205 protein-coding genes, 3 tRNA genes, 2 rRNA genes, 3 pseudogenes and 1 CRISPR repeat array (2 of these 214 running past the window's edge) are annotated in these 230,686 nt (G+C 59.7%); of the genes and pseudogenes, 93 read left to right on the top strand and 120 right to left on the bottom strand.

The genetic code is table 11. The features are described 5' to 3' along the window. Positions 1-375 carry the beginning of a DNA topoisomerase III gene (locus CK910_RS06330; RefSeq protein WP_172955253.1) on the bottom strand. It extends 1,629 nt beyond the left edge of the window, so 375 of the gene's 2,004 nt are visible here — the first part of the coding sequence; the start codon lies at positions 373-375; its stop codon lies beyond the left edge, outside the window. Positions 376-741: 366 nt separating this feature from the next. Between CK910_RS06330 and CK910_RS06325 the strand changes: the two genes are divergently transcribed. Together CK910_RS06325 and torA are read left to right on the top strand one after the other, a co-directional pair. Then, a complete protein-coding gene (locus CK910_RS06325) occupies positions 742-1,872 on the top strand; it encodes a NapC/NirT family cytochrome c (protein ID WP_098981656.1) in 1,131 nt (376 codons plus the stop codon). Positions 1,873-1,894: 22 nt separating this feature from the next. After that, the gene (torA, locus tag CK910_RS06320) at positions 1,895-4,375 is read left to right on the top strand and encodes a trimethylamine-N-oxide reductase TorA (protein ID WP_098981654.1); all 2,481 of its coding nucleotides are present in this window, start codon (positions 1,895-1,897) and stop codon (positions 4,373-4,375) included. A gap of 151 nt (positions 4,376-4,526) precedes the next feature. On the opposite strand, the gene CK910_RS06315 is transcribed toward torA, so the two are convergent. The 4 genes from CK910_RS06315 to CK910_RS06300 form a co-directional block, all read right to left on the bottom strand. Beyond that, entirely contained in the window at positions 4,527-4,988 is a 462-nt protein-coding gene (locus tag CK910_RS06315; RefSeq protein WP_043142646.1) for a hypothetical protein, read from the bottom strand. A 208-nt stretch (positions 4,989-5,196) separates the two neighbouring features. After that, positions 5,197-6,546, bottom strand: coding sequence for a sensor histidine kinase (locus CK910_RS06310; RefSeq protein ID WP_043142649.1), 1,350 nt, complete (start codon positions 6,544-6,546; stop codon positions 5,197-5,199). Positions 6,547-6,583: 37 nt separating this feature from the next. Next, positions 6,584-7,240 (bottom strand): response regulator transcription factor, encoded by a 657-nt coding sequence (locus tag CK910_RS06305; RefSeq protein ID WP_005318517.1) that lies wholly within the window; start codon positions 7,238-7,240, stop codon positions 6,584-6,586. An 82-nt stretch (positions 7,241-7,322) separates the two neighbouring features. Continuing rightward, positions 7,323-7,655 (bottom strand): PepSY domain-containing protein, encoded by a 333-nt coding sequence (locus tag CK910_RS06300; protein ID WP_042870170.1) that lies wholly within the window; start codon positions 7,653-7,655, stop codon positions 7,323-7,325. Positions 7,656-7,718: 63 nt separating this feature from the next. Here CK910_RS06300 and CK910_RS06295 point away from each other — a divergent pair, with 63 nt between their 5' ends. Beyond that, positions 7,719-7,967, top strand: a complete 249-nt coding sequence (locus CK910_RS06295) for a PepSY domain-containing protein (RefSeq protein ID WP_098981652.1) — start codon at positions 7,719-7,721, stop codon at positions 7,965-7,967. 48 nt (positions 7,968-8,015) lie between these two features. On the opposite strand, the gene msrQ is transcribed toward CK910_RS06295, so the two are convergent. Together msrQ and msrP are read right to left on the bottom strand one after the other, a co-directional pair. Then, positions 8,016-8,648 carry a protein-methionine-sulfoxide reductase heme-binding subunit MsrQ gene (msrQ, locus tag CK910_RS06290; RefSeq protein ID WP_098981650.1) on the bottom strand — a complete coding sequence of 211 codons (633 nt, stop codon included), beginning with the start codon at positions 8,646-8,648 and terminating at the stop codon, positions 8,016-8,018. A gap of 19 nt (positions 8,649-8,667) precedes the next feature. Next, on the bottom strand, positions 8,668-9,672 hold the full coding sequence (gene msrP, locus CK910_RS06285) for a protein-methionine-sulfoxide reductase catalytic subunit MsrP (RefSeq protein WP_098981648.1): 1,005 nt from the start codon (positions 9,670-9,672) through the stop codon (positions 8,668-8,670). Between the two features lie 374 nt (positions 9,673-10,046). On the opposite strand from msrP, the gene CK910_RS06275 reads away from it, so the two are divergent. Beyond that, positions 10,047-10,529 carry a DUF1097 domain-containing protein gene (locus CK910_RS06275; RefSeq protein ID WP_043554141.1) on the top strand — a complete coding sequence of 161 codons (483 nt, stop codon included), beginning with the start codon at positions 10,047-10,049 and terminating at the stop codon, positions 10,527-10,529. A 72-nt stretch (positions 10,530-10,601) separates the two neighbouring features. Here CK910_RS06275 and CK910_RS06270 read toward each other — a convergent pair whose 3' ends face one another. The 4 genes from CK910_RS06270 to cydH form a co-directional block, all read right to left on the bottom strand. Continuing rightward, on the bottom strand, positions 10,602-11,882 hold the full coding sequence (locus CK910_RS06270; protein WP_098981645.1) for a sigma 54-interacting transcriptional regulator: 1,281 nt from the start codon (positions 11,880-11,882) through the stop codon (positions 10,602-10,604). After that, positions 11,879-12,394, bottom strand: coding sequence for a hypothetical protein (locus tag CK910_RS06265; protein WP_098981643.1), 516 nt, complete (start codon positions 12,392-12,394; stop codon positions 11,879-11,881). The genes CK910_RS06270 and CK910_RS06265 overlap by 4 nt, the downstream gene beginning before the upstream one ends. Positions 12,395-12,402: 8 nt before the next feature. Continuing rightward, positions 12,403-13,803 carry a sensor histidine kinase gene (locus tag CK910_RS06260; protein ID WP_043554143.1) on the bottom strand — a complete coding sequence of 467 codons (1,401 nt, stop codon included), beginning with the start codon at positions 13,801-13,803 and terminating at the stop codon, positions 12,403-12,405. 105 nt (positions 13,804-13,908) lie between these two features. Beyond that, positions 13,909-14,001 (bottom strand): cytochrome bd-I oxidase subunit CydH, encoded by a 93-nt coding sequence (cydH, locus tag CK910_RS06255; RefSeq protein ID WP_017409791.1) that lies wholly within the window; start codon positions 13,999-14,001, stop codon positions 13,909-13,911. A gap of 127 nt (positions 14,002-14,128) precedes the next feature. Here cydH and CK910_RS06250 point away from each other — a divergent pair, with 127 nt between their 5' ends. Next, positions 14,129-14,641, top strand: a complete 513-nt coding sequence (locus CK910_RS06250; protein WP_098985007.1) for a 2-amino-4-hydroxy-6-hydroxymethyldihydropteridine diphosphokinase — start codon at positions 14,129-14,131, stop codon at positions 14,639-14,641. 20 nt (positions 14,642-14,661) lie between these two features. Here CK910_RS06250 and CK910_RS06245 read toward each other — a convergent pair whose 3' ends face one another. Then, positions 14,662-15,366: an SDR family oxidoreductase gene (locus tag CK910_RS06245; RefSeq protein WP_098981641.1), complete on the bottom strand. Its 705-nt coding sequence runs from the start codon at positions 15,364-15,366 to the stop codon at positions 14,662-14,664. 133 nt (positions 15,367-15,499) lie between these two features. Between CK910_RS06245 and CK910_RS06240 the strand changes: the two genes are divergently transcribed. Then, complete coding sequence (locus tag CK910_RS06240) at positions 15,500-15,904, top strand: CBS domain-containing protein (RefSeq protein ID WP_098981639.1); 405 nt, start codon at positions 15,500-15,502, stop codon at positions 15,902-15,904. Here the strand turns inward: CK910_RS06240 and CK910_RS06235 are convergent. After that, positions 15,901-16,437 (bottom strand): DUF2301 domain-containing membrane protein, encoded by a 537-nt coding sequence (locus CK910_RS06235; RefSeq protein WP_098981636.1) that lies wholly within the window; start codon positions 16,435-16,437, stop codon positions 15,901-15,903. The genes CK910_RS06240 and CK910_RS06235 overlap by 4 nt on opposite strands. Before the next feature lie 85 nt (positions 16,438-16,522). On the opposite strand from CK910_RS06235, the gene CK910_RS06230 reads away from it, so the two are divergent. Further along, positions 16,523-17,287 (top strand): substrate-binding periplasmic protein, encoded by a 765-nt coding sequence (locus tag CK910_RS06230; protein WP_098981635.1) that lies wholly within the window; start codon positions 16,523-16,525, stop codon positions 17,285-17,287. A 263-nt stretch (positions 17,288-17,550) separates the two neighbouring features. On the opposite strand, the gene asnC is transcribed toward CK910_RS06230, so the two are convergent. After that, complete coding sequence (asnC, locus tag CK910_RS06225; RefSeq protein ID WP_042870194.1) at positions 17,551-18,012, bottom strand: transcriptional regulator AsnC; 462 nt, start codon at positions 18,010-18,012, stop codon at positions 17,551-17,553. Between the two features lie 153 nt (positions 18,013-18,165). Here asnC and asnA point away from each other — a divergent pair, with 153 nt between their 5' ends. Next, the gene (gene asnA, locus CK910_RS06220; RefSeq protein WP_172955252.1) at positions 18,166-19,158 is read left to right on the top strand and encodes an aspartate--ammonia ligase; all 993 of its coding nucleotides are present in this window, start codon (positions 18,166-18,168) and stop codon (positions 19,156-19,158) included. 326 nt (positions 19,159-19,484) lie between these two features. On the opposite strand, the gene CK910_RS06215 is transcribed toward asnA, so the two are convergent. The 4 genes from CK910_RS06215 to rluD all read right to left on the bottom strand — a co-directional run bounded on the left by CK910_RS06215 (position 19,485) and on the right by rluD (position 25,063). Continuing rightward, the gene (locus tag CK910_RS06215; protein ID WP_098981631.1) at positions 19,485-20,309 is read right to left on the bottom strand and encodes an MBL fold metallo-hydrolase; all 825 of its coding nucleotides are present in this window, start codon (positions 20,307-20,309) and stop codon (positions 19,485-19,487) included. Between the two features lie 60 nt (positions 20,310-20,369). Continuing rightward, positions 20,370-22,943: an ATP-dependent chaperone ClpB gene (clpB, locus tag CK910_RS06210; RefSeq protein ID WP_098981629.1), complete on the bottom strand. Its 2,574-nt coding sequence runs from the start codon at positions 22,941-22,943 to the stop codon at positions 20,370-20,372. Positions 22,944-23,150: 207 nt separating this feature from the next. Continuing rightward, entirely contained in the window at positions 23,151-23,888 is a 738-nt protein-coding gene (gene pgeF / locus CK910_RS06205) for a peptidoglycan editing factor PgeF (protein WP_098981627.1), read from the bottom strand. 194 nt (positions 23,889-24,082) lie between these two features. Next, positions 24,083-25,063 (bottom strand): 23S rRNA pseudouridine(1911/1915/1917) synthase RluD, encoded by a 981-nt coding sequence (gene rluD / locus CK910_RS06200; RefSeq protein WP_043142683.1) that lies wholly within the window; start codon positions 25,061-25,063, stop codon positions 24,083-24,085. 117 nt (positions 25,064-25,180) lie between these two features. Here rluD and CK910_RS06195 point away from each other — a divergent pair, with 117 nt between their 5' ends. Beyond that, entirely contained in the window at positions 25,181-25,936 is a 756-nt protein-coding gene (locus tag CK910_RS06195) for an outer membrane protein assembly factor BamD (RefSeq protein ID WP_043119513.1), read from the top strand. 126 nt (positions 25,937-26,062) lie between these two features. Here the strand turns inward: CK910_RS06195 and CK910_RS06190 are convergent, their stop codons facing one another. From CK910_RS06190 to yqhD, 8 genes are all read right to left on the bottom strand, one after another. Beyond that, complete coding sequence (locus tag CK910_RS06190; RefSeq protein ID WP_098981624.1) at positions 26,063-27,391, bottom strand: CoA-disulfide reductase; 1,329 nt, start codon at positions 27,389-27,391, stop codon at positions 26,063-26,065. 87 nt (positions 27,392-27,478) lie between these two features. Next, positions 27,479-28,879 (bottom strand): L-cystine transporter, encoded by a 1,401-nt coding sequence (locus CK910_RS06185; protein ID WP_098981622.1) that lies wholly within the window; start codon positions 28,877-28,879, stop codon positions 27,479-27,481. A gap of 237 nt (positions 28,880-29,116) precedes the next feature. Continuing rightward, positions 29,117-30,424 carry an L-cysteine desulfidase family protein gene (locus tag CK910_RS06180; RefSeq protein WP_172955251.1) on the bottom strand — a complete coding sequence of 436 codons (1,308 nt, stop codon included), beginning with the start codon at positions 30,422-30,424 and terminating at the stop codon, positions 29,117-29,119. A 25-nt stretch (positions 30,425-30,449) separates the two neighbouring features. Next, positions 30,450-31,118, bottom strand: a complete 669-nt coding sequence (locus CK910_RS06175) for a helix-turn-helix transcriptional regulator (protein ID WP_016352294.1) — start codon at positions 31,116-31,118, stop codon at positions 30,450-30,452. Between the two features lie 185 nt (positions 31,119-31,303). After that, positions 31,304-32,056, bottom strand: a complete 753-nt coding sequence (locus tag CK910_RS06170; protein ID WP_098981620.1) for a substrate-binding periplasmic protein — start codon at positions 32,054-32,056, stop codon at positions 31,304-31,306. Positions 32,057-32,152: 96 nt separating this feature from the next. Beyond that, positions 32,153-33,637 carry a Re/Si-specific NAD(P)(+) transhydrogenase subunit beta gene (gene pntB, locus CK910_RS06165; RefSeq protein WP_098981618.1) on the bottom strand — a complete coding sequence of 495 codons (1,485 nt, stop codon included), beginning with the start codon at positions 33,635-33,637 and terminating at the stop codon, positions 32,153-32,155. 11 nt (positions 33,638-33,648) lie between these two features. After that, positions 33,649-35,172 carry a Re/Si-specific NAD(P)(+) transhydrogenase subunit alpha gene (locus CK910_RS06160; protein ID WP_043142703.1) on the bottom strand — a complete coding sequence of 508 codons (1,524 nt, stop codon included), beginning with the start codon at positions 35,170-35,172 and terminating at the stop codon, positions 33,649-33,651. A gap of 507 nt (positions 35,173-35,679) precedes the next feature. Next, complete coding sequence (gene yqhD, locus CK910_RS06155) at positions 35,680-36,843, bottom strand: alcohol dehydrogenase (RefSeq protein ID WP_098985005.1); 1,164 nt, start codon at positions 36,841-36,843, stop codon at positions 35,680-35,682. Between the two features lie 145 nt (positions 36,844-36,988). Here yqhD and CK910_RS06150 point away from each other — a divergent pair, with 145 nt between their 5' ends. Together CK910_RS06150 and CK910_RS06145 are read left to right on the top strand one after the other, a co-directional pair. Next, entirely contained in the window at positions 36,989-37,891 is a 903-nt protein-coding gene (locus CK910_RS06150) for an AraC family transcriptional regulator (protein WP_098981616.1), read from the top strand. 17 nt (positions 37,892-37,908) lie between these two features. Further along, on the top strand, positions 37,909-38,421 hold the full coding sequence (locus CK910_RS06145; protein ID WP_098981615.1) for a lipocalin family protein: 513 nt from the start codon (positions 37,909-37,911) through the stop codon (positions 38,419-38,421). Positions 38,422-38,484: 63 nt separating this feature from the next. On the opposite strand, the gene CK910_RS06140 is transcribed toward CK910_RS06145, so the two are convergent. The 3 genes from CK910_RS06140 to CK910_RS06130 form a co-directional block, all read right to left on the bottom strand. After that, a complete protein-coding gene (locus CK910_RS06140; RefSeq protein WP_098981613.1) occupies positions 38,485-40,374 on the bottom strand; it encodes a methyl-accepting chemotaxis protein in 1,890 nt (629 codons plus the stop codon). A 254-nt stretch (positions 40,375-40,628) separates the two neighbouring features. Further along, positions 40,629-41,999 (bottom strand): phosphatidylserine decarboxylase family protein, encoded by a 1,371-nt coding sequence (locus tag CK910_RS06135; protein WP_098981611.1) that lies wholly within the window; start codon positions 41,997-41,999, stop codon positions 40,629-40,631. Positions 42,000-42,318: 319 nt separating this feature from the next. Continuing rightward, positions 42,319-42,395 (bottom strand) — tRNA-Trp (locus CK910_RS06130). Positions 42,396-42,596: 201 nt separating this feature from the next. Between CK910_RS06130 and CK910_RS06125 the strand changes: the two genes are divergently transcribed. From CK910_RS06125 to CK910_RS06110, 4 genes are all read left to right on the top strand, one after another. Continuing rightward, entirely contained in the window at positions 42,597-43,139 is a 543-nt protein-coding gene (locus tag CK910_RS06125; protein ID WP_098981609.1) for a hypothetical protein, read from the top strand. Between the two features lie 274 nt (positions 43,140-43,413). Next, a complete protein-coding gene (gene pyrB, locus CK910_RS06120; RefSeq protein WP_172955250.1) occupies positions 43,414-44,334 on the top strand; it encodes an aspartate carbamoyltransferase in 921 nt (306 codons plus the stop codon). A gap of 17 nt (positions 44,335-44,351) precedes the next feature. Next, positions 44,352-44,816 carry an aspartate carbamoyltransferase regulatory subunit gene (gene pyrI, locus CK910_RS06115; RefSeq protein WP_005318436.1) on the top strand — a complete coding sequence of 155 codons (465 nt, stop codon included), beginning with the start codon at positions 44,352-44,354 and terminating at the stop codon, positions 44,814-44,816. 201 nt (positions 44,817-45,017) lie between these two features. Continuing rightward, a complete protein-coding gene (locus tag CK910_RS06110; protein ID WP_042870238.1) occupies positions 45,018-45,509 on the top strand; it encodes an arginine repressor in 492 nt (163 codons plus the stop codon). A 158-nt stretch (positions 45,510-45,667) separates the two neighbouring features. Here the strand turns inward: CK910_RS06110 and CK910_RS06105 are convergent, their stop codons facing one another. The 4 genes from CK910_RS06105 to arcA all read right to left on the bottom strand — a co-directional run bounded on the left by CK910_RS06105 (position 45,668) and on the right by arcA (position 50,513). Continuing rightward, a complete protein-coding gene (locus CK910_RS06105; protein WP_043142720.1) occupies positions 45,668-47,074 on the bottom strand; it encodes a YfcC family protein in 1,407 nt (468 codons plus the stop codon). 122 nt (positions 47,075-47,196) lie between these two features. Further along, on the bottom strand, positions 47,197-48,201 hold the full coding sequence (argF, locus tag CK910_RS06100; RefSeq protein WP_042870242.1) for an ornithine carbamoyltransferase: 1,005 nt from the start codon (positions 48,199-48,201) through the stop codon (positions 47,197-47,199). A 102-nt stretch (positions 48,202-48,303) separates the two neighbouring features. After that, positions 48,304-49,230: a carbamate kinase gene (arcC, locus tag CK910_RS06095; RefSeq protein WP_043142723.1), complete on the bottom strand. Its 927-nt coding sequence runs from the start codon at positions 49,228-49,230 to the stop codon at positions 48,304-48,306. A 62-nt stretch (positions 49,231-49,292) separates the two neighbouring features. Next, positions 49,293-50,513: an arginine deiminase gene (gene arcA, locus CK910_RS06090; RefSeq protein ID WP_042870246.1), complete on the bottom strand. Its 1,221-nt coding sequence runs from the start codon at positions 50,511-50,513 to the stop codon at positions 49,293-49,295. A gap of 747 nt (positions 50,514-51,260) precedes the next feature. On the opposite strand from arcA, the gene CK910_RS23640 reads away from it, so the two are divergent. The 3 genes from CK910_RS23640 to CK910_RS06080 all read left to right on the top strand — a co-directional run bounded on the left by CK910_RS23640 (position 51,261) and on the right by CK910_RS06080 (position 52,555). Then, positions 51,261-51,437, top strand: a complete 177-nt coding sequence (locus tag CK910_RS23640) for a hypothetical protein (protein ID WP_103472280.1) — start codon at positions 51,261-51,263, stop codon at positions 51,435-51,437. Between the two features lie 100 nt (positions 51,438-51,537). Then, positions 51,538-52,185, top strand: coding sequence for an AAA family ATPase (locus CK910_RS06085; RefSeq protein WP_043142728.1), 648 nt, complete (start codon positions 51,538-51,540; stop codon positions 52,183-52,185). Between the two features lies 1 nt (position 52,186). Beyond that, the gene (locus CK910_RS06080) at positions 52,187-52,555 is read left to right on the top strand and encodes a hypothetical protein (RefSeq protein WP_043142730.1); all 369 of its coding nucleotides are present in this window, start codon (positions 52,187-52,189) and stop codon (positions 52,553-52,555) included. 596 nt (positions 52,556-53,151) lie between these two features. Here CK910_RS06080 and CK910_RS06075 read toward each other — a convergent pair. The 6 genes from CK910_RS06075 to CK910_RS06050 form a co-directional block, all read right to left on the bottom strand. Beyond that, entirely contained in the window at positions 53,152-54,885 is a 1,734-nt protein-coding gene (locus CK910_RS06075) for a methyl-accepting chemotaxis protein (RefSeq protein ID WP_098981603.1), read from the bottom strand. A 51-nt stretch (positions 54,886-54,936) separates the two neighbouring features. Then, the gene (gene mglC / locus CK910_RS06070; protein ID WP_042870254.1) at positions 54,937-55,947 is read right to left on the bottom strand and encodes a galactose/methyl galactoside ABC transporter permease MglC; all 1,011 of its coding nucleotides are present in this window, start codon (positions 55,945-55,947) and stop codon (positions 54,937-54,939) included. Positions 55,948-55,963: 16 nt separating this feature from the next. Beyond that, positions 55,964-57,484 (bottom strand): galactose/methyl galactoside ABC transporter ATP-binding protein MglA, encoded by a 1,521-nt coding sequence (gene mglA, locus CK910_RS06065; RefSeq protein WP_043142972.1) that lies wholly within the window; start codon positions 57,482-57,484, stop codon positions 55,964-55,966. A gap of 53 nt (positions 57,485-57,537) precedes the next feature. Further along, complete coding sequence (gene mglB / locus CK910_RS06060) at positions 57,538-58,524, bottom strand: galactose/glucose ABC transporter substrate-binding protein MglB (protein WP_043142734.1); 987 nt, start codon at positions 58,522-58,524, stop codon at positions 57,538-57,540. A 235-nt stretch (positions 58,525-58,759) separates the two neighbouring features. After that, positions 58,760-61,825, bottom strand: coding sequence for a beta-galactosidase (locus CK910_RS06055; protein WP_098981601.1), 3,066 nt, complete (start codon positions 61,823-61,825; stop codon positions 58,760-58,762). A 218-nt stretch (positions 61,826-62,043) separates the two neighbouring features. Continuing rightward, positions 62,044-63,048 carry a substrate-binding domain-containing protein gene (locus CK910_RS06050; RefSeq protein WP_042870263.1) on the bottom strand — a complete coding sequence of 335 codons (1,005 nt, stop codon included), beginning with the start codon at positions 63,046-63,048 and terminating at the stop codon, positions 62,044-62,046. Between the two features lie 203 nt (positions 63,049-63,251). Here CK910_RS06050 and galE point away from each other — a divergent pair, with 203 nt between their 5' ends. From galE to bacA, 6 genes are all read left to right on the top strand, one after another. Next, a complete protein-coding gene (galE, locus tag CK910_RS06045) occupies positions 63,252-64,265 on the top strand; it encodes a UDP-glucose 4-epimerase GalE (RefSeq protein ID WP_098981599.1) in 1,014 nt (337 codons plus the stop codon). Between the two features lie 82 nt (positions 64,266-64,347). Next, the gene (locus CK910_RS06040; RefSeq protein WP_098985004.1) at positions 64,348-65,397 is read left to right on the top strand and encodes a UDP-glucose--hexose-1-phosphate uridylyltransferase; all 1,050 of its coding nucleotides are present in this window, start codon (positions 64,348-64,350) and stop codon (positions 65,395-65,397) included. 201 nt (positions 65,398-65,598) lie between these two features. Then, a complete protein-coding gene (galK, locus tag CK910_RS06035) occupies positions 65,599-66,759 on the top strand; it encodes a galactokinase (protein WP_098981597.1) in 1,161 nt (386 codons plus the stop codon). A 64-nt stretch (positions 66,760-66,823) separates the two neighbouring features. Beyond that, positions 66,824-67,822 carry a galactose-1-epimerase gene (galM, locus tag CK910_RS06030; RefSeq protein ID WP_172955249.1) on the top strand — a complete coding sequence of 333 codons (999 nt, stop codon included), beginning with the start codon at positions 66,824-66,826 and terminating at the stop codon, positions 67,820-67,822. 175 nt (positions 67,823-67,997) lie between these two features. After that, positions 67,998-68,993, top strand: a complete 996-nt coding sequence (locus tag CK910_RS06025) for an aldo/keto reductase (protein ID WP_098981593.1) — start codon at positions 67,998-68,000, stop codon at positions 68,991-68,993. A gap of 139 nt (positions 68,994-69,132) precedes the next feature. Further along, complete coding sequence (gene bacA, locus CK910_RS06020) at positions 69,133-69,948, top strand: undecaprenyl-diphosphate phosphatase (protein ID WP_098981591.1); 816 nt, start codon at positions 69,133-69,135, stop codon at positions 69,946-69,948. Between the two features lie 61 nt (positions 69,949-70,009). On the opposite strand, the gene CK910_RS06015 is transcribed toward bacA, so the two are convergent. The 3 genes from CK910_RS06015 to CK910_RS06005 form a co-directional block, all read right to left on the bottom strand. Then, positions 70,010-70,690 carry a ChrR family anti-sigma-E factor gene (locus CK910_RS06015; RefSeq protein WP_098981590.1) on the bottom strand — a complete coding sequence of 227 codons (681 nt, stop codon included), beginning with the start codon at positions 70,688-70,690 and terminating at the stop codon, positions 70,010-70,012. Next, complete coding sequence (locus tag CK910_RS06010; RefSeq protein WP_172955248.1) at positions 70,683-71,252, bottom strand: sigma-70 family RNA polymerase sigma factor; 570 nt, start codon at positions 71,250-71,252, stop codon at positions 70,683-70,685. Before CK910_RS06010 ends, CK910_RS06015 begins: the two co-directional genes overlap by 8 nt. Positions 71,253-71,384: 132 nt before the next feature. After that, positions 71,385-71,951 (bottom strand): LON peptidase substrate-binding domain-containing protein, encoded by a 567-nt coding sequence (locus CK910_RS06005; RefSeq protein WP_172955247.1) that lies wholly within the window; start codon positions 71,949-71,951, stop codon positions 71,385-71,387. A gap of 313 nt (positions 71,952-72,264) precedes the next feature. Here CK910_RS06005 and argS point away from each other — a divergent pair, with 313 nt between their 5' ends. From argS to hslU, 4 genes are all read left to right on the top strand, one after another. Further along, positions 72,265-74,010, top strand: coding sequence for an arginine--tRNA ligase (argS, locus tag CK910_RS06000; RefSeq protein WP_098981584.1), 1,746 nt, complete (start codon positions 72,265-72,267; stop codon positions 74,008-74,010). A 3-nt stretch (positions 74,011-74,013) separates the two neighbouring features. Continuing rightward, positions 74,014-74,853, top strand: a complete 840-nt coding sequence (locus CK910_RS05995) for an SPOR domain-containing protein (RefSeq protein ID WP_098981582.1) — start codon at positions 74,014-74,016, stop codon at positions 74,851-74,853. A 187-nt stretch (positions 74,854-75,040) separates the two neighbouring features. After that, positions 75,041-75,589 (top strand): ATP-dependent protease subunit HslV, encoded by a 549-nt coding sequence (hslV, locus tag CK910_RS05990; RefSeq protein ID WP_043142765.1) that lies wholly within the window; start codon positions 75,041-75,043, stop codon positions 75,587-75,589. Between the two features lie 54 nt (positions 75,590-75,643). Next, positions 75,644-76,972 (top strand): HslU--HslV peptidase ATPase subunit, encoded by a 1,329-nt coding sequence (gene hslU / locus CK910_RS05985; RefSeq protein ID WP_043142767.1) that lies wholly within the window; start codon positions 75,644-75,646, stop codon positions 76,970-76,972. 20 nt (positions 76,973-76,992) lie between these two features. On the opposite strand, the gene CK910_RS05980 is transcribed toward hslU, so the two are convergent. Continuing rightward, positions 76,993-78,435 (bottom strand): MFS transporter, encoded by a 1,443-nt coding sequence (locus tag CK910_RS05980; RefSeq protein ID WP_098981580.1) that lies wholly within the window; start codon positions 78,433-78,435, stop codon positions 76,993-76,995. Positions 78,436-78,631: 196 nt separating this feature from the next. Here CK910_RS05980 and CK910_RS05975 point away from each other — a divergent pair, with 196 nt between their 5' ends. From CK910_RS05975 to mgtE, 6 genes are all read left to right on the top strand, one after another. Beyond that, entirely contained in the window at positions 78,632-79,567 is a 936-nt protein-coding gene (locus CK910_RS05975; protein WP_098981578.1) for a LysR family transcriptional regulator, read from the top strand. 294 nt (positions 79,568-79,861) lie between these two features. Next, complete coding sequence (gene nirB, locus CK910_RS05970) at positions 79,862-82,408, top strand: nitrite reductase large subunit NirB (protein WP_172955246.1); 2,547 nt, start codon at positions 79,862-79,864, stop codon at positions 82,406-82,408. Then, a complete protein-coding gene (nirD, locus tag CK910_RS05965) occupies positions 82,408-82,725 on the top strand; it encodes a nitrite reductase small subunit NirD (protein ID WP_098981574.1) in 318 nt (105 codons plus the stop codon). Before nirB ends, nirD begins: the two co-directional genes overlap by 1 nt. Positions 82,726-82,776: 51 nt before the next feature. Continuing rightward, a complete protein-coding gene (nirC, locus tag CK910_RS05960; protein WP_098981572.1) occupies positions 82,777-83,583 on the top strand; it encodes a nitrite transporter NirC in 807 nt (268 codons plus the stop codon). A 12-nt stretch (positions 83,584-83,595) separates the two neighbouring features. Continuing rightward, complete coding sequence (gene cysG, locus CK910_RS05955) at positions 83,596-85,002, top strand: siroheme synthase CysG (RefSeq protein ID WP_098981570.1); 1,407 nt, start codon at positions 83,596-83,598, stop codon at positions 85,000-85,002. Between the two features lie 152 nt (positions 85,003-85,154). Then, positions 85,155-86,579, top strand: coding sequence for a magnesium transporter (mgtE, locus tag CK910_RS05950; RefSeq protein ID WP_172955245.1), 1,425 nt, complete (start codon positions 85,155-85,157; stop codon positions 86,577-86,579). Between the two features lie 71 nt (positions 86,580-86,650). On the opposite strand, the gene CK910_RS05945 is transcribed toward mgtE, so the two are convergent. Continuing rightward, positions 86,651-88,504, bottom strand: coding sequence for a methyl-accepting chemotaxis protein (locus tag CK910_RS05945; RefSeq protein ID WP_098981566.1), 1,854 nt, complete (start codon positions 88,502-88,504; stop codon positions 86,651-86,653). 146 nt (positions 88,505-88,650) lie between these two features. On the opposite strand from CK910_RS05945, the gene rraA reads away from it, so the two are divergent. After that, positions 88,651-89,136, top strand: coding sequence for a ribonuclease E activity regulator RraA (gene rraA / locus CK910_RS05940; protein WP_021138460.1), 486 nt, complete (start codon positions 88,651-88,653; stop codon positions 89,134-89,136). A 273-nt stretch (positions 89,137-89,409) separates the two neighbouring features. Here rraA and CK910_RS05935 read toward each other — a convergent pair whose 3' ends face one another. The 3 genes from CK910_RS05935 to CK910_RS05925 all read right to left on the bottom strand — a co-directional run bounded on the left by CK910_RS05935 (position 89,410) and on the right by CK910_RS05925 (position 91,979). Further along, complete coding sequence (locus tag CK910_RS05935) at positions 89,410-90,084, bottom strand: 7-cyano-7-deazaguanine/7-aminomethyl-7-deazaguanine transporter (RefSeq protein WP_098981564.1); 675 nt, start codon at positions 90,082-90,084, stop codon at positions 89,410-89,412. A 169-nt stretch (positions 90,085-90,253) separates the two neighbouring features. Next, positions 90,254-90,541 carry a DUF3630 family protein gene (locus tag CK910_RS05930; RefSeq protein WP_098981562.1) on the bottom strand — a complete coding sequence of 96 codons (288 nt, stop codon included), beginning with the start codon at positions 90,539-90,541 and terminating at the stop codon, positions 90,254-90,256. 10 nt (positions 90,542-90,551) lie between these two features. After that, complete coding sequence (locus tag CK910_RS05925) at positions 90,552-91,979, bottom strand: protein adenylyltransferase SelO (protein WP_098981560.1); 1,428 nt, start codon at positions 91,977-91,979, stop codon at positions 90,552-90,554. Between the two features lie 104 nt (positions 91,980-92,083). Here CK910_RS05925 and CK910_RS05920 point away from each other — a divergent pair, with 104 nt between their 5' ends. Beyond that, positions 92,084-92,383 carry a c-type cytochrome gene (locus CK910_RS05920; RefSeq protein ID WP_098981558.1) on the top strand — a complete coding sequence of 100 codons (300 nt, stop codon included), beginning with the start codon at positions 92,084-92,086 and terminating at the stop codon, positions 92,381-92,383. A gap of 93 nt (positions 92,384-92,476) precedes the next feature. Here the strand turns inward: CK910_RS05920 and recQ are convergent, their stop codons facing one another. After that, positions 92,477-94,300: an ATP-dependent DNA helicase RecQ gene (gene recQ / locus CK910_RS05915; RefSeq protein WP_043142799.1), complete on the bottom strand. Its 1,824-nt coding sequence runs from the start codon at positions 94,298-94,300 to the stop codon at positions 92,477-92,479. A 133-nt stretch (positions 94,301-94,433) separates the two neighbouring features. Here recQ and CK910_RS05910 point away from each other — a divergent pair, with 133 nt between their 5' ends. The 3 genes from CK910_RS05910 to CK910_RS23635 all read left to right on the top strand — a co-directional run bounded on the left by CK910_RS05910 (position 94,434) and on the right by CK910_RS23635 (position 95,928). After that, entirely contained in the window at positions 94,434-94,898 is a 465-nt protein-coding gene (locus CK910_RS05910; RefSeq protein WP_043142803.1) for a thioesterase family protein, read from the top strand. A gap of 123 nt (positions 94,899-95,021) precedes the next feature. Beyond that, a complete protein-coding gene (locus CK910_RS05905) occupies positions 95,022-95,549 on the top strand; it encodes an AbiTii domain-containing protein (RefSeq protein ID WP_042870309.1) in 528 nt (175 codons plus the stop codon). A gap of 169 nt (positions 95,550-95,718) precedes the next feature. After that, positions 95,719-95,928, top strand: a complete 210-nt coding sequence (locus CK910_RS23635) for a hypothetical protein (RefSeq protein ID WP_157774599.1) — start codon at positions 95,719-95,721, stop codon at positions 95,926-95,928. Here CK910_RS23635 and CK910_RS05895 read toward each other — a convergent pair. The 9 genes from CK910_RS05895 to CK910_RS05855 all read right to left on the bottom strand — a co-directional run bounded on the left by CK910_RS05895 (position 95,917) and on the right by CK910_RS05855 (position 105,224). Beyond that, a tRNA-Pro gene (locus tag CK910_RS05895) sits at positions 95,917-95,993 on the bottom strand. The genes CK910_RS23635 and CK910_RS05895 overlap by 12 nt on opposite strands. 154 nt (positions 95,994-96,147) lie before the next feature. Beyond that, positions 96,148-96,864 carry an MOSC domain-containing protein gene (locus CK910_RS05890; RefSeq protein ID WP_098981554.1) on the bottom strand — a complete coding sequence of 239 codons (717 nt, stop codon included), beginning with the start codon at positions 96,862-96,864 and terminating at the stop codon, positions 96,148-96,150. Positions 96,865-96,953: 89 nt separating this feature from the next. Further along, entirely contained in the window at positions 96,954-97,796 is an 843-nt protein-coding gene (locus CK910_RS05885) for an ABC transporter permease subunit (RefSeq protein WP_098981552.1), read from the bottom strand. A gap of 73 nt (positions 97,797-97,869) precedes the next feature. Continuing rightward, positions 97,870-98,775 carry an ABC transporter permease subunit gene (locus CK910_RS05880; protein WP_043142812.1) on the bottom strand — a complete coding sequence of 302 codons (906 nt, stop codon included), beginning with the start codon at positions 98,773-98,775 and terminating at the stop codon, positions 97,870-97,872. Then, positions 98,772-99,926, bottom strand: coding sequence for a polyamine ABC transporter ATP-binding protein (potA, locus tag CK910_RS05875; protein WP_042870317.1), 1,155 nt, complete (start codon positions 99,924-99,926; stop codon positions 98,772-98,774). The genes CK910_RS05880 and potA overlap by 4 nt, the downstream gene beginning before the upstream one ends. Positions 99,927-100,001: 75 nt before the next feature. Beyond that, the gene (locus CK910_RS05870) at positions 100,002-101,063 is read right to left on the bottom strand and encodes a polyamine ABC transporter substrate-binding protein (RefSeq protein ID WP_241279475.1); all 1,062 of its coding nucleotides are present in this window, start codon (positions 101,061-101,063) and stop codon (positions 100,002-100,004) included. 141 nt (positions 101,064-101,204) lie between these two features. Further along, complete coding sequence (locus tag CK910_RS05865; RefSeq protein WP_098981550.1) at positions 101,205-102,302, bottom strand: polyamine ABC transporter substrate-binding protein; 1,098 nt, start codon at positions 102,300-102,302, stop codon at positions 101,205-101,207. Positions 102,303-102,356: 54 nt separating this feature from the next. Then, positions 102,357-103,718, bottom strand: a complete 1,362-nt coding sequence (locus tag CK910_RS05860) for an aspartate aminotransferase family protein (RefSeq protein WP_098981548.1) — start codon at positions 103,716-103,718, stop codon at positions 102,357-102,359. 174 nt (positions 103,719-103,892) lie between these two features. Beyond that, entirely contained in the window at positions 103,893-105,224 is a 1,332-nt protein-coding gene (locus tag CK910_RS05855; protein ID WP_043142823.1) for a glutamine synthetase family protein, read from the bottom strand. 467 nt (positions 105,225-105,691) lie between these two features. Here CK910_RS05855 and CK910_RS05850 point away from each other — a divergent pair, with 467 nt between their 5' ends. From CK910_RS05850 to pseC, 11 genes are all read left to right on the top strand, one after another. Further along, positions 105,692-106,078: a TraR/DksA family transcriptional regulator gene (locus CK910_RS05850; protein WP_042870327.1), complete on the top strand. Its 387-nt coding sequence runs from the start codon at positions 105,692-105,694 to the stop codon at positions 106,076-106,078. A gap of 185 nt (positions 106,079-106,263) precedes the next feature. Beyond that, the gene (locus CK910_RS05845) at positions 106,264-107,118 is read left to right on the top strand and encodes a hypothetical protein (protein ID WP_098981546.1); all 855 of its coding nucleotides are present in this window, start codon (positions 106,264-106,266) and stop codon (positions 107,116-107,118) included. A gap of 181 nt (positions 107,119-107,299) precedes the next feature. Continuing rightward, on the top strand, positions 107,300-107,746 hold the full coding sequence (locus CK910_RS05840; RefSeq protein WP_098981544.1) for an Mpo1 family 2-hydroxy fatty acid dioxygenase: 447 nt from the start codon (positions 107,300-107,302) through the stop codon (positions 107,744-107,746). Between the two features lie 21 nt (positions 107,747-107,767). Further along, the gene (locus CK910_RS05835; RefSeq protein WP_043142831.1) at positions 107,768-108,259 is read left to right on the top strand and encodes a CreA family protein; all 492 of its coding nucleotides are present in this window, start codon (positions 107,768-107,770) and stop codon (positions 108,257-108,259) included. Positions 108,260-108,336: 77 nt separating this feature from the next. Next, positions 108,337-109,326 (top strand): 2-hydroxyacid dehydrogenase, encoded by a 990-nt coding sequence (locus CK910_RS05830; RefSeq protein ID WP_098981542.1) that lies wholly within the window; start codon positions 108,337-108,339, stop codon positions 109,324-109,326. A gap of 178 nt (positions 109,327-109,504) precedes the next feature. Beyond that, positions 109,505-110,866, top strand: a complete 1,362-nt coding sequence (gene yegD / locus CK910_RS05825) for a molecular chaperone (RefSeq protein ID WP_098981540.1) — start codon at positions 109,505-109,507, stop codon at positions 110,864-110,866. Between the two features lie 293 nt (positions 110,867-111,159). Continuing rightward, positions 111,160-111,579, top strand: a complete 420-nt coding sequence (locus tag CK910_RS05820; RefSeq protein WP_098981538.1) for an META domain-containing protein — start codon at positions 111,160-111,162, stop codon at positions 111,577-111,579. 70 nt (positions 111,580-111,649) lie between these two features. Continuing rightward, the gene (locus CK910_RS05815; protein WP_043142842.1) at positions 111,650-112,498 is read left to right on the top strand and encodes an HDOD domain-containing protein; all 849 of its coding nucleotides are present in this window, start codon (positions 111,650-111,652) and stop codon (positions 112,496-112,498) included. A 5-nt stretch (positions 112,499-112,503) separates the two neighbouring features. Beyond that, on the top strand, positions 112,504-114,333 hold the full coding sequence (gene malZ, locus CK910_RS05810; RefSeq protein ID WP_098981536.1) for a maltodextrin glucosidase: 1,830 nt from the start codon (positions 112,504-112,506) through the stop codon (positions 114,331-114,333). 221 nt (positions 114,334-114,554) lie between these two features. Beyond that, entirely contained in the window at positions 114,555-115,559 is a 1,005-nt protein-coding gene (gene pseB / locus CK910_RS05805; protein ID WP_098981534.1) for a UDP-N-acetylglucosamine 4,6-dehydratase (inverting), read from the top strand. Continuing rightward, the gene (gene pseC / locus CK910_RS05800; protein WP_098981533.1) at positions 115,556-116,695 is read left to right on the top strand and encodes a UDP-4-amino-4,6-dideoxy-N-acetyl-beta-L-altrosamine transaminase; all 1,140 of its coding nucleotides are present in this window, start codon (positions 115,556-115,558) and stop codon (positions 116,693-116,695) included. The genes pseB and pseC overlap by 4 nt, the downstream gene beginning before the upstream one ends. A 164-nt stretch (positions 116,696-116,859) precedes the next feature. On the opposite strand, the pseudogene CK910_RS05795 reads toward pseC, so the two are convergent. Beyond that, positions 116,860-117,018: pseudogene (locus CK910_RS05795) on the bottom strand (IS5/IS1182 family transposase); the annotation flags it as partial. A gap of 24 nt (positions 117,019-117,042) precedes the next feature. Between CK910_RS05795 and CK910_RS24035 the strand changes: the two are divergent. Beyond that, positions 117,043-117,735: pseudogene (locus tag CK910_RS24035) on the top strand (integrase core domain-containing protein); the annotation flags it as partial. A 385-nt stretch (positions 117,736-118,120) separates the two neighbouring features. On the opposite strand, the gene CK910_RS05785 reads toward CK910_RS24035, so the two are convergent. From CK910_RS05785 to CK910_RS05690, 21 genes and pseudogenes are all read right to left on the bottom strand, one after another. Next, positions 118,121-119,155, bottom strand: a complete 1,035-nt coding sequence (locus tag CK910_RS05785) for an NAD-dependent epimerase/dehydratase family protein (protein WP_098981531.1) — start codon at positions 119,153-119,155, stop codon at positions 118,121-118,123. 61 nt (positions 119,156-119,216) lie between these two features. Then, positions 119,217-120,485 carry a Vi polysaccharide biosynthesis UDP-N-acetylglucosamine C-6 dehydrogenase TviB gene (gene tviB, locus CK910_RS05780; RefSeq protein WP_157774598.1) on the bottom strand — a complete coding sequence of 423 codons (1,269 nt, stop codon included), beginning with the start codon at positions 120,483-120,485 and terminating at the stop codon, positions 119,217-119,219. A 173-nt stretch (positions 120,486-120,658) separates the two neighbouring features. Then, positions 120,659-121,532, bottom strand: a pseudogene (locus tag CK910_RS05775) (IS3 family transposase); the annotation flags it as partial. Between the two features lie 335 nt (positions 121,533-121,867). Then, positions 121,868-122,659: a DegT/DnrJ/EryC1/StrS family aminotransferase gene (locus CK910_RS05770; protein WP_253852830.1), complete on the bottom strand. Its 792-nt coding sequence runs from the start codon at positions 122,657-122,659 to the stop codon at positions 121,868-121,870. Next, positions 122,643-123,002 (bottom strand): aminotransferase class I/II-fold pyridoxal phosphate-dependent enzyme, encoded by a 360-nt coding sequence (locus CK910_RS24285; RefSeq protein ID WP_253852829.1) that lies wholly within the window; start codon positions 123,000-123,002, stop codon positions 122,643-122,645. Before CK910_RS24285 ends, CK910_RS05770 begins: the two co-directional genes overlap by 17 nt. Beyond that, positions 122,999-123,952, bottom strand: a complete 954-nt coding sequence (locus CK910_RS05765) for a radical SAM/SPASM domain-containing protein (RefSeq protein WP_253852828.1) — start codon at positions 123,950-123,952, stop codon at positions 122,999-123,001. Before CK910_RS05765 ends, CK910_RS24285 begins: the two co-directional genes overlap by 4 nt. Further along, the gene (locus CK910_RS05760; RefSeq protein WP_098981526.1) at positions 123,949-124,674 is read right to left on the bottom strand and encodes a WbqC family protein; all 726 of its coding nucleotides are present in this window, start codon (positions 124,672-124,674) and stop codon (positions 123,949-123,951) included. Before CK910_RS05760 ends, CK910_RS05765 begins: the two co-directional genes overlap by 4 nt. Beyond that, entirely contained in the window at positions 124,674-126,263 is a 1,590-nt protein-coding gene (locus CK910_RS05755; protein ID WP_098981524.1) for a glycosyltransferase, read from the bottom strand. The genes CK910_RS05760 and CK910_RS05755 overlap by 1 nt, the downstream gene beginning before the upstream one ends. Before the next feature lie 642 nt (positions 126,264-126,905). Then, positions 126,906-127,481, bottom strand: coding sequence for a class I SAM-dependent methyltransferase (locus tag CK910_RS05750; protein WP_098981522.1), 576 nt, complete (start codon positions 127,479-127,481; stop codon positions 126,906-126,908). A gap of 259 nt (positions 127,482-127,740) precedes the next feature. Continuing rightward, positions 127,741-129,549 (bottom strand): asparagine synthase (glutamine-hydrolyzing), encoded by a 1,809-nt coding sequence (asnB, locus tag CK910_RS05745; RefSeq protein WP_098981520.1) that lies wholly within the window; start codon positions 129,547-129,549, stop codon positions 127,741-127,743. A 608-nt stretch (positions 129,550-130,157) separates the two neighbouring features. Continuing rightward, complete coding sequence (locus CK910_RS05740) at positions 130,158-131,783, bottom strand: glycosyltransferase (protein ID WP_098981518.1); 1,626 nt, start codon at positions 131,781-131,783, stop codon at positions 130,158-130,160. A 19-nt stretch (positions 131,784-131,802) separates the two neighbouring features. Then, positions 131,803-134,196, bottom strand: a complete 2,394-nt coding sequence (locus CK910_RS05735; protein WP_157774596.1) for an HAD-IA family hydrolase — start codon at positions 134,194-134,196, stop codon at positions 131,803-131,805. Between the two features lie 83 nt (positions 134,197-134,279). Then, positions 134,280-135,479: a class I SAM-dependent methyltransferase gene (locus CK910_RS05730; protein ID WP_098981514.1), complete on the bottom strand. Its 1,200-nt coding sequence runs from the start codon at positions 135,477-135,479 to the stop codon at positions 134,280-134,282. Next, entirely contained in the window at positions 135,476-136,669 is a 1,194-nt protein-coding gene (gene glf / locus CK910_RS05725; RefSeq protein WP_098981511.1) for a UDP-galactopyranose mutase, read from the bottom strand. The genes CK910_RS05730 and glf overlap by 4 nt, the downstream gene beginning before the upstream one ends. Further along, positions 136,666-137,637: a glycosyltransferase family 2 protein gene (locus CK910_RS05720; RefSeq protein ID WP_253852827.1), complete on the bottom strand. Its 972-nt coding sequence runs from the start codon at positions 137,635-137,637 to the stop codon at positions 136,666-136,668. Before CK910_RS05720 ends, glf begins: the two co-directional genes overlap by 4 nt. Positions 137,638-137,808: 171 nt before the next feature. Further along, positions 137,809-139,014, bottom strand: a complete 1,206-nt coding sequence (locus tag CK910_RS05715; RefSeq protein ID WP_098981507.1) for an acyl-CoA reductase — start codon at positions 139,012-139,014, stop codon at positions 137,809-137,811. After that, positions 138,993-140,051, bottom strand: coding sequence for a LuxE/PaaK family acyltransferase (locus CK910_RS05710; protein ID WP_098981505.1), 1,059 nt, complete (start codon positions 140,049-140,051; stop codon positions 138,993-138,995). The genes CK910_RS05715 and CK910_RS05710 overlap by 22 nt, the downstream gene beginning before the upstream one ends. After that, entirely contained in the window at positions 140,051-141,421 is a 1,371-nt protein-coding gene (locus CK910_RS05705) for an AMP-binding protein (protein WP_098981504.1), read from the bottom strand. Before CK910_RS05705 ends, CK910_RS05710 begins: the two co-directional genes overlap by 1 nt. Next, entirely contained in the window at positions 141,421-142,170 is a 750-nt protein-coding gene (locus CK910_RS05700) for an SDR family NAD(P)-dependent oxidoreductase (RefSeq protein WP_098981502.1), read from the bottom strand. The genes CK910_RS05705 and CK910_RS05700 overlap by 1 nt, the downstream gene beginning before the upstream one ends. Then, complete coding sequence (locus tag CK910_RS05695; protein ID WP_098981500.1) at positions 142,170-142,403, bottom strand: acyl carrier protein; 234 nt, start codon at positions 142,401-142,403, stop codon at positions 142,170-142,172. Before CK910_RS05695 ends, CK910_RS05700 begins: the two co-directional genes overlap by 1 nt. Further along, positions 142,400-142,936: a GNAT family N-acetyltransferase gene (locus CK910_RS05690; protein WP_098981498.1), complete on the bottom strand. Its 537-nt coding sequence runs from the start codon at positions 142,934-142,936 to the stop codon at positions 142,400-142,402. Before CK910_RS05690 ends, CK910_RS05695 begins: the two co-directional genes overlap by 4 nt. A gap of 165 nt (positions 142,937-143,101) precedes the next feature. Here CK910_RS05690 and pseF point away from each other — a divergent pair, with 165 nt between their 5' ends. The 6 genes from pseF to CK910_RS05660 are packed head-to-tail and all read left to right on the top strand — an operon-like array spanning position 143,102 to position 148,387. After that, on the top strand, positions 143,102-143,797 hold the full coding sequence (pseF, locus tag CK910_RS05685) for a pseudaminic acid cytidylyltransferase (protein WP_098981496.1): 696 nt from the start codon (positions 143,102-143,104) through the stop codon (positions 143,795-143,797). After that, the gene (gene pseG, locus CK910_RS05680; protein ID WP_098981494.1) at positions 143,787-145,043 is read left to right on the top strand and encodes a UDP-2,4-diacetamido-2,4,6-trideoxy-beta-L-altropyranose hydrolase; all 1,257 of its coding nucleotides are present in this window, start codon (positions 143,787-143,789) and stop codon (positions 145,041-145,043) included. The genes pseF and pseG overlap by 11 nt, the downstream gene beginning before the upstream one ends. Before the next feature lie 6 nt (positions 145,044-145,049). Next, positions 145,050-146,096, top strand: coding sequence for a pseudaminic acid synthase (gene pseI, locus CK910_RS05675; RefSeq protein WP_098981492.1), 1,047 nt, complete (start codon positions 145,050-145,052; stop codon positions 146,094-146,096). Next, entirely contained in the window at positions 146,089-147,384 is a 1,296-nt protein-coding gene (locus tag CK910_RS05670) for a motility associated factor glycosyltransferase family protein (protein WP_098981490.1), read from the top strand. The genes pseI and CK910_RS05670 overlap by 8 nt, the downstream gene beginning before the upstream one ends. Further along, on the top strand, positions 147,381-147,644 hold the full coding sequence (locus tag CK910_RS05665) for a hypothetical protein (RefSeq protein WP_043142876.1): 264 nt from the start codon (positions 147,381-147,383) through the stop codon (positions 147,642-147,644). The genes CK910_RS05670 and CK910_RS05665 overlap by 4 nt, the downstream gene beginning before the upstream one ends. Continuing rightward, complete coding sequence (locus tag CK910_RS05660; protein WP_098981488.1) at positions 147,641-148,387, top strand: class I SAM-dependent methyltransferase; 747 nt, start codon at positions 147,641-147,643, stop codon at positions 148,385-148,387. Before CK910_RS05665 ends, CK910_RS05660 begins: the two co-directional genes overlap by 4 nt. Here CK910_RS05660 and CK910_RS05655 read toward each other — a convergent pair. From CK910_RS05655 to CK910_RS05625, 7 genes are all read right to left on the bottom strand, one after another. Then, entirely contained in the window at positions 148,369-149,730 is a 1,362-nt protein-coding gene (locus tag CK910_RS05655) for a DUF4910 domain-containing protein (protein WP_098981486.1), read from the bottom strand. The two genes, CK910_RS05660 and CK910_RS05655, sit on opposite strands and share 19 nt — an antisense overlap. Next, the gene (locus tag CK910_RS05650) at positions 149,727-150,131 is read right to left on the bottom strand and encodes a VOC family protein (protein WP_098981484.1); all 405 of its coding nucleotides are present in this window, start codon (positions 150,129-150,131) and stop codon (positions 149,727-149,729) included. The genes CK910_RS05655 and CK910_RS05650 overlap by 4 nt, the downstream gene beginning before the upstream one ends. Further along, positions 150,121-150,885: an AAC(3) family N-acetyltransferase gene (locus CK910_RS05645; RefSeq protein WP_098981482.1), complete on the bottom strand. Its 765-nt coding sequence runs from the start codon at positions 150,883-150,885 to the stop codon at positions 150,121-150,123. The genes CK910_RS05650 and CK910_RS05645 overlap by 11 nt, the downstream gene beginning before the upstream one ends. Then, positions 150,882-151,112 carry an acyl carrier protein gene (locus tag CK910_RS05640; RefSeq protein ID WP_098981480.1) on the bottom strand — a complete coding sequence of 77 codons (231 nt, stop codon included), beginning with the start codon at positions 151,110-151,112 and terminating at the stop codon, positions 150,882-150,884. The genes CK910_RS05645 and CK910_RS05640 overlap by 4 nt, the downstream gene beginning before the upstream one ends. Then, positions 151,105-152,787, bottom strand: a complete 1,683-nt coding sequence (locus tag CK910_RS05635) for an HAD-IIIC family phosphatase (protein WP_098981478.1) — start codon at positions 152,785-152,787, stop codon at positions 151,105-151,107. The genes CK910_RS05640 and CK910_RS05635 overlap by 8 nt, the downstream gene beginning before the upstream one ends. A gap of 99 nt (positions 152,788-152,886) precedes the next feature. Then, positions 152,887-153,420 carry an ATP--cob(I)alamin adenosyltransferase gene (locus CK910_RS05630; protein ID WP_098981476.1) on the bottom strand — a complete coding sequence of 178 codons (534 nt, stop codon included), beginning with the start codon at positions 153,418-153,420 and terminating at the stop codon, positions 152,887-152,889. A gap of 90 nt (positions 153,421-153,510) precedes the next feature. Further along, complete coding sequence (locus CK910_RS05625; protein WP_098981474.1) at positions 153,511-154,653, bottom strand: DUF5610 domain-containing protein; 1,143 nt, start codon at positions 154,651-154,653, stop codon at positions 153,511-153,513. A gap of 171 nt (positions 154,654-154,824) precedes the next feature. Here CK910_RS05625 and trmA point away from each other — a divergent pair, with 171 nt between their 5' ends. The 4 genes from trmA (at position 154,825) to CK910_RS05605 (ending at position 158,651) form a co-directional block, all read left to right on the top strand. Next, positions 154,825-155,958 (top strand): tRNA (uridine(54)-C5)-methyltransferase TrmA, encoded by a 1,134-nt coding sequence (trmA, locus tag CK910_RS05620; protein WP_098981472.1) that lies wholly within the window; start codon positions 154,825-154,827, stop codon positions 155,956-155,958. Positions 155,959-156,291: 333 nt separating this feature from the next. Continuing rightward, the gene (gene rstA, locus CK910_RS05615; RefSeq protein WP_172955244.1) at positions 156,292-156,999 is read left to right on the top strand and encodes a two-component system response regulator RstA; all 708 of its coding nucleotides are present in this window, start codon (positions 156,292-156,294) and stop codon (positions 156,997-156,999) included. Positions 157,000-157,084: 85 nt separating this feature from the next. Continuing rightward, positions 157,085-158,410, top strand: coding sequence for a two-component system sensor histidine kinase RstB (rstB, locus tag CK910_RS05610; protein WP_098981468.1), 1,326 nt, complete (start codon positions 157,085-157,087; stop codon positions 158,408-158,410). A gap of 58 nt (positions 158,411-158,468) precedes the next feature. Next, a complete protein-coding gene (locus CK910_RS05605) occupies positions 158,469-158,651 on the top strand; it encodes a hypothetical protein (protein ID WP_021138483.1) in 183 nt (60 codons plus the stop codon). 76 nt (positions 158,652-158,727) lie between these two features. On the opposite strand, the gene CK910_RS05600 is transcribed toward CK910_RS05605, so the two are convergent. The 3 genes from CK910_RS05600 to rpmE form a co-directional block, all read right to left on the bottom strand. After that, positions 158,728-159,984: a malic enzyme-like NAD(P)-binding protein gene (locus tag CK910_RS05600; RefSeq protein ID WP_098981464.1), complete on the bottom strand. Its 1,257-nt coding sequence runs from the start codon at positions 159,982-159,984 to the stop codon at positions 158,728-158,730. Between the two features lie 181 nt (positions 159,985-160,165). Next, the gene (locus tag CK910_RS05595) at positions 160,166-161,599 is read right to left on the bottom strand and encodes a DUF2867 domain-containing protein (protein WP_098985002.1); all 1,434 of its coding nucleotides are present in this window, start codon (positions 161,597-161,599) and stop codon (positions 160,166-160,168) included. 116 nt (positions 161,600-161,715) lie between these two features. Then, the gene (gene rpmE, locus CK910_RS05590; protein ID WP_033129027.1) at positions 161,716-161,931 is read right to left on the bottom strand and encodes a 50S ribosomal protein L31; all 216 of its coding nucleotides are present in this window, start codon (positions 161,929-161,931) and stop codon (positions 161,716-161,718) included. A 146-nt stretch (positions 161,932-162,077) separates the two neighbouring features. Between rpmE and priA the strand changes: the two genes are divergently transcribed. Beyond that, on the top strand, positions 162,078-164,285 hold the full coding sequence (priA, locus tag CK910_RS05585; RefSeq protein ID WP_098981462.1) for a primosomal protein N': 2,208 nt from the start codon (positions 162,078-162,080) through the stop codon (positions 164,283-164,285). A gap of 87 nt (positions 164,286-164,372) precedes the next feature. Here the strand turns inward: priA and CK910_RS05580 are convergent, their stop codons facing one another. The 3 genes from CK910_RS05580 to CK910_RS05575 all read right to left on the bottom strand — a co-directional run bounded on the left by CK910_RS05580 (position 164,373) and on the right by CK910_RS05575 (position 166,087). Further along, positions 164,373-165,296 (bottom strand): hypothetical protein, encoded by a 924-nt coding sequence (locus CK910_RS05580; RefSeq protein WP_253852825.1) that lies wholly within the window; start codon positions 165,294-165,296, stop codon positions 164,373-164,375. Between the two features lie 25 nt (positions 165,297-165,321). Next, a complete protein-coding gene (locus CK910_RS24630) occupies positions 165,322-165,456 on the bottom strand; it encodes a hypothetical protein (RefSeq protein ID WP_301336238.1) in 135 nt (44 codons plus the stop codon). Between the two features lie 76 nt (positions 165,457-165,532). Beyond that, a complete protein-coding gene (locus tag CK910_RS05575) occupies positions 165,533-166,087 on the bottom strand; it encodes a TetR/AcrR family transcriptional regulator (protein WP_098981460.1) in 555 nt (184 codons plus the stop codon). A gap of 78 nt (positions 166,088-166,165) precedes the next feature. On the opposite strand from CK910_RS05575, the gene CK910_RS05570 reads away from it, so the two are divergent. Next, positions 166,166-166,612: an HPP family protein gene (locus CK910_RS05570; protein ID WP_098981458.1), complete on the top strand. Its 447-nt coding sequence runs from the start codon at positions 166,166-166,168 to the stop codon at positions 166,610-166,612. Between the two features lie 47 nt (positions 166,613-166,659). On the opposite strand, the gene ompA is transcribed toward CK910_RS05570, so the two are convergent. From ompA to ilvG, 6 genes are all read right to left on the bottom strand, one after another. Then, entirely contained in the window at positions 166,660-167,766 is a 1,107-nt protein-coding gene (ompA, locus tag CK910_RS05565; protein ID WP_098981456.1) for a porin OmpA, read from the bottom strand. 292 nt (positions 167,767-168,058) lie between these two features. Then, the gene (gene ilvA / locus CK910_RS05560; RefSeq protein WP_098981454.1) at positions 168,059-169,579 is read right to left on the bottom strand and encodes a threonine ammonia-lyase, biosynthetic; all 1,521 of its coding nucleotides are present in this window, start codon (positions 169,577-169,579) and stop codon (positions 168,059-168,061) included. A gap of 88 nt (positions 169,580-169,667) precedes the next feature. Beyond that, positions 169,668-171,509 carry a dihydroxy-acid dehydratase gene (gene ilvD / locus CK910_RS05555; protein ID WP_042654432.1) on the bottom strand — a complete coding sequence of 614 codons (1,842 nt, stop codon included), beginning with the start codon at positions 171,507-171,509 and terminating at the stop codon, positions 169,668-169,670. 142 nt (positions 171,510-171,651) lie between these two features. Continuing rightward, positions 171,652-172,596 (bottom strand): branched-chain amino acid transaminase, encoded by a 945-nt coding sequence (locus CK910_RS05550; protein WP_098981452.1) that lies wholly within the window; start codon positions 172,594-172,596, stop codon positions 171,652-171,654. Positions 172,597-172,608: 12 nt separating this feature from the next. Continuing rightward, entirely contained in the window at positions 172,609-172,899 is a 291-nt protein-coding gene (gene ilvM, locus CK910_RS05545; RefSeq protein ID WP_043142928.1) for an acetolactate synthase 2 small subunit, read from the bottom strand. Beyond that, positions 172,896-174,542 carry an acetolactate synthase 2 catalytic subunit gene (gene ilvG, locus CK910_RS05540; RefSeq protein WP_098981450.1) on the bottom strand — a complete coding sequence of 549 codons (1,647 nt, stop codon included), beginning with the start codon at positions 174,540-174,542 and terminating at the stop codon, positions 172,896-172,898. The genes ilvM and ilvG overlap by 4 nt, the downstream gene beginning before the upstream one ends. Positions 174,543-174,926: 384 nt before the next feature. Here ilvG and CK910_RS05535 point away from each other — a divergent pair, with 384 nt between their 5' ends. The 3 genes from CK910_RS05535 (at position 174,927) to CK910_RS05525 (ending at position 178,445) form a co-directional block, all read left to right on the top strand. Beyond that, entirely contained in the window at positions 174,927-176,441 is a 1,515-nt protein-coding gene (locus CK910_RS05535) for a YifB family Mg chelatase-like AAA ATPase (protein ID WP_098981448.1), read from the top strand. Positions 176,442-176,576: 135 nt separating this feature from the next. Continuing rightward, positions 176,577-177,476, top strand: a complete 900-nt coding sequence (locus CK910_RS05530) for an acyltransferase (RefSeq protein WP_098981446.1) — start codon at positions 176,577-176,579, stop codon at positions 177,474-177,476. A 9-nt stretch (positions 177,477-177,485) separates the two neighbouring features. Further along, entirely contained in the window at positions 177,486-178,445 is a 960-nt protein-coding gene (locus tag CK910_RS05525; RefSeq protein ID WP_098981444.1) for an acyltransferase, read from the top strand. Here CK910_RS05525 and CK910_RS05520 read toward each other — a convergent pair. Both CK910_RS05520 and CK910_RS05515 read right to left on the bottom strand, forming a co-directional pair. Beyond that, a complete protein-coding gene (locus tag CK910_RS05520) occupies positions 178,376-178,873 on the bottom strand; it encodes a DUF523 domain-containing protein (protein ID WP_098981442.1) in 498 nt (165 codons plus the stop codon). The two genes, CK910_RS05525 and CK910_RS05520, sit on opposite strands and share 70 nt — an antisense overlap. Continuing rightward, positions 178,870-179,520, bottom strand: a complete 651-nt coding sequence (locus CK910_RS05515) for an NUDIX hydrolase (RefSeq protein ID WP_043142945.1) — start codon at positions 179,518-179,520, stop codon at positions 178,870-178,872. The genes CK910_RS05520 and CK910_RS05515 overlap by 4 nt, the downstream gene beginning before the upstream one ends. A gap of 75 nt (positions 179,521-179,595) precedes the next feature. On the opposite strand from CK910_RS05515, the gene CK910_RS05510 reads away from it, so the two are divergent. Together CK910_RS05510 and pncB are read left to right on the top strand one after the other, a co-directional pair. Further along, positions 179,596-180,231 (top strand): nicotinamidase, encoded by a 636-nt coding sequence (locus tag CK910_RS05510; RefSeq protein ID WP_098981440.1) that lies wholly within the window; start codon positions 179,596-179,598, stop codon positions 180,229-180,231. A gap of 101 nt (positions 180,232-180,332) precedes the next feature. After that, positions 180,333-181,511 (top strand): nicotinate phosphoribosyltransferase, encoded by a 1,179-nt coding sequence (gene pncB, locus CK910_RS05505; RefSeq protein ID WP_098981438.1) that lies wholly within the window; start codon positions 180,333-180,335, stop codon positions 181,509-181,511. A gap of 76 nt (positions 181,512-181,587) precedes the next feature. On the opposite strand, the gene CK910_RS05500 is transcribed toward pncB, so the two are convergent. The 9 genes from CK910_RS05500 to rph form a co-directional block, all read right to left on the bottom strand. Then, positions 181,588-182,196 (bottom strand): thiol:disulfide interchange protein DsbA/DsbL, encoded by a 609-nt coding sequence (locus CK910_RS05500; RefSeq protein WP_042870394.1) that lies wholly within the window; start codon positions 182,194-182,196, stop codon positions 181,588-181,590. A 586-nt stretch (positions 182,197-182,782) separates the two neighbouring features. Then, positions 182,783-183,772: a serine/threonine protein kinase gene (locus CK910_RS05495; RefSeq protein WP_043142557.1), complete on the bottom strand. Its 990-nt coding sequence runs from the start codon at positions 183,770-183,772 to the stop codon at positions 182,783-182,785. A gap of 140 nt (positions 183,773-183,912) precedes the next feature. Beyond that, complete coding sequence (gene ccoG, locus CK910_RS05490) at positions 183,913-185,361, bottom strand: cytochrome c oxidase accessory protein CcoG (protein ID WP_098981435.1); 1,449 nt, start codon at positions 185,359-185,361, stop codon at positions 183,913-183,915. 195 nt (positions 185,362-185,556) lie between these two features. Next, a complete protein-coding gene (locus CK910_RS05485) occupies positions 185,557-185,820 on the bottom strand; it encodes a YihD family protein (protein ID WP_042870400.1) in 264 nt (87 codons plus the stop codon). Positions 185,821-185,851: 31 nt separating this feature from the next. Continuing rightward, positions 185,852-187,006, bottom strand: a complete 1,155-nt coding sequence (locus CK910_RS05480) for a GGDEF domain-containing protein (RefSeq protein WP_043142562.1) — start codon at positions 187,004-187,006, stop codon at positions 185,852-185,854. A gap of 84 nt (positions 187,007-187,090) precedes the next feature. Next, positions 187,091-187,480, bottom strand: a complete 390-nt coding sequence (cueR, locus tag CK910_RS05475; RefSeq protein WP_042035872.1) for a Cu(I)-responsive transcriptional regulator — start codon at positions 187,478-187,480, stop codon at positions 187,091-187,093. Positions 187,481-187,490: 10 nt separating this feature from the next. Further along, complete coding sequence (locus CK910_RS05470) at positions 187,491-189,911, bottom strand: heavy metal translocating P-type ATPase (protein ID WP_098981433.1); 2,421 nt, start codon at positions 189,909-189,911, stop codon at positions 187,491-187,493. 195 nt (positions 189,912-190,106) lie between these two features. Continuing rightward, the gene (pyrE, locus tag CK910_RS05465) at positions 190,107-190,760 is read right to left on the bottom strand and encodes an orotate phosphoribosyltransferase (protein WP_043554265.1); all 654 of its coding nucleotides are present in this window, start codon (positions 190,758-190,760) and stop codon (positions 190,107-190,109) included. 74 nt (positions 190,761-190,834) lie between these two features. Continuing rightward, entirely contained in the window at positions 190,835-191,551 is a 717-nt protein-coding gene (rph, locus tag CK910_RS05460; protein WP_043142571.1) for a ribonuclease PH, read from the bottom strand. A gap of 290 nt (positions 191,552-191,841) precedes the next feature. Between rph and CK910_RS05455 the strand changes: the two genes are divergently transcribed. From CK910_RS05455 to CK910_RS05370, 18 genes are all read left to right on the top strand, one after another. Then, on the top strand, positions 191,842-192,705 hold the full coding sequence (locus CK910_RS05455; RefSeq protein WP_098981431.1) for a YicC/YloC family endoribonuclease: 864 nt from the start codon (positions 191,842-191,844) through the stop codon (positions 192,703-192,705). A gap of 183 nt (positions 192,706-192,888) precedes the next feature. After that, a complete protein-coding gene (locus CK910_RS05450; protein ID WP_098981429.1) occupies positions 192,889-194,184 on the top strand; it encodes a tyrosine-type recombinase/integrase in 1,296 nt (431 codons plus the stop codon). Continuing rightward, positions 194,153-194,893, top strand: coding sequence for a hypothetical protein (locus CK910_RS05445; RefSeq protein ID WP_157774594.1), 741 nt, complete (start codon positions 194,153-194,155; stop codon positions 194,891-194,893). Before CK910_RS05450 ends, CK910_RS05445 begins: the two co-directional genes overlap by 32 nt. 79 nt (positions 194,894-194,972) lie before the next feature. After that, positions 194,973-195,212 carry a helix-turn-helix transcriptional regulator gene (locus CK910_RS05440; RefSeq protein ID WP_205758903.1) on the top strand — a complete coding sequence of 80 codons (240 nt, stop codon included), beginning with the start codon at positions 194,973-194,975 and terminating at the stop codon, positions 195,210-195,212. An 11-nt stretch (positions 195,213-195,223) separates the two neighbouring features. Further along, entirely contained in the window at positions 195,224-195,439 is a 216-nt protein-coding gene (locus tag CK910_RS24575; protein WP_098981422.1) for a helix-turn-helix transcriptional regulator, read from the top strand. A gap of 67 nt (positions 195,440-195,506) precedes the next feature. Next, positions 195,507-196,199, top strand: a complete 693-nt coding sequence (locus CK910_RS05430) for a YagK/YfjJ domain-containing protein (RefSeq protein ID WP_242796945.1) — start codon at positions 195,507-195,509, stop codon at positions 196,197-196,199. 80 nt (positions 196,200-196,279) lie between these two features. Beyond that, on the top strand, positions 196,280-197,509 hold the full coding sequence (locus tag CK910_RS05425) for a hypothetical protein (protein WP_157774593.1): 1,230 nt from the start codon (positions 196,280-196,282) through the stop codon (positions 197,507-197,509). Between the two features lie 180 nt (positions 197,510-197,689). Next, positions 197,690-198,676 carry a helix-turn-helix transcriptional regulator gene (locus CK910_RS05420; protein WP_098981416.1) on the top strand — a complete coding sequence of 329 codons (987 nt, stop codon included), beginning with the start codon at positions 197,690-197,692 and terminating at the stop codon, positions 198,674-198,676. Between the two features lie 45 nt (positions 198,677-198,721). Further along, a complete protein-coding gene (cas3, locus tag CK910_RS05415) occupies positions 198,722-201,367 on the top strand; it encodes a CRISPR-associated helicase Cas3' (protein WP_098981413.1) in 2,646 nt (881 codons plus the stop codon). Positions 201,368-201,370: 3 nt separating this feature from the next. After that, the gene (gene casA / locus CK910_RS05410; RefSeq protein ID WP_098981410.1) at positions 201,371-202,855 is read left to right on the top strand and encodes a type I-E CRISPR-associated protein Cse1/CasA; all 1,485 of its coding nucleotides are present in this window, start codon (positions 201,371-201,373) and stop codon (positions 202,853-202,855) included. Then, positions 202,852-203,376: a type I-E CRISPR-associated protein Cse2/CasB gene (casB, locus tag CK910_RS05405; RefSeq protein WP_098981407.1), complete on the top strand. Its 525-nt coding sequence runs from the start codon at positions 202,852-202,854 to the stop codon at positions 203,374-203,376. Before casA ends, casB begins: the two co-directional genes overlap by 4 nt. After that, positions 203,373-204,008: a type I-E CRISPR-associated protein Cas6/Cse3/CasE gene (cas6e, locus tag CK910_RS05400; protein WP_098981404.1), complete on the top strand. Its 636-nt coding sequence runs from the start codon at positions 203,373-203,375 to the stop codon at positions 204,006-204,008. The genes casB and cas6e overlap by 4 nt, the downstream gene beginning before the upstream one ends. Before the next feature lie 12 nt (positions 204,009-204,020). Further along, the gene (gene cas7e / locus CK910_RS05395; RefSeq protein WP_098981402.1) at positions 204,021-205,064 is read left to right on the top strand and encodes a type I-E CRISPR-associated protein Cas7/Cse4/CasC; all 1,044 of its coding nucleotides are present in this window, start codon (positions 204,021-204,023) and stop codon (positions 205,062-205,064) included. Between the two features lie 3 nt (positions 205,065-205,067). Further along, a complete protein-coding gene (gene cas5e, locus CK910_RS05390) occupies positions 205,068-205,781 on the top strand; it encodes a type I-E CRISPR-associated protein Cas5/CasD (RefSeq protein WP_098981400.1) in 714 nt (237 codons plus the stop codon). 3 nt (positions 205,782-205,784) lie between these two features. Beyond that, positions 205,785-206,660: a type I-E CRISPR-associated endonuclease Cas1e gene (gene cas1e, locus CK910_RS05385; protein ID WP_098981397.1), complete on the top strand. Its 876-nt coding sequence runs from the start codon at positions 205,785-205,787 to the stop codon at positions 206,658-206,660. Positions 206,661-206,685: 25 nt separating this feature from the next. Continuing rightward, the gene (cas2e, locus tag CK910_RS05380) at positions 206,686-206,925 is read left to right on the top strand and encodes a type I-E CRISPR-associated endoribonuclease Cas2e (RefSeq protein WP_253852824.1); all 240 of its coding nucleotides are present in this window, start codon (positions 206,686-206,688) and stop codon (positions 206,923-206,925) included. Between the two features lie 51 nt (positions 206,926-206,976). Continuing rightward, a CRISPR array of direct repeats spans positions 206,977-209,017; the repeat unit is 28 nt; unit sequence GTCTTCCCCACGCCCGTGGGGGTGTTTC. 119 nt (positions 209,018-209,136) lie between these two features. After that, the gene (locus tag CK910_RS05375; protein ID WP_098981392.1) at positions 209,137-209,799 is read left to right on the top strand and encodes a 50S ribosome-binding protein YggL; all 663 of its coding nucleotides are present in this window, start codon (positions 209,137-209,139) and stop codon (positions 209,797-209,799) included. 318 nt (positions 209,800-210,117) lie between these two features. Beyond that, positions 210,118-211,185: a glycosyltransferase family 9 protein gene (locus CK910_RS05370; protein WP_098981390.1), complete on the top strand. Its 1,068-nt coding sequence runs from the start codon at positions 210,118-210,120 to the stop codon at positions 211,183-211,185. Here CK910_RS05370 and CK910_RS05365 read toward each other — a convergent pair. From CK910_RS05365 to rfaD, 6 genes are all read right to left on the bottom strand, one after another. After that, positions 211,121-212,233, bottom strand: coding sequence for a glycosyltransferase family 9 protein (locus tag CK910_RS05365; RefSeq protein WP_098981387.1), 1,113 nt, complete (start codon positions 212,231-212,233; stop codon positions 211,121-211,123). The genes CK910_RS05370 and CK910_RS05365 overlap by 65 nt on opposite strands. Before the next feature lie 54 nt (positions 212,234-212,287). Then, complete coding sequence (locus CK910_RS05360) at positions 212,288-213,316, bottom strand: glycosyltransferase family 9 protein (RefSeq protein ID WP_172955243.1); 1,029 nt, start codon at positions 213,314-213,316, stop codon at positions 212,288-212,290. A gap of 85 nt (positions 213,317-213,401) precedes the next feature. Further along, positions 213,402-214,067 (bottom strand): glycosyltransferase family 25 protein, encoded by a 666-nt coding sequence (locus CK910_RS05355; RefSeq protein WP_098981384.1) that lies wholly within the window; start codon positions 214,065-214,067, stop codon positions 213,402-213,404. Continuing rightward, positions 214,064-215,278, bottom strand: a complete 1,215-nt coding sequence (locus tag CK910_RS05350) for an O-antigen ligase family protein (RefSeq protein WP_098981382.1) — start codon at positions 215,276-215,278, stop codon at positions 214,064-214,066. Before CK910_RS05350 ends, CK910_RS05355 begins: the two co-directional genes overlap by 4 nt. Further along, positions 215,279-217,042, bottom strand: coding sequence for a polysaccharide deacetylase family protein (locus CK910_RS05345; RefSeq protein ID WP_172955242.1), 1,764 nt, complete (start codon positions 217,040-217,042; stop codon positions 215,279-215,281). Between the two features lie 119 nt (positions 217,043-217,161). Then, a complete protein-coding gene (rfaD, locus tag CK910_RS05340; protein ID WP_098984999.1) occupies positions 217,162-218,118 on the bottom strand; it encodes an ADP-glyceromanno-heptose 6-epimerase in 957 nt (318 codons plus the stop codon). 146 nt (positions 218,119-218,264) lie between these two features. Here rfaD and CK910_RS05335 point away from each other — a divergent pair, with 146 nt between their 5' ends. The 5 genes from CK910_RS05335 to CK910_RS05315 all read left to right on the top strand — a co-directional run bounded on the left by CK910_RS05335 (position 218,265) and on the right by CK910_RS05315 (position 224,326). Next, a complete protein-coding gene (locus CK910_RS05335; protein WP_098981376.1) occupies positions 218,265-218,909 on the top strand; it encodes a TetR/AcrR family transcriptional regulator in 645 nt (214 codons plus the stop codon). A gap of 115 nt (positions 218,910-219,024) precedes the next feature. Continuing rightward, on the top strand, positions 219,025-220,215 hold the full coding sequence (locus tag CK910_RS05330) for a glycine C-acetyltransferase (RefSeq protein ID WP_098981373.1): 1,191 nt from the start codon (positions 219,025-219,027) through the stop codon (positions 220,213-220,215). 56 nt (positions 220,216-220,271) lie between these two features. Next, positions 220,272-221,300, top strand: a complete 1,029-nt coding sequence (gene tdh, locus CK910_RS05325) for an L-threonine 3-dehydrogenase (protein WP_043554274.1) — start codon at positions 220,272-220,274, stop codon at positions 221,298-221,300. Positions 221,301-221,500: 200 nt separating this feature from the next. Beyond that, positions 221,501-221,956 (top strand): c-type cytochrome, encoded by a 456-nt coding sequence (locus CK910_RS05320; RefSeq protein WP_042870432.1) that lies wholly within the window; start codon positions 221,501-221,503, stop codon positions 221,954-221,956. A gap of 84 nt (positions 221,957-222,040) precedes the next feature. After that, on the top strand, positions 222,041-224,326 hold the full coding sequence (locus tag CK910_RS05315; protein ID WP_098981370.1) for a putative bifunctional diguanylate cyclase/phosphodiesterase: 2,286 nt from the start codon (positions 222,041-222,043) through the stop codon (positions 224,324-224,326). An 8-nt stretch (positions 224,327-224,334) separates the two neighbouring features. Here the strand turns inward: CK910_RS05315 and rep are convergent, their stop codons facing one another. Beyond that, complete coding sequence (rep, locus tag CK910_RS05310) at positions 224,335-226,347, bottom strand: DNA helicase Rep (protein ID WP_098981367.1); 2,013 nt, start codon at positions 226,345-226,347, stop codon at positions 224,335-224,337. A 166-nt stretch (positions 226,348-226,513) separates the two neighbouring features. On the opposite strand from rep, the gene CK910_RS05305 reads away from it, so the two are divergent. Together CK910_RS05305 and CK910_RS05300 are read left to right on the top strand one after the other, a co-directional pair. Next, positions 226,514-227,734, top strand: coding sequence for an aminotransferase class V-fold PLP-dependent enzyme (locus CK910_RS05305; RefSeq protein ID WP_098981364.1), 1,221 nt, complete (start codon positions 226,514-226,516; stop codon positions 227,732-227,734). A gap of 12 nt (positions 227,735-227,746) precedes the next feature. Next, entirely contained in the window at positions 227,747-228,184 is a 438-nt protein-coding gene (locus CK910_RS05300; protein ID WP_098984997.1) for a SufE family protein, read from the top strand. On the opposite strand, the gene tcdA is transcribed toward CK910_RS05300, so the two are convergent. From tcdA to CK910_RS05280, 4 genes are all read right to left on the bottom strand, one after another. Then, on the bottom strand, positions 228,169-229,026 hold the full coding sequence (gene tcdA / locus CK910_RS05295) for a tRNA cyclic N6-threonylcarbamoyladenosine(37) synthase TcdA (RefSeq protein WP_098984996.1): 858 nt from the start codon (positions 229,024-229,026) through the stop codon (positions 228,169-228,171). The two genes, CK910_RS05300 and tcdA, sit on opposite strands and share 16 nt — an antisense overlap. 167 nt (positions 229,027-229,193) lie before the next feature. Continuing rightward, positions 229,194-229,270: transfer RNA gene (locus CK910_RS05290), tRNA-Asp, on the bottom strand. A gap of 97 nt (positions 229,271-229,367) precedes the next feature. After that, positions 229,368-229,482, bottom strand: a 5S ribosomal RNA gene (gene rrf, locus CK910_RS05285). A gap of 126 nt (positions 229,483-229,608) precedes the next feature. Next, positions 229,609-230,686, bottom strand: a 23S ribosomal RNA gene (locus tag CK910_RS05280) (it continues 1,812 nt past the right edge of the window).

Here is a 230,686-nt window from a genome sequence, read left to right as displayed (position 1 = left end):
CCTGGTCTTGGGGTAGCCGAGAAAATCGATCACCTCGTCCACCAGCAGTTGCCCTTCCCTGTCCGGGTCACCGGCATTCACCACGCAGTCAGCCTGCTTGATCAGCCGCTTGATGACGGTGAGCTGGGTTTTGGTTTTGGGCTTGGCCACCAGTTGCCACTGGGCGGGGATGATGGGCAGTTGCTCCATGCGCCACTGCTTGAAGGCGGCGTCGTAGGCATCGGGCTCGGCCTGCTCCAGCAGGTGGCCGATGCACCAGGTCACCACATCCCCCTGGGCTGTCTCGATGAAGCCCTCCCCCTTTTTGTGGGGCTTGGGCAACACATCGGCAATGGCGCGGCCCAGACTGGGCTTCTCGGCGATAAAGAGTCGCATGGCAAACATACCTGAACACTGTATATGCGAACAGTATATACCGAGCCTTTTGCAAAGCCCAAGCCCGGCCACCCGTGGATCCGGTGATCGCGAGCACGCTGTCGGTCAGCGCCGCGACTCGGGGTCAAGGATGCAACTACCCTTGAGGATGCTCATGCGAGCCAGATGATGAAACCTGGCCCGAACGAGTGCGAACAGGATGATAAAAGCGCTGAAGTTAAATTAAATTCAATTAAATGATAAAATACAAAATAATAAGTGCATTTAAAATAACAATACGAAATAAAAATCATGATAGAGGTCAAGCCACTACCTCTCCCTAGCTACTACTATATTGGTAATATTTGATCGTAGGAAAACGCCGCCATGCTTGGAAAATTATTGAGAAAGACCTGGTTCTGGCTCCTGCTGCTCGGGGCCCTGCTGGGCGTCGCGGCATTGGGTGTCACAGTGACAGTGATGCATAAAACCAGTTCTACCGAGTTCTGCGTCTCCTGCCACTCCATGCAGACACCGCTGGCCGAGTATCAGGGCAGCGTCCACTTCCAGAACGTGAAGGGCATCCGGGCCGAATGTGCAGACTGCCACATCCCCAATGAACCCAGCGCCTATCTGTGGACCAAGATCCGCGCCGTGAAGGATATCTATCACGAAGCGATCGGCACCCTGGACACCCCGGAGAAATACGAATCGCACAAGCTGCGCATGGCCCAGTCCGTCTGGGACGAGCTCAAGGCCAACGATTCTGCCACCTGCCGCAGCTGCCACAGCTACGCCGCCATGGACATTCTGGCCCAGCGCCCCAATGCCCGGGCCGAGCACCCGGTCGCCATCAAGGAGGGCCAGACCTGCATCGACTGCCACCGCGGTGTCGCCCACATCATGCCTGACATGAGCGAGCTGGCCGCCGCCGGCGCGAGCGAGCTGGCCCAGGCTGCCGCCCAGACCCCGGCCAACGTCACCACCCGTTACGCCATCGCCACGGCGCCGCTGTTCCTCGATGCCGCTGCCAAGACAGACGAAGGCACCCTGATGCCCTCCACCAGGGTGGAAGTGCTGGCCAACGAGAATGGCCGCGCCCAGGTGCAGATCGAAGGCTGGCAGCAGGACGGCGTGAGCGAAGTCTTCTACGCCGCCCCCGGCAAGCGGATCCTGAGCGTGCTGGTCGGTGATAACGCCAAGAAATCCCTGGTCACCGGCCAGAGCGAAACCGACAGCGCCACCAACCTTACCTGGCATCAGGTCACCTTGACCGCCTGGGTGGATCAGAGCCTGCTCATCGGCGATCAGGGCAAGCTGTGGCAATACGCCTCCACCCTGATGTCCAACAACTGTACTGGCTGCCACGGCCTCACCGCGCTGGATCACTTCAATGCCAACCAGTGGATCGGCGTCATCAAGGGGATGGAATCCCGTACCTCCCTGACCCCGGAACAGGCTCGCATGTTGACCCAATACGTCCAGAAACATGCCAGTGACATGAGCGCGGCGCACTAAGGCTGGCACAGAGGAAATCGTCATGACTTTTTTTACCGATAAGCAAACCAATCTGTCCCGCCGCAACCTGCTCAAGGGGCTCGGCGCCTGCGCGGCCCTGCCGCTGCTGGCCGGCATCTTCCCGAAGAGCGCCCTGGCCCAGGCCATCAGCACGGCGCTTGAACAGTTCCCGACCCTGGTGCCGGCCCAGAAAGGCATACTGACCGGTGCCCACTGGGGCGCCTTCGAAGCCATAGTCGAAGAGGGCCGCATGGTGCGCGTCCAGCCGGTGGCCGATGATCCGGCGCCCAACGATCTCATCGACATGGCCCCGTTCCAGGTTCACGCCAAGAACCGCATCAAGTACCCCATGGTACGCAAGAGCTGGCTGGAGCAGGGCCCGGGCGCCAAACCCGAGCTGCGCGGCGCCGACGAGTGGGTGCGGGTAAGCTGGGACAAGGCCATCGAACTGGTGGCCGGCGAGATAGGCCGAGTGCAGAACGACTTCGGCCCGCAGGCGATCCACGCCGGTTCCTACGGCTGGAAGAGCGTCGGCATGTTCCACAACAGTCGCACCCTGCTGCACCGCCTGATGAACCTGACCGGTGGCTTCACCGGTTATGCCGGTGACTACTCCGCCGGCGCCGCCCAGGTGATCATGTCCCACGTCATGGGCTCCATCGAGGTGTATGAGCAGCAGACCGCCTGGCCGAACGTGATCGAACACGCCGAACTGGTGGTGCTGTGGGGCGTCAACGCCCAGGTAACCCTGAAGAACAGCTGGAACATGCCGGACCACGAGGGTCAGGCCGGCTTCCAGGCGCTCAAGGAGAAGGGTACCCGCATCATCAGCATCGACCCCGTCTACAACGAGACCGCCAAGCTGGCCGGGGCCGAGTGGATTGCGCCGAACGCCTATACCGACGTGGCCATGATGCTGGGGGTGGCCCACACCCTCTATACCGAGCAGAAGCACGATCAGGCCTTCCTCGACCGCTACACCAGCGGTTTCGACAAGTTCCTCACCTACCTGCTGGGCAAGGAGGATGGTCAGCCGAAGAGCGCCGAGTGGGCGAGCTCCGTCTGCGGCGTCGATACCGCCGTGATCCGTCAGTTGGCCCTCGACATGGCGTCCAAGCGCACCATGATCATGGCGGGCTGGGGCATGCAGCGTCAGCATCACGGCGAGCAGCCCAACTGGATGCTGGTGACCCTGGCCGCCATGCTGGGCCAGATCGGCCTGCCCGGTGGCGGTTACGGCTTCAGCTACCACTACTCCTCCGGTGGCAGCCCCACCGCCAAGGGCGGCATACTGGCGGGCATCTCGGCCGGCAACGCACCCAAGAACAGCCCGGCGCCGATCCCGGTGGCCCGCATCGCCGACTGTCTCGCCAATCCTGGCAAGACCATCGACTTCAACGGCCGTCAGCTCAGCTATCCGGACATCAAGCTGGTCTACGTTGCGGGTGGCAATCCCTTCCACCACCATCAGGACACCAACAACCTGCTCAAGGCCTGGCGCAAGCCGCAGACCGTGATAGTCCATGAACCCTACTGGACCGCCACCGCCAAGCACGCTGACATAGTGCTGCCGGCCACCACCAGCTACGAGCGCAACGATCTGGAGATGGGCGGCGATTACTCCCAGCGCTACGTCTTCCCCATGCACCAGTGCGTGCCGCCCCAGCACGAGTCACGCAACGACTTCGACATCTTCAGCGCCATCGCCGCCAAGCTGGGCCTGCTGGAGGCCTACACCGAAGGCAAGGACGAGATGCTGTGGCTCAAGCAGATGTATGACGGCATGGCCGCCCAGGCTCGTGGCGCCCGGGTGGCACTGCCGCCATTCAACATGTTCTGGGAGTCCAACAACTACATCCGCTTCCCCATTCCGGAGGCGAATCGCCAGTGGATCCGTCACGCCGATTTTCGCGAGAACCCGCTGCTCAATCCGCTCGGCACCCCGTCCGGCAAGATCGAGATCTTCTCCAATACCATCGCCGGCATGGGCTATGCCGACTGCGCCGGCCATCCCAAGTGGTATGAGCCCAAGGAGTGGCTGAAGAGCGAGGCGGCCAGCCGTTATCCGCTGTCGCTCAACACCTCGCACCCGACCCAGCGGCTGCACTCCCAGCTGGACAACACGCCGCTGCGGGACAAGTTCGCCATCGCCGATCGCGAGGCCATCCTGATCCACCCGGATGATGCCAAGGCCCGTGGCATTCAGGATGGCGACCTGGTGCGCGCCTTCAACGATCGCGGCCAGATCCTGGTGGGCGCCCTGGTGTCGAAAGACATACGTCCGGGTGTGGTGCGCATCTGTGAAGGGGCCTGGTTCGACCCGGCCAAGCCGGGTGAGGCGGGGGCCATCTGCAAGAACGGCAACGTCAACTGCCTGACCTTCGACGAGGGCACCTCCAGCCTGGCGCAGGGCAACTGCGGCCACATGGCCCAGCTGCAGATCGAGAAATACAGTGGCCCGGCACTGGCCAATACCGCCCACTCGGTCCCGGCCAACGGCTGAGTTCACACTCGACCAACAAAAACGGCGCCATCAGGCGCCGTTTTTTATTGCTGTCAATTTGCTGTGGCAGTGGTGACTCGGAAGTCCCCTTACTGCATGCACTCTTGTGCACACTCCACCCGCTCTGCAGCCAGAGCACGGACAAGGTGACTCAGAAGTCCCCTTCCTGCATGTACTCTTCCGCACATTCGACCAGCTGGGGCCAGAGCTCTTCCGGCACCCAGGCATCCGGGTCATCTTCGTCGCCGTCGTACTGGGTCCAGAAATAGCGGCGCAGGCCGGCGGCGAAGTCGTCGCTGACCTCGGCCAGCTCGGAGAGCGGCCCCAGCCAGGCGATGCGGCGCAGGCCGGAGGCGAGATCGTTGAGCGCATCCACCAGACCGCGATCGTCTCTGATCTGCTCCACCAGCAGGGTGAAGCGCTCGCGGGCGCTGGCGATTTCGTCTTCGTCCAGTTCACCCACATCGGCCAGCAGATCGATGAAATCTTCCAGCAGGAATGCGATCAGGCTATCTCTGTCCTCGAACCACTGGAGCTGAGCCCCCTTGATCCCCAGTACAGAGGAATCGAACGAGTCATCAAGATGACATAGTGCCCATGGATCGTCTGTCATTGCTACCCTTCCTCAGGCTTGAACAAGTGTCTTATCTTATGCTTGGCCCGCTCCCCGTGCCACCTTGGGCGGTGGCGGGGAACGGGCCACCCCAATTCCATTGCCTCATGACGAGGTTTGATAATACCTGGCTCTCTACCCAGGCCACCTTGAGCGGTGACGGGGTGCGGGCCACCCCAATTCCATTGCCTCATAACGGGCTTGATCCCTAGCTATCCACCCTTGCCACCTTGGGCAGTGACAGAGACGCCGCCAGGCCACCCAATTCCGCCCGGCCCATGATGAGATTGCCTCTATAGGCCTCGGCCAGATCGGAGACTATGTTGAGGCCAAGCCCGGAGCCCGGCACCTTCTCGTCGAGCCGTACCCCGCGCAGCACCGCCTTGGCGATCTGATCCTCGCTCATGCCGGGGCCGTCATCCTCGATGCGCAATGTGATCCAGCCTCCCAGCTCGGCGCTGGAGATGCGCAGCTGGCCGGCCGACCACTTGAAGGCGTTCTCCAGCAGGTTGCCCACCATCTCGTCGAAGTCCTGCTCCTCCACCCCGACCGCCAGATTGGCCGGCACCTGCAGATCCACCTCCCTGCCCGGATAGAGGCGGGAGAAGGCGCGGCAGATGTACTCCACCCGCGCCCGCACCGGGGTCGACACCCCGAGGATCTTGGCGGCGCCCGTCACCCGGGCCTTGCCGAGGTGATAGTCGATGTGGCGCTGGATCTGGTCGAGCTGCTCGCCGATGGCGGCCTGATCCTCGGGTGACAACTGGGCCACCTGATTGCGCATTATGCTGAGCGGCGTCTTGAGGGCGTGGGCCAGGTTGCCGGTGTGGGAGCGGGCCCGTTGCAGCAGCTCGCCGTAGTGGTGGAGCAGGCGGTTGATGTCCTCCACCAGCGGCTGGATCTCCAGCGGGTAACGCAGCCGAAACCCCTCCTGATGCCCCTGATGCACCCGCCCCAGCTCGCGGCGCAGCAGATGCAGCGGGCGCAGACCATAGACGATCTGGAACATGAAGCCCAGCACCAGGCCGGTGGCGGCAAAGCCGAGGCCGAGGAACAGGCTGATCCGGGTCTTCTTCAGGGTCTGGGTCAGGGCGCTGCTGTCCTTGGCCATCACCAGGGTAAACACCTTGTCAGAGCCCGGCAGCAGCACGGCACGGGTCATGATCAGCAGGGGCTCCTTGTTGGGCCCCTTGCCAACGAACAGATCCGGGTCGCCAAACGCCGACTTCAGGCCGTGCACGTCGAGGTGCACATCCCACAGGGAGCGGGAACGGCTGACCACGGCATCCCCCAGCTCCAGCTGCCAGTAGTAGCCGGAGTAAGGTTGACGAAAACGGGGATCGGCCATGGGCTCGGTGACTATGGGCAGACCGTCTGGCTGGATCTCGAGCCGGGAGAGCAGATCATAGAGCTGCAGGCGCAGGCCATCGGCCTCCGCCTCCTGCCAGTAGTTGCGCATCATGGTCTGCAGGCTGAAACCTGTGGCGAACAGGAAGAGGCCGCACCAGACCAGGGCTATGACCACCAGCCGCCCCCGCAGGGTCCGTACCAGCCTCATTCAGCGTGCCCTTGCCGCGGTTGCATCAAGGCCCGACTCATTCGTTGATCCGGTATCCGAGGCCACGCACAGTCTCAATCAGATCGGCGTGGGTCTTCTTGCGGATCCGGCCGATAAACACCTCGACGGTATTGGAGTCGCGATCAAAATCCTGGGCATAGATGTGGTCGATCAGCTCGCTGCGCGACACCACCTTGCCCCTGTGCTGCATCAGGTAACCCAGCACCCGGAACTCGTGGGCGGTGAGCTTGATGGGGGTGCCTTCGTACCACACCTGGGAGGCCGCCATGTCGAGCCGCACTCCGCCTATCTCCAGGATCGAGCTGGCATTGCCCGCCGCCCGGCGCACCAGCGCCTGCACCCTGGCTACCAGCTCGGCCACCTGGAACGGCTTGGTGAGGTAGTCGTCGGCACCGGCATTGAGCCCTTCAATCTTCTCGTGCAGCTGGCCGCGGGCGGTCAGCACCAGCACTGGGGTATCTATCCCCTTGCTGCGCCACTCTTTCAGCACGCTCAGGCCATCGCGACCCGGCAGGCCGAGATCCAGGATGATGGCGTCATAGGGCTCGGTCTCGCCGAGAAAGCCGGCCTCGTTGCCATCATGACAAAGGTCGGTCACGAAACCGGACAGACGCAGCTGTTCTGCCAGCTGGCCCGCCAGTGTCTTCTCATCTTCAACTATCAGAATGCGCATAAATGGGTATCCAAAGCAGGGTTACACTTGCGTCAGCGGAGAGGGGTCGGGCAGCCATTTCTGCCACAGCGCCCAGCCGGGGTCACTCTTCTTCCGGTGGAGGGCGAGGCTCGAACAGCCGCTCCAGATGATGGCCCTTGAGCCACACCATCTCCAGGTTGTCGGCACGATAGCCCACCTTGATGACGCTGTTCTCGCTGTCGATGAGCTTGAGCTCATACAACCAGATGCCATCCTCTTCCCCCAGATCGACGCGCAGCACGCGCACCGGCAGGTGAGAGGCCACCTCCATCACCTCATGAAAGGGCCTGATCCGACCCTCGCTGACAGCTTGTTGCAGCAAGGCCTCGTTCGGCGTGGTTGCCTGCGCCATCACGGGCAGCAGCAACCCAAGCAGAGACAGGGCTCTATTCATGGATGATTCATCTCCAAAAACCTAACATAATGCCGTTTATAGTCTGCCAGCCATGAATCCGGAATGAATATGATCCCACGCAGTATCCTGCTGATCCTTTGCCTCTTTTCCACCCTTGGCTGGGCGGCCCAGACGCGTCTCGACATGCCGGCGCTGGTCAAGCTGCTGTTGGCCCAAGGGTACCACGACATTCGGGAAGTGGAGCTGGAAGGGGATAAATTCGAGGTAGAAACCCTGGATGCCCAGGAGCAGCGAGTGCAGCTGCTGGTCGATGCCTACACGGGGGAGATCACCAAAAAAGAGGCCGACTAGGCCTCTTTTGCTATGTGCGCTGCGCGCGCCGGATGAGCGCGCGACGAGTCACGCCTCTTTCAGTTTTTGTGGCTGACGCTGGCGCCAGGGGCGCAGCAGCTTGTCCCGCCGCGGCCACAGCAGGGCACAGGCCAGCAGCAAATAGATGAGCGGCTCCTGCCAGCCACTCTTCACCGACCACCAGTAGTGCACAGGCACCAGCAGGGCCACCGCATAGATCCAGTTGTGCAGCTTCTGCCAGGCCGGCCCCATGGTCCGCAACAGGGCCGGGATCGAGGTGATGCTCAGCGCCACCAGCAGCAAGAGCGCCAGCGCCCCCACCAGTATGTAGCTGCGCTTCACCAGCTCACCGCCAATCAGGCCCCAGTCGAACTGCAGATCCAGCCCCAGCCAGACCATAAAGTGCAACCCGGCCCAGGCCGCGCACCAGAGCCCGAGGGGACGGCGCAGCTTGATAAGCTGACCCTGGCGCCAGCGTTTGGCCAGCGGTGACACCAGCAGGGTGAGCAGCAGCAGATGCAGCGCCCCCTTGCCGAGATAGTGGGTCAGCCCCTGTACCGGGTCCCCTCCCAGCAGGCCGCCGGGCACGGCCACCAGCAGCCAGAGCAGAAACCCCAGCGAGGCAAGGTGTACCAGCGCCCGCAGCAAGGTGATGTGACGCGCAGTCAGTCGCAGAGTCATGGTGTCAGCTCCTTTCATCTCAATACCATTTGCGCAGATCCATCCCCTGATAGAGCGAGGCCACCTCGTCGGCATAGCCGTTGAACATCAGGGTCGGCTGACGCTTGGCACCGAAGATGCCCCCCTCGCCGATGAAGCGCTCGCTGGCCTGGCTCCAGCGCGGATGATCCACCTGTGGATTGACGTTGGCGTAGAAGCCATATTCGTTCGACGCCAGCAGATTCCAGGTGGTGGGCGGCATCTCCTCCACCAGCCGGATGGAGACGATGCTCTTGATGCTCTTGAAGCCGTATTTCCAGGGCACCACCAGCCGGATCGGTGCCCCGTTCTGGGCGGGCAGCGTCTTGCCGTAGAGGCCCATCGCCAGGAAGGAGAGCGGGTGCATCGCTTCGTCCATGCGCAGCCCCTCCACGTAGGGATAATCGATGCCGCCACCGAGGGAGCGGGAGGCCTGTCCCGGCAGTTGCTCGGGGTCATACAGGGTCTCGAAGGCCACGAACTTGGCGCGACTGTTGGGCTCGGCACGGCGAATGAGGTCCGCCAGCGAGATGCCGCTCCAGGGCAGCACCATGGACCAGGCCTCCACGCAGCGCAGCCGGTAGATGCGCTCTTCGAGCGTGCTCTTGTTGATGAGATCCCACACGTCCAGGGTAAACGGCTTGGCCACCTCCCCCTCGACCTTGAGGGTCCAGGGCTCGGGTTTGAGGTAATGGGCGTTGCGGGCCGGGTCCCCCTTGTCGGTGCCCAGCTCATAGAAGTTGTTGTGGGTGGTGGCCTTCTCCTCCGGGGTGATGATCACGCCCTCGGGCCGGGTGGCGGCATGGATGTTGAGCGGCCTGGTCGCGGCGGCAGGGGTCGGCTTGTCGGCGGAGAAGAGATCGAGCACGCCCGCCTGAGTGGGAAACGCCAGGGTCGCGGCCCCCAGCCCGAGCCCCTTCAGGATGAGGCGGCGATCCTGATAGACGGCTTCCGGGGTGACATCCTGCTCGGTGGGGTGATGGAAAGAGCGGCGCTTGATCAACATGGAAAAACTCCCGGGGCTATGAGGGTGATAACCATAAGACCCGCCCCGGCCGAGTTTTATTTCACACAAATTTACATGAGTTGGTGCAGGGGCAGGGCCTTGGCCATGGTTCCGACCAGGAACAGCACTACGAACACCAGCAGAGGAACGATCACATTAGGCACCATCAGACTCACTCCATGAGCAGGACAGGGCCTCTAACTATGGTGCAGGGGCAAAGACGCCACCAATGAATTTTTTTCGCGAGCGCAAGCGTATTCCTGAGTTGAAATAAGTGATGAAGATCACACACAATTCCGCCCCTGCTTGCCGCCCCCCCTGCGAGGGGTAGGCTCCCCCTTTTTCCAGATGTCACTACGTTGAAGAGTCACACCATGAGCCCATTGATCGCCATCGCCATCACGACCGGGATCCTCTCCGCCATCTGGGGCTGGGTCGCCGTCGCCCTCGGCCTCATCTCCTGGGTCGGCTTCCTCGGCTGTACCAGCTACTTCGCCTCCAGCGGTGGCTACAAGGCGCTGCTGCAAACCATGTTGTGCAATGTGAGCGGCATGCTGTGGGCCCTGCTGCTGATCCACGGGGATGCCTGGTGGGGAGCCGGTGTGGCGGGTTACATGATGACGGGGGTGGTCGCGACCCTGATGTGCGTGCAGGCCAAGCAGCAGTGGCTTGGCTACATTCCCGGCACCTTTGCCGGTTGCTGCGCTACCTTCGGGGCGGCGGGAGAGTGGCGACTGATACTGCCTTCCCTAGTGATAGGCGCGCTGTTCGGTTACCTGATGAAGGCGAGCGGCCTCTGGCTCTCCCAGAAAACCCAGAAAGCCCAGGCCACGGCTGGCGTCACCGACCCGGCCTGATCCTGCCGACCTGGCCGATTCGGTCTGAACCAAGAGGGGCGGTCCGTCATCGACGGGCCGCCCCTCTGTCATTTATCCCTTCGACTTGAAGTTTGCCGCTTCAATGCCGTGCCGATTCAACAGCTTGTAGAAATCGGTGCGGTTTCTGCCCGCCATGTTGGCCGCCAGGGTCACGTTGCCCTCTGTGGTACGCAGCAGGCGGATCAGATACTCCTTTTCGAACTCGGCCCGCGCCTCGTTGAACGAGGGGATGCCGCCGCTGCCGCCGCTCAGGGCGGACTCCACCATGGCGGCGCCGATCACCGGGCTGCAGCAGAGGCTGGCCAGCTGTTCCACCACGCTGTAGAGCTGGCGTACGTTGCCGGGCCAGCCCGCCACGGCCAGCAGGGCCAGTGCCTCCGGCGAGAAGCCGAGGGCGGCGCAGTCGTCGTGACGGCTGCGATATTCGTCCAGCGCCTGTCTGGCCAGCAGCGGAATGTCTTCGCTGCGGGCACTGAGGGGCGGCAAGGTGATGTTGGCCACGTTGAGGCGGTAGAAGAGATCCTCCCGAAAGCGCCCCTCCTCCATCGCCGCCACCAGATCCTGATGGCTGGAGCTGATGACCCGCACCTCGGGGATGCCCTGACCGTACTCCTGCAACACCTGCAGCAGCTTGGCCTGCAATGACTCCGACAGATCCCCTATCTCGTCGAGAAACAGGGTCGCCCCCTTGGCCTGCTCGAACAGACCGGACTGACCGTCCTCGCCGAACAGTTGCAGATCCAGCGCGGCCCACGGCAAGGCGGCGCAGTTGATGGCGTGCAGCGGCTTGTCACGGCGACTGCTGGCCTGATGCAGCGCCTGGGTCATCACCCCTTTGCCGGAGCCGGAAGGACCCATGATCAGCACGGGCACTTCCATGCCGGCTATGCTGTTGGCCTGGATCAGCAACTGTTCCATCTGCGGGTTGCGGGTCAGGATCAGCGATTGCCAATCCTGCCGCTGCTTTGGGCGAGTCAGGCTCAGCGCATGTTCTATGGTGGCAAACAGCTCATCCTTGTCGATGGGCTTGGTGAGAAAGCTGAATACCCCGGAACGGGTGGCCTGAATGGCATCGGGTATGGTGCCGTGAGCTGTCATGATAATGACCGGCAGCCCCAGCCACTGAGACTGGATGCGCTCGAACAGCGCCAGTCCGTCCATGCCGGTCATGCGCAGATCGCTCAGCACCAGATCGGCCCGCTGCTGGCGCAGTCTGTCCAGCGCCCCTTCGGCGCTGTCGGCGGTATCCACCTCGTAGCCCTGGCTGCGCAGGCGCATGCTCATCAGTTTGAGCAGGCTGACATCGTCGTCGACCAGCAGGATGCGACTCATTTTAGCGCCTCGCCATTGCCGTTCAGCTTGCGCTGATTGAGCTGTTCATCGATGGCGGAGAGCTGTTCGATCTGGCGGCGCAGACGCTGCACCTCCTGACTCTGATCGTCGCGCCGGCTGTCGCGGGCCAGCAGCTCCTCGCCGAGGGCAATCCAGCTGCGCAGGAAGGCCTGGGCATCCAGCCCCAGCTCGGGCAGCAGGCTCTTGAGTTTGTCCAGTCCGGCCCGGCGATTTGCCACCGACTCGGACGGATGGGTGTTGACCATGGCCAGGCTGACCCGGCTCTCGATGTCGCTCGCCCCCTTGAGGCGCTGACGTTCCTGCACCCGCTGCTGGGCATGGCTGGCCAGCAGCCAGTCCGAGTACTGCAGGCGCACCTGCATCTCCTTGTTGGCAAACTCCATCCGCTTGGCGAGGGCGAGATCCGACGACGCCGCTGGTTCACCCGCGGGCAACAGGGAGCAGCCTGTGAGCAGGCTCATCATCAATACCGGAACAACACATTGTTTCATCTTGGGCTTCACTTCAACGTCAACCGGAAACAGACATCCGCCTGTTCATCTTCAACCAATACCAACTCGCCGCCCAGGCTCATCGCCGACTCGCGAGCGATGGAGAGCCCCATGCCGGAGCCCTTCAACAAACCTTGCCGCACTATGCTGCCCTGCTCGAACGGCTCGAAGATCCGTTCCCGCTCGGCCACCGGAATGGAGGGCCCTTCGTTGGCCACCTCCAGCCAGCCGCCATCGGCATCCTGCCCGGCGCGGATCCAGATCTGGCCACCCATGGCGCCATAACTGACCGCGTTGGAAAACAGATTATCGAGGATCAGCCGCAAGCGATACGGCTCGGCCTGCAGCATGATCGGATCGGTCGGCAAGTGTACACTGATTTGTTTGGATTCCAGCGCCAGCCGGTACTCTGCAGACAATTCTGACAACAGGGGCGCCAGCGCCACCGGGGTCAGGCTGAACACCTCCTGCTGGCTGAGGCGGTTGAAATCGAGCAGGCGCTCAATCAGGGTCTGCAACCGGCGGCTGTTCTCCTCCAGCATCTGGCAGATCTCCTGCTGATCCGGGGTCAAGGGCCCTACAAGCTGCTCTGAGAGCAGATCCGCCCCCTCCCGCAGCACCGCCAGCGGGGTCTTCAACTCATGGGAAACGTGGCGCAGGAACTGGTATTTCTGCTGCTCCAGCTCCTTCAATTTGTCGTGCAGCCAGCCGATCCGCTCCCCCAGCAACACCAGCTCGGCAGGCCCGTCCACCGGGCGCTTGTCCGGTTCCACACCGGCACCCAGGCTCAAGATCCGCGACTCAATCTGACGTACCGGGTGGATGATCAGATAGGTAAACAGCAATACCAGCAGCAGGCTGAGTACGGCCACGAAACCGCTGACCCACCAGATCTCCGTCATCAGGTCGGCGATGGTGGCTCGCACCCGGCTGACATGCTCGTCTACCTGACTGCGGGTGATGATCTCAAGCTGCTGATTAACATGATTAAAATCATCAAACTTAGGACTGGTCGACTCGGCCTTGGCACGAGCCAGATCCTGCAGGCTGTCGAGCCAGGTCAGTGCCTGCTCGAGACCCGTGTAGGCCTCGGCATCCGGGATCGAACTCTGATGGGCGGCGAGCAGGCCGCGATAGCTCGCCAGCTGCTGCTGATAGCTGGCCAGGATGCGATCATCCCCCAGCACGGCATAACGACGAAGAGTACGTTCCAGATCAATGGCTTGAGTGGTGAGCAGCGTAGCCCGCCGGGTATCGCGCACCGCCCGTTCCAGCTCGTCGCTGGTCAACTGGCTGAGGTGTTCGAGGGCCTGGCTGTCGTGCCAGATCATGCCGCCCAGCGGCATCAATACCAGGACGAAGCCCATCAATACCACTTGCAACAGGGAGCGTGGACGTACCTTGGTCATCTTGGGCTGTCTCGATTCATCATGGGTGGGCCAGCATATCCGCACTCCCCCAAAAAGCAAAACCGGCCAGGAGGCCGGTTCATACTGCAAAATGAGGGATGGGGTTCACGCCAGACCGACGGATGCCACACAGATAATCAGGATCATCGCCAACGCGCCAGACGCGGTCAACAGTGCCCACTTCAGTTCCACACTCATGCAAACCTCCTTTCTTGCCAACATAGAGCCTGATCACAACAGACAATTTGATGTTAATGCATAGTTAATCCGATTACCGTGAGCCGTGTATACATTTCAGATGAGCCCTACTCAAGGACCGATGAAGATGTTCTATCTGTGCAGCATTGGATCGAATCTGGATCCCCACCAGCATGTCAGCCAGGCGGTCGGCGAACTGCTCGAGCGTTTCGGTCGCCTGCAACTGAGCTCGGTGATCCAGACCAAGCCGGTGGGGATGCACTCCCGCCACGACTTCCTCAACTGCCTGTTTGTCACAGAAAGCACGCTGACGCCCCTGCAGCTGAAAACCGTCTTCATCGCCATGGAGCTGGCGCACGGCCGGGATCGCAGCGATCCGAACTGCAAGGTGCTCGACCGGCCGCTGGACATCGACATTCTGGCCAGCAACCCGACCGATGACTTCGCCGCTACCCGGGTCGATGCCTACCTCGACGAGCTGCTGGCCGAGCTGTATGGGCAGGGGGAGGTGCGCGATCGCAAGGTCACCTTGCCACTGCACACCCGGCTGATGGCGGGCAAGGTGATCGAGGAGCAGCAGGTCGGCCTCACCCCCCTGGCCCTGCAGCAGGCGGCAGAGGCCTCTGTCGCCAGGAGCTGAGCGCAGCTCCGGGTCAGGGCTCAGATAACGGCCAGGCTGCGGCCGCCATCGACCCGGATGCTGGCGCCCGTCATGTAGTCGTTCTCCATCAGCAACTGCACCGCCTGCCAGATGGGCTCCAACCCCCCTTCCCGCGCCAGCGGCGTTTTCGCCAGCACCTGCTGGCGCCACGCGTCGCCATGTTCGTCGAGAAACAGGATGGGGCCAGGCTCTATGGTGTTGACCCGGATGGCGGGTGCCAGTTCACGGGCAAAGCTCATGGCAAGGGAGTGAGCCCCCGCCTTGGTGGCCACATAGCTGGCAAACTGGGGGGCCGGGGCGTGAATATAGATATCCGTGATGTGGATGATGCCGGCATTGGCGTTGCACGCCAGCTGGGGCGCCAGCGCCCGGTTGAGCTGGAAGGGTGCCGCCATGTGCACCCGATAAAACTGCTCGAACTGGGCCAGTTGCACCGCCGGATCCGTCGCCTGGGGCTCGAAGGCCGAGGCGTTGTGGATCACCAGCCCCAGATCCTGATGGGCGGCCAGCGCCTCGATCAGCCTGCCGACCTCCTCCTCACGAGCGAAATCCGCCTGCACCAGCTCGACTCCGAGCGCCGCCAGTCTGGCCAGCTCGGGCCGCTCGCTGCGATAACTGCCCGTCACCTGCCAGCCGGCCGCCACCAGCTGCTCGCACAGATAGAAGCCGAGCCGGCGGCCACATCCCGTCACCAATGCACGCATAACCTCTCCTTTGTCATTGCTTGCCGACCCGTGGCAGGGCCCTGCCTATCAATCTCCACGGCACAAGCCATTGGCCCCGTCCGCCGCCCAGCGGCCATAGTGACACCACTTTACCCCTTTTGGAGCCACCCAGATGCTGCAGATCCGCGATCACATGAGCCGCCTGACCCACTCCCTCACCCCGCAACTCGGCCTGGCCGAGGCGCTGGACAGATTGCACCACTCAGGGCTGAGCGGCCTGCCGGTGCTGGACGAGCAACAGCGGCTGATCGGTTTTCTCTCCGAGCAGGACTGCATTCCCAGCCTGCTCACCGGCAGCTATCACTGCGACACCCGCACCCGGGTGGAAGATCTGATGAGCCGCACACCGCTCTCGGTCGCCCCGGACGACAGCATACTGGAGCTGGCGCGCCAGATGAGCGAGGCCAGGCCCAAGATCTATCCGGTGCTGCAAGGGGGCAAGGTGATCGGCATCATCAGCCGCCATCAGGTGATGCAGGCTCTCAACCACCAGATGAAGGGCTGTCAGCAGACCTAGCTCTGATAGCGCCCCTTGTCACCTATGTCGAAGTGCAGGGGCATGCGCCACTTGGCCAGACTGAGCAGGCAGAGCAACAGGCCGCACGCCAGGGCAACCAGGGCGGCGGCCCAACCGAGCCGGGCCCACTCCAGCCCCCATAACAGCGGCAGCAATAGGGGCACCGCCTTGATGCCAGGAATGGCGAAACAGAACTGCTCCTTGAACGCCAGGCCGGAGAGCGTGGCCAGCACAGCCCCCAGCACCAACACGTCCGGCGCCCCGCAGGCACTCAGCATCAGGCCGCCCCAGGCCGTCGCCTGCAGGATGAAGCGAATACGCTTGTCATAGATATGCAGACAGAGCCCGCACACCCCGCTCGCCACCGCCATGGCCGCCAGCCAGATCGCAGGCGGTAAAAAATCCTGCCCAATCAGCAGTCTGGCCCCTCGACACACAAGCAATAAAGCTGCCAGACTCAGGCCAAGGCGATAGAGGCAGACCGACAAGCTGTCGATGCCGTCCAGTTCACTTTCGATTTCAGGATTTGCCATCCGGGGTCGTCTCTGTTGAATATCCGGGTCAATATACTTGAATTATGCCCGTGGGCGATTCCCTATTCAGTGCAGGAGATGTGGTTTGCGAAGGTTCATTCTGCTCTGCCTGCTGCTTCCCCTCTGGCTCCAGGCCAAAGAACTGATCATAGGTGGCACGCTGGAGCCGCCGCTGAAATTTCTGGACGACCAGGCCCGCCCCTGCGGGCTGGATGTGGACGTGGTCACCGCCATCTTCGGCAAGCTCAAGGTCCCCATCAGGATCGAGCTGACCGACTCGGGCGCCCGTCTCACCCGCAATGCCGAAACCGGCGCGTATGACCTGGTGATGACCCACTCCTACAAACCGGAGCGAGAGCGCTATCTGCTCTACCCGCAGCAGGCCCACCTGCGCCACAGCTGGCACTTCTTCGTGCGCAAGGCCGACATGATGAAGATCCGCTACGACACCCTGAACGATCTCAAACCCTGGCGCATCGGCGTCACCAAAGATTTCTCCTACACCCCTGAGCTGACGGCGGCCCTGGCCGATCCGGCCTATCACTTCCAGGAGATCCCCATCAACCAGCTGCAACTGCGCAAGCTGATCGCCGGACGCATAGATGCCGTGCCCATGCCGCTGGTCACCGCCTTCGCCCAGATCAAGGAGGAAGGGCTGGAGGGCAAGCTCGACTACCTGCCCAAGCCGCTCAAGGCCAGCCCCTACTACACCGTCTGGACCAAGGCCAGGGCCGATGCCGGCACCCCGGCCCTGATGGCAGCCTATGATGCCGAGCTGTTGCACATGAAGCGCGACGGCAGGCTCAAGGCCATCTACGACAAGTACGGCATCCCCTATATCGAACCCTGATCCCGGCGATCAGGGCTTCACATCACGCAAGATCGGGTTTCGCATGTGAACCGCATCCCTCCCCACGCAACAAGCCTCAGGGCTTCACGTCTCGCAAGATCGGGTTCTGCAGCGAGATCAGGGTTTCGCATGTGAAATGGATCTCGCGCATCCCCCCACGCAACAGGCCTCAGGGCTTAACGTCTCGCAATATTGGGTTCTGCAGTGAAATCAGGGTTTCGCATGTGAAATGGATCTCGCGCATCCCCCCCACGCAACAAGCCTCAGGGCTTCACGTCTCGCAATATTGGGTTCTGTAATGAAATCAGGGTTTCAGTGGACTGGATCTCGTCTATGGTCTGGATCTTGTGGATCAGCACAGTCTGCAGCTCGTCGATGGAGCGGGTCATCACCTTCATGAAGATGCTGTAGTGGCCCGTGGTGTAATAGGCCTCCACCACCTCGTCCAGCGCCTGCAGCTTGGCCAGCGCCGAGGGGTAATCTTTCGCACTTTTAAGATTGATGCCGATAAAGCAGCAAACGTCATAACCCAGCTTCTTGGCATTCACCTGCACCCGCGTCCCCTCGATGATCCCCGCCTGCTTCATCTTCTCCACCCGCACATGGATGGTGCCCGGGCTGACCGCCAGTTGTTTGGCCAACTCGGCGTAAGGGATCCGCGCATTGTCCATCAGGGCGGTGAGGATGGCCTGATCGAGATTATCGATCCGATAATTTTCCGGCACTTTTTTGAACTCCCGTTGACGATACCTCATTAATAATGGGTTTATTTTGAAGAAAAAAACACACAAAGCCTATTTCTATTATCGAATATTGAATTTACTTGGCAATCTGTTGAAGAATCGTCACATCCAACGGATTTGAGACAGGTATTCAGCATGAAACAGCACTACATTCGCAGCCAGCAACAGATCAGCTTCGTCAAAGAGATGTTCTCCCGCCAACTCGCCCAGCAACTGGGCCTGATGGAGGTGCAAGCCCCCATTCTGAGCCGGGTCGGTGATGGCACTCAAGACAACCTCTCTGGCCACGAGAATGCGGTGCAGGTCAAGGTGAAGACCCTGCCTGAACACAGCTACGAGGTGGTGCACTCCCTGGCCAAGTGGAAGCGCCAGACGCTCGGCCGCTTCGGTTTCGGCCCGGGCGAAGGCATCTACACCCACATGAAGGCGCTGCGTCCGGACGAGGATCGTCTCACCCCCATCCACTCCGTCTACGTGGATCAGTGGGACTGGGAGAAGGTGATGCCGAGCGAGCGCCGCGATCTGGCCTATCTGCAGGAGACGGTGCGCGGCATCTGGGCCGCCATCAAGGCCACCGAGCGCGCCGTCTGTGCCGAACACGCGCTGACCCCCTTCCTGCCAGGCGAGATCCAGTTCCTGCACAGCGAAGAGTTGCTGACCCGTTACCCGGATCTCGATGCCAAGGGGCGCGAACGCGCCATCGCCAAGGAGCTGGGGGCCGTCTTCCTCATCGGCATAGGCGGCGCCCTCTCCCACGGCGAGCGCCACGATGTGCGTGCCCCTGACTATGACGACTGGAGCAGCCACAGCGAGCTGGGTCTGGCCGGCCTGAACGGTGACATCCTGGTGTGGAACCCTGTGCTGGAAGACAGTTTCGAGATCTCCTCCATGGGTATCCGGGTAGATGCCGAGGCCCTGCGCCGCCAGCTCGCCATCACGGGCGATGAGGATCGCCTGCAATACGACTGGCACCAGGATCTGCTGGCCGCGCGCATGCCGCAAACCATAGGCGGCGGCATAGGCCAATCCCGTCTGGCCATGTTGTTGCTGCAAAAGGAACACATAGGTCAGGTGCAGGTCGGCGTCTGGCCGGCGGAGATGAAAACCGCCATCCCGGGCATGCTGTAAGCACATGAGTGTTTGGTCATCTCATGTCGCCGCAAAGGAGTACATAGGCATGCACAGGGCGGGGTATGGCCGTCCGAAATGAAGGCCGCCATCCCGGGCATGCTGTAAGCAATTCAATGGGTCTGGCCTGCGAGCCGCGGCGCGCGGGTCAGGCCTGACAGGTGTGTGGCCGCCCGGGATGAGAGAGCGCATCACGGGCATGCTGTAAGCAGAGTGGACATCCCTGATGGCCCTTTGCGAAACCGGGGCTTGCCCCTGCGACCCGCTCAACCCACGTCAGGTCGCGTCACTACATTCCTCTCGGCAATCTTCGGATTGCCGCTTTTTTATGGCGGGAATACATGTGTGAACCCCGCACCTATGTTGGTCTGCCGTGGCAGCCCTGCCTTCCGTTTGCCGGTGCAATGGCAGGCAAAGAGGCTCTCCACGCCCTCCTGTTGCAGATACATGCCCAGCGCAGCAGCCCGCTGCGTGCCGGAAAACTTCAGGTGCAGACCACCTATGACGGCATGCACCCGCTCCTCGCCGCACACCTCCTGGGCCCATTGCACTATGTTCTCGACCCCGGAGTGGCCGCAGCCGATAAAGATGATAAGGCCACGTGGGCTCTTGTAGGCCAGCGCCGAATCATCCGATATGACATCCTTCTCTATTCGCCCGCCACGCACTATGTAGCCGAGCAGGGAAGGCGCCGCCTTGTCGCGCCGCAGGATACTCCCCAGAAATACCAACCGCTCGGACAGCCAGACCGGCTCGGCAGAGCAGCGGGGCAGCAGCCCTCTGGCCACCAGAGCCTCCGGCGCAAGATCGCCCGAGAGTCGATAGAGGTTGCGACGCAAGAAGGGGAACGACAGAAAATAGCCACGTTCGCAGAACACATCCGGACAGGCTATCAAGGGGACAGGATCGGGATAGACGGGCAGCGAGCCGATACCGCCCACATGATCGTAATGACCGTGGGACAGCACCACGTGGGTGAGCGAGGCGAGATCCATCCCCATGACCCCGGCGTTATGGCGCAAGGCCCTCCCCCTCCCGCAGTCAAACAGCACCTTGAGGCCATCACACTCCAGCAGCAGCGCCAACCCCCTCTCCGGCAAACAACCTGGGCTATGGACCTCGTCATCCACCAGCACGGAAAACTTCAGCATCTCGCTCCCCCTGAAAACAAAACGCAGGCACCAGGCCTGCGTTTTTCATCGACAATCCCATTACTGGGTCATGGTCAGGCCGTTGCTGTCGGCCCCCAGCAGCAACTTCTTGCCGGGAACGATGCGACCGGAAAGCAGCGCCTGCGCCAGCGGGTTCTCCACCTTGTGCTGGATCGCCCGCTTGAGGGGCCGTGCCCCGTAGACGGGGTCGAACCCGGCGTGCACCAGCTTCTCGAGCAGCGCCTCGCTCACCTCCACCTCGTAACCCTGAGCCTCCAGACGGCCCATCAGGCTCTTGAGCTGGATGCGGGCGATGGACTTGATGTGAGCCTCATCGAGGGGGTGGAACACCACAGTCTCGTCGATCCGGTTGATGAACTCGGGCCGGAAGCTGCGGGTCAGCACCTCCATCAACATGATCTTCATCTCGTCGTAATCCTTCTCGGAGTGGTGCTCCTGGATCAGATCCGACCCCAGGTTGGAGGTCATGATGACGACCGAGTTGCGGAAATCGACGGTACGACCCTGACCATCGGTCAGGCGGCCATCGTCCAGCACCTGCAACAGGATGTTGAACACATCCGGGTGTGCCTTCTCCACTTCATCGAGCAGGATCACAGAATAGGGGCGACGGCGTACCGCCTCGGTCAGATAACCCCCCTCCTCATAGCCCACGTATCCCGGAGGTGCACCCACCAGACGGGCCACGCTGTGTTTCTCCATGAACTCGGACATGTCGATCCGCACCATGGCGTCCTGGGTATCGAACAGGAACTCCGCCAGCGCCTTGCACAGCTCAGTCTTGCCCACCCCGGTGGGACCGAGGAACAGGAAGGAGCCGATGGGGCGGTTCGGATCCGAGAGCCCGGCACGGGAGCGGCGAATGGCGTTGGAGACGGCTTCAACCGCTTCCTCCTGACCTATCACCCGGCTGTGCAGCTGATCTTCCATCCGCAGCAGCTTGTCACGCTCCCCTTCCAGCATGCGCGCCACCGGAATGCCGGTTGCACGGGCCAGCACGTCGGCTATCTCCACGTCTGTGACGCGGTTGCGCAGCAGACTGGTCTCCTGCATCTCGGCCTGGGTGGCGAGATCCAGCTGTTTCTCCAGCTCGGGAATGCGGCCGTATTGCAGCTCGGACATGCGACCCAAGTCGCCTGCACGGCGCGCCACGTCGAGATCCTGACGTGCCTGCTCCAGTGCCGCCTTGATGTGCTGGGTACCGGCGAGGGCAGCCTTCTCGGCCTTCCACACCTCATCCAGCTCGTTGTATTCCCGATCCTTTTCGCCAATCTCCTGATTGATGAGATCCAGCCGCTTGCGGCTGGCGTCGTCATCCTCTTTCATCAGCGCCTGCTGCTCCAGCTTGAGCTGGATGATGCGCCGCTCCAGCCGGTCGAGTGACTCGGGCTTGGAGTCGATCTGCAGCCGGATGCTGGCCGCCGCCTCGTCGATCAGGTCGATGGCCTTGTCCGGCAACTGGCGATCGGCTATGTAACGGTGCGACAGCTGGGCCGCCGCCACGATCGCCGGATCCGTGATCTGCACATGGTGGTGCAGCTCGTAACGCTCCTTCAGGCCGCGCAGTATGGCGATGGTGTCTTCCACGCTCGGCTCCTCCACCAGCACCTTCTGGAAGCGGCGCTCCAGCGCGGCATCCTTCTCTATGTACTGGCGGTACTCGTCCAGGGTGGTGGCACCGACGCAGTGCAGATCGCCACGGGCCAGCGCAGGTTTCAGCATGTTGCCCGCGTCCATGGCCCCTTCGCCCTTGCCGGCGCCGACCATGGTGTGCAGCTCGTCTATGAAGAGGATGACGTTGCCCTCCTCCTTGGCGAGATCGCTCAGCACGGCTTTCAGCCGCTCTTCAAACTCGCCGCGGTACTTGGCACCGGCCACCAGGGCGCCCATGTCCAGGGAGAGCACCCGCTTGTTCTTGAGCCCTTCCGGCACTTCGCCGTTGATGATGCGCTGGGCCAGCCCTTCGACGATAGCGGTCTTGCCGACGCCGGGGGCACCGATCAGCACGGGGTTGTTCTTGGTACGGCGTTGCAGCACCTGGATGGTACGGCGGATCTCTTCATCGCGACCTATCACGGGATCCAGCTTGCCGATCTCGGCCCGCTCCGTGAGGTCTATGGTGTACTTCTCCAGCGCCTGGCGATTCTCCTCGGCGTTGGCATCTTCGATCTTTCTGCCACCGCGCACCTTGTCGATGGCGGCTTCGAGTTTTTCCTTGCTCAAGCCCTGAGCACGCAGCAGTTCGCCCAGGTTGCCCTTCTCGTCGAGGGCGGCCAGCACGAACAGCTCGGACGAGATGAACTGATCCTTGCGCTGCTGAGCCAGCTTGTCACAGACGTTGAGCAGGCGACCCAGGCCGTTGGAGAGCTGCACATCGCCCTCCACGCCGCTCACCTTGGGCAGCCGATCCAGCTCTTCGCCGAGGCGAGAGCGCAGGGAATTGATGTCCATCCCGGTCAGGGTGAGCAGTGGACGAATGGAGCCGCCGTCCTGATTGACCAGGGCGGTCATCAGGTGGACGGGTTCGATAAATTGGTGATCACGACCCAGTGCAAGAGACTGGGCATCGGAAATAGCAACTTGGAATTTGCTGGTCAGGCGATCGAGGCGCATCGCACTCCCCCTTTCAGACAGACGCCGCTCGTGCGGCAAACAACATGACTTTCTGACAAGAAAGATGCGGCCCGTACGGGTTATTTCAAGGGGCTTGGCTGGTTATTTTTTCTGCAAAGCGGGGAGGAGGCAGGATCCCCGCCCCTCTCACGCCGATCTGATCGTGAGAAAAGCGGGGTGATGGCTGACCGGGTGCTTGTCAGGCTCTTAGCGGGCCAACCAGATGATGGAGGCCATTCTGCCGGTCTGACCGTCGCGACGATAGGAGTAGAACCGCTCGCCATCGCCGAAGGTACAGAACTCGCCGCCGTAGACGGCGCTCACACCGGAACGGGCGAGACGCAGCCTGGCCAGCCGGTAGATATCCGCCAGCCACTTGCCCTCGTTGGGGGAAGGCACAAAGGCAGCGGCGGCGTCGGCCTGTTCAACCATAAAGGCGTCGCGCACCTCGCCCCCCACTTCAAAGGCGGTAGGACCGATGGCCGGGCCAAGCCAGGCCAGAATGTCGTTCGGTTCACAGCCCATGGCCGCGATGCTGGCTTCCAATACGCCTCCTTGCAGCCCGCGCCAACCGGCATGGGCGGCAGCCACCACAGTGCCCGCCCGATCGCAAAACAACACGGGAAGGCAGTCGGCGGTCATCACTATGCAGGCCTGCCCCGCCTCATAGGCGCAAGCCGCATCAGCATCCGGCACGACATCATACTGGTTGCTGACCGGATGCACTGCGGTGCCATGCACCTGATTGAGCCAGTTGAGGGGGCCGGGAATATCCGCAACCTGCTGCAGGCGGGCACGGTTGCCCTCGACCCGCGCCGCCGCGTCCCCCACATGGGCGCCCAGATTGAGGCCGGCGAAGACCCCTTCACTCTCGCCGCCATCCCGGGTGGTCGACAGGGCTCTGACACGAGCCGGTGCCGGCCAGTCGGGTTCGATCCATTTCATCTGTGGCTCCTTTCATTTATTCATATAAAAACGGGGCTCCTTAGCTGTTGCCAGTCAAGGAGCCCCGTTTCAGGCCTGATTCAAGGGCAGGGCTACGGCAGGAATCGTCGCAGAGCCACCCTCTTCATCAGTTCCAGACCAGCTCATCCAGATTGATGAGGGTGATCTTGGTGTGCAGCACTTCCATCAGCTCATCAATTCCAGACTAAATCGTCCGGATTGGCCAGGGTGTCAGCGCGCAGCACTTCCATCAGATCCACCATGTCCTGCGGCGTCTCGGAGTGCCACTGCATCACTTCACCCGTGATGGGGTGTGCCAGTTGCAGCATGGTGGCATGCAGCGCCTGACGATTGAAGCTGCGCAGCATCTGGGTCAGCTCAGGGGTCGCATTGCGCAGCAGGCGCAGACGGCCACCGTAGGCGGGATCCCCCACCAGCGGATGCTTGATGTGAGCCATGTGCACACGGATCTGGTGGGTACGACCGGTTTCCAGACGCAGACGCAGACGGGTGTGGCCACGGAATTTCTCGTGTACCCGGTAGTGGGTCACGGAAGGACGGCCATTGGGCACCACAGCCATGTGGGTGCGCTGGGTCGGGTGACGGCCGATAGGCGCATCCACTGTGCCGCCTGCGGTCATGTGACCGATGGCGATGGCTTCGTACTCACGGGTGATCTGGCGCGCCTGCAGCGCTTCCACCAGATGGGTCTGAGCGGGCACGGTTTTGGCAACCACCATCAGGCCTGTGGTGTCTTTATCCAGACGGTGCACTATACCGGCGCGGGGCACCTCGGCGATGCCGGGATAGCGGTGCAGCAGGGCGTTGAGTATGGTGCCATCCGGCGTGCCTGCACCCGGGTGAACCACCAGACCGGCCGGTTTGTCGATCACCAGAATGTGTTCATCTTCATAGACGATGTTGAGCGCTATGTCCTGGGCATCCCAGCGGGTGTCATCTTCCAGCTCGACATCTACATGCACCTGTTGCCCGGCCAGTACCTTCTCGCGCGGGGTGTTCGCAACCTGACCATCCAGGGTCACTCTGTCCTGTAAAATCCACTCCTTGATGCGGGTTCGGGAGTAGTCTGGAAACAATTCGGCCAGGGCCTGGTCGAGTCGCTGCCCGAATTGGTGATCCTGAAATTCGCCTGTCAGTTCAATATGCTGGCTCATGTATGGTCTCTTGAGCGGGGGGTATCAATTCGAAATAATCCGGGTATTCTAGCTTTTCTTTTAGCCAAGCATAACGGATACTTTGCCAATTTCGTGGAAATGGACCGGATGTTGTTGATGGGAAAGAAGTCTCACCTGCTGATGTCGCTCGCCTTGGTTGCTACCTTGATCACGGGCTGTTCCAGCACCAAACCCAAGGTCCCCGACGAACCGCCGGAGACCCTGTACCAGAAAGCACGCCTCAAGCTGGATGCCGGTAACTACCTGAATGCTATCGAATTACTGGAAGCATTGGACTCGCGCTATCCTTTCGGCGCCTACTCCAACCAGGTACAGCTTGACCTCATTTACGCCTACTACAAACAGGACGATACCGCCCAGGCGATCGCCAATATCGACCGTTTTATCCGCCTCAATCCGGCGCATAAAAATATCGATTATGTGTTCTACATGCGCGGCCTGACCAACATGGCCGGCGATTACAACTTCTTCCAGGACTTCCTGGGCATCAATCGGGACGATAAAGACCCCTCTTATGCCCGTCAGGCCTTCCAGGACTTCAAGACCCTGTTGCAGAACTATCCCAACAGCGTCTATGCCGCCGATGCCCGTGCTCGCATGATCGGTCTGAAGAACCGCCTTGCCCGCTACGACCTGAGCGTGGCCGAGTACTACGTGAAGCGCGATGCGCTGATCGCCGCCGCCAACCGGGCCAAGCTGATTGTCGAGACCTATCCCGACACGGCCGAAACCGAGAAGGCGCTGGAGATCATGGTCGAGTCTTACGACACGCTGAAGATGCCGGCCCTGGCCCAGCATGCCCGCGAAGTGCTGGCCAAGAACTACCCGGACAACCGTCTCGGCCGCGGCTGAGTTCAACGGCCAAACCGGTCGCAACAGAAAACCGATGCCCAGGCATCGGTTTTTTTATGTCTGCAATTTACCTGCAGAGTGCAACTGGCATGACGGCGCCGTGTATGCGCCGCCATCTTCAGTCAGCTATTTGGCCACATTGCCCGCCACGTTGAGCACGTCCCAGGTGCGGGAGAAGGGCGGGGCGTAGGCAAAGTCCAGCATGCCGAGCTGCTCCGTGGTCACTCCCATTGTGATGGCGACCGCCAGCGCATCTATGCGGTGGACAGCCCCCTTGCGACCCAGGATCTGGCCCCCCAGCAGCCGCTTGCTGCCCGCCTCATAGACCAGCTTGACGTGGATGTCGGACTGGCCGGGACAGTAGTTGGTGTGGCACTTGTCCTTGATGACGACGGTGCGATAGTCGATGCCCATCGCCTTGGCCTCTTGCTCAGAAAGACCGGTGCGACCCGCCTCCAGCCCCAGCACCTTGAGCGCCGCGGAGCCCAGCGTGCCCGGGAACACCTGTTCGGCCCCGGCCAGGTTCTCGCCCACCATGCGGCCCAGCTTGTTGGCTATGGTGGCGAGCGGCACATAGACCTGCTGCTGCTTGACGCTGTGCCAGACGCTGGCGCAGTCGCCGGCAGACCAGACGTTGGCCAGCGAGGTGCGGCCCTGCCTGTCCACCTCGATGGCGCCATTGGCCAGCCGTTTGATGCCGGTGTCGGCCAGGAACTCGGTGTTGGGCTTGACCCCGGTGCAGACTACCACGATATCGGCCTCATACTCGCCCTGGCTGGTTCGCACGCCCGTGACCCTGCCATCCCCCAGCAGAGCCTCAACCCGCTCACCCAGATGGACACAGACCCCCTGCTCGCGCAGTTCGGTTTCTATGTGCTGGGTGATTTCGCTATCAAAAGCGTCGGGAATGACCCGATCCGCCAGCTCGATGAGCCGCACCTCTTTACCCTGATGCACCAGGGCCTCGACTACCTCCAGCCCGATGAAGCCGGAGCCGATCACCAGGGCGCGGGTATTGTGCTTGTCCTGCACCGCCTCCTTCAGCGCCAGCCCGTCGGCCATGCGGCGCAGGCCGAACACCCCCTGCTGCTGCAGGCCGGGGATGGGGGGCATCACTTCACGGGCACCTGTGGCTATCATCAGCCGATCGTAACGATCGGTGAAGGTGTCGCCCTTGTGCTCCACCCGAAGGGTATGGGCGGCCGCATCGATACCGAGCACCCGGTGGCCGGTCTTGACCTCTATCCCCTTGGCGGCGAACTGCTCCGGGGTGAACTCGGCCATGTAGCCCGGCTCCTGAAACTCGTCGCCGACGAAGTAGGGCAGGCCGCAGGCGCCGAAGGAGATCACCTCGGAGGCCTCGTACACCACTATCTCGGCATCCTTGGCCAGACGACGGGCCTTGGCCGCCGCACTCATACCGGCGGCTTCGCCACCTATGATCAGGATTCTCATACTTTCTCCTTTCAATGGCAGAGGGAGGGCATGCCCTCCCTCTGGTCTATCGATGGGCAGGGGCTGGCCCCTCCCCTGGCAAGCGGATCAGATGGTGGACTCTTCGCCGTCCAGACACACCTCGTGCTCGCTGTTGAACACCGCCATGTCGGTCTCACCCAACAGGCGGCTGGTGACAGTACCGGCGGTGATAGAGCCGGAAACGTTAAGCGCGGTGCGGCCCATGTCGATCAGCGGCTCTATGGAGATGAGCAGGCCCGCCAGCGCCACCGGGAAGTCCAGGGCGGAGAGCACGATCAGCGCGGCGAAGGTGGCGCCGCCACCGATCCCGGCCACCCCGAAGGAGCTGACGGTGATGATGGCGATCAGCGTCATGATGAAGCCGGGATCCATGGGATTGACCCCCACGGTCGGGGCTATCATCACCGCCAGCATGGCCGGATAGATGCCGGCGCAGCCGTTCTGGCCTATGGTCGAGCCAAACGAGGCGGCGAAGTTGGCGATCCCCTCCGGAATGCCGAGCGCCTTGGTCTGGGTCTGCACGTTCATCGGGATCGAGCCCGCACTGGTGCGGGAGGTGAAGGCAAAAGCCAGCACCGGCATGATCTTCTTCAGGTAACGGGCCGGGTTGATGCCCACCAGGCTCACCAGCAGCAGGTGCACCGCAAACATGATGGCGATGGCGCCGTAGGAGGCCATGACGAAGCTGAGCAGGTTGAGGATGTCGGCGTAGTTGGAACCGGACACCACCTTGGTCATCAGCGCCAGCACGCCATAGGGAGTGAGGCGCAGCACCAGAGTCACCATCCGCATCACTATGACGTGAGCCACCTGCATGAAGTGGCCGAAGCTCGCGAAGATCTCGGGCTTCTTGCGGGCGATGCCGGTGGCGGAGAGGCCGATGAAGATGGAGAAGATCACCACGGCTATGGTGGAGGTCTTGCGCGCCCCCGTCATGTCGAGGAAGGGATTGGCCGGGATGAACTCCAGCACCATCTTGGCAAAGGACATTCCCTCGACGCTGCCGAGTGTGGTCTGCAGCGCGGCGCCACGAGCGGTCTCGGCGGCGCCGGCGGTGAGCCCTTCGGCGGTCAGGCCAAACAGGTTGGACATCAGTATGCCCGCCCCGGCGGCAATCATGGTGGTGAAGATCAGCACGCCTATGGTCATGGCGCTGATCTTGCCAAGGGCGGTGCCGCCGTTGAGCTTGAGGATGGCGCCTATGATGGAGACCATGATCAGCGGGGTGATGATCATCTGCAGCAGCTTCACATAGCCGCTGCCGACGATATCCAGGTAGTCACCGGTCTGCACCAGCACGCTGGAACCGGCACCATACAACAGTTGCAAGGCGGCGCCGAACAGGATGCCGAGCCCCAGCCCCGAGAAGACCCGGCGGGTGAAGCTGACGTGGGTTTGCTGCAACCGATAGAGAAACAGCAGCAACATGACCAGGATGGCCAGATTACCTATAACGCTAAGAGTCATGACGATATTCCCCAAAATAATCGGGCCGGGCCCGAGGTATACGGACGAGTGTCCAGTGCACACTCCTCCCTGAAACGTGCCGCATCGTGGCGACTTGCCCCCCGGTGCAACCGGGGTGACACAAAACCGGGCCACGCCTGGCAGGCGCAACCCTGACATCAACCGCATCGGACGCCCCGTGGCCGGGGCGGCGTCAGCAGACAGAAAAACAGAGGGTGGCTTGCGCCACCCCTTGCATCACTGGGCCTTGCCCTGTTGTTTGGCCCGCATGATGTTGATGATCTCGATATCGGTATCCAGCATCCCCAGTTTGGAGAGACGGCCCAGGTTGGCTATGGTCTGGTCCACGTCGTCGGAGACTATGCCTTCGCTCTGGGGTACGTGCAGATTGTTGATGGCCATCAGCGACGATTTGACCGCCGCCGAGGTGGAGGTAGAGACCTTCATGGAACAGGCACTGCCCGCGCCGTCGCAAATGATACCGGAAACGTCACCGATCATGTTGTTGATGCAGTGACTAATTTGCTCGAACTGGCCGCCCAGCAGCCAGGTGATGGCGGCCCCCGACCCCATGGCAGCCGTGCTGGCGGCGCAGAGGGCCGACAGCTTGTTCTGATGGGTCTTGATGTAGATGGCCACCAGATGGCTCATCACCAGCGCCCGGGTCAGCTGCTCGTCGCTCGCCTTGAGGAAGCGGGCGGCGGCGACCACCGGCATGGTGGCGGCTATGCCCTGATTGCCGGAGCCGGAGTTGGACATGGCGGGCAGCATGGCGCCGTCCATGCGCGCATCGGAGGCCGCCGAGGAGAGCCGCATGGCCAGCGTCATCAGATCGTCGGAGAGCAGCTTGCGTTCCACCTGCTCGGTCAGGATCTTGCCGATCTGCAAGCCATAACCCTGCAGCCCTTCATCCGCCAGCGCCTGGTTCATGGTGGCCGCAGCGCGAATGAAGTCGATCTCCGCCAGCGGCACCTCAAGCGCAAACGCCACTATCTCGCGCAGCGTCATGGCGGGCTTGCCGGACTTGGCGGGCTGGATCTGCACGCCGGGGGCGCTGGCCTGCTCCATCAGCACCTCGCCGTCCAGCTCCATCAAGACGATGCGGGTGTGGTCGGTACAGATCACCACCCGGGCGCTGTGGCCCTCCACCTCCGCCAAGACCTCGGCATAGAGCACGTCAGCCACATCCTTCACGTCCACCTTGATGATGGGCAGCAGCGCCTTGGCGGCTTCGACCTGATCTGGCGTGAGAGTCTTGAGCACCTCCAGCCCCGCATCCGGGTTGCCCCCGGTGAAACCGACCGCCGCCGCTACCGGCAGCCCTATCATGCCGGTGCCGGGCACGCCGACCCCCATGCCGTTCTTGAACAGGTTGCCGCTGACCCAGACGCTGACGCGGGTCGGGTCCTGCCCCAGCAGCTTGCGGCAGTTGGCCGCCGCCAGCGCCACCGACATGGGCTCGGTGCAGCCCAGGGCCGGCACCACTTCACGCTTGAGCAGGGTAATAAAGTCGGTCCATTGTGCTTTCATTGCGATGTTTCTCATGTTCATGTCGCCCACGGGCGGGCTCTTATTGTTCGGTCAGATCCGCTTTGCGGTTGCGGATATGCAGATAGACGGTATGACGGGAGATGCCGAGCATCTCGGCCACCAGCTGGGCGGCATCCTTGATCTCGAAGATGCCCATGTCGTAGAGCCGGTGCACGATCGCCTTGTTGCGCACGCTGCTGCCGAGACTGGCATCCTGATCCACCTTGTCGATCACCTGGGCCACCAGATCGTCCACCGAGCTGGCGAAGGTCTCATTGTTGAGCGGCGCCGGCGCGGCGGGCAACGAGAAGGTATCGAGCAGGGCGCAGAGCGGCGTATCCAGGCTGAAGTTCACGCACAGCATGCCGACGGGTTTGCCCTCCCGGTTGCTGATGGTGATGGAGGAGGACTTGAGCAACGCCCCCTCGCGAGTGCGGGAGAAGTAGCTGCTCCACTGACTGCCCGCCGCGCTCTGCAGCTTGTTGAGGGCGAAGTCGGTGACGGGCGCCCCCTCCTCCCGGCCTGTGATATGGCCGTTGGCGATCTTGATGACGGAGGCGTGCAGGCTGTCGAAAGCGTGCAACACCACTTCACAACCCGGGCCGAACAAGGCGGAGAGCGCCTCCACGGCGGGTTCGAAGCTGGCGATCAGGTGGCGCTCTTCATCGGTCAGCGCACTGGCTTGGCGTAATGGGGTGGCCTGCATCATAGGGGTCATCCAGTCAACTTGGGGTAACTCTAAAGCAAAGGGACTCAAATAAAGTTGAGCCGCATCGCTTTTTCGCAGGCATTATGCCCAACTGGCGGCAAAGCGCCACAGATTGTGAACTGGCGCACAACGGCAGGGTCTGAACGGGTCGCAGGGCTCAACAGACGGAACCTGAACGTCCCGACTCAGAGTCCGTAGCGGGTCAACAGGGCCTGGTACTCTGGGGTCTGCTTGAAGGCCTTGAGGGCGAGGGAGAACTGATAGGCCAGCTTCTCGTGGCCGGGCTTGTGGGTGAAGGCGAGGAAGTTGCGGTTGCTGTCGGTCACCGTCTTGTCGCTATGGCCGATCTGATCCTGCAGCCCCTGCCCCCTGACCAGGTAGCGGCCCACCATCTGGTTCATCACAACGGCATCGAGCCGCCCTGCCATCATCAGGTGCAACTGCTTGATCATGTTGCTCTCCCCCGTCATGGGAACCCGGGTGAACCCGGCGGCGGTCAGGAAGGCTTCGCCATAGGCATAGTCGGTCTGGGTGCCGACGCGTAGCCCCTTGAGGCTGGCCAGGCTCTGGTAATCCACGGGTTTGTCCAGGGGGAAGAAGATCACTTCACCGCTCTGGGAGAGGGGTTCATCCGGGTAGTGCAGCCACTCCAGTCGCCGCTCCTCGAAGAAGGCATCGACTATGCCATCCCCCTGCTGCAACCTGGCCTCCTGCAACACCCGCTTCCAGGGCAGCACCTTGACCGTGGTGCGATAACCCATCCGCGTGAGCACGGTGCGGGCCAGCTCCAGATCGGCGCCCCCCAGGCTGCCGTCATCGAGCCGCATCACATAGGGCGGCCACAACTCGGTCAACAGGGTCAGGGTTGGCTGTTCAGCTGCCTGTGCCGCCAAACCCCACCAGAGGCAGATCAGGATCCATCCTTTACGCCATACCATGCCGTTCTCTCCACCCATGCATTGGCTGAGGATATACCAAAAAGTAAGTAATAAAAAAGGAGGCCTGAGCCTCCTTTTGTCTTTCCCGAACCACGCTTACAGCGCTTTCAGGATCGCCTCGACGCTGGCCTTGGCATCGCCAAACAGCATCTGGGTGTTCTCCTTGAAGAACAGCGGGTTCTGGACACCGGCGTAGCCAGTGTTCATGGAACGCTTGAAGCCGATGACGTTCTGCGCCTTCCACACTTCCAGCACCGGCATGCCGGCGATGGGGCTGCCCGGATCTTCCATGGCGGCCGGGTTGACGGTGTCGTTCGCACCGATCACCAATACCACGTCGGTATCGTTGAAGTCCTCGTTGATCTCGTCCATTTCCAGCACGATATCGTAAGGCACCTTGGCTTCCGCCAGCAGCACGTTCATGTGGCCTGGCAGACGACCGGCAACCGGGTGGATACCGAAGCGCACCTTGACGCCGCGCTCGCGCAGCTTGTGGGTGATCTCGGCCACCGGGTACTGGGCCTGCGCCACCGCCATGCCGTAGCCCGGGGTGATGATGACGGAGCTGGCGTTCTTCAGCAGGTCAGCCACTTCCTCGGCGTTGGTCTCGCGGTATTCGCCCATCTCCTGGTCGGCCGTGGAGGCCACGCCGTCGGAGCCGAAGCCACCGGCGATCACCGAGATGAAGGAGCGGTTCATCGCCTTGCACATGATGTAAGACAGAATCGCACCGGAGGAACCCACCAGGGCACCGACCACGATCAGCAGGTCATTGGAGAGCATGAAGCCCGCCGCCGCCGCCGCCCAACCCGAGTAGGAGTTCAGCATGGAGACCACGACCGGCATGTCGGCGCCACCTATGCTGGCCACCAGGTGCCAGCCGAAGGCGAACGCGATCAGGGTCATCACCAGCAGGGCGAAGGTGGAGCCACCGGCGTTGACGAAGGAGATCATCAGTACCAGAGAGGCCACCACGGCCAGCAGGTTCAGCTTGTGACGGTGCGGCAGCATCAGCGGCTTGGAGGAGATGAGACCACGCAGCTTGCCGAAGGCAACCACGGAACCTGTGAAGGTCACGGCACCGATGAAGACGCCCAGGAAGATCTCGACCAGGTGGATGTTCAGCATGGAGCCGGAGAGGTGCTCGACCTGAGCGACGCTGGCCGCCTGTTCGAACGCCGCCCGGGCCGCAGCCAGAGTCGCATCCAGGTTGGAACCGACGGAAACCACCACCTCGGCGGGAGCAGACGGGTGCAGATCGATGAAGCTGTTGAAGCCCACCAGCACAGCCGCCATGCCCACGAAGCTGTGCAGCACGGCGACCAGCTCGGGCATCTCGGTCATCTCGACCTTGAGTGCCAGCCGCACGCCGATGGAACCACCTATGACCATGGCCAGGATGATCCAGTGCACGCCACTGGTTTCCGGGTTGAAGACGGTGGCGAGCAGGGCGATGGCCATACCCGCGATACCGAACAAGTTGCCATGCTTGGCCGTTTCTTGCTTCGACAGTCCCGCGAGACTGAGGATGAAGAGCACGGCGGCAACGATATAGGATGCTGTTACCAGTCCTTGAGACACGTTAAACCCCCTTAATCCTTACGGAACATCTTCAGCATGCGCTGAGTGACTGTGAAGCCACCGAAGATGTTGATACTGGCAATCAGCACGGCGATAAAGGCCAATGCGGTGACCAAAGTCGACCCTTGCCCGATTTGCAGCAGGGCACCGACCACGATAATGCCGGAGATGGCATTGGTGACCGACATCAGCGGCGTGTGCAGGGCGTGAGAAACGTTCCACACCACGTAGTAACCGACCACGCAGGCCAGGATGAATACGGTGAAGTGAGAGAGGAAGGCGGCAGGCGCCACGGCCGCGACCCAACCGAAGGCGGCGATGCCGAGGGCACCGAACACGAACTTCTTGTTGGACGGCTGCTTCGCCTCGGCCTTCTTGACCGGGGCTGCAGCGGGCTTCTGCGGCGCGGCGGAGACGGCGATGGCGGGCGGTGGGAAGGTGACTTCACCGGCCTGGATCACCGTCATGTTGCGCTGCACCACGTCTTCGAAGTTGATGGCAACCTGACCGTCCTTCTCTTTGCACATCAGCTTCATCAGGTTGACCAGGTTGGTACCGTAGAGCTGGGAGGATTGGGCGGGCAGACGACCCGGCAGATCGGTGTAACCTATCACCTTGACGCCGTTGGGGGTCACGAACAGCTCGGTCGGCACTGTGTATTCACAGTTGCCGCCGGTGGCCGCCGCCAGATCCACGATCACGGAACCCGGCTTCATGCTGTCGACCATCTCTTTGGTGATCAGCTTGGGAGCGGGGCGACCCGGGATCAGGGCTGTGGTGATGATGATGTCCACTTCCTTGGCCTGCTGGGCAAACAGCGCCATCTCGGCCGCGATGAACTCATCGGACATGACCTTGGCATAACCATCGCTGGAGGCACCGTCTTCGCTGCCGAAGTCCAGCTTGAGGAATTCCCCCCCCATGGATTCGATCTGCTCGGCCACTTCCAGACGGGTATCGAACGCCCGCACTATGGCGCCGAGGGAACCGGCAGTACCTATGGCAGCCAGGCCGGCCACGCCGGCACCTATCACCAGTACCTTGGCAGGCGGAACCTTGCCGGCGGCGGTGATCTGACCGGTGAAGAAGCGACCGAACTGGTGCGCGGCTTCGACCACGGCGCGATAGCCGCCTATGTTGGCCATGGAGGAGAGGGCGTCGAGGGACTGGGCACGGGAGATCCGCGGCACCATGTCCATCGCCATCACATTGATGTTGCGCTCGGACAGCTTCTTGACCAGCTCAGGGTTCTGGGCAGGCCAGATGAAGCTCACCAGGGTGGCACCATCTTTAATTTGTGCGATCTCGGCATCGGTCGGCGCATTGACCTTGAAGATAAGGTCGGCTTGCCAGACGCTCGGCACCACGCTGGCACCGGCAGCCTCGAAGGCGGCATCATCGAAGCTGGCCAGCTGGCCGGCACCGGCCTCGATGGCGACCTCGAAGCCGAGCTTTTTCAGCTGCTCAACGGTGGCCGGGGTCGCTGCGACCCGGGTCTCACCGGCGAGACTCTCTCTCGGTATTCCAATCTGCATGACTATTCCCTGATGGTTAATAAACAATCGCTGCCCAGTGTCGCATTTCTGGCGAAACAAGACATGACCAAAGTGCAGGTCACGGGCCCTTTGTTATGAAAATCAGTAGGCTTTACCTCAACCTCCTGTCATGGCCAGGCCCCCGCTTTTCAGGCGCGAAGGTGATTAGTATCAAATTTTGGAGTTTTATTACAACCGCAGTCCCGATGGTGCGCGTACAGAATTCAGCCCATCCCGGAGCATGATTTAAAAAAACAAACCAAATTAGCGACTTATACCAGTAAAAAGCGCTGGAAAAAGTGATCCAACCAGTCAAAAAAAATGTTTTACCGGCCCTCTATCTTAGCGCTTTTTGTTCTTACGAAATTCACTCCGATCACAGATATCGGGGTGAAAGCAGAAGAAGTAACTGTTTTGTAACAGACAAGGGGCCGATCCCTTGCCAAATGGCAGGATCCGGCCCCTTAGGTTCAATCGTTTCGATCCTGATGCCCTGGCGCGACGCCCTTACCAGGCCGCTTCATAAATATGCTGGCTCTGTACCAGGTCGATGTCGCCGTGCTCGCCGATGGCGGTCATGCCGTGCTCCGCCAGCTTGCCGATCAGGGTGTCTATCCCCAGCGAGGCGACACCGTAATCCCGCAGCCGGGTCTTGACCCCCATCCGCTCGAAGAAGTCGCGGGTGGCGGCGATGGCACCGTCGATGCGATCCTCCTCGCTGCCGCTGCGCAGATCCCACACCCGCTCTGCGTATTGCAGCAGCTTGGCATGCTTCTGCTGGCGCTTGGCCTGCAGCAGGGCGGGCAGCACCACCGCCAGGGTCTGGGCGTGGTCGAGACCGTGCAGGGCGGTCAGCTCGTGGCCCAGCATGTGGGTCGCCCAGTCCTGCGGCACACCGGCACCGATCAGGCCGTTGAGGGCCATGGTGGCACTCCACATTATGTTGGCGCGCACCTCGTAGTTTTCCGGCTCCAGCAGCGCCTTGGGGCCCTCCTCGGCCAGGGTCAGCAGCAGGCCTTCGGCGAAGCGATCCTGCACCTTGGCGTTGACCGGATAGGTGAGGTACTGCTCCAGAATGTGGATGAAGGCATCCACCACGCCATTCGCCACCTGGCGGGCCGGCAGCGTGTAGGTCAGCACGGGATCCAGCACGGCGAAGCGCGGCATCACGAAGGGCGAGAAGAAGTGCACCTTGTCGCCGGTGCTGCGACGGGTCACCACGGCGCCCATGTTCATCTCGGAACCGGTAGCCGGCAGGGTCAGCACGGCGCCGAGCGCAATGGCGGAGCGCACCTCGTTGCCCACGGTCTCGAGTATGTGCCAGGGATCCCTGGCCTCGTCGTAGTGGGCGGCGGCGGCGATGAACTTGGTGCCGTCCAGCACGGAACCGCCGCCGACGGCCAGCAGGAAGTCGATGCGCTCGGCGCGGGCCAGCGCCACCGCCCCCATCAGGGTTTCATAGGTGGGGTTCGGCTCTATGCCGCCGAACTCGAACAGTGTCATGCCGGCCAGCTCGCTGCGGATCTGCGCCAGCAGACCGGTGCGCACCACGCTGCCACCGCCATAGGTGATGAGGATGCGGGCGTCGGGGGGGAGCTGTTCGCGCAGCTGGGCAACCTGGCCCTTGCCGAACAGGATCTTGGTCGGGGTATGCAGGGTAAAATTGTTCATCGACATTGCCTTTTCATGTTCCGAGCGGTCTGGCCGCGAAATGTGATTGCATTTTTCTCCAGACAGCCTCTACCATCAAGGCAACATCCTGCTTGATTCTTGCCTATTTCTACAAAGCAACCAGAACCACAACAAAAGAGAGACAATGCAGAGCCGCTACGCCAACCTCGCCGCCAAGCTGACCCGTCACGTCACAGCCCCCGGCATCACCCCCTCTCCGGTGGAGCAGGTGAACCTCATCTACACCACCGAGTACCACGGCCGCACCCCTGTGCTCTACCAGCCACGCATGATAGTGATATTGCAGGGGCACAAGGTGGGCTATCTGGCGGATCAGGTGTTTCGCTACGACCCCAACCACTACCTGCTGATGACGCTGCCGCTGCCGTGCGAGTGCGAGTGTTTCGCCTCCCCCGAGCAGCCTCTCATCGGCTTCTCCCTCGAGATCGATCTGGTTACCCTGCAGGCACTCTTGCTGGAGCTGGGCGATGCCCTGCCCGCCCCGGCTCCGCAGAAGAGCGGCGTGCATTCGGTGCCCCTGTCGGAGGCCATGTTCTGCGCCGCCGAACGGTTGATCGACCTGATGGACAAACCCCACCACGCCCGGGTGCTGGGACCGCAGACGGTGCGGGAGATGCTGTTCTACGCCCTGCACGAGGGCGGCGGCCCGGCGCTGCAGGCGCTGGCCAACCGTCACAACCATGTGGGCCAGATCGCCCGTGTGCTGCGTATGATAGAGTCGCGCTTCGCCGACAACCTCACCATGGAGGAGCTGGCGCGGGAGGTGAACATGAGCGTCTCCGCCTTTCACCACCACTTCAAGGCGGTCACGGCCACTTCGCCGCTGCAGTACATCAAGTCGTTTCGCCTGCACAAGGCGCGCATCATGATGCTGCACGACGGCATCAAGGCCGGTGCCGCGGCGGCCAGGGTCGGTTACGAGAGCAACTCCCAGTTCAGCCGGGAGTACAAGCGCTTCTTCGGCAGCACGCCGACGGATCAGGCCTCCCGCTTTCGGGATGGCCAGCTGCGCATCATCGAAGGATAACCAGAGAGGAATGACTCATGCGTTCACTGCTTTGCCTGCTCACCGCCCTGCTGCTGACGGCCTGTACCGGCGTGGCCGAGGGCATACGCCCCGTCACCGGCTTCCAGCTCGATCGCTACCTCGGCACCTGGTACGAGATAGCCCGCCTGGACCACAGCTTCGAGCGGGGGTTGGAGCAGGTCAGCGCCAGCTACAGCCTGCGTGACGATGGTGGCGTCAGGGTGATCAATCGCGGCAGGCAGAGCGATGGCAGCTGGCGCGAGGCCGAGGGCAAGGCCTACTTCGTCGACAAGCCGGACGAGGCACGGCTCAAGGTGAGCTTCTTCGGCCCCTTCTACGGCGGTTACAACGTCATCGATCTGGACCCTGACTACCAGCTCTCCCTGGTGACCAGCTACAACCACGACTACCTCTGGATCCTCTCCCGCTCCCCCAAGCCGCCGAAAGCCAAGGTGGATGCGCTGATCGCCAAGGCCAAAGGGCTGGGCTTTGCCACCGACCAGCTGATTTGGGTCAAACAGCCGGGATAAGCGCCAGGAATGGCAAAGGGCAGCCCGCGGGCTGCCCTTTCTGTTGGTTGAGTCGCGGGATGATCAGAGCCGGAAACGGCCTATCTCCTGCTCCAGCCGCTCGGTCAGCGCCTTCAGCTCGGCGGCCTGGGCCGCCTCCTGATTGGCCTGCTCGGCCAGCTCCTGGGAGACATGGCGTATATTCTCGGTGTTGCGGCTGATCTCGCTGGTGACCGAGGTCTGCTCCTCCGCCGCCGCCGCTATCTGGGTCGCCATGTCGCTGATGGCGCCGATCGCCTCGTTGATCTGCCCCAGGCTCAGATTGGCGGCTTCCGCATCCTCCACGCTGGTACCCGCCAGCTGACGGCTGGTCTCCATGCCACCGACCGCACGACGAGTGGTCTGCTGCAGCGTCTCTATCATCTGCTGGATCTCGTCGGTGGAGTCGTGGGTACGGCGCGACAGCACCCGCACCTCGTCCGCCACCACCGCAAAGCCGCGCCCCTGCTCACCGGCCCGGGCCGCCTCGATGGCAGCGTTGAGCGCCAGCAGGTTGGTCTGCTCGGCGATGCCACTGATGGTGGCCAGAATGCCGCTGATCTTCTGGGCGTGGGCATCCAGCTCCACAATGATCTGGCTGGCATCGGCTACTTCGTCCGCGAGCCCTGTGATGCTGCGCTGGCTCTGCCCGACCTGGGACTGACCGGCGACGGCCAGCTTGACCGCGTCGCCGGAGGTGGTGGCCGCGAACTCGGCGTTGCCGGCGATCTCCTGGGTGGCGGAGGCCATCTCGGTCACCGCGGTCGCCACCATGACGATCTCGTCCTGCTGCTGGCGCACCCGCTGGCTGCGGGCCTGGGCACCGGCCGCCTGGGTGCGGGACTGGGCCGTCAGCTCCAGGGTCACGTCACGCAGGCGGCTGACGATGCCGTGCAGCCGCGCCACGAACTGGTTGAAACTCTCAGCCAGCTGGCCCACCTCGTCCTTGCTGCGGGTATTGATGTGGACCGTGAGATCCCCCTCGCCGTGGGCTATGTCGTGCAAGGCCCCGGCCACCCGCCCCAGATCCTGGAACAGAAACTTGAAGGTGCTGGTCAGCACCAGGCCAAATACCAGGATCAGGCCGGCACTGATGAGTGACAGCTCCCACAGCAGGCTCTGCAGCGGCGCCATCAGCACATCTTCATGCATCACCATGGCCAGCAGCCAGTCGGTGTTGGGAATAGGCAGCACCAGCATCTGGGTATCCCGTCCGCCGATCTGCACCAGTTGCAGGCCGCCCTGCTGGCTCATGCTCACCAGTCGGCCGGCATCCAGCTCGGGGGCCAGATCCTGGCTCTTCTTGAGCGCCAGCGCCTTGTCCGGGTGGGCGACTATGAGACCGCCCTTGTCCAGCAGCATGGCGTAGCCATCCCCCTGAACCCGCATCGCCAGCACATCCTTGATGAGCTGTTCCAGCGCCAGGTTGGCACCGACCACCCCGGCCAGCCGGCCCTGCTGCATCACTGGCTCGGCCAGGGTCACCACCAGTTGCTGCATGGTCACGCTGACATAGGGTTCGGTGATGATGAGCTTGCCCGCCTTGACCGCGTCCTGATACCAGGGCCGCTCGCGCGGGTCATAGTTGCCCTTGTTGAGGGAGGGATCGTTGCGGGTCATCACCCCCTCCTCCGAGCCGTAGTAGGCCAGCCCGAAGCCGCCGGAGCGCAGGGTCTGCTGCAGATGGGGCACCAGTTCGGAGGTCGGGTGGCTGGCGATGACATCGACCTGGGCGGTCAGGCTCTCGCGCCTGTCCTGCATCCATTTGCCTATCCCCTCCGCGTAGGCGCTGGCATAGTTGCGCGCCTCGCTGTCGATGGCGCTCAGGGTCTGGTTTTTCAGGGTATAGAAGGCGGTCATGCCCAGCAGGCAGACCGTGATCAGGACCACGCCAAGACTGGTGGCCAACAACTTGCCGCGAAGGGAGAGATTCATGGGATATCCTTATGGCTGTCTCAATGGCGTCAAACAAAGCTGCACGCCCTGTGTGGACTATATCGACAGAAAATCCCGATCCATGAATTTCAATCCGTTGATTTTAAATGAATCAGTAAGTGAACCCTGGCAACGCCCCTTGCCATCCGGCATGGGAAAATCCCCTCAGAACCCCGACTGATGCCCCCCAGCAGGTGTAAAAAAGGCCACCTCCAGGAGGTGGCCAGCGTGCATTCAACTCGCAGAAAAACGCGCTAGCGCACCCGGGCTATGGCGGTGTTGAGCCGCATGTTGCCGGCATCCAGGCTCGGGGTCTGGCCGTAAAACTCGAACTCCAGCTTGACCCCGGGGCGGAACAGCAGGCAGTGGGTCGAGCCGCCGAAGTGGAACATGCCGAGCTGATCCCCCTTCTTCACCCTGTCCCCCGCCCGCACAGTGATGTCGCAGCTCGACACCTCGGCCATGCCCACAGGCACCACGCACATCAGCCCGATTTTGGGGTTGTCGGCTTCGATGAAGATCAGCGCCCGGGTCGCCACCGAGGTGAGGAAGGGCTGCGAGTTGTTGGGGGCGCTGGGATCCGCCCCCTGCGGGTCGACAAAGCCCTCGAACTGGTTCTCCAGATAGTAGGTGCCGTTGACCACGCGCACCTTGCGAATGGTGCCGCTCACCGGGCTGTGCCAGCGGTGATAGCTGAGGGCGCTGAGGAAAGCCTGATACACTGTGCCGCCGTCGAAGCGAGGCGCCAGATCGTCGAAGTCGAGCATGTTGTCCAGCGAATAGGGCTGACCCTTGAGCCAGAACTGATCGCTGCTGCTCACCTCTTTTCTCACCTGCAGCGGCGCCGATTCGCAGGCGTTGACGATGACGTTGTCATCCGCCGGCGCCGAGACAGGCCGCACACCGGGGCGGAAGGTGCGGGTGAAGAACCCATCCCAACTGCCGAAGCCATGATACTCGGCCGCCGGATCGCACTGGAAGATGGTCTCGAAGCTGGCTGGCGTGGGATTGGGGCCCTCACCCAGGGCGCCGGTCGCCACCTTGACCATCTCGGCCTTGGCCACCTTGCCGAGCCAGGGCACCACCAGTGTCTCATGATCCAGCCGGCTGACCGGCTCGTTCAACACGTAGCGCGACGCCGGGCTTTGCAGAAACAGCGCCCAGTAATCGAGGATCTTCTTGAACTGCTGGTTGATCAGGGCGTTGGCGAAGAAGTGATAACCGGACTGGGTCGCCATGGGCCAGTCGAGCAGCGCATTGATGGGAAAACCTATGAGGCCGGAGGGTTCGTGCGTCGGAATGTCCTGATACGCCTCGGGGGCCGTGGTCATGATGCCGTTGAGCAGCCCCAGAAACTCCTCGAAGGATCGCACCTCGATCTGACCGAGCGGGGTCAGGTGCTTGTGGCGCCAGGCCTCCTTGAACATGGCTTCGGCCTGGGCATGCAGCGAAGGGTCGGCGTTGACCAGATCCCGCAGCTCGGCGATGGGCGGCACAAGTGCGCTCGGCTGGTTGGCGACATAGTGCCTGATCCGCCGGATCCAGCGCTCGATATGGGCACTATCCTGTGGCACCCAGCCGCCGGGGCGAGACTTGTTCAGTCGGGTTTCAACTGCCTTGTTCATGAGTCTATCTCCTCAAATGATGTTCACGCCCACAATCCACGGCTTGAGCATTGGCTACCGGTTTGCCATCAACACGCAATGACACCGCCCATGTGGTGTAGCACACGAGCCCGTGAAGCACGATTGCCAGAAACGACAGGGCAAATTGGCGCAATAGCGACTAGCGGTCAGGGGCGGTGCGGGATCTGAAGGGAAAGAGGCGCCGGGAGTGAGCTGACGCCGCCGTAAAACGGCAACCATAGGAGCAGGTGTGACGGGAGGAAAAACCGGGAACGCAGAAATGCGAAAAGCCAGCTCAATGAGCTGGCTTTTCTGAAAATGGCAGGGGCGGCAGGACTCGAACCCGCAACCATCGGTTTTGGAGACCGCTGTTCTACCAATTGGAACTACGCCCCTGCAACAAACGAGGCGAATTATACAAAGCCGGGTTCAAAGGTAAAGGCTTTTTTCTCACTTTCGATTCGATTGCACAAATGACGAGCAACTCGCGGCAATTTGCGCAGCCTGACGGGGTAACTTGCTGTATTTACAGCCTTGTCAGGGTAGGAAAGCCACATAAATGGGGGTAGGGTTAAGTCTGGATCCGGGAGGCTACTCATGCTCAATTACCGCTTGCTCCAACAACTGGCACCGCTCAACTTCAGGGATGAACGCAAGACGGAGTCCCTGCCCGACTATCTCGACCGGGTCGCGCCGCGAGTGCCCTTCATTCCCCACAGCGTGCTTTCCCAGTGGATTTATCGCCATTGGCGCGGTTTTGAGTCCAACTGGAGCTTTATCGACCTGGCCCATCACCAGTTCGAGTGCGAGAGCTGGCCCACGGAGCAGATTGTGACCCAGGTCAGCTCCCGCCATATGGAGGTGGTCGAGCGCTGGGGCGAGATGCTGCGCCACAATCGTTACGTGCGTCGATCCTGGCTCGGCGAATACATGCTGACCCAGGGCACCTGGTCCGAGCCCATCATAGTGCTGGCCCCCGCGCCGGATAGCCGCTACCCGGACGGACAGCCGCTGCCGCAACCCTATTGCCTGCTGGAAGGGCACCACAGACTCGCCTATCTGCGCTGCATGGCCGAAGATGCCCTGCCCCTGCAAACGGAACACAGCGTGTGGGTTTGCCGACCCGTTCACGACACTTAAACGTTTTCCCGCGCAAATCTTGCCTTTGAAATAAATTTTTGACAATTCAAAATGCGACTCTATAATCTGTCCGGTTTTGAAAAAGGTCGAGACGAGACGATGCAGTTTTTGATTCAGAAAACAGCCTTGCAGACGGGTGGAGCGCACCAGAGCGGCCCCGTTGTTTCCGGTTCCCGACCCACAGATCCCCAGTTATTTTTAAAAAAAGCCCCTGTTTCAGGGGCTTTTTTTTGTGCCCGAAAAACCTTCATTGATGTCAAAGGGAATGCAGACGATGACCAATCCACTCTATAAGAAACATGTCATCTCCATTTCGGACCTGACCCGGCCCGACATGGAACTGGTGGTCGCAACCGCACAGCGGTTGAAGGCCGAGCCCGACACCCGCCTGTTGAAAGACAAGCTGGTTGCCAGCTGCTTCTTCGAAGCGTCCACCCGCACCCGCCTCTCGTTCGAGACCGCGGTTCAGCGCCTGGGTGGCAACATCATCGGCTTCGCCGACGGTGGCAGCACCAGCGCCAAGAAGGGCGAGACCCTGGCCGACTCCATCAAGATCATCGGCTCCTACTCGGATGCCGTGGTGATGCGTCACCCGAAAGAGGGTGCCGCCCGCCTCGCCTCCGAGTTCTCCCGGGTGCCTGTCATCAACGGTGGTGACGGTTCCAACCAGCATCCGACCCAGACCCTGCTCGACCTCTTCTCGATCCATGAGACGCAAGGCAAGCTGGACGGCCTCAACGTGGCCTTCGTCGGCGACCTCAAATACGGCCGCACCGTCCACTCCCTGGCCCAGGCCCTCAGCCTGTTCAACTGCCGCTTCTTCTTCATCTCCCCGGAAGCGCTGGCGATGCCGGACTACCTGTGCGAGGAGCTGGAGGAGAAGGGCATCCAGTTCAGCGTGCACGAGACCATGGAAGAGGTGATGCCTGAGCTCGACATCCTCTACATGACCCGGGTCCAGAAAGAGCGCTTCGACGAGACCGAATACAAGCACATGGCCGCCAAGTTCGTGCTGGAGCTGGCCACCCTGGAAGGGGCCAAGCCCACCATGAAGATCCTGCACCCCCTGCCCCGCGTCGACGAGATCGAGGTCGCGGTCGACAAGACTCCCCACGCCTACTACTTCCAGCAGGCGGAGAACGGGGTCTACGCGCGCCAGGCACTGCTGGCTCTGGTACTGAACGAAACCGTCTAAGGGAAAAGGGGAACATCATGTCCGAGAAGAATCAACTGCAAGTCGAAGCCATCCGTCACGGCTCCGTCATCGACCACGTCCCCGCCGGCCAGGGCATCAAGATCCTCAAGCTGTTCCAGCTGATCGAGACCCAGGAGCGGATCACCGTCGGTTTCAACCTGAAATCCGGTGCGCTGGGCAAGAAGGATCTCATCAAGATAGAGAACACCCGCCTGACCGCGGAGCAGGCCAACCAGCTGGCCCTGTTTGCCCCCAAGGCGACCGTCAACATCATCGAAGACTTCGCCGTGGTGAAGAAGCACCAGCTGGAACTGCCGGAGTTCATCACGGGCGTGTTCCACTGCCCCAACTCCAACTGCATCTCCCACAACGAGCCGGTGGACAGCTACTTCCGGGTGCGAGAGGTGAAAGGCGTGGTGCGCATGAAGTGCAAATACTGCGAGAAGTCCTTCACCCAGGACATAGTCAGCGAACGTTACTGATATCTGAATGGGCCCTGTGGGGCCCATTTTTGACCCCTGTCACATCACAGATTTTCCGTTTAGCTATAATTTGCCATCCTATAAAGGCTAAACATCGCTCATTCCCTGCCTCACTCCTTTCCATCAGAACTTTTAGCTATTAAAAGGCATTGGTGGCAGATTTCGAGCGATAGCCTTCGGTCACAGTCAAAGGAAATCGCCGTGGTCAAAACCCTCAGTCGTCCCGTTGAACAAGAGCCCGATCTGGCCCAGCTGGATGCCTGTCGCCAGATCATCGGCCAGCACTGCTACAGCACCCAGGAGGAGATCCGCCGCGAGCTGGCGGAGCGCGGCTTTGCCGACATCAGCCAGTCCACCATCTCCCGTCTGTTGCGCCGCCTCGGCGTGGCCAAGGCCCAGAATGCCAACGGCAAGAAGGTCTACACCCTGGTGGACGAGCAGCTGGAGCCCGCCGGCAGTACCCGCTCCATCCACGACATGGTGCGCGAGGTGGTGCACAACCAGCAGATGGTGTTGATCCACACCACCCCGGGCGCCGCGACTGTGGTGGCCCGCCTGCTGGATCGCAACGCCAATCCCGAGATCATGGGCGCCGTCGCCGGCAACGACGTGGTGCTGGTCGCGCCGCGCCATATCAGCCGCACCCGCCTGGCCCATGCGGCCGTGGTGCGCACCCTGGAGCAGGCTCGCTGACGTTCCTCCCCTGAATGCACAAGGCGACCCCGGGGTCGCCTTTTTGTTGTCTTGCCCATCGGATTGCGAGCTCATGCGCCGGGTTCCCCGCCCTGTCCTGTTTCTCGGCCATAAAAAACGGGAGCCACTGGCTCCCGTTTCATGCGGTGTTTCACCTGTTATGCCAGCACGGCACCCAGGCTCAGGCAGGCTACGATCAGCACTGTCAGGATGCCGAGCAGCGGTGCCACCCACTTCAGCCAGCGTACATAGGGCACCTTGGCGATGGCCAGGCCACCCATGACCACGGCGGAGGTCGGCGTCACCAGGTTCACCAGGCCGGAGGCGGACTGATAAGCAGTCACCACCAGCTCGCGACCCACGTTGGCGAAGTCGGCAAGGGGCGCCATGATCGGCATGGTCAGCACGGCCAGACCGGAGGAGGACGGCACCAGGAAGGAGAGCACCAGCTCCAGCACGAACATCACGTTGATGAACACTACGGTGGAGAGGCCGGTCACTATCCCTTCTGCGCTGTGCAATATGGTGTGAGTGATCATGCCGTTGTCCATCACCACTACTATACCGCGAGCGATACCTATGATGAGGGCCACACCGAGCAGGTCACGGGCACCGTCGATGAAGTTGGAGGTCAGCTCCTCCTCGCTCATGCGGGAGATGACGCCGACTATGATGGCAGCGGCCAGGAAGACGCCGGAGATCTGCGCCATCCACCAGCCGAGCACGGCTACACCGTAGATCATCACGGCGAAGGCGGCGACGAAGATACCCAGCACTATCTTGCGAGTCAGAGTGAACTCCAGCATCTGGTCGCTCTTGTTGCCGAGGAAGTGGGCACGATTCTCTTCCCACTTGTCAGCCACCAAGGACTTGCTGGGGTCGTTGCGCACCATCTTGGCGTAGCGCATGACATAGGCCACGCACAGCAGCCAGCCGGCAATCAGCATGGCGACGCGCAGCCAGATACCGTCGGTGAAGGAGATGCCGGCGGCGTTGGCGGCGATCACGGTCGCAAACGGGTTGATGGTGGAGCCCAGAGTACCGATACCGGCACCCAGCAACACGGTCGCGGCGGCGACCACGGGGTCGAAGCGGGCGGCCATCATCACGGGGACCAGCAGGGTATAGAAAGGCAGCGACTCTTCAGCCATGCCGTAGATGGTGCCGCCTGCGGCGAACAGCGCCATCAGGATAGGGATCATCCACTCTTCACGGCCGCGCAGGCGGTCGGTAACGCGCTCGATCCCGGCATCGATGGCACCTGTCTTGGTCACAATGCCAAGAAAACCACCGATGATCAGGATGAACAGGGAGACGTCGATGGCGCCTGCCTGATAGGTGTCATGGTTGTAGAGACCATCGATGGGTGCCAGCAGCACGTCGACTATCCCCTGGGGATTCCCCTCTACCAGCTTGTAGGTTCCGGCCACCGGCACTTCCTTGCCGAGGGCGTCGTTCATGATCATGTCGTATTTGCCGGCTGGCACTACCCAGCTCAGGGCGGCCACCAAGGCGATCAGCACAAACAGTATGGTGTAGGCTGATGGGAACTTGAATTTGGTCATGGTCCAGCTTCCTTCTGTGGTGTGGTATCCATGCAAGCTGCGGGTCGTAGGGTTAGAGGTATTATGCCGCCGTCACATGGTCGAAAAGCCGGGGGTTGCCCCCCGGCACCACTACTGCGACCTTAGTCGCCCAGCGTAGCAACCATCACTGCCTTGATGGTGTGCATCCGGTTTTCGGCCTCGTCAAACACGATGCTGTGCTCGGATTCGAACACGTCCTCGGTCACTTCCAGACCTTTCATCCCATATTTGTCAGCCACTTCCTTGCCCATGGTGGTCTCATCGTTGTGGAACGCCGGCAGGCAGTGCATGAACTTCACATCCGGGTTCTTGGTGGCGTTGATGACATCCATGTTGATCTGGTACGGGGTCATCAGTTTCACCCGTTGATCCCAGGCTTCTTTCGCTTCGCCCATGGAAACCCAGACGTCTGTGTAGAGGAAGTCGGTACCCAGCACGCCCTCTTTCACATCCTCGGTCAGGGTGATGCGAGCGCCTGTCTCTTCGGCGATCAGGCGGCACTTGGCAACCAGCGCTTCTTCCGGCCAGAAGGCTTTCGGTGCGACCAGGCGGATATCCATGCCCATCTTGGCGGCGCCGACCATCAGGGAGTTGCCCATATTGTTGCGGGCATCACCCAGGTAGGCGAACTTGATTTGATCCAGACGCTTGCCCTTGCCGTGCTCCAGCATGGTCATGAAGTCGGCCAGGATCTGGGTCGGGTGGAATTCGTTGGTCAGGCCGTTCCAGACAGGGACACCGGCATAGGCACCCAGCTCTTCCACGATTTCCTGGCCATAGCCACGGTATTCGATACCGTCATACATGCGGCCCAGTACACGTGCAGTGTCCTTCATGGACTCCTTGTGACCGATCTGGGAACCGCTTGGGCCGAGGTAGGAGACTTGAGCGCCTTGGTCGAAGGCCGCCACTTCAAACGCACAACGGGTACGGGTGGAGGTCTTCTCGAAGATCAGGGCGATGTTTTTGCCGGTCAGGTGCTTGCGCTCATAGCCACCGTACTTGGCTTTCTTCAGGTCGATGGCCAGGTCGATCATGTATTGGATTTCGCGCGGGGTGAAGTCCAGCAGTTTCAGGAAGTTACGGTTACGCAGATTAAAAGCCATGATGAGTTCTCTCTATATTTGTTCAGACCAATTTGGGCAGTGTTATTGACTACGCATACACAGTACAAACTTGTTCAGGCCCCATTCGGGCAGTGTTGTTGACTAGGCATTCACGGTGCGGGTGGCAACGATATTGGTGCCGGCTTCGCCCTTGAGGATGGCCAGGCCATCTTCCAGAGAACCGATCCCGACCATGCCGCCGGTCGCCTTGACGAATTCGCAGGACGCTTCGACCTTGGGCCCCATGGAGCCTGCGTCGAACTTGACGCCAGCCAGTTCGGCCGGGCTGGTGACTCGCAGCGGGTGCTGGGTCGGTTTGCCCCAATCCAGGTAGACGGCATCGGCGTCGGTCAGGATCAGCAGGGCATCGGCCTTGATCTGCTTGGCCAGGTAGGCGGCAGACATGTCTTTGTCGATGACGGCTTCGATGCCAGTCAGGCACTGACCATCCCAGGTCACGGGAATGCCACCACCACCGGTACAGATGATGAGGTGTCCCTGGGCTATCAGGGTTTCGATGGCATCGCCTTCAACGATGCGCTGGGGCAGCGGAGACGGCACCACGCGGCGGAAGAACTTGCCGTCGGCCTTGACCACCCAGTGCTTCTCTTCGGCCAGGATGCGGGCTTCGGCTTCGTCATAGACGGGTCCGATAAATTTGGTCGGATTGGCAAATGCCGGATCCTTGGGGTCGACCTGCACCTGGGTCAGCAGCGCGGTGACGTTGCGGCTCGGCATCAGGTTTTTGAGCTCCTGGATCAGCATGTAGCCGATCATGCCCTGGGACTCGGCACCCAGCACATCCAGGGGATAGGGCGCGACCTTGGTATAGGCGCTGTTTTGCAGGGCCAGCAGGCCGACTTGCGGGCCGTTGCCATGTACCAGCACCACGTTGTACTCCTGAGCGATCAGGGCTATGGTCTTGGCGGCGGTGGCGATATTCTTGCGCTGGATATCCGCTTCAAGGGGCTCACCACGACGGAGCAGGGCATTGCCACCCAGGGCGACGACGACAGTTGGTTTTTTCATGAGTGTTGATCTCGAGTCTTGGTATCTGTGGCGCCAGCCTCTGCCGGCGCCACGCCGTCTTGTTAGATGCCGTCACGTTCCATCGGGCAGCTCATGCAGCGGGCGCCGCCGCGGCCACGACCCAGTTCTTCACCCGGGATGGAGAGAACTGTGATGCCGGCCTTGTCATATTTCTCGTTGGTGTAGGTGTTGCGCTCATAACCCACGACCACGCCAGGACGCACCGTCAGCACGTTGTTGGCATCGTTCCACTGTTCACGTTCGGCTTCGAAGGTGTCACCACCTGTGGTGATGAGCTTGAGCTGATCCACGCCCAGCGCCTTCTCGATGGCGGTCACGAAGTAACCCTCTTCCTTGATGTTCATGCCGGTGGCACCGCCCGGAGTCAGACTCCAGCAGTTCACATCCTTGCGGATGACTTCCGGATAGACGGAGAAGGTGTCTATGTCCATGTGGGTCATGACGGTATCCAGGTGCATGCAGCTGCGGTGTTTCGGCAGTTGCATGGCGATGACCTGTTTGGCCTGACCGTGTTTGAACAGGCTGCGTGCCAGGTGCTCGACCCCTTGCGGCGTGGTGCGCTCGGACATGCCGATGAGCACGGCGCCACGGCCGATGACCAGCACGTCACCGCCTTCGATGGTGGAGTTGTCGTAGTCACGATCCTCGTCACCGAAGTACTTGATGAAGTCCTGACCGGCAAACTGCGGGTGCCAGCGGTAGATGGCCTTCACATGGTTGGTTTCGCGGCGACGGGCGGCCTTGGCCATGGGGTTGATGGAGACGCCACCGTAGACCCAGCAGGAGGTGTCACGGGTAAAGAGATGATTGGGCAGCGGCTCTATGATGAAGTCAGTCGGGGCGTGCATGCCCACTACCATGTTGACGCCGCTGTAAGGCATCTCTGAGTAGGTCAGGCCACCGGAGAGAATGCGGGCCAGTTCGCGGTGCGGCATGTCAGCCAGGAAGCAGCGCACGTCGTTGGCAAGGGAAGAACCGAGGCGATAATCGGAGACCTGATGTTGCAGCAGCCAGGTTTTGGCTTCCGGCACATCCAGAGTCTCGGCCAGCAGGTTGGTCAGCAGGAAGACTTCGACATTCTGATCGCGCAGTACCTGAGCGAATTTGTCGTGCTCCTGACCGGCGCGTTCAACCGACAGGACATCATCAAACAACAGGTCCTGGCAGTTGGAAGGGGTCAGACGCTTCAGACTGAGGTTGGGGCGGTGCAGCATGACACGGCGCAATTGGCCAACTTCAGAACCTACATAAAATTTGCTCATGATTATATTCCGTCTAGCAGTGGTCCCTGCGAGTGATTGAATAGATTCCTTCTATTCATGCTCGTGGCTAAGGCGGGATATTCTTTATGTAGGGTACTCAGCTTGTGTTCTATCCTGCCCTTGCCTTTCGAGACCGAGGTTAGACCTGCCAATCACGATAAACTTAGACATTGATCACATTCACTCTGAACTGAATAAAATCACGGTTTATTCTTTGATGAGGGTAACAGAACTGACAATCTCTCATTCAGACATCATGCATTGATACGCATTAATCCACGCTTTTATTTCATATTTCATCCTGTTTCATTCACGGAAAATATCTACTAAGGGATATAACAAAAAACAAAAAGCCATTATTTTCAAAGCGATATAAAAAATAAACTCGTCACCTGAATTTAATATGCATTAAACTGAATTTTTCACTGGTTTTTGAGGGATGGGCACCGAGATAAATAGTCATAAGCAGGCGCGGCGCTGAATAATCTGCTTCTTGTCCCAGATCATGGCATTGTGCCAAACCCGCCAGCACAGGCTCGCGGCACAAGTTGTCAGCAACATGCCTGTTATATGGATATGCACAAAGCCCGCATCTTGGTCATGTATTTCTCAGCGACCCCGCTACACCCTCTTTTCAAACTTTTTTCATTCGTTGAATTTATTTCATAACCTTGCGTCACGGGCCGGCTCGGCTTAACTCAGAAAGTGATCCAGATCACGCCGTGTTCTGTCACCAAGGAGATAGCCATGAAGATCAAGTCACTGTTCCTGTTCGCCGCCCTGATCCTGCCCATGACCCCATCGCTGGTCAGCGCTGAGGGAGCGCCCGCCATCCCCATGGTGGTCTGCCATGTCGACCAGGCTCCCCAGATGCTGGTCCCCGAGTACGTGTGCCAGTGGTACGGCGGCAGCCAGCACTACTGAAAGTGAGAGCCCAAGAGGAGGTCACCTCCTCTTGGCTTGTCATGCTTCAACCCCCTCCTATACTCAAGGCAGCTATTTTTCATAGGGATAGGAGATAGTCATGATCCTGTTGGTCGGTGGAGAGAAGGGAGGGAGCGGTAAGAGTTGTCTGGCCCAGAATCTGGCGGTCTACCTCAGAACCCGGTTTCATGGCGAAGTGCTGCTGGTCGATTGTGACCCGCAACGCACCACCTCGGACTGGATCCAGGAGCGCAACGACAACCCGGATCTGCCCCAGATAAACTGCGTTCAGCTCTACGGCAATATTCGCAACGACCTGCTCAGCCTGAAAAACCGCTATGACTATGTCATCGTCGACTGTGGCGGCCAGGACAACCGGGCGCTGCGATCCACCATGGCGGTGGCCACCCATGGCCTGATCCCGCTGCGGCCCAAACGCCGCGATCTCAAGACCCTGCCACACATGGAAGATCTCATCACCACCTGCAAGATGGTCAATCCCACCCTCAAGGCCGCCGTGGTGCTGACCCAGTGCCCGGCCCTGCCCAACCAGGTAAAACGGATCCTGGAGGCCAAGGAGGTATGCGCCTCGTTCGGGGTCGATGTGCTGAACGCCATCACCTATGGTCGCAATGTCTATGACGACAGCGAGGAGAAGGGCCTTTCCGTCATGGAGATAGAACCCGATGGCAAGTCGGCCGAGGAGATCCGGGCCATCGCCAAGGAGTTTTTGGAGCTGGAGGTGTGAGATGGGCCTTGCCGACCTGAAGAAGAAACACAATCTGCATCATCAGAAGAAGTTCACCATAGACGAATTCATCGAGGATGCGGACTTCTATGCCAAGGGCAAACCCAAGGTGGTCAGCCTTGAGCTGAACCTTCATAGAGAAGAAGCCCTGACGGCACTCGCCTTTATCGAAAGCGGCGACTACCTGAAGCCCAGCTATAAAAAAGCCACTTTCTCCCTGAGCACGGCCGCCATCGACGAGCTTGGCAGCCTGACCCAGCAGGACGGCATGAACAAATCCCTGTTGCTGCGTCTGTTCACCCACTATTTCTCTTCACTGAGCCCGGAAGAGCGTCAGACCATCTATGAACGGCTGCAGGAGCACAGCTGACCCACCATATTGGTAGTCATTCTCACCTTTTCGGCGACCACACATCTGCCCCTTCCCCCTTTCTGAACCCGAGTTAAACGACGTGTGAGACATTCGCCATCCTCCCTGTGAGCCAGACGCCGAAAAAGATCCCGCGATAGTCGGAAGATAGGATCCAAAAACCTGAACGTTTAATACTCAACCATATGATTTTAAATGATAAAAAACACAACAAGTTTCTTGCGTAACGAGATGCGTAAAAACGTTTTTCATGCTGCCGTTGTCGTCCCCTGCGAAATCCTTATAGTTACTCATGCACGGACGCAATGAAGTCGGTCAGGAAGACTGGCTGCCAGGGTTGGGCAAATGGACTCACCACAGGATGTGGTAAAGGACACCTCCCAGGACGGAGAAAGTGCGACGGGAACGGATGACTCGTCAGGCCATGATGGCTAAAGGACACCCCAAAGGATTGGGAAGGGGAAACCTAAAGGAAGAGGTATAGTCAGGGATTGCAGGGAGCAACTTCGTTCAAGGACATGAGCGATAAGACTATCGGGGGCGACGCAAGTCGCCCCCATCTTTTTGGCCTTTTTTACCTGGCCCCCCAGATGCCGTTATTCCAGCCGGAAGTGCCCCACTATCTCCCTCAGCCTGTGATAGGTCTGCTGCATCGAAGCCGAGCTGGTCACAGTCTCTTCTCCATTGTGTGTCAGCTGACGGATCACCTCGGCGATGGCGCTCATGTTGCGATTTATCTCTTCCGCTACCGCACTCTGCTGTTCGGCCGCCGTGGCGATGTGGCTGATGAGATCGTTGATCTCCACCACCTCGCCGGCCATCAGGTCCAGCGACTCGTTGACCTTGGTGGTATTCTCGGCGGCACCCTGACAGCTCTGCTTGGTGTTGCTCATGGCCTCCACCACGGTCCGGGTACCCCGCTGCAGACTGGCCAGCATGGTCTGGATCTCGGCGGTGCTCTTCTGGGTGCGAGCCGCCAGCGAGCGGACCTCGTCCGCCACCACAGCGAAGCCGCGTCCCTGCTCACCGGCGCGGGCCGCCTCTATGGCGGCGTTGAGCGCCAGAAGGTTGGTCTGTTCGGCAATGCTGCCGATCACCCCGAGCACTGAGCCAATCTGCTGCACATCCTGCTGCATGGCTTCGATGGATCTGGCTGTTTCCTCCACCTCGTCCACCAGCGCCATCACGCTGGCCATCGCCTGATCGACCACCTGGCGGGACTGGCTTGCCAGCTGCTGGCTCTGGCCGGTCAGCTGGGCCGTGCTGGCGGCACTCTCCGAGACGGAAACCGCGGTGCGGCTCATCTCGTTGATGGCGGTCACTACCTGCTCGGTCTCGCGCACATGATCCGCCAGCAGGGATTGCGCAGCCCCGGTCTGGCTGGCCAACCCCTCGATACCGTTGTTGAGCTGGCCGCTCGCCTGCCGCACCTCCCCCATCATCTCCTGCAGACGTTCGATGAAGCGGTTGATGCCGGCCGAGATCTGGCCCAGATCATCCGTGCTGGTCACCGTCAGGCGGCGGGTCAGGTCGCCGCTGCCACGAGACAGCTCCAGCACCAGATCCCGCAGCGAGAGGATGGGACGATAGGCGACATTGAGCGCCAGCATGGCCAGCAGCAATACCAGCACGGCGACCGCCAGCAGGGCCATGACGATCTGGCCATTGAGCGCCTGGGTCATGGTGCGGATGTAGTCGAGGTCTATGTAGCCAGTCAGCGTCCAGCTGCTGCCGCGAATATCCAGCGGGTTGGGGCGTGCCTCGCTCTCACCCTGCGGCTTGCTGCTGTAGAGCACATTGCCCTGACCGTCGGCAAGGGAGAAGTAACGCCCCTCCCCGCTCACCTTCTCCAGCAGGTTCTTGAACTCGCTCATGTCGAGGTAATAAAGGTAGGCAGAGTCGGCACCACGCGGGACCAGGATGGAGATGACGGGTTTGCCATCCAGCTGCTGCAGCGGACTGACGGTGATCCGGTTGTTCGCCTCAGGGATCAGCTTGCGCAGGGCCTCGACCCTGGCCGTGTCATTGATGACGCCGCTCACGTCGAACGCCATGTCGCCGATCACCTTGACGATATTGTGAAAGCCGGTCTCCTCCAGGGTCTTCTTGACGTTGGTCACCCCGAAGTTGAGGTTGGCGGCCAGCAGAATTTTTTGATTGATGTCCCCCGCCAGCTTCTCTTTGACCAGGGCTATCTGTTCGTTGATGTTCTGGGTGGCCTGAGTGCGAATGTAGCCACTGATGAAGTGATTCACGCTGAGCCAGGCGGTGCCGATGGTGACCAGAATGGCCAGCAGCAGCAAGACGTAAATCTTGACCTTGAATGGCATGGGATCCCTCCAGAAGAGAGGGCAGGCATGGCCAGCCCTCTCTGCCAATCGTTATTTCTTCTTGGCGTACTTCATGGAGTCCAGGGCCACCGCCAGTATGATGATGCCGCCCTTGATGATGAACTGCCAGTAAGGGCTGACTCCAATATAGGTCAGACCATAGTTGATCAGGGTGAAAATGAGCACGCCCGTGATCACCCCGGCAACCGTCCCCACGCCACCGGCGAACGAGACACCGCCCACCACGCAGGCCGCGATGGCATCCAGCTCATACATGAAGCCCAGGTTGTTGGTGGCACTGCCGATGCGGCCCGCTTCCAGCATGCCGCCGAAAGCGTAGAAAACACCCGCCAGGGCATAGATCATCACCAGGTTGACCGCCACGTTGACGCCGGAGACCTTGGCGGCCTCGGGGTTGCCGCCGATGGCGAAGATGTTTTTGCCAAAGCGGGTCTTGTTCCACAGCACCCAGACAAAGACGCTGGCGATGGCGGCATAGAAGGTGAGATAGGATAGCTTGAACCCTCCCAGCTTGATGAAGCCCTGCGCGAAGCTCGAGAAGCGAGGATCGAAACCGGCCACCGGTGAGGCCCCCACGGAATCAAAATAGAGGGAGTTGATGCCGTAGACGATGATCATGGTACCCAGGGTGGTAATGAACGGGGTCACATTGAGATAGGCCACGATCAGACCGTTGACCAGGCCTATCAGGGCACCCACGGCACACACCAGCAGGATCACCACCGGAATGGGCACCTCCCCCAGACTGGGGAACACCTTGTTGACGTTGGTCAGCGCCTGCAACATGGTGGCCGCAATCAGCGCCGCCAGGCCAACCTGGCGACCGGCCGACAGATCCGTACCCTGGGTGATGATAATGCCCGCCACCCCGAGCGCTATGATGACCCGCACCGAGGACTGGGTCAGTATGTTGCTGAAGTTGGTGAGGCTCAGGAAGGATGGCTCCTTGATCACTATGATCATGAGCAGCACCAGCAACACCACATAGATGCCGTTCTCTTTGAGCGCCTGCATCAGATTGAAATTTTTAGCCGACTCCATAAATGTCTTCCTGTCTCTAAAGGTACAGAGATGCCAGGCGCAGTATCTCGCTCTGGTCAGTTTCTTTGGTATTGACGATCCCGGCGACCCGGCCATTGCTCATCACCATGATTCGATCCGTGATCCCCAGCAATTCCGGCATCTCTGAGGAGATGATGATGATGCCCTTGTCCTTCTTGGCCAGCTCCAGGATGAGCTGGTAGATCTCGAACTTGGCCCCCACGTCAATCCCGCGAGTCGGTTCATCCAGCATCAGGATCTCCGGCTGGGTCAGCAGCCAGCGGCCGATAATGACCTTCTGCTGGTTGCCACCGGACAGGGAGCCGATCTGGGTCTGCTGGGTCGGGGTTTTGACGCGCATGGAGTCGATGACCCACTGGGTATCGCTCTTCATCTTGTTGTTGCTGAGCAGCCCCATGGAACTCTTGTAGCTGTCCATGTTGGCGATCAGGGAGTTGAAGGCGATATCGAGACGGGAGTAGATGCCGGTGGAACGGCGCTCTTCCGTCACCAGCGCGAATCCGTTCTGAATGGCCTCGTGCGCCGTGTGATTCGCCACTACCTTGCCGTGCAGCTTGATGACGCCCTCGTTGCGATCGCGAATGCCGAACAGGGTCTCGACGATATCGGTACGCTTGGCCCCCACCAGCCCGGCGATGCCGAGGATCTCCCCCTTGTGCAGATCGAAGGTGATGTCCTGAATGGAGGGCTGGTTCTTGGCCGTCAGATGCTCAACCTCGAGGATCACCTCTTTCGGCTGGTTGGTTTTTTCCGGGAAGCGCTGGGTCAGTTCACGGCCAACCATCATGCCGATGATCTGATCCATGGTCATGCCCTCGAGCGGCTGGGTCGCCACCCACTGGCCATCCCGCAATATGGTGATCTCGTCACACAGCTGGAAGATCTCTTCCATCTTGTGGGAGATATAGACGATGCCGCAGCCCTTCTCTTTCAGCTTGTTGATGATCTTGAAGAGATGATTGACCTCTTTCTCGGTCAGGGAGGAGGTCGGCTCATCCATGATGACGATCTTGGCATCGTAGGAGAACGCCTTGGCGATCTCGATCATCTGCATCTGGGACACCGAAAGCGTGCCCACCTTGACCCTGGGATCTATGTCGATATCCAGCTCGTCAAAGATGTGCTTGGTGTCGTCATACATCTTGCCGTGGTCGATGAACCAGCCCTTGGTGGGATAGCGACCGAGCCACATGTTGTCCATTACAGTGCGTTGCAACACCAGGTTCAGCTCCTGGTGCACCATGGAGACGCCATTCTCCAGCGCCTCTTTGGAGGAGGTGAAATTGATCTCCTGTCCCTTGAAGAAGATCTTGCCCTCATCCTTCTCATAGATGCCGAACAGGCATTTGAGCAGCGTGGATTTTCCTGCCCCGTTCTCGCCCATCAACGCATGCACAGAATGAGGACGGACCCGTAAATTGACTTTATCGAGTGCCTTGACGCCAGGAAAACTCTTACTGACGTCAATCATCTCCAACAGCCATTCTGATTGTTGCTGTGTTGTCATATCAGCCATCACATCTGGTTGAAAAAAGGGCAAGGGGATCTCCCTTGCCCTGGAGGGGGGAATTACTCGAATTGGGACAGGTTGTCTTTATCCACACCGACGTAGGCAACACGGACGACCTTGTCGACGATGTTCCACTTGGTGCCTTCACCGGCCGGCTTGCCTTCAGCCAGGTTCTTGGTCAGCTCGAAGGTGGCCTTCGCCTGGTTGGCCGCATCGTTCAGCACTGTACCCGCCATGGCACCGCTCTTGACCATGGCCAGGGCTTCCGGCAGGGCATCGACGCCAAATACCGGGATGGCAGTCTTGCCTTGCGCTTTCAGGGATTCAACGGCACCCATCGCCATGCCGTCATTGTTGGCGATGACCACTTCGATCTTGCTGGCGTTGGGGCCGGAGATCCAGGCATCCATCTTGTCCTTGGCCATGGCGGTATCCCACATACCTGTATCCATGTGCAGCTGTTCGGTTTTGACGCCGCCGTCGTTCAGGGTCTTGATGACATAGGTGGTACGGGCTTCCGCATCCGGGTGGCCCGGCTCGCCCTTCAGCAGTACGAACTGGATGACGCCATCCTTGTTCAGATCCCACTCCGGATGGGCTTTCCAGTGTTTGGCGATCAGCTGACCCTGGATGATGCCTGACTCCTTGGAGTCGGTACCCACGTAGTAAGCCTTCTCATAACTGGCCAGATCGGCAGCACTCGGCTCCTTGTTGTAGAACACCACGGGCACATCTTCGCCACGGGCCTTCTCGATCACGACAGGGGCCGCCGCCGGGTCAACCAGGTTGATCGCCAGGGCCTTCACCCCTTTGGCCAGCAGCACGTCGATCTGATCGTTCTGCTTGGACTGGTCATTCTGGGAGTCATTCATCAGCAGCTCCACACCCGGGTTTGCCGCTGCTTCCTTCTCGATTGCCTTGCGCACCACAGCCATGAAGTTGTCATCGTACTTATAGACTGTCACCCCGATACGGGTTTCGGCATGGGCAGTGGCTCCTGCCATCAGGCTCATCAGCACGGCGGCAATTGTCGTGATTTTTTTCATTGTTATGCTCCGATCTCTCTATCTGTTTTTTGTAGGGAATGCTGTACACCAATTGAACTGGCGCCAGCCTAATGTAATCAGTTTGTTGTGTGATGTTCTGTGATCCTGACAACAAAATGAAAACGTTTACACTCTGTTACATAGCAACAAAACAATTAAATATCATATGGTTATGAGTAATCATTTTCGACTGAGGCCTTATCGCCGCCTCAGTCGACCCAACCATGGCTCAGATTCAGCGTAGAACACAGTTCCAATAGTAGCCGCCCGGCTGCAACCAATATTCCGGTCGCACGCTCTGACTCCAGGAGTCATCGCCCCCAATCCCCATGTGGAAGCCATCGAGGCAGAGATGCAGGCCCCCCTCGGCCACCAGGTCTGTCTGGTGACGGGCCTGGGCCAGCTGCTGCTGGCTGTAGCGGCTGACGCTGAAATGGAACTGCCCCTCGACGGCAATCTCGCCAAGCTGCAGTTGACGGGTATCACAGCGCAGCCCGTTGTCGGTCGGGAACACATAAGGGGTATGCAGGTCCGCCAGCGGCAACTGCCAGCGGCCGAAGTCGGCACCGAGCAGGCGATCCGGATAGTTCTCGTGAGGGCCCAGACCCAGCCAGCTCAACTCTGTCACCTCGTCGACCAGCCAGAACAGGGCGCCAATGCGGGGCAACGACGGCATGCCGGCCGCAACCTCGACGGCTATGGTGAGCGCCATGGCACCGTCCGCACCGAAGCTGTGCTGCCAGCGGGTCGACAGCTTGAGTACCCCCTGGACGAAGTAACCGTGCCTGACCAGCACGCGGCCATGATGGGGATCCACCTCCAGCCCAAGACAGCGATGCTCAAGTTCGTTGAGGCCGGCGCCTTGCCAGCGGGCAATCCAGGCGTTGGGATCTATGTGATCCGCCTCGCTGGCGCCTATGTCGTTGTCGAGCGGTGCGCGATAGAAGTGATCGGCAATGGCATCCTGCAGCCGTTCGCGGCCATGTTTCTGCCAACTGCGGATGCGGCCGCTGGTTTTGTCCAGTTGCCACTCGCTGCCAGCTGCGCAGACAAGCCAATGATCCGGTTGCTCCTTTATCGCGGCGGGGTTAAACGCCGCCGGTATCGCCATCGGCGTTGGCAGCATAAATTGCTGGCGCGCCACCTCATGCTCGGGCTCGGCCCAGGCCGTGGCGGCGGGTTGCACTATGGCCAGATCCAGCCAGGCGAGGGAGCCCGCCGCAAAGGCCGGCAGCGTATCCAGCAGGGTCAGTACCACGCTGGCCCGGGGCGCCAGGCTGAGTGGGCATTCACCCTGTTGCAGCACAAGGCCGTTCTCGCACAGTTGCCAGCGCAGCAACTCGTTGTCCGTACTGCGGAACAGATACTCGCTGCGAATTTCGACCCGCAGCGGCGCCTGGCTTTGCAGCGTCAGCACAAAAGGTTGCTGGGCCCGCTTCGCCTCGAACAGGGCGGGATGGGACGTCCGATCCGGGAACAGCAGGCCGTTGCAGCAGAACTGACGGTCATTGGGCTGGTCGCCGAAGTCACCGCCGTAGGCCCAGTAGTGACGGCCATCGTCGGTCTGCTTGTCGAGCCCCTGATCCACCCAATCCCACACGAAACCGCCCTGCAGCCTGGGATGATCGCGAAACGCCTGCCAGTAGTGGGCAAAGCCCCCCAGGCTGTTGCCCATGGCGTGGGCGTATTCGCAGAGGATGAGTGGCCGGGTCTCGCCCGGCAGGCCGATCCACTTGGCCAGCGCCCACTTGGGCACCGCCGGGAAGGGCTGGTCCTGATGGGTGCGGGCATACATGGGGCAGATGATGTCGGTGGCCGGGGTATCGGCCCCGCCCCCTTCGTACTGCACCGGACGGCTCGGATCCGCCTGCCTGGCCCAGCCATACATGGCATCGTGGGCCGGGCCGTAGCCCGATTCGTTGCCAAGGGACCAGATGATGATGCTGGGGTGGTTGAAGTCGCGGGCCACCATGCGGGTGACCCGCTCCAGGAAGGCGTTGCTCCAGGCCGGATCCCGCGCCAGCCGCCCCATGGGGGTCATGCCGTGGGTCTCCAGATTCGCCTCGTCCACCACATAGAGGCCGAGCCGGTCGCACAGGCGATAAAGCTCGGGGTGATTGGGGTAGTGGGAGCAGCGCACCGCGTTGAAGTTGTGCCGCTTCATCAGCAGCAGGTCCTGCTCGATGGCGGCAGGAGTTACCACATGGCCCCTGGCTGCATCGTGTTCGTGCCGGTTGGCGCCGCGGATCAGCAGGGGCTGGCCGTTGACCCGCAGCAGACCGCCCTTGATCTCCACCGCCCGAAAGCCCACGTCATAGGCCTCGCTCTCGATGGGCTCGCCCTGCTCGCCGAGCAAGGTCAGGGTCAGTCGGTAGAGGTGAGGCGTCTCGGCACTCCACTTGCGCGGGGCCGCCACCTCGAGCCAACACTCTGCACGATCCTCATAGGCCCCCTTCTCGTCGATGGCTGCCGTGCCGAGCCGCTGGCGCAGGTTGGCCACCCGCTCTGTGCCGTCGTAGAGGCTGACCTCCACCGACAGGCCCGCTGCGTTGGCGGCCTGCAGCTCGATCTTGAGACGAGCATCCCGATGGCAGGCATCCAGCACGGGCGTAACCCGGATATCCATCAGATGACGGGCCGGTTTGTGCAGCAGAGTGACGGAGCGGAAGATGCCGCTCAGGCGCCACATGTCTTGATCCTCCAGATAGGAGCCATCTGACCAGCGCAGCACCAGCACAGCCAGCCGGTTGCCGCCGGCCTGCAGGAAGGGGCTCAGATCGAATTCGGCAGGCAGCCGGCTGTCCTGGGAGTAACCCACCCAGCGGCCGTTGCAGAACAGGTAGAAGGCGCTGTCGACCCCGTCGAAGATGATGCGGGTCTGGCCGCCGGCCAGCCAGTCGGCAGGCAACTCGAACTCGCGAGAGTAGCAGCCGGTCGGATTGGCGGCCGGCACCCTGGGCGGATCGCAGGGGAAGGGATACTTGATGTTGGTGTAGATGGGGCCGTCCGTGAGCGGACGCGACGCCGGGTAGGCGGCATCCAGCTGCCAGTTGCCCGGCACCCTGATGGCACACGCCTGCGGCAGATCCTGCGTCAGCCAGCCATCGGGCACCCGCTCGGGCGCCTCGAAGAAGGAAAAGCGCCATTCGCCATCCAGCAGCAGGCGGGACGGCGAGGCGAGATCGGCACGGGCGTCGGCCTCACTGCGCCAGCTGAACAAGGGGGTATGGGCAGCCAGACGATTCACCGATGTAATCGCCTGGGTCTGCCAATCCTGACGGGCCACTATCTCCCTGAGCATTCTTCTCTCTCCCTGCATGAACGCCGAAAACGTATGCAGTGTAGGGGAGTTTTGCCCGGTGATCGGCGATCTCGCTCACACAGATGTAAACGATTACACTGATTTTGTTAAGTAAAACAGGGTAAAAATGAGCTAAATGAAGGTAAAAGACCGAGCCCTCGGATCACAGGCCTGAAAAACGGCGATCCGGGGGAAGAAAGAGGCGTGAATAGAGGGGGTCAGGCCCGTACGGGTGCCACCGAGTGGCGATTGATCAGGGTCGGCGTGTAAATGCGGCTCTGCACCGACTCGCACTCACCCGCCGCCAGCTGCAATGCCAGCTTGGCCGCCTGGGCCGCCATCAGCTCGATGGGATAGCGCATGGTGGAGAGCTTGGGTCTCAGGTATCTGGCGTAGATGATGTCATCGAAGCCCACCACCGAGACCTCCTCCGGCACCTTGAGGCCGTTGTCGGCCAGCACAGAGATGGCGCCGGCCGCCATGGCATCGTTGTAGGCCACCACGGCCGTGATGGGCTGTCCCTTGGCCAGCAGGTTGAGCATGGCGCGCTCCCCCCCCTCCTCGTTGGGCATGCCGCTCTCCACCAGCTCGGGATCGGCGAAGAGCCCAGCCTCGGCCAGCGCATCCTGATAACCCTGCAGCCGCAAGGTGGCATCCTCGATGACGTGATCCGAACTGAGGAAGGCGATGTGGCGGTGGCCCAGCTCCAGCAGATGACGGGTCGCCGTGGCGGCCCCCTGCCGGTTGTTGAGGGCGATGCAGCGCCCCTTCAGGGCCGGAATGTCCCGGTTGATCAACACCATGCCGGGCACCCGCTGGGCATAGTCGATCAGCTCCTCGTCGCTCAGTGCCTTGCTGTGCACCACCAGCGCCTCGCAGCGCTTGCCGATCAGCAGCTCGATGGATTCCCGCTCTTGCTGTGCCCGGTGAAAACCATTACCCATCAACAGGTGCAACCCCTGCTCCACCGCAATCGCCGCGACCCCCTTGATCAGGGCGCCGAAGAAGGGATCCGCCACGTCACCCACCAGCACCCCCATGGTGTCACAGGTTCTGCTGACCAGCGCACGGGCATTGGCGTTGGGGGTGTAGCCCAACTCGGCCATGGCCTTTTGCACCACCTCGCGGGAGGCGGCACTGGCCTTGGGTGAGTTGTTCATCACCCGTGAAACCGTTGCCACAGATACCTTGGCCAAACGGGCGACATCCTTGATGGTGCTCATGCTGTTTTCACTTATTTCACGGTTCAAGACGGCGCCATTATACCGAGCAATGTCACTGATAACAGGGGAAAAAGCCACATAGCTGCATTTATGACCACACCAACAAGTGTAATCGTTTCCACATATTTGTTAACCAGTTCACAGTTTACCCGTCGGAGCCTCGGCTAGACTCCTTCACAGGCTTTTTTAGCGTGGAGAAGAGGATGAAAGTACTGGTCACCGGCGGCTGCGGCTACATCGGCAGCCACACCTGCCTGGCCTTGCAGGCCGCGGGAATGGAACCCGTGGTGGTGGATAACCTCTGCAACAGCAAGGCGGGCGTACTGGCGCGCATCGCCGCCATCAGCGGGCGTGAACCCCTCTTCTATCAGGGGGACATTCGTGATCCGGCCCTGCTGGATCGCATCTTCGGCGAGCAACAGATAGCCGCCGTGATCCACTTCGCCGCCCTCAAGGCGGTCGGTGAATCGACCCGTCTCCCCCTCGAATACTACGAGAACAATCTGGGCGGCACCCTCACCCTGCTGCAGGCGATGAAACGCGTCGGGGTCAGCAGCCTGGTGTTCAGCTCGTCGGCCACCGTCTATGGCGATCCGGCCAGCACGCCCATCCGGGAGGATTTCCCCCGCAGCGCCACCAATCCCTACGGGCGATCCAAACTGATCATCGAGGAGATCCTCGAGGATCTGCAGCGGGCCGAGCCCCACTGGAGCATGACGCTGCTGCGCTACTTCAATCCGGTCGGCGCCCACGACTCAGGCACCTTGGGGGAAGATCCCCAGGGCATACCCAACAACCTCATGCCGTTTTTGACCCAGGTCGCCATCGGCCGCCGCGACTCTCTCTCCGTCTTTGGAAACGATTACCCCACCGTCGATGGCACCGGGGTGCGCGACTACATCCACGTGATGGATCTCGCCGAGGGGCACGTCAAGGCGTTGCAACATTGCGCCAGGCAGGGGGGCGTACACGTCTACAACCTGGGCACGGGCCAGGGCCAGAGCGTGTTGCAGATGGTCGCGGCGTTTGAAGCCGCCTCCGGTCGGCCGCTGCCCTATCGCATCGAACCCAGGCGCCCAGGCGACATCGCCGAGTGCTGGGCCGATCCCGCCAAGGCCGAGCGTGAGCTGGGCTGGCGTGCCAGCCGCGACCTCGCAACCATGTGCGCCGACAGCTGGCGCTGGCAGTCCGCCAATCCGCAGGGGTACGAGGCGTGAACATGCCCAGTGCGACTCGCCCTCCCTCGTCCGCCCAGCAGGCGGCCAATCCATCCATTTCATCAGGTAATGAGGAGTGATGATGTTCAACCCGGTTGATCACCCCCACCGTCGTTTCAACCCGCTGACCGGTCAATACGTGCTGGTCTCCCCCCACAGAGCCAAGCGCCCCTGGCAGGGCCAGGTCGAGAAGGTCAGTCAGGCGCCAAGCCAGTCCCACGATCCGGATTGCTTCCTCTGCGCGGGCAACCAGCGCGTCACCGGCGACCAGAACCCGGACTATCAGGGCACCTTCGTCTTCACCAACGACTTCGCCGCCCTGATGCAGGACACCCCGGCCACCGACGCGGCACAGGATCCCCTGCTCAAGCTGGAAGCCGCCCGCGGCACCAGCCGGGTCATCTGTTTCTCGCCGGATCACGGCAAGACACTGCCCGAGCTGCCCCTGCCCGCCATAGAGGCGGTGATCATCACCTGGATGAAACAGGTGGCCGAGCTGTCAGCCCAGTGGGAATGGGTGCAGGTGTTTGAAAACAAGGGCGCCGTCATGGGCTGCTCCAACCCCCACCCTCACGGCCAGCTGTGGGGCAGCGACTTTCTGCCCAACGAGATAGCCCGCGAAGAGCAGCACCAACGCGACTGGCTGGCCGAGCACGGCCGCCCGCTGCTGGTCGACTATGTGGAGCGGGAGCTGGCGGATCGCACCCGCATCGTGGTGGAAACAGCACACTGGCTGGCCGTCGTTCCTTTCTGGGCCGCCTGGCCGTTCGAAACCCTGCTGCTGCCCAAGACCCATGTGCCCTCCCTGCTCGGCCTCACCCCCGAGCTGCAGCAGGATCTGGCGGTGGCGCTCAAGGAGCTCACCAGCCGTTACGACAACCTGTTCGAGTGCAGCTTCCCCTACTCCATGGGCTGGCACTTCGCACCGCCTCACTCCGACTGCCCGGAAGCCTGGCAACTGCACGCCCACTTCTATCCGCCCTTGCTGCGCTCCGCTACGGTGCGCAAATTTATGGTGGGCTTCGAGATGCTGGCAGAAACCCAGCGCGATCTGACACCGGAACAAGCGGCAGAACGACTGCGCGCCCTGTCCCCCATTCATTACAACCAGGCCGACGGGGAGAAGCGATGAAACCCAGTCAATGTGTTCCGACCCCGGAACAGGCAGCAGAACGACTGCGCGCCCTGTCCCCCATTCATTACAACCAGGCTGACGGGGAGAAGCGATGAAACCCAGTCAATGTGTTCTCACCCCGGAGCAAGCTGCGGAACGGCTGCAAGCCCTGAGCCCCATTCACTACAACCCGATCAGCCAAGCCAATGAGGAGGCCCTATGACCCCCAGCCAACGCGTCAGCGCCGTTTTTGCAGAGCAGTTTGAGCAGCAACCCGACCTGCTGGTGCGCGCCCCCGGTCGCGTCAACCTCATCGGCGAACACACGGACTACAACGACGGCTTCGTGCTGCCCTGCGCCATCGATTACGAGACCTGCGTCGCCATCGGCCTGCGCGATGACAGCCTGGTGCACGTGATCGCCGCCGACTACGGCAACCAGCGCGACCTGTTCGATCTGAACCAGCCCATCACCCACCATGCCGATCAGCGCTGGAGCGACTACATACGCGGCGTGGTGAAATACCTGCAGGTGCGCGGCCATGCGCTGCGCGGCCTCAACCTGGTGGTCTCCGGCAACGTGCCGCAGGGCACAGGCCTGTCGTCGTCCGCCTCGCTGGAGGTGGCCATAGGCCAGGCCTTCAAGGAGGCGCAGGGGCTCGACATCAGCCAGGCCGAGATCGCCCTCAACGGCCAGCAGGCGGAGAACCAGTTCGTCGGCTGCAACTGCGGCATCATGGATCAGATGATCTCCGCCAGCGGCAAGCAGGATCACGCCCTGCTGCTCGACTGCCGCTCGCTGGAAACCCGCCTCATCCCCATGCCCCCCGACCTGGCGGTGCTGATCGTCAACTCCAACGTGCGCCGCGGCCTGGTGGACAGCGAATACAACACCCGCCGTCAGCAGTGTGAAACCGCCGCCCGCCACTACGGGGTCAAGGCGCTGCGCGACCTCGACATGGCCGCGCTGGAGGCGGGCAAGGCCGGGCTGGATGAGGTCTGCTACCGCCGCGCTCGCCACGTGGTAGGCGACAATACCCGCACCCTGGCCGCCGCCGATGCGCTGGAGTCCGGCGATCTGGTGCGCCTCGGCGAACTGATGGCCGAGTCCCACGCCGCCATGCGCGATGACTTCGAGATTACCGTGCCCCCCATCGACGGTCTGGTGGAGATCATCAAGGCCAGGCTTGGCCGCGAAGGCGGTGTGCGGATGACGGGCGGCGGCTTCGGCGGCTGCGTGGTTGCCCTGCTGCGCCCGGCACAGGTCGCCGAGGTGATTGCCGCCGTCGACGCCGAGTATCCGGCCCGCTTCGGCCTCAAGGCCGACAGCTATGTCTGCCGCGCCAGCGCGGGGGCGGGGGCGGGGGCGGGAAAACTATGAGCCCATTTATGATGCAGGCCGACGGCTACGTCTGCCGGATCGGCAACACAGGTGCAGGCAAGCTATGAGCAACGCCATGATCCCGTTCGAGCTGGCAAACGAAGAGGGACTGCGCCTGCGCGGCCTCGATGTTGGCGCCACCCTCACCTCCCTCACCCTGCCGGTCGCGGGCAAACACCGCGAGGTGCTGCTGGGCTGCGCCGATGAGGCCTATCCTGTGCAGCAGGTGTGGCTGGGTGCGGTGGCGGGGCGTTTTGCCAACCGCATCGGCGGCGCCGAACTGGTGCGCGATGGCCAGCACTGGCCGCTGGATGCCAATCAGGCCCCCCACTGCCTGCACGGCGGACGGGAGGGGTTTCATCGCCAGCGCTGGCAGATCAAGGAGCTGGAGGCGGACAGGGTCAAGCTCGTCCTGCTGTCGAAGGCGGGCGATCAGGGCTTTCCCGGCAACTTGCGGGTAACCCTGGAGTACCGGCTGGAGCAGTACGATCTGGTGGTCGATTTCAGGGCCAGCACGGATGCGCCGACCCCGGTCAGTCTCACCAGTCACGCCTACTTCAACCTGGATGGGGGCGGCGATGTGCGCGACCACACCATCAGCCTCAACGCCGACCGCTTTCTGCCGACCGATGAGAGCGGTCTGCCACTGGCCATTGCGCCGGTGGAAGGCCCCTTCGATCTGCGCGCCCCGCGCCCCATGGGCCAGGATTGGCTGAGCCATCCCCAGCAACGGCAGGCCAGGGGGTACGATCATGCCTTCCTGCTCAATCATCCGCAGCATGATGGCCCGGAGCAGACCTGGGCCGCGCGAGTGATCTCCGGCGATCGGCAGCTGGCGATGGAGGTCTACAGCAACCAGCCTTCGCTGCAGTTCTACACCGGCAACTGGCTGGCCAACACCCCGAGCCGCAGCGGCCAGCCGCATCAGGATTACGACGGCTTCTGTCTGGAGGCACAGCAGTTGCCGGACAGCCCCAACCGGCCCGAGCTCGGCGATCCCTGGCTGCTGCCGGGGCACTACTACCACCACCAGACCCGTTATCGCTTTATCGCCGCCAGCTGACCCCGACGCCCTCCGGCAGACCTACGCTGACAACCACAGGCGAGGCCGAGATGGCGTCATCATGCAGCTACACTCTGGCCCCGCGCCCTCTTCTCCCACGCAGACATAGCGAATGAAGAGGGCTCGGGGTCACCCATTACATCAGCTCGTAAACAAGTCCACGCAAGGAGTCGTTATGGATGAACACTACCTGGCCGCGCCCGACCGCTATCAGCGCCAACCTTATCGACCCGTGGGCCGCCACGGCCTGCGCCTGCCCAGCATAGGTCTCGGGCTCTGGCACAACTTCGGCGAGGGGAGCGATCCCGCCAGGGTGAAGGCCATGGTGCACCAGGCGTTCGATCTCGGTATCACCCACTTCGATCTCGCCAACAACTACGGGCCGCCCCCCGGCTCCGCCGAGACCACCTTCGGCCGCGTGCTCAAGGGCAGTCTGGCCCCCTACAGAGACGAGCTGATCATCGCCAGCAAGGCGGGCTATGTGATGTGGGACGGCCCCTACGGGGATGGCGGCAGCGCCAAGTACCTGTTTGCTAGCCTGCACCAGAGCCTGCGCCGGCTCGGCCTCGACTATGTGGACATCTTCTATCACCACAGGCCGGATCCCCGCACCCCGCTGGAGGAGACCTGTCAGGCGCTGGCACTCATGGTGCGTCAGGGCAAGGCGCTCTATGTCGGCCTCTCCAACTACCCGGCACAGCTTGCCGCCCAGGCAGCGACCCGGCTGACGGAGCTGGGCACCCCCTGTCTGGTCAATCAGCTCAAATACTCGCTGTTCCAGCGCGACATCGAAGCCGACACCCTGCCGGTCTGTCGCGAGCAGGGAGTGGGCGTGGTGGCCTTCTCGCCGCTGGCGGGCGGCCTGCTCAGCAACCGCTATCTGGCTGGCATACCGGCGGACTCGCGCGCCGCCAGCGGCAGCCCCTTCCTCAAGCCGGAGCAGATCACCGCAGACAAGCTGGCCAGGATCCAGGCCCTGCACGCCCTGGCACAACAGCGGGGGCAGGAGTTGTCACAGCTGGCGTTGCAGTGGGTGTTGCGCGATCACGTGGTGAGTTGCGCCCTGATCGGCGCCAGCAGCCCCCAGCAGATAGTGAGCGCGGTCGAAGCCCTGGCCCTGCCCCCGCTGGACGAGACGTTGCAACGACAGATAGAAGCCACCCTGGCCTGACCCGCTCTCAACCTCCCCCATTGCCAGGGGGAGGCCCCAATATTCACTGGTTGCCCGTCTGATTTTCCTCCATCATTGGTCGCCCCGGCTCAGCCCGGGGCCGACTTCATCCGGACCAATCAACCAAGAGATCTGAACCATGACAGAGTCTTACGCCCTGTTTGTCGCCTTCGTGCTGGGCATAGTAGAGGGCCTGACCGAGTTTCTGCCCGTTTCCTCGACCGGCCACATGATCATCGTCGGCCACCTGCTGGGTTTCGAAGGCCCCAAGGCCGCCACCTTCGAAGTGGTGATCCAGATGGGTTCCATTCTCGCGGTCGTGGCCGTGTTCTGGCGCCGCCTGTTCGGCCTGATTGGCATCCACTTCGGCCAGAAGCCGGCACAGGATCACGCCACCCTCTCCCTGGTCCACATCATCCTCGGCATGCTGCCCGCCGTGCTCATAGGTCTCGCCATTCACAGCTGGATCAAGGCCCATCTGTTCGGCCCGGAAACCGTGATGTATGCCCTGGTCGCCGGCGGCATCTTGCTGATCATCGCCGAGAAATTTCGCCCGGCGGTACGCTCCGAGACCCTGGATGACATCAGCTACCAGCAGGCGTTCGGCATAGGGCTGTTCCAGTGTCTGGCGCTCTGGCCCGGCTTCTCGCGCTCAGGCGCCACCATCAGCGGCGGCATGCTGATGGGGATCAGTCGCCAGGCGGCGGCCGAGTTCTCCTTCATCCTGGCGGTGCCCATGATGGTGGCCGCCAGCGGGCTGGATCTCTACAAGAGCCGTGACCTGCTCTCCATGGCCGACTTCCCCATGTTTGCGGTGGGCTTTGTCACCGCCTTCGTGGTCGCCATGATAGCGATCAAGACCTTCCTGGCGCTGATCCGTCGCCTCGACTTCATCCCGTTCGCCATCTACCGCTTCGTGGTGGCCTTCGCCGTCTACCTGGTATTCGTTGCCTGATCCGGCCGCGACGCCATGAAAAAAGGGACCTGTCGGTCCCTTTTTCTATTGTTGCCCGCCCTCAATAGAGGCGATGACTGATGCCATTGAGCAGCCGCGACAGCCCCTTGGTGAACTGGACCGGCGCATCCTGCACCGTGTAGCAGAGGCAGCCGTCCGGGGTGTGCGGACTGTGGGCGTGGCTGGCATCGCGCCAGATGAAGTCCCCCGCCTGATAGCAGGTCTCCCCGTCCTGTATGTGGCCGGCCAGCAGCAGGGTCAGCTCGTAACCCTGATGGGTGTGCTCGGGGATGCGGCCACCGGCTTCTATGTGCAGCAGGCTGGCGCGGGCCCCCAGCTCGTCCAGCGGCAGGCTGTGCTGACGAATGGCGCCAATGTGACGCCACTTGGGGGCATGGTGACGCGCCAGCACCCTGGGCAAGCGGTATGACTGGCCCGCCACCTGCAACTCGGGCTGGGGGGGCGCCAACTGGCTGAGTGCTGCCACAGTGGCGACCGGCTGCTGCAGTATGCCGGCCAGCATGGCATCGAGTGCCACCGGCATGCTCTCGCTCATCGTTGCCGGCTGATCTTCTGCCGGCTCCAGATACTGGCAAGCCAGTTCCTCTTCGCAGGCTCGCAGACTGGCAGCACACTCGGGGCAGAGCTCGCAGTGGGCGGAGACACCGACCGCCAGCGGCAGGGACAGCTCGTCGGCGGCGAAGGCGCGCAACATGGCGTGGGTCGGATGGGTTTTAATCATGGCCTTGCTCCACTTGCTCTTTCAATTTCTGTAATGCCAGTCTGAGGCGGGATTTGATGGTACCAAGCGGCACGCCGAGTCGCTCCGCCAGCTCCTGCTGGGAGAACTCCTGCAGATAGATGCCGCGCACCACCTGCTGTTGCGGCTCCGGCAGGGTGGCGAGGTAGTGCGCCATCTGGCGGGTCAGCACGGCATCTTCACCACCGCTCAGGTGCTCCTCTTCCGCCCTGAACTCCAGCATGGGCCACAGCTCCTCGGCGCAGAGATCCTCCTTGCTGGCGCGGCGGCGGCGCAGCATGTCGAAGCTCTGGTTGCGCATGACGGTGTAGATCCAGGTGGTCGGCGCCCCCTTCTCGGGGTGGTAGAGGCGGGCCTTCTGCCACACCAGCAGCATGGTCTCCTGCACCAGCTCCATGGCGTTGGCCTCGCTGCCGAGGTGGCGCAGCCCATAGCTGCGGATGCGCGGCGCGAAGTGATGAAACAGGCGGGCGAAGGCGGCCTTGTCGGCCTGCTCGGCGACCCGGATGAGAAGAGACGTCAGATCGCCATCTGGATTGTCCATGGGGGGCGATATCCTGCGCTGAGTCGATTGGGGTTGGCCAGTATATGCCATTGCGCCATGCCTTGAATGTTGTGGTCATCACCATTACGCCGGGCGTGGCAAAAGGATCACAGGCGGGCCGCAAATTGGCACTCAATGGCTGGCAACCAGCAGGCCGCTCAGCAGGGAGAGCGCAGGCTGGTTGTCGTCCGCCGCCAGCAACCACTGCTTCTGTTCCACGGGAATGGGCAGCACCTCCAGCCAGCGCTGGGCCACCCAGCTGGCATCGTCCCAGTCGGGATCATGGTAGAGGGCCGCATATTCCGGGTAGTCGTTGAACACCTCCTGCAGTGCCCTGGCCAGTGAGTGCTGATCGGCATTGAGCCTGCCCGTCTGCCAGGGCGGCAGCAGTGCCACCTCGCCGACCCTCAGCCCGTCGGGCTCCTGCCACAGATCGACGATCCTGACCCGCTCCATGCCGAGCACGGTAATGCCCAGCAGACCATCCGGCAGCTGATCGAAATCGATGATCCGCACCCGGGTGGCGATGGGGTACATGTTGCGCAGCGCATCGGGCGGGCGGGGGTCGAGCATGCAGAGCACGAAGCCCTGATCTCCCGCCTCGGCGATCATGCGCTGGTATCTGGGCTCGAAGATGCGCAGCGGCATGATGCCACCGGGCAGCAGGTGAGCCGAGAGGGGAAACAGCGCCAGTTTCATCAGGATATTCCTCTGTGGAAGATACCTGTTGATACGACCGCCGTGGACGGGCAGATCATTCAGACCGAGTTGGAATAAAAAAACCCTTAACAATCAGGGGAAAATAGCCTGGACAAGCCGCTTCGATATGCAGTAGAAATGGATAAGCACCATTTAATCCATTGAATATTCTGGATACTGGTGACAAATGCAGTGAAATATCCGCCCGACCAACTCCGGCGGGCCGTCCCTATAGTTTTCTCGGGCCGATGCGGGTAAAATTCACGCCCTTATATATCAGTCATTTTTCGACGCGCAACCTTGGTGGTCAGTTATGAAAGAGCATATTCATCATCTACTTGAACAAACGGTAGCCAATCTCAAGTCAGCGGGCGTGTTGCCGGCGGACCTGGAAGCCCGGGTGCAAGTAGACCGATGCAAGGAGAAGGCTCACGGTGACCTGGCCACCAACCTGGCCATGCTGCTGGCCAAACTGGCCCGCAAGAACCCCCGTGAGCTGGCCGCTGCCATCATAGAACACCTGCCCGCCTCCGACCTGATCGCCAAGGTCGAGATCGCCGGCCCCGGCTTCATCAACTTCTTCTTCGACCAGCGCTGGCTGGCCGGCCAGGTGGAAGCCATGGTGACCTCTGCCAACGCCAACGTGAAGTTGCCGACCCCGCAGACAGTGGTGGTGGACTACTCGGCGCCGAACGTGGCCAAAGAGATGGCGGTGCACCACATCCGCTCTACCGTGCTCGGTGACGTAGCCGCCCGTGCCCTGGAATTCCTCGGCCACAAGGTGGTACGCGCCAACCACATAGGTGACTGGGGCACCCAGTTCGGCATGCTGATCGCCTATCTGGAGAAAATGGCCAACGAGCACGCCTCCGACATGGCGCTCAAGGATCTCGAAGCCTTCTACACCCAGGCCAAGCGTTGCTACGACGAAGACGAAGTCTTCGCCGAGCGCGCGCGCAACTACGTGGTCAAGCTGCAGGGTGGCGATGAATACTGCCGCACCATGTGGAAGAAGCTGGTCGACATGACCATGGAACAGAACCAGATCAACTACGACCGCCTGAATGTCTCCCTGACCAACAAGGACATAATGGGCGAGTCCATGTACAACGACATGCTGCCGCAAATCGTGGACGACCTGAAAGCCCGCGGGCTGGCGGTCGAGAGCGAAGGGGCCACCGTCGTCTTCCTGGACGAATTCAAGAACAAGGATGGCGAGCCCATGGGCGTCATCATCCAGAAGAGCGATGGCGGCTTCCTCTACACCACCACCGACATCGCCTGTGCCAAGTACCGTTACGAGACCCTGGGCGCCGACCGCGTCATGTACTTCATCGACTCCCGTCAGCACCAGCACCTGATGCAGGCCTGGACCATCACCCGCAAGGCGGGCTATGTGCCGGAATCCGTGCCGCTCGAGCACCACGCCTTCGGCATGATGCTGGGCAAGGATGGTCGTCCCTACAAGACCCGCTCCGGCGGCACCGTCAAGCTGGTCGACCTGCTCAACGAAGCCGAGGAGCGCGCTAGCGCCCTGCTGGAGAACCGCAACAGCGATCTCTCCGCCGCAGAGAAGGCCGAAGTGGTCCACGCCATCGCCATGGGTGCGGTCAAGTATGCGGATCTCTCCAAGAACCGCACCACAGACTACATCTTCGACTGGGACATGATGCTGTCGTTCGAAGGCAACACGGCACCGTACCTGCAGTACGCCTACACCCGGATCCAGTCCATCTTCCGCAAGGCCGGCGTCAATGCCGAGACCTTGACCGGTACTGTGACCCTGAACGAGGAAGCCGAAGAGGTGCTGGCCCAGAAGCTGATCCAGTTCTCCGACGCGGTCAACGGCGTGGCGGACAAGGGCATGCCGCACCTGCTCTGTACCTACCTGTACGAGTTGTCCGGCAACTTCATGACCTTCTACGAAGCCTGCCCGATCAACAAGGATGGCGTCGACGAAGCCACCCGCCAGAGCCGTCTGCTGCTGTGCGCAGCCACCGCCAAGGTCCTGAAACTGGGTCTGGGCGTGCTGGGTATCCATACCCTGGAGCGCATGTAATAGATGGCAACCCGGGATTACGTCGGCAACAGCCCGAGAAGACGGGCCGGTGGTCGCAACACCAAGAAAGCGGCACCTCGCCGCTTTCCTGTTATCCCGGCACTGCTGGCCGGGGTGCTGCTGGCAGGGTTCGGCGGCTTCCTCTACATGATCAACGGCAAGGGCAGCGATGCCCCCACCATTGAAGAACAGGTCAAGGCCAACAAGCCCAAGGCGCAGAACAACGGCTTGCCGCAGGAGAAGTGGAGCTATATCGAACGGCTGGAGAACAAGCAGGTCGATATCACTGAGCCGCCCCCCCAACCGGGCGTGCTGCCACCGCCTCCTGCCCAGACCCTGACCCTGCAGCCGGAGAAACTGCCGCAGCCGGTGCCGACCGACATTCCCCAGCCGGGAACGCCTATCGGCCAGGTGCAGCCCTACAAGCCGCAACCGGTTCAACCCGCCAAGCCAGCCCCAGTGGCCAATGCCCAAGAGCAGGTGATCGACCGCAAGGCCGAGCGGGAACGGATGGAGCGTGAACTGCGGGCCGAGCTGGAACGGGAGCGCGCCGAGGCCGCCAGGGCCCAGGCAGCGACCCAGTCTGCACAAACCGCAGCGGCGGACAGCGGTCGCTACATGATGCAGTGCGCCGCCCTGCGCTCGCAGGATTCTGCCGAATCGCTCAAGGCGCGTATCGCCTTCGGTGCCGGCCTCTCCTCCAGCCTGCAGGTGGTGAATGGCGCCAACGGCACCGTCTACAAGGTGATGGTGGGTCCCTTCAGCGGCAAGGCGGCCGTCGATGCGGCCAACCGCAAGCTGCAAGGCTCCGGCATCAGCGGCTGTATCCCCAAAAAGGGGTGACCGCCGCCAGCGGATGAGTGATCAGGGCCGGGTTGAAGACTCGGCCCTTTTCTTTTCTGCGCCACGCGTCTCAACGGAAGTCGACCCGTTGCGGATAATCCGCCAGGGTTGAAAAGCGCCAAACCCATCCCCATCTTTCTTGCCATGCACAGTCAGGCCGTTATTCGGCTCAAGCGAGGTAAGTAAAGTGACTACCATAGTTTCTGTCCGCCGCAACGGCCAAGTCGTGATAGGTGGTGATGGCCAGGTATCCCTCGGCAACACCGTCATGAAGGGCAACGCCCGCAAGGTTCATCGTCTCTATAACGGCAAGGTGCTGGCAGGTTTTGCCGGCGGCACTGCCGATGCCTTCACTCTGCTCGAGCGCTTCGAAGCCAAACTGCAGGCCCATCAGGGTAATCTGGAACGCGCCGCCGTGGCGCTGGCCAAAGACTGGCGCACCGATCGCGCCCTGCGCCGTCTCGAGGCCCTGCTGGCGGTCGCCGATGAAAACAAATCCTTCATCATCACAGGCAACGGTGACGTGGTGCAGCCGGAGCATGATCTGATCGCCATCGGCTCGGGCGGCAACTTCGCCCAGTCCGCCGCCACCGCCCTGCTGGAGAACACGGATCTCGACGCCAAGAGCATCGTCGAGAAGTCCCTCAAGATCGCGGGCGACATCTGCGTCTTCACCAACCAGCATCACACGGTCGAAGTGCTGAATTACGATCCGAAAGAAGCAGAGCCCAAGTAAGCCCCCCATTTGCAAGGGGTGGGCCCTGCCCGCCCCGGATACAGGAATGCCATCATGTCCGAGATGACCCCGAGAGAAATCGTCCATGAGCTGGACCGACACATCATTGGTCAGGCCGACGCCAAGCGTGCCGTCGCCGTCGCCCTGCGCAATCGCTGGCGCCGGATGCAGCTCGATGAAGAGATGCGCCACGAGGTGACCCCGAAAAACATCCTGATGATAGGCCCGACCGGGGTCGGCAAGACCGAGATCGCCCGTCGTCTGGCCAAGTTGGCCAACGCCCCCTTCATCAAGGTGGAAGCCACCAAGTTCACCGAGGTGGGCTATGTGGGCAAGGAAGTGGACAGCATCATCCGCGATCTGACCGACGTCGCCATCAAGCTGGTGCGCGAGACCGAGATGGAGAAGATGAAATACCGCGCCGAGGAAGCCGCCGAGGAGCGCATCCTCGACGCCCTGCTGCCCAACCCGCGCAACAGCTGGGGCGAGGAGGAGAAGGCCGACAACTCCAATACCCGCCAGATCTTCCGCAAGAAGCTGCGGGAAGGCCAGCTGGATGACAAGGAGATAGAACTCGAGCTGTCAGCCAGCCCCATGGGCGTCGACATCATGACCCCGCCGGGCATGGAAGAGATGGCCAGCCAGTTGCAGGGGCTGTTCCAGAACCTGGGTCAGAACCAGAAAAAGAAGCGCAAGATCAAGGTCAAAGAGGCCATGAAGGCGCTGATCGAAGAGGAAGCGGCCCGTCTGGTCAACCCGGAAGAGCTGAAGCAGAAGGCTATCGCCGCGGTCGAGAACAACGGCATCGTCTTCCTCGACGAGATCGACAAGATCTGCAAGCGCGGCGAGAGCTCGGGCCCGGATGTCTCCCGCGAAGGGGTACAGCGCGACCTGCTGCCGCTGGTGGAAGGCTGCACCGTCAACACCAAGCACGGCATGGTCAAGACAGACCACATTCTGTTTGTCGCCTCCGGTGCCTTCCAGGTGGCCCGCCCGTCGGATCTCATCCCCGAGCTGCAGGGTCGCCTGCCGATCCGGGTCGAGCTGACCGCGCTCACCACGGATGACTTCGAGCGCATCCTGACCGAGCCGAACGCCTCGCTCACCGATCAGTACCAGGCGCTGATGGCCACCGAAGGGGTCAAGATCGAGTTCACCAAGGATGGCATCCGCCGTCTGGCCGAAGCGGCCTGGCAGGTCAACGAGCGCACCGAGAACATAGGTGCCCGCCGCCTGCACACCGTGATGGAGCGGCTGATGGAAGACATCTCCTATGATGCCTCCGAGAAGTCCGGCGAGACCTTCACCATAGACGCCGACTACGTCAACGCCCACCTCGGGGCGCTGATCGAGGACGAGGATCTGAGCCGCTTTATCCTGTAAGCGCGCCCTACCGTCATCATTCAAGACGCCTCCCTTGCGGAGGCGTCTTCGTTTTCGACTCCCTCCTGAATCGTTTCGACCGGTGCGCCACTGTGGCCTCTTCCCGTCAGCCAGATCGCGGCGCCAATCAGCAGGCCACCCAGGACAAAGCTGATCTGCATGCCGAACACCAGATCCGCCGGCATGGCCGTGGCCAGGTTGGGCGTTCCCACCAGGGTGGCAAACAGGCCACCGAGTCCGGCCGCCCCCGTCAGCTGGCCCAGATTGCGCGACAGGGTCAGCAAGCCGGCCACAGATCCCCGCGCCTGTTCGGTTGCCGCCCCCACCACGGCGCTGTTGTTGGCGGTCTGGAACAGGGCATAGCCGGCGGTCAGCAGCAGTATGGGCAGCAGATAACCGAGCGGGCCATATCCGGCGCTCAGGGTGGCCAGCCCGAGGAGCGCGCTCATCATGGCCATCAACCCCAGCCGAGCGACCCGGCGCGAACCGAACCTGTCCACCAGCCAGCCGGCAGGCATGCCCGTCAGGGCCGCCAGCAGGGGTCCGCCGGAGATCATGAGCCCAACCGTCGCCATGTCGAGCTCGAACACGCCGTGCAGGTAGAAGGGGCCGATCAGCAGGGTCAGCACCATGACGCTGGCCACCAGCGCACTGGCGAGCAGGCCACCCTTGAGCCGGGAGTCAGCCAGCAGTGCCAGCGGTAGCAGGGGGAAACGGGCACGGCGCTCGCGGCGAACGAACAAGGCAGTGCCAAGCAGTGCCCCCGCCCACCAGCCCAGCGCCGGGGTGCCCCCCGAGGTCAGCGCCAGCCCGTAGCAGAGCAGCGCCACCACCAGCATCGACAGGCTCGTCAGCATCACCCTCTCTCTTTGTGGCAAAGCCCCCTCAGGTGGCAGACCGACCATGCCGGCACCCAGCGCCAGCAGGCTGACGGGTACCAGCAACAGGAAGGGGGCCTGCCAGCCAAACCCGCCGATCAGCAGGCCGCCGAACGAGGGGCCAAGGGCAGTGCCGCAGGCCGACAGGGTACCGAGCAGCCCCATGCCCCGGCCACGCTGCGCCGCAGGTACAAGCTGCCCCACCATGGCCAGCGCCAGAGAGAGCATGCAGGCCGCACCGACCCCCTGCAGGACACGCGCCGCAATCAGCCAGCCTATGGTCGGCGCCAGGGCGCACAGCAGGGATGCCAGCGCAAACAGCGCCACGCCCCCCAGCAACAGGCGGCGCCGGCCAAACCTGTCGCCGAGCCGGCCGGCCACCAGGGTCAGGCAGGTGATCCCCAGCAGGTAGGCCACCAGCACCCACTGCAGGCTGGCGAAGGGGGCGGCAAACGCCTGTCCCAGCGCGGGCAGCGCCATGTTGGCCATGCTCCCCGCCAGCATGGGCAACAGGGTGGCGAGGCCGAGTGCCAGCAAGCCGGCACGGCGAACCCAGGGAGAGGGAATTATGCTGGGGTATGACATGGATATGACCTCAAGCGAACCAGGATGACCACAAGGCTAGCCCTGACGCTGATCCGGCGGAAGACGCACGAGATGCAGCTTATAGCTGCACGACACGCCATATGAAGCCATGGATTCTCGCGTATGATGAGTCAGCACACAGATATGATCGCCATCGGCTGATCACCCCGCATACCAGACCGGCGAGGGCACGACCATGAGCACCCCTGATTTCAACCTGCTGATCACCCTGGATGCGCTGCTTGATGAGGGCAGCGTGGCCGGCGCCGCCAGACGGCTGCGACTCAGCCCCTCCGCCATGAGTCGGGCCCTGGCCCGGCTGCGCGCGACCACGGGAGATCCCCTGCTGGTGCGGGCGGGCCGGGGTCTGGTGCCGACCCCGCGCGCGCTGGCGCTGCGCGAGCAAGTCGGTCAGCTGGTGCAAGATGCCGAGGCCGTGCTGCGCCCCGAGCGGGAGATAGATCCGGCTCACCTGGTGCGCACCTTTCGCCTGCGCGCCAGCGATGGCTTCGTGGAGAGCGTCGGCGCGGCCCTGCTGGCCAGGCTCGCCGTCGAAGCGCCCGGGGTGCGACTGCACTTCGTGGCCAAGCCCGACAAGGAGAGCGGCCCCTTGCGCGGCGGCGAGCTGGATTTCGAAACCGGGGTGATAGGGGCCAACACGGCGCCCGAGCTCCATACCCAGGCCCTGTTCCACGATCATTTCGTCGCCGTGGTGAGGCCGGGTCACCCCCTGTGCGAAGGGCCCCTGACCGCCGCCCGTTACGCCGCCGCCCGCCATATCATGGTGTCGCGCCGCGGGCGGGAACATGGCCCCATCGACCAGGCGCTCGCCGTGTTCAAGCTGGAGCGCACCGTCACCACCCTGGTGCCCGGCTTTGCCACGGCGCTGGCCCTGGTGCGCGGCAGCGATCTGGTGGCGACCGTGCCCGAGCTGCACTGCGCCAGCCTGCATGACTCCCTGGTGAGGCTGCCCCTGCCCTTCCCCCTGCCCGGCATCACCCTGGCCCTGCTCTGGCACCCGCGACTGGACGCCGATCCGGCCCACCGCTGGCTGCGTCACCTCATCCGCGAGACCTGTGCCAGACCCCCTTATGGCACGCGGCAGAGCAGTGACAAGCGTGGTGAAAGTTAACAACCGGTTGAGTGCCCACAGAACCACTCCCCGCTAGCCCTATCCGCTCCCGCATATCGATGGCTGGCTCAGTGGCAGCCAGGATTCCCCATTGGCCCCACTCACGCCCCTCATTCCAACAGACGCGGCCAATTTGACTACTGGTATACCTATTTATAAATAGCTTTCAATTTCACCAAAGCACCCCTTTGGGGATATATAAATAGACACTTGATTTACATCAATTGCCCGCCCCCGCCGACTGGGTAGCCTAACCCCAGAATGATGTTTTATTACTCCAATCCAGAGGCAATCATGAGCAAAGTCAGACTGGCCGTCATAGGTAACGGCATGGTGGGGCACCGCTTCATCGAAGAGTTGATCGAGCGGTCCGATCCCGGCCAGTTCGAGATCACCGTCTTCGGTGCAGAACCCCGTCCCGCCTACGATCGTGTCCATCTCTCCTCCTACTTCTCCCACCACACCAGCGAAGATCTCTCCCTCGTCAAACCCGGTTTCTACGAGAAGCACGGCATCCGCCTGCTGCTCGGCGAGGCGGTCAAGCTGATCGATCGCGCCAAGCGCGAGGTGCACTCCAACAAGGGCACTGTGGTCGAGTATGACAAGCTGGTACTGGCCACCGGCTCCTACCCCTGGGTGCCGCCGATCAAGGGCAGCGAGCATCATGAGTGCTTCGTCTACCGCACCATCGAGGATCTGAAAGCCATCCGCAGCGCCGCCAAGAGCGGCAAGAACGGGGTGGTGATCGGCGGTGGCCTGCTCGGTCTGGAAGCGGCGGGCGCCCTCAAGGCCCTGGGCCTCGAGACCCACGTTGTGGAATTTGCCCCTGTATTGATGGCAGAACAGCTCGACGGTCAGGGCGGCCAGCTGCTGCGCCGCAAGATCGAATCCATGGGCGTGCAGGTGCACACCAGCAAGAGCACCAGCGAGATCCTGATGCACGGCGGCAAGGAGGCCAAACACCGCCTCGCCTTCGCCGACGGCAGCCAGCTGGAAGTGGACGTGGTGGTCTTCTCCACCGGGATACGCCCGCAAGATACCCTCGGTCGTTACTCTGAGCTGACCATCGCCGACCGTGGCGGCGTGCTGATCGACGATCACTGCCTCACCTCGGATCCAGACATCTATGCCATCGGCGAGTGCGCCGCCTGGCAGGGTCGCTTCTTCGGCCTGGTGGCACCGGGCTACAAGATGGCTCAGGTCACCGTCGATCACCTGCTCGGCGGCGACAACCGCTTCGAAGGGGCGGACATGAGCGCCAAGCTCAAGCTGCTCGGCGTCTCCGTCGGCTCCATCGGCGATGCCCATGGCCGCACTCCCGGCAGTCACAGCTACGTGTTCCAGGACGACCAGGCCGGCGTCTACAAGAAAATCGTGGTGAGCGAAGACAACAGCCGCCTGCTCGGTGCCGTGCTGGTCGGCGACGTCGACGACTACGGCAACCTGCTGCAGCTGATGCTCAACGCCATGCCGTTGCCCGCCCACCCGGATACCCTGATCCTGCCCGCCTACGCCGGTGCCAAGCCGACCCTGGGGGTGGACGCCCTGCCCGCCAGCGCCCAGATCTGCTCCTGCTTCGACGTCTCCAAGGGCGACATCGCCCAGGCGGTCGCGGAAGGGCATACCACCCTGGCCGCCATCAAGCAGCACACCAAGGCCGGTACCGGTTGCGGCGGCTGCGTGCCCCTCATCAGCCAGGTGCTCAACGCCGAGCTGGTGAAACAGGGTATCGAGGTCAACAACCACCTCTGCGGCCACTTCTCCTACTCCCGCCAGGAGCTGTTCCACCTGGTCAAGGTGGAAGGGATCAAGAGCTTCGACGAGCTGCTGCGCAAGCACGGCCAGGGCTACGGCTGCGAGGTGTGCAAACCCACGGTCGGCTCCATCCTCGCCTCCTGCTGGAACGACTATGTGCTGAGCCCCCTCAACACCCAACTGCAGGACACCAACGACATCTTCCTCGGCAACATGCAAAAGGACGGCACCTACTCCGTCATCCCGCGCATGGCCGGTGGCGAGGTGACCCCGGAAGGCCTGCTGGCGGTGGCCGAGGTGGCCCGCGACTACAAGCTCTACACCAAGATCACCGGCGCCCAGCGCATCGGCCTGTTCGGCGCCCAGAAAGACGATCTGCCCGCCATCTGGCGCAAATTGCTGGCCGCCGGCTTCGAGACCGGACAGGCCTACGCCAAGGCGCTGCGCATGGCCAAGACCTGTGTCGGCAGCACCTGGTGCCGCTTCGGCGTACAGGACAGCGTCGGCCTCGGGGTCTTCCTCGAGAACCGCTACAAGGGCATCCGCACCCCGCACAAGATGAAGTTCGGTGTCTCCGGCTGTACCCGTGAATGCGCGGAAGCCCAGGGCAAGGACGTCGGCATCATAGCCACGGACGCGGGCTGGAACCTCTATGTGGGCGGCAACGGTGGCATGAAGCCGCGCCACGCCGACCTGCTCGCCTCGGATCTGGACCGCGAGAGCCTCATCCAGCTGATCGACCGCTTCATGATGTTCTACGTCACCAGCGCCGACAAACTGCAACGCACCTCGGTCTGGCTCGGCAACCTGGAAGGGGGCGTCGACTACCTGCGCGAAGTGATAGTCGACGACAAGCTGGGACTGAATGCCACTCTGGAGCACGACATCCAGGTGCTGATCGACAGCTACGAATGCGAATGGTCCCGCACCCTGAATGAAGAGGAGCAGCTCAAGCGCTTCAGCCACTTCATCAACAGCGGCAAGCGCGACCCGGACGTGCAGTTCGTCACCGAACGTGAGCAGCACAGACCGGCCACCCCGGCCGAGCGCATCCCCGTCTACCAGATCGACATGGAGGCAAAGTGATGAAACTCGCATGCCAACTCAATGATATTTTTCCGGGTACAGGCGTTTGCGCCCTGATCGAAGGTCGTCAGATCGCGCTGTTCCGCCCGAGCGAAGCGGCCGAGGTGTTCGCCATCGACAACCGGGACCCCTTCTTCGCCGCCAACGTGCTGTCGCGGGGCATCATCTGCGAACACGAGGGCGAGCTCTGGGTCGCCAGCCCGCTCAAGAAGCAGCACTTCCGTCTGAGCGACGGCCACTGCCTCGAGAACGCGGCCATGTCTGTGCAGGGCTACCCGGTCGAAGTACGTGACCAGCAAGTCTGGATCGCCGTCTAACACCATGCATATCAGGGCTGCCCGCGGGCTGCCCCTCTAAAGAGAATCAACATGTATACCGACAGCATCAACAAGTGCGCCGCCAACGCGGCCCGCATCAACCGCTTCGAGCGGGATGACAAGCTCGGCTTCTGGCTCAGCTCCGCCATGGCAGGGGCCTATGTGGGCCTCGGCATCATCCTCATCTTCACCCTGGGCAACCTGGTGGATCCCAGCGTTCGTCCGCTGGTGATGGGGGCCACCTTCGGCATCGCCCTGACCCTGGTGATCATCGCCGGCTCCGAGCTGTTCACCGGCCACACCATGTTCCTCACTTTCGGGGTGAAGACCGGCAAGATCGCCATGGGGGATCTGCTGCGCATCCTGCCCCAGACCTGGGCCGGCAACCTGCTCGGCTCCATCGCGGTGGCGCTGATCTACTCCTACGGCGGCAGCCTGCTGCCGGACGCGGGCAGTCTGGCCCACAAGGTGGCGCTGGCCAAGACCCAGGCGCCGGCCCTGACCCTGTTCATGAAGGGCATACTCTGTAACTGGCTGGTCTGCCTCGCCATCTGGATGGCGCTGCGCACCGAGGGCGCCGCCAAGTTCATCGCCATCTGGTGGTGTCTGCTGGCCTTCATCGCCTCCGGCTACGAGCACTCGGTCGCCAACATGACCCTGTTCGCCCTCTCCTGGTTCGGCGCTAACTCAGACGCCTATACCCTGGGCGGCATCGGTCACAACCTGCTGTGGGTGACCCTCGGCAATACCGTATCCGGCGCCCTCTTCATGGGTCTGGGCTACTGGTATGCCACCCCCAAGGCGGAGCGCCCGGTTGCCGTGACCGAGAACACCGTCAGCCAGACTCAAACCGCCTGATCCGGAGGTCCCATGGACTACTTGCCCATCTTCTGTCGACTCGATAACAAACCCGTGCTGCTGGTCGGCGGCGGCGAAGTGGCGGAGCGCAAGGCGCGCCTGCTGCTGGACGCCGGTGCCAGCCTGACGGTGGTGTCTCCCGAGCTCGATCCCGAGCTGGCTGCCCTGGCCGACGCCGGGGCTATCGAGTGGCGGGCCGGTGAATTCGAGCCGGCGCAGCTGACGGGCAAGTGGTTGGTGGTGGCCGCCACCGACAGGCGCGAGGTCAATGCACTGGTGTACCAGAGCGCGAACCAGGCGGGCATCTTTGCCAACGTGGTAGACGATCCCAAGCGCTCAAGCTTCATCATGCCGTCGATCATCGACCGCTCGCCGCTGATGGTGGCCATCTCCTCCGGCGGCAAAGCTCCTGTGCTGGCCCGATTGCTGCGCGAGAAGCTTGAGGCCCTGCTGCCCCAGCATCTCGGTGCCGTGGCGGCCTTCGCCGGTGGCCTGCGGGAGCGGGTCAAGGCCCGCTTCGCCAGCATGGGGGAGCGCCGCCAGTTCTGGGAGCGCCTGCTCGGCGCCGACCGGCTCGGTCAGGCACTGGCACGAGGGGATCAGGCTTCGGCCAATCAGCTGGCCGACAACCTGTTCGCCGAGGAGGGGGCCAGCCAGGGTGAAGTGATCCTGGTGGGTGCCGGCCCCGGTGATCCCGGTCTGCTCACCCTGCACGCCCTGCGCCAGATGCAGCAGGCGGACGTGGTGGTCCATGACCGTCTGGTGTCGGACGAGGTGATGGCGCTGGTCAGACGGGACGCCAAACGCATCTTCGTCGGCAAGCAGGCGGGCAACCACTGCGTGCCCCAGGAGGGGATCAACCAACTCTTGCTGGATGAGGCTAAAAAAGGGCAACGGGTGGTGCGGCTGAAAGGGGGCGACCCCTTCATCTTCGGCCGGGGCGGCGAGGAGCTGGAGACGCTGGTCGGCAGCGGCATCGGCTTTCAGGTGGTGCCGGGGATCACGGCGGCGAGCGGTTGCGCCGCCTACGCCGGCATCCCGCTCACCCACCGCGATCATGCCCAGAGCGTGCGCTTCGTCACCGCCCACGGCAAGGGCGGCACCCAGGATCTCGACTGGCCCCTGCTGGCCCGGGACAAGCAGACCCTGGTGTTCTATATGGGGTTATCAAGCTGCGCCACCATCCGCGAGCAGCTGATGGCGCACGGCAAGGAGGGCGACACCCCGGTGGCCCTGGTCGAGCGCGGCACCCAGCCGAGCCAGCGGGTCATTCGCGGCACCCTGGATCAGCTGGCCGAGCTGGCGATAGGCGTCGAGAGTCCGGCTCTCATCATGGTGGGATCCGTGGTCACCCTGGCCGACCAGCTCGCCTGGTTCGGTCAGACTGGTGCCCCCTCGCAGGCCGCCGCACTGGCCTGAGCCGGCCGTCAGCCTCGCCATTGAGACCGTCACCACAATGGTGGCGGTTTTTTTATCCGCACTTACCGCATTCATGGTCATAACCTCTTGTTTTGAGTCTGGTATCCTATGGGGAAGGTCATCCGGCCAACCGAATTCAGGAATTCTGTTTCATGTCTCTCCCCGTCAAGAACAGCGCCAAGCAGCGTGAACAAGACAGATCGCGCATTCTCACCCTGCTGCTGACCGATGATGCCCTCACCGACAGCCTGCTGGATCCGCAGACGGTACAGGATGCCGAGCTGCGGGATCAGACCAGCGAGCTGACGCGACTGGTCAACAGCCTGCCGGCCGCCGACATCGCCGATGCGCTGGAATCCCTGCCGCCGGACGAGCGCCATGTGCTCTGGCAGCAAGTAGACCCGGAGAAACATGGCCAGGTGCTGGTCGAGGCCTCGGAGACTGTGTGGGACAGCCTGATCAGCGGCATGAGCGACAAGGCGCTGCTGCACGCCCTGCGCACTCTGGACATAGACGATCAGATCTATCTGGGCCAATACCTGCCCCGCAACCTGATGGGCCGACTGCTCACCTCCATGGCACCCCCCCAGCGCGACCAGGTAAGAGAGGTGATCCGCTACGGCAAGCACACGGTCGGCGCCATGATGGACTTCGAGCTCATCACGGTGCGCGCCGAGGTAAGCCTGGCGACCGTGCAGCGCTACCTGCGCCTGCGCGGCAAGATCCCCGTCAACACCGACAAGCTGTTTGTCATCGACAGGCGCAACCGGCTGCAGGGGGAGCTGCCGCTCACCACTGTGCTGCTGCACAAGCCGGCGACCCTGGTCGGCGAGGTGATGGAGCGGGATCCTGTCACCTTCGATCCGGAGGACAACGACGAGGCGGCGGCCCGAACCTTCGAGCGGGACGACCTGGTCTCCGCCGCCGTCATCGACGGCCGCGGCAAGCTGATGGGCCGCCTCACAGTCGCCGAGGTGGTGGATCTGGTGTATGAGGAGAGCGACACGGATCTGCGCCGCATGGGGGGGATCAGTGAAGATGAAGACGTATTCGCCCCGGTCAACAAGGCGGTCAAGACCCGCTGGGCCTGGCTCGCCATCAACCTCTGTACCGCCTTCGTGGCCTCCCGGGTCATAGGCCTGTTCGAGCACACCATATCGCAACTGGTGGCGCTGGCGGCCCTGATGCCAATCGTCGCGGGGATAGGCGGCAACACGGGCAACCAGACCATCACCATGATAGTGCGGGCGCTGGCGCTGCAGCACATACAGGCGGGCAACGTCTCCTTCCTGCTGTGGCGCGAGCTGGGGGTGGCACTGATCAACGGTCTGGTGTGGGGCGGCACCATGGGGCTGGCCACCTATGCCCTCTATCAGGATGCGGCGCTGGGCGCCGTGATGACGCTGGCCATGATGATCAACCTGCTGGTCGCCGCCCTGATGGGGGTCATCATCCCCATGACGATGTCGCGTCTCGGCCGGGATCCGGCGATCGGTGCCAGCGTGATGATCACCGCCATCACGGACACCGGCGGCTTCTTCATCTTCCTCGGGCTGGCGACCCTGTTCCTCATCTAGCTGGGGCGAGTCATCTCGATGAAGAAGGGAGCCTGCACGGCTCCCTTTTTGCTGTTCCAGGGGTCTGGCCGCTAGACCCGATACTTGGCCACCGCCTGGTTGAGCAACTTAGCCTGCTCGGTCAGGCCCTGGCTGGACTTGGCATTCTCCTCCGCCATCAGGCTCGACTCCTGGGCTATGTCGCGGATGTTGTTGACGTTGCGGTTCACCTCGTTGGCCACCAGGCTCTGCTGCTCGATGGCCGCGGCTATCTGGGTGCTCATGTCCATGATGTGGGTGACATCCTGGGTGATCTGCCCCAGCAGCTCACCCGCCGTGCTGGCCTGCTCCGAGCTGCTGTTGCCCTGCTCGCGACAGGTCGCCATCATGCCCACTATGCTGCCGGTCTGCTTCTGCAGCGAGCTGATGATGCCGGCTATCTCCTGGGTCGACTTCTGGGTACGGATGGCGAGGCTGCGCACCTCGTCCGCCACCACCGCAAAACCTCGGCCCTGATCCCCAGCCCGCGCCGCCTCGATAGCCGCATTGAGCGCCAGCAGGTTGGTCTGCTCGGCGATGCCGCGGATCACGTCCAGCACGGAGCCTATGGTCTCGCTCTCTTTCTGCAACTGGGCCACCTCCTGGGAGGAGCTCTCCAGATTGCCGGCCAGCGAGCGGATCTGGCGAACCGTGTTCTCGACCGCGGTGCGCCCCTCCATCGCCTTGTTGTTGGTGGCCTGGGCATTGTTGGCGGCCTGCTCTGTGTTGCGGGCTATCTCCTCTATGGTGGAGCCCATCTCGGTGGAGGCCGTCGCCACCATGTCGGTTTCCTGCAACTGGCGTGACGCCCCCTCGCTGGTGCGCCTGACGTTGCTGGAGAGGTGATCCGCCGCCTCGGTCAGGGTGTGCACGCTCTGCTTCACATCGCCGATCAGATGGCGAAAGCCCCCCAGCATCACGTCCAGATTGCCTGCCAGCTGGGCCATCTCGTCGGCCCCTTGCAGCTCTATCTTGAGGCGCAGGTCGTTGTCCTGGCGGATGCGGTTGACTGTGTCGTTCACCCGCGAGATGGGCCTGTCTATGCTGCGGCCCAGCAAGATGCTCATGATGCCGATCAGCACTATGATCACGCCGCCGCAGACCAGCATCAGGCTGTTGAGGCGCGAGGTCTGCCGCACCAATTCGTCGGCTATGTGCTGACCGAGTGCGGTGAAGCCCTGCTCGGTCTGATGCACCAAGTCCCGCATCTGGTTGCGCAGCCCCTCATCCTCTTTCAGCCCCAGCACCTGCATGCCCTCCACCAGAGCGGCGAAGTCCTGCCGATACTGCAGGCTGGCCTGTTCCAGCTTGCCACGGTCCGCCTCCGGCAGCGTCGCCAGGCTCTCCTGGAAGCTCTTGTGCAAGGTCTGGAAACGCTCCAGATACTGGATGTCGGAGCGCAGCATGAAGTCTTTCTCCGCCCGCCTCAGCTGCAGCATTGTGATGATCAACCCCTGCTGATCCAGCTGCTTGAGCCCCTCCTCGACCTGATGCACAGCCGCCCTCAGACGGCCGTAGAGACCATCTTCCGGCCCCAGCCCTATGGTCTGCTGCTGTGCCACCAGATCGTTGAAGGCCTTGCCATAGGCCCCCATCTGCTGATCCAGCCGGGCCAGCTCGCCGTTCACGGCCCTCAGGTTGTCATCGGCACTCAGGGTCTGGTCCAGCTTGTGAAAATCGGCAAGCCCCTGGTTGAAGCGATCGACGAAAGCCAAATCCTTGCGGATCAGGAAATCCTTCTCGGCCCGCCGCAGGTTCAGCATGGCAATCTCGAGCGCATCCACGTTGCGCTGAGCCTCGGTCAGGTGGCGACTCACCTGGCTGGAGTAGAGAAACAAACCGCTCAGCACCAGCATGGCAATGGCCACCAGCACTGTGTTCAGGATCAACTTATGACGGATCAGCACGATGGACCTCTCACGAACAGGGAATGAACTGCATTGAGCTTATGCAGAAAACGCCATCCCTGTTGTTGTTCAAGGAATATTCATTGAAATGCCAGTCCCACTCCTTATACTGGATCCCACCTGTTTCCAGCCGTGGATTTGACACTATGGAATACAACACTTCAGAACTGTGCGACATCTATCAGGACATGGTGGATGTACTCGAACCCATGCTCTGCTCCTTCGGCGGCCGCGCCTCTTTCGGCGGCGTCATCACCACAGTCAAATGCTTCGAATCGAATGGCCTGATCCGTGAACTCGTCAAAGAGAACGGCGTCGGCCGCGTGCTGCTGATCGATGGCGGTGGCTCCATGCGCCGCGCCCTGATCGACAGCGAGATCGCCACTACGGCAGCCGAGAACGAGTGGGAAGGCATCGTCTGCTACGGCTGCGTGCGCGAAGTCGACATCCTGGAAGATCTGGATATCGGCATTCAGGCACTGGCCGCCATTCCGGTGGGCGCCGACAGCAAGGACGTGGGGGAGACGGATCTGCCGGTCAACTTCGGTGGCGTCACCTTCCTGCCGGATGATCATCTCTACGCAGACACCACAGGGGTGATCCTCTCCCCTGAGGCGCTCGATATCGAGTAAGCCGCAACCTGAGTTGTGACGATGGGAGCCTTGGCTCCCATTTTTTATGGCTGCAACTTGCTGAAAAAAAGCAAAAAAAGAGGGCCAGAAGAACTGGCCCTATAACTGGAAGCAATGTGAGCAATGTCGTGCCTTCACAAGAAGTCCATCACGTTGGAACGAATGAAGTCTTTCCCGGAAAACAAGTTAACAATAATCATTCTCATTTAACTAAGCAACTCTTATTTGCCAAACGTGCAAAAAAATTGACCACCGCTGGGGTGGTCAATTGCATCAGGCCTGGCGCGTCGCCGTTTGCAGACCGGCCAATCCGGCCTCGCCCACCAGCTTGCGACTGAGATAACGCAGCAAGACGCCGTAGAGAGGCACAAACAAACCAAGGCTTATCAGCAACTTGAATACATAGTCCACGGTTGCGATCTCGACCCAGCGCTCGGCCATGAAGGGATCCGTGCTGCGCCAGAAGGCGATGCTGAAGAAAGCGATGGTATCCACCAGGTTGCCGAACAGGGTCGAGGCGGCTGGCGCCACCCACCAGGCCCTGAGCAGCCGCAGCCGGTTGAATACCACCACGTCCATGAACTGGCCCACCAGATAGGCCATGAAACTGGCCAGCGCGATACGCGCCACGAACAGATTGAACTCCGCCAGATTGCCCATGCCCTGATAACTGCCCTCGAAGAACAACACGGAGAGCGCATAGGAAACGGCCAGCGCAGGCAACATCACGGTCTGGATGATCTTGCGCGCCAGACCGGCACCGAAGATCCGCACCGTCAGATCGGTGGCCAGGAAGATGAACGGGAAGCTGAAGGCACCCCAGGTAGTGTGGAAGCCGAAGATGGTGATCGGCAGCTGCACCAGGTAGTTGCTGCTGGCGATGATCAGGATGTGGAACAACGAGAGGCGCACCAGCGCCGTCTGGTGCTGAGCAGGGGTCAAATGCATATTGTGACCTTTTTGGTTAATGGGGTTAGGGAACCCATACCGCCACCATTGGCGATAATTGAGGGGCGAGATTATACGCCCCCCAACTGATAGTTCAATCTTTATGCTGTTGATTCGACCAGCGGCCATTGTCATCGAAGGGCAAGGTCATGCGCCCCAGGCAGCCCGTTCAGCCTCTATGCTGGCGACCGAGCCAGAGCAATACCTCGCGATCGACCGGCTGCACCGCCGTCAGCCAGCAACCGCTATGGTGTTCATACTCCAGCCTGAGCTGGCTGCCTTCAAATTCCAGCAACCAGCCGTGGCGATCGGCGCCCCACTCCCTGTCGAGCAGCCTGAGCTCCCACTCCTGCAGCAAGGCCTCGGCCAGCGCCGGAAAGGTATCCCAGCAGAGTCCGGGACAATCCAGTATCAGCACGGCTGACTCAATGTCTGTCCGTGTTACACGCCAATTCATCTCTCATCCCTCAACTGCTGCAAGAAAGCTCGCCACCGCAATACCACGCGGGTGCAGGGGTGGCGAGATCTTCATATTCCGGTTGCTCATCATAGGGGTGCTGCAAGGCCGCAAACAACCGCTCGAACGGAGTCATATCCCCCGCCTCGGCGGCATCTATCGCCTGCTGGGCCAGGGCATTGCGCAGCACATACTTGGGATTGACGGCGTCCATCTGCCGCTTGCGGGCGGCATCCTCGCTTCCCTCCCGCACCAGTCGTGCCCGATAGAGCGCGAGCCACTGCTGCCAGAGCGCAGGATCCGGCAGCAGTGCCAACAGGGAGGCGGGCAAATCCCCCTGCTGAGTAACCTCACCCAGCCGGCGCAGGAAGAGGTGATAGTCCACTCCCTGGCTCGCCAGCAGCCGGAACAGCTCGCGGAACAGCGCCGGGTCCTCCTCTTCCCACACCGCCAGCCCGAGCCGGGCGCGCATCAGTTCGGAGTAGTGCAGCATCAATTGATGTTCATACTCGGCCAGCGCGGCGGCCAGGGCCTCGCCGTCCACATGGTCCGCCAGCGCCTGCGCCAGCTTCTGCAGGTTCCAGTAACCCACCGCCGGCTGCTGATCCAGCGCGTAGCGGCCACCCGGATCCGAGTGATTGCAGACAAAGTCCGGCACATAGGCATCGATGAAACCGTAGGGGCCGTAATCCAGAGTCAGCCCGAGCAGCGACATGTTGTCGGTGTTCATCACGCCGTGGCAGAAACCGGCGGCCTGCCACTTGGCGATGAGCCGCGCGGTGCGCCGCACCACCTCGGCAAACAGTTCGGCCCCATTGTTCAGCTCGGGGAAGTGGTGACGCAGCAGATAGTCGATGAGCAGAGGTATCTTCTCTCCCTGCCCGCTCCAGGCGAAATATTCGATATGACCGAAACGCAGGTGGCTCGGGGCTGTGCGCAGCACTGTCGCCCCGCGTTCTTCCTGTTCCCGGTAGACAGGCTCCTGGCTGCCAACCAGTACCAGCGCACGGGTGGTGGGAATGCCGAGGGCATGCAGCGCCTCGGAGGCGAGATACTCGCGGATGCTGGAGCGCAGCACGGCGCGGCCGTCACCGAAGCGGGAGAAGGGGGTCTTGCCCGCCCCTTTCAGGTGCAGATCCCAGCCCTGACCATCCGGTGCCAGCTGCTCCCCCAGCAGCAACGCACGGCCATCACCGAGCCGCGGGCTGTAACCACCGAACTGATGACCCGCATAGACCTGGGCCACCGGCTGCATGCCGGGCAGCGGCTGGCCCAGACCACAACAGGCAAGCCAGTCTGTTTCGCCGACATCGCCCAGTCCCAGCTCGTTAAGCAGGCCATGGTTGAGGTGCAGCAAGCTGGGCTCGCGCAGCGGCTGGGGAGCCACTGGCTCACAGGCCCAGGGCAGTTCGGTGGCGAAAGTGTTGATCAGCTTCATGGTAGTGCGATTCGTCCCTGCGTATGCTCGTGTCACTCTTTATACCGCCGTCGGCCGAGTTCGGCTAACAGGCGATCGCGCTATTTCATTTCAAGGAGAAGAAGATGCAAAGATGGTTGGGCGCCCTGCCCCTGCTGATGTTGTTGTGGGGACAGGCCCAGGCGGCCGATATCGAGGCGGGCAAGGCCAAGGCGGCGGTCTGCTCCGCCTGCCATGGGGTCGAGGGCAAGGCACTGATCCCCAACTATCCCCATCTGGCCGGCCAGAATGCCGCCTATCTGGTGAAACAGCTGAAAGCCTTCAAGGAGGGCAGTCGCAAGGAACCCCTGATGGTGCCCTTCATGGCGCCGCTCACCGAGGCCGACATGGAGAACCTGGCGGCCTATTACGCCAGCTTGAAATAACCTCTCGGCGCCCGGCGGACGGGCGCCCCACTCCTGACGTGCCCTCATCCAGGAGTGCACCTGCTGCGGTCGATTAGGCTTCGCTAATCGACCCTAGCGACGGCAGTAGTCGATGATAAGGTCCATAAAGGCTTCACCGAAGCGCTCCAGCTTGCGATGCCCGACGCCATTGACCGCCAGCATCTCCGCCTCGGTCATCGGCATCAGTTGCGCCATCTCCACCAGGGTCGCGTCGTTGAACACCACGTAGGGTGGCACCTCTTCATCCTCGGCAATCTGTTTGCGCAGGCCGCGCAGCTCCTTGAACAGCCGCTTGTCGTAGTTGGCGTTGTCCAGCAGGCCGTTGCGCTTCTCCTTGCGACTGGAGATGGGCTGCAGCCGTGGTACCGCCAGTTCCAGCTTCATCTCGCCACGCAGCACGGGGCGGGACGCCTCGGTCAGCTGCAGCACCAGATTGCGGGTGATGTTCTGGGTCAGCAGCCCCTTGTGGATCAGCTGGCGGATCACGCTCATCCAGTACTCGTGGCTCTGATCCTTGCCGATGCCGTAGGTCGACAGCTTGTCGTGGCCGTGATCCTTGATGCGCTGGTTGAGGGAGCCGCGCAGCACCTCCACCACGTAACCCACCCCGAAGTTCTGCCCCACCCGCCAGACGCAGGAGAGCGCCTTCTGGGCATCCTCGGTGCCGTCGTAGCTCTTGGGCGGATCCAGACAGATATCGCAGTTGCCACACGGCTTGTCGTTGTATTCGCCGAAGTAGTTGAGCAGCACCTGGCGACGGCAGGTCTGCGCCTCGGCGAAGGCCGCCATCACGTTGAGCTTGTACTGCTCAACCTGCAACTGCTGGGGGTTTTCTATGTTGTCGAGCAGGCGGCGCACCCGGCCTATGTCGGCGGGATCGTACAGCAGCAGCGCCTCGGCCGGGGTGCCATCGCGGCCGGCCCGGCCCGTCTCCTGATAGTAGGACTCGATGTTCTTGGGAATGTCGTAGTGCACCACGAAGCGCACGTTCGGCTTGTCGATACCCATGCCGAACGCCACCGTCGCCACCACTATCTCGATGTCGTCCTTGAGGAAGGCATCCTGGGTCTGCTGGCGCTGGGCCAGGGGCAGACCGGCGTGGTAGGGCGCAGCCTTGCTGCCGTGGCGGGAGAGGCGCTCGGCCACCTCCTCCACCCGATTGCGACTGGAGCAGTAGACGATGCCGCAGTTGCCCTTCTGGCTCTGCACATAGCGCAGCAACTGCTCCGCCGCCTTGAACTTCTCCACCAGGCTGTAGCGGATATTGGGCCTGTCGAAGCTGGCGGTGTGGATAAAGGGATCATTGAGCTCTAACCGGTGCAGCATGTCGCTGCGGGTCGCCTCGTCGGCGGTGGCGGTGAGCGCCACCACGGGCACCTGGGGGAACCACTGCTTGAGCCGCCCGAGCGCCGCGTATTCCGGCCGAAAATCGTGTCCCCACTGGGAGACGCAGTGGGCCTCGTCGATGGCGAACAGGCCGAGCGGCAGCTCCGCCAGCCGATCCATGAACTCGTGCTGCAACAAGCGCTCGGGGGAGACGTAGAGCAGCTTGATCTCGCCGCGACGCATGGCGGCAAAGTTCTGGATCATCTCCTCCCGGCTCAGGGCCGAGTTGATGTAGATGGCCGCCACACCGTTGGCGCGCAGGCTGTCGACTTGATCCTTCATCAGCGAGATAAGCGGGGAGACAACTACGCCCAGCCCGGGTCGCAGCAGCGCCGGGATCTGGAAGCAGAGTGACTTGCCGCCACCTGTGGGCTTGAGCACCATGGCATCGCGTCCCGCCACTATCTGCTCGATGATCTCCAGCTGGCCCGGCCGAAATTGCTGGTAGCCGAATACCGCCTGCAACAAGGCAAGTGGTGTATCTGGCAAGGTTTCGGCAATGACGGTCATGGGCTCTCCTTTGGGGTCGCCATTCTAAAGCAGCCGCCGCTCACAATAAACCTGCCATTGCGACTGTTAAGGAAGTGTTGCAGACTGGCTGGAGTTTTTACTCGGCTTTGATGACAGGGATCGGTATCAGAGAATGAAACACATGCTGAAAAAGATGGCGCTCAGTGGCATTGCCAACCTGTTCGCCGAGCGGATGCCGTTCAACAAGCTGATTGGCATGCAGGTGACCCACTACGACTTCGAGAAGGTGGAGCTGCGCATCAAGATGGATGACAAGCTGATCGGCAACCCCTTTCACAACATCTTGCACGGCGGCGTCACCGCCAGCCTGCTGGATGTGGCCGGCGGCATGATAGTCGCCGCCTCCTGCATCGACGAGCTGGAAGACTTTTCCCCCAGCTACCTCAAGGAGCGCTTCTCCCGCCTCGGCACCATAGATCTGCGGGTGGACTACCTGCGCCCGGGCCGCGGCAACGAGTTCATCGCCACCGCCCACATCATCCGCGCCGGCAGCAAGGTTGCCGTCGCCCGGATGGAGCTGCACAACGAAGAGGGCACCCACATCGCCTTCGGTACCGGCACCTATCTGGTGGGCTGACTCACCCATTGCATAAAAACCACGCTGCTAATCTGATTTTAATCATTAGAATCCTTACCCCCTCTGCCGCCCGCGGGTCCATACTGAAATTCGGGATTGTGTGCAGAGGGAGGATTGCAGGCGATGAGTGCGAAACTGGCCACCAAACCATCCAGAGCCTTGTTGACACAGCTCGAGTCCATGCTCGACGAGGTGCAGACACCCGAGTGTCGCCACTGGCTGGAACAGGAGCTTGAGGGATACTCTCTCTGTTCGCCCCTGCCCTGGTATCGCATCGTAGCCTGTCGGCAACGCGGTCACTTCTTGGATCTGAAGACGGGAAAATATTTGACCTGTCATATCAACAGTCAAACGCTATGCCAACGCGATCTGGCCCAGATTCAGTTCATCTATGCCCGTGAACCCGCCGCCCATTATCTACTGCAACGCAATTCCGGTATTGAACCCTGGCCAGAGCAGCTGCTGGAAGATTATCAGGAGCAGTTGATCCCCGGCCATTTATGCCTGCAAGCCTGGCATGAGCCCGTGTCTTCATTACGTTCACAACTGATGGAGGGAATCGAACATTTCATTAGTGAGTACCCCAAGCACGCGGCCTTGCAACCTCAACACAGCTTCAAGGCATTGCGGCATCAGCACTGGCATATCTGAGTAAGCGCCTAGGGGGGGGGGGGGGGGGGGGGCGCAAGGAGGGCACCATAGACAAGACCCATAGCGAGATTGCCACAATCTAGAGTGCCGGAGTCAGGATCAGACTCCACCCTGGGCCACCGAGCGGTGGCCCTTTTAATGTCTGCGCACCACGACGGCAGCCGGATAGATGAGCAAGAAAGCCGCATCGGTATCGATATGCCACCACCAGCAACCAGCAACCAGCAACCAGCAACCAGCAACCAGCAACCAGCAACCAGCAACCAGCAACCAGCAACCAGCAACCAGCAACCAGCAGGATATTCCGTACCGGGATCGGCAAAATCCAGATGCGAAAAGGCCGCTCATTGAGCGGCCTTTTCTAATATGGTCGGTGTGAGAGGATTCGAACCTCCGACCCCTTCGTCCCGAACGAAGTGCGCTACCAAGCTGCGCTACACACCGATGTCTGCGGGGCGAGAATTTACCTAATGCCCCGACATGACACAAGCCTTTTTTGTGTTTTAAGGGAAAAAAATGGCCGTTCGTTCAACTATTCAGCGCTTTGGCATCGGGTTCACAGAAAGGGTGCAGGGACGTGACATTTTTCCAACCCATCCTAGGGAAGCTGAAATTCGGCCGGCCCCAGCAAGCGGCGACGCCAGTCGGCCACAACCCCATGTTCCAGCCAGTTGGCCGCATGCTGGCGCCAATTGGGAGAGAGCGCCGGATTCTCCAGCAGCAACAGCAGATCCGCTTCGTCCCGTAGCTGATTGAACAGGATATCGGCGGTGCGTTTCACCGTCAGGGCGGGATAGGGCCTGTCGACCAGCTCCATCGTCTCTTGCGGTGCGACCGTCCCCTCCTCCAGCACCCGCAACAGCCAGCCGCAACGACCATTGAGCTGCATCACCTGTGACATCTGGCCATAGCCGAAACGCTGGTTGAGCTTGAAACAGGGGGATCTCGGCTGACTTATCTGGATCAACGCCTCACCGAGTCGATAGACATCGCCGATACAGGCCTCAACCTCGGTCAGCCCGAGACCGGACAGGTTCTCGCCAAAGGCGGCGGGTTGCCAGGGCTTGCGTGGTGCGGCCAGGCCCAGCGCCGCTTGCCAGTTGTGCCACCAGGGGTAGTGATCGGCGGGATAGTAGTGCAGTGCGCGATCCGGGCCGCCGTGATGGCGCTGGTCGCTCTGTTCATCTCCCTCCAGGCCAGAAAAACTGCACCACAGGGGATTGCCTGCCACATGCTTGTCGATGGCACTGACGAGAGCGGGAGCCAGTTCGGCATTCATCTCGGCGCTCTGGCCGATAAAGAGGGAGATCCGCATTCCATTCTCCTGACGGATGAGAGAATGCGGATCTTAGGGGCTGTTGACGCAGCGGCGCAAGCCATGTTGCGGCGTCAACAGCCCCGGGGTCAGGCGACGGCCTGCATCTGGGTGGTCATGGCGATCTCGGCACGGCGGCGTTTCTCCGCCTTGGCCATCAGATACCAGCTGCCAAAGGTGAACAGTGACACCGACAGCAGGATCAGGCTGGCTACCGCGTTGATCTCGGGTTTCACCCCGAGCCGCACCGCCGAGAAGACTTCCATCGGCAGTGTAGTGGCGCCCGGGCCAGAAACGAAGCTCGCCAGCACCAGGTCATCCAGCGACAGGGCAAACGACATCATGCCGCCGGCCGCCAGCGAGGGGGCTATCATGGGGATGGTGATCAGGAAGAACACCTTCCAGGGTTTGGCCCCCAGATCCATGGCCGCCTCCTCGATGGAGAGATCCAGCTCCCGCAGGCGCGCCGACACCACGATCGCCACGTAGGCGGTACAGAAGGTGGTGTGGGCGATCCAGATGGTCAGCATGCCCCGCTCGGCCGGCCAGCCAATCAGCTGGGCCATGGCCACAAACAGCAGCAACAGCGACAGACCCGTGATCACTTCGGGCATGACCAGGGGCGCCGTCACCAGGCCCCCGAACAGGGTGCGGCCGCGGAAGTGCGGGATCCGGGTCAGCACGAAGGCCGCCATTGTCCCCAGCGCCACCGCCGCGATGGCGGTATAGAAGGCGATCTCCAGCGAGCGCAGCACAGAGCCAATCAGCTGCTTGTTGTCGAGCAGGCCGAAGTACCACTTCAGCGACCAGCCCCCCCATACAGTCACCAGCTTGGAGGCGTTGAAGGAGTAGATCACCATGATCAGCATGGGCAGGTAAATAAACAGCAATCCCAGCCACAGCATCAGCTTGGCAAAACCAAAGCGCCTCATACTTTACCCTCCAGCTCTTTGGCCTGGTTGCGGTTGAACAGGGATGACTGGGGGACTATCAGCAGTTCCTTTTTCATACCTTGCCCTCCAATTCCTTGGCCTGGTTGCGGTTGAACAGGATAATCGGGACTATCAGCACCGCCAGCATCACCACCGCCAGGGCAGACGCCACCGGCCAGTCGCGGTTGTTGAAGAACTCCTGCCACAGCACCTTGCCGATCATCAGGGTCTCGGGGCCGCCGAGCAGTTCCGGGATCACGAACTCGCCCACCACGGGAATGAACACCAGCATGCAGCCGGCTATGATGCCGTTCTTGGAGAGCGGTACCGTGATCCGCCAGAAGCGGGTCAGGTTGCGGGCACCGAGGTCGGAGGCCGCCTCCAGCAGGCTCTGATCGTGTTTGACCAGGTTGGCGTAGAGCGGCAGCACCATGAACGGCAGGTAGGAGTAAACGATGCCGATATAGACCGCCAGGTTGGTGTTGAGTATGGTCAGCGGCTCGTCAATCAGGCCAATGCCCATCAGCAGGCTGTTGAGCAGGCCGTTGTTGCTGAGGATCCCCATCCAGGCGTAGACCCGGATCAGAATCGCGGTCCAGGTCGGCATCATGATGAGCAGCAGCAGAACTGTCTGGGTCTCCTTGTTGGCCCGCGCAATGGAGTAGGCCATGGGATAGCCTATCAGCAGACAGAGCAGGGTGCTGACGAAGGCCATCTTGAGGGAGCCCAGATAGGCCGCTATGTAGAGCTCATCCTCCTGCAGCAGCAGGTAGTTGCCCATGTTGAGCAAGATGGTGAGCTGATTGTCGGCCCAGCTCACCACGTCGGTGTAGGGCGGGATGGCCACGTCCGCTTCGGCGAAACTGATCTTCACCACTATGATGAAGGGCAGCAGGAAGAAGAGGAACAGCCAGAAGAAGGGCACGCCGATCACCAGCTGGCGCCCGCCCAGTCGCTTCAGTCGTCTCAATGCCTTCATGATTGCAACACCACGCCGCTGTCATCTTCCCAATAGAGGAACACCTGGTCATCCCAGGTCGGCCGCTTGCCGTGGCGTTCGGCGTTGGCGATGAAGGCCTGCACGATTTTGCCCGAAGGCAGCTGGATGTGATAAACCGAGTGACCGCCGAGGTAGGCAATGTCATAGACCTCACCCTTGGTCCAGTTGAAATCGGGGTGCTCGATCTCGGTCGGTTTCTGGGTACTCATCAAGAGTTTTTCCGGCCGCAGGGCGTAGGTGACCTTCTTGTTCTCGGCGCGGGAGCTGATGCCGTGGCCCACGTAGATGGGCTGCTCCAGATCGGCGCAGGCAATGGTAGCGTGGTCCTGTTCATCCTCCACCAGCAGGCCGTCAAACAGGTTGACGTTGCCGATGAACTCGCACACCAGCCGGCTGGCCGGGGTCTCGTAGATGTCCATCGGGCTGCCGATCTGCTCGATGCAACCCAGATGCATGATGGCGATCCGTTCGGCCATGGTCATGGCCTCTTCCTGATCGTGGGTCACCATGACGCAAGTTACGCCGACCCGCTCTATGATCTCCACCAGCTCGAGCTGCATCCTGGAGCGCAGCTTCTTGTCCAGCGCCCCCATGGGTTCGTCCAGCAGCAACAGCTTGGGGCGCTTGGCCAGCGAGCGGGCCAGTGCCACCCGCTGGCGCTGGCCACCGGACAGTTGGTGCGGCTTGCGGCGCGCATACTGGGTCATCTGCACCAGCTTGAGCATCTCCTCGACCTGCGCATCGATCTCGGCCTTGGGCAGGCCATCCTGCTTGAGGCCGAAGGCAATGTTCTGCGCCACCGTCATGTGGGGGAACAGGGCGTAGGACTGGAACATCATGTTGATGGGACGTTCATAGGGCGGCATGTCGGTGATGTCGACGCCATCGAGAAACAGGCGCCCCTCGGTGGGGCGCTCGAATCCCGCCAGCATCCGCAGCAGGGTCGACTTGCCGGAACCCGAGCCCCCCAGCAGGGCGAAGATTTCACCCTTGTGGATGTTGAGTGACACGTTGTCGACCGCCAGCGTTTCATCGAACTGCTTGCTTACCCTGTCAATCTTCACCAGCACTTCTTTGCGCTGCTGGTTGCCCTCGAGGGCTTTCTTGTAGGCACTGGAGGCTATCGCCATTACCAAACTCCCAAACGTGATACCGGCCTGGGCCGATCCATAAAACAGTCTGGCGCCCCAGGATGGGCGCCAAGGTTAGGTTCCGGACTTGATCTTGGTCCAACTCCGGGTGATCAGACGCTGCACCGCACGGGGATGTGCCTGCTGCACATACAGCCGTTCCAGCACCGCCTGGGGTGGATAGACGGACTCGTCATTGCGCACGCTCTCGTCCATGTACTCGCCCGCCTTGGCATTGGGATTCGCATAGCCCACATGGTTGCTGACCTTGGCGATCACTTCGGGCTGGAGTACGTAGTTGATCAGGGCGTGCGCCTCTTTCACGTTGGTGGCATCCGTCGGGATCGCCATCATGTCGAACCAGAGGTTGCCCCCCTCCTTCGGGATGCTGTAGGCAATCTTGATCCCCTTGCCCGCCTCGTCGGCACGGGCCGCCGCCTGCAATATGTCACCAGAGAAGCCAGCCGCGACGCAGATGTCGCCGTTGGCCAGATCGCCTATGTACTTGGAGGAGTGGAAGTAGGCCACATACGGCCGCACCTTGAGCAGCTGGCTCTCGGCACGCTTGAGATCGGCCGGATCCTGGCTGTTGGGGTCGAGCCCAAGGTAGTTGAGCGCCGCCGGTATCATCTCGTCGGCCGAATCGAGGAAGGCGACACCGCAACGGGCCAGCTTCTGCATGTTTTCCGGCTCGAAGATCATGGCCCAGGAGTCAATCTTGTCGACTCCCAGCACGGCCTTGACCTTGTCCACGTTGTAACCGATGCCGTTGGTACCCCACAGGTAGGGCACGGCGTACTGATGACCCGGATCCACCTTGTCGAGCTGCTTGAGCAGCACGGGATCCAGATTGGCCAGATTGGGCAGCAGGGCAGGATCCAGCTTCTGGAAGGCCCCCGCCTTGATCTGTTTGGCCAGGAAATTGTTGGAAGGCACCACCAGATCGTAACCGGTGCGTCCGGTCAGCAGCTTGCCTTCCAGGGTCTCGTTGGAATCAAACACGTCGTAGACGGTCTGGATCCCGGTTGCCTGCTGGAAGTCGCTGAGGGTGGTCTCGCCGATATAATCGGACCAGTTGTAAAAATGAACCACAGGGGCTGCCTGGGCCACGTTTGCCAGCCCCAGCGCCAGGGCCATAGTCACTATCTTGGTTGTGTGCACGTATCTCAGTCCTCATGTTTTTTGGTATGCCAGCTGCGCATCCATACGCGCCGTTCAACCTGTCGGGTTGTCACCACCCTCCCGGCCGAACTGCGGACCGGGAGGGGCACTCGTCACTTATTTACCTGATTTGATCTTGGTCCAGCTGCGGGTCATCAGACGCTGCACCTTGGCCGGCAGATCCGGGAAGGTGTAGATCTTCTTGAGTGTCTCCGCGTTCGGGTAGATACCCGGGTCGGTACGGATAGGCTCATCCACCAGCGGGGTCGCCGCCTTGTTGCCGTTCGGGAACTGCACCACGTTGGTGATGCTGGCGATCACTTCCGGCTTCATCAGGTAGTTGATGAAGGTGTGAGCTGCCTCGACGTTCTTGGCATCGGCCGGGATGGCCAGCATGTCAAAGAAGCTGCCAGCCCCCTCTTTCGGAATTGTGTAGGTCAGCGCCACACCGTTCTTGGCCTCCGCCGCCCGCGCCTTGGACTGCTGCAAGTCACCGGAGTAACCGACCGCGACGCACAGGTTGCCGTTGGCCAGATCCGAGATGTACTTGGAGGAGTGGAAGTAGGCGGTATAGGGACGGATGGAGAGGAACAGTGCCTCTGCCTTCTTCAACTCATCCGGCTTCTGGCTATCCGGTTTGAAGCCCAGATATTGCAGGGCAGCCGGCAGCATTTCGGTCGGTGAGTCGAGGAAAGAGACGCCACACTCCTTCAGCTTGGCCATGTTCTCCGGTTTGAACACCAGATCCCAGGAGTCCACAGGCGCGTCCTTGCCCAGCACAGCTTTCACCTTCTCGGCGTTGTAGGCGTAGCCAATGGTGCCCCACAGGTAAGGGATGGAGTACTGGTTGCCCGGATCGCTCGGTTCGAGTGCCTTGAGCAAGGAGGTATCCAGGTTTTTCCAGTTGGAGAGTTTGGACTTGTCCAGCTTCTGGAAGACGCCCGCCTTGATCTGCTTGGCCAGGAAGGGGTTGGACGGCACGACTATGTCGTAGCCCGAGCTGCCCGCCAGCAACTTGGCTTCCAGCACCTCGTTGCTGTCGAACACGTCGTATACCACCTTGATGCCCGTCTCTTTCTGGAAGTTTTCCAGGGTATCCGGCGCGATATAGTCGCTCCAGTTGTAGACGTGCAACACCTTGTCCTCGGCCATCGCCCCGGCACTCATCATGACCAGCGCCACGGAAGCGGCAATCATTCCCGTTTTGAAAGACATAGTCCTTGTCTCCTAAGCAAATTGTATGCGCAAGCCAACCTGCCCGGCACTCGCCTACCCTTTCAGCTTTGCAGCCGTCAGATCCAGACTGAGCCTGGCCAGATTGACCAATTCATCCACCTGTTCCTCGGTGATCACCAAGGGGGGCGATATGATCATGGTATCGCCGACAGCCCTCATCACCAAGCCATTGTTAAAGCAGAACTCCCGGCAGGTCATACCGGCCTGCAGCCCAGCCGGGAAGCGGCTGTTGGTCTGTTTGTCCTGCACTATTTCCAGCGCGGCCACCAGGCCTTTGCCACGGGTTTCTCCCACCAGCGGATGGTCGGCCAGTTCACGCCAGCGGCGCTGCAAATAGGGGCCGATGTTATCATGAATTCGCTTAACTATGCTCTCGTTTTGCATAAGCGTAATATTGGCAATCGCCACGGCGCAGGCCACCGGATGGCCGGAATAGGTGAAGCCGTGGTTGAATTCGCCCCCCTCCTCCACCAGCACCTTGGCGACCCTGTCGCCCACCATCACGGCCCCCATCGGCAGATAGCCGGAGGTGATCCCCTTGGCCAGGCACATGAGATCCGGCTTGATCCCAAACCCTTCGCTGGCGAACCAGTGACCGGTACGACCGAAACCGCAGATCACCTCGTCGGCGATGAGCAGGATGCCGTAGTGATCGCAGATGCGCTGGATCTCGGGCCAGTAGCTGTCGGGCGGAATGATGACGCCGCCGGCCCCCTGGATGGGCTCGCCTATGAAGGCGGCGACCTTGTCCACTCCCAGCTCCAGTATCTTCTGCTCCAGCTGGCGGGCACGCTCCAGACCGAACTCGTGGGCGCTCATCCCCTGCCCCTCACCGAAGTAGTAGGGCTGATCGATGTGCACTATGCCGGGAATGGGCAGGCCGCCCTGGGCATGCATGCCCTTCATGCCGCCCAGGCTGGCACCCGCTACCGTCGAGCCGTGGTAGGCGTTGTGGCGACTGATGATCACCTGCTTGTCTGGTTGCCCCTTGCTGGCCCAGTAGTGGCGCACCATGCGCAGCACTGTATCGTTGCACTCTGAGCCCGAGCCGGTGAAGAAGACGTGATTGAGATGGGAAGGGGTGATCTCGGCCAGCAGGGTCGCCAGCTCGGCCGCAGGCGGGTGGCTGGTCTGGAAGAAGAGGTTGTAGTAGGGCAGTTGCTGCATCTGTTTGGTGGCGGCGTCCACCAGCTCCTGTCGGCCGTAGCCCATGTTGACGCACCAGAGGCCCGCCATCCCGTCCAGAATGCGCTTGCCTTCAGAGTCTTCCAGATAGACACCTTCGGCCTTGGTGATGATGCGGCTGCCCTTCTTGTTGAGCGCCTGAAAATCGGTAAAGGGGTGCAGGTGGTGGCTGGCATCCAGCTGTTGCCACTCACGTGTGGTCTGCTTCATTGCTTGCTCCTCGGTTCCTTCGATTTAAGCGAGAATCTTTCGTCCGTCGGTGAGGGCGGCTGGCGCGCTCACTGTCACTGCCACTCACGGGCAGTGTGTTGATTCCATATGAGCAGGAGAGGCCGTCATCGGCCTCCCCGTATCTGGGCGGCGCGTGGCAAGCACGCAGCCGGATCACACGTTCAGCAGCAGGAACTCCCGCTCCCAGCGGCTGATCACCCCGAAGTAGGTCTCGTACTCCTTGCGCTTGACCGCGACGAAGGCACGAATGAAGCGCTCCCCCAGCATCTCCTTGATGGGCTCGCACTGTTCCAGGTGGCTCAGGGCCTCCTCCAGCGAGCGGGGCAGGCTGTAGGGCAGGTCGTAGGCGCTCGACTTCATCTCCTGCAGCGGCTCCAGCTTCTCCATCATGCCGAGGTAGCCGCAGGCCAAGGTGGCGGCCAGGGCCAGATACGGATTGGCATCGGCGCCGGCGAAGCGGTTTTCGACGCGGCGCGCACCGGCCTCGGAGAAGGGCACGCGCAGGCCGCAGGTACGGTTTTCCACCCCCCACTGCACGTTGCGCGGCGCGCTCTCGCCGAAGGTGAGACGACGGTAGGAGTTGACGTTCGGTGCCAGCAGGGCGGTCACCGCCGGGGTGTACTTCTGCAGCCCCGCGATGAAGTGCATGAACTGCTCGGTATTGCCGCCATTTTCCGTGCCGAACAGGTTGCGACCGTCCACATCTTCCAGGCTCTGGTGGATGTGCATGGCGGAGCCCGGCTCGTCGCTCATCGGCTTGGCCATGAAGGTGGCGTAGATGCCGTGCTTGTGGGCCGCCTCACGCATGGTGCGCTTGAACAGGAACACCTGATCCGCCAGATCGATGGCATCGCCGTGCAGGAAGTTGATCTCCATCTGGGCGGCGCCGGATTCGTGGATCAGAGTGTCCACTTCCAGCTCCTGCGCCTCGCAGTAGTCGTACATGTCTTCGAAGATGGGGTCGAATTCGTTGACCGCATCGATACTGAACGACTGGCGGGCCGTCTCGGGTCGGCCATTGCGGCCAACGGGCGGCACCAGCGGATAGTCGGGGTCTTCGTTGCGCTTGACCAGATAGAACTCCAGCTCGGGCGCCACCACCGGCTTCCAGCCCTGTTTCTCATAGAATGACAGGACCCGACGCAGCACGGAGCGCGGCGCTATGTCGATCAGCTTGCCATTGATGTCGAAACAGTCGTGGATCACCTGAGCGGTCGGCTCCAGCGCCCAGGGCACGAAACGAATGGTGTTGGGGTCCGGGTAGAGCTGCATGTCCCGCTCCAGCGGGTCTATCATGCTGTCGTCATCCGGGTACTCGCCGGTCACCGTCTGGGTGAAGATGACCTCGGGCAGCCGCATGCCCCCTTCGCGCAAAAATTTGTTGGCTGGAATGATCTTGCCTCGGGCATTACCGGTGAAATCCGGAAACAGGCACTCCACTTCCGTGATGCGATTGCTCTCCATCCAGCCCTTGATACTGTCCATGTTAAACCCCGACTTTACGATTGCCATTGGCAAGGGTGTCTAATATATGGAACACCCTTGTTATCAAATTGTAATCAACACCACCATAAAAGCCCGCCGTTATGGCCAATGTCAAGCGGTGGTGTTTAAAAAACTATAAATAACGGTGCATATAATGACCATGGCGGCACCAAATACTAAACACCCAGGCCCCCTCAAAGCTCACTGCAATCCCGGTGCCAACGAGGGGGCCTGATCCCCCATGTTCTCAGTCAGACCCTGTCCGAATCGGGTCATTTTTTTGCAAGGGCGCACAATCCTTGCCCTATTTGCTTTGCATGCCTGCATTTTTTTGGTACAAGGCCCGCCCTGATTTGCACTCTCCTGCTTGGATTTGGTGCAAATGCAGGACACAGGGCTTGGTCTGCAGGCAGACAGCCCCCATAAACAGGGATAATTGGGTTAGTAACTGACTGGTAGTAAACCGTATGTGTGATTTCATGACTAAAGACCAACTGGCCTTTTACAAGGGACAGATCGAGCGCCAAATCCTCGAACTCGAGGATCGCCTCAACTCCCAGGCCAGCCAGGCCATCGCCACCGATACCAACGAGATGGCAGATGAAATTGACCGTGCCAGTATCGAGGAAGCCCGTCGTCTGGAGCTGAACCGCATCGAGCATGACAAGCTGCATCTGCGCAAGCTGAGAGGGGCGTTGAAGCGTATCGGCGAAGGAGAGTTCGGTTACTGCGAATCCTGCGGTGACGAGATCTCCCTCAAGCGACTGCAGGCTCGACCTGAGTCCCGCTTCTGCGTCGAATGCCAGAGTACCAAGGAGTTCAACGATACCCACGTGTATCGTCGCGTCGCCTGATCCTGCGAAGAGCCGTCACTGGCCGGTCGCGATAAGTCGTCGGCAAGGTGCAGCGCAGGAACCGGCGTTTATGTTGATAAATGCGGACCAAAAGCTGCATATGAGCCCAGATCACGGCGTCGCACAAGAGAGTGACAACTTCTGTTAGACTCCGGGCAAGCCCGGAATCTACAGGAGAGCAGAGAGTGAAATGGTTCCTCAAACTGTGCTTGTGTCTGCCGTTGCTGGCACAAGCACAGACCCTCACGGTCAAGGTCCCCAGCCGACCGATCAACGATCTCGACAAGGAATACCAGCTCAAGCTGCTGGAACTGGCGCTGACCCTCTCCGGACAGCAATTTCGCATCCAGCAGGTGGAGCTCAACCTCAACCAGCACAGCCTGCAGCAACAGCTGGGCAAGGGCCAAACCATCAATGTGTTCTGGATGGGCACCTCCAGCGCGCTCGAATCCTCCCTCATCGCCGTCCCCATCCCGCTGTTTCGCGGTCTGGAAGGGCTGCGCCTCTCCTTCATCCACAGCGACGCCCAGGAGAAGTTCAATCAGGTCAACTCGCTGGCCGATCTCAAGCGACTGAAGGCGGCCCAGGGGGTCGGCTGGGCCGACAACAAGATCCTGGAAAATGCCGGCATTCCCACCTATTCCGGGCGCTACAGCAACCTGTTTCGCCTGATCAACGACGGTGACAAGCTCGACTTCTTCCCGCGCAATCTGGTGGAAATCTTCGCCGAACGAAGCGAACTGGTGGCGCAATATCCCAATCTGGTGATAGATCAGCACCTGCTGATCCGCTACCCCTTCGCCGAGTTCTTCTTCGTCAGCCCCGAGTCTCCCAAGCTGGCCAAGGCGATCCAGACCGGACTGGAACGCGCCTATGCCGATGGCAGCTTCATGACCTTCTTCCGGGAGAACCCCAAGATCCGTGAAGCCCTCGCCAGCGCCAATCTGAACCAGCGGGTCACCATTTCGCTGCCCAATCCGGACATGACCCCCTTGCTCAGGAGTATTCCGGCCCAATATTGGGATTATCCACCCCAATAATGGGCTCCGGGGCCGTGGGGATTATCCACCGCAGTATGGAGCCCCGGCCTCTGCATTGGGATTACCCGGCGCAGTGACATAGCTCAAGCCGCCCGGGCAGAAAAACGCAGAGGCGATGGCAAGGCTGGCCAGGAACACGCCAGCCAGCAGAGGTTCCAACCCGCAGCACCAGGGAGGTGCCATGAAACGACTCGATGAATGGTTCAGCGACTACGGCCAGAGCCACCAGCACCCCGTCAATGTGGCGATCCACAAGCTGGCCGTGCCCGGCATCTACCTCTGCTCGCTGGCGCTGCTCTGGTGTCTGCCGGCCGGCCCGCTGCCGTCCTCGCTCAACTGGGCGGCGCTGGTGGCCATCCCTGTGCTGGCCTTCTATCTGCGGCTGTCGTTCCCCCTGTTTGTGGGGATGGCGGTGCTGACCGCGCTGGGACTATGGGGCTGTTACCAGTGGCAGGGGCCGCTGCTGTGGCCCGCCCTGGTGGGTTTCGGGCTGCTCTGGCTAGCCCAGTTCGTCGGTCACAGGATCGAGGGCAAACGCCCCTCCTTCCTCGCCGACCTGCAATTTCTGCTGATCGGCCCCGCCTGGGTGCTGGCCAGCCTTTATCGTCGTCTGGGCATTCCCTACTGAGGGAGACCAACAGGAGAGACAATGTCATACCGCCACACGCTCAGTAACAGGCTCCGTCCTGCCCTGCCCCTGCTGCTGGGGGCCCTGCTCGCCGGCCCGGCGCTGGCCGACAAGGCCGATCCCATAGGTGAGGTGAGCACCGCCTTCAAGCTGGTGGGCCCCAATCACAAGATCCTGGTGGAGGCGTTCGATGACCCCCGCATCGCAGGCGTCGCCTGCTACCTAGCACGCCCCAAGACCGGCGGCGTCAAGGGCGGGCTTGGGCTTGCGGAAGACCCCTCTCACGCCTCTTTGTCGTGCCACCAGATTGGCCCCATCACCCTGCCTGCCAAGTTGAAGGCGGGGGAAGAGGTGTTCGACGTCAGCACCTCGCTGGTGTTCAAGGAGCAGAAAGTGGTGCGTTTTTACGACGAAAAGCGCAAGGCACTTGTCTATCTGACCTACAGCACCAAATTGGTGGATGGCTCGTATAAAAGCGCGGTTAGCGCGGTTCCCATCATGCCGTGGGGCTGAGAAGCCGCCATTTAAGCCGTGATGAAGCGCCTGATTTGTTGTAATTTAACTACATCATTATTTGCGGAGAGCGCACCATGAAAGTCGCCGTTTTCAGTACCAAGAGCTACGACAAGGATCACTTCAATCAGGCCAACAGCCAGTACGGCTACGAGCTGGAGTTCTTCGACGTGCGGCTGGAGGCCAAGACAGCCCGGCTGGCCCACGGCTTCCCCGTGGTGTGCCTGTTCGTCAATGACGATGCCGATCGGGAAGTGCTGACCGAGCTGGCCGCCAACGGCACCAGGGTGATCGCTCTGCGCTGCGCCGGTTACAACAACGTGGATCTGATCGCCGCCAAGGAGCTGGGGCTAAAAGTGGTGCGGGTGCCCGCCTACTCCCCCGAAGCCGTCGCCGAACACGCGGTAGGGCTGATGATGACCCTCAACCGCCGCATCCATAAGGCCTATCAGCGCACCCGCGATGCCAACTTCTCGCTGGAAGGCCTGGTCGGCTTCAACATGCACGGCCGCACCGCCGGCATCATCGGCACCGGCAAGATCGGCATCGCCACCCTGCGCATCCTCAAGGGTTTCGGCATGCGGCTGCTGGTGAGTGACCCCTATCCGAATCAGGCGGCCATCGAGCTGGGGGCCGAATACGTGGATCTCGACACCCTGTTCCGCCAGTCCGACGTCATCAGCCTGCACTGCCCGCTGTTCAAGGAGAACTACCACCTGCTGAACAAGGAGGCGTTCGCCAAGATGAAGGATGGTGTGATGATCATCAACACCAGCCGGGGCGGCCTGCTCGACTCCAACGCCGCCATCGAGGCGCTCAAGACCTCCCGTATCGGTGCGCTGGGGCTGGATGTCTACGAGGAAGAGGAAGACCTCTTCTTCTCCGACAAGTCCAACGAGGTGATCACGGATGACGTCTTCCGTCGCCTGTCGGCCTGCCACAACGTGCTGTTTACCGGCCATCAGGCCTTCCTGACCCGCGAGGCGCTGCACGCCATCGCCGATACCACCCTCGGCAACCTCAAGGCCATCGAAAGCCAGGGCCGCAGCGACAACGAGGTGGAGTAATCTTCTCGCACCCGCAGCCATGAACGACAGAGGGAGCCACTCCCTCTGTTTTGCACACAGACCTGCTCTTCGTCATGCAATTCTCCCCTGCGGCCGCAATAACCATGGCGCCGGGTTGTGAGACCCGACGCCATCGGGTAGGCTACCAGCCCTTTTTTATTCAGGAGTCTGGCAGCCCATGTTTATCGGATTTGATTACGGTACCTCCAACTGTGCCGTCGCCGTGATGGAACAAGGCAGCCCCAGGCTGCTGACCCTGTGCGGTTCCCGCTATCTCCCCTCCACCCTGCACGCCCCCCACAGAGAGGCCATCGCCGGTCTGCTGGCCGAAGGGCTGGCCCCTGCCCAGCAGGCGGAATACCTCAAGCTGCGCGGCCCCGTCGTCACCCGGGCCCAGGCCGTGCGCCGCCAGATGCGCGAAGAGGGGCTGATCGACGAGCTCAGCTTCGGCGCCGCGGCGCTGGAGCGCTATCTGGAGGAGCCGGACGACGGCTACTACATCAAGTCGCCGAAGTCCTTCCTCGGCGCCTACGGCCTCAAGGCCCCCCAGATAGCGCTGTTCGAAGACATAGTCTGCGCCATGATGCTGCACGTACGCCGCGAGGCGGAGCAGCAGCTTGGCGCTCCGATCCGCCAGGCGGTGATCGGTCGCCCGGTCAACTTCCAGGGGCTGGCCGGGGAGGAGAGCAACAGCCAGGCCATTGCCATCCTGACCGAGGCGGCCCGTCTGGCCGGGTTCGAACAGGTGGAGTTCCTCTATGAACCCGTAGCGGCCGGTTTCGAATTCGAGGCGCGGCTGGATGAAGACGCCATCGTGCTGGTGGTGGACATCGGCGGCGGCACCACCGACTGCTCCATGCTGCGCATGGGCCCGAGCCATCGCGACCAGCTGGATCGCAGCGGCGATCTGCTCGGCCACAGCGGCCAGCGCATCGGCGGCAACGACTTCGACATCCGGCTGACGGTGGAAGGCATGATGCCGCTGCTCGGCATGCACGAGACCCTCAAGACCGGCAAGCCGCTGCCCCACCCGCTGTTCTGGGATGCGGCCGCCATCAACGACGTCAGTGCCCAGGGCCGCTTCTACAGCCTGGATACCGCCCGTCAGTTGCAGGATCTGCAGCTCGACAGCCAGCCCGGCAGCAAGCTGAGTCGCCTCGCCAATCTGCGGGCCCACAAGCTGAGCCACCAGCTGGTGTGGCGCGCGGAGCAGGGCAAGATCGCCCTCTCGGAGCAGGAATCGAATCATCAGTCTCTGAGCGAGCTGGAGAAGGGACTGGAGGCTGAACTCAATCGCGAGCAGCTGGCCAGCGCCTCGGCCCTGCTGCTGGAGAAGATTGGCGAGCTGATGGACCAAGCCATTGCAGCCGCGGGTGTGCAGCCCGACCGCATCTTCGTCACCGGCGGCAGCGCCCGTTCGCCGCTCATCGCCGCCTTCATTCGCCAGAAGTTGCCCACGATTCCGCTTGAAGGGGGCGATGACTTCGGCTCGGTCGCCGCAGGGCTGGCCCGTTACGCCGAGCGCCTGTTCAACCGCTGACCATAATGCCGAACGTTGCCCGCCATTGCTCTTGAGAGTGGCGGTGACTTCGGTCCGGTGGCCGCAGGGCTGGCCCGTTACGCCGAGCGGCTGTTCAATCGCTGATACGGAGCGATAAGGGTTTCTGTCGTCTTGTTGGCATCGAACGTGTCCCGCCAGCCCGCAAGTGTTGCCATTTAACGACACAGGGCTGACCAGCAGGGCGACAGAAGCGGTCGGGGGCGGCCCCCCTCGCCCTGCCCCGAGGGCTGCGCAGCAGGTATGCTTGTCGCTCCCACTATTGGAGCCCTTCCATGCCCAGATTCTTGCTACTGTTGCTCGCCCTGATCCTGCTCAGCGCCTGCAGCAGTACCCCCTCGTTCGTCCAGCAAGAGTTGCAGCACCATCACTGGGTGCTCGACAAGCTGGATGGCCAGGCCGTCACGGCCTCTCGCGACAACCCGCCCGATTTCGAGATAGGTGAGCACTTCACCGTCAATGGCATCGCCGGCTGCAATCGCTACTTTGGCCAGGGACACCTCGAGGGCGACAGATTCTGGGTCACCAGCCTGGGCAGCACAGAGATGGCCTGTCAGGCACGGCTCGAGACCATAGAGCAGGCCGTCATCACCACCCTGACCGAAGGGGCCACCCTGAGCGGCACCACCCAGACCCTGATCCTGGAAGGGAAACGGCACCGTTTGGAATACCAGCTGCGGGACTGGGTGCACTAGCGCTCACAAACCGGCATCACAAACAGGAACATGTGTCCCGCCTGTGGCACACTATGAGGCAGTGCTCGCAATGGAGGCTGTCTCAGCCATGTCGATGGATCGTCTGTTTGACAAGATCAAACAACTCCCCACTATCCCGCAGCTGCTGCATGAGTTGATGCAGAGCTTCAACGATGAAAACGCCCGCATCGACCAGATCGCGGCCAAGATCGCCATGGATCAGGTGATCAGCGTCAAGGTGCTGCGGATGGCCAACTCGGCCGCCCTGCGCCGCGGCAATGAGGTCACCTCCATCGAACAGGCGGTGATCCGCCTCGGTTTCAACCGGCTGCGCTCCGTGGTGGTCGCCTCCGGCATCATAGGCAGCTTCAAGGCCCCCCCCAGCTTCGACAAGAACAAGTTCTGGACCGAAACCTTCCAAGTCGCCACCATCGCCAAGACGTTGGCCCAGGAGGCCAAGGTGCTCGATCCCGAGACTGCCTTCACCTGCGCCCTGATCCACAACATAGGCGAGCTGCTCATCCAGAGCACCCTGCCGGAAGAGGCCGAGCTCATCAATATGGCGATCCAGAAGGGCAGCAGCCGGGTCGAGGCTCAGCGCGAGATGCTGGGCTACGACTATGCCCAGCTCGGCGCCGAGCTGGCGCGGCGCTGGAACCTGTCGGAAGCCTTCGTCGATGCCATCTCCCAGCAGCTGGATCCCCTCTCCCACGATCCGGTCAGCAAGGAAGCGGTGCTGATCCGGCTCGCCGTCTTCATCTCCTTCGCCTGGAATGCGGGCGTGCCCGTCCAGGCCATCATAGCCCGCTTCCCCAAGCCGCTCGCCGATCAGCTGGGGCTGGATCCCAAATCACTGGCAGGCCAGCTCGAAACGCTTCACGAACAGGGTAATGCCCTCGCCGACCTTCTGACTCAATAAGCATCATGACCCATCCATTTCTGTTTCATCCCCAGGTGGCGCCCTGGTTCAAAGAGAGCGCCGACACACTGCAGTTGACCCTCTTTAGCGAACTGGATGCCCCGATCCGCGAGGTGTGGCTGCGCCACGAACCGGACAACGAGGAGTATCTGGTGGCCATGACGCCTGTCTCCACCCGGGACAGGTTGCAGGTGTGGCAGGCGACCCTGCCGCTGGCCAAGGGACAGGATATCCACCTCTACTGCTTCAAGTGCCTGACCGACGAGGAGCAGTGGTGGCTGCACGGTGCCGGCGTCAGCCCGGCCATGCCGCCACGGGAGCAACACTTTCGCTTCAACAGCCTGCATCAGCCGCCGGCCTGGGTGCAGGATCAGGTGTTCTACCAGATCTTCCCCGACCGCTTCTGCAACGGCGACCCGTCGCTCAGCGTCAAACATCACGAATATGAGTACAGAGGCAAGGCGGTCATCAGCAAGGCGTGGGGCGAGCCGGTCAGCCGTCACGAAGAGGGGCACGGTGCCTGTGAATTTTACGGCGGGGATCTGGCGGGCATCGATGCCAAACTGCACTATCTGCAATCCCTCGGGGTCACGGCCCTCTACCTCAACCCCATCTTCGACTCGCCGAGCAACCACAAGTACGATACCCAGGACTACTTCAAGGTGGACGCACACCTCGGCAGCAACGCGCAGTTCGCCGAGCTGACCCGCAACCTGCACCAGCGCGGCATGAAGATCATCCTGGATGCCGTGGTCAACCACACCTCGACCCAGCACCCCTGGTTCTGCCCGCCACAGGGGGCCCAGAGCAACCCGGACTCACCGTGGCGCAGCTTTTACACCTTTGACAACGAAGGGGACTACGTCAGCTGGAAGGGCATTCGCAGCCTGCCCAAGCTGGACTTTGCCAGCGAACAGGTGCAGGACGCCGTCTACCGGGCCGACGACGCCATCCTCCGTTACTGGATGCGCGCGCCCTATCAGATCGACGGCTGGCGCTTCGACGTCATCCACATGCTGGGAGAGCGGGGCACGGCCGAGGGCAATCGCGGCCATGTGCGCGCCATTCGCGGCGCGGTGAAACAGGAGAACCCGGACGCCTATGTACTCGGCGAGCACTTCTTCGAGGCGAGCCAGTGGCTGCAGGGAGATCAGGAGGATGGCGCCATGAACTACTATGGCTTCGCCCACCCGATCCGCGCCTTCCTGGCGGGGCAAGACATCGCCTATCACCCCATCAGGATCAGCGCCAACGAGCTGGATCGCTGGCTCAAGGTGGCGCGGGCCCATATCCCGTTCAAGAACCAGCTGGCTCAGTTCAACCTGCTGGACAGCCACGATACCGCCCGCTTCCTGCATCTGCTGGGCGAAGACAAACAGCGCATGACCCTGGCTGCCACCCTGCTGCTCACCTACATAGGCGTGCCGTCCATCTATTACGGTGACGAGGTGGGGCTCTCGGGTGGCAATGACCCGGATTGCCGTCGCTGCTTCCCCTGGGAAACCACGGCCTGGGATCACGTGCTGCACGATCACTACCGCCGGCTGATCCAGATCCGCAAGCAGCGGCCAGCCCTGCGCCGTGGCGACATCCAGACCCTCTACGCCGGCCCCCACAGCTATGTGTTCGCCCGCACCCTGCAAAGCGATCAGGTGGTGGTGGCCTGCAACCGTCATCCGACCGAACCGCGCACCATCAAGCTGCCCCTGTGGCAGACCGCCAGCCCCGCCAGCCGCTTCACCGATGCCTTCAACGGCGACAAGTACGAAGTGGTGCAGGGACAGGTACAACTGACCATACCCGCCAACTCGGCCAGGGTGCTGCTCTCCAGCTAGGCGTCAAAAAAGCGGAACCGGGTGTTCCGCTTTTTGTTAAAGCATCAAAAATCGCATAAAGTTGTTTGAGCTGGGTTGGATTTCTCTATGAATCATCTAGTTACTTCACGCAGAGTGGAATAAAACTGGCATCATGCAGAACTGCTTTCAGCTCTTTTCGGCTAAACTGGCTCAAGGCACATTTATTGCTTGCCTCTTGGCATCACTAGCGAGAATCCGTCATGTTCGACAATAAAACCCTATTGATTACCGGCGGCACTGGCTCGTTTGGCAAGATGCTGGTCAAGACAGTGCTGGAACGCCACAAGCCGAAACGGCTTATCATCTACTCCCGCGATGAACTGAAACAGTTCGAGATGCAGCAGGTGTTCAACGAACCCTGCATGCGCTATTTCATCGGGGATGTGCGGGATGCCAACCGGCTGAACATGGCGATGCGCGGCGTCGATTACGTTGTGCACGCGGCCGCACTCAAACAGGTGCCTGCCGCTGAATACAACCCCATGGAGTGCATCAAGACCAACATCCATGGGGCAGAGAACGTCATCCAGGCCGCCCTGCTCAATCAGGTCAAGAAGGTGATCGCCCTCTCCACCGACAAGGCCGCCAACCCCATCAACCTGTATGGCGCCACCAAGCTAGCTTCCGACAAGCTGTTTGTGGCGGCCAACAACATCGCAGGTCAGGATCCGACCCGCTTCGCGGTCGTGCGCTACGGCAATGTGGTGGGTTCACGTGGGTCAGTCGTTCCCTTCTTCCAGAAACGGATCGACCAGGGTGCCGGCACGCTTCCCATCACCCATGCCGAGATGACCCGCTTCTGGATCACCCTGCAGCAGGGGGTGGATTTTGTGATGAACAACTTCCCGCGCATGAAAGGGGGAGAGATCTTCGTACCCAAGCTGCCTTCGGTGCGGATCACCGACCTGGCTACCGCCATGGCACCCCAGCTGACCCAGGAAATTATCGGTATTCGTCCGGGCGAGAAGCTACATGAGGTGATGTGCCCCAGTGACGACTCCTATCATACCTTCGAGTTCGACGACTTCTTCATCATCGGCCCCACCATCAACTTCAACAATCGCAACAATGACTTCTCGGTCACGGCGACAGGCGAGAAGGGATGCATGGTCGAACAGGGATTCGAGTACAACTCACGCAACAACGGCGACTTCCTGACGGTGGCACAACTGAAAGAGTTGAATGACAAGGTGGTAATGGAATGATCCCGTACGGCAGGCAGTCGATTAGCGAGGCGGATATCGAGGCGGTAGTCGAGGTGTTGAGGTCGGACTTTCTGACGCAGGGCCCGGTCATCCCCCGTTTCGAGCAAGCCGTGGCAGATTACTGCGGTGCCCGCTTCGGGGTAGCGGTCAATTCGGGCACGGCCGCCTTGCACATCGCCTGCCTGGCGTTGGGTGTTGGCCAGGGAGACTGGGTCTGGACCTCCCCCATCAGCTTCGTCGCCTCGGCCAATTGTGCGCTCTATTGCGGTGCTCAGGTCGACTTCGTCGACATAGAGCCGGATACCGGCAACCTGTGCGCACTGGAGCTGGAGCGCAAGCTGATTGTCGCCAAGGCGCAAGGACGCCTGCCCAAGGTGGTCATTCCGGTACACTTCGCCGGCTTGCCCTGCGATATGAAAAAGATCCACCGTCTGGGCCAGGAGTACGGTTTTCGCATCATAGAAGATGCCTGCCACGCCCTCGGCGCCCGCTATCACGGCGAACCGACCGGCAATGGCCGCTACAGCGACATTACCGTCTTCAGCTTCCACCCAGTGAAGATCATCACCACGGGTGAAGGCGGCATGGCCATGACCAATGATCCCGCTCTCGCCAAGACCATGAGCATGCTGCGCAGCCACGGCATCACCCGTGAACCGGAAGACTTCATCAACGAACCGGACGGTCCCTGGTACTACGAACAGCAAATGCTGGGTTTCAACTATCGCATGACAGATATCCAGGCGGCGCTGGGGTTGAGTCAGATGGCAAATTTAGAAGCATGGATTGAGAAACGTTGCATGCTTGCACGTTGCTACTTCGAAGCTCTGGCGCCAGATCTTCTCCCCCGCTATTTCAGTACCGAAAGGCGCAGCGCTTTTCATCTCTATGTGCACCATGTAGCTCCCACGCAGCGCAGTGACCTGTTCCTGCGAATACGTGAAGATGAGATAGGGGCCAACGTGCACTACATCCCTATTTATCATCAACCAATGCACCAGACTGTGGGCTGCGCACGACACTGCCCTCAAGCGGAAATATTTTATGCCGGAGCCATCACCCTGCCGTTATACCCAACATTGCCAATGCTCAGTCAGTATAAAATATTTGAATCTCTTTCCAATCAACGCTCCTGATGTTCTCAGCCCTGCCCGATTGCTATGCTGGAAAAATTAAGGATAAATCTGTAGTGGGCCATATATGGAGACGATATTCACCTGAAAGTGGCTACACAAACTCAAACGCCCCTCATTAATCACATCAGCAGCCGGATAGCCATTATCCAACCCATAAGGGCTGTTCAATTTACTTGATGGCGAAAAGGCATGCCAAGCCCTATGAGCTTGTTCATAACCTTCACACCAGCCAAGGTCTCGCCCACTTGGGCGTTGTAGTTCCGCAAGCTCAGCTTCGGCCCGATGAGTTGCTTGCACCGGTACATGGCCGTCTCAGTTATCGAGCATTGTAATAGTCGGAGTCTGACGATTACTCCCTCACCAAGCGACTCACGGCCCGCTGCTAACAGCGCAGGAACTCGCCCAGCGAGACATCAACGTCAGTGCCGGCGGGGTGAGCGGCATGTGGCAACATCACGACTTGCTCTCCAAACACGACCGCTTGTTGCGCCTTGAGAAAACTCATCGGAGGTAGACGATTGAGCTTAATGACGAGCAGACTCGCCTGCTTGAATGCTTCAGTTCGGAGTTTCGCGAGCGCCAGATAGAGGTCAAAATAGTGGCGACTCTACACCAACAAGCTACCGGTAACCTCGATTCATATGCTCAAATGAAGCGGCACTACCGCTCTTCAAAACTCATGAGGCACGAAGCCTATACCACACTGTCGGATAACGAGCGTGAGTTCTACGGGCAACCTGACAATCACCCCTATGAGCGGAGGTTGAGCACCGAACCACCAAAGTGCGCATGCCGCGGAGCAACGGCATTATCGAGCGGCTGCGCCGCCCCTCTGCTGGATGAATACCTCCGTATCAAAGGGCAAACAATCTGGTATGAGTCAGTGAAGCGGGTGCAGGCAGACTTGGATAGCTCCCTGAAGCACTACAACACTCAGGGGCCACATCAGGACCGTATGATGGAGGGAGCAGGTCCTCTACAATATGCTCAGAAAAGAACTGAAATTGATACCGAAGGCAGTGCACTCTAAAATAGCGTAAAGAGACACCGGGTTGAGACCGGTGTCAGATGATAGCTAGATCTATACACTTGGAATATCTACTGCTCCCCACAGTCAGTTATATTATAAATAGCTTAACCTCTGGTTAAATGATTATTTAACCAGAGATAACAGAACCTTTGTTTCACACCTTACTTATGTTCTTTATCACTTGACTGCGATCAGTCATCAGTATTTTGGGGAGTAGATCATGACTGGGCCTTCCCGCCAAATAAAAAGTATAGTTCACATCGGCCTTATCGCCTGTATATGCTATTACATGATCATCAGTTATCAAAGACAAGCTTTATAATTTCAAACATATGCCCTGGAAATTAAAACCCTGTCTGAAATTGAACAATAGAATGCCTATTTAAAATAATAAATTAATCTCTATTTTTTAGAGCGTCACGAATATACCATGGCATTGAGAGAGATATTCCTTCTAAAATTTTATATTTTGGTTCATAACCTAGCATATCTCTAGCTTTAGATATATCAGCTTGAGAGTGACGAACATCTCCCGCTCTATAATCTCTGTAAATAGGTGCCTTGTTGTAATTTATGTTATTATTTTTAAGGGAGTCTAAAATTGAATAGTAAAGTGAATTAAGAGATGTTCTGTCGCCTACAGCTACGTTATACACATTATTTTTATTATTCTCTGATGTTGTAGCGGAAAGAATGTTCATTTGAATTACATTTTCAATAAAGCAAAAATCTCTACTGGTTTCCCCATCACCATTTATGAATATATCATCACCACCAATCATCGCAGACGTCCATTTTGGAATAACTGCAGAATATGAACCTGATGGATCCTGGCGTTTCCCAAAAACATTGAAATATCGAAGACCTATACACTTAAAGTTGTATACACGTGCAAAAACGTCAGCATAGAGCTCATTGACATACTTTGTAACAGCATAAGGAGATAGTTGATTCCCAATATTACTCTCAACCTTAGGCAATGCTAGATGGTCACCATAGGTAGAACTGCTGGCAGCATAAGTAAAGCTTTTCACCCGCTCATCATGGGATGCAACTAACATATTCAAAAAACCACTAATATTTGTCTCATTAGTTGCAATTGGATCATTTATCGACCGTGGCACTGAACCAAGAGCCGCTTGATGTAAAACATAGTCAACCCCCTTAACTATCTCACGGCATTCATCTATGTTTCGAATATCACCATCAATAAAGTTGAACAGTGACCACTGCACAGCAGACACTTCAGACTTCACCTCATCTAAGTTATGCTGATAACCTGTTGAAAAATTATCTATTCCGATAACAAATTGATTTAGCTTAAGCAATTGTTCTAATAAATTGGAACCAATAAAACCAGCAACCCCTGTGATAAGCCATACTTTAGGATCTTTTTTTAATGTTTCTTTGACTTTACTATATTTCATCATTTCATTCTCATGGGATATAATTTTCGAAAAATCGCTGCAAAAAAATAACTATTTTTCTTAATTACAACCTTATATCAGAACCATCTTTAGGAAAGATATATTTTAAATCGTAAACAACCGACTCTAATTTTGTACATTTCCTAATGTCAGATATGCTCATCGATTTGAACTCATCGTGTGCAACCGCCATTATCACAGCATCATAATGATGCTGTTTAAGATCGACCACAAGAGAAATACCATATTCATGGTACGCTTCATCTGGATTTATCCAAGGATCAAATACTTCTACATTCACATTGTAGTCAGCCAATTCAGATATAATATCAACCACTCTTGTGTTGCGAAGGTCCGGGCAATTTTCTTTAAACGACAACCCCATAATAAGAACATTTGCACCATAAACTTGAATACGTTTATTCAGTAACGCCTTCACCAGCTGAGATGCTACATAGTTCCCCATCCCATCATTAATTCGGCGACCGGCTAGAATTAACTCAGGGTGATATCCGATGGCCTGTGCCTTGTGGGTCAAATAATAGGGGTCAACACCGATACAATGACCGCCAACCAGTCCTGGCCTAAACGGCAAAAAGTTCCATTTGCTCCCAGCAGCGTTCAAAACCTCTTCTGTATCAATGTTCATTTTATTAAAAATAATAGCCAATTCATTAATTAAAGCTACGTTTAGATCTCGCTGAGTATTTTCAATAACTTTAGCGGCCTCAGCAACTTTCATTGATGATGCTTTATGTGTACCTTTAGTAATAATTGAATTATATAAATCATCAATTATATCTGCTATTTCAGGGGTTGAGCCAGACGTTACTTTTTTGATCGTCGTCACTCTGTGCTCTTTGTCACCAGGATTAACTCTCTCAGGACTATAGCCCGCAAAGAAATCTCGATTAAACTTTTTTCCGGATACTTCTTCGAGTACAGGGATACATACTTCCTCTGTCGCTCCAGGATATACTGTCGACTCATAGATGACAATATCACCAAATTTTAGCACAGAACCAACTGACTTAGATGCTTTTATCAATAGAGACATATCAGGCTGTTTATGTTTATCGATTGGCGTGGGTACAGTGACAATGTAAATATTACAGTCATTAATGTCTTCTAAATTATTACTATACATCAACAACTTTGCGCTATTGAGCTCCTCAACAGTGCATTCCAACGTAGAATCTATACTATTTTTGAGTCCTTCAATACGTTTTGAGTTTATGTCAAATCCAACAGTATTGTACTTTTTCCCAAACTCAACAGCTAAAGGCAAACCCACATAACCGAGTCCTATAATTGCAATTCGTTTATCTTTCATGATTTTACCTATCTTGAATGCTAATAATTATATATAAACAACCCATGAACTTATAATAACCATAACCAATAAGCATATAAAACAAATCAATTGGCAATTTACACATCAGAGACCAATTTGGCTTTGTTGGAATCGCCCCTGATTTTCTATAAACTCTGTTGTTGAAAAATGAACTACCTGCCAAACTCTACCGGCGACAGTCCATCATTGGAGCTATGGTGCATGATTGGGTTATCAAACATCTCGATATAATCAAACACCTCGCAGCAGGCATCATCTCTTGTCGGGTAAATCCTGCGCTTGACCCGCTTTCTTTTGAGCAACTGAAAGAAACTCCCGGCGACAGCATTGTCGTGACAGTTGCCACATCGGCTCATACTGCGACTCAGGTTGTGAACCTTCAGAAAGTCCCGCCATTCCCCACCAGTAAATTGGCAGCCCTGAGCCTAATGCCCCAACACCGGTTGTTTTGGCTTCCGCCGCCAGATCGCTATCAAAAGCGCATCAACTGCCAGATTTTATGTCATACGTGACGTTCATCCCCCAGCCGACTGCCTGGTAAGAGAACGGGTCGAGTACCACTGCCAGGTACAACCACCCTTCCTGAATGCGAATGTAGGTAATGTCAGCCACTCGGGAGATATGAGGGGTTGGGTACCTTAAATTGACGGGCCAGCGCGTTCGGAGGCTACTAGTGAGATCTGGCCACCATAATACCGTTTACGGCGATGACAGCCAGGTGGCGAATACAGCCCCTCCCGCCTCATTAATTTGGCCACTCCGCGCTTGCCGCAGGCCCCCCAAGTCACGGAGCTCGTGATGGATTTTGCGGTCCTCATAGACAGTGCCACTTTCCAGCCAAGATTGCTTGGCCAACCCGGTCAGCCGTTCATCCTCCTGCTGCTGTAACGATATGGGTTGTTTCAGCCAGGTATAGAAACGCCCAGGGTCTTGCACAGAGTAACCGCACTGTATCAGTCGAGTCGGGAGGTTATAAACAACGCATCTTTCTTTGACTCGCTGGCAAAGTACACGGTGGCCTCCTTTAGGATATGGCGCACCTAAGGTGGCTTGTTTACAGCTGCGATTTTGCATGTCTCTGGATAACATTGATGGGTCATAACACTTTCAATATTTGCTTCATTTTAAGGCTGTGATGTGTCTAGGAAAGTAGGGGCAATTCAGTTACCAGTTGCTGATCTTGTGTCTGGACTTGCTCATTTGATGTTTTCAGAGGCAGCCCTAGAGGAGCAGTTCACCAAGATTGCGGATAACTCTCCGATTTCAGCAACAAGGCATAGTATTTGAGACTTTAATAGCTTTGAGAACTTGTCTAGCCATAGCTATTCCAAACTAACATCGTAACTTTAAATCAACAACTATTACTCAAAAAATGAATTAATGGCATCGATAATATAATTTTGCTCTACCTTAGTTAGTCTGGAGTATAACGGCAAGCGCAGCAACGTCTTAGACACACTAGTCGTATTTATATCCTCACCATGAAATCGTCCATATAAACAACCAGCCGGACTGGAGTGTAAAGGAACGAAATGTGAGGTTACCTCTACATTAAGACCCCGCATAAAATCAAATAATTTACGCTGTTCTTGTTCAGAGCGTAACCTTATATGGTATATATGTGCATTATGCTCTACGTGTGCAGGAATAATTGGTACCTTTATAACTCCAGAGCTAGCCAGCTCCGATAATCCATCATGATACAGGCACCATTTATTTCTTCTTTCGCTCGTGATCTGGAAAGCATTCTGCAACTGCTCCAACAAAACAATAGCTTGGATCTCAGACATCACGTAGCTAGAAGACAACCTCTGCCATGTATACTTATCAATCTCACCACGGAGAAATTTAGAGCGATCAGTACCTTTTTCTTGAATAATTTCACTGACATCATAAAACTTCCGCTCATTGACTAATAAAGCACCTCCCTCTCCGCCTGCATGAATGTTCTTAGTATGATGATAACTTATGCATCCGAAATGCCCAATAGAACCAAGATGCCTCCCTTTATAGGTTGACATCAAAGCCTGTGCTGCGTCTTCAATTAAAATAAGATCGTGTCTATTACAGATATCAACAATGACATCCATTTCGGCCGAGACGCCCGCATAATGCACCACCACAACTGCCTTCGTCCTAGGGGGTAATTGCATCTTCTATCAACCTCTCATCGAGATTAAACGTATCGGGCCTGATATCAACAAAAACCAATCTTGCTCCACGTAATGCAAATGCACTAGCCGAGGTAACAAATGTAAAACTTGGTAAAATAACCTCATCACCAGGCTGTATGTTTATAGCCAAAGCAGCCATTTCTAACGATGCACTACAAGATGGTGTTAACAGTATCTTTTGAATACCACATATTTCCTGCATCAATTTTTCACATTTATTTCTGTTAACCCCCAACCCTAATGTAATACCATCTGTATCATCTATGTGATTGATGTAAGATGTCGGACAATTGTATGGTATCATCTTATGGTGAGGTTTCATTTCATAATAACCTTGATATCATCAACAAGATTTGCGTAACTCCGCCCAGAATCAGGCCAAGTTGTTAGAACCCAATCAGGACATTTCCCACAGAAACCATGGCATTTAAAATCATTATCCATGTGAGCTGCTCGTAATTTATTCATGAACTCCCCTTGCCACGCATCTTTGAGTGTTGTCTGCCTATAATCAATAAAACTGGATGCATATACCCAATCAATTGGGCAAAATGAAAGTTCACCTTTGGGGTCTAGGCTCAATCGCTCCCACGGATACAAACAAGGTCTACGTTTTATATCGTAATTTTTTCTCGCTGTTGCCAACATACCAACCGCTGAATGCAGATTCCTAATCAAAACCTCATCAACACCTTTTTCTTTCCAGAATCCGATAAAGTCATCTACTTCATCTTCGTTGCCAGGCTGGCGGATGAAACTAACGACAATACGAGTCCTATACTTACCATTCCTTATATGCTCTATCATCCTGATAATATTTCTTCGGACTTGTTCAAGCCGCCCGCCACGGATTTTTGCATAGGTCTCATCTTTAAATGCGTCAATGCTAATATCAATCATGTGTAAACCACTTTCCAATAGCTGCTTCATTTTTTTTTCATTCAGAATTGTGCCATTGGTAGTGAGCGTAACAAATGTACCACTATGTTCGACTGCATATTGGATCATTTCGTGCGCTAATGGGTGAAGTAAAGGCTCACCACTACTAGCATAGCGTATATACTGACAATACCCATTGCTATTCTCTCTTATATCATCTACGAGTTTTTTATTTATCTCTGGCTCTAATAGCCTTGCAGCATAATGCTCAGACAGCTTAAATTGCGGATGCGCACAATGCGTGCATCTTAAATTGCATACTTCAGCAATATCCACAATTACTTGCGATGGAAACTCTGATGACAATCGATCATAGAAACCATATTTATTCATACCGCCCCCCTTCCCTTAGCTATTTCACTAATAATAAATTCACTACCAGCACACAACAATACATCAATTATACTCATTTTATCGATGAACCCTGGCCACACCTGCTGATATTTCATATATCTAGGATATGTCACCCACGCAACCGCTATACCTTTTTTTTCAAAATAGCTACTTTCTAAATACGATCTTGCCGCTGGCCCAGATACATATACATCTGCGCACGCTCTTTCCGCGATACATGCGAGTCTTTCTGTTGCATCAGTATACTCATCCCCCGCTAGGTAAAAATCATCAAAGACTACAGGTGTCGCTATCCCTAGTATGCAAGCAATTTTTTTTATGAAAAATAAATTGATATCTGAGATGCAGTCGAACTCTCTTGCCTGACCATACCAAGACTCAAGTTCGCTAATGTAGTGCTCAAAGTAATTAGCCTTTTTATATTGCATCTTAATCATAGACAAATGCTGTGAGGACCATTTACCATCAACCACTTTAGTTGAGGATATTGTCTGACTCCGCTCGGTATGACATACCGGTATCGTTAACCACTTAGGTCCGTTCGGCGTTGAGATCCTATTGCGATTTCTCCAATCCCGATTGGTGTATTGTACAGAGTCAAGGAGTATGAATTCATCAACTTGGCTGAGTACATCAAAATATCCAATCCAAGGAATATAATTTGACTGGATAATGGCTATTTTCTTTTCTTTTTCGGCCACTAATAAACCCTTATTATTTTTCTTGGCTCAACCCCCAGAGAAGTAAGTTGGCAGTTTATTTCTGGCCAATAGTCCGAGGCAACAAATATCACATCAACATCACTAGCACCATCAAAGGAAAATCCTTTTACCTCCTTGCCTAAAAAGGTCTCGCCATGCTTACTTTCATTGTTATCAAAGTAACATTCCACTCTCAAATCTTTACCTGATGAGCTCCTCTCGATTTCTATTTTGTCATAAAACTTTAACGCACCTGTCCCCGTCCCAAATATTGCTATATCAAGAGCATCATAATCACCAAAATGATAATAAAAATCATCCGGAAGATTTCGCTCAAATCTATATGTTATTTTATCTGTAAACTCACTCTGCAATATAAAATTTCTTATTTTTGGAAGCAATACATCTATACTGTGATACCTTTTTACATATTCAGAACAACTGACAGATTTTTTCTGCAAGAATCCATCATCGAAACTTTCCATCAATATATCTATGATATCTCTTCGCTGAAGAGGCTCTTCACCAATCATCATAAGATAAAGACTTGAACCCTCATCGAACTCATCTGTTGCTTCATCTAACCACACACCTTTAACTAGACGGCGCAACCCCTTTACACTGGAGTCTATTGCTAAAACAGGCAAGCCCATCATTGCAAGATGATATGCTGAAGATCCCATGGCAACTGCGAAGTGATATTTTTCACTATTAACTCTGCTATATATTTCTACCTCATTCATTTTTCCTATAAATCTAATCCTCAGCCTATCTCTCACTTGTTCGCAGTATGATTTCACTTCATTTTCATACGGTTCAACCCCATACCCGATTAAATCAAAATAGATCGTTATATTTTTGTTTATTTCAAGAAGTTCGTTTAAACCTTCGATAAATTTAAATATACTTTCATTCTTAAAGAAATCAAAACGACCTAGCCAAAGCACTCTTAATACATTTTCTGGCGCGGTGATCTGGTAATTAATATTATGCACCACAGGTTCGACAGGGACTGTAGCTAGAGCCCGATGATGAAGACATAGAGAAAAATAATGTTCGTTGTATTTTCTAAATATATCATTTGGATACCAGATCGCTTTAGCACCGTCTAGTTTAGAAAGCAAATCGCGTTTGTAGTGCCATAGCCTGTCTATTCGTTTTGATTTAAAGGAACGTGCTGCGTTAAATCCAACATCAGGCTCCCAGAGACTCCAAGCTTCCGGATGCAATATCCCTGTTAATATATGAACTCGCTTATCACCATTAAAAATATGCATTGCTTTGTGCAGTACATCGAAATATGAAGCTAGAACATATATTTCCTCCCCAAAGAAATCATCGATAATCTGCTGGCCTACTGCCGCAAGGTAGGATTGCTCTCTGAGAGAAACAAAGAAATCATCCATTTCAGGAATGATATACTTTTTAATTTCAACACCCTTTCTGTCCAGCAACTCAAATATAAAGCTACCCTTTCTACCAACCACGGCAACATTATCACCAATATCGACCAAATAACTAACCAATCTTGTATTAAATGTCTCAGCACCACCAAGACCTTGGCTAAAATCAAAAACAATAATATTCATTATATATAGCCCCCCACCAACATCTCATTCTTTGTAGCGCCTTTTCATACATATTTACAAAGCATATATCGTAAAAACCACAGCAACATAACTCACTAAAAAACCAAGCAAGAATAACAATTAGCTTGACAATATAAAGCAATGTTTTGATAAGCATGCATGCGCCTAGTTTTAATGCATCTTCGCTCAGTTAGAAACTCGTAAGATCAAGGAGAACACTACATATAGGTAGCTAACATTTTCGAGATCTTGCCTAGATCGCACCTGGTTTCTTGCTTTTCAATATTACGACTCATTGTCTTGCCATCTATAGCCAGCTATGGGTTAGCGACAACTGCTCATCCAAACTTAAAGCTTTATAAAATGTCCGATTGTTTTTAAAACATGGTCACGACTGCAACATGGGTAAATAATTATGTCCAGCCTCTTAATTAAAGCCACACATATTTAGATCAATTGAAAGAGAAATAGCTTGTAGAACCATTTTCCTTCAATGAGAACTGCCCAATGAGACAGTCTGGAATTTCAATACAGTTATCGTATTTTTGTAAATTACTTGAAATCAAACCCAAATATTTCGATTTTTTATTTATCAACACCAAGTCCGCAAAATCGCGTAAATGGATAGCTATAGGAATAAAATCAGAGTTTCTTATAAAGGTCATCGCTGCTTGAAGCACGCCTAGGGGGGGGCCTAACTCCATTAGGGGAAATAATGCAGTCATTTAGCACCATCAATCCATCCGGCGATAGTTTGCTAGACCAAGTCATCAAATCTCTCAAAATGAATTCATATTGATGATTAGCATCAATGTAAATAAGGTCCAACTCACCAGGGACAAAGTGAGACAAGGCATCGAATGAACTTTCGCGTATTATTTTAACTCTAGGATCATTGGCAAACCGTTCTGTTGTATATTTATAATGCTTTTCAATTGATTCCTGTACATAAGGAGACCCCTCAAAAAATGAGCTCATCAGATCACCGTTAAGATTGTCTGTAACATAAAATGGCACTTCATCGAAGGGGGAAAAGTTGTTTACAATTTCTTGACTTGACCATTTATCGACAAGATACAGACTCTTTAATGGTATGTTTCTCAACATGAAGTCTGAGAAATCCCCTCTATGCACACCAATTTCACATGCTTTATCAAGATTAAGTCCTTCAGTCACAGTGATTAGCAATCTATGTCTTGTGCATGGCAATATAAACATAGTCAACTCTCCTGTTGAGTACAAATAAAATCTTGGTCACGTTTCGATTCTTAGATCTTAAATAACACCTAATGATTTTTAACTAAAATCAAATATAGTAATCGAATGAGTTTTCGCTGCAATCAGGACAAGGCTGGAAGTCATCACATATCTACAAATCGTCGAATCACCATAATCCACAGGCTGAATATAAAAAAGTAATCTCAATAACAGATAAAAATTACTAAAGGCTTTTTTATTTCTCTATGATGATGAAATTTTATAGACTGAAATCATGAGACTGCAACCAGATCTCGAGCACCAACAACCCCCAGATATGATAGAAGCTCATACCGTCAAACTGATTATCCAGCAATACCCGCAAGCGGCCAGGGTCTATGAAATGATGCAAGCAGAGCTGATCTGAAGAGGCCAGTTGACGCAGCTGCATCAGCGCACCCTGCTTGGCCTGTTGATTGAACGGGTCTATGCCGAACCCCTTTTTAGGCCTGTCGATCCACTCCGCCGGCAGGTAGCGCTTGGCCAACTGACGCAAAAGGTACTTCCCCTGTCCGTGTGCAATCAGCTCTGACTGTGCCAATCCTGCAGCAAACTGAGCTACCTCGGTTGATAGGTAGGGTGTCCGACACTCTAGGCTATGCAACATGCTCATTCTATCCACCTTGGCCAGAACCAGCGGCAAATAATTGGCAACATCAGCCTCACGCAGGCGATTAAGGTACGGGCGGCTGTCCATATCAATACGCCGACGCAACGCCATCAAGTGATCGCCAGTACCGGACGGAATGCGACCAAACAGCTGTTCCAGCTGACGATCTGCATACAACAGCATGCGACCGGAATAATACTCCCGCCCAAGATGCCAACTACGCTCCACTATCTGCTGCTCTCTACCCTCAGCGGCGGCCAGTGTCTGCGGGTAACGGCCATAACCACCAAACAACTCATCCCCCCCGTCACCGGTGATCGCGACAGTTACCTGCTGACGAGCAAGTTGCGAGACCATATAGGTCGGCACACAGGAACTATCGGCGTTGGGCTCATCCATGCGCCGGGCTAGATCACCTGCCATTTCAGCAAAAGTCTCTGGACGAAGCAGCTGTTCAGTGTGCTCGGTTCCAAGAAAATCAGCAAAGGCCCGAGCCTCCTTATGCTCGCTCTCCGGCGCCTGTGCAAAGCCGATGGAAAAGGTCCGGATCGGTTGTTGCAAACGGCGGGTTATCAGCGCCACTGCCGTCGAGGAGTCAACGCCACCGGAGAGAAAAGCCCCCACCGGCACATCGGCAACCAGACGGCGAGATAACGAACGCAGCAATAACTCCTCAAGCTGATCAACCTGTTCCTCAAGCGGGCGTGACGGTATATGGTCTCCGGCACAGATAAAATAGAAGTAGCGCTCTGGCAGCAAAACTTCACCTGCTACCACGCGCATTAGATGCCCCGGTTGCAACTTTTTGGCGTGTTGGTATACGGTTCGTTCCCCAACGGGATGCTGGAATGCGAGATAGTGGGCGACTGCATCGACAGTAATACGGGTGGGGAATCCCTGTACCCGGCTAAGAGCCGCCAGCTCGGAGGCAAACACCAGCAGACCATCAAACTCGGCATAGTAAAGTGGCTTTTCGCCAAACGGGTCGCGAGCCAACAACAACTCTCGGCGCTCACGATCATAGTAGGCAAGTGCAAACATCCCCTCGAGCCGGGTCAGAAATTCAGCACCTTCCCGGGCCAAGCCGTTGACCAATACTTCTGTATCGGAATGACCTACAAACGATACGCCTGCGTCCTGTAAGCGCACGGACAACGACTGATGGTTGTAGATCTCTCCATTAAAAACAATGCAGCTCCGTTGCGAAGCATCCAGCATCGGCTGATGCCCTGCCGGCGACATATCGAGAATACTCAGGCGACAATGGGCCAGAGCGCAACGTCCATCATCTGACACCCAAATCCCCTGGTCGTCAGGCCCTCGATAGGTCATAGCCTCAACCATTCTATTAGCCTGCTGTTTCAACCACGCAGGATCATGTTGACCATGAATACTCATTATTCCGGCTATACCACACATTTAATTACTCCCTAAAGGCAAGCCAACGCATGATGCTGATGCCTTAAAATTATGGCAGCCTTAGCTAGCAAATTGTGCCATCTCATGCGCCTGATAATTGTGTTCAGGATAACGCGTTCAGCATTATCAGAGAAATTTCTCTGGATGCGTCTAGCGCCTCCTTTTTTAACCATAAAAATTCTTCTTAATTCTTCAGGTTGCGCTCATCGCGCTTTTTTCTGATGGAAGCTGGGTATCTTTCTGGTCTTATTCAACTGGCAGTAACCTCGTAATACACCGCACACCGATACCATCTGCTTCAGGGACAATCAGTGCTGATGCTCGAGTATCAAAATCGTATTGTGTCACCTTTGATTTTATGAAAAGTAGGTTGCGGATTTTTACGATGGTCAATGCCATGATTCCACAAACTTAGTGAGGTGCCAAAAAGGACTTTCCTACTAGTAAGAATATGTTGCATCATCACAGAAACCACATAGAAGTCAGCGCTATTCAAGTCTTTCAGACCTGCTTACAAAGTGAGTAAACGTCACTTTCATGCAGTTCCTCTGCAACACTCAATAGATAATTTAGACCGGCCATCATGAGTGCTAACTATCAAACGCTTTCTATAAGTCAAATAATGCAATCGTTTTTTCAGCAAGGATATATGGCGAGTAATGCTCATTCATGTTTTCGACTAGTCTAGAGTGGCTTTTTACTTCACCCACACCTAACAATGTCACAACATTTTCGACCATCAGATCCCACTCGCCATATGGAATCAAGTCACATGAGAACTCTGTCAATACAGTTTCTCGGTTCCCAGGAATATCTGTTGCCACAACAGGACAGCCAAGTGCTTGGGCTTCCAATATCACATTCGACATTCCCTCATGACTGGAGGTAGAAATGAGAAGACTTGCACAACTTAGCCATTCAAAAATATTATCTTTCACACCAACGAGATGGATTTTATCACTGCATGATTGCTGGGCAATACAAGCGGTAACCTCTGAGCACAATGGTCCATCCCCAATTAAAATTGCATGAGTTTGAGGCAGTTTTGAAATGACAGAAGCGACAACTTCGATAAAGCAGTATGGGGACTTCTCCGGAGATAGGCGCATGATTCCCATTAATATGGGAGTCGACGGATTAATTTTTAGTTGATGTAGAGGCGCTTGCCCCTCAATTCGCTTGGCCATGACGGCATTTTTCACTACTGGAATACTGGATTCAGACAATTTTAGCCAGCGAGCATACGACTGAGCTCCTGCTATGGAATTCGCACTCAGCACAATTCCTGGCAAATCGGTCAACAGGCGATAAAAGGCTCCCAATCTAGACTCATCATAAACCCCCAAATATACAGGAAGCTCTAAGGGAGCAACAGATCTACCAGAGATAATAATATGTTCAACTCCCGCGAAAATTGCAGCCAAGGAAGCAATGACATTACTATCATCTAGATAGGCGATCACCAGTCTGGGCTGTACACGTTGCATGTAGTGATAGGCAGCAACAATGCCGTGCAGAATGAATGGCTCAAAGAAAGAGGCCAATTCATTAGCCAGCTGGTAGCTATTTTCTTCCTTGCTCCTCTCCATCTCGGCCCAAAACTCGCGAGCAGAAGGGATAAAGTAGCGCACGACACCATGAGTGCGAAGAAGCTCCTCCCAGTGATTTATATCTAACCCATTATTCTTCACCGTAATTAAATGCACCTCCCATCCAAGCTGTCGCAATCCGATGGCCAGCAAGACCATCTGCCGCTCCGCACCACCTTTTCCCAAGGAGTGAATATACAACACGACACGCTGCACAACCTGAGGCACTCGATGTGTTCGACGCTCGCGGATCAACCGCTCAAGCTTTTGCTGCAATATATCTGATGGCTGGCTGGTTGCCTCAACGTAGGGTGTAATATAGGGGTAGTCGCCATAATGACTTAGTTGCTCGATAATCTGCCCACCGAATTGCTGTAAATCAGAAAAGATAACAATGACTATCTCCTCTGCATGGTAATTATTAAGCACATCTGGCCCTACAATCGGAATATCAAATGCGAACTGACCGACTTGAGGACCGTTAAGGCCATCGATTATGGCTATGAATGAGTAAGGGGATTGGAGTACATGATAATAAAGGTTTCCCGCTACCCCCCAAGCAATTGCCTTGCGTTTCCCGGAAAGCAGTTCCTGATGTAATAATGCATCAAAAGGCAAGGCATGTTTCATCGACAGATCCAGCATGTGTCTGTTTCCTTGGAATTCAATTCAATGACAATATGGTCACATCTTGGCTGAATATAGCCGCAAAGATGTCTCGTCTGATTTCCTCCACAAAGGAGGCGGATGCGATAATCAGTACAGAACCAGATGGAATTGAACACTCGGATAACGATATGACGTCATATCCCATCACTTGATAGTGTCCAAAGTTGGCCTTTTTATCGATAACGCTACGAATATGGATACTGTTTTTAACCAACTCCGGAACCAGACACTCAAAAAATTCTCCAGCACCATACACAATGACATCGGTGGCCTGTTGACTTTGCACCAATTCCAGCAGACTTTCTATCGCTTGAGCGTGCTTGTAACGCGCATCACGTAAACCGACAAAATCCATCATTAAATCAGGGTCAAGCCGACTCAATGCTCCTTGTGGCCAAGCCAACCAACGCTCACCATAAGACATGTTTTTACTGAACTTGCGATAGAAGGTTTCTATTCCTTCTGAATGGATACGCGTCAATCCAGAGGAATTAATAACTTTGTAACTACGCTCCGAGCCGAAGTTGTCTTCATGCACCAAATTACCCAGATAATGCACTTCGCTCGATACTGGACACTCGACCAGGCGTTCCATCATACGCAAAAAAGAGAGCCGTTCATCCAAATCAGGTTCAACAATGCCCAGTGATTGATCCCACAATTGATACGCATTAACCCCAGCCTCAAAACTCCGGATATTTTGCTGATGCCGAGCACTGTAGCGCACCTCTGCCTGTCGCGGCACAACCTTCCCTTCCGCCGTATACCGATACCCCAGCGTGCTCCCTTCCAAACCAACGAGAACAATTTCAAAAATCTCTGGTGAACGGGCAATCTTCTTGATTCCCTTGATGGTATCGTTTCGCACCGGAATAAAGGCACTGATCGGCGTAATGACGGAGTTCTTGCTACCTCTATGGTTACAGTAGAGTAACAGACTGGTCACTGGCTGTTGCTGCATGGCTTTGCTAATTTGAGAAGGAATAGTGCCCCCCCCTCCTAGGGGGGGGGGGGGGGGGGGGGGGGGGGCTAGGTCGACTAGCAAATAGGGAGCATCCCCAGTCAGCCCAACAAAATAATCTCGCATAGCCAGCTTGCTTTGCTGAATATTGCTTTTGATCTGCTCAATGTTTTGCTCAAACACATCGGCCATCAGTTGTAAACCATCTTGACCATCAACAGATATTTGATCCAGGAATGCCAGCGGCGTATCTAGAAAGGATGCCAATCTGACATCCTGAATTCCAAACTCATTGAAGAAATCACGAACGGTATAATTACGGCGCATCAAGGTCTGGGAAACGGCTTCTTCCAGCTGGCTGTCATCTATCGCCGGTAAATAAGTAGCCTTGCGTGAGGCATAACAAGTCTGACAGCGTATATCTGGGTACTTCTGTGATTGAAAATCGAGCTGGCGGTTGATACAGGCAGCAAAGATCCCGCCCTCTCGCATAAGAGACAAAATGTTTTTTACCTGTAGTCGTTTGGCTGACTGCAGAATCCACTTGGCAAATGCCGTCAGAATGGGCCCAAGGGTGAAGGCGCCATACGCGTAGAAAAATTGCTCCTCTTCAGAAAGCTGTTGGGGTATCGAGAGGACGGCCAGCTTCCGGGCATGTTGCATGGTCGATGACAGATTTACCCGATAGAGCTTCTCGTTTTCCAATACATCTGACAGATGATCGGGTAGGTCAAAATGCAAAGAGGCCAAGCCTAGTTGTTGTGCCGACTGCACATCGGCCTTTGGATTGTCACCAATATGCAAGACCTGTTCTGGCTTAACGGCCAACAGTGAGAGCACCTGCTGAAACAGGCTTCCACTCTGTTTGGTCAGACCCAACTCAGAGGAAACAAACAAGTGCACATTGTGAAGTTGCGGACACCTCTGAATTATTAGTTCCTTCAGAAATACTTCGGAAAGATACATATCTGAAATAAAGATAACCTGCAGCCCATGACATTGGGCCCGCTGCAAGATCATCTGTACCAGAGGATCGAGATAGATCACATCCCGCTCTACTTGCAGCTCCTCGGCCATTAGAGCTCTCTTGTGCTCAGAACATAATGGGACATGGGCAAAGATCTCGGTGAAATAGATCTCTTCTCGCACACTCTGTTTTCTTGCCCGAGCTTCAGCCTCTATTCGACAAAGGCGGTAATCTTCCGCCTCCATCGGCAATGTCACACCATTCGCGAGTACCCTGCGGGCCGCCTCCTCAAAAACCCATGATGGCTCACTACACGCGCGTCGAAAAAAAGTATCGAAGAGGTCAAGAGATAGGTGAGTAATTTCACGCTGGGATAGTAGATCATCCAGCCGCTGAAACAGCTCACTATCATCAATCATCTGATGCAAGCTGGAATATGATACTATTTTTTCATGATTCATAGGCACCTGATAAAGTCTCATAACAGAGCGAAAGACACCGGTTATTGGTTTATCACCATATCCGTTCGCTAGCCTTGCTATTATTAGTTTAAATGTCCCATAACATAGGGATAGGCATTGTAGAAATGCGTTACTCCTCGCTCGGCCAGCTTCAGTGAAATAGCGTCAAAATACGTACTGGCAATGACCACCTGTGCCTCTTTATCGCCCGCCTCAATAAACTGATCAAGAGACAACACCTTCAACCCATCGTGAGAACCAGGCTGCTCCGTTGTGATGAATGACTTAACGCTGAACCCTTTGGATTCGAGCAATGACCTCACCACTTCCCCCCCCTTGCTAGCACCATAGACGTAAACAGGACGAGCCAGATCCAATGTATTTAACTCTTCAGATTCACGGATTGAAACTACCTTCCATTCTAGATCGTGAGGGAGTGGTAACGCTTGGAGTTGGGTTAACCCCTGCTGAACATCCTGCAAACTAAAAAGATATTCCGTATTGGCCTCGCCGACTTTGGTACGCAGCAGCTTCATCTTCCTTGCCAGCAAAAAAGGAATAACGTCGTATATCCGCGTATATTCCATCGGCCAACCACCTAACCAATCTTTAACATCATGATAGAAATCCATGCCGCGATTTTTCTTATACTCACGGACCTGCTTTAGCAGATGACCCAAGCGAAATGGGTTGTAGCGAAGAACAAAACGGGCCACATACCAGGCCTCATATATCCTCCGAACTACGGCTGAGGATGAGGTATAACGCTGCTTGATTCGACACCAAAATTCCGGTGATTCTGCTGACACGTCGGAATCATATAGCGCGATGTACATTATTCCACCAGCCTTTACACAGGCTGAGGCCAGATCAATTGCGGACCACACAGAGCCAGTGTGATGCAAAACCCCCCATGCATACACCAGATCAAATTTTCCCAAAGATTTCATGAATTCAGGATCCAGTACAGAACCCTGCATAACTCGCCAATTTTTCGGTGACTGGCACATAGCGTGCAGTCTTTTTGTCGCCATTACCGAATCAATATCGTAATCGAAGCTGACGACTTCAGCTGCCCCCGCCTGGAATGCAGCCATACTATGGATCCCGCTTCCTGATCCGATATCCAATATCCGTAGCCCTTGCAGATCCTCTCTGCCAACGAATGACAGCAGATGCTGGCGAGCCTGGGCGATCCGTTCAGGAGAGAGATAATGGTCAAGATAGCTTTGCCAATTCGCGCCAAACTCAAAGCGCAATTCCTTTTGAATATCATTACTCATTCAGCAAACCTCTTCAAAAACGAGAAAATACGGGGTTCATTCATTAATAGATAAAAAAGGTGCAACGCATTATTCACCGCATCATCCATATCAAAATAGCGATATTCGGCAAGGCGACCCAAGGCAATCAGTTGCGGGAACTGGGCCAACTCATCGCGGCAAGCCTGATAATTCTGTTTGGCCATATCGGTAAACAGCGGGTAGTAAGGCTCCAGCCCCTGCCCTGGCGCATAGGCACAGGGATATTCATAAACAATGCTGGTACCGGGATGTTGCTGCCCTGTCAGATGCTTGAATTCGGTGATGCGGGTATAGGCCTCTTCATTCGGGTAATTGACCGTGGTCACCGGCTGAAATTGGGCTTGCGGCAGATGACAGTGCTCAAAGCGCAGCGAGCGATACGGCAGATCATAGTGATCCTCCGGCATCAGCTGATCCAGCATGCCGGTATAGACCAAGGGTCCGGCAAAAGGCACGCCATCCAGCAGTATCCGTTTCTGTTGCCAATCCAGGCAAACATGGGATCCCATGGGGGTGGAGAGCCTGACCTCAATCAAGGGGTTCGCCAGCATGCGCTCGAACATGGCGGTGTAGCCCTGCTCGGGCACCGCCTGCCAGGGATCGATGAAGTAACGGTCATCACGATTGACGACGACCGGCACTCGCGCAGTGACCTCGGGCGAGACCTGCTCTGGTGATACACCCCACTGCTTGCTGGTGTAGTTGACGAAGGCACGCTCATAGATGAACTGGGCCAGCTCAGCCAGCAGGGGCTCAGCTTCCTGCCGCAGTGCCATGATGGGCACTCTGGCCCCCTCACCGAACCTGGCCTGAAGAGCCTCAATCATGGCCGCTGCCTTCTCGGCCGGGAAGCAACGCTCTATGCTGGTCAGGTTGAACGGGATGGGCACCAACTGACCATCGATCCGTGACAGCACACGATGCTCGTAAGGCCGCCAGGCGGTAAACTGCGACAGGTAATCCCACACTTCCCGCTTGTCGGTATGAAACAGGTGCGGTCCATAGCGATGGATCAGCACCCCATGCTCGTCATACTCATCGAAGCAGTTGCCGCCTATATGGTCGCGCTGTTCCAGCACCAGTACCTTCCAGCCAAGCTGGCTGGCCATTCGCTCCGCCATGACGGCGCCGGACAGCCCGGCTCCGATGACAATCACCTGATAACTCACGCTGCATCTCCAAACAGTTGTTGCACGACGCCGACCGGATTGGTGCGCCCCTCCCACGCCAGCTGGTGCCGCTCGTCGAAAAACCAGCCCGGTGCCAGCGTGGCCACCTCGCTCACCGACTGCTCAAGCAGGTTGAGAAAACGGGCGTAGTCTCCCTGCCGCAAGAAATAGAGCGCGGCAGAGTAGTAGTGATGGGCACGCCCCTGGGCAATGGTCACTGGATCAGCGCCAAAGTCACCGGCATTGTCACAAGCCCGCAGCAGGTCGCGTAGCGACTGCTCACGACGCTCGGCCGATTTGCGGGTCTGCCCGCCAAAGCTCTGGGTGTGGAAGCGATAACGTCCCAGCAGCTCGGGGATAAAGTCGAGGGTTCCCGGGTTGAGAGAGAGATTCAGAATATGCCAGGGGTAATCGAGGATGATCTTGCACCCCTCGTCGATGGCATTTTCCATCCCCTCATAGCGCCGAAACATGATGGAGCTGGCATTGACGAATACCCCGAAGCGGATCAAGGCCTCTCGCGTCATGACGGGTTCGAGATGCCGGCTGTTGTAGTAGTCACGGGTAAACAACTTGATCCGTGCCCCTGTCTCATCATCGAACATCTCGGCTTCGTGGTAGCAGAGGGTGCAACCCGGGTGTGCATCCAGATACTCGGCCTGGCGCTGCAGCTTGTCCGGTAGGGCCAGGTCATCCCCATCCACATAGGCGAGATAGTCACCCCTTGCCTCTGCAAGCAACCGCTTCTGGGTCTTGGCCAGCCCCATGTTCTGTTCGTTCTGCAGAATGCGCAGTGTCGGCCACTGCCGCGCCAGCCGCTGCAAGATAGCCCAGGAGTCATCATTCGAGCCGTCATCGATGGCGATCACCTCGAACTCGAAATCCGTTTGCTGCTCGAGCAGGCTGAGCAGGCAGGGTTCGATAAAGCGCCCGAGGTTGTATACCGGCACCAATACGCTGACTTTCATAGGGAAATCCAAGAGAAGATGAGTAGAAAAGAAGCGGATGGGAGAAAATGGGCAAGGCTACCGCACGGTCCCTGTCAACCCTTCCCCCCTCTCTGTCAGGTTTTACTGCAAGAGATATGCCTGACCAAGCTAATCCATTGAAGCTGCGGGATTTATGTGAGCCACACCCGATTATTCATGCTGGACGAGGCCACGGCTGCAAACGTGCAGCATGTCGATGCCATCCCAGTGCCACTCGAATGCCAGCGCCTGTCCCGGCGCCACCACCCTGTCTATGCGGCAGGTGGGCGCATTCGGCAAGGCATCCTCAAGCTGCGCCTTGTGTGCACCGACCCAGACACAGGTCTGCATATCCCACGGCTGCAACAGCAGCTCATTCAGGGTATCGGCCACAAACTCGGCGACTGTACCTCCTCCGACGTGTGCGAGCCGCAGGGAGGCGGCTGGAGTCAATAAGGTGACACCTGGGAATGTGCTCAGCTGCATCTCACCGTCCAGGGCGGCATTTTGTTGACTGTGGATGAGCCGCTCCATCACCAGAGCGGGATCGTCGGCAAAGGGCGCAAACAGGGCCTCCAGCAGACGGCGGCGCAACGCTTCGTCGGGCTCGCCCAGCCAGCAGAGGGTGGTGGGGGAGGCGCAGGCCTGCTGATTGAAACGGGTGCAATCCTGCTGCAGGGCACCCAGGGTCTGTTGCCAGCCCACAGCATCCAGCCCGGCCAGCCAGTGGCTGTCGAGCACCGCCATGGAGCGGCGATCCGGAAATACCACTTCCTGTGCACTTGGAGAGAGAGGAATGGCCCGCACCTGGCGGATGGTTTCGTCGCCGCCCCAGATGATGCGCAGCCGGCAGCGGGCCGACAACCAGGCGGTGGTGCCTTCGTCGTGACCATAGCGAATGAAGCGGGTGCGGGTGGCGATCCCCTGCCACTCAACCTGGCTGAAAAGGTCGTTCAGTATGGCCAGCATGGCATCCTGTACCGGGTCGCGGCGCGACGACAACCGCACCACGCAGGGATTGCCCATCAGCAGGGCCATCAGCCAGGAGTAGAAGGCCACTGTCGGTACGTTGGAGGGCACCAGGTGAAACGTGACGCCCACCGGCCCCCGCCCCTGCAGCCGTTGCCGCTCTCTGGCCAGCTGGCGCGGCCGCAGCCAGAAGCCGAACGCGGCCAGATCGGGATGACGCCGCCCCTCCTGCTGCAGGCGGGCCGACAGAGCCGCCACGAAGTCGCAGATGACGGGGGCAAAACAGGGCAGCGGCTGCGGGCAAAACGTCTGCCAGCTGGCAGCCGGTGCCACGAAGCTGACGTCGGGCCCCGTCAACCAAAGCCCCTCTACCGCCTGCGGCGGCGTCACTGGAAGGTGTCGCTGCATCCCCTCACCTCGGCGCCTTGCTGGCGTCCTGATACCTGAAAATAACTGCCATGGCGGCCACAGGGGCAGTCATCCTCCCCCAGCAGCACGCCGAGATCCTCGGTCAGCAGGCTGTGGCCGGGATAACTGCCGGGAATGGCGGAGAGCACCTGCAATAAACCGGGCTGACCGACCCCAAGCGGCTGATGGGTAAGCGGATCCCGCACCTGTACATCCGCAAACACGGGGGCATGCAGGTGCCCCTGCTCGCACTCGACGAAGATGGAGCCCACCTGCTCCACCATGCCATAGAAGTTGTGTACCCGGCCCAGCCCCAGCTGATCGCGGCAACGCGCCTTGAAGGCGGGATTGTCCACCGCCAGATGCTGCAGCTTCTTCCAGCCGCCGCTGTGAAACAAAATGCCCTGCTCAAAGGGCAGGTGCAGTCCGCGCTCGCGCAGGGGCTCCAGCAGGCATTGCCAGACCATGAAGGTAAAGCCGAACAGCAGCACAGGCTGACCTGCGTATTTGTCGCAAAATGCCTCTATCACCGGCCAGTTGGGCCGCATCTGCTCGTCGAGGGCATAGGTGTGGTCCCGGCCGAGAAAGGAGAGCCCCAGGGCACCTGCACCACGCGCCGAAAAGCCGTTGCGGTTCTGGATGAGGGCGGGCTGCTCCACCAGCAGCATGGGCAGCCGCTGCTTGCCGACAAACTCCTGCAGTATCTTCACCAGCACCTTGCTCTGCAACGCTGCGGTCTCCCGGTCCAGCACTATCCGTGACGGCGCCCCCGTGGTGCCGGACGAGGTGAGCACCTTGAACACCTCAGCCTCGGGCACGCTCTGCCACTGGGCCAGCTTGAACAGCCGGGCCGCCAGATAGGGCAGAGCGCCATAATCGGCAGCCTCTGCCGTCCAGCCGAAGGCATGCAGCACATTGGCATAAGGGGGGCAGTGCTCGACATGGTGACGGGTCAGGGCATTGAGCCGCGCCAGCAACAGCGCCTGTTTGGCGGCCTGGGGCAGGTCGAAGATGGGGGCGGCGAGCAAGCTTTCCATCACGCCTCCTCCGCCAGTCTGGTCAGGGCGGCATAGTCAATCTTGTGGTTGGCGGTGCGCGGCAGCTGTGCCACCTGTATCACCCGCACCGCCCGTGGCGGTGCCTGTAACCACTGCGCCAGCTCACGCTGCAAGCCGTCGGCCGTCAGTTCGTCATGGGGTTCGACGACCACCATCAGGCTGTCATCACGCCCGCCACAAGCCCCCGACCAGCCCCAGCGATGGAGCTGGCTCTCGACCTCTGCCAGGCTGATCCGCTTGCCGAACAACTTGAGAAAACGACTGAGACGGCCGCAGATGTAGTAGCGGCCCGCCTCGTCACTGCGAGCCAGATCGCCGGTGGCCAGTTCCTGCAGCAGGGCGCCCTGCACCAGATCCTCGACGGTAGTGGCATAGCCCAGCATGACGTTGTCGCCGCGATAGACCAGTTCCCCCTCCCCGGGCTTGCCCCCCTCCAGCTCGCGCAGGGAGAAGTGGCCGCCGGGAATGGCGCGGCCGATGGCATCCGGATGGGTGACCACCTCGTGCGCCGCCAGCCAGGCCATGCGCGCCGTCGCCTCTGTCTGGCCATACATGACGAAGAAACGGCGCCCCAGCCGCAGCGCCTGTTCGGCAAACTGCCGCGCCAGCGCGGGTTCGAGTCGCCCCCCCGCCTGGGTCAGGGTCTGCAGGGAGGGATACCGGGCCCAGTCAAAGCGCAGCCGAGCCAGCATCTGATAGGTAAAGGGCACCCCGGCAAAACTGCTCACGCCGTGCTGCTCGATCTGCTGCCAGAAGTCGCGCTCCAGCACGCTCCCCTCGCTCTGCACCAGGGAGGCACCCACCAGCAGATGGCTGTTGAGCACCGAGAGGCCATAGGAGTAGAACAGCGGCAGGCTGGTGATGGCTCGCTCTGTCGTCGTCAGCGCCAGATAGTCGGCGATGGAGGCGGCGTTGGCCGCCAGATTGCGGCCCGAGAGGCGCACCCACTTGGCACTGCCCGTGCTGCCCGAGGTAGGCAACAGCACCGCCAGCTCGGGGTGCAGCAGTGGGCTGCTCTCCCTGAGACGGATCAACTCCCCTTCTTCATTTACCCGGCAGGTCACGGCGAACTGCTGGCAGCTGGCCTGATGGTGGGCCAATGGCAGGCCGGGATCCGCCAGCATCACAGCATGCCCCAGCCTGAGAGCGGCCAGATAATGCAGCAGATGGGAAGTGCGGGTGAAGAAGGGCAGATAGACGAGGCTGCGCTCACTCGGGTAAGTCGCCGCCACTTGCATTACCCGCCGCGCCAGCTCGCCGTAGGAGAGCCAGCCATCCAGCGGATCCCGCCAGGCCGGCGCCGGGTTATCCTCATGCAGATGGGCGAGTAGAGGATGGCGTTGCTTCATCAGACCAACATGCCTCCATCCACGCCTATGACCTGACCGGTCACGTAACTCGACAGGTCGGAGGCGAGGAACAGCGCTACCCTGGCCACCTCGTCCGGCGTGCCGATCCGCCCCATGGCGATGCTGGCGAGACGCTCGGCGAACTTCTGGTCCGGGATGGCACACGCCATCTCGGTATCGATGAAGCCGGGGGCTATGGCATTGACCCGGATCTGGCTGGCGGCCAGCTCCTTGGCCAGCGACTGGGTGATGCCGATCACCGCCGCCTTGCTGCCGGCATAGCTGCTGAGCCCGGCGGCACCCACCCGTCCCATCAGGGAGGCGAGATTGATGATGCTGCCGCCACCGCTGCGCTGCATCAGGCGGGCGGCGTACTGGCTGCAATAGACAACGCTGAAGGTGTTGTGACTGAAGGTCTGCTCCAGCTGGGCCTGATTGACCATGCCGAGCAGCCCCTCTTCCAGTATCCCGGCATTGTTGACCAGCACATCCAGCTGGCGGGTCTGGGCAAACAGCTGCTGAAAGGCCTGCTTGACCGCCTGCGGCTCGGCCACGTCGAAACAGAGCGGCTGGCAGGGGATGCCGAACTCGGCGCCGAGGGCGGCCGCCAGCTGGCTCATGGCCGCTTCATCGCGGCCCCCCAGCCAGAGTTCGGCCCCTTGCGCGGCAAACTGGCGGGCGATGGCGAGGCCAATGCCGCGCCCGGCACCCGTGATCAGCGCCCGCTTGCCCTGCAGCAGCTCCTGCATCAGAGGGCGACCCCGTATTTGGCGAGGATCTCCCGCGCCTTGGCGACCGAGCTCATGTCGATGATGTCATCGGTATCGAGCAGGACGCCGTAGCAATCCTCCAGCTGGGCGATCAGACCCATGTGGGCGACGGAGTCCCACTGGGGAATGCTGTTGTAAGCCAGCCCGTCGCTGACGGTGCTGACGTCTATGCCGAGGGCATCGGCGAAAACCTGTTCCAACGCTGTAGTCATCTGAAAAATCTCCGTAGCCGTTCACGGGCGGCATAATAATCGGCGGGTTGCAGTTCAAGGGCGAGAAAGTCGCCCTCCTGCCCATGTTGGCGATAACCCAGCTGCTCGTTCAGGCGCAGGGCGGCGCCGTTGCCCGCGCGCACCAGGGTGCGGATGCAGCCGAGCTCGAAGGTATCGAAACCCTGATCGAGCTGGGACAGGGCGGCGGCAACGGCCAGCATGGGATGGCGCACGCTGGAGGTGCCCAGATAGAGGCCGGCGTCAGCCACCGGCTGCCCCTGCAACGGCTGCCGCGTCTCCCCCTTCAGATTGACGTAGCCTGCCCGCTGACCCCGGCACCAGAGCACCCAGTGCTGCTGATCCGGCCGCTCACTGCTGCTGGCAAACCACTGTCGCTGCTGGCGGGGGGAGATGAGCGCCTGTTCGACCATCTGCAGCCGTACCTCATCCTGATTGCGCCAGCGCCTCAGCGTGGGCAAGTCCCACGGCTGAACCGGGCGCAGCTCGACACCATAACTCATGCTCAATACCACCCACTTCCCATCACTTGCCCATGTTATCGACCATAGCAGGGCGATTCCGTAGCAAAGCTCAATAATATAAGATGAAAACTCGGTATAATCTCAAAAATAATCAAAGAGTTGTCAGCAATTATCCGGACGGGGATGCCAGATCCCGTCCCTCAGGGAGAGAGCACCATGGCCATCGCCATCATTCCGGCCCGGGGCGGCAGCAAGCGCATTCCCCGCAAGAATATCCGCCCCTTCTGCGGCCAGCCCATGCTCGCCTACGCCATTCAGGCGGCCCGGGCGGCAGGCTGCTTCAGCCGAATTGTGGTCTCCACCGATGATGAGGAGATCGCCGACGTTGCCCGCCAACTCGGCGCCGAGGTGCCCTTCCTGCGCCCCGCCAGCCTGGCCGACGATCATACCGGCACCACCCCGGTGGTGATCGATGCCATCCGGCGACTCGACGATCTCGGCATGCAGGCGGAATACTACTGCTGTATCTATGCCACTGTGCCTCTCATTCAGGCCAGCGATCTGAGCGCCGCCCACGACCGCCTGCTCGCCAGCCAGGCGCCCTTCGTCTACACGGTGGCCGAATTCGGCTTCCCGATCCAGCGGGCGGTGCGCATGGACGCACAGGGCAGAGTCAGCCCCTTCTGGCCGGAGCAGATGGTGAAACGATCCCAGGATCTGGAGCCCGCCTACCAGGATGCAGGCCAGTTCTACTGGGGCAGCCGCGCGGCCTGGCTGGGGGGCATAAGCCCGGTGGGCGGGGAAGGGATCGGCCATATTCTGCCGAGGCACAGGGTAGTCGACATAGATACGCCGGAAGACTGGCACCTGGCCGAACTGCTCTATCGGGTGCTGAGCCAGGATGGCGTTTAACGTCGCCTTCCGGCTCGATGCCGGCGCCGAAATAGGGCTGGGCCACCTGATGCGCTGCCTGGCCATCGCCGATCGGCTGCGGGCGGCGGGGGCCGAGTGCCACTTTCTCTGCCACGACTTGCCCGCACATCTGCTGCCGCTGCTGCAGCCCCATCACCATCATTCCCTGAGCGCGCTGGACGACGCCGGCCCGCTGCCTGGCTTGCGGCCCGATTGGCTGGTGTTCGATCACTACCAAATTGACCACATAGTCGAACAAAAACTGGCGATCCACTGTGGCCGCTTGCTGGTGATCGACGATCTGGCCGATCGCCCGCACCACTGCCAGTTGCTGCTGGATCAGGGACCACTGCGCACAGCCGCCGATTACCAACCGCTGATCCCGGCCGATTGCCGACTATTGCTTGGCACCGACTATGCCCTGCTGAGGCCCGCCTATCGCCAGCTGGCACGTCAACAAACCAGCCAGTGGCAGCGAGGGCTCATCTGCTTCGGCGGCGCCGACCCGGCCGGTGCCTGCCTCACTACCCTCAACAGTCTGGCCCGCTTGCCTTGGGCACGAACCATCCGCTGGACCCTGGTGGCAGGCGGTGCCAACCCCTTCTGGCCCGAGCTGGAGCAGAGGGTGGCCGAGCTGTCCGAGCTCAAGATAGTGCTGCTGCGCCAGAGCGATCAGATGGCGCAGTTGATGAATCAGCACGACTTCGCCATCGGCGCCGGCGGCGGCATGACCTGGGAGCGAGCCTGCCTCGGCCTGCCGACCTTGGCGGTGCCCATAGTCGACAACCAGCAGTTCAACGATCAAGTGATAGCCCGCTTCCAGCTGGCCGAGCGGCTGACGCTGAGCGAACTGGCCGAGCCGGCGCGGCTCCTGCAGGCCCTGCAGCGGCTGGAGCGACAGGCCGATGACTATCGCCAGCGCGGCCAGCAACAGGTCGATGGCCTGGGGCTGGATCGCCTCACCGCCTGGCTGCTGCCCCAAGCCGATTACCAGCTGGAGCCTGACGGCCAGCAGTGGCAGTTCCACCAGGATGACAAACATCTGCTCACCCTGACCCTGGGCGGCCCGCGGCTGGCATGGCAGGCCCGGCAACCACTTCTGGCACAAGAGTGGCAAGAGCTGGCACATCGCTTGCAAAGCATTTTCTCCCAATTTCCCCTCTATCTTGCCGAGCCACCGCAGATAGCGCCCCCTGCCCCTTGGCAGCCGGCGCCGCAAGGCTGGCAACTTGGCACAGGAGCCTGACCACAGATGCAGATCGCCCATCAATCCATAGGCCCGGCGCAGGCGCCCTACGTGATCGCCGAGCTCTCGGCCAACCACAACGGCAACCTGGAACGCGCGCTGGCCATCATGACCGCCGCCAAGGCGGCCGGAGCCAGTGCGGTCAAACTGCAGACCTACAGACCCGATACCATCACCCTCAAAAGCGACAGGCCCGAGTTCCAGATCCACGGCGGCCTGTGGGATGGTCACAGCCTGTACGACCTCTACGAGTGGGCGCACACGCCGTGGGAGTGGCATCAGGCCCTGTTTGCCAAGGGACGCGAGCTGGGGTTGACGGTGTTCAGCAGCCCGTTCGATTTCAGCGCCGTGGATCTGCTGGAATCCCTCGACTGCCCGGCCTACAAGATTGCCTCCTTCGAGCTGGTGGACCTGCCCCTGATCCGCTACGCCGCCCAGACCGGCAAGCCGCTCATCATGTCCACCGGCATGGCGAACGAGGCCGAGATCGCCGCCGCCGTCGAGATGGCGCTCAAGCACGGCAGCGGCCAGCTGGCGCTGCTGCACTGCGTCAGCGGCTATCCGGCGCCGGCGGCCGAATACAACCTGCGCACCATCCCCATGCTGCGCCAGCGCTTTGGTGTCGAGGTCGGGCTCTCCGATCACACCCTGGGTGCGGCGACCGCCATCGCCGCCACAGCGCTCGGGGCGACCCTCATCGAGAAGCACTTCACCCTGGCCCGCGCCGACGGCGGACCGGATTGCGCCTTCTCCATGGAGCCGGCCGAGCTCACCGAGCTCATTGCCTCGGTCAACACCGCCCATGCGGCGCTCGGGGTGGCCGACTACCGGCTCACCCAGAGCGAGCAGGGCAACCGCGCCTTTCGCCGCTCCCTCTATCTGGTCAAAGATATTGCGGCCGGAGAGGCGCTCACCGCCGCCCACATCAAGTCGGTGCGCCCCGCCCTCGGCCTGCCTCCCGCCGATTACGATCGACTCATCGGCAAGCGGGTCAGCCACGACATGACAGCCAATCAGCCGCTGAGCTGGGAGTGGATAGACAAAGATGAGTGATGAACTGTTCGCCCAGCACGGCAGGCTTATCAGCCTGCGCTGGCCAGCCCTCTGGCCCCGCCTGCTGGCGCAGGACGTGGAGAGCATCCAGGCCGAGCTGACCGAAGGACTGGGCTCGACCCTCAGCATCGACGGCATCCAGCTCACCAGTCGTCATGACAGGGTGCAAGAGGCCGAGCTGCAGGCTGCCAGCCTGCCCGAGGTGGCCGTGCTGCACCTCTACGGTACCGGGCTCGGCGATCTGCCGCGCGCCCTGCTGGGCCGCAGCGGCCTCAAGCGGCTGGAAGTGAAGATCATGAATGGCGCCCTGTTTGCGCTGGTGCTGCGGCTGCTGGACCAGCAGGACTGGCTGGCAGACCCCAGGGTCGAACTGATGATGGCGGGGGACGAGAGCGAGATCCGTCTGCCCTTCTTCGCCCTGCCGCCCGAGTTGCTGCTGGTGGAAGACGCCGCCGCCCGCATCCGGGACAGGCTGGTGAGCGAGATAGAGCTGCCGTTTGCCAGCGCCAGGTTCGATGCCGAGCATCCGGCGGTGACCCGCCGGCTGGCCGAGAACCGGCCACTGCTGGCAAGCGATGGCGACGTGGCCAGCCTGTTCGGGCTGGCGCGAGGCAAACATGCCCTGATCGTCGCCAGCGGCCCGACCCTGCAAACCAATCTGGCCACCTTGCAGGCCCAGTTGCAGACCCGGCGTCAGGACTATCTGCTGATCAGCGTCGACACAGCGCTCGCTTTTTTGCTGCGCCACGGCATCCGGCCAGACATAGTGGTCACCATAGATGACGCCATCCACGGCAGCCGGTTGCCGGCCGACCAATCGGCCCAGACCACCCTGGTCTACTACCCCACAGTCCCGACGGCAGCTCTGCTGGCCTGGCAGGGGCCGCGCAAGGCAGCCTATTCCCGCAGTCCCATGTACCAGACACTGAGGCAGGAGATCCCCAAGGGAACCCTGCACTCGGGCGGCAGCGTCATTCATCCCGCCGTGGATCTTGCCGTACAGATGGGCTGCCAGCAGGTCATACTGCTGGGGACGGATTTTGCCTTCCCCGGCGAGCTCACCCACTCAGGATGGGCGGATGGAGCGCTCGGCCCCACTGCCAGTCAGGCGCTCAGCTGGGCCCTCGACGGGCACGGGCGCCGGGTCAAGACCAACCCTAACTTCTCCGCCTATCGCACCGAACTTGAGCGATACATAGCGCGCCATCCCGAGGTGCATTTCTGGAACAGCAGCCGGGAAGGGGCCGAGATCGCGGGCTGCAGCTACCACCCGGAGTACCTGTCATGAGTGATAGCCTGACAACCCGCATCAGGGCGCTGGCACACCAATTCAGGCTGGGGCAGTCGCTTGCCGCGAGCCAGACCCTGCCCGGTTTGCTGCAGGAGGCCCTCACCGCACGGGGCAGCCTGCCCCCCGAGTTGATAGCCGCCCTGCTCCGCAGCCAGGAGCGACAAGACTGGCTCGGGCTGGCCGATTACCTCGAGTATGAGCTGGTACATACCCTGACGACCCCTTCAGCCCCCACCACAGCAGGAGACGTTTCATGATCAAGGCTATTTCCAATGCCTCCGACGAGGAGCTGTCTCGTCGCCAGACGTTCAGCGAGCTATTGCGCGCCAGCCCGCTGCCCCCGGCCGAGCTGCAGAACAATCTGGGCCTCTACCTCAAGCGCCAGTCGCTCTCCCGCATCCTGTTCATGCACGAGCTCTACCAGAAGATCATTCCGGTACACGGCGTCATCATGGATTTCGGTACCCGCTGGGGTCAGAACCTGGCGCTCTTCTCCTCGTTTCGCGGCATGTACGAGCCCTACAACTACAATCGCAAGCTGGTGGGATTCGACACCTTTAGCGGCTTTCCCTCCCACGCTCCGCAGGATGGATCCGATGCGGCCATCCAGCCGGGCGCCTATGGCGTCACCCCCGACTATGAACAGCACCTGGCGCAGCTGCTCGCCGCCCATGAGGCCGAGAGTCCGCTGGGTCACATCGTCAAGCACGAGCTGGTGAAGGGGGATGTGACCGAGACGCTGCCCGCCTATCTGGCCCGTCAGCCGGAGACCATGATAGCGCTGGCCTATTTTGACTTTGACCTCTACGAACCGACCCGCCGCTGCCTCGAGCTCATCAAGCCACATCTGACCAAGGGATCCGTGCTGGCATTCGATGAGCTGAACTGGCCCGCCTTTCCGGGGGAGACCCTGGCCCTCAAGGAGGTGCTGGGACTGGATCGCTACGCCATCCGCCGCACCCCGCACAACCCGGGGCCGGCCTATCTGGTGATAGAGTAATCCGGTCGCTGGCTGAGGCGACGCAGCAGCCCGGCTTCCAGCAGCATGCTGGCCAGTGGGGCCACCCGCCAGAAAGGCACCTTTATGGTCTCGGCGATCTCGAAAAGGGTCAGCTGGCCATCGCTGTAGGCCAGCAGATTCATCATCTCCCTCACCTGCCAACCCGAATAGCGGGTCGACAGATCCGGATAGAGGCCCCGCTTGCCCAGCTGGGGCTCGCCCAGCACTGTGACCTCGCAGCGCTCGTCCAGCTCCAGACACTCGATGGCCCGGCGCAACGCCAGGAAGCCGCCCGCCAGACCAGCCGGGGTCACCAGCGAGAGATCATCCAGCGAGGTGTGGTACTCGGCATAGCAGCCATATTTGCTGCGCATCAGGGTAGTGACCGGCAGATCGATACCGGGCGCGCACAGCTGGCGCTCGTTGGAGCCTCGCTCCAGGAAGCTGTAAGCCTTGTAACCCGGCGCCAGGTGGCCAAGCACATGACGGCCGATGCGATCGGCCAGACTGTTGCCCTGGCGTGAGGGCAGGAAGGAGTAGCTGCGCTCATCGCCCAGGCAGGTCAGGTTGAAGCCGGCCAGGGTGTGCCGCTTGAGGTGATCCAGATGGCGGGAGAGATAGACGATGGCCCCCAGGGTTTCGGGCACCAGCATCAATCGATAGCTGTAACGGCGCTTTGGCAGGGAGGCGAGCCAGGCCATCAGGAAGACACCGACACAGGGGCCTGACAGCTCGTTGTTGGCCATGGAGGGGTGGCAGGTGTAGCTGGACAGCAGTATCTCCTGCTCGCTCTCTCCCGGCAGCACCCAGTCGCCATAGGTGAGCGAGCCGGGCGCCAGGCTGGCATCGATCACCACCTCATAATCCCCCTCCGGCAGCGCCTCGCGCACCTTGTGTGGCAGGCAGAAGCCCCAGCGACGCTTGTAATAGGAGGTGACATAGGGAATGGCATCCGGCATGTCAGCCAGGGAGTGCAGATGGGGCTGCAGTTCGGCCAGCGAGAGGGTGCTGCGCACCGGCTCCGAATAGCCCACCAGATGCAGGTTGTGATCCTTGAAATCCACCACCTTGCGGCCGTCCGGCCCCACTATGTAGGCCTGCTGTACGTTCCACTCATCGGGCACAGTCCAGTCGAAACATTCGGTGCCGCTGGCCACCTCCCGGATCTGCAGATCAGGCAGACAGTGCTGGCGCATCAGGGCCAGAGTCTGGCGCACGCCATCACCGGTCAGGCTGCGGTTGAGGGGGAACAGCAGGGTCAGCAGGCGATGCAGCTGCTCGCCGATCTGCGCCTGGTCATCCCAGTCTGTGGGCAGATAGTCGCTCTTTGGTGAAAAACTCATGCAGTGGGTGCCTCGATCAACTCGACTATATGGCCAAGGGGGCTCAGGAAAAACTGGACGTGGGCACCATCGAAGGCGATGGCCGGCTGGCTGGGGCCGAGGGGGAGGTGACGCTGATCCCGCAGTCTGGCGGCACTCTCAGCGAGGCAGGGCACCCGATAGGCCAGATGATTGATGACGTTGCGCCGGGTCTTGAGCACCTGGGTCACAGGACTATCCTCTGTCGCCGGCGCCACCAGCTCGTAGCAAAGTCCGCCCTCATCGTGCACGAACTGCACCCATACCTTCTGCAACGGATCTTCCACCGCCACCGAGAAGCGGCTCAGCCCCAACACCTCCCGGCAATAGGCTTCACCGCTGGCGAGATCCGGCACCACCAGACCTATATGGTCAAATTGCATGAGATGCTCCTCCTGCCCGGATCAGGGCGTATGGCGCCGTCGCCACCAGCTCACTGGCGGCCAGGATGAAATCGCGGCAGGACACGGCCCAGACCGGCACTCGCTGGCACAGGGTCTGATGCCAGGCGCTTCTTTCCTGCAGCAAGGCTACCAGCCGGGAGAGGTCGATCTCGCTGGCCAGCGCCAGATCCCGCACATAGTAGTCGGCCTGCCAGTCGCGCAAGGCGCCGGCAACGCACACCTGTCCCTCGAACAGTTTGTGATAGCGATAGGACACGGCCAGCCGTTGCTCCACATAGTGGGTGAAGGTGATCCTGTCTGGATGACAGCCCAATCCCAGCAACCAGCCATCCTGCTCCGCCAGCCAGCCAAACGGGCTCTCCTGACCGAAGCAGTCGTGACACTCCCGAGCCGCCAGCTCGGCCCCATGGGGGCCGCTGATCGCCACGCTGAAGATGGGATCCCGCGTGCGGGTCACGCCGTCACGCTGCCTGAACACCTCCGTCATCAGCCCCACCTTGCTCGGGGTGAGGGCCGGGTCGAAGCACTCACCCGCCATGGGGCTGTAGGTGAAAGTTGGCACCAGCAGATCACCCGCCAGCCACTGCTCCAGGTGCATCCAGAAGGCGGCTATCCCCTGGGCATTGCCCATACCGGGAAACTGGGCCACGACCATGGCGTCCGAGTGCACCATAAGGGCACTCCCCTTGGGGATCCCCAGCTCGCTCAGCGCCTGTTCGATGGCCTGTTTCACTCGGCAACCCCTTTGCGCAGCAGAGCCTGTCGGATATCGGCCAGGCTCTTCAGCTCGGCCAGCTCCTGCGGCTCGAACCGCACGGCAAAGTGCTGTTCGATGAGCAGCAGCAGATTGAAGTGCCATAGGGAGTCCCACTCGGGAAAACTGCCGAGACCGAGGGCGGCCTGCTCGTTGATGCTGGCCTGTGGAAATTGCTGGCGTACCAGCGCGATGAGATCATTCATTGGCATAAAACTCCAGAAACGGGAGAGAAAGAGAGGGGAGATCCAGGCAGAGGAACATCTCGTCCACCAGCGGCGTCAATCCCGCTGGAGTGGTTATCGGCCGGGTCGGCAGGGTCGCCAGAAAATCCCGTGCCGGCTGGTTGCGATCCGTGGGTACCAGGCTTATCACCAGTTGGTCAACGCCCTTTGCCATCAGTCGGGCAGCCAGTTGCGCGAGCAGCCAGTATTCGAAACCTCGCCCCAGCACCCGACAGCTGATGGCCAGAGTATCCAGCAGCGCCTTTCCCCCATCGAGTGGGCGCACCACCAACAGGGCCGTCATGCCGTGATCGGCAAACGTGTCTTGCAGTGATGCCAGCCAGACCTCGCCCTGCGTACTGGCAAGCTGTGCCAGTTCCCCCGCCTGATAACGCCGGGCGGAGAGATTGAACTGGTTGGTCTTCTGGCTCAGCTGCTCGGCCCGCAGCTGATTGCTCTGGGTGAGCGGTTGCCAGCTCGCTCGTAGCCCCAACTGTTGCAAGAAGGCGTGTTCGTCGCCCAGTTGCTGGCGCACCGCATTCGCCTCTGCCTGTGCCAGATAGGAGCCCTGGCGCAAGCTGTCATCATGGCTCCGGTGGCGGCTCTGCAGCTCGGCGAGCGTCATCAGGGCATCGGGCCAGCCCCAAAGCTCGACGGGGGGCGTGATGACGGTGACCTCGGGGCAATTGGCACGCACCTCGGCACGCTCCAGCTCGCTGTCATCCCAGAACACCAGGCTGTCCAGCCCCACATTGAGCCGCGCAGCCAGGCGCCGCAGGCCGGCGGACTTGGGCTCCCAGCCAATCTCGGCCGCGGCTATGTGCCGGCGCTCAAGCACCATGCCCTGGTGCTGATCGAACAGCCGCCACACATCGTCGGCCAGATTCTTGGAACAGAGCGCCAATATGACGCCCTGCCCGTGCCAGTAGCAGGCGGCCTGCTGGAAAGCCTGATAGAGACGCCCCACCCCATCCTGCCCCAGCAGGACGCCCCCCACGCCATCTTCACCGACCACGCCACCCCAGAGGGTATTGTCGCAATCGAGCACCAGCACCTTGTGAGCTGGCCTGTGCAGCCGCTGCAGCAAGGGGGCAATCCACTGCGCCAGACTGGCCAACCCGGCCATGGAGAAGGGGCAGGACATCAGGTAGTGATTGCGGTTGTCGAAACAGTGGTGGCGACCCTGCTGTTGCAACCAGAGCGGCAGGTGCAGGTCATCCAAGCCGGAATACTGCTGCCGCAAATGGGCAAGCTGACGCTCAAATTCACCGGCCAGACAGGCAAGCGCGGAGGGCGCAGCGCCAAATACGGAGGCAGGGGAACGGCTGCAGACCCCGACCAGCAGATGGTCCTGCGGCCGACGCTGCAGACGCTGTTGCAGGGGCTGGCAGAGTGATGCGACGAAGGCGGCCACGGCCAGCTGCTGCGCCTCTTGTGCCAAACCGCTCCACGCGACCAGCGTCCGTGCCGGCACCAGATCTTCCCACAGCCAGATGATGATGTGAGTCTGGGCGGCGATCTCTTCGGCTGGAGTCATCAGGGTTTGCAGCCACTGCCCATGGGGTGCGACCTGCACCTCGCCATGGGCAGCCAGCGACCGCCAGGCCAGGTTGCCCGGCATCAAGAATGAACTGCCACTGAGATGAATCGTCGTCATGACTTCCCCCGCTCCGCTATCGGCGCCATCCAGATTGCAACGGCATGGCTGGATCGTCTTTTATCTTTCAGAAAAATAAAAGCATTTTCAGCCACTTGGTCAGTAATTGATACTGACGTAGGGCACCTCTTCCACCTGCCACAACTGCTTGAGGTAGACGGTCAGCACGAAGAAGAAGTTGGCCAGCAGGTTGGCGAAGCGATAGAGGATGGGATCGAAGCGGACGCCGCTCTCCTCGAGGCGCACCAGCAGACGCACCACCTTCTTGCTGCCGCAGCGGCACAGGTGCAATGTGGGGATGGGCTGGGGCCCCTGGGGCAAGACAAAACCCGTGACCCGGCCGCGGCTCGCCTCGTTGTAGTGGTCATACCGCGTTTTCAACCACGCCAGATCCTCTTCAAAAATACCGAGCTTGCCCCGTACCGAACCGTTGAGGTTGTAGATGAGCCGCTGCAAGGCCCCCAGATCGGCCACCACCTCCCGGGTTCCCTCTGCCACTGGCAACTGGGCGAGTACGGCCCCCACCTGACAGCAAAGCTCATCGGTGGCGATCTCGTAATCACACTGGAACTGGGTTTCGAAGATGAAGGGGTAGCAGAGCTCGCGCTTGTCTCTGGGCTTCTTGGGGTTCATAAGGTAGCCGGATTGGGAAAAGAGCCAGTTTGCCAGCCCCCGGGGGAGCTGGCAAACGGCAGCTTATGGCTTGAGCCGGGCGATGCTGACTCAGACGCTCCTGCTGGCAGGCTCGGTCGCAGGCTGGAACTGGCCTATCATTCGCAGCGCCTCCAGCATCCGCTGGTTGAAGCTGGTGAAGCTGTTGACCTGAGCCGGTTCACTCTGGCCGCGGGCCGCCAGCACCGCGGGGGTCAGCGCCTGCTGCTGCGATTCCGGCAGCAGGGCATCCGCCTGTTGCTGCACCTGATCGAGCTTGGGCAGATAGTCCGCCAGCGGCTTGAGCATCTCCTGCAGCGAATGGGCTCCCTGGTAGGTCTGGCTCAGCTTGACGCTCTGCTTGAGCTTGAGGGAGTAGGAGGCGAGCTGGCTGTCATCCAGTTGCAGGTCACCCGCCTTCTTCAGCAGATCCTCGAAGTTGCCGGAGAAGAAATTCCCCGCCAGATCGTCGATCCCCTTGACCAGCTTGCCGATGGAGTCCATCTCCTCGCTGCTGAGATCCCCCTCCAGCGAGAAGCTGAAGCTCTGGCTCGACTTGAGGCTGAACTGGCTGCCGCTGTCATCTTTCTGGGACTTGGTCTGCCAGCTGTCATTGAAGCGCAGCACCACCTTGTCGCCATCCTTGGTCTGGATCTCCAGCGAGCCCTGCTGGCGACTGGCCATCTCGGCCTGCCCCATGTCGGTGGAGGAGACCTTGCCGAAGAACTCCTTCTCGAACTCGTCGAGCCCCTTCTGGATCAGCTTGTAGCTCTGATCGATACCGGTCTTGATGTCTTCGTTATCGGTGGCCCACTTGCCCAGCTGCTTCCTGGCGTCGCCGAAGCCCTTGTCCACCCCCTTGCGGGCCTGCTCCATCATGCCGGTCAGGTCGTCATCGGACTTGCCGTCCGCACGGGCGGCGCCCAGCCGTCCGGTGACGAACTGCAGCACGTTGTCCGCTACCGACTGGAAGTCGAACAGGGTCTCCGGGGTTATCTCCTCGGGTTCCTGTGCCTTGGGTGCCTGATAACCCTGACCGTTTATCTCCAGCGCAAACTGCAACGCCTGCTGCACCAGCACCTGAGCCCACTTGGGCGGCTTGTGCAGAGAGACTTCCTCTGCGTTGCTGATCTGCTTCTCTTGTGCCTGTTGGGGTGCCTTGGGCGAAACGCCCACTCCCTTGGATTGGGCTGAGCCCACGCCGTCGATTTGCATAATGTGTCCTCCCACCATGCCTGTAGATCAGGTATCGGCCTGACTGAACACTTCTTGACCACAAAATACTGGACAATCTGCAACGGCCTTTTAAAATCCACACCCTTTGGGTGGCCCGTTGCCTTCCCCCGATTTCGACCCGGCCCTGCCGGTGTGCATGTGAGGTATATCATGACCCAAATCCAGCAAGCTGGCGCCGACTCCCAGGCCCTGCGGACTCCCGCCGACTACCAGGCCCAGCTCGACGCGAAGCGCGAGCGCCTCAACGGGCTGTTCGCCGACTTCACCCTGCCTGCGCTGGAAGTGCACGCCTCCCCCGCCGAACACTACCGGATGCGCGCCGAGTTCCGCATCTGGCATGAAGGGGATGACCTGTTCCACTGCATGTATGCGCCGGCCACCAAGGAGATCATCCGGGTCGACCAGTTCCCCACCGCCAGCCGCCTCATCAACCAGCTGATGCCGGTGCTGCTGGAGGGGCTGCGCCCGCACCCTGTGCTGCGTCGCAAGCTGTTCCAGATAGACTACCTCTCTACCCAGTCCGGCCAGATCTGTGTCAGCCTGCTCTACCATCGCAAGCTCGAAAGCGAGTGGCAGCAAGCCGCCGAGGCACTGCAGGCCGACCTGCGGGCCCAGGGGTTCGAGCTGCAACTGATTGGCCGCGCCCACAAGCAGAAGATCTGCCTGGGGGAGGAGTTCGTCATCGAGCGGCTGACGGTCCAGGGCCGCGAGCTGCTCTACAAGCAGGTGGAGAACAGCTTCACCCAGCCCAACGCCGCCATCAACGAGCAGATGCTGGGCTGGGCGCTGGACGTGACCAAAGGCAGCGAGGGTGACCTGCTGGAGCTCTACTGCGGCAACGGCAACTTCTCCATCGCCCTGGCCCAGAATTTCCGCAAGGTGCTGGCCACCGAGATCGCCAAGCCGAGCGTGGACTCAGCCCAGTTCAACATCGCCGCCAACGGCGTCGACAACCTGATCATACTGCGCATGTCAGCCGAGGAGTTCACCATGGCGATGCGCGGCGAGCGGGAGTTCAACCGCCTCAAGGGGGTCGATCTGGGCGCCTACCAGTGCAACACCATCTTCGTCGACCCGCCCCGCGCCGGTCTCGACGACGCCACAGTCCGGCTGGTACAGGAGTACGACAACATCCTCTACATCTCCTGCAACCCAGAGACACTGCAGGCCAACATGGCCGTACTGGGCGAAACCCACGAGATCGCCCGCTTCGCCCTGTTCGATCAGTTCCCCTGGACCCACCATATGGAAGCCGGCGTCTATCTCAAGCGCAAGGCTGGCTAATCCGACCAGCTCCCCGGTCCATCACATGGAAGCCGGGGTCTATCTCAAGCGCAAGGCTGGCTAATCCGGCCAGCTCCCCGGGCCATCACATGGAAGCCGGGGTCTATCTCAAGCGCAAGGCTGGCTAATCCGGCCAGCTCCCCGGGCCCATCACATGGAAACCGGTGGGGTTATTTGAGACGTCAAGCAGGCTGAATTCGAGCCGTCTCCACAACCAGAATGACGACAGGGCCCGCGGGCCCTGTTTGATTATTTATCCCAGTGCATGCCGGGCCGGGAGCCGTTATGCTGGCGGCACGCGCATCCGCGCCACAGCCTGGGTGTCATGCCACAATGCAACGCATTCTTTTTGTTGAAGATGATCCCGAAATAGGCCAACTCATCAGCAGCTGGCTTGCCCGCCACGACATGGAGGTGCTGCTGGAACCCAGAGGCGACCTGGCGCTGGCCAGGGCCCTGGCCGAGCAGCCCGACCTGGTGCTGCTCGACATCATGCTGCCGGGGCAGGACGGCCTCTCCCTGTGCCGGGATCTGCGTCCGCGCTTCAAGGGCCCCATCGTCATGCTCACCTCACTCGACAGCGACATGAACCAGATCCTCAGCCTGGAGCTGGGTGCCAACGACTACATCCTCAAGACAACGCCGCCCCCCGTGCTGCTGGCCAGGTTGCGGGTCCAGTTCCGCCAGCAGGGACAGGCACCGCAAGCAGCCGTGGCCAGTACGCCGCCCCAGCGCCTGCAGTTCGGCCGCCTGCAGATCGACGGGCCGGGTCGGGATGTGCGCCTCGATGGCGACAGCATCCCCCTCTCCACCGCCGATTTTGACCTCTTGTGGGAGCTGGCCTGCCATGCGGGCCAGATCCTGGGACGGGAGGCGCTGTTTCGCAGCCTGCGTGGCCGCGACTACGATGGCCAGGACCGCAGCATGGATGTGGCCATCTCCCGCCTGCGCCGCAAGCTGGGAGATGACAGCAACAACCCGACCCGCATCAAGACGGTGCGCCAGAAGGGGTATCTGCTGGTGCCCCACGCCTGGGAATGAGGTTGATGCTCCCTTCTCTCCATGCGGGGGATGAGGGGGCAAAGACGCAACGCCCGGACGCAATCCAGGAAAGAGGAAAGATCCCATGCGCCGCCTGTTTATCCAGTTCTACCTGCTGCTGATCGGCTGTTTCACCCTGGCCATACTGCTGGTCGGCATCGTCTATCAGGTCAGTGCCGAGCGGGCGGGTGACCGCTATCTGGAGCGGATGATGCAAGGCTCCCTCGGCCTGCTCACCGGCGAACTGGCCCGCCTGCCGCCGGAACACTGGCCCGCACGCATGGCGGAGCAGAGCCGCCAGCTTACCCTGCCGCTGCAGATAGGCGCCCTCGCCAACCAGCCGCTGGCCAAGGAGGATCAGGCCTTTCTCGAGGCGGGCAACATAGTCATAGTCGAGGAGGATGACACCTTCCTGCAGCGCATCCCGGAGACGGATCAGGTGCTGATCGTCGGCCCCGTCCCCTACCTCTCCTACCTGCACGAGCTGCACTGGGTCGATGTGGGGCTGTTGCTGGCCATAGGTCTCTCGCTGGGTCTGCCGATCCTGCTCTGGCTGCGCCCGCACTGGCGCGGCTTGCAGCGGCTCGAACAGACGGCCCGCCGGGTCGGCGATGGGGATCTCTCCAGCCGCACCGGCCTGCCTGCCGGCAGCAGCCTGGGCCGGGTGGGACGCACCTTCGATCAGATGACGGAGCAATTGCAAGCCATGCTGGCCAGTCGCAAGCAGCTGACCGATGCCATCGCCCACGAGCTGCGCACCCCCCTGGTGCGGTTGCGCTACCGGCTCGCCATGCTGGACCCGCAGCCATCGGCAGAGGAACAACAGGGGCTGGATCGCGATCTGGGGGCACTGGACGCCCTCATCGAGGAGATGCTCACCTACGCCAGGCTCGATCGCCCCGAGCTGCCACTGCAATGCAGCGAGCTGGAGCTGGCCGGCTGGGCCGGCAGCCGTCTCCCAGACTGGCAGGCGCTGCGGCCACAAACCCGGCTCGAATTCAGTCACCCCGCCAATCCCCTGCCCTGGCGCGGCGATACCCGCCTACTGGACCGGGCGCTGGAGAACCTCATCGGCAATGCCCTGCGCCACGCCACCAGCCGGGTGACCCTCGCCATGAGCCAGCAGCAGGATCACTATCTGCTGGAGGTGGCCGACGACGGCCCCGGCATAGACCCTGCGCTGGCGCCCCAGATCTTCGAGCCCTTCGTGCGGCTGGATCAGAGCCGGGATCGCCGTACCGGCGGCGCCGGCCTCGGCCTCGCCATAGTGCGCAGCATAGCCCGCCACCACGGTGGCGAGGTGCAGTTGCTGCCGAGCAGCAGCGGTGCCCGCTTCTGCCTGAAGCTGCCCGTACATTTGGATACAAACCGTCACCAGCCACTCACTGAACCGCCATCGGAACGGCCCTAGGTAGGATGAAGTCATGGAGAAACGCTCCATGTCATCAACCCGAATGAGGAACTGGAATATGAACAAGCTGATCCCCCTGAGCCTGGCCGCTGTCTTCGCCCTGACCTCCGGCTTCACCATGGCAGCCACCCCCACCAAGGCCGCCGCTCCCCAGGCGACCCAGACCAAGGTGGTGAAAAAGCACCACAAGGCGACTCATGCCAAGGCACCGGCCGTCAAGGTCGCTCCCAAGACCAAATAAAGACGTCTCAAGCTTCCCGTAATGAAAAGGGGCCCCCAGGGGCCCCTTCTGTCGTGGTCGGTATGGCACCGCCAGTTTATTTCAGCATGTAATCTGCCGGCAGCGCGATGCGCGCCACGCCGGAAGCTACCGCCGCCAGCGCCACGGCGCGGGCCACCCGTGGCAGCAGGCGGGCATCCATCGGCTTGGGAATGACGTAATCCTTGCCGAAGGAAAGCGCGCTCACCCCGGCGGCGGTCAGCACCTCGGCCGGCACCGGCTCCTTGACCAGACCGCGTATCGCCTCCACCGCGGCTATCTTCATGGCATCGTTGATGCGGCTGGCGCGGGCGTCCAGCGCGCCGCGGAAGATGAAGGGGAAACAGAGCACGTTGTTGATCTGGTTCGGATAATCCGAGCGACCCGTGCCCATGATGAGATCGCCCCGCACCGCGTGGGCCAGGGATGGCTTGATCTCCGGGTCCGGGTTGGAGCAGGCGAAGATCACCGGGTTGGGGGCCATCAGGGCCACAGCCTCCGGAGGCAATACGTCCGGACCGGAGACGCCGACAAACACATCCGCCCCTTCAATGACATCCATCAGGGTGCGCAGCGGCGTGTCGTTGGCGAAGCGCTGCTTGTACTGGTTGAGATCGGTGCGGCCTGTGTGGATCACCCCCTGGCGATCGAGCATGAAGATGTTGTGTGGCGCGGCGCCGCACTTGATCAGCAGGTCCATGCAGGCGGTGGCGGCAGCCCCGGCCCCCATGCAGACGATGCGGCTCTGTTCGATGCGCTTGCCCTGCACTTCCAGCGCATTGAGCAGACCGGCGGCGGTGACGATGGCGGTACCGTGCTGGTCATCATGGAATACCGGGATGTCGCAGCGGGCGATCAGCGCCTGCTCGATCTCGAAGCACTCGGGCGCCTTGATGTCTTCCAGGTTGATGCCACCGAAGGTGTCGGCGATGGCCGCCACTGTGTCGATGAACTGCTGGCTGGTCTCGTGCTTCACCTCTATGTCGATGGCGTCTATGCCGGCGAAGCACTTGAACAGCAGGGCCTTGCCCTCCATCACCGGCTTGGACGCCAGCGGGCCCAGATTGCCCAGCCCCAGGATGGCGGTACCGTTGGAGATGACGGCCACCAGGTTGCCCTTGCCGGTGTAGCGGTAGGCATCATCGGGATTGGCGGCGATCTCGCGCACCGGCTCGGCCACACCCGGGCTGTAGGCCAGCGCCAGATCGTGGGCTGTCTCGGCGGGCTTGGTGAGGGCGATGGTAATCTTGCCCGGCACGGGCTGGGCATGGTAATCGAGTGCTTGTTGACGAAGATCGTGACGCAGATCGGACATGGGGGACCCCGATACGGAAGTGAATGGAGTGGTGCATTGGCTCGCCAGCGGGCGAGGGCTGGGGATCATAAAGAAAACCATCGGGCTTTCACAGAGGAAAGTATCGCCTCGCCACCACTGACAAGCCAGTAATTAGCATGTCATGCCAACCACCAATACCTATTTAGTTATAGATATGGTTTCACCCCATCACAGGGATGCCCGCTTTCGCCTCCGCCTGCCTGGCGATGGCCTCCGTCATCCCCTGGAAGATGAAGAGATGAAACGGCAGCATGGCGAGCCAGTAGGCCAGTCCCCAGGCCCCCTGGGGATGCCAGTGGGCCGTCACCTTGATGCGGGTCAGGCCGGACTCCTCCGGCAGTATGTTGAACTCCAGCCGCCCCACTCCGGGGGCCTTCATGTTGAACAGCAGATCCAGCCTGCGCCCCTCGTCGACCCCGAGGATCTGCCAGGAGTCCAGCATGTCCCCCTTCACGAAGCGATCCGGGTTGGTGCGGCCTCGGGTGCGGGCCGGGCCGCCGATCAGGTGATCCATCCATTCGCGCACCACCCACAGCTCGTTCATATAGAAGTAGCGCTGCTCGCCCCCCAGCTGCTGCAACACCTGCCACACCACCTCGGGCGCGGCGAGACAGATGGCCTCCCCGCTGGCGGTGCGGTCATAGAAGCCGTACTCGGGATGGCGCCAGCGCAGCCCCAGCGGCGTCTCCTGCCCCTGCTGCTCGGCCCCCAGCTTCTGCTCCAGCGCCAGACTCTCCCCGAGCGCCTCGTCGAAGCTGAGCAGGGTTTGCGGCAGCAGGGCCCGCAGCGGGCCGTCATCGGCCGGGATGTCGTGCTTGAGGCCGCCCACCAGCGCCTTGGCCACGGGTTGCGGCACAGACGTGACGAATTGCAGCCACCAGGCGGAGAGACGGGGGCTCAGAAACGGGATGGGGATGATGGGACAGCGCTTGCCTATATGGGCGGCGAACTTCTGCAACTGCTGCTGATAGCTGAGCAGCTCGGGGCCGACGGCGTTGAGCACCCGGCCATCCACCCCCTCGACCTCTACCAGCCCGCCGAGGTAGTGCAGCAGGTTGGAGAGCGCTATGGGTGGCGTGCGGGAGCGCACCCACTTGGGCGTGACCATCATGGGCAGGTTGAACACCAGATCCCGCATCACCTCGAAGGCGGCCGAGCCCGGCCCTATGATGATGCCGGAGCGCAGCTCCACCGTCGGCACACCCGCCTCGCGAAACAGCTCGCCACAATGGCGGCGGGAGTTGAGATGACGGCTATTGCAGCGCTCGGGCTGGATGGCCCCCAGATAGATGATGCGACGCACCCCGGCGGCGCGGGCGGCGGCGGCGAAGTTCTTCACCCCCTGCTGCTCCAGCCGGTGAAAATCGGCGCCGGCCCCCATGGCGTGCACCAGATAGAAGACGGTGTCTATGCCCGCCAGCGCAGGTAGCAGGGTAATGGGCTTGAGGCTGTCGGCGAGACGAAACTCCACGCCCGGCGGCAGACGGCAGGGACGACGAGCCCCGGCGATCACCCGATAACCCAGCCCTTGCAGGTGGGGCACCAGGTAAGACCCTATATATCCTGCCGCTCCCATCACCAGACATGTGCGCATCTGTTTTTCTCCCATGAGTGAGCCAACACCATAGGGCAAACCGCTTCAATACAGAACGCCGCGCAATAAAAAAGGCGCCCGATGGGCGCCTTTTTCAGAATTCTTCAGAAGTAGAATTACTTCTTGGCAGTCAGACCACCGAAACGCTTGTTGAACTTGTCTACGCGGCCGCCGCTAGAAACTTCTTTCTGCTTGCCGGTATAGAACGGGTGGCATGCAGAGCACACGTCCAGGTTCAGATCTTTACCCAGGGTAGAGAAGGTATTGATGACGTTACCGCAAGAGCATTTGCAGGTGATGGCGACGTACTCGGGATGGATATTAGCTTTCATGGACAACCTCGATAATAGGCCGTGTCGCCATCCGATCTCTTGTCGGACACCACACGATTGTTGAACACAGTTTCAAAGGCTGCGAATAATATAGGAAATGCCTGAGATCAGGCAAGTGGCTTCGCAGAAAAAATAGGCAATCCCTGGTGAATTCTTCCCAAACGCTGGATCTGGTTCGTGTGGCTGTGCCGGTGCCGTTACGCCGTCACTTCGACTATCTCTCTCCCTTGCCCCTGCCTGAGCCCGGCTGTCGGGTCGAGATCCCCTTCGGCCCCCAGACCCTGGTCGGGCTGGTGGTGGAGCATCCGACCGAGAGCCAGGTGCCCCGCAACAAGCTCAAGCCCATCAAGCGAGTGCTTGACAGCGCCCCCGTGCTGGGGCCGGACATACTGGCGCTGATGGCCTGGAGCGCCAGCTACTACCAGCATCCGCTGGGAGAGGTGCTGCCTCACGCCCTGCCGGTGCTGGTGCGCAAGGGGGAGCCCGCCGCCTACCGGGAGCTGGAGTTCTGGTTTGCCACGCAAGCCGGCATGGCGATCGATCTCAACGAGCTCAAGCGGGCCGCCAAGCAGCAACAGGCCCTCGCCCTGCTGCGCAAGGGGCCGCAGACGCCGTCCGCCCTCAAGCAGGAGGAGATCCAGAGCGCGGCACTCACGGCGCTGGAGAAGAAGGGGCTGCTGGAGAAGCGCATCCTGGAGCCGAGCCACGACGGCGACTGGGCGACGCACTTTGACGCGGGAGAGGGGCTGCGCCTCAACGGCGAGCAGGCGCTGGCGGTATCCGCCGTCACCAGTCAGAGCAACCAGTTCGGCGCCTTCCTGCTGGACGGCATCACGGGGTCAGGCAAGACAGAGGTGTACCTGAGCATACTCGAGCCCCTGCTCAAGGCGGGCAAGCAGGCGCTGGTGATGGTGCCCGAAATCGGCCTCACTCCCCAGACCATCAACCGCTTCCGTCGCCGCTTCAAGGTACCCGTGGTGGCGATGAACTCGGCCATGAACGATCGGGAACGGCTGGATGCCTGGCTCGCCTGCCGCGACGGCGGCGCCGCCATCCTGATCGGCACCCGCTCTGCGGTGTTCACCCCGTTCAAGAACCTCGGCATCATCATCATAGATGAGGAGCACGACGGCTCCCTCAAGCAACAGGACGGTTTTCGCTACCACGCCCGGGATCTGGCGGTGATGCGGGCCCATCGCGCCGGCATTCCCATCCTGCTCGGCTCGGCCACCCCCTCGCTGGAGACGCTGCACAACGCCAGAACCGGCAAGTATCACCACCTCAGCCTGACGCGGCGCGCCGGCAACGCCCAGACCGCCCGCCAGGTGATCCTGGACATCAAGAGCGTGCGGCTGCAGGCCGGGCTCTCCCCCCAGCTGGAGCAGCTGATGGCGGAGCACCTGGTGGCCGGCAACCAGGTGATGCTGTTTCTCAACCGCCGCGGCTATGCCCCCTCGCTGATCTGCCACCAGTGTGGCTGGAGCGCCGCCTGCGAGCGCTGCGACGCCTGGTACACCTGGCATCAGGCAGGGCGTCGCCTGCACTGCCACCACTGCGACAGCGTGCGCCCCCTGCCCCACAGCTGCCCCGAGTGCGGCAGCAAGGAACTGATCGGCTCGGGAGTCGGCACCGAGCAGCTGGAACAGCTGCTCACCACGGTTTTCCCCCAATACCCTGTGGTGCGCATCGACAGAGACAACACCCGCCGCAAGGGGGAGCTGGAGACCCATCTCGGCGACATCAAGGCGGGCAAGTACAAGATCCTGATCGGCACCCAGATGCTGGCCAAGGGTCACCACTTTCCGGATGTGACGCTAGTGGGCCTGCTGGATGTGGATGGCGCCCTGTTCAGCGCCGATTTTCGCGCCGCCGAGAAGCTGGCCCAGCTCTACACCCAGGTGGCGGGGCGCGCCGGGCGCGCCAGCAAGCCCGGGCTGGTGGTGTTGCAGAGCCACCACCCGGAACATGCCCTGCTGCAGGATCTGACCCAGAACGGTTATGGCCATTTTGCGGATACCGCGCTCAAGGAGCGCCGCCTGCTGGGGCTGCCGCCGTTCAGCTATCAGGGGCTGTTCCGGGCCGAGGCCACTGGCCGTGACGAGGTGCAGCTGTTCCTCACCCGCCTCGCCGAGACACTGCGCAGCGCCCGTTACCCCCACGTGCAGGTGCTGGGGCCCATCAGCGGCTTCATGGAACGCAAGGCGGGCAAATTCCGCATGCAGCTGCTGGTGCAGGGGCCGAACCGGGCAACCCTGGCACAACTGCTGGATTGGGCGGTCAAGGAGCTGGATGGCTGGCCCGAGACCAAGAAGGTGCGCTGGAGTCTGGACATAGACCCCACTGAGTTGAACTGAGCCAGTTCATCTGCCACTCAGGCGCTGGCGGCGACTCGCCAGCAGTGGTGACTCGCGATCCCGCTATGCGCCAGCCTGGGCCCGGGATCAGACCCTCAGGTCTATCTGTTGCACCCAGCCGCCCTTGCCCTGCTCGGTGAGATAGAGACCGGACTGGCGCAAGACCCCCTGATTGCCGCCCTCGCCCAGGTGATTGAAGGGGGTATCCAGAGGGTGCAGCAGTATGGCGCCTATCCCCAGCTCCACCAGCGCAACGGGGGCATTGTCCGGGCGCCAGAACTGCAGGGCCGAGAAGGATTTGTCGCCTTCATCCAGCACGCCGTTGCCATCCTCATCCAGTGCCGCCAGCTCGCCGAAGCCGTTGCCCGAGCGGGCTCCGAACAGTTCGCCGCCATCGTCTATGGTGCCGTTGCCGTTGCGATCCAGCGCCACGAAACCGCTGCCCTCGCTCAGACCCGGCAGGCTGTCGTCCTTGCCATCCTGATCTATGTCGAAGTTGACCCGCGCCTCGGTCAGATCGGCAATCTTGCCATCCAGACTGAGTACCAGCGGATCCTTGAGGGCATTGAGGGTGGTGCGGCGCTGGCTGATATCGAGCTGGCGCCAGTCGAGCACAAAGCCGAGATCGAGCTGCAAGGTCTGGCCATCCTTGGTCTCCACGCTGGCCGCTGCCACCACGTTGAGCTGCTCCCGCTGCAACAGGGTATCGGTTACCTCCACCGCCTGATCCGGCTCGGGGGCGGCCTGAGTTGCCTCCCCTTGCGGAGTCGGCACCCCCTCCGCGTTCTGTTCGGCCGGCTTGATGGGCGTCGGCAGCTCTATCTCGTGGCCGAGCATGGCCTCTATCATCAGCTTGATGAGCCGCAGCCGATTATCCAGCCCGTCGTCGGGATTGGCCTCTTCCTCTTCCGGCTTGACCAGAGAGGGCACGCTCTCGGCACTGGCGCCGCCTGGCTGGCTCACGCTCCCCTGCATGACGCTCGCGCTGACGGTGCGCATCAGCTCGGCCACCACCCGATCCGTCGTGGGCGTGGCCTCATTCCCGGCAGGGCTCCCGGGCACGGCAGGGGCGACGGGCCCCCCCCCCCCCTAGGTTGCGTACCTTGCGAGCTTGCAGCTGTTGATACTGGTGCTGTACTTCTCCCTGGAGATCGTAGTGATCGATGCGCATACGTTGATCCTCGGCGCCATACATCTGGTCAGTTATCGACCGGATGTCGCATCAGGCTTAACACCGATTGGCTATATCAGAGCGTGGCAGCCTCGCCATCGGCACATAACAAGGCCAGGGCCAGTGATCTGGCCTGCTCCAGCGCCAACGGCTGCTGATAGCTGTGGGCCATCACCACTGCCCCCTCCAGCAGCAGGCAGAGCCCGGTGGCGTGCAAGAGGCTGCACCCGAGCTGCGCCCTGACCCAGTTCAGCAGCGCCTGCTTGTGTGCTACCACCAGCTTGCGAACCGGATGACGCGGGTCGGCAAACTCGGCGCTGGCATTGATGAAGTTGCAGCCATAGAAGTCGCTGCGGCCAAACCACTCCCCGAATCCGTCGAACAAAGCGTGCAACCGACCCTCCCTGCCCTCCCGACCCGCGAGCCGTGCCTCAAGCAGGGCAAAAAACTCCCGCTCACGGGACAGCAGCACCTCTTCGATCAGCGCATCCTTGGTGGGAAAGTGACGGTAGAGGGTACGCTTGGTGCTCCCAGCCTCCGCCCAGATGCGATCTATGCCGGTTGCGTGAAAGCCATGACGATTGAACAGCCGATAGGCGGTTTCCATCAGCTGCTGCCGTTTTTCACTCACGTCATTTTCCCCTTGAAGTACACCGATCTGTCTACCTAATGTGCCTAATCACGTCAGACAAACCAAGAGGGAAACGTGATGACAAAATGGTATGGCCCGTTATGGGTGGGCGCGGCACTGGCGATCGGGGTGTTGGGCTGGCTGAACGTCAGCTGGCACACGGCCCTGATCATGGCGCCCTTCGGGGCAAGCTGCGTGCTGCTGTTTTCACTGCCGGCCAGCCCGCTGGCCCGCCCGTACAATCTGCTCGGGGGTCACCTGCTGACGGCCACGGTCGGCTTGCTGGTACAGTCGCTCCCCTTGCCGCTGGAACTGCAGCTGGCATTGGGAGTGGGGCTGGCCATAGCGCTGATGCAGGGCCTGAACCTCATACACCCGCCCGCCGGCGCCAACCCCTTGCTGGTGTTGATGACAGGACAGACGTGGCCCTTCCTGTGGCACACAGTGCTGCCCGGTGCCTTGCTGCTGATCCTGCTGGGCCACGGCTTTCAGCGGGTGCGGCTGCGGCGGCCCAAGGCCATATAAACAACAAGGGAGGCAAGCCTCCCTTGTTGTGATTCATGCCAATACCCTTACTTGGCGGCCTGGGAGACACCTTCCAGCCGCACTTCCACCCGGCGATCCGGTGCCAGACAGGCGATCAGCGCAGGCTTGGCACCGCTGCTGCAGTTGTTGCCAGTCACGGGGGAGGACTTGCCACGCCCCTCGACCCGTACCTTGTCGGCAAACAGCCCCTTGGCGATCAGGTAGTCGGCCACGCTGCGGGCACGCTGTTCCGACAGGGACTGGTTGTAGGCATCGGAGCCTATACGGTCGGTATGTCCGATCACGGTCGCCACACCATCCTTGGGATTGGCCGCCACTATCTGGCTGAACAGAGTATCGAGCGCCTGACTGGCGGCCGGCTTCAGGGTGGCCTTGTTGAACTCGAACAGCACATCCGAGCTCAGGCTGAACTGCTGGGTGACGACCACTGCGGCGGGAACGGGCGCTGCGGCCGGCGCAGGTGCCGGGGCCACCACATCGCCCCCCTGCTGACCGAAGCGGTAGAGCATGCCGACGGAGAGCAGGCCGTTATCCATCTCTATGCCGGAGCGATCGAGGGAGGCGTCCCCCAGCGGCGTTGTGTACTGATATTCGATACGGGCGGCCCAGTCACGATCAATGGCGTATTCGGCCCCCAGCGCCCCGACAAACGCGGCCCCATGCTTGTTGCCTGTCTCCTTGATGAAATCGGTCGAGGTCTGGGCCGACAGCTCGCTGTTGGTCCAGGCGTAGCCGCCGCCGATCCGGCCATAGAGATCCAGAGCCTCGTTGACCGGGAAACCTATCTTCATGGTGGCCTGGATCATCTGGCTCTTGGCTTCCCCCTCCACCCTGACCCCGCTCAGATCACCGGACGAGGTGTACTTGCCGAACCAGTCATAGCCGAACTCGAAACCCAGGTTGGGGTTGAGCTGATAACCGGCGAACGCACCCAGCCCGAGTGCATCCTTGCTGGTGCTGGTGTTTTGCAGCGCGCCCAGGGTATCCGAGACCACCTGCTTCTGGTCGACATCGAAGTAGTTGGACCAACCGGCCTTGCCGCCGGCATACCAGGTGTTGTCCTGGGCGGCAGCCTGCACGGCCCCCGTCGTAAGCAGGCCGCTGACCAGCACGGCAAGTATCGATTTGTTCATGGTGAAAGCCTCTGCAATGAGTCGTTATGGGCGCGCTATGCGCTTATCTTCCCTGATGGGGCGAACCCGGCCCCGTTCATCAGGTTATCCCATCTCTCGCCGGCCTCAAATGACTTGGGACTCAAGAGTGTGAAGCTGACGACATTCCCGACTGGAAAAACGGCGCAGATGCAGGATCGCAATAAAGGTCCGGGCAGCAACCGGGCCCAGCCGGTTGCCCCTGCTTGTCAGCCGCCACGACCGCAAAAAAAGAGGGAGGCTTGCGGCCTCCCTGCTTGTGTACTGCGGGTCATCAGCTGGCCAGAAACAGCCGGTAGGCGGGGTCATCGCTGACCTCTTTCCAGCCGTAGCCAATCTCGCGCAGGTAGTCGTGGAAGGCGGCCACGTCCTCGTCCGGCAGCTCGAAGGCGCAGAGCACGCGGCCATAGTCGGCGCCGTGGTTGCGGTAGTGGAACAGGCTGATGTTCCAGCGACAGCCGAGGGTCTCCAAAAAGCGCATCAGGGCACCCGGCTGCTCCGGAAACTTGAAGCTGTAGAGACGTTCACCCAGGGGCCGGGCCGGGCGGCCGCCAATCATGTAGCGCACGTGGTTCTTGGCCAGCTCGCTCTCTGTCATGTTGACCACCGGATAGCCATTTCCCTCCAGCTGGTGCTGGATCTGGGTCAGCTCCTCGTCGCCGCCGGTGAGGCGTACCGAGACGAACAGCGACGCCTGGGCCGCATCGGCGTAGCGGTAGTTGAACTCGGTCACCATGCGCGGGCCGAGCTGGCGACAGAAGTCGAGGAAGGCCCCCTTGCGCTCGGGTATGGTCACCGCCAGCATGCCCTCGCGCTTTTCGCCTATCTCGCAGCGCTCCGACACGTAGCGCAGGCTGTGGAAGTTGACGTTGGCGCCGGACAAGATGGCTGCCATCCGGCCGCCCTTGACCTGCTCACGCTCGCTGTAGGCCTTGAGCCCCGCCAGCGACAAAGCCCCCGACGGCTCGGCGATGGCGCGGCAGTCGTCGAAGATGTCTTTGAGCGCGGCGCAGATCTGGTCGTTGGAGACGGTCACCACCTCGTCCAGATACTGGTTGCACAGACGAAACGTCTCTGTGCCGATGCGCTTGACCGCCACTCCGTCGGCAAACAGCGAGACCCGATCCAGATTGACCGGCTCGCCGGCCTCCATGGCGGCCTTGAGGCAGGCGGAGCCTTCCGCCTCCACCCCGATCACCTTCACATCCGGCAGCAACTGCTTGATGTAGACGGCCACACCGGCGGCCAGGCCGCCGCCCCCCACAGGCACGAAGACGTGGGTGAGGTGGGTATCCTGCTCCAGCAACTCCTTGCCGATAGTGCCCTGGCCCGCGATCACCTCGACGTCGTCAAACGGCGGTATCAGGGTGTAGCCCTCCAGTTCGGAGAGGCGGCGGCTTTCGGCATAGGCCTCGTCGAAGCTGTTGCCAAACAGCATGACGTTGCCGCCCAGCCGGCGCACCGCATCTATCTTGATGTCCGGCGTGGTCTTGGGCATCACTATGATGGCCTTGATGCCGAGCTTGGCCGCCGACAGGGCGACCCCCTGGGCATGGTTGCCGGCAGAGGCCGCCACCACACCGTTCGCCTTCTGCTCGGCGCTCAAGGTCGCGATCTTGTGATAGGCACCGCGCAGCTTGAAGGAGTGCACCGGCTGCAAGTCTTCCCGCTTGAGGGAGACCTGGTTGCCGAGCCGTTCGGACAATTTTTTAAGGGTCTGCAAGGGGGTCACCCGCGCCGCCTCATAGACGGGGGAGAGCAACACCTTGCGTAGATAATCTGCCGCAGAGACCATGGTTACTCCTCCGCCTTGCCGGAATGAACGCGCACCATGCTCGGCACGGCACAGACGGAATACGGGTAATTTGCCTTAAGTGTCATCATCACTCCTCCAGCTTGCTGCGATCTCGTACCGCGCCCTTGTCGGCACTGGTAGCGAGCATGGCGTAGGCGCGCAGGGCAAAGGAGACCTGACGCTGACGGTCCAGCGGCTTCCAGCCACGGGCCGAGGCGGCAACGCGGCGGGCGGCCAGCACACTGTCGGCCACTTCCAGCACCATGCTGCGAGCCGGAATATTGATGTTGATGATGTCGCCATCCTCCACCAACCCTATGGTGCCGCCGGAGGCCGCCTCGGGCGAGACGTGGCCGATGGAGAGACCCGAGGTACCGCCAGAGAAGCGGCCATCGGTGATCAGGGCGCACTGCTTGCCCAATCCCATGGACTTGAGATAGGTGGTGGGATAGAGCATCTCCTGCATGCCGGGACCGCCCTTGGGCCCTTCGTAGCGGATCACCACCACTTCACCGGCTTTGACCGTACCGTCCAGGATGCCAGCGACGGCGGTGTCCTGGCTCTCGAATACCCGGGCCGGGCCACGGAAGCAGAGGTTCTCGTCATCCACGCCGGCCGTTTTGACGATGGCGCCATCAAGGGCCAGATTGCCGGAGAGCACGGCCAGGCCGCCCTCCAGGCTGTAGGCATTGTCCAGCGAGCGGATGCAGCCCTCGGCTCTGTCCACATCCAGCTCGGGCCAGCGGCAATCCTGGCTGAACGCCTTGGTGGTGCGGATCCCGGCCGGACCGGCGCGGTAGAAGTCCACCACCTCCTGGCTCGGCTGGCGGCTGACGTCGTATTCGTTGAGCAGTTCGGCCAGGGAGCCGCCCAGTACGGTGCGGGTATCGCCGTGCACCAGACCCGCCTTCTCCAGCTGGCCCAGGATGGCGACCACGCCACCGGCGCGGTGCACGTCTTCCATGTGGTACTTCTGGGTAGAGGGCGCCACCTTGCACAGCTGGGGCACCTTGCGCGACATGCGGTCGATGTCGGCCATGGTGAAGTCCACCCCGGCCTCCTGCGCCGCCGCCAGCAGGTGCAGCACTGTATTGGTGGAGCCACCCATGGCGATGTCCAGCGCCATGGCGTTCTCGAACGCCGCCTTGGTGGCGATGTTGCGCGGCAGGGCTGTCTCGTCATCCTGCTCATACCAGCGCTTGGCCAGGGTGACGATGCGCTGGCCCGCCAGCTTGAACAGCTGCTCGCGATCGGCGTGGGTCGCCAGCATGGAGCCGTTGCCCGGCTGGGAGAGGCCGAGCGCCTCGGTCAGGCAGTTCATGGAGTTGGCGGTGAACATGCCGGAGCAGGAGCCACAGGTGGGGCAGGCACTGCGCTCTATCTGATCGCTCTGGGCATCGGAGACCTTGGGATCGGCCCCCTGGATCATGGCATCCACCAGATCCAGCTTGATGATCTGATCGGAGAGCTTGGTCTTGCCCGCCTCCATGGGGCCGCCGGAGACGAAGATCACGGGTATGTTGATGCGCAGGGCGGCCATCAGCATCCCCGGGGTGATCTTGTCGCAGTTGGAGATGCAGACCATGGCATCGGCGCAGTGGGCGTTGACCATGTACTCCACCGAGTCGGCGATCAGCTCCCGGGACGGCAGCGAATAGAGCATGCCGCCGTGGCCCATGGCGATGCCGTCATCCACGGCGATTGTGTTGAACTCCTTGGCGACGCCACCCGCGGCTTCGATCTCGCGGGCCACCAGCTGGCCCAAATCCTTGAGGTGAACGTGGCCAGGTACGAACTGGGTGAAGGAGTTGACCACGGCTATGATGGGCTTGCCAAAATCCTGATCTGTCATGCCGGTGGCACGCCAGAGGGCGCGGGCCCCGGCCATGTTACGTCCGTGGGTGGTGGTGGCGGATCTCAACTTCGGCATTGTCTCTACTCCCTGAATGCCCATGGGGCGCATGATTTCTTGAATGTGTGACTCGCGGATCGGGAATCGATCCTGGTCAGGGCACTAGGCTGATGCCCTGACCGGAAGCGACTCGGGGAGGCGTCACGCCTCCCCTCTCTCATCAGTCGTTGACCGGCGTCAACCAGCCCCACTTGTCCTCGGTCTGGCCATTGAACAGGCCGAAGAAGGCGTTCTGCAACTGCTCGGTCACGGGGCCACGACAGCCGGCGCCTACCTTCATACGGTCCACCGAACGCACAGGTGTCACCTCGGCGGCTGTGCCTGTCATGAAGATCTCGTCTGCGACGTACAGCGCCTCACGGGGCAGCGCCTGCTCGCGCACCTCGTAGCCCAGATCGCGGGCCAGCGTCATTATGGTGTCGCGGGTGATGCCGGGCAGGATGGCGGCGGTGGCGGGCGGGGTGAAGAGCACGCCGTTCTTCACCAGGAACAGGTTCTCCCCCGCCCCCTCGCTCAGGTAACCGTTCACATCCAGTGCCAGCCCTTCGGCGTAGCCGTTGCGCTTGGCTTCCCGGCTGATCAGCTGGGAGGACAAATAGTTGCCGCCGGCCTTGGCGCCGGTGGGGATGGTGTTCGGCGCGAGCCGGTTCCAGGAGGTGACGCACACATCCACCCCGTTTTTCAGCCCATCTTCCCCCAGATAGGCGCCCCACGGCAGGGCCGCCACCATGAGATCGGCCTTGGCATCCAGCGGTGGATGCAGCCCCAGCCCCACGTTGCCGACAAAGGCCAGCGGGCGCAGATAGCCGCTCTTCAGGCCGTTCTCGCGCACCACTGTGCGGCAGGCTTCATTCACCTCGGCCTCGCTGTAGGGGACGTCCATCCAGTAGATCTTGGCGGAGTCGAACAGCCGGCGGGTGTGCTCCTGCAGCCGGAAGATGCAGGTGCCCTTGGGGGTATCGTAGGCGCGCACGCCCTCGAACACGGAGGAGCCGTAGTGCAGGGCATGGCTCATGACGTGCACCTGGGCATCCTGCCAGAGCACCATGCTGCCGTTGAACCAGATGTACTTGGGCTGAGTGGGGGATTGGGAAGGCTGTGACATTGCAGTTGCTCCTTAAGCTCTGATCCGGGGTTGCTGTTCCAGTGCATCGACCCGGGAGACGTCCACCAGCTTCACCAGCTGGCTCCATAACTGCTGGATGGGACGCTCCGACTCGACAGTAACCGTGATCCGCAGCTGTTGGCAATCCTGCTCCGCTCTCGTTTCCATAGTGAGAGCGCAGAGAGCGAAGCCGCGGTGGCGCACCACCCTCAGTACCCGCTCCATCACTTCGGGTCTGGGCTGGGCGTGAATATGCAGGGTGTGTTGTGCAGCTGCTGGCTGCGCAAAGGTGTGCGGGTTCATGGGCGTTGCTCCATCATCTTGTGGTTGGCGACTCCCGGCGGAACCAGGGGCCAGACGTTTTCTTCCTCTGAAATGGCGACATGCAGCAGATAGGCGCTCTCGCTTGCCAGCAGGCGCTCGAGGGCACCGGCTATCTGCTCCTTGCATGTGATGGTCTCGCCCGGAATGCCGAACGCGGCGGCCAGGGCGACAAAATCCGGGTTGTCGGAGAGTATGGTTTCGCTGTAACGGCCGTCGAAGAACAGCTCCTGCCACTGGCGCACCATGCCGAGACGCTGGTTGTCGATCAGCACCATCTTCACCTTGAGCTGGGCCCGACGTATGGTGCCGAGCTCCTGCACGTTCATCATGAAGGAGCCGTCACCGCTCACCAGCACCACCTCGTCATCGGGGCGCGACATCTTGGCGCCGATGGCGGCGGGCAGGCCGAACCCCATGGTGCCGAGGCCGGCGCTGGAGAGGTGGTTGCGCGGGCTGGTAAAGCGCATGTGCTGGGCCACCCACATCTGGTGCTGGCCGACGTCGCAGGCCACCACGCTGGTGTCCGGCAGGCGGGCTGAAAGCTGCTTGAGCAGGGCCGGGGCATAGATGGGCTGGCCGGGATGGTCGTAGCGAAACGCGTACTCGCGGGCCATGTTCGCGCAATGCTCACGCCAGGGATCTATGGCCAGCGCCATGGCCAGGGCGGGCAACACCCGCTTGAGATCCGTGGTGATGCCCACCTCGGCGGCGCGGCGCTTGCCGAACTCGGCAGCGTCCACGTCCAGATGGATCACCTTGGCCTCGGGGGCAAACTCCTCCAGCTTGCCGGTCACCCTGTCATCGAAACGGGCACCCACCACCAGCAGCAGATCGCTCTGCTGCACCGCATAGTTGGCGGCCTTGGTGCCGTGCATGCCGAGCATGCCCAGATAGACGGGGCTGTCGGGGTCGAGCGCGCCTATTCCCTTGAGGGTGGTGACGGCCGGCATACCGGTGGCGGCGGCAAACTCGCGCAGTTGCTGCTCGGCATTGGCCATGCCCACACCGCCACCGACGTAGAGCACGGGGCGCTCGGCACCGGCCAGCAGGGTGCGGGCAGCCGTCAACTCTGATGGATTGAGCGCCTCCAGCTCTTCCACCGCAAACAGCGGGCTCTGGGTAGGCACGGTGGCCAGCTGCACATCCTTGGGAAAGTCGATGAGTACCGGACCCGGGCGCCCTTCGGTGGCGATGGCGAAGGCTTCCGCCAGTACCCGTCCCAGATCGGCGGCATCCGTCACCATGAAGGAGTGCTTGGTGCAGGAGAGGGACATGCCGAGCACGTCGACCTCCTGAAACGCATCCGTACCTATGGCGGAACAGGGCACCTGACCACTGATGGCCACCAGGGGCACGGAATCGAGCAGCGCCTCCGCCAGCCCGGTCACCAGATTGGTGGCCCCCGGACCCGAGGTGGCGATGCAGACCCCCACCTGACCGGAGGCACGGGCGTAGCCCACCGCCGCCATGGCGGCCCCCTGTTCGTGGCGGCAGAGCTGATGGGCAAGACCCCCGTCATACAGGGCGTCGTAGACCGGCATGATGGCTCCGCCCGGGTAACCAAACACCTGGGTCACACCCTGTTTCTTGAGAGCCTGTACCAAAAACTGCGCGCCGTTCATGTGGAAAATCCTGTCCTGTAGTCGAAAAAAAACCCCCGAGCTGTGAGGCTCGGGGGTCGCTTGTTTCGTTCTGTCCGGTGGTGGGTCTATCCCTTGTTCCGTGCAGCTAAACGAGCCCCGAGCGGTGAGATAATAATCACCACTAGGACCACAATAATGCTGACGAAACGGGAGGCCATGTTCATAGTTACAACCGGAAATCCTGTGAAATTGGGGCGGTTTGCACCGCGAATGGCTATTAGAACTAGCACGGTGATTTTTATTGGGCAAGCGTTTTTTACCTGACAAGACTCTGATTTTGACTGAGCCGCATCGGAATAGCTGGCATAAAAAACTAATAAAAAACGGTTAACTAGCACATACATCAAACCAAGGACGGGATTTATGTCATTAGCTGTGGTTTATAGCCGTGCCAGCCTGGGGATAGCGGCACCGCAAGTCACGGTGGAAGTTCATCTCTCCAATGGCCTGCCCGCTTTCAATATGGTGGGCCTGCCGGAAACCTCGGTGAAGGAGTCTCGAGATCGGGTGCGCAGCGCCCTGCTCAACGGCAACTTCGAGTTCCCGTCCAAACACATCACGGTCAATCTGGCCCCCGCCGACCTGCCCAAGGAGGGAGGCCGCTTCGATCTGGCCATCGCCATCGGCATTCTCGCCGCTTCCAAGCAGATACCCGCAAAATACCTGCTCGATCATGAATTTTTGGGGGAATTGGCCCTGACCGGCGAGATCCGGCCCGTGCTCGGAGTGCTGCCTGCCGTGCTCGCCTGCCGCGACGCGGGGCGCACCCTGCTGGTGCCGCGGGAGAACGGCCCGGAGGCCTCCCTCATCCAGGATGCCGAGGTGCGCACCGCCCATCAGCTGCTGGCCGTCACCGCCTGGCTAGCGGGTCAGTACGAGCTGCCGCTGCCGGATCCCCAGACCACGGATGCCCTGCCCGATGTGCCGGATCTGCAGGATGTGATCGGCCAGTCCCAGGCCAAGCGGGCGTTGGAGATCGCCGCCGCAGGCAGCCATAACCTGCTGTTCATAGGCCCGCCCGGCACCGGCAAGAGCATGCTGGCGAGCCGTTTGCCCGGCATTCTGCCACCGCTGAGCGAGCAGGAGGCGCAGCAGACCGCCGCCATCCACTCCATCGGTGGCCTCACCCCGCGCGCCGGTCACTGGCATCACAGGCCATACCGCACGCCCCATCACAGCGCCTCGGCGGTAGCACTGGTGGGCGGTGGCAGCCACCCGCGGCCCGGCGAGATCTCGCTGGCCCACAACGGCGTGCTGTTTCTCGACGAGCTGCCGGAGTTCGAGCGCAAGGTGCTCGACTCCCTGCGCGAACCGCTGGAGACCGGCCACATCACCATCAGCCGGGCCGCCCGTCAGGTGGATTTCCCCGCCCGCTTCCAGCTGGTGGGGGCCATGAACCCCAGCCCCTGCGGTCACTATGGCGACGGCCAGACCCGCTCCAGCCCGGATCAGATACTGCGCTACCTCGGCAAGCTCTCGGGCCCCTTTCTCGATCGCTTCGATCTGACGGTAGAGGTGCCGCTGCTGCCCAAGGGCAGCCTCACCGGCAAGGCGGAACGGGGGGAGTCGAGCCAGCAGATCCGCGATCGGGTGCTGGCGGCGCGGGAGCGGATGCTGAGCCGCAATGGCAAGCTCAACAATCTGCTGGATAGTCGCGAGATAGAGGACATTTGCCGATTATCACCGCAAGATGCCGAGTTTTTGGAGAATGCCATCCAGAGGCTTGGGCTCAGCATCCGGGCCTGGCACCGCATACTGCGGGTATCGCGCACCATAGCGGATCTGGCGGGACGGCCCGCCATCGAGAAGGAGCACCTGATCGAGGCCCTCGGTTATCGCGCCATGGACCGGCTGCTGTCACGGCTGCGCAGCGGCTGACTGGCGCCATGCAGAAAACATGAGTCCCGGGCTGCCGATGGCTCTGTGCATGGTCTAGCGGGCCATCGGCTGATATTATGGCCACAGATCTGACCACTTGGTTGCCACCCACAGACAAGAAGACGGACCCGACTCATGCACAACAAGCTGATAGAGCGGCTGCGCGGCAGCCTCTCGACCCTGCTCTATTTCCTCAACACCCTGTTCTGGTTTGTCCCCATACTGCTGCTTGGTCTGATCAAGCTGCTGCTGCCGCTCAAGGGCTGGCGCACCCTCTGCAATGCCCTGCTGGACGGCTGTGCCAGTTGCTGGATAGGTTTCAACAATCTGATCCAGAAAACCATCATCAGGACGCCTTTCGAGGTGGTCGGAGTGGACAAAGGGAACCGGAATGAGTGGTATATGGTCATTGCCAACCATCAATCCTGGGTCGACATACTGGTGCTGCAGCGGATTTTTAATCAGAAAATCCCCTTCCTGAAGTTTTTCCTCAAGAAAGAACTGATTTGGGTACCTTTTCTCGGTCTGGCATGGTGGGCGCTGGACTTCCCCTTCATGCGGCGCTATTCCCGTAAATTTCTGGAAAAAAGGCCACATCTGAAGGGAAAAGACATAGAAACAACGCGCCAGGCCTGTGCCAAGTTTCGCCACATTCCGGTGAGCGTGATGAACTTCGTGGAGGGCACCCGCTTCACCGCCCGCAAGCACGACAAACAGGCCGCGCCCTATCGCCACCTGCTGCACCCGAGGGCAGGCGGCATCGCCTTCACCCTGGCGGCCATGGGCGATCAACTGCACAAGCTGGTGGATGTGACCATCGCCTATCCGGGCGGTATCCCCAGCTACTGGGACTTCATGTGCGGTCGGGTCAAGGAGATCAAGGTTCGGGTCCGCTTTCTGCCGATCGAACGCAATCTGGTGGGGGATTACTTCAATGACCCCGAGTTCCAACAAGAGTTTCAACAGTGGCTGAACGGGATCTGGCGCGAGAAGGACCAGACCCTGAACCAGCTGCTGGCGGACAAGACGCAGTAAACGACGCCCATGCCAACCCTGCTCCCCGGCCCCCTGGTGCTGCTCATCAGCACCTGCCTGACCATTTTGTTCACCGCCCTGTGCGCCAGCCTGATCCTGCTGGTGTCGCTGGCCAAGCTGCTGCTGCCCATTCCGGCCTTTGGCCGCGCCTGCAGCCGCCTCAACAACCGTTTCATGCGCCTCTGGCTGGCCTGCAACGCCCTGGTGATCCGCCTCACTACCCGCATCGACTGGCAGATTGAGGATGACACCCGACTGCGCAAGGATGGCTGGTATCTCATCGTCAGCAACCACATGAGCTGGACCGACATAGTGGTGCTGGGCCACCTGTTTCGGGATCGGCTGCCGGTGCCCAAGTTCTTCATGAAGCACGAGCTGATCTACATACCGCTGCTGGGGCTCGCCTGCTGGGGGCTGGACATGCCCTTTATGCGCCGCTATTCACGGGAGTTTTTGCTGCGCAACCCGCATCTGCGCGGCAAGGATATAGAGACCACCCGCAACGCCTGCGAGAAGTTTCGCCACATCCCCACCACAGTCATCAACTTCGTGGAGGGAACCCGCTTCACCGAGCCCAAGCGGGATGCGGCCCGCTCCCGCTACCGCCACCTGATGCCACCCAAGGCTGCCGGGCTGGCCTTCACCCTGGCGGCCATGGGGGAGCAGTTCGACAGCCTGATCAACGTCACCATCAGCTATCCGGACAACGCAGAGACCCCGTTCAAGGACTTCCTGATGGGGCGGATGAAGCGCATTCGGGTGCGCATTGAGGAACTGCCGGTGGACGAGGCGCTGGTCGGTGACTACTTCAATGACAAGCAGTTCAAGCGGGGTTTTCAGGGCTGGCTGAACCAGCGCTGGCAGGAAAAGGACGAGGTACTGGACGGCTGGCAGCGGGATCAGGAACCGCTGCCAAATGCCGCCAAAGAGGGATCCAAAGAGAGTGCAGAGGCCAGCTCGGCCAACTGATCCTCCGAGAAGACATTGATCCCGTGGCGACGCAGCAGGGCCGTGGTCTTGCCCTCGCCCGTCACTGACACGCCTTCGAAGCGGCCATTGTAGATGCGGCCGCTGCCGCAGGAAGGACTCCCCTCCTTGAGCAGGGCAAAGCGAATGCCCTGCGCCTGACAGAGTGCCAGCGCCAGCTCGGCGCCGCGATCAAACTCGGTCGTCACATCCAGCCCGCTCGCGGTCAGCACCCGCTCGCCCTGTCGTTCGGCAGGGGGACGCGGGGTCGGCAGGCCGCCCGCCACCTCGGGGCAGAAGGCCAGCGTCCGCCCTTCAACCCCCAGCGCCGTCAGCCAGTCGCTGACGATCCCCTTGCTCTGGCCGTCGTAACGTACCGGCTGACCCAGCAGGCAGGCACTCACCAGCACCCGGGGCGGCGTTTTGCTCATGCTTCCGCTCCATGCATCACCTGATCGAACATGACGCAGCAGGGGCTCTCCATCCGGTAGAGGATGGCGGGGCGCTGCTTGCCGGTCCGCTTGCGGCCCGTATCCACCAGAATATCGGCGCGATGGATCCGCTTGCGAAACGCTGCCGTGTTCATGGGGGTTTGCAGGATGATCTCGAAGGCGCGCTGCACCTCCGAGAGAGTGAACTCGGGCCCCAGCAATTGCAGCGGCAAGGTGCTGTAGCGGCTCTTGATCCGCAGCCGCTCCAGCCCTCTGGCGATCAGCTGGGTGTGATCGAAGGCGAGGCTGAGGCCGGGCAGGGCCGAGAGCGGATGCCAGCAGCCGTGAATGGCCTCGACATCCGGTTCGACCAGACAGAGATAGACCAGCGTCGTGGACCAGCCACGGGGATCCCGCTCCAGATTGCCGAGGGTGCAGACCTGCTCGCTGTAGCAGTGGCCCAGCCCCCACTCCCCCAGCAGACGGTGGCGAGCCGCGTCCAAGTCCCGATCCCGAGTCTCGTCGATGCGCAGCGCCGGCAGTTGCCAGCAGTGGGCAAAGGGGGGGCGATCGCGGGTTTCAAGCAGCAGCTCGAGCCGCTCCTCGTTCAACCGCAGCACCACCATATCCAGACTCATTCTCAACATGCCGATCGCCCTGCTCGCCTTCGATTAATGTTTGGTAGATAATATCACACGAATAGTATGTGCAGGAGCCACTCAATGGGAACCGTCGCCAGCCTGGATATTGATGCGCAGAAGGGATTTACCCCCCTCTGCCCGAACGAACTGCCCGTCGTGGGCGGGGATGATATTGTGGCTGAGCTCAACGCTCAGGCCACCCTCGCCAGCCTGCGTATCGGCAGCAAGGACTCTCACCCTGCCAACGCCGCCTGGGCCGTCAGCGATCCCGCCGGCATGCTGTTGCCGCTGGACTTGCCCAATGCCGATCTCACCTGGCCTGTGCACTGCGTGCCGGGCACCCAGGGCTTCGAGCTGCTCGACGGCCTGCCCGCCCCCATAGATTACGACTTCTTCGTCTGGAAGGGGGTCGAGCCGGATCTGCATCCCTACGGCACCTGTTTCCACGATCTGGCCGAACGGCGCAGCACCGGACTCATCGAGTTTCTGCATGCCCGTGGCGTCACTACCGTGCTGGTCGGCGGTCTCGCCATCGACTACTGCGTCAAGACCAGCGTGCTGCAACTGCGCCACGCCGGTTTCCGGGTGATCGTCCATCTCGATGCCTGCCGTGGCATAGCTCCCGAGACGGTTGCCTGCGCCTGCACCCAGATGATCGAGGCGGGTGCCGAACTGGCCCAGACCCTGATCGATGTACAACGCCTGCTGGACGCCTGATATGCCGCCTATCCTCACCCGCCAAGCCGATACCGGCGCCTGCACCTTACCTATGCGGCAGGGGAACGTCATCGCGCTCCCCTGCCTGCGGGGAGCCTGATATGCCACCGATCCTCACCAGCCTGCTCGACACCGACGCCTACAAGCTGCATATGCAGCAGGCGGTGTTCCATCGCTATCCGGATGCCGAGGTGGTGGCCGAGTTCCACAGCCGCAACGAAGAGGATCTGCTGCCCATGATGGGCCAGATCGAGGAGCAGCTGCGCCTCGCCGGCTCCCTGCGGCTGACCAGACCCGAGCTCAATTTTCTGGCCGAGCGCCCCTTCTTCACCGCCGACTATCTGGATCACCTGCGCCGCAAGCCGCTCGATGCCTCCCTGCTGAAGGTGTTCGAGCAGGATGGCCGCATCAATGTGCGGGTCGAAGGGCCCTGGCAGGATGTGATCCTGTGGGAAATCCCTGTGCTCGCCATCATCAGCGAGATGCGCAACCGCTTCCGCTACCCCCAGTTTGGCGTCAGCCAGGCGCTGGATCGGCTCGATCAGAAGATCGACAGGCTGGAGCATGAGCTGAGCAGCGAGGAGATGAGCGAGTTCAACCTCATCGATTTTGGCACCCGCCGCCGCTTCTCCCACGCGGTGCAGGATGCGGTGGTGGGCCGTCTCAAGGAGCGCCTGCCGGCGTTTCGCGGCACCAGCAACTACCTGCTGGCCCAGAAGTACCAGTTGTCGGCTGTGGGCACCCAGGCCCACGAGTGGTTCCAGGCCCACCAGCAGCTCGGCTTCCCGCTGGAACACAGCCAACGCGCCGCCCTCACCAGCTGGCTGGACGAGTTCACCAACCACCTCGGCATAGCCCTGACCGACTGCATCACCATGGACGCCTTCCTGCGCGACTTCGATTTCGAGCTGGCCAGCCGCTATCAGGGGCTGCGCCACGACTCAGGCGATCCCGTGGTGTGGGGCGAGAAGGCCATCAGCCACTACCAGCAGCTCGGCATCAACCCCACCGACAAGACGCTGGTCTTCTCCGATGGGCTCAACCTCGACAAGGCGGTGCAGCTGTTCCGCCACTTCCGTGGCCGCATCAACACCAGCTTCGGCATAGGCACCAAGCTCACCTGCGATCTGCCCGGCGTCAGCCCGATGAACATCGTCTTCAAGCTGATGGAGTGCAACGGCGGCCCGGTCGCCAAGATCTCCGACAGCCCGGGCAAGACCCTGTGCCGGGATGCGGACTTCATCCGCAACCTCAAGCAGGCCTTCCACGTCGGAGTCTGACTCCGGCCAATCTGATGCCAAACAAAAAGCCCGCCGGTTTGCACCGGCGGGCTTTTTTCATGAGGTCAGGAAATCATCAGTCTTTCTTGGCCAGCAGGAACTTCACCAGCTGGTTGAACTGCTCCTGGGAAGTAATGGATTCGATCTTCACCATGTACTTGCCGTTGACCAGGAAGGCCGGCACACCGCGGATGTTGTAGCTCTCGGTGTTGCGGTCAAACTGGGAGACCATGCCGGAGACCGCGAAGCTGTCGACGGCACCGTCGAACTCTTCGGCCGGCACACCGTTGTCCACGAAGATCTGCTTCACGTCGGTACGGCTCTGCGGGTACTGACGCTGGGTGTGGATCTTGTCGAAGATGGCCGGGGTCAGCTTGCCTTCAACATTCAGCAGGCTGGCAACGGCGTAGGCACGCTGCATCTCCGGACCCATCTCGCGGCCCAGGAAGGCCACCGGGTTTTTCTTCATCGGCACGCCTTCCGGCAGATTCTTCTTCAGATCCGCGGCAATCGGCTCGAACTTGGCGCAATGGGGGCAGTAGTAGGAGAAGAACTCCAGCACTTCAGGTTGGGCGCTACCCGTCTGTTTGACCACGTCGTAGTTAACGCCTTCCTTGAATTCGGGGGCGGCGTGAACCATGGGGATCATCAGCATGGCAGCGAGGAAAAATAGTACTTTTTTCATGACGTTTCCTGTTAAGGGATCACTGTGAGGCACGCCCGGCGAACCGAAGCAGTGCCAAGCCTATTGTGTCGCCATGCCGGCGTCAATGGCAAAGGACCACACCGGCAGGCTCAACGGCAGGGAGCGCCATCGGCTGACAATCGCTGGGTATATGCCGACGGCCAACCGTACCTCCCTTTGCTCACCACCCCGGCGTCAGCGTCAGAGGCGGTGCCTTGAGCGCTTCCAGCGGGTCGTGCGGCAGATATGGTGATCTGCCGCGTCACCACCCCGGCGTCAGCGTCAGAGGCAGCGCCTTGAGTACCTCCAGCGGGTCGTGCAGCAGATATGGTGATCTGCCGCGTCACCACCCCGGCGCCAGCGTCAGAGGCGGCGCCTTGAGCGCCTCCAGCTGGTCGTGCGGCAGATATGGTGATCTGCTGCATCACCACCCCGGCGTCAGCGTCAGAGGCGGTGCCTTGAGCGCTTCCTGCTGGTCGTGCGGCAGATATGGGGATCTGCTGCGTCACCACCCCGGCGTCAACGTCAGAGGCGGTGCCTTGAGCGCTTCCAGCTGGTCGTGCGGCAGACATGGTGATCTGCTGCGTCACCACCCCGGCGTCAACGTCAGAGGCGGTGCCTTGAGCGCCTCCAGCTGGTCGTGCAGTATGGCGATCTGCTGGCGCCAGTAGTGATCGGTATTGAACCAGGGGAAGTGGCGTGGAAAGGCCGGATCTTCCCAGCGCCGGGCCAGCCAGGCCATGTAGTGGACTATGCGCATGGCCCGCAGCGGCTCGATCAGCGCCAGCTCACGCGGGTCGAACTCCATGAACTCCTCATAGCCCGCCAGCAGGGTATCGAGCTGGATCAGCTGCTCGTGACGCTCGCCGTTGAACAGCATCCAGATATCCTGGATGGCGGGGCCGGTACGGCAGTCATCGAGATCGACGAACATGGGACCGTCGCGCCAGAGGATGTTGCCCGGGTGGCAGTCGCCGTGCAGGGAGATCTGTGCCACATCCAGGGTCATGGCGTCACAGACGTGCTTGATCAGCTCGTCGAGCACGCCGAAGAAGGATTTGGCCAGCCCGCTCGGCAGCCATTCACCGGACGCCAGCAGCTGACGCGGCTCGTGCAGCATGCTCTCCACATCCAGCCGGACCCTGTGATGGAAGGGGCGGCTGGCGCCTATCTGGTGGATGCGGCCGAGATAGCGCCCCACCCACTCCAGCTGATCCAGGTTGTCCACCTCGAACTGGCGGCCCCCCACGCTCTGCCAGATGGCGAAGGGGTAGCCCTGATGCTCCAGCAGGGTCTCGCCGGCGAAGACGATGGGGGCGGCGACCGGGATCTCCGCCTCATTGAGGCGGGCGGCAAAGTCGTGCTCTTCCAGGATCTGGGCCCGGCTCCAGCGACCGGGACGATAAAACTTCACCACGTAGCGGCGACGATCCTCGTCCTGAAACTGGTAGACCCGGTTCTCGTAGCTGTTGAGCTCGATGAGGCCGGAGTCGATACGCAGGCCGCTGAGATCCAGCGCGTCCATGATGAGATCGGGATTGAGGTCGGAATAGTTGAAACGCATGTCATCCACCATAAGAAAGGGGCGCCGTTGCGCCCCAGTCTATCACCACTCGGTTCAATGGCGTTCAACCCAACCGGTTGCGCCACGCTTTCCTGCCATCACTGCGGTCACTGGGGGCCTGAACTGGCCGGCCCCCACAGCTCTCTCCGCCATCACAACCGGCTGATAAACTTGCTGGCCTGGCGCAGTGTGCCCTTGCTGTCATCCGGTGCCGTTCCATCCCGCTTGAGCACGAACTGGATGTCCAGAGTCGGCTTCTTCAGGTTGAAGGGGTCGACGGCCACGCTCACCGGCAGGGTGTAGATCTCGCCCGCCTTCAGGGTCACTTCGCGCGGACCGAACCACTGGTGCTCCGGCAGCCCTTCCACATCCAGCTGATAGGTCTGGGCATGCAGGGTCTTGTTGAGGATCTTGAGGGTGTAGGTGTTCTCGATAAGCCCCTCGCTGTTCTCGCGGAACAGCTGGTTGCGATCCCGCAGTATGTCGAGCCCCATCGGCATGATGGACATGGCGTTGTAGACGAACACCCCCAGCATGATGACCATCACCAGGCCGTAGCCGAGCAGCTTGGGCCGCGCCACATGGGTGCTGTTGTGGGCCAGCTTGTGCTCGGTGGTGTAGCTGATCAGCCCCTTCGGATAGCCCATGCGATCCATGGTCTGGTCACAGGCATCGACGCAGGCGCCACAGTTGATGCACTCGTACTGCAGGCCGTCGCGGATGTCGATGCCGGTCGGGCAGACCTGCACGCAGAGGTCGCAGTCGATGCAGTCACCCAGCCCCAGCGCCTTGGGATCGGCCTTGCGGGCACGGGCTCCCCGGGTCTCGCCACGCTTGGTGTCGTAGCCGACGATGAAGGTGTCCTTGTCGAACATGGCAGACTGGAAGCGGGCATAGGGGCACATGTGGATACACATGATGGCGCGCATCCAGCCGGCGTTGCCGTAGGTACAGGCGGCGAAGAACAGCACCCAGAAGATGACCCAGCCGCTCGTCTGCAGGGTGAAGAAGTCAGGCACCAGCTGGAACACATCCTGGAAGTAGGCGACGAAGGTGAGACCGGTGCCCAGCGACAGCAGGATCCAGGCCAGATGCTTGGCGCCCTTGCGGGCCAGCTTCTCGCCACTCCAGGGAGCCGCATCCAGCTTGCGCCGTTTGTTGGCCGCCCCTTCCAGCTTCTCTTCGAACCAGATGAACATGAAGGTCCACACCGTCTGCGGGCAGAGATAGCCACACCAGACCCGGCCAAGGAAGGTGGTCACGAAGAAGAGCGCGAAGGCGGCGATCATGAAGATCCAGGCCAGCAAGGTCAGGTCCTGCGGCCAGATGGTGGCACCGAAGATGTGGAACTGCTGATGGCCGATATCAAACAACACGGCCTGACGACCGTCATAACGCAACCAGGGCAAGGCGACGAAGAGCACCACAAAGAACCAGCCCATGGCCTTGCGCACCCGCTGCCAGTAACCGGGTTGCGCCCTCACGTAGATGCGGTTGCCGGGATTGAACCTGTCATCGCCGGCTTTGAAGGTATTGGGGTTGTACGTCCCCGTTACATCGCCGGTGACATCCTTGATATCGATTTTTTCATGATCAGCCATTGCAAGACACAGCTCCCTTATTTGTTATGGGGCGGATTATATCTTAAACAACCTGCTAATTGTGTGGGTAAAATGTATCTAATGTTCGAGTGATGTCGCAATTTCAAGCAACAAAAAAGGCGCGTCGCCAGTTGACGAAACGCCTTTCTCAGAGATTCCTTTGAACACCACCAAAGGCTCCAGCTGGAGCAATCTTTACTTGATGCCGCGCGCCTTGAGCAGGGCTTCCTTGAAGTCGGGTACATGATCCTTGGCCAGGCCGGGGATCATCGCCTGCTTGTCGGACTCCCGCATCTTGAGGTGGTAGATCAGCATGTCGTCGGTCAGGTCGGACAAGGCACCCTCATAACCGGCTTCCGCCGCCAGTTTGGCCACGAACTGCACCAGGCTGAGGTCCTGTTCCTTGATCCAGGCAGGCTGCAACAACTCCAGCAGCTCTTCGATACGATGACATTGCATAGACAACCTCTTTAAATCTGTCATGTGAAACTCAGGCAACCTTACCCATCAAGGCTACTTCGATACGATCCCGCCCATTATGCTTGGCCTGATAGAGGGCCGCATCCGCTTTTTGGATAAGCTCGGCGATGGAGCCGCTCTGATCCGGCACCAGGGTCGCCACCCCGAAGCTGCAACTGACCCGGCCGGAAACCAGGGATTTCTGGTGGGGAATGCCCAGCTCCTTGAGCGCCACCCGCACGTTTTCGGCTATCTGCAGCGCCCCCTGCATGCTGGTACAGGGCAGCAGCAGGGCAAACTCCTCCCCGCCGTAGCGAGCGGCGAGATCATCCTCGCGGCGCTGCACCTCGGCCAGCAGGCCGGCCACCCGCTGCAGGCACTCATCCCCCAGCTGATGACCATAGAGATCGTTGAATTGCTTGAAGTAATCCACATCCACCAGCACCAGTGACAGGGGCGCCCTGGCACGATGACAGCGGCGCCAGGCCCGCTCCAGGCTGTAATCCAAATGGGCGCGGTTGGCGATGCCGGTCAGGCCATCCAGCCGGGAGGTGAGCTTGAGGTGCTCTGAGACCGCCTTCAGCTCGGCCACCAGATCGGCGTTGGAGAAACGGTGATAGAGGGAGGCGACCTGATCCCGCCGCAGACGGCGCAGCAGGGTCGGCAAGAAGACAAACAGATAGCCAGCCAGCATGCAGGAGACGATCCGCTCCTGCTCGTTGCCGGCCCCCAGCTCGAACAGCATGGCCAGCCCGAGCGGCAAGACGGCGCCGTAGAGGGAACGGCGGCTGCCAAACAGCATGATGGCGCTGCCGGTGAGGATCAGGCTGGAGAGCATCATCATGGCGGCGCGATAGGTGTCGGGCAGCTTGTCCATGTAGAGCAGCACGCCGAGCGCCCAGATGATGGAGGTGATGGTGACCCCGATGAAGAGCTCGCGCTCCAGCACAGGCAAGGGGATCTGCGCCAGCCTGGGCTGACGCCAGCGCAGGTGCCAGCCGCGACACAGCAGCAGCAGGCTGACCAGTGCCAGCCAGCCGAGCGCCTCGCCGGCGGGCAGGTAATCGTGGAACAACAGGCTCCAGCCGAGCGCCAGCAAACCCAGACAAGGCAGGCTGAATGAGGCGTGAGTATAGAGCTGGGCCATGATGGCCTGCTTCACCTGACGTGTCACACTCTGAGTCAACTGCGTACTCCCTGTACAAGAGCCGCACAGTCTACCACTACCCCTTCCGGGCCAACAATAAAACGTCCGTTATTAAGCGGTTGGTCAGCCGCGCTCCAGCTCGTCCAGGATGGGGCACTCGGGGCTTTCATCCCCGTGGCAGCAGCAGACCAGCCCCTCGAGGGAGGCCAGCATGGCCTGCAAGCCGGCGATGCGGGCCCGCAGATCGACAATCTTCTCCTGTGCCAGCTTCTTCACCTGGGCACTGGTCCTGTGCTCGTCCCGGTAGAGCGCCAGCAGCTCCTGGCACTCCTCCAGATTGAAGCCAGTCTCCCGCGCCCGCTTGACGAAGCGCAGCTCCCGCAGCGCGCCCTCTGTGTAGCTGCGATAGCCGTTATCGCTGCGTACCGGCGCCGAGATGAGGCCGATGCTCTCGTAGTAACGTATGGTCTTGGCGGTCAGCCCCGTGGCCTTGGCAACCTTGCTGATGTTCATTGATGACTCCTTACGAATCCAGGTGAGCGCCGGCATGGGTGCCCGCCTTGGGCTGCCAGCGTTTCAGTAACAGGGAATTGCTCAATACCGTGATGCTGCTCAGGGCCATGGCCGCGCCTGCCAGCTCGGGGCTGAGATAGCCCAGTGCCGCCAGCGGAATGCCGATGATGTTGAACACGAAGGCCCAGAACAGGTTCTGCTGTATGGTGCGCCAGGTGGCCGCCGAGATGTCGATGGCATCGGCCACCAGCCGCGGATCCGATCGCATGAGGGTGATGGAGGCCGTCTCCATCGCCACGTCCGAGCCTGAGCCCATGGCGATGCCCACATCCGCCGCCGCCAGCGCAGGAGCGTCGTTCACCCCGTCCCCCACCATGGCCACCAGCCCGGTAGTTTTTGCGCGCAGCGCCTCCACCTTGTCTACCTTGCCGGCGGGCAGCACAGAATCGAACGCCCCGTCCAGCCCCAGCTTGGCGGCGATATGGGCCACGGGTGCCGGCGCATCGCCGCTCACCAGCCAGCTGGCGATGCCGCGCTGGCGCAGGGTGGCGATGGCTTCCGGGCTCTCCGGCCTCAGGGTATCGGCCAGGGCGGCGATGCCGACGGCTACACCGTCGATGGCGACCCAGACCCGGGTCGCACCGTCGGCAGGTTGTTTATCCTGCTGCGGCTGCTCAATCCCGAGCTGAGCCAGCAAAGAGGCGTTGCCGATGGCCACTTCATGGCCCGCCACTTGGCCTTTGATCCCGGCACCGACCCGCACCTCGACCTCCTCCGGCTGCGGCAGCGCCACGTCTGCGCCAACCGCCTCACGCATGGCCAGTGCCAGCGGATGCTCGCTCGCCTGCTGCAGGGCGGCCGCCAGGCGCAACTGCTCGGCATTGCCGCTCCAGCTCGCCAGCACGGGCCGCCCCTGAGTGAGCGTGCCTGTCTTGTCGAAGATGAGCGCCTTGATGGCGTGGGCCTTCTGCAGGGTATCCACGTCTTTGATCAGGATGCCGTGACGGGCCGCCACCCCGGTGCCTGTCACTATGGCTGCCGGCGTCGCCAGCCCCAGCGCGCAGGGGCAGGCGATCACCAGCACGGCCACGGCGGCCAGCAGCGCCTGACCGAAGTCGTTGCCGATGGCGTACCACACCAGCAGGGTGAACAGGGCTATGGCCATCACCACAGGCACGAACACGGCGGACACCTTGTCCACCAGCTGTTGCAGCGGGGCCTTGCCCATCTGGGCGCTCTCCACCAGGGCGATGATCTTGCTGAGGCTGGAATCCTCCCCCACTGTGGTGGCTTCGATCTCCAGCACGCCGGAGCGGTTGATGGCGCCGCCCAGCACGCTCTCCCCGATACCCCGCGGCACCGGCAGACTCTCGCCGGTGAGAATGGATTCATCCAGCTCACTCTCGCCGCTCACTATCTTGCCATCCACCGGTACCCGCTCACCCACCAGCACCCGCAGCCGATCGCCGCGCAGCACCTCGTCGATGGCCAGGCTCTGCCAGCTCTCGCCACGCCAGACGGTGGCGGTTTCCGGCCGCAGCGCCATCAGTTCGCGAATGGCGGACTGGGTGCTGCGGCGGGCGCGGGCCTCCAGCAGTTTGCCGAGCGAAATCAGGGTGATGATGATGGCGCTCGCCTCGAAATAGAGCTTACCGCTGGCGGCCATCCCCAGCGTCAGCAGCAGGTAAAGGCTGTAGAAGTAGGCGGCACTGGTGCCGGTCGCCACCAGCACATCCATATTGGCCGCGCGGTTCTTGAGGGCGAGCCAGGCGCCGCGATAGAAACGGGCCCCGATCCAGAACTGCACCGGGGTGGCGAGCACCAGCTCCAGCCAGGCGGGAATATGCCAAGGCAGCAGCCCCGCCATGGCGATCATGCCCACCAGCAGCGGCAGGGTCAGCAGGGCCGAAATGACAACCTGGATCAGTGCCTTGTGCGCGGCGGCGGCCTCCTGCTCTTCACGCGCCTGCAACTGTTGGCGGCGCGCACTGGCCGAGCCCTGTGCCAGCTGGGCACCAAATCCGAGCGCCTCTATCTGTTCGCGCAACGAGGCCGGGGTCTGCATGCCGGGCACCAGCTCGATGCGGGCCTGTTCGATGGAGAAATTGACCTCGACCGAGAGCACGCCCGGCAGCGCCGCCAGCATCTTGTTGAGACGCGCGGAGCAACCGGCACAGGTCATGCCGCTGATCTGGAAGGAGAGGGTCTCGTGGCCGTAGCCGTAACCCTGCCCTGTGATGCTGTCGAGTACCTCAGGCAAGCGGGCCGGGTCACCTAGCTCGATGGCCGCCTGCTCCAGCGCGAAGTTGACGGTGGCTGTCACGCCGTCGAGCTGGTTGAGGGCTGTGCTGATGCGGCTGGCACAGTTGGCGCAGCTCATGCCGCTGAGCGGCAGTTGCAGATGAATGGGGGGTTGAAGTTGGGTGCTCATGCTGTTCCTCCTCGGAACCAATCGGCCAAACTGGCTGCCGACCGCTAAACCCTAACCTTTACTGTAAGGGCAAGCTCAAGCCACGACACGCACTTTTTTAAACATGAAAAAACGGCGCCCGCTCCCTGCCGGATCCCCCGGGCAGGCGACGGGCGCCGCCGTATTGACGTCACGCCTTATAAGGCCAGCCGACCATCAGATACCGTACTGGGCGCGATAAGCCTGCATGGCGGCCAGTTGCGCCGCCAGCGCCGGCTGCTCGGCCTGCTTCTCTTCCAGATACTGGATCAGGTCGCTCATCTGGATGATAGCGATGATGTGGGCGCCATAGTCACGCTCCACCTCCTGAATGGCAGAGAGCTCCCCCTTGCCCTTCTCCTGACGATCCAGCGCGATCAACACCCCGGCCAAGGAGGCGCCGTTGGCCTGGATCAGGTCCATGGACTCGCGGATGGCGGTGCCGGCGGTGATGACGTCGTCCACCAGCATGATGCGCCCCTTGAGCGGGCTGCCCACCAGATTGCCGCCCTCGCCGTGATCCTTGGCCTCCTTGCGGTTGAAGCACCAGGGCACATCCACGTCGTGTTGCTCCACCAGCTGCACTGCGGTGGCGGAGGCGATGGGGATCCCCTTGTAGGCCGGGCCAAACAGCACATCGAACTCGATGCCGGCATCCATCAGGGCGGCGGCATAGAAGCGGCCGAGGCGGGCCAGATCGCGACCGCTGTTGAACAGACCGGCGTTGAAGAAGTAGGGGCTTTTACGACCGGATTTCAGGGTAAATTCACCGAATTTGAGGACCTGCTTCTCCAGGGCGAACTCGATAAATTGACGCTGGTAGGCTTTCATTCTGGCTCCTTGCTTGGCTTGTCGTTTACTTGTGTGGGGGTATAAAAAACGCGGTCCAGGCCGCGTTTTTAAAATTATGAAAGCGACTGCTTCTGCAGCCCAATGATCTCTTCAATGCCGCCCTTGGCGAGCCCCAGCATCGCCAGCAGCTCCTCATGGGTGAAGGGTTCCGCCTCCGCTGTGCCCTGCACCTCTATGATGCGACCATCTTCGGTCATCACCACGTTCATGTCGGTCTCGGCGGCGGAGTCTTCGATGTACTCCAGATCGCAGATGGCTTCGCCCTGATACATGCCGACGGAGACGGCGGCGATCATCTGCTTGAGCGGGCTCTGCTTGAGCATGCCCTTGCCTACCATCCAGTTCAGCGCGTCCACCAAGGCCACACAGGCACCGGTAATGGCGGCGGTGCGGGTGCCACCATCGGCCTGCAGCACGTCGCAGTCCACCGTGATGGAGTGCTCGCCCAGCGCGGTCAGATCGACGGCAGCACGCAGGGAGCGGGCGATCAGACGGGAGATCTCCAGGGTGCGACCACTCTGCTTGCCGGCGGCAGCTTCACGGTTCATGCGCGAATGGGTGGAGCGCGGCAGCATGCCATATTCGGCGGTGACCCAACCCTGACCCTTCCCTTTCAGGAAGCGCGGAACGCTTGTGTCGACGCTGGCGGTGCAGAGCACGCGAGTGTTACCGAACTCCACCAGCACTGAGCCTTCTGCATGTTTGGTGAAATTGCGGGTAATGGTAACCGGGCGAAGTTGCGCGGCACTGCGATCGCTTGGACGTGACATGGAACGGACCTCTGGGCTGGCTCAAATTGGCGAAGGAGTATAAGTGATCCAGCCCCAAATATCAGCCGATAAGAAGCCGTTCATCATCGGTCGTGAGCAGTCATCTCAGCGGTGAGGAAGCACGCAGAAACTGGCGTCCATCACCCTCGTTCATGAGCCAGGGCAGCACCGGGCCCGGCTCAACACTGTCCCACAAAAGCCGGAACGGGTTCTAAAGCCACGGCTATGGCTGACGGGACAAGTCTGGCTGAGTATACTGGCCGCACACTTCATCAAGCCCGGAACAATCAATGATTCACAGCATGACCGCCTACGCCCGCAAGGAATTCAAGGGCGACTGGGGCACAGCCGTTTGGGAAATTCGTTCGGTCAACCAGCGCTATCTGGAAACCTATATCCGTCTGCCGGAGCAACTGCGCAGCCTGGAGCCGGTGCTGCGTGAGCGTTTCCGTGCCAAGCTGCAGCGCGGCAAGGTGGAGTGCAACCTGCGTTTCGAAGCCGCTCAGGCCGCCGCCAGCCAGCTGCACATCAATGAAGAGCTGGCCAAGCTCATCATAGACAGCGCCAACTGGGTAATGAAAGAAGCGGGCCAAGGCCAGCTCAACCCGGTCGACGTGCTGCGCTGGCCGGGTGTCATGGCCGCCGCCGAGCAGGACATGGACGCGGTTGCCACCGAGCTGCTCGGCGGGTTTGACCAGACCATGGAAGACTTCATCGCCTCCCGCGCCAGCGAAGGGGCCAATCTCAAGAACTTGATCCAGCAGCGTCTGGACGGCATCCAGGTGGAAGTGAAGAAGGTGCGCATACACCTGCCGCAGATCATCGAGTGGCAGCGCCAGAAGCTCACCGATCGCCTGACCGAAGCCAAGGTGGAACTGGATCCGGCCCGTATCGAGCAGGAAATCGTGCTGCTGGCCCAGAAGATCGATGTGGCCGAGGAGCTGGATCGCCTGGAGATGCACATCAGCGAAACCGTCAAGATCATGAGGAAGGGTGGCGCCTGTGGCCGCCGTCTCGACTTCATGATGCAGGAGTTCAACCGCGAGTCGAACACGCTGGGCTCCAAGTCCATCAACGCCGAGGTGACCCAGTCTGCCGTCGAGCTGAAGGTGCTCATCGAGCAGATGCGCGAGCAGATCCAGAACATCGAGTGATGTTTTTCGGCGTTTCCCGCTGCCTCAAATGACTCACAAACCCCTGATTTTCAGGGGTTTGTTGTTTGTGTGTGATTTGAATTGTCCTCAGCTGTCCTGATAAAGTGGTATCACGCTTGGTATCACGATACGACGTGATACCACTTTTTTAAGAACGTGATACCACTAGCCGAAGGACTGCGTATGAGAGCAAGTGAACTCACCAAAAAGATCAAAGAACAGGATGGTGAAGATGCGAAAGAGGGAAAACTCGGCACCACCAATAACATCAATGTGGGTGATGGCCTGTATCTTCGAAGACTCCCCAGCGGCACCCGTAAATGGGTGTTCCGCTATACCAACTTTGCTAGGAAGCGGGTCTGGTTCACGATAGGGTCATACCCTCATCTGTCACTGGCTCAGGCTCGTGGTGAGGCCGCCCGCCTAAATGCCGATATAGAAAATGGCAAAGACCCGTCAGCAGAGCGCAAACGGGATCAGCAAGAGACCGTCAAAACCGTCGAACAGCTGTTTCTCGACTGGTATCAGCATGATGTCAGCCGACGACTGAAGAACCCGCAGATCCCCCAGCGTATCTACCGGAAAGAGATTGCCCCACACATTGGCAAGCTGGCCTTGAAAGAGGTTAATGCCCGCGATATCCGCGCCATCATCCACAAGGTGGCCAACTCTGGACGCAACGCCACCGCGAACGATGCCCTGATGGTCTGCAAGCAATTATTCAAACACGCTATCAAGCTCAACTTGATGGACTACAGCCCGGCACAGGCTTTCACCATGTCGGATGCTGGTGGGCAGGAGCAAAGTCGGAAACGAATCTTGAGTCTGGATGAGCTGGAGATTTTGTTCCGGGTACTGCGCAAACACCGCGACCAGTTCGTGCGCGAAAACTATCTGGCAATAGCCCTACTGGTTCATCTTGGGGTGCGTAAAAACGAACTGATTGCGGCGATGTGGGATGAGATCGATTTTGACGAGCGAGTATGGCGACTCCCGTCAGAACGCAGCAAAACCGATGTGGCGATTACCATACCGCTCAGTGCCACCAGCCTCGAGTGGTTTACCGAGCTGAAGGTGCGCGCCTGCGGATCTCCCTATGTTTTTCCGTCTCGGCGAGCCAGTAAACGGCGAGGATATATCTCCAGTGACACCCTGAATCATGCCATTGCCAAACTGTTTGGCCAGAAGGTCGACAGCCAGAAACAACCGACAGCCAATCTGCTTGGTGAAGCAGGCCTGGAACACTTCACCGTGCATGACTTGCGACGCACCTGCCGCAGCTTGTTGGCATCGTTAGGAGTGCCAAGCCACATTGCCGAACGCTGCCTTAACCACAAACTCAAGGGTGTTGAAGGGATCTACAACCGTCACGACTATCTGAACGAGCGCAGGGAGGCATTTGAAAAATTAGCCTGCATTCTGACCCCTATCATCAACGACATGCCGAATGTCATTCCACTCACCAAGCAATATGCATGATAAGGCCCATCCATTGAGCACCCCTGACGCATTCCAACAGTTCATCAACACCCTTCCTCTGAACAAAACCCTGAGGGAGATCATGGAGGAGTACCCCGAACTAGTAGAAAAGTTGTTGCCAATCAAAACTGCGCTTGAGTGGCTCGAAGGAGCCAACCATCAACTTGAACAGCAATGGGGGAACAAGGATTTTTCCCAGCTGGGCTCGTTAATAATGCGTGATGCATTGGGATTGCAAGGTGATAACCCATTACAGGGAGAGGACCCTTACTTGAATCTGAACCAGGATCTTGTTCGGGCCTTTTCCGCCCTCAATCTCAGACGACTTTCTCGGCATATCAACACCCTGATGACGCGGGATACACTGCTTGCAGCTGCGGCTCCCCGTAAGCATCTTCAGGAGAAAACGACACGCAGAGCCAAAAAGGAAGGTCGGATAGGGGGAGAGGCCAAAGCAGCCCACAGGCAACCCTTACTTGAAGAAATCGAACGGCTGTTTCTGCTTAAGCAGTCACAATTTCCGAACCGTCCGACGACCTTTTACGCCGATAAAATCAAAGCAGACTTTGCTCAATTCATCACTGACCACCCAGGGCAATATAAGGATCTTGGCTCTTCGTCAGGCGTGAAAGGCCAGCGCGACTATCACGATTATATTTACCGAAAATTGCTTAAAATCAGACCAAAGAAACAAAAAACTACCACTTGAAATGTGAGCTACCCCCCTACCTGCATTTCATAACACCTACGCACACCCCAAAATCCCTCCGAACAAGCCCAAACAGCTTATGAGTTTTAACCGGAGGGATTTCATGTATTCAGAGACTAACCGCCAGCAAATCCTTGCGCTCTATGGCCACCCCCAAGACCGTTTGGTACGGGAAAATGAGCGTAAATCCATCACGACCGTCTCCCGTACTCACGCTTGGGTATTGGAACAAAAGGGGGAGTTTCCCAAACGCAAAAAGCTGGGTGCAAGTTGTGCCTGGTTGCTCTCCGACCTGTTGGTCTGGATCCACTCACGCTGAGAGAGCTACAGATGGGAAACAACATCCTGGACTATCTGAAACCACCAGCACCGGAACCAACCTCGATCATCAAAATGAAAGAGCTATGCACCTTATTCGGATGCTCTCGAATGACCATCTATCGCTGGATGGAACACCACAAACTGCCAGCGCCCATCAGGCATAAGAACAGGCGCCTAATTGGTTGGGACAGGAAATCAATAAATATCATGTTAAAGCGTAATTAACGCTCTGCGATGGAGGCCTTGAGCCTCCTCTATTGGGCCCTAGCCCCCCCCCTAGGTGTGACAACCTGTGACATTTATTACGCTTTTTACCCTGATTTTTTCCGACACAAAATTGCACCAAAGCCACGGGCCAACTGGGCTGCCAGCAATGAGCCATCCCTTACAGCACCAGGATATTAATAATATGGCTGTTATTGAGAATAGTTCTCGAGAATACCTGACGCCAAACTTTGAGTATGGTGGCTATTACTGGCCAGTGATCAGCAGATACCAGATCCGTAAAGACATCATGCACGGCATATTTAAGCTACTCGGCCAGTTCTACGAAAAATCCAGCAAGCTAATCGCGATCAGGTTGGAGCTAAAGATGAAGCAATGGAGCCAGGATAATCAACATGTAGGCCATTTCTTCAAACAGCTAAAACGCAAGTTATTCAAGCATTACGGACACTGTTATCACGGGTATATCTGGGTGAGAGAACAGAACCATGCAACTGCCCAGCACTACCACACCGCATTGTTGGTGGACGGACACAAAGTCAGACACTCCAACACTATCAAACAACTCGCAAAGTGCATTTGGCAACACGGCTATTTGAGCCTCCCCAAATGCCCTTTCTACAGAGTTCATCGCAGCCAGATACAGCGATTCCAAGCGCTGATCTACCGCTTGAGCTATTTGGCAAAAGCAGAAACAAAAGGAGATAGGCCACCAGCAGTCAAGGATTACCAGATCAGCCGCTGCATAAGGGGGCAGTAAGTGACGCAATCGTAATTGCCACGACACCAGCGACACATAACTGATGGTTGCATTCAAATTGAATAATGAAGGAGATACATATGGCAAAGCATAATTGGGAAGAACACAAAAAACGTTATGTAGAGGAGTACCCAGAACTCACGTTGGCCGCCTATGCAGCCCTGTTTGGGTTAAACCCCTCTACGACTCGCCGGGCAATGCGTGGCGTCAAAAGCGCAACTACTAAAGACAAAATGGCGCCGCAACCCAAAAGTCAGCAAAAAAGTGATCATTCTACTGCGAATGATCACTTACCAAGTGATCGCCCCGGCGAAGAGTCCTGTACATCGCTCGCCACAAAAAAAGAATCAAAAACAATAAAATCAAGAAGATATAAGAAAAAATCACTCCAGAACGAAGGGGGGCATATACACAAGAGCAATCACCGGCTTACAACCCCCCCCTTAGTCGGAAATACAGAAAATGATCACCCTAGACTCCTCCACGGCATAAGTAGGTCAATGACCCCCGATATGGAAAACTTGACGGCCCAAAGCCATATCGCCATCTATGCGTCACTCCTGAATCTGGATCATGATCTGCTGAAGGCGGCAATCGAACTAGCCGGGGATGACGAAGAGCTGGTTCTGCCCTGTGCGCGCTACCTTCAGCTATACAGCTGTAAGGAGAGCGCCATTAAGCAGGTGAAATCCGACTACGCCAAAGGAGAGATGTGGTACTACCCCGGCACCATGACGCCCATGACGCAAGAGATGGCACTCATGCAGGCAAAAACAGCACCAGCCCAACGATTGGCCGAACTGGAACGGTTAATTGGGGTTCGCAAGACGGCCCTGTGGCGACAGCGGCAGGTCGAATGTGAACAACATTCATTAACAATGAAAGAGCGGACTGACTGCACGACCCAAATACTATTGGAACGGAAAAAGAACAGCTGGAGTGCCTTGGAAACTGCGCAGAAACTAGAGCTGAAAGGGCTGGATCTCCCCTACTCGCTCAGGATGGAAGTCGCCAGAGAAGTTAGCTTCATCGAACCGGTCACTGATACCGATGGCGGAATATCTGAGGCCGAACTTGAAGCACAGGCTCAAGCCTACATGGCAGATCAGAAAGAGGTTATGGGGAACTGGCTACCTCAGCGCCAAACAGAAGTTGCCAAGGCGCTGGCCAATGAGATTGCACATCAAAGCAGTGAGCTGATCGATGAAGATAACTTCAATCCACAGCATGATAATGAGTTGTCAGCTAGCGGGTCTGATGACGAAGGAGAAGGAGAGCCTTTCACCGAAGTTACTGAGGCTTGGGCCTGATGAGGTATATCAAAAGCAATCCGGTATTGTTAAACCCCACTACTGGAGAATAAAAAGAAGACGCAGGTGGCCAACAGTTGATACTTCCGCATCTGGCGATGACATATGTGAGACTCGATAGAGTTTTATTTCCTCTGGAATGATAGCCTCGTCAATATTTATCAATCAGTTAACGACGAGATGGAACAACTTAACCGAGCCCTTGCCTTACACCAGTTACTATTGGAATTTCGTTACCCCGTTCCACGCTCCGTCATCCTTGAGCGGCTTGAGTGTTCAGCCAGCACCTTCAAACGGCTACTGGAATTGTTGCGAGACCGCTATCAAGCACCGATCATCTGGGATCCGATCGCCCGAGGTTATCGTTACGATACCGATGATGGCCGATTTACCTTGCCAGGTGTTTGGCTTACCGAATCAGAAGCCTTCGCCCTGTTGATGGCCAATCGCCTGCTACAAGATGTGCAGCCCGGCCTACACCAACAAGGGCTGGCCCAACTGCAGGACCGCATCGGTACATTACTTGGTCCCCAGTGGCAGAGTCAGGCAGACCGGCTGCGAGTTGAGAGCATAGGGCGCCAGTATGTAGCACCTGAACTATTCCTGCCGCTGGTGCAGGCCCTGTTTGCCAGGCGCCGACTCCAATTCCACTATAGTGCCACCTCGCATCAGGCCGAAATCCGGCGCGTCTCTCCCCAGCGCCTGTGCTGGTATCGGGACAACTGGTACTTGCTCGCCTGGTGCCACGAACGAAAGGCACTACGCATCTTCGCTTTGAGCCGCATTGCCGACCCCCTTGAACTTGATGAGGTCGTCTACGACAGCAAGACGCAGGAGTTGGACGCACTCTTCTCCAACGGCTATGGCATCTTCGCAGGCAATACCATGCAGCAAGCCGAGTTGCGCTTTGATCCAAGCGCGGCCCCCTGGGTCAGAGATGTGCAGTGGCATCGCGATCAAATCCAGACACTAGAGCAGAGCGGCCATATTCGCCTTAGCTTCCCCTATGCCGACCAACGCGAACTGGTACGCGACCTGATGCGCTTTATCGGTGAGATCGAAGTGCTGGCACCGCCTGAACTACGTCAGCGCGTGATAGCCGCCATGAACGCGGGATTAAAAAAACATGGAGCAACCACTTTAGTAGCCCAGCCGGTGAGCCAGTGAGAGGAAGAGAATGGCCAACGTGATGAAACAAAGGGCGGCGGCAATATGATGAACCGAAGACGAAAAACGACGGACACGGAGCCAGAAATCACTGCTGTCCCCTTTGAATTGTGCCCGGCCAAGACCTACCAAGATCGGCAAGGCGTACCCCATTTGGGCCGGAGTGTGTTTAACCACTGTCAGATAGTGGGGGAAACTGCACGGGCTTTGCTGGATCGCATGCCAACGACGATTCGACAGGCCCTCTTTCCACAAGGGAGCGCCCTACAGGCCGCCCTTCACGACATCGGTAAGATCAGCCCCGTATTTTTCCTCAAATTACAGTGTGCGGTGGAGGGGGATCACTCCTCTTGGCTGCAACGAATGCCTCAGTTCAGAGCAATACAGGAACGTGACTGGGGTGGCCATGCCGGTGTCAGTGAGCTGGCCCTCGCCGCAATCACAAACAACCCGTTTGTTCCTCGAGTCGCCGGGCAGCACCACGGTTTTAATCCGCCTGATGCGATGTTAAGCGCCAGTGCCGAGCAGCTTGGTGGGAAATCCTGGCAAGCAGAACGGTGCAGGCTGGTGGAGGAGTTACAACGGGTTATGGGGGAAGAAATCCCCACTATCACGACGCCGGAACAAGCAAGACTATTGGCAGGGCTGACCACTGTGGCAGATTGGATTGGCTCTGGTCATCACTTTGAAGACCCAACAATCCCCTGGCAGCCAAGAATAGAACAAGCATTGGATGATGCTGGGTTTGTCTTGCCTAAGGTGCGTAAAGGGCTGGCCTTTGGTGATATTTTTAGGGCTGAGGATGGGACACCTTATCAACCCAATGAACCTCAACAGCTTATCCACCAGCATATCCAGGGAGTAGGTGTCTATGTGCTTGAGGCGCCAATGGGGCTCGGCAAGACCGAGGCCGCGCTCCATGCAGCCTACAAAATGTTGGAAGAAGGCAAGGCCACGGGCATCTATTTTGCTCTACCCACTCAACTTACATCCAACAAGCTGTTAGACCGCTTCAATGACTACCTCAAGCAGATCCTGACCGAAGAGAGTCCGCACCGTCACTCCCTGCTACTTCATGGCAGTGCCTGGTTGGTCAATCAGGCGTTGGGAGAAGAGGGCAAACCCGGCCGCAGCTGGTTTGACAGTGCGAAGCGTGGTTTGCTGGCACCGTTTGCCGTGGGCACCCTCGATCAGGCATTGATGGCCGCCATGAACGTCAAGCACGGTTTTGTCAGGGCCTTTGGCCTGGCGGGCAAGGTGGTGATCCTCGATGAGGTGCACAGTTACGATGCCTACACGGGTGTGATCCTCGACGAGCTGATCCGTCTACTTCGAACCCTGCACTGCACCGTAATTATTCTCAGCGCCACGCTGAGTCAGGCTCGCCGCAGTGAGTTGCTCGGGCAGCCGACACAGCAAGATTCCTACCCTCTCATATCCGTATCAACAGGTATCACGCCATCACTGCTGCAAGAGCTGGCGGTGACACCAGAGGAATCCCGCTCAGTTCATCTGCAATGCAAACCCATGGCAGACCAGAGTGTGTTAGAGGAAGCGCTCATGCGCGCGACCCAGGGCCAGCAGGTGCTTTGGATTGAAAATACGGTGGCCGAGGCACAGGAACGTTATCTCGATCTGGCTGCCAGAGCACAGGAAGTAGGGGTGGCTTGCGGTCTACTGCACTCTCGCTTTACCGCACGGCATCGGCAAAACAATGAGGCACATTGGGTTAACTGCTATGGCAAGGCGGGCAGAGCAGCCCGTGGGAAGCAAGGCCGCATCCTGATCGGCACTCAGGTACTGGAGCAATCTCTTGATATCGATGCCGATTTTCTGGTCAGCCGCATGGCGCCCACCGATATGTTGTTTCAGCGGCTTGGTCGTCTCTGGCGTCATGAACAGACCCCGAGACCCACCGATGCCCGCAGAGAAGCCTGGCTCCTTGCCCCAGAACTCGATACAGCGTACCAGGATCCCTATCAGGCCTTTGGTGCAACAGCCCACGTTTATTCCCCTTATTTGCTCTGCCGCTCTTTGGAAGTTTGGCTTGTCCAGATAAGGGAGGGGACAGTCTCCTTACCCGAGCATATCCGCACGCTGGTGGAACTCACCTATCAGGATCGCAGCGAAGATGACGTGATGGCTCGCTGGAAACGAGAGCTCTTTGACGGCACTCGCCTACGTAAAGGGGTCAACGGTCTTCGGCAACTGGCACGACTTACGCTGTCTAAAGGGGGCAAGACCCTGCCCGAGGCCAAAGCGCAAACCCGCTACAGCGAGCAGGAGAGCGGTGACTTGCTGCTCCTGTCGGGGCTATCTCTGGACAACTACGACCAGGCCACCACCCTGACCTTTCTCGACGGTGAGCAGGTTGTTATTCCATGGCATGCACATCGCCTTACCCCAGCAGAGTGGCGAGGCCGCGCGGCACAGGTGACTCAGCATCTGGTCAGCTGCCGTTTAAGCCAACTGCCCCGGCCACCAGCACGGCTCTGGTGTCAAAAAGCAGGCCTGGGCAATGTGTTGTATCTAGGCCATCCGGATCAGGATGACGCCGCTTTTTCTGTTGCCCTGGTCACTACAGATCATCAACTGCATGCCGTAGATGGTTGCTCACTCCCCTTAAGCGATCGCCTCTCTTATCGCTATCGGGATGACATCGGTCTCACCATTACCAAATACAAGGAGTAAGCCTTGGAACATCGCTTCAATCTGATCGACGAACCCTGGATCCCGGTGGCCGACAAGGGACGGGTCGGGCTCAAGGATATCTTCACCCACCCCGAATACCGAACCCTGGGTGGTAATCCGGTGCAAAAGGCCGCCATTCTGAAGCTGCTGCAAGCTGTCGTCCAAGCCGCTGCCACCCCACAAAATCTGGAGGCGTGGCAACAACTAGGTTGGCGTGGCATAGCTGACCGAGTTTGCAGCTATCTGGCCCAGTGGCACGATCGCTTCTATCTCTACGGCCCGGAACCCTTTCTTCAAATGCCTGCCATTGCCAAAGCAGCTATCAAGAGTTTCGGCACCGTGCTGCCCGATGTAGCGACCGGCAATACCACTGTGTTGACCCAAACCCAAGCAGAGCAGCCGCTCGATGATGGCGAGCGGGCACTGCTCTTGCTCACTCAGATGGGCTTTGCGCTGGGGGGAAAAAAGACCGATAACAGTGTAGTGCTGACACAGGGTTATACCGGCAAGAGCAATGACAAAGGCAAACCATCAACGGGCAAGCCCGGTCCCTCTGTTGCACATATGGGCTTACTGCATAACTACTGTCTGGGCACATCATTGCTAGAGAGCATCTGGCTCAACCTCTTTACCGAGACTGAAATTGCCGATCTCACAGTTTATCCATTTGGCTTGGGGACACCTCCTTGGGAGCAGATGCCAGAGGGGGAAGACTGCCACATTGCCAACCAGCTTAAGGGCTCTCTGATGGGGCGGTTGGTTCCCCTCTGTCGCTTCTGTTTATTGGCCGATGAGGGACTGCATTACTCCGAAGGTATTGCACATGGCAACTACAAAGAGGGCGTTTTCGACCCTTCAGTCGCCGTCGATATCAGCGGCAAGGAACCCAAGGCGCGCTGGGCCGACCCCGAGCGCCGCCCATGGCGCGAATTGACCAGCTTGCTCGGTTTTATCGGGCAAGGGGGAAGATCGCTTGATTGTTACCAGCTGAAACTGGCACTGCTCAAAGCCAAAAAGCAGGAAGCAACCTTTGCTATCTGGTCTGGGGGATTAAGGGTCAGCAGCAATGCAGGTGAACAGTATGCCTCTGGTTCAGACGACATGGTCGAGTCTCTCTGCTGGTTCTCTCCCAACGATATTGACGAGATCTGGTTTAACCATTTTCAAACCCAGATGAGCCAGTTAGAAGGACTGGCCAAAACCCTTTACGGCTGCGTGATGGGCTACTACAAGACGCAGCTGATGGATGGTACATCATATGCCAAACAGGCGAGCAACCTCTTCTGGCAGCTCTGCGAGCGCCAGGGCCAGGCCCTGATCGATGGCTGTGATGAGGTAACAGCTCGCCAACAACTGCGCCGCCAATTTGCCCGCTATACCACCCAGGTATTTGACCAGTTTTGCCCCCATCAAACGGCTCGGCAGATGGATGCCTGGGCCAAAGCCAAGCCAAACCTCTCCGCCTATTTGCAACAGGAGCAACCATGAGTACGCAACCGCAAGCGTCACAGAGTCGCGAGGTGGATTTTGTCGCATACCTCTGTCAGCGCTGCCAAAAAGACAAGGGATTTGCCGCTCGGCTACGCCGTGCCGATAACCCCGCCACCGAGTATCAAAGTTGGGACACCCTGGCCGCTTTCGGGATCAATCTGGAGTGTGCCGAAGAGCGCCAGCCATTTGCTCTGATTGCCGCAGCCGTGGCACGCAGTGATCAGGCATGTAATGGTGCCTTGCCACTGGGGCAGGCGATAGCCCTCGCGTTTAGCGAAGGACGCGAGAGCGATCAAGCCAAAGCCAGGCTACGCCGCCTGCTTGCCTGTGACGATACCGAAGAGGTATGCCGCATTTTGCGTCCGTTGTTGACGTTGATCCGTAGTCGAGTCAATCAACCCCTCGATTACGCGGCACTGCTGGTGGACTTACGCTGGTTTCATCGCAGTGCAGATCGCGCCAAAGCACGCTGGGCTCAACAGTTCTACGGCAGGCAGGAAAAGGAGATGACAGCATGACCCTCTATGCCAGTGTGTTACGCCTAGATCGGGCAGCAGTGAAAGCGCTGCGAGTGACCGACCTCTACTCACTGCACCGGGTGGTTTACGGACTGTTTGAGGACGTTCGTTCAGAAGCACAAAAGCAGGCCAGCGTACCAAGCGGAATTCAATGGGTCGATAAAGGGGGTGATCACCTTTGTCGCCAGATCTTGCTGCTCTCGGACCGTCTTCCTCAAACCGGTGAATATGGTGAAGTTGAATCACGCTCTCTGCCTGACGATTTTCTATCGCACCGCCACTACCGCTTTACCGTCACAGTCTCTCCGACCAGACGAGATAACCAGAGCCGTCAACTCAAGCCAGTTAAAGGACGCGAGGCCATTGCCGACTGGTTTATAGAGCGCGCAGCTACAAACTGGGGCTTTTGCATAGACCCTGCACGTCTTCAGATCGATGACGTGAGAGTGGCCCAATTCAAGGGCAAAGCCGAGCGAGCCATCACACTGCAGCAGGCAACCCTGAGCGGTTATCTCACCGTGACCGACCCCGAACGTTTCGCCCTGAGCGTGGCTAGCGGGCTGGGCCGTGGCCGCACCTTTGGCTGTGGCCTGCTGCAAGTCGTTCCCCTTATCGAACAACCCCTCTTCTGACAAGGAATCATCATGAATAACGCGCTGAAAAATACCCGTATCGAGTTTCACATCCTCCAGTCTTTTCCCGTTACGTGTCTGAACCGTGATGATGTAGGAGCCCCCAAAACGGCCGTCGTAGGTGGCGTAACCCGCGCCAGGGTCAGCTCCCAATGCTGGAAGCGTCAGGTGCGTTTGGCCCTGCAAGAGTTTGGCGTCAAGCTGGGTATTCGTACCAAAAAGGTCGCCGAACTTGTCACCGAGCATTGCATCAAACTGGGTGCAGCACAGGAACCTGCCCAGCTGTGTGCAAGTAAGATAGCCGAGCTGCTGGCCGACGATACTTTGCTGTTTATCAGCCACAGTGAGGCCGAAGCCTTTGCTGGCTATGCCAAAGAGCAGCAGTTCGACGCAAGCAAGATCAAAGATAAAGAGCTGGCAAAGCTTGCTAAAAAAAGCCTCAACCCAGCCCTGGATGCGCTCGATATCGCTCTCTTTGGTCGCATGGTCGCCAAGGCAGCAGACATGAATGTCGAAGCAGCCGCCTCTTTCAGCCATGCCATCTCAACCCACAAGGTGGCCAATGAAGTGGAATTCTTCACTGCGCTCGATGATCGGCAAGAAGAACCCGGTTCGGCCCACATGGGGAGCCTGGAATTTAACTCCGCCACCTATTACCGCTATATCAGCCTGGATCTGGGTCAACTCACCGACACCATGGGTGGGAATGAACTCAATAAAGAACAGTTGAAACAGGCCATCGCCGCCTTTACCAAAGCGCTGTTTGTCGCGGTTCCCGCTGCTCGTCAGACTACCCAATCCGGCGCCAGTCCATGGGAGTTTGCCAAAGTGTTGGTTCGTAAGGGACAGCGCTTGCAGGTGCCATTTGATGAGCCAGTAAAAGCCGCTGGCCATGGCTTTTTACTCCCCAGCGTGGAAGCCCTCAAAGGCTATATCTCCAAGAAAGAGGCGCTCACCGGCAGCCTGTTTGGCAAGTTGGGAGATTACGAGTGGGGCGAAGACGAGACATTCAGTGTGGATCACCTGATCGCTAAGCTGCAAAGCCATGTGGAGTAAGTCATGAGTCAACCCTACCTGTTGCTATGGCTGGAGGGGCCGCTACAAAGCTGGGGACACGACTCCCGCTTTGGACGGCGTGAAACCCTGAACTTCCCGACCAAGTCCGGGGTCCTCGGGATAGTCTGCGCAGCAATGGGGGCTGGTGGCCCCCAAACATCCCTGCTCGCCCGATTTGCCGATCTCGATATGCAGGTCCACAGCTTTGCCCGTCGCCACAAGAACGGGGAGCTAGCGCCCCGCGAACCTTTGTTGCGCGATTTTCATATGGTGGGCAGTGGTTACGATGACAAGGACCCCTGGCAGAGTCTGCTGATCCCAAAAACCAGTGAAGGAAAGAAACCAAACGGAGCGGGCACAAAGATGACCTACCGCTACTACCTGCAAGATCAGGCGTTTGCCGTACTGCTCCAGGTCCCCGCTGACCTGTTAACCGAGGTCGCCCAGGCTTTGCAAAACCCGACCTGGGATCTCTCCCTTGGCAGGAAAACCTGCGTGCCCACCGAGTTCATCTTTCAGGGACAGTTTGCCAACCGGGATGACGCACAGACTGCAGCCCTCAATCTGGCCGAGCAGAAGCAACGAACCCGGGACTTTATGGTGATCCAGGGAGCCACTGAAGGGGGTGAGCTGCTGACATTAAACGATGTTCCGCTGCAATTTGGTCAGCATAAGCGTTATCGGGATCGGCAGGTGACGCTGATAAACGAGGGCTAAACCATGGGTGGTGGTCAGCGTCTATTCGTCAAGATCACCCGGGAGTCCCTGCCTCAGGTCAAGGATAAATACCCCTTTATCTACCTAGAGCGGGGGCGCCTCGAGATTGACGACAGCAGTCTAAAGTGGCTCGATGCCGAAGGCCAGGTCGTACGTCTGCCGGTAGCTACTCTCAATGCCATCTTGCTAGGCCCTGGCACCAGCCTGACTCACGAGGCAGTCAAGACTGCTGCGGCAGCCAACTGTGCTATCTGCTGGGTGGGGGAAGATAGTCTGCTCTTCTACGCGGCAGGTTTTTTACCCACCGCCAATACCCGCAACCTCAATCACCAGATGCGGCTAGCCTGCAATAAAAAGTCATCCCTCGAGGTAGCTCGCCGCATGTTTGCCTATCGCTTTCCCGATGCAGATCTGGCAGGTAAGAGCCTTAAGGAAATGATGGGCATGGAAGGTAGCCGGGTGCGCGCGCTCTATCAGCAAAAGGCCCAACAATATGGGGTCGGTTGGAAAGGGCGTCAGTATACTCCCGGTAAAATGGACCTCAGTGATACCACAAATCGGGTGCTGACCTCCGCTAACGCAGCTCTCTACGGCATCCTCTGCTCCGCACTCCATGCCATGGGCTACTCCCCCCATATGGGATTTATCCACTCGGGCAGCCCGCTGCCCTTTGTCTACGATCTGGCCGATCTCTACAAAGAGAGCCTCTGCATCGATCTTACCTTTTCACTAACGCGTGAGATGGCCGGTCGCTACGAGAAAGCGCTGGTCTCATCCCGCTTTCGGGAACGGGTGATAGAACAGGATTTGCTCGCACGTTTGGCACGGGATATTCCACAGTTATTGGGAGGGAATTGTGCTGATAGTGCTGGCAAATGATTTGCCACCGGCCGTACGAGGAAGAATGAAGCTCTGGTTTATCGAGCCGCGACCCAATGTCTTTGTCTCTGGCATTAAGGACTCAGTGGCTGACTCCGTTATCGAATACCTTTACCAACACTGCTCACCCGCAGCAGGGGTGGTGATATTCAAGAGCATCACCAAAACGCCTGGTTATCAGATCCGCACCATAGGGTCAGCGACCAAGACTCTCTGTGAGATAAGCGGCCTGCAGCTGGTGGTAGAAAAACTACTCAACCAGTAAGCCAACCACAATCTGTAGCTGGCTGGGCAAGATCTTTAACAATATATTGGTGTCTTCCCCACGCCCGTGGGGGTGTTTCTCCGGCAGGAGGATGTCCGTTCGGGTGACTTTTGTCTTCCCCACGCCCGTGGGGGTGTTTCTGTACACCGCCCATGCGAACGGCTGCGAAGCTAGTCTTCCCCACGCCCGTGGGGGTGTTTCCGGTGATGTCCTGCCGGTGTCGAGCATAGACCCGTCTTCCCCACGCCCGTGGGGGTGTTTCCCCATAATATTGTCCTCTAAGTGTTTTTAGGCCGTCTTCCCCACGCCCGTGGGGGTGTTTCCTGACCCTCGCGGACTGGTCCAAGCGGATAGGCGTCTTCCCCACGCCCGTGGGGGTGTTTCTTAGCCCGCCACGCGGCCAGAAATGCCCGCTGGGTCTTCCCCACGCCCGTGGGGGTGTTTCCTTCCCATCCCAGAAGAACCGGGCCGGCGTCTAGTCTTCCCCACGCCCGTGGGGGTGTTTCTCCTGGGGACGGTTGAGTTTAGTTACAGTGACAGTCTTCCCCACGCCCGTGGGGGTGTTTCCCGCATGGCCACGGCCAACGGATGGGAGCTGGAGTCTTCCCCACGCCCGTGGGGGTGTTTCTACCCATTCTGCCCCATGGTCTTCTTGACCTTGGTCTTCCCCACGCCCGTGGGGGTGTTTCCGGATGGTTCGAGCGCGGTGAGTTGCCGCCTGTGTCTTCCCCACGCCCGTGGGGGTGTTTCTAACTCAACTATAGGCGGGGATGGTTTTTCGAAGTCTTCCCCACGCCCGTGGGGGTGTTTCTATGAGATTTTGTTGACGGTGCACGATGAGGACGTCTTCCCCACGCCCGTGGGGGTGTTTCTTGCCAGGTCTACGCCAGATGGATAATGCCGAGGTCTTCCCCACGCCCGTGGGGGTGTTTCTAGCCAAGCGGTACCATTGGTAAACTGCCCAGCGTCTTCCCCACGCCCGTGGGGGTGTTTCCGTCAGTGACGAGATCAAGTGGCGCGACTTCTTGTCTTCCCCACGCCCGTGGGGGTGTTTCCGATTACGGCCGCTCGTTCCTGCGGATGTGTCGGTCTTCCCCACGCCCGTGGGGGTGTTTCCGGCATCTACACCGTGACCACGGCCGGATCTTCGTCTTCCCCACGCCCGTGGGGGTGTTTCCTACGTCTCTCGCTTCAGGGATGGATCCGTTGGGTCTTCCCCACGCCCGTGGGGGTGTTTCTCCACCCATCAGCATCCGGCGCTGGGTAAAGGTGTCTTCCCCACGCCCGTGGGGGTGTTTCTGGCCAGCTAAAGCTGTATCGGTATGATGGCGAGTCTTCCCCACGCCCGTGGGGGTGTTTCTGGCCAGCTAAAGCTGTATCGGTATGATGGCGAGTCTTCCCCACGCCCGTGGGGGTGTTTCTTCGTATGGGTGGCAACCCTAGCCGCTGGGGTCGTCTTCCCCACGCCCGTGGGGGTGTTTCCAACGTAGGGACTCTGGTCGACCGCAACCTCTAGTCTTCCCCACGCCCGTGGGGGTGTTTCCCACATCATTCGGCTGCCACAGCATGCATCGAGGTCTTCCCCACGCCCGTGGGGGTGTTTCCGTGATGTGCTCAGCCGGGTACACAGGGGTAAAGTCTTCCCCACGCCCGTGGGGGTGCTTCTGATACTCCCAGTTACGTGTCAGATGCCATCCTGTCTTCCCCACGCCCGCGGGGGTGTTTCCAACGCCAGCTACTACGGCGCCTATGTGGATCGGTCTTCCCCACGCCCGTGGGGGTGTGTCTAACGGCAGCATCCGCACCGGCGTACTGCTGAGGTCTTCCCCACGCCCGTGGGGGTGTTTCCTGGGGTGTGCAGAAGGCCTATCCCCGCGTCTGGTCTTCCCCACGCCCGTGGGGGTGTTTCTGCCTTGAGTACGCAGCGGAGGATAACTGATGGATCTTCCCCACGCCCGTGGGGGTGTTTCCATCATTCCCATTGTCGGAGAGGCAGAGGGCGCGTCTTCCCCACGCCCGTGGGGGTGTTTCCAAAGAGTTCGACATTAACACTGGCGAGACATGGTCTTCCCCACGCCCGTGGGAGTGTTACTACGCTACGGATAAATTCGGAGCAGTAGCATCTCTGCAGTAGCGGTAGAGTGGTCTTAGCTAACTACGAAGAAAATCTATTTTCCGACTTCAATCGACAACAATAGGGATTTAAATAAGATGGTGGTTCACCCCGCTGATGTACATAAAAAACGCTCGCGCCGCCTACGCAAAAAACTACACGTTGGCGAGTTTCAGGTGTTTGGCTTTGCCATTACCTTCACCATCAACAGGCAGCTGAAAAATTTTGACGATGCCCTGGATGGCTGGATAGATTACGTTGAATCGCAAAGCTGGTGCTTTGGCGGCGGTGGTTCTGTATTGGACAATGAGATCGAAGGCTATCTCTGCCGATATGATCGTGGCTCGCTGACCGAATCAGACCGGGATCTGGTCGCCTACTGGTTGGCCGAACAATCCTGGGTCACTGCGCACTATCTCGGCCCGCTGAGCGATGTCTGGTATGGCCCTTGGGAATATAACTCCATAGCCGATCCATCGACTGGCCAAGAGGCCATTCATCAGAGAAAAACAATTGCTACAAATAAAACCGGAGTCTACTTTCCCCACGAGGTGGTAGGACTGCAAATCGAGCAAGGTTTTTCACTACTGGCAGCCTGGCGCTGTTACCGTGGTCTGAGTCAGGTAGAATTGGCTGGCAAGTTGGGAGTTTCATTGACTGAACTGGTGGCAATAGAACAACCAGACCATAGATTCACCCCCCAGCAGGTCACTCAGCTGGTTAGCGTCCTCAACATTCAGGTCGAACATCTGCTCGGCTAGGTGAAAAATGTTCAGCCCCAATCATGCTCGAATTAAAGGTATCAAAATTGGTATCATGGACACATAACCCACAACTCAGCACACATACAATTAATTGATTTTAAAAGAAAAATTAATTTGTAACTACATTCAGATCCAGAACATAGAGTAATGGATGCAAGAAGCCCGTCAACGACGGGCTTCTACTCAATGCCTGCACCACACTACCCTTGGCTTGAGCCAGATCGGATTTTCATTCCTGGCCGACAGCATCTGACTCGCTTGTGCGGTATGCTGTCATGCTGATGCTCAACAACGACCTCTATTGAGGCCTGCCTTATGAAATACCTTGTAGTACAAACCAAACAGATAGGGGATGTGCTGATCTCCACCGCGCTGTGCAACAACCTCAAGCAGAACGATCCAACCGGGGAAGTTCACTATCTGGTCATGGATTATTGCGCGGGTATGGCGCAAGGCAATCCCAATATCGATCGACTCCTCATCATAGAGAAAGCCAGGCGCAACGACTGGCGCTACATGAAAGACCTGCTGCTGGCTATCCGCCGCGAACACTATGACGTGGTGGTCAACAGCCAGGGCCAGATGATAGGCCTGCTGACCTGCCTCTTCTCCGGTGCCAGGTTGCGGATAGGATTTGACTCCTTCCCCTGGCGGCTCGGCCACAACCGCATAGTGCGCTTTCGCAAAGACACCGAATTCCAGGGCAACAGTACCCTGATCGACGACCGCTTCTCGCTGCTCAAGCCGCTCAAACTGGCCAAAGAAGATCGCAACTACCATCTCTGGCTGAGCGAAGAGGAGAAACAGCAGGGACGGGAAACCTTGCAGGCGGCCGGCGTCGATCTCGCACGGCCCTTGATCGCCATGGGCGTCAACTCGCTGGGGCACTACAAGCGCTGGCCCATCGACTGCTTCGCCCAGGTTGCCCAATGGCTCATCGAACAGCACAACGCCCAGATCCTGATCTACTGCGGGCCGGGGGAAGAGGAGTACAACCGCAGTCTCAAGCCGCTGCTGCCTGCCGTTTTGCAGGGCAGCGTGTTTGATCAGGTCAAGACCCGCTCGGTACGGGAACTGGTGGGGCTGTTTGCTCATTGCCAGCTGTTTGTCGGCAACGACACGGGCCCCCGCCACATGGCCCAGGCCATAGACCTGCCCCTGCTGACCATAGTGGCCCCCGGCGGCGACAAGATCATCGCCAATCCGGTCAACCACCCCCGCTATCAGGCCATCGATATCTTCGATGCCAAGGGATCCGACTTCCAGCTGCCGCAAAATGCGGAGAAAGACTTCATCGATGACACCCTGTTGCGCGCCATCACACCCGAGCTGGTGATTGCCCGACTGACAGCGCTGCCTGATTGGCAAGCAGCCACTGTCTGAATAGCCGGTCGAACTCGGTCAGGTTGAGAGAGTTGATGTCCTGTTCGCGGAGATTCTCCGAGAACAGGACGGTCGCTGACGGGGAGTTGGGATGCCACTCCAGGAAATTCTCGTTGCCACCCCCTATATCCGGGTTGTAGAGACCCAGAATGGGTTGCTCCAGCCCGGCCGCGATATGTATGGTCGCCGTGTCCACCGAGATGAGGCCCTGACTCTGACGCAACTGGGCAAACAGGCCCGCCAGCGAGGGTGCATCGGGTGACAATACCATGCGCTCCGGTCGGCTCAAGCCGGCCCGGATCACCGCGACTTCAGCCTCCATGCCCGGTGGATATAGCAGGCAGATGGCAAATGGGCAGGCGTCCAGCATCCTCTCCAGCATCTGCCGGATCAGCTCAGGCTTCAGACGGCGGGAACTGCCACTACCATAAGGGTTGAAGCAGAGCACGACATCATCTGGCCACCAGCTCGCAACCGACGCTTCCTGACCCAAAGCGGGGATGATGTAGCGCCGATCCGGGTCTGCCACCCCGAGTCGATTCAACAGCAGGGCAAACTTGTCGGAGAAGTGCATGCCGCTGGACGCGGCTCCCAGCTTGAGGTTGATGGCCTGCAGGGCATCGTCCATGCCGGCGACCCAATCTGCCCTGACCTGGCTGATGAAAAAGATATCCTTCATCTTCAACATCTTGCCAAAGTGAACCAGGCAACCGACCTCCCCCAGTGACAGTGCCAGCCGCCTGAGTTGACAATAACCGGGGCGCTTGGGCACCTCGATGACCCTATCCATGTCGAAATGATCGCGAAACAGGGGAGCCATGGCTGCCGTTGTCACGATCCACACCTCACGCTCCGGGTTGACCCGCTTTAGTTCGCGGGCCACCCAGGACGAGACGATCGCATCGCCCAGTTTGGCATCCCAGCGCAGCAGGACGACTTTTCCCTCGCTCTCCCTGGTGGGTTCAGGCCGTTTTCGATCAAACAGGAACCGTCCCATCTTGCGGCGAAGAATGTCACGTTTGAGTTGCAGGTCGTTGATTAATGACATGAATCCACCAGGATGGCCGTTGAATTGGGAAGGTATGATAACAGTCTGACGCGACTAGAGCGCCATCAAGGCATCGACCTGACGGCTGATCTCGACAGGCGAAAGGGCGGAAAGGTTGTCCGTGGTCGATCTCAGAATGATATTGCGGCCAGAGAGTGGAATAAAGGCATCGCGCCAGGACTCGTTGTTCATCAACACCAGGGTGGGCACCCCGAACGAAGACGAGATATGGATGATGGAGGTATCGGTCGAGATGACACCCTGCGCATCCTTGATAATCTTTGCCGCATCGAGAATGGTGTCGGGAAACAGGGCTGTCATGTCCTGCCGTTGGCATGCCAAAGGGCGCCTGGAGAAGACCAGATAGGAAACCCCAGCATACACAGGCAATTGAGCCAGAATGCCGTTGATTTGCTCATCCGCCATCGAATTGCCCACCTGACTGCCGGTCAGATTGACCAGCAGATAACGCCCATAGCCACTGGTATCCAGCTGTTCATTGCAGGGCGATGGTATGGTGACCGGCACGTCCGTTTGATCCCCCGCCACGCTGAGCATGCGATAAACGAAGTGATCCCGGATAGGGCGTGACGGCACTATGGTGGCCTTTTCGTTGAACAACGGCAGCAACTTCTGCTGCTGTTCGCTCTTGAAGCGCAGGGGCAATGACTGCAATCGACCATTGGCCAGCAACAGCAGCTTGGCCATGGCGATATCGTCGGGCTCATCGAACAGGTTGATGACCACGTCATAGTGGCGTTGCCTGAGCTCGCGCAGTTTGCACCACATGCCCGCTGGCCACAGGGTGTCGTTCAGGGTGATCACATGGCATTGATCAATACCGGGCACAGATGCCGCCAGCAGCGCGTTGCGCTGGCTGCACACGAGGTCAAATCGGGCGGCTGGATACAGGCGCCTGAGCTGCGCAATGGCGGGCAATGACAGAATGAAGTCGCCGATGGCGTCATAACCGACCAGCAGCACGCTTGCCACTTCTGTTCCGACGGGGCTCGGGATGGCAGCAGGCTGGCTGCCAATGACCCACTTGGCGATGGAATGGGTAAGCAACTTTTTGAAATTCATAGATTATCCAGCATGTATGGCCCCACTTCGCCGACCAGGACAGCAGGGGTGTTTACTGACCCCAATCCCGGCCAGGACAACCCGCCTATTCCAGATAGTGGCCGTAAGCCCGATCATCAATCGTGGTGGTAAAGAGATCCACATCCAGGCAACAGGGCTCAACACCGGAGGCAGCCAGGCCATTAAGCTGCAGGCGACCAGTCAGATAATCGGCAGGCATGCGCAGCGGATAAGCACACTGCAATAATTTCTTCGCCCCTGCCAGGGTCAGAACATACCCTGCGGTCGACAGGATCCCTCTCCTGGAGGTGCGACTCGGTGTCAGATATCTGGCAAGCCGATAACCGCCCGGCAAGGAGGAAAGAATTGGCCAGCGCTTGGCTTTGCCATGATGCAGGAAGACGATCTCCGAATGGCAGGAGTGCACTATCGTCTCGATGATCGCCTTGCTGTGCATGTGCAGGTAAATGTCATCTTCCAACACCACGCAGCGATCAATTCCCTCGGCGACTATGCGCTCATAAACACGGATATGGCTCATGGCACAGCCAATCTCACCAAAACTCAGCTCATGGCCACACACTTCTTTGGCCAGCTCCAAGTCAACCTTGGCAAGTTCCGCGCTGCTCAATGCTTTCCCATCGGTCGCATCTACGAACTCGAAATTGATGCCAAGATGCGCCATCTGCTGTACAACCATCGCCCGCCGCTCAACGCTGCGAGCCAAACTGATGACAAAAACCGGAATCATGACGTACAGGTATCCTTTTCAAACTCATGGGCAAACCAGATGAAAACCAGGCTGAGCGTATACAAATAGAGCACCCCTTGATGTTCAAACGGAACATCGCTTAGCGAATTAATCGCAAACGCCAGAGGCACCAGTACCCCTGCAGAAATCCTGTTTATATTTTTCGCGGCAAAATAGAGCGGCAGGCCAAGAAATATCACCAGTGCAACAAATCCGATGCTGCCTCGAACTACCAGGTTCTGCATATATTGATTATGCGAGTGGACCAACGCCGGATGAAATATCAGGGGAGATATCTGATGATTATTGACCTGGGTTTGTTTCAATGCGTCGAAGCCATCCGTGCCCACGCCTGCCACAGGCGAATCCAAAAAACCCAGCCAGGCACTCTGCCAGGCAATGACACGCAGACCCCACGATGAATCGTACGAGCCCTTTTCTGCCGAATTGATATCCGAGACCGCCTCCGCGACCCGAACCTGAACCAGCTGATTGGTATGATAAATGGCACCCGTCGTGGCCGTACACAATATGGCTACCGCAACGTATTTCCACGGCTTGAAATAGGCCTTGTAACAGATGACGTAGGCGAGGATCACTCCGAATGCGAGCCAGACCCCCCGGCTCTGGGAGAGATAAAGCGCAAACAGGGCCGCAATCAGACCAACCAGAGCCCCCCTCCTAAACCATCCAGATAGCCGTCTCTGCTGAAAGACAAACCAGTTGAGAATTGCCAGCGTCAGCGCCGCCTGCGAGAAGAGAATCGCGTTGGTAAAGCCTTCCACCCTGGCAATGCCGTGCTGGTATTGCCAGATGCTGAGGATGCCTAATCCCATCCCGCCCAGCACGATGGCCAGATAACCCAGCATCAACAGGATCGGCTTGCGCGGCATCATCAGCGCAAAGACGACGACATAAAACAGCCCGCGCATGACCCCGTATTGATCACCGTGGATCAACCGGTTTGCGAAGATCATGGTGGCATAGACCAGCAGTCCCCAGAGAATGCGACGGTCTTTGAGCCCGACATCCCGTTGTTTGCCGACAAAGTAATTCAACAAACCGAATATGCCGGTCACGGCCAGCAGATTGGATTGAATGCTCTGGCCGGCAGGAGCCAGAAACAAGCCGCAAAAGGAAAACAGGATGGTCAGCGCAAACAGGGCTGCGGTTGTTCTATCGAGCAATGCAAGGCTTCTGCTGAGCATCAATCAAGATTTCCTGAAGACATAGTTACCCCGGATTTTGCGCCATAGGCCAAAAACATCGGTACGAGGGAAAATGGCGATACGGCGGATCCGGAAAGGGTCCTGGTGCATGGCTCTGGGACCACTGTTGGTCGCCACGGCAAAACGGTAGCCTGCGGCCTGCGCCTGCTCCTTGGCGCTCTCATCCATATCCCCATAAGGGTAGGCGAACGACAGCAGAGAGTGACCAAGCAAGGCCTCAAGTTGCCGTTTATTTTCTCTTATTTCATGAGCTTGCTGCTCGGGCGCAAGTTTGCTCAACCTGGGGTGGGTCAGGGTATGCCCGCCGATCTCCACATGACCGGAGGCCGTCAGCGCCTTGAGCTGCTCGCCATTCATCAGGTCAACCCGGGTGTCCGGATTGCTCGCATGCTCCACGTCCCAGCGGTTATAACCTTCTCCCGTGACCACGTATACCACGGCTTTGTAACCATATTTTTCCAGCAGCGGCAGCATGCGGGTCAGGTTGTCCTGATAGCCGTCATCGGCGGTGATCATCAGATACTTCTTGCCGTATTGCAGGCGGTGAATGAAGCCCTTGTCCGCCAAGTCGCGGAAGGTCAGAGTTTCATAACCCAACCATTTCATTAAACGAAGATGCTTCTCGAACATGGCGATCGGCATCCAGGTGCCGTGCACTCCCTTCTCGCTGTCATGCTCGATAAAGCGGTGGTACATGATGACAGGCATCTCGCGGCGCAGGGTCTCTACCACCGCATCCTGATAGATGGATTCCAGCCCGGAGACCACCCCTTGCAAGCCATACTCATCCTGAATGCGCTGGCGAATGGCCTCAGGCACACTCTTGCTGGCTAACGCGGGTGCTATCTGTGTCTTCAAGGCGGTGAAGTCGATCGCCAGATCCTGGGGGCCTATGTCGCCGAAGTTGCTGGCCAGCGCCTCGGCCAGATTCTGTTCGGTCACCAGACCAATCGCCTTGGCCTCGCCGATGGCAAACGCGGGACGCCCGCACAGCAGCGCTTCCATCGCCACCCGGCCTGCACCGATCACCAGATCACATCCCGCCAGCAAGGCAGGGACATCATCCACATAACCGACGAAATCGACCCGGTCCTGAAAACGGTGGAAACGCTCGGGCAGCTGGCTACCGCTCACCACCCGAACCTGACAGGCATCCAGATCCAGCACCTCGTCCAGCAGGCGATAGCAGAGCTCGCCCTTGGGCCCGCTCAACCGGCCAATGATGGCGATCACCGGCCTGGCGTTGTGCGGGGCCGGCACTGGCTGAAACTTGTCAGTCTCGATGCCGTTGCGCAGCACCTGCACTATGGCCGGATCCACCCCCAGATTATCGATGATCTGGTGGGCAATATCCTCGCAGACGGCCACGGCCCTGAACCCGAGGGCATGGAAAACCTTGCGGGAGGCGTGTACCGGCTGACGGCCATGAACCGTGGTGATCATCGGCGTACCGGTCAGCTTGCAGGCCACATAGCTGCTCCAGCCGGAGGCTCGGGAGTGCGCATGCACTAGCTGGATGTGATGCTTCTTGATGAGGTAGATGAGATAAAACACATGCCAGAAGCGGCGCAGTATGCTGCGCTTGTTGAAACGCAGCTTGAACACCGCACCCTGAGTGGGCTTGGTCAGCGTGTCTGAAACGTAAAAGACATTGTGACCACGCCGGGTCAATTCGTTACCGACCGTGGTGGCATAGACCTCAGCTCCCGTCACTTCGAGCTGGGAGAGTGCCATCAATATGTTCATCGCGCGGTTACCCGGTAGATAAGAGAGGAACGGCAAGCCGTAACAGACGCCAGAAACCGGAAGCTGGCGAGTGCCTGCTTCCGGTTTTGCGCGCAACACTGCCGCCTTGTGCTCACCCGTTAGCGGTTGAGCCAGGCCATGTAGTCAGCCACGCCCTCGGCTACTGTCTTGAACTCGGCGTCATAACCGACACCGCGCAGCCTGGTCATGTCTGCCTGGGTGAAGCTCTGATAGCGACCCTTGAGGTGATCCGGGAAGGGAATGTACTCGATAGCCCCTTTCTGATGATGCTGGATAACGGCTTCGGCCACGTTCTGGAACGGCTCGGCACGACCAGTGCCACAGTTGAAGATGCCGGAGTGCTGCGGGTTCTGCCAGAACCAGAGGTTCACCTTGCAGACGTCATCCACATAGATGAAGTCACGCATCTGGCCACCGTTCGGGAAACCGTCACAGCCTTCGAACAGCTTGGGATTCTCACCCTTCTGCACCTGGGTATTGAGGTGGAAGGCGACGGAAGCCATGGAGCCCTTGTGCTGCTCGCGCGGACCGTAGACGTTGAAGTACTTCAGACCCACAACCTGGGAGTTGATCTCCGGCATCCAGCGGCGCACGTACTGGTCGAACAGCTGCTTGGAATAGCCATAGACGTTGAGTGGCTGCTCGAACTTGGGATCTTCGATGAAGTTGTCGTTGCGGCCACCGTAGGTCGCAGCGGAAGAAGCGTAGATAAACGGAATTTCCCGCTCGATGCAGTAGTGGAACAGATCCTTGGAGTACTCGTAGTTGACCTCCATGATGAACTTGCCGTTCCACTCAGTGGTCGCGGAGCAGGCACCTTCGTGGAAGATCACCTCGATGCCGTCGTCCCACTCTTCAAACTCGTCACCGGAGACGATGCGCGCCTGGAACTCGTCCTTATCCATGTAATCGGCAATGGTCAGATCGACCAGGTTGACGAACTTGGTGCCGTCGGTCAGGTCATCGATGACCACGATATCGGTCCGTCCTTGAGCGTTCAGCTGCTTGACCAGATTGCTGCCGATAAAGCCAGCACCGCCAGTTACTACGATCATGGAGTTTGCCTCGCGTACGTTGATGGTCACGTGTGACTGCTTGTTAAAGCTGTGTATAGTGAGCCAATTTGAAATTGCCGAAAAGTTTATCACGGGCCGCAAGGGGATTCGACCTTGATGCAACGGGCCCGCCAGAGGGAACAGTGATGAAAACCAGAGACAGGATCATTCACAGCGCCACAGAGCTGTTCAACGATCAGGGTGAGCGCAACATCACCACCAACCATATTGCCGCCCATCTTGGCATCAGCCCTGGCAACCTTTATTACCACTTCAGGAATAAAGAAGACATCATCCACTCGATTTTTGATCAATACGCCCGCCACCTGAGCGACAGCTTCACCCCGGCGCGCAGCAACGAGATCAAGCTGGAAAACCTGATGGGCTACCTGGATGCCATCTTCTATCTGATGTGGCAGTTCCGTTTCTTCTACGCAAATCTACCGGACATCCTGAGTCGCGATGAGCCGCTGCAGCAGAAATACCTCAAGGCCCAGGAGCAGTTGCGCTCCTCCGTGGTTGCCCTGCTCAGGAGCCTGCGTGAGGGGGGCATCATTGACGTCAACGACGAAGACCTGCCCGACCTTGGCCAGACCATCAAGATGGTGGTGACCTGCTGGATCCCGTTCCAGATTGCCCAGGCGCCCAATACCCGCATCACCAAGCCGCTGCTCTATCAGGGGGTATTGCGGGTGCTGTTCCTGCTGCGCCCCTATGTACAGCCCCAGGTGGCCGGGCAGATCCGCCAGCTGGAGCAGCATTACCGCCAACTGGCCCAACCAGCAGGGTGAGATCTGTTTCACAATTGTTGAATATCAGCACAATCATTTGAATTCACCGCAACAGATTGCAGTAAAATACTGCCCATTGTTGATAATCAGCTGAAATAGCCAATGAGGATCGAGGATGTCTAACGGATTCTATCGTCACCTGACCGAGCAACTTAGCCAGGTGCAGGCGGAAGGATTGTACAAGCAGGAGCGCATCATCACCTCGGCCCAGCAGGCCCAGATTGCGGTGGGTGGCGAGCAGGTACTGAACTTCTGTGCCAACAACTATCTGGGGCTGGCCAACCACCCGGACCTTATCGAAGCGGCCCATCAGGGGCTGGATAGCCACGGTTTCGGCATGGCCTCGGTGCGCTTCATCTGCGGCACTCAGGACAATCACAAGGTGCTGGAACAGAAGCTGTCCACCTTCCTCGGCACCGAGGACACCATCCTTTACTCCTCCTGCTTCGATGCCAACGGCGGCCTGTTCGAGACCCTGTTCGGCACAGAAGACGCCATCATCTCCGATGCCCTCAACCACGCCTCCATCATAGACGGGGTGCGGCTGTGCAAGGCAAAACGCTATCGCTACGCCAACAACGACATGGCCGAGCTGGAAGCCCAGCTCAAGCAGGCTGACGCCGACGGCGCCCGCTTCAAGCTGATCGCCACCGATGGGGTCTTCTCCATGGATGGCGTCATCGCCGACCTCACATCCATCTGCGATCTAGCCGACAAATACGATGCCCTGGTGATGGTGGACGACTCCCACGCCGTCGGCTTCATCGGCGAGAACGGCCGCGGCACCCACGAATACTGCGGCGTGCTGGACAGGGTCGACATCATCACAGGCACCCTGGGCAAGGCGCTCGGCGGCGCCTCCGGTGGCTACACCTCGGGCAAGAAGGAGGCGATCGACTGGCTGCGCCAGCGCTCCCGCCCCTATCTCTTCTCCAACTCGCTGGCGCCTTCCATCGTCTCGGCCACCATCAAGGTGATCGACATGCTGGCCGACGGCCACGCGCTGCGCGCTCGCCTCAAAGAGAACAGCCAGTATTTCCGCGAGCGTATGAGCGCTGCCGGCTTCACCTTGGCGGGTGCCGATCACGCCATCATCCCTGTGATGCTGGGGGATGCCAAGCTGGCCTCCGAGATGGCGAGCCGCATGCTGGCTGCCGGCATCTATGTGGTGGGCTTCTCCTTCCCGGTCGTGCCCAAGGGCCAGGCCCGCATCCGCACCCAGATGTCTGCCGCCCACACCCGCGAGCAGCTGGACAAGGCCATTGATGCCTTCATCCGCATCGGCCGTGAACTCGGCGTTATCTGATTTGAATCAAGGGGCCGAACGCCCCTTTTTTCTGCATTCATCGTGAAGGAACAACCATGAAAGCACTCTCCAAACTGCACAAAGAAGTCGGCATCTGGATGACGGACGTACCGGCCCCCGAGCTCGGCCACAACGACCTGCTGATCAAGATCCGCAAGACCGCCATCTGTGGCACCGACATCCACATCTACAACTGGGACGACTGGTCCCAGAAAACCATCCCGGTGCCCATGGTGGTCGGCCATGAATACGTCGGGGAAGTGGTCGCCATCGGCCAGGAAGTGCGCGGCTTCGCCGTGGGGGATCGCGTCTCTGGTGAAGGCCATATCACCTGCGGCCACTGCCGCAACTGCCGCGCCGGCCGCACCCATCTGTGCCGCAACACCATAGGCGTCGGGGTCAACCGCCCGGGCGCCTTCGCCGAGTATCTGGTGATCCCGGCCTTCAACGCCTTCAAGCTGCCGGACAACATCCCCGATGAACTGGCCGCCATCTTCGATCCGTTCGGCAACGCGGTGCACACAGCCCTCTCCTTCGACCTGGTCGGTGAAGACGTACTGATCACGGGCGCAGGCCCCATCGGCATCATGGCTGCCGCCGTCTGCCGCCACGTGGGCGCCCGCCATGTAGTGATCACGGACGTCAACGAATACCGGCTGGAGCTGGCCCGCAAGATGGGCGCCACCCGCGCAGTCAACGTGGCCAAGGAGAAACTCTCCGACGTGATGAGCGAGCTGGGCATGACCGAAGGCTTCGACGTGGGGCTGGAGATGTCCGGTGTGCCCAGCGCCTTCCAGGACATGATCGACAAGATGAACCACGGCGGCAAGATCGCCATGCTCGGCATCCCGCCCGCCACCATGGCCATCGACTGGGGTAAGGTGATCTTCAAGGGTCTGTTTATCAAAGGGATCTACGGTCGCGAGATGTTCGAGACCTGGTACAAGATGGCCAGCCTGATCCAGTCCGGACTGGATCTCTCCCCCATCATCACCCACCGTTTTGATATAGATGACTTCCAGCAGGGCTTCGATGCCATGCGCTCCGGCCAGTCCGGCAAGGTGATCCTCAGCTGGGATAAATAAGCCTCCCGGCGGCTCAATCCCATGAAACCCGGTGAAGACCGGGTTTCTTTTTCTGCGCCTCTCCTCGCCAGTTTGTGATCTGACGAAGAAACTTTGCACGCAGAGTGCTTAACACTTCACACACAAGCGTTTAAATGGCTGTAACTATTCGGTTATAATCCAGTCGTTTTCTAGGGATAATAAAAGCCTGCTGGGAGTACATGAGCGTGTTGAAAAAACTGAGCTATTTGCTGGTTGTCGGGATGACGGCTGCCAGTCTGTCCGGCGTGGTGCTTGCTGCCGATGATATGTCACCGGAAGCGATTGCCGAACGGATCAAGCCTGTCGGTCAAGTCTATACCGCCAAGGATCTGGAAGGAATTGCGACCGCAGGCGCAGCTCCTGCGACGGCGGCCCCCTCAGGCCCACGCGACGGCGAGGCCGTGTTCAAGGGTGCTTGCTTCGCCTGCCATGACATGGGGATTGCCGGTGCACCGAAACGCGGTGACAAGGCAGCGTGGGAGCCACGTATTGCCCAAGGCATTGATACATTGAAGAAACATGCCATCGAAGGCTTCGCTGGCAAGACCGGCGTCATGCCGCCACGGGGAACTTGCGCCACCTGTAGCGATGAAGAGATCGAAAACGCCATTCACTATATGATCGACAAGCTCTAAGTGATTGAAAGGGCCGCAATTGCGGCCCTTTCAATCTGTTCACTTCCGGCTACTCTTTGTAGGGTAGGCAAACCGGGAGTTTCTATGTCAGCGCAACCCATAGCACCACAGTATTCGACTCCCTTGCTGGCGTTGGTGTCCGCTATTATGGATTTCCCTGCCCCCTCCTCTGCCACGCCCAAAGATTACGACACCCTGATCCAGCAATTGGACCAGCTCTGCCCGCTGCAGCATTTCGGCATGCTGGGCTTGTCAGAGGCTGGGCTGCACTGGGTATGCGAACATCAGATTTCCGACAGTTTCAAACTGCAGCTGGGGCTGGAAGAATCACGACTCACAGAACAGCTGACCCAGCTTGATGAAGCCCAGGGCTGGTGCGTGTTTCCCATCGAGCATGGCCAGGTGCAGTGGTTGCTGGCCTGCAGCCAGCCCAAGGAGTTGCCCACCCTGCGCCTGCTGCTGGAGTGCCTCGCCAAGCGATTGAATGAAACCCAGGCCGGCTCGCAACTCTCGGAACTGGCTTCTCCGCTCATCCGCAAGGATCCGGACTGGCAGAAAAAAATCGAGAGCATCAATCGCATCATTCGCCTGGCCAATACCCTGCCCAGCCAGGCCCTGTTCTCCCAGCTGGAAGCCGTGCTGCGCCAGATGCTGAGCATCCAGGACATGCTGCTGGTGCGCATCGACAGCCACCAGTTGGAAAAGATCTATCCCGAGCTGCCGCTGCACGGCGATGAGTTCATCGCAGGCATGTGTCACAGCACCAACAACATGGAGCAGCACAGGGAGCAGCTGTTCTGGTACAGCCAGCCTCTGCGGCTGCAGCAGCAATATTTCGCCCATTTCATCATCAGCACCCCGCAGCCGCTGGAGACGGACGATCGGCTGTTCCTCGACTTCCTGCGCAGCCAGCTGACCCTGCTGCTGGAGCTGAGACGGATCCGGCAACAGCTGCACGACATCAATTCGGAAGACTCCATCAATCAACGCCTGCAACAGCTGCGGCAGACCAATCTGAGATTGCAGAAGCAGCTCAAGCAACATCAGGAACTGGAGCGCAGGCTGCAGTTCGATGCCCTGCACGATCCGCTGACCCAGTTGCCAAACCGGGCCCTGCTGATGAACCACCTCAACCATGCCATGACCCACTTCCACCGTTACAAGTCACCCGGGTTCTCGCTGATCTTCATCGATGTGGATCATTTCAAGCAGGTCAATGACACCCTGGGTCACGGCGCCGGCGATCAACTGCTGAAGGAGATGAGCCGCCGTCTGCAAACCTGCATCCGCCAGAACGACATGGTGGCCAGGCTGGGAGGGGACGAGTTCGTCATCTATCTGGACAACAGCAAGAACGAGGATGACATCAGCCCTGTGCTCAATCGCATCATCAGCCGTCTCTCCTATCCTTTCCGGCTGCAAGGCAACGAGTTGAGCATCACGGTCAGCCTGGGGGTGGCCAGCGTATCGGAGCAGACCACCGACATCAGCCAGCTGCTCCATCAAGCCGATCTGGCCATGTATCAGGCCAAGCGCAACGGGCGCAGCCGTATCGTCAGCTATTCGGAAGAGTGTTCTGCCCAGACCTGGGCCTCACCGGAAGAGATGCTGGCCAGGGCCCTGCGCGAGGGTCGCATACTGCCCTATTTCCAGCCGGTGATCCGGCTCAAGGACAGCCGCCTGACCGGACTGGAGGTGATGGCCCGCTGGATCACCGAAGAGGGGGTGCTCAAGGATGCCTTCGACTTCATCCCGCTGGCGGAGCAATGCGGCCTCATCCAGGAGCTGGATTACCAGATCCTGCGCCACACCTGCCAACAGTTGAAAGAGTGGTTGCCCATCTCGGGCCAGAGCAAGTTCAAGGTCGCCATCAACCTCTCCGGCAAGCATCTGGTCAATCACGAGCAGATCATGCGGCTGATGGACATCATAGAAACCGAGGGGATAGCACCTGGCTATCTCATTTTTGAATTCAACGAGCGGGAGCTGTCGCGGCAGGATTCGGATGCCCTCACCTCCCTGCACGAGCTGAGGGCCAAGGGCATTCAGATCAGTCTGGATGATTTTGGCACCGGCTTCTCCTCCCTCAATGCCCTGTTCCATTTCCCGGTGGATTACATCAAGGTGGATGACAGCTTCACCCATCGCATGCTGCAATCCCCCAAGGATTTGGCGCTGATCCGCGCCATGCGGGACATCTGCCAGGATCTGGACTTCACCCTGGTAGTCGAAGGCATCGAGAACCAGCAGCAGCTGCAGAAACTGATCGACATGGGTTGCCTGATGGGGCAAGGGCGCTACATCTCCCCCCCCATGCCGGGAGCCGATATCACACCCCTGCTCACCCAGACCAAGAGTGAGCGCGGTTAGCCGCCGGCTCAATCCTTCTTGAACAGCGCCCTCAGGTTGGCAACCCCGACTTGCCCCTTCTGCTGGCGCTCCTCGGCCGTCACCTTCTTCTGGTTCTCCCACTCCAGATCGTCCTGAGGCAGCTCGAGCAGGAAGCGGCTCGGCTCGGGCCGCACCGACTCGCCATACTGGCGCCGCTCCTTGCAGAGGGTGAAGGTCAGCTCGGTCTGGGCGCGGGTGATACCCACGTAAGCGAGACGTCGCTCCTCCTCCACATTGTCTTCATCTATGCTGGTCTGGTGGGGCAACAGGCCCTCCTCCATCCCCACCATGAAGACATAGGGGAACTCCAGCCCCTTGGAGGCGTGCAGTGTCATCAGCTGCACCTGATCCGCATCATCCTCCCCCTCGTTGCGCTCCATCATGTCGCGCAGGGTAAGGCGGGTCACCACCTGGGCGAGCGTCATCGACTCCTCCAGCTCATCCCCTTCCAGCATCTCGGTGATCCAGCGATAGAGGGTGGAGACGTTCTGCATCCGCATCTCGGCCGCCTTCGGACTGGGGGACGTCTCGTAGAGCCACTCCTCATAGTGGATCTCCTTGATCATGTCCCGCACAGCCTCCACCGGATTGCCGCGCAGGGCCTGATCGCCGAGTCGCACCAGCCAGTTGGTGAAGGCCTGCAGGGCCACCAGACCACGGCCGGAGAGCGATTGTTCCAGCCCCAGCTCGAAGCTGGCGGCAAACAGGCTCTTGCCGCGCTGGTTGGCATACTGGCCAAGTTTTTCAAGCGTGGTGGGGCCTATCTCCCGCCGTGGCAGGTTGACCACCCGCAGGAAGGCGGTGTCCTCGTCCGGATTCACCAGCAGCTTGAGGTAAGCCATGATGTCCTTGATCTCGGTACGGGAGAAGAAGGAGGTACCGCCCGAAATGCGATAGGGGATGCGGTTGGTCATCAGCGCCTTCTCGAAGATGCGCGACTGATGGTTGCCCCGGTAGAGGATGGCGTAATCCTTGAACCGGGTGCGGTTCATGAACTTGTGGCCCATCAGCTCGGCGGCGATCCGCTCCGCCTCGTGCTCCTCGTTCTTGGCAAACAACACCTTGACCGGCACCCCGTAATCGAGCTCGGAGAAGAGCGCCTTATCGAACACGTGGGGGTTGTTGGCGATCAGTATGTTGGCGCATTTCAGGATGCGCCCCTTGGAGCGGTAGTTCTGCTCCAGCTTGATGAGCTTGAGGCTCGGAAAGTCTTCGTTGAGCAGCACCAGGTTCTGCGGCTTGGCGCCACGCCAGGAGTAGATGGACTGGTCATCGTCCCCTACTACGGTAAAGCGGGCCCGCTCGCCGACTATCTGCTTCACCAGCTCGTACTGGCTGGTGTTGGTGTCCTGATACTCATCGACCAACAGGTAGCGGATCTTGTTCTGCCAGCGGGTGCGTACCTCGTCATTGCTCTTGAGCAGCAGGGTCGGCATCACGATGAGGTCATCGAAGTCGAGCGCGTTGTAGGCCACCATCTGGCGGTGATAGCGCTCGTAGAGCTGGGCCATCAGCACCTCTTCCGGCCCTTGGGCGATACGCATGGCCCGCGCTGGCAGTATGAGGTCGTTCTTCCAGTTGGAGATCTGGCTGATCAGGGCCGACAGCTTGTCCTTGTCGTTATCCAGCTCAGCCTCGGTCAGCTCCTTGAGCAGCGCCAGCTGGTCGGTGTCGTCGAACAGGGAGAAGTTAGCCTTGAGATTCAGACTCTTGTGCTCACGGCGTATGATGTCGAGGCCCAGGGTGTGGAAGGTGGAGACCATGAGTCCCCGCGCCTCCTTGCGACCCAGGGTCTGACCAACCCGCTCCTTCATCTCCCGCGCCGCCTTGTTGGTGAAGGTGACGGCCGCTATGTTGCGGGCGTTATAGCCACACTGCTGCACCAGATAGGCGATCTTGTTGGTGATGACGCGCGTCTTGCCCGATCCGGCTCCCGCCAGCACCAGGCAAGGGCCGGAGACAAACTTGACCGCTTCGTTCTGATTGGGGTTGAGCTTCATGGGCCGGACCTCTTGGCTTATGATGAGGGGCGGCATTGTAACAGAAATCAGCGGGCGAGCCGCATCGCTGCGCCACACACCATCAGTCGGCAAGCATCGTGCGCCTTGTGTTCGAGCGCCATTTTCAGGATCATGGCCGACTTTTCCAGATGATGACGAGGGGAGCATGAATCAGCAACAGCACGCCCGACTACGCGGCCAGTTTCCGGCCTTGGCGCAGCAGGTCAACGGCCATCCTCTGGTCTATCTGGACAATGCCGCCACCACCCAGAAACCCCAGGCGGTGCTGGATTCGATCAATCACTACTACAGTGCCGACAATGCCAACGTGCACCGCGCAGCCCATGCCCTGAGCAGCCGCGCCACCCGGGTCTTCGAGACCGCCCGCGAGACGGTCGCTCGCTTTATCAAGGCGCCTCACAGCAGAGAAGTGATCTGGACCCGTGGTACCACGGAAGCGATCAACCTGGTCGCCCAGAGCTGGGGCTTGAGCGAGCTCAAGGCGGGGGATGAAATCATCCTCAGCACCTTGGAGCACCACGCCAACATAGTGCCCTGGCAACTGGTCGCCCAGCGCACCGGCGCGGTGATCCGGGTCATCCCCCTCGATGAGCGGGGCGATCTCGATATGGCCGCCTATCTAGCCATGCTGGGACCGCGCACCCAGTTGGTGAGCGTGGCCCATGTCTCTAATGCGCTCGGTACCGTCAATCCGGTCGCGCAGATAGTAGCCGCGGCCAAGGCGGTCGGCGCCCTGACCCTGATCGATGGCGCCCAGGCGGTGGCTCACCTTGAGGTAGATGTACAGGCCATAGGGTGCGACTTCTATGCCTTCTCCGGGCACAAGCTCTATGGCCCGACCGGGATCGGTGTGCTGTGGGGCAGAGCCGAACTGCTGGCACGCATGCCACCCTGGCAGGCGGGCGGCGAGATGATCGACAGGGTCAGTTTCAGCGGCACCACCTTCAACGCCCTGCCGTTCAAGTTCGAGGCGGGCACCCCGCACATCGCCGGTGCCATAGGCCTGGCTGCCGCCATCGACTTCATCACCGAACTGGATAGAGCCGAACTCGTTCGCCATGAGCAGACTCTCACCGATTACCTGGTGGCGGGTCTGCGGCAGGTACCGGGCCTGCGCCTTATCGGTGAACCGGCACAAAGGGCAGGGGCGGTCTCCTTTCTGCTGCAGGATATCCACTCGCAAGATGCGGCCACCCTGCTCGACATGCAGGGCATAGCGCTGCGGGTCGGCCACCACTGCGCCATGCCGCTGATGGAGAGCCTTGGCATCAGCGGCACCATGCGGGCCTCGCTGGCCTGTTACAACAATCAAGACGACGTGGATGCCTTGCTGGCAGCCCTGACCAGACTGGAAGATTTCTTTTAAGGCATGACTGAGATGAATACCCTCGAGCACTACACCGCCATAGGCCTGGAACCCGACGCCGAAGCAATTCGCCAACAGTTCGTCGCCGCCAAGGGCTGGGAGAACCAGTACCGACTCATCATCCAGCTAGGCAAGTTGCTACCTGCGCTGCCGCCCGAGTGGCAACAGGAGGAGTTTCGCCTCAAGGGGTGTGAGAGCCTGGCCTGGCTAAAAGGAGAGAGTACCGAGGATGGATGCTGGCACTTCGCCTGCGATTCCGATGCCCGCATAGTACGCGGCCTTATCGTTATCGTGCTGGCGGCGCTCAACCACCAATCTGCAGAGGCGATTCAGGCCTTTGATATGGAGGCTTATTTCACCGAACTGGGATTGGAAAAACACCTGAGCCCGTCACGGGGTAACGGGCTCAGGGCGATAGTGCTGGCGATCCGGGATCAGGCGTCGGCCTGATCTCCGGCCACCCGCGATATCTCGTCTGCCTTCGCGGCTGCCTCAAGGCGCTCCACTTTAGCCCCCCGCTCGGCAATCTTCTTCAGCACCCGGGAAGCGGCGACCAGTCCAAAGGTCGCCGTCACCGGCGTCACGGCCCCGAAGCCGGAGGCACAATCCATCTTCATGTTGCCGTCGCTGGCCGCCTTGGTCTGGCAGGTGCCACCATTGCCGTCGGGATAACTCAACTGCTCGGTTGAGAAGACACACTCCACCCCGAACTTGCGAGCAGGGTTTTTGCTGAAGTTGTGCAGCCGGCGCAGATCCGATCGCACCTTTGCCGCCAGTGGATCCTGAATGGTCTTGGCCAGATCGGCCACTGTGATCTGGGTAGGGTCCATCTGCCCGCCGGCACCGCCAGCCACTATCACAGGGATCTTGTTGCGCTTGCAGAAGGCTATCAGCGCCACCTTGGCCTTGACCGAATCGATGGCGTCCACCACATAGTCAAACTCCCGCTTGATATGTTCGGCCAGGTTGTCAGGAGTGACGAAATCATCCACCTCGATCACTTCGCAATCCGGATTGATGGCACGAATGCGCTCGGCCATCACTTCGGTCTTGAGGCGGCCGACCGTACCCTGCATGGCGTGGATCTGGCGATTGGTGTTGGTGATGCAGATATCATCCATGTCGATCAGGGTGATCTGATTGATGCCGGCGCGGGCCAACGCCTCGGCCGCCCAAGAGCCGACCCCACCAATGCCCACCACGCAGACCCTGGCCTGACTGAAGGAGCCAAGTGCGCTTTGACCATAAAGACGGGCAATGCCCCCGAATCGCTGTAGATATTCTGCTTTCATACCACCACCTTGCTTGAGGGCGGCCATTATAGCGGCAACCGCAGCCAGCGGCGATCATCAAGAGGGCTCGGCATGGAGAAAGGAAGAGGGGTGGATAATGGTGACAGAGGGCGCCGGATGGTCGGAAACGAAAAAAAGCCCAGTCTTTCGACTGGGCTTCTTGTTACTGGCGGAGCGGACGGGACTCGAACCCGCGACCCCCGGCGTGACAGGCCGGTATTCTAACCGACTGAACTACCGCTCCGCTGTCTGGTTAGCTTTTTGCTAAATTGTCTGCCGTTTCAACGAGGTGTCATCCTCTCGGCCAACGTCGTGATGTGCACGGCGCTGTTTAATTGGGTGCCTGGCAGTGTCCTACTCTCGCATGGCGAATGCCACACTACCATCGGCGCTACCGCGTTTCACTTCTGAGTTCGGCATGGGATCAGGTGGTTCCACGGCGCTATGGCCGCCAGGCAAATAACTTCAATCTTGGAAAGCTGACGTGAGTAACGACTGATGCCTTGGGCTTCGTCGCTATCACTGAATTTGTAAGTAGTTCTTCGATTTGCTACAAGGCCCAGAACACTTCTTGGGTGTTGTATGGTTAAGCCTCACGGGTAATTAGTATGGGTTAGCTCAACACGTCGCCGCGCTTACACACCCCACCTATCAACGTTGTGGTCTCCAACGGCCCTTTAGGACCCTCAAGGGGTCAGGGATGACTCATCTCAGGGCTCGCTTCCCGCTTAGATGCTTTCAGCGGTTATCGATTCCGAACTTAGCTACCGGGCAGTGCCACTGGCGTGACAACCCGAACACCAGAGGTTCGTTCACTCCGGTCCTCTCGTACTAGGAGCAACTCCCTTCAATCATCCAACGCCCACGGCAGATAGGGACCGAACTGTCTCACGACGTTCTGAACCCAGCTCGCGTACCACTTTAAATGGCGAACAGCCATACCCTTGGGACCGACTTCAGCCCCAGGATGTGATGAGCCGACATCGAGGTGCCAAACACCGCCGTCGATATGAACTCTTGGGCGGTATCAGCCTGTTATCCCCGGAGTACCTTTTATCCGTTGAGCGATGGCCCTTCCATTCAGAACCACCGGATCACTATGACCTACTTTCGTACCTGCTCGACCTGTCCGTCTCGCAGTTAAGCTGGCTTATGCCATTGCACTAACCTCCTGATGTCCGACCAGGATTAGCCAACCTTCGTGCTCCTCCGTTACTCTTTGGGAGGAGACCGCCCCAGTCAAACTACCCACCAGGCACTGTCCGCGATCCCGATTCAGGGACCTGCGTTAGAACATCAAACATACAAGGGTGGTATTTCAAGGACGGCTCCAGCGCAACTGGCGTCACGCCTTCAAAGCCTCCCACCTATCCTACACATGTAGGTTCAATGTTCAGTGCCAAGCTGTAGTAAAGGTTCACGGGGTCTTTCCGTCTAGCCGCGGGTACACCGCATCTTCACGGCGAATTCGATTTCACTGAGTCTCGGGTGGAGACAGCATGGCCATGGTTACACCATTCGTGCAGGTCGGAACTTACCCGACAAGGAATTTCGCTACCTTAGGACCGTTATAGTTACGGCCGCCGTTTACCGGGGCTTCGATCAAGAGCTTCGCTTGCGCTAACCCCATCAATTAACCTTCCGGCACCGGGCAGGTGTC

Source organism: Aeromonas sp. CA23, from assembly GCF_002587065.1.
GTDB lineage: Bacteria > Pseudomonadota > Gammaproteobacteria > Enterobacterales > Aeromonadaceae > Aeromonas > Aeromonas bestiarum.
The sequence above is the reverse complement of the archived record's forward strand: the minus strand, read 5'-3'. Positions and strand labels throughout refer to the sequence as shown.

Bases quoted from the DNA above. Each gene is read 5' to 3' on its own strand.
- CK910_RS06325 (WP_098981656.1), top strand. From the start codon at position 742: ATGCTTGGAAAATTATTGAGAAAGACCTGGTTCTGGCTCCTGCTGCTC.
- torA (WP_098981654.1), top strand. From the start codon at position 1,895: ATGACTTTTTTTACCGATAAGCAAACCAATCTGTCCCGCCGCAACCTG.
- CK910_RS06315 (WP_043142646.1), bottom strand. From the start codon at position 4,988: ATGACAGACGATCCATGGGCACTATGTCATCTTGATGACTCGTTCGAT.
- CK910_RS06310 (WP_043142649.1), bottom strand. From the start codon at position 6,546: ATGAGGCTGGTACGGACCCTGCGGGGGCGGCTGGTGGTCATAGCCCTG.
- CK910_RS06305 (WP_005318517.1), bottom strand. From the start codon at position 7,240: ATGCGCATTCTGATAGTTGAAGATGAGAAGACACTGGCGGGCCAGCTG.
- CK910_RS06300 (WP_042870170.1), bottom strand. From the start codon at position 7,655: ATGAATAGAGCCCTGTCTCTGCTTGGGTTGCTGCTGCCCGTGATGGCG.
- CK910_RS06295 (WP_098981652.1), top strand. From the start codon at position 7,719: ATGAATATGATCCCACGCAGTATCCTGCTGATCCTTTGCCTCTTTTCC.
- msrQ (WP_098981650.1), bottom strand. From the start codon at position 8,648: ATGACTCTGCGACTGACTGCGCGTCACATCACCTTGCTGCGGGCGCTG.
- msrP (WP_098981648.1), bottom strand. From the start codon at position 9,672: ATGTTGATCAAGCGCCGCTCTTTCCATCACCCCACCGAGCAGGATGTC.
- CK910_RS06275 (WP_043554141.1), top strand. From the start codon at position 10,047: ATGAGCCCATTGATCGCCATCGCCATCACGACCGGGATCCTCTCCGCC.
- CK910_RS06270 (WP_098981645.1), bottom strand. From the start codon at position 11,882: ATGAGTCGCATCCTGCTGGTCGACGACGATGTCAGCCTGCTCAAACTG.
- CK910_RS06265 (WP_098981643.1), bottom strand. From the start codon at position 12,394: ATGAAACAATGTGTTGTTCCGGTATTGATGATGAGCCTGCTCACAGGC.
- CK910_RS06260 (WP_043554143.1), bottom strand. From the start codon at position 13,803: ATGACCAAGGTACGTCCACGCTCCCTGTTGCAAGTGGTATTGATGGGC.
- cydH (WP_017409791.1), bottom strand. From the start codon at position 14,001: ATGAGTGTGGAACTGAAGTGGGCACTGTTGACCGCGTCTGGCGCGTTG.
- CK910_RS06250 (WP_098985007.1), top strand. From the start codon at position 14,129: ATGTTCTATCTGTGCAGCATTGGATCGAATCTGGATCCCCACCAGCAT.
- CK910_RS06245 (WP_098981641.1), bottom strand. From the start codon at position 15,366: ATGCGTGCATTGGTGACGGGATGTGGCCGCCGGCTCGGCTTCTATCTG.
- CK910_RS06240 (WP_098981639.1), top strand. From the start codon at position 15,500: ATGCTGCAGATCCGCGATCACATGAGCCGCCTGACCCACTCCCTCACC.
- CK910_RS06235 (WP_098981636.1), bottom strand. From the start codon at position 16,437: ATGGCAAATCCTGAAATCGAAAGTGAACTGGACGGCATCGACAGCTTG.
- asnA (WP_172955252.1), top strand. From the start codon at position 18,166: ATGAAACAGCACTACATTCGCAGCCAGCAACAGATCAGCTTCGTCAAA.
- CK910_RS06215 (WP_098981631.1), bottom strand. From the start codon at position 20,309: ATGCTGAAGTTTTCCGTGCTGGTGGATGACGAGGTCCATAGCCCAGGT.
- clpB (WP_098981629.1), bottom strand. From the start codon at position 22,943: ATGCGCCTCGATCGCCTGACCAGCAAATTCCAAGTTGCTATTTCCGAT.
- pgeF (WP_098981627.1), bottom strand. From the start codon at position 23,888: ATGAAATGGATCGAACCCGACTGGCCGGCACCGGCTCGTGTCAGAGCC.
- rluD (WP_043142683.1), bottom strand. From the start codon at position 25,063: ATGAGCCAGCATATTGAACTGACAGGCGAATTTCAGGATCACCAATTC.
- CK910_RS06195 (WP_043119513.1), top strand. From the start codon at position 25,181: ATGGGAAAGAAGTCTCACCTGCTGATGTCGCTCGCCTTGGTTGCTACC.
- CK910_RS06190 (WP_098981624.1), bottom strand. From the start codon at position 27,391: ATGAGAATCCTGATCATAGGTGGCGAAGCCGCCGGTATGAGTGCGGCG.
- CK910_RS06185 (WP_098981622.1), bottom strand. From the start codon at position 28,879: ATGACTCTTAGCGTTATAGGTAATCTGGCCATCCTGGTCATGTTGCTG.
- CK910_RS06180 (WP_172955251.1), bottom strand. From the start codon at position 30,424: ATGAGAAACATCGCAATGAAAGCACAATGGACCGACTTTATTACCCTG.
- CK910_RS06175 (WP_016352294.1), bottom strand. From the start codon at position 31,118: ATGATGCAGGCCACCCCATTACGCCAAGCCAGTGCGCTGACCGATGAA.
- CK910_RS06170 (WP_098981620.1), bottom strand. From the start codon at position 32,056: ATGGTATGGCGTAAAGGATGGATCCTGATCTGCCTCTGGTGGGGTTTG.
- CK910_RS06160 (WP_043142703.1), bottom strand. From the start codon at position 35,172: ATGCAGATTGGAATACCGAGAGAGAGTCTCGCCGGTGAGACCCGGGTC.
- yqhD (WP_098985005.1), bottom strand. From the start codon at position 36,843: ATGAACAATTTTACCCTGCATACCCCGACCAAGATCCTGTTCGGCAAG.
- CK910_RS06150 (WP_098981616.1), top strand. From the start codon at position 36,989: ATGCAGAGCCGCTACGCCAACCTCGCCGCCAAGCTGACCCGTCACGTC.
- CK910_RS06145 (WP_098981615.1), top strand. From the start codon at position 37,909: ATGCGTTCACTGCTTTGCCTGCTCACCGCCCTGCTGCTGACGGCCTGT.
- CK910_RS06140 (WP_098981613.1), bottom strand. From the start codon at position 40,374: ATGAATCTCTCCCTTCGCGGCAAGTTGTTGGCCACCAGTCTTGGCGTG.
- CK910_RS06135 (WP_098981611.1), bottom strand. From the start codon at position 41,999: ATGAACAAGGCAGTTGAAACCCGACTGAACAAGTCTCGCCCCGGCGGC.
- CK910_RS06125 (WP_098981609.1), top strand. From the start codon at position 42,597: ATGCTCAATTACCGCTTGCTCCAACAACTGGCACCGCTCAACTTCAGG.
- pyrB (WP_172955250.1), top strand. From the start codon at position 43,414: ATGACCAATCCACTCTATAAGAAACATGTCATCTCCATTTCGGACCTG.
- pyrI (WP_005318436.1), top strand. From the start codon at position 44,352: ATGTCCGAGAAGAATCAACTGCAAGTCGAAGCCATCCGTCACGGCTCC.
- CK910_RS06105 (WP_043142720.1), bottom strand. From the start codon at position 47,074: ATGACCAAATTCAAGTTCCCATCAGCCTACACCATACTGTTTGTGCTG.
- argF (WP_042870242.1), bottom strand. From the start codon at position 48,201: ATGGCTTTTAATCTGCGTAACCGTAACTTCCTGAAACTGCTGGACTTC.
- arcC (WP_043142723.1), bottom strand. From the start codon at position 49,230: ATGAAAAAACCAACTGTCGTCGTCGCCCTGGGTGGCAATGCCCTGCTC.
- arcA (WP_042870246.1), bottom strand. From the start codon at position 50,513: ATGAGCAAATTTTATGTAGGTTCTGAAGTTGGCCAATTGCGCCGTGTC.
- CK910_RS23640 (WP_103472280.1), top strand. From the start codon at position 51,261: ATGAAGATCAAGTCACTGTTCCTGTTCGCCGCCCTGATCCTGCCCATG.
- CK910_RS06085 (WP_043142728.1), top strand. From the start codon at position 51,538: ATGATCCTGTTGGTCGGTGGAGAGAAGGGAGGGAGCGGTAAGAGTTGT.
- CK910_RS06080 (WP_043142730.1), top strand. From the start codon at position 52,187: ATGGGCCTTGCCGACCTGAAGAAGAAACACAATCTGCATCATCAGAAG.
- CK910_RS06075 (WP_098981603.1), bottom strand. From the start codon at position 54,885: ATGCCATTCAAGGTCAAGATTTACGTCTTGCTGCTGCTGGCCATTCTG.
- mglC (WP_042870254.1), bottom strand. From the start codon at position 55,947: ATGGAGTCGGCTAAAAATTTCAATCTGATGCAGGCGCTCAAAGAGAAC.
- mglA (WP_043142972.1), bottom strand. From the start codon at position 57,484: ATGGCTGATATGACAACACAGCAACAATCAGAATGGCTGTTGGAGATG.
- mglB (WP_043142734.1), bottom strand. From the start codon at position 58,524: ATGAAAAAAATCACGACAATTGCCGCCGTGCTGATGAGCCTGATGGCA.
- CK910_RS06055 (WP_098981601.1), bottom strand. From the start codon at position 61,825: ATGCTCAGGGAGATAGTGGCCCGTCAGGATTGGCAGACCCAGGCGATT.
- CK910_RS06050 (WP_042870263.1), bottom strand. From the start codon at position 63,048: ATGAGCACCATCAAGGATGTCGCCCGTTTGGCCAAGGTATCTGTGGCA.
- galE (WP_098981599.1), top strand. From the start codon at position 63,252: ATGAAAGTACTGGTCACCGGCGGCTGCGGCTACATCGGCAGCCACACC.
- CK910_RS06040 (WP_098985004.1), top strand. From the start codon at position 64,348: ATGTTCAACCCGGTTGATCACCCCCACCGTCGTTTCAACCCGCTGACC.
- galK (WP_098981597.1), top strand. From the start codon at position 65,599: ATGACCCCCAGCCAACGCGTCAGCGCCGTTTTTGCAGAGCAGTTTGAG.
- galM (WP_172955249.1), top strand. From the start codon at position 66,824: ATGAGCAACGCCATGATCCCGTTCGAGCTGGCAAACGAAGAGGGACTG.
- CK910_RS06025 (WP_098981593.1), top strand. From the start codon at position 67,998: ATGGATGAACACTACCTGGCCGCGCCCGACCGCTATCAGCGCCAACCT.
- bacA (WP_098981591.1), top strand. From the start codon at position 69,133: ATGACAGAGTCTTACGCCCTGTTTGTCGCCTTCGTGCTGGGCATAGTA.
- CK910_RS06015 (WP_098981590.1), bottom strand. From the start codon at position 70,690: ATGATTAAAACCCATCCGACCCACGCCATGTTGCGCGCCTTCGCCGCC.
- CK910_RS06010 (WP_172955248.1), bottom strand. From the start codon at position 71,252: ATGGACAATCCAGATGGCGATCTGACGTCTCTTCTCATCCGGGTCGCC.
- CK910_RS06005 (WP_172955247.1), bottom strand. From the start codon at position 71,951: ATGAAACTGGCGCTGTTTCCCCTCTCGGCTCACCTGCTGCCCGGTGGC.
- argS (WP_098981584.1), top strand. From the start codon at position 72,265: ATGAAAGAGCATATTCATCATCTACTTGAACAAACGGTAGCCAATCTC.
- CK910_RS05995 (WP_098981582.1), top strand. From the start codon at position 74,014: ATGGCAACCCGGGATTACGTCGGCAACAGCCCGAGAAGACGGGCCGGT.
- hslU (WP_043142767.1), top strand. From the start codon at position 75,644: ATGTCCGAGATGACCCCGAGAGAAATCGTCCATGAGCTGGACCGACAC.
- CK910_RS05980 (WP_098981580.1), bottom strand. From the start codon at position 78,435: ATGTCATACCCCAGCATAATTCCCTCTCCCTGGGTTCGCCGTGCCGGC.
- CK910_RS05975 (WP_098981578.1), top strand. From the start codon at position 78,632: ATGAGCACCCCTGATTTCAACCTGCTGATCACCCTGGATGCGCTGCTT.
- nirB (WP_172955246.1), top strand. From the start codon at position 79,862: ATGAGCAAAGTCAGACTGGCCGTCATAGGTAACGGCATGGTGGGGCAC.
- nirD (WP_098981574.1), top strand. From the start codon at position 82,408: ATGAAACTCGCATGCCAACTCAATGATATTTTTCCGGGTACAGGCGTT.
- nirC (WP_098981572.1), top strand. From the start codon at position 82,777: ATGTATACCGACAGCATCAACAAGTGCGCCGCCAACGCGGCCCGCATC.
- cysG (WP_098981570.1), top strand. From the start codon at position 83,596: ATGGACTACTTGCCCATCTTCTGTCGACTCGATAACAAACCCGTGCTG.
- mgtE (WP_172955245.1), top strand. From the start codon at position 85,155: ATGTCTCTCCCCGTCAAGAACAGCGCCAAGCAGCGTGAACAAGACAGA.
- rraA (WP_021138460.1), top strand. From the start codon at position 88,651: ATGGAATACAACACTTCAGAACTGTGCGACATCTATCAGGACATGGTG.
- CK910_RS05935 (WP_098981564.1), bottom strand. From the start codon at position 90,084: ATGCATTTGACCCCTGCTCAGCACCAGACGGCGCTGGTGCGCCTCTCG.
- CK910_RS05930 (WP_098981562.1), bottom strand. From the start codon at position 90,541: ATGAATTGGCGTGTAACACGGACAGACATTGAGTCAGCCGTGCTGATA.
- CK910_RS05925 (WP_098981560.1), bottom strand. From the start codon at position 91,979: ATGAAGCTGATCAACACTTTCGCCACCGAACTGCCCTGGGCCTGTGAG.
- CK910_RS05920 (WP_098981558.1), top strand. From the start codon at position 92,084: ATGCAAAGATGGTTGGGCGCCCTGCCCCTGCTGATGTTGTTGTGGGGA.
- recQ (WP_043142799.1), bottom strand. From the start codon at position 94,300: ATGACCGTCATTGCCGAAACCTTGCCAGATACACCACTTGCCTTGTTG.
- CK910_RS05910 (WP_043142803.1), top strand. From the start codon at position 94,434: ATGAAACACATGCTGAAAAAGATGGCGCTCAGTGGCATTGCCAACCTG.
- CK910_RS05905 (WP_042870309.1), top strand. From the start codon at position 95,022: ATGAGTGCGAAACTGGCCACCAAACCATCCAGAGCCTTGTTGACACAG.
- CK910_RS23635 (WP_157774599.1), top strand. From the start codon at position 95,719: ATGAGCAAGAAAGCCGCATCGGTATCGATATGCCACCACCAGCAACCA.
- CK910_RS05890 (WP_098981554.1), bottom strand. From the start codon at position 96,864: ATGCGGATCTCCCTCTTTATCGGCCAGAGCGCCGAGATGAATGCCGAA.
- CK910_RS05885 (WP_098981552.1), bottom strand. From the start codon at position 97,796: ATGAGGCGCTTTGGTTTTGCCAAGCTGATGCTGTGGCTGGGATTGCTG.
- CK910_RS05880 (WP_043142812.1), bottom strand. From the start codon at position 98,775: ATGAAGGCATTGAGACGACTGAAGCGACTGGGCGGGCGCCAGCTGGTG.
- potA (WP_042870317.1), bottom strand. From the start codon at position 99,926: ATGGCGATAGCCTCCAGTGCCTACAAGAAAGCCCTCGAGGGCAACCAG.
- CK910_RS05870 (WP_241279475.1), bottom strand. From the start codon at position 101,063: ATGGCCCTGGCGCTGGGGCTGGCAAACGTGGCCCAGGCAGCCCCTGTG.
- CK910_RS05865 (WP_098981550.1), bottom strand. From the start codon at position 102,302: ATGTCTTTCAAAACGGGAATGATTGCCGCTTCCGTGGCGCTGGTCATG.
- CK910_RS05860 (WP_098981548.1), bottom strand. From the start codon at position 103,718: ATGAAGCAGACCACACGTGAGTGGCAACAGCTGGATGCCAGCCACCAC.
- CK910_RS05855 (WP_043142823.1), bottom strand. From the start codon at position 105,224: ATGGACAGTATCAAGGGCTGGATGGAGAGCAATCGCATCACGGAAGTG.
- CK910_RS05850 (WP_042870327.1), top strand. From the start codon at position 105,692: ATGTGTGATTTCATGACTAAAGACCAACTGGCCTTTTACAAGGGACAG.
- CK910_RS05840 (WP_098981544.1), top strand. From the start codon at position 107,300: ATGAAACGACTCGATGAATGGTTCAGCGACTACGGCCAGAGCCACCAG.
- CK910_RS05835 (WP_043142831.1), top strand. From the start codon at position 107,768: ATGTCATACCGCCACACGCTCAGTAACAGGCTCCGTCCTGCCCTGCCC.
- CK910_RS05830 (WP_098981542.1), top strand. From the start codon at position 108,337: ATGAAAGTCGCCGTTTTCAGTACCAAGAGCTACGACAAGGATCACTTC.
- yegD (WP_098981540.1), top strand. From the start codon at position 109,505: ATGTTTATCGGATTTGATTACGGTACCTCCAACTGTGCCGTCGCCGTG.
- CK910_RS05820 (WP_098981538.1), top strand. From the start codon at position 111,160: ATGCCCAGATTCTTGCTACTGTTGCTCGCCCTGATCCTGCTCAGCGCC.
- CK910_RS05815 (WP_043142842.1), top strand. From the start codon at position 111,650: ATGGAGGCTGTCTCAGCCATGTCGATGGATCGTCTGTTTGACAAGATC.
- malZ (WP_098981536.1), top strand. From the start codon at position 112,504: ATGACCCATCCATTTCTGTTTCATCCCCAGGTGGCGCCCTGGTTCAAA.
- pseB (WP_098981534.1), top strand. From the start codon at position 114,555: ATGTTCGACAATAAAACCCTATTGATTACCGGCGGCACTGGCTCGTTT.
- pseC (WP_098981533.1), top strand. From the start codon at position 115,556: ATGATCCCGTACGGCAGGCAGTCGATTAGCGAGGCGGATATCGAGGCG.
- CK910_RS05785 (WP_098981531.1), bottom strand. From the start codon at position 119,155: ATGATGAAATATAGTAAAGTCAAAGAAACATTAAAAAAAGATCCTAAA.
- tviB (WP_157774598.1), bottom strand. From the start codon at position 120,485: ATGAAAGATAAACGAATTGCAATTATAGGACTCGGTTATGTGGGTTTG.
- CK910_RS05770 (WP_253852830.1), bottom strand. From the start codon at position 122,659: ATGCAATTACCCCCTAGGACGAAGGCAGTTGTGGTGGTGCATTATGCG.
- CK910_RS24285 (WP_253852829.1), bottom strand. From the start codon at position 123,002: ATGAAACCTCACCATAAGATGATACCATACAATTGTCCGACATCTTAC.
- CK910_RS05765 (WP_253852828.1), bottom strand. From the start codon at position 123,952: ATGAATAAATATGGTTTCTATGATCGATTGTCATCAGAGTTTCCATCG.
- CK910_RS05755 (WP_098981524.1), bottom strand. From the start codon at position 126,263: ATGAATATTATTGTTTTTGATTTTAGCCAAGGTCTTGGTGGTGCTGAG.
- CK910_RS05750 (WP_098981522.1), bottom strand. From the start codon at position 127,481: ATGTTTATATTGCCATGCACAAGACATAGATTGCTAATCACTGTGACT.
- asnB (WP_098981520.1), bottom strand. From the start codon at position 129,549: ATGTGTGGTATAGCCGGAATAATGAGTATTCATGGTCAACATGATCCT.
- CK910_RS05740 (WP_098981518.1), bottom strand. From the start codon at position 131,783: ATGCTGGATCTGTCGATGAAACATGCCTTGCCTTTTGATGCATTATTA.
- CK910_RS05735 (WP_157774596.1), bottom strand. From the start codon at position 134,196: ATGAATCATGAAAAAATAGTATCATATTCCAGCTTGCATCAGATGATT.
- CK910_RS05730 (WP_098981514.1), bottom strand. From the start codon at position 135,479: ATGAGTAATGATATTCAAAAGGAATTGCGCTTTGAGTTTGGCGCGAAT.
- CK910_RS05720 (WP_253852827.1), bottom strand. From the start codon at position 137,637: ATGAAAGTCAGCGTATTGGTGCCGGTATACAACCTCGGGCGCTTTATC.
- CK910_RS05715 (WP_098981507.1), bottom strand. From the start codon at position 139,014: ATGCAGCGACACCTTCCAGTGACGCCGCCGCAGGCGGTAGAGGGGCTT.
- CK910_RS05710 (WP_098981505.1), bottom strand. From the start codon at position 140,051: ATGGAAAGCTTGCTCGCCGCCCCCATCTTCGACCTGCCCCAGGCCGCC.
- CK910_RS05705 (WP_098981504.1), bottom strand. From the start codon at position 141,421: ATGAAGCAACGCCATCCTCTACTCGCCCATCTGCATGAGGATAACCCG.
- CK910_RS05700 (WP_098981502.1), bottom strand. From the start codon at position 142,170: ATGCAGGAGCTGCTGCAGGGCAAGCGGGCGCTGATCACGGGTGCCGGG.
- CK910_RS05695 (WP_098981500.1), bottom strand. From the start codon at position 142,403: ATGACTACAGCGTTGGAACAGGTTTTCGCCGATGCCCTCGGCATAGAC.
- pseF (WP_098981496.1), top strand. From the start codon at position 143,102: ATGGCCATCGCCATCATTCCGGCCCGGGGCGGCAGCAAGCGCATTCCC.
- pseG (WP_098981494.1), top strand. From the start codon at position 143,787: ATGGCGTTTAACGTCGCCTTCCGGCTCGATGCCGGCGCCGAAATAGGG.
- pseI (WP_098981492.1), top strand. From the start codon at position 145,050: ATGCAGATCGCCCATCAATCCATAGGCCCGGCGCAGGCGCCCTACGTG.
- CK910_RS05670 (WP_098981490.1), top strand. From the start codon at position 146,089: ATGAGTGATGAACTGTTCGCCCAGCACGGCAGGCTTATCAGCCTGCGC.
- CK910_RS05665 (WP_043142876.1), top strand. From the start codon at position 147,381: ATGAGTGATAGCCTGACAACCCGCATCAGGGCGCTGGCACACCAATTC.
- CK910_RS05660 (WP_098981488.1), top strand. From the start codon at position 147,641: ATGATCAAGGCTATTTCCAATGCCTCCGACGAGGAGCTGTCTCGTCGC.
- CK910_RS05655 (WP_098981486.1), bottom strand. From the start codon at position 149,730: ATGAGTTTTTCACCAAAGAGCGACTATCTGCCCACAGACTGGGATGAC.
- CK910_RS05650 (WP_098981484.1), bottom strand. From the start codon at position 150,131: ATGCAATTTGACCATATAGGTCTGGTGGTGCCGGATCTCGCCAGCGGT.
- CK910_RS05640 (WP_098981480.1), bottom strand. From the start codon at position 151,112: ATGAATGATCTCATCGCGCTGGTACGCCAGCAATTTCCACAGGCCAGC.
- CK910_RS05635 (WP_098981478.1), bottom strand. From the start codon at position 152,787: ATGACGACGATTCATCTCAGTGGCAGTTCATTCTTGATGCCGGGCAAC.
- CK910_RS05630 (WP_098981476.1), bottom strand. From the start codon at position 153,420: ATGAACCCCAAGAAGCCCAGAGACAAGCGCGAGCTCTGCTACCCCTTC.
- CK910_RS05625 (WP_098981474.1), bottom strand. From the start codon at position 154,653: ATGCAAATCGACGGCGTGGGCTCAGCCCAATCCAAGGGAGTGGGCGTT.
- trmA (WP_098981472.1), top strand. From the start codon at position 154,825: ATGACCCAAATCCAGCAAGCTGGCGCCGACTCCCAGGCCCTGCGGACT.
- rstA (WP_172955244.1), top strand. From the start codon at position 156,292: ATGCAACGCATTCTTTTTGTTGAAGATGATCCCGAAATAGGCCAACTC.
- rstB (WP_098981468.1), top strand. From the start codon at position 157,085: ATGCGCCGCCTGTTTATCCAGTTCTACCTGCTGCTGATCGGCTGTTTC.
- CK910_RS05605 (WP_021138483.1), top strand. From the start codon at position 158,469: ATGAACAAGCTGATCCCCCTGAGCCTGGCCGCTGTCTTCGCCCTGACC.
- CK910_RS05600 (WP_098981464.1), bottom strand. From the start codon at position 159,984: ATGTCCGATCTGCGTCACGATCTTCGTCAACAAGCACTCGATTACCAT.
- CK910_RS05595 (WP_098985002.1), bottom strand. From the start codon at position 161,599: ATGCGCACATGTCTGGTGATGGGAGCGGCAGGATATATAGGGTCTTAC.
- rpmE (WP_033129027.1), bottom strand. From the start codon at position 161,931: ATGAAAGCTAATATCCATCCCGAGTACGTCGCCATCACCTGCAAATGC.
- CK910_RS24630 (WP_301336238.1), bottom strand. From the start codon at position 165,456: ATGCGCATCGATCACTACGATCTCCAGGGAGAAGTACAGCACCAGTAT.
- CK910_RS05570 (WP_098981458.1), top strand. From the start codon at position 166,166: ATGACAAAATGGTATGGCCCGTTATGGGTGGGCGCGGCACTGGCGATC.
- ompA (WP_098981456.1), bottom strand. From the start codon at position 167,766: ATGAACAAATCGATACTTGCCGTGCTGGTCAGCGGCCTGCTTACGACG.
- ilvA (WP_098981454.1), bottom strand. From the start codon at position 169,579: ATGGTCTCTGCGGCAGATTATCTACGCAAGGTGTTGCTCTCCCCCGTC.
- ilvD (WP_042654432.1), bottom strand. From the start codon at position 171,509: ATGCCGAAGTTGAGATCCGCCACCACCACCCACGGACGTAACATGGCC.
- CK910_RS05550 (WP_098981452.1), bottom strand. From the start codon at position 172,596: ATGTCACAGCCTTCCCAATCCCCCACTCAGCCCAAGTACATCTGGTTC.
- ilvM (WP_043142928.1), bottom strand. From the start codon at position 172,899: ATGAACCCGCACACCTTTGCGCAGCCAGCAGCTGCACAACACACCCTG.
- ilvG (WP_098981450.1), bottom strand. From the start codon at position 174,542: ATGAACGGCGCGCAGTTTTTGGTACAGGCTCTCAAGAAACAGGGTGTG.
- CK910_RS05535 (WP_098981448.1), top strand. From the start codon at position 174,927: ATGTCATTAGCTGTGGTTTATAGCCGTGCCAGCCTGGGGATAGCGGCA.
- CK910_RS05530 (WP_098981446.1), top strand. From the start codon at position 176,577: ATGCACAACAAGCTGATAGAGCGGCTGCGCGGCAGCCTCTCGACCCTG.
- CK910_RS05525 (WP_098981444.1), top strand. From the start codon at position 177,486: ATGCCAACCCTGCTCCCCGGCCCCCTGGTGCTGCTCATCAGCACCTGC.
- CK910_RS05520 (WP_098981442.1), bottom strand. From the start codon at position 178,873: ATGAGCAAAACGCCGCCCCGGGTGCTGGTGAGTGCCTGCCTGCTGGGT.
- CK910_RS05515 (WP_043142945.1), bottom strand. From the start codon at position 179,520: ATGTTGAGAATGAGTCTGGATATGGTGGTGCTGCGGTTGAACGAGGAG.
- CK910_RS05510 (WP_098981440.1), top strand. From the start codon at position 179,596: ATGGGAACCGTCGCCAGCCTGGATATTGATGCGCAGAAGGGATTTACC.
- pncB (WP_098981438.1), top strand. From the start codon at position 180,333: ATGCCACCGATCCTCACCAGCCTGCTCGACACCGACGCCTACAAGCTG.
- CK910_RS05500 (WP_042870394.1), bottom strand. From the start codon at position 182,196: ATGAAAAAAGTACTATTTTTCCTCGCTGCCATGCTGATGATCCCCATG.
- CK910_RS05495 (WP_043142557.1), bottom strand. From the start codon at position 183,772: ATGGTGGATGACATGCGTTTCAACTATTCCGACCTCAATCCCGATCTC.
- ccoG (WP_098981435.1), bottom strand. From the start codon at position 185,361: ATGGCTGATCATGAAAAAATCGATATCAAGGATGTCACCGGCGATGTA.
- CK910_RS05485 (WP_042870400.1), bottom strand. From the start codon at position 185,820: ATGCAATGTCATCGTATCGAAGAGCTGCTGGAGTTGTTGCAGCCTGCC.
- cueR (WP_042035872.1), bottom strand. From the start codon at position 187,480: ATGAACATCAGCAAGGTTGCCAAGGCCACGGGGCTGACCGCCAAGACC.
- CK910_RS05470 (WP_098981433.1), bottom strand. From the start codon at position 189,911: ATGAGCACCCAACTTCAACCCCCCATTCATCTGCAACTGCCGCTCAGC.
- pyrE (WP_043554265.1), bottom strand. From the start codon at position 190,760: ATGAAAGCCTACCAGCGTCAATTTATCGAGTTCGCCCTGGAGAAGCAG.
- rph (WP_043142571.1), bottom strand. From the start codon at position 191,551: ATGTCACGTCCAAGCGATCGCAGTGCCGCGCAACTTCGCCCGGTTACC.
- CK910_RS05455 (WP_098981431.1), top strand. From the start codon at position 191,842: ATGATTCACAGCATGACCGCCTACGCCCGCAAGGAATTCAAGGGCGAC.
- CK910_RS05450 (WP_098981429.1), top strand. From the start codon at position 192,889: ATGAGAGCAAGTGAACTCACCAAAAAGATCAAAGAACAGGATGGTGAA.
- CK910_RS05445 (WP_157774594.1), top strand. From the start codon at position 194,153: ATGTCATTCCACTCACCAAGCAATATGCATGATAAGGCCCATCCATTG.
- CK910_RS05440 (WP_205758903.1), top strand. From the start codon at position 194,973: ATGAGTTTTAACCGGAGGGATTTCATGTATTCAGAGACTAACCGCCAG.
- CK910_RS24575 (WP_098981422.1), top strand. From the start codon at position 195,224: ATGGGAAACAACATCCTGGACTATCTGAAACCACCAGCACCGGAACCA.
- CK910_RS05425 (WP_157774593.1), top strand. From the start codon at position 196,280: ATGGCAAAGCATAATTGGGAAGAACACAAAAAACGTTATGTAGAGGAG.
- CK910_RS05420 (WP_098981416.1), top strand. From the start codon at position 197,690: ATGGAACAACTTAACCGAGCCCTTGCCTTACACCAGTTACTATTGGAA.
- cas3 (WP_098981413.1), top strand. From the start codon at position 198,722: ATGATGAACCGAAGACGAAAAACGACGGACACGGAGCCAGAAATCACT.
- casB (WP_098981407.1), top strand. From the start codon at position 202,852: ATGAGTACGCAACCGCAAGCGTCACAGAGTCGCGAGGTGGATTTTGTC.
- cas6e (WP_098981404.1), top strand. From the start codon at position 203,373: ATGACCCTCTATGCCAGTGTGTTACGCCTAGATCGGGCAGCAGTGAAA.
- cas7e (WP_098981402.1), top strand. From the start codon at position 204,021: ATGAATAACGCGCTGAAAAATACCCGTATCGAGTTTCACATCCTCCAG.
- cas5e (WP_098981400.1), top strand. From the start codon at position 205,068: ATGAGTCAACCCTACCTGTTGCTATGGCTGGAGGGGCCGCTACAAAGC.
- cas1e (WP_098981397.1), top strand. From the start codon at position 205,785: ATGGGTGGTGGTCAGCGTCTATTCGTCAAGATCACCCGGGAGTCCCTG.
- cas2e (WP_253852824.1), top strand. From the start codon at position 206,686: ATGAAGCTCTGGTTTATCGAGCCGCGACCCAATGTCTTTGTCTCTGGC.
- CK910_RS05375 (WP_098981392.1), top strand. From the start codon at position 209,137: ATGGTGGTTCACCCCGCTGATGTACATAAAAAACGCTCGCGCCGCCTA.
- CK910_RS05370 (WP_098981390.1), top strand. From the start codon at position 210,118: ATGAAATACCTTGTAGTACAAACCAAACAGATAGGGGATGTGCTGATC.
- CK910_RS05365 (WP_098981387.1), bottom strand. From the start codon at position 212,233: ATGTCATTAATCAACGACCTGCAACTCAAACGTGACATTCTTCGCCGC.
- CK910_RS05360 (WP_172955243.1), bottom strand. From the start codon at position 213,316: ATGAATTTCAAAAAGTTGCTTACCCATTCCATCGCCAAGTGGGTCATT.
- CK910_RS05355 (WP_098981384.1), bottom strand. From the start codon at position 214,067: ATGATTCCGGTTTTTGTCATCAGTTTGGCTCGCAGCGTTGAGCGGCGG.
- CK910_RS05345 (WP_172955242.1), bottom strand. From the start codon at position 217,042: ATGAACATATTGATGGCACTCTCCCAGCTCGAAGTGACGGGAGCTGAG.
- rfaD (WP_098984999.1), bottom strand. From the start codon at position 218,118: ATGATCGTAGTAACTGGCGGTGCTGGCTTTATCGGCAGCAATCTGGTC.
- CK910_RS05335 (WP_098981376.1), top strand. From the start codon at position 218,265: ATGAAAACCAGAGACAGGATCATTCACAGCGCCACAGAGCTGTTCAAC.
- CK910_RS05330 (WP_098981373.1), top strand. From the start codon at position 219,025: ATGTCTAACGGATTCTATCGTCACCTGACCGAGCAACTTAGCCAGGTG.
- tdh (WP_043554274.1), top strand. From the start codon at position 220,272: ATGAAAGCACTCTCCAAACTGCACAAAGAAGTCGGCATCTGGATGACG.
- CK910_RS05320 (WP_042870432.1), top strand. From the start codon at position 221,501: ATGAGCGTGTTGAAAAAACTGAGCTATTTGCTGGTTGTCGGGATGACG.
- CK910_RS05315 (WP_098981370.1), top strand. From the start codon at position 222,041: ATGTCAGCGCAACCCATAGCACCACAGTATTCGACTCCCTTGCTGGCG.
- rep (WP_098981367.1), bottom strand. From the start codon at position 226,347: ATGAAGCTCAACCCCAATCAGAACGAAGCGGTCAAGTTTGTCTCCGGC.
- CK910_RS05305 (WP_098981364.1), top strand. From the start codon at position 226,514: ATGAATCAGCAACAGCACGCCCGACTACGCGGCCAGTTTCCGGCCTTG.
- CK910_RS05300 (WP_098984997.1), top strand. From the start codon at position 227,747: ATGAATACCCTCGAGCACTACACCGCCATAGGCCTGGAACCCGACGCC.
- tcdA (WP_098984996.1), bottom strand. From the start codon at position 229,026: ATGAAAGCAGAATATCTACAGCGATTCGGGGGCATTGCCCGTCTTTAT.